General features: G+C 37.6%; 159 protein-coding genes, 15 tRNA genes, 6 rRNA genes and 1 riboswitch (1 of these 181 cut by a window edge). Of the genes, 86 read left to right on the top strand and 94 right to left on the bottom strand.

The window, feature by feature from the left end:
- Positions 1-194: 194 nt before the first annotated feature.
- From K5X82_13815 to K5X82_13765, 11 genes are all read right to left on the bottom strand, one after another.
- A complete protein-coding gene (locus K5X82_13815) occupies positions 195-1,721 on the bottom strand; it encodes a TolC family protein (protein QZT36336.1) in 1,527 nt (508 codons plus the stop codon).
- Between the two features lie 11 nt (positions 1,722-1,732).
- On the bottom strand, positions 1,733-4,771 hold the full coding sequence (locus tag K5X82_13810; protein QZT36335.1) for an efflux RND transporter permease subunit: 3,039 nt from the start codon (positions 4,769-4,771) through the stop codon (positions 1,733-1,735).
- Between the two features lie 12 nt (positions 4,772-4,783).
- Positions 4,784-7,972 carry an efflux RND transporter permease subunit gene (locus K5X82_13805; GenBank protein QZT36334.1) on the bottom strand — a complete coding sequence of 1,063 codons (3,189 nt, stop codon included), beginning with the start codon at positions 7,970-7,972 and terminating at the stop codon, positions 4,784-4,786.
- Between the two features lie 2 nt (positions 7,973-7,974).
- A complete protein-coding gene (locus tag K5X82_13800; protein QZT36333.1) occupies positions 7,975-9,060 on the bottom strand; it encodes an efflux RND transporter periplasmic adaptor subunit in 1,086 nt (361 codons plus the stop codon).
- Positions 9,061-9,203: 143 nt separating this feature from the next.
- Entirely contained in the window at positions 9,204-9,611 is a 408-nt protein-coding gene (locus K5X82_13795) for a DUF1573 domain-containing protein (GenBank protein QZT36332.1), read from the bottom strand.
- Positions 9,612-10,131: 520 nt separating this feature from the next.
- A complete protein-coding gene (locus K5X82_13790) occupies positions 10,132-11,256 on the bottom strand; it encodes a 6-bladed beta-propeller (protein QZT36331.1) in 1,125 nt (374 codons plus the stop codon).
- Positions 11,257-12,399: 1,143 nt separating this feature from the next.
- On the bottom strand, positions 12,400-13,449 hold the full coding sequence (locus K5X82_13785; protein ID QZT36330.1) for a 6-bladed beta-propeller: 1,050 nt from the start codon (positions 13,447-13,449) through the stop codon (positions 12,400-12,402).
- A 166-nt stretch (positions 13,450-13,615) separates the two neighbouring features.
- Positions 13,616-14,869 carry a 6-bladed beta-propeller gene (locus tag K5X82_13780; protein QZT36329.1) on the bottom strand — a complete coding sequence of 418 codons (1,254 nt, stop codon included), beginning with the start codon at positions 14,867-14,869 and terminating at the stop codon, positions 13,616-13,618.
- 245 nt (positions 14,870-15,114) lie between these two features.
- The gene (locus tag K5X82_13775) at positions 15,115-16,302 is read right to left on the bottom strand and encodes a 6-bladed beta-propeller (GenBank protein QZT36328.1); all 1,188 of its coding nucleotides are present in this window, start codon (positions 16,300-16,302) and stop codon (positions 15,115-15,117) included.
- Positions 16,303-16,718: 416 nt separating this feature from the next.
- Positions 16,719-17,873 (bottom strand): 6-bladed beta-propeller, encoded by a 1,155-nt coding sequence (locus K5X82_13770; GenBank protein QZT36327.1) that lies wholly within the window; start codon positions 17,871-17,873, stop codon positions 16,719-16,721.
- Between the two features lie 28 nt (positions 17,874-17,901).
- Positions 17,902-19,077: a 6-bladed beta-propeller gene (locus tag K5X82_13765; GenBank protein ID QZT36326.1), complete on the bottom strand. Its 1,176-nt coding sequence runs from the start codon at positions 19,075-19,077 to the stop codon at positions 17,902-17,904.
- 1,231 nt (positions 19,078-20,308) lie between these two features.
- Between K5X82_13765 and K5X82_13760 the strand changes: the two genes are divergently transcribed.
- Both K5X82_13760 and K5X82_13755 read left to right on the top strand, forming a co-directional pair.
- Entirely contained in the window at positions 20,309-21,502 is a 1,194-nt protein-coding gene (locus K5X82_13760; protein ID QZT36325.1) for an AhpC/TSA family protein, read from the top strand.
- 151 nt (positions 21,503-21,653) lie between these two features.
- Positions 21,654-22,412 carry a UDP-2,3-diacylglucosamine diphosphatase gene (locus K5X82_13755; GenBank protein QZT39130.1) on the top strand — a complete coding sequence of 253 codons (759 nt, stop codon included), beginning with the start codon at positions 21,654-21,656 and terminating at the stop codon, positions 22,410-22,412.
- 591 nt (positions 22,413-23,003) lie between these two features.
- On the opposite strand, the gene K5X82_13750 is transcribed toward K5X82_13755, so the two are convergent.
- The 3 genes from K5X82_13750 to dprA all read right to left on the bottom strand — a co-directional run bounded on the left by K5X82_13750 (position 23,004) and on the right by dprA (position 26,742).
- Complete coding sequence (locus tag K5X82_13750) at positions 23,004-23,888, bottom strand: cation diffusion facilitator family transporter (GenBank protein QZT36324.1); 885 nt, start codon at positions 23,886-23,888, stop codon at positions 23,004-23,006.
- A gap of 308 nt (positions 23,889-24,196) precedes the next feature.
- Positions 24,197-25,525, bottom strand: coding sequence for a DEAD/DEAH box helicase (locus K5X82_13745; protein ID QZT36323.1), 1,329 nt, complete (start codon positions 25,523-25,525; stop codon positions 24,197-24,199).
- Between the two features lie 110 nt (positions 25,526-25,635).
- A complete protein-coding gene (gene dprA, locus K5X82_13740) occupies positions 25,636-26,742 on the bottom strand; it encodes a DNA-processing protein DprA (GenBank protein QZT36322.1) in 1,107 nt (368 codons plus the stop codon).
- A 184-nt stretch (positions 26,743-26,926) separates the two neighbouring features.
- Here dprA and K5X82_13735 point away from each other — a divergent pair, with 184 nt between their 5' ends.
- Together K5X82_13735 and K5X82_13730 are read left to right on the top strand one after the other, a co-directional pair.
- Positions 26,927-27,499, top strand: a complete 573-nt coding sequence (locus K5X82_13735) for a cupin domain-containing protein (GenBank protein QZT36321.1) — start codon at positions 26,927-26,929, stop codon at positions 27,497-27,499.
- Between the two features lie 11 nt (positions 27,500-27,510).
- Entirely contained in the window at positions 27,511-29,163 is a 1,653-nt protein-coding gene (locus tag K5X82_13730; GenBank protein QZT36320.1) for an AMP-binding protein, read from the top strand.
- On the opposite strand, the gene K5X82_13725 is transcribed toward K5X82_13730, so the two are convergent.
- Complete coding sequence (locus K5X82_13725) at positions 29,160-29,585, bottom strand: Rieske 2Fe-2S domain-containing protein (protein QZT36319.1); 426 nt, start codon at positions 29,583-29,585, stop codon at positions 29,160-29,162. The two genes, K5X82_13730 and K5X82_13725, sit on opposite strands and share 4 nt — an antisense overlap.
- A gap of 40 nt (positions 29,586-29,625) precedes the next feature.
- On the opposite strand from K5X82_13725, the gene K5X82_13720 reads away from it, so the two are divergent.
- The 3 genes from K5X82_13720 to K5X82_13710 all read left to right on the top strand — a co-directional run bounded on the left by K5X82_13720 (position 29,626) and on the right by K5X82_13710 (position 31,248).
- Positions 29,626-30,153: a hypothetical protein gene (locus tag K5X82_13720; GenBank protein ID QZT36318.1), complete on the top strand. Its 528-nt coding sequence runs from the start codon at positions 29,626-29,628 to the stop codon at positions 30,151-30,153.
- Between the two features lie 210 nt (positions 30,154-30,363).
- Positions 30,364-30,837, top strand: a complete 474-nt coding sequence (gene greA, locus K5X82_13715) for a transcription elongation factor GreA (protein QZT36317.1) — start codon at positions 30,364-30,366, stop codon at positions 30,835-30,837.
- Positions 30,838-30,855: 18 nt separating this feature from the next.
- Positions 30,856-31,248 carry an HIT family protein gene (locus K5X82_13710; GenBank protein QZT36316.1) on the top strand — a complete coding sequence of 131 codons (393 nt, stop codon included), beginning with the start codon at positions 30,856-30,858 and terminating at the stop codon, positions 31,246-31,248.
- 117 nt (positions 31,249-31,365) lie between these two features.
- Here K5X82_13710 and clpX read toward each other — a convergent pair whose 3' ends face one another.
- From clpX to tatC, 6 genes are all read right to left on the bottom strand, one after another.
- A complete protein-coding gene (gene clpX / locus K5X82_13705; protein ID QZT36315.1) occupies positions 31,366-32,571 on the bottom strand; it encodes an ATP-dependent Clp protease ATP-binding subunit ClpX in 1,206 nt (401 codons plus the stop codon).
- Positions 32,572-32,658: 87 nt separating this feature from the next.
- Positions 32,659-33,330 carry an ATP-dependent Clp endopeptidase proteolytic subunit ClpP gene (gene clpP / locus K5X82_13700; protein QZT36314.1) on the bottom strand — a complete coding sequence of 224 codons (672 nt, stop codon included), beginning with the start codon at positions 33,328-33,330 and terminating at the stop codon, positions 32,659-32,661.
- A gap of 100 nt (positions 33,331-33,430) precedes the next feature.
- Positions 33,431-34,771, bottom strand: a complete 1,341-nt coding sequence (gene tig / locus K5X82_13695) for a trigger factor (protein ID QZT36313.1) — start codon at positions 34,769-34,771, stop codon at positions 33,431-33,433.
- A gap of 143 nt (positions 34,772-34,914) precedes the next feature.
- Positions 34,915-34,996 (bottom strand) — tRNA-Leu (locus K5X82_13690).
- A gap of 66 nt (positions 34,997-35,062) precedes the next feature.
- Positions 35,063-35,791, bottom strand: a complete 729-nt coding sequence (gene lptB / locus K5X82_13685; GenBank protein ID QZT36312.1) for an LPS export ABC transporter ATP-binding protein — start codon at positions 35,789-35,791, stop codon at positions 35,063-35,065.
- Positions 35,792-35,868: 77 nt separating this feature from the next.
- A complete protein-coding gene (gene tatC / locus K5X82_13680; GenBank protein QZT36311.1) occupies positions 35,869-36,747 on the bottom strand; it encodes a twin-arginine translocase subunit TatC in 879 nt (292 codons plus the stop codon).
- Positions 36,748-37,871: 1,124 nt separating this feature from the next.
- Here tatC and recQ point away from each other — a divergent pair.
- Positions 37,872-40,052 (top strand): DNA helicase RecQ, encoded by a 2,181-nt coding sequence (gene recQ / locus K5X82_13675; GenBank protein ID QZT36310.1) that lies wholly within the window; start codon positions 37,872-37,874, stop codon positions 40,050-40,052.
- A 462-nt stretch (positions 40,053-40,514) separates the two neighbouring features.
- Here recQ and miaB read toward each other — a convergent pair whose 3' ends face one another.
- Positions 40,515-41,861, bottom strand: coding sequence for a tRNA (N6-isopentenyl adenosine(37)-C2)-methylthiotransferase MiaB (miaB, locus tag K5X82_13670; GenBank protein ID QZT36309.1), 1,347 nt, complete (start codon positions 41,859-41,861; stop codon positions 40,515-40,517).
- 253 nt (positions 41,862-42,114) lie between these two features.
- Between miaB and K5X82_13665 the strand changes: the two genes are divergently transcribed.
- Both K5X82_13665 and K5X82_13660 read left to right on the top strand, forming a co-directional pair.
- Positions 42,115-42,627 carry an SPOR domain-containing protein gene (locus K5X82_13665; GenBank protein ID QZT36308.1) on the top strand — a complete coding sequence of 171 codons (513 nt, stop codon included), beginning with the start codon at positions 42,115-42,117 and terminating at the stop codon, positions 42,625-42,627.
- A 63-nt stretch (positions 42,628-42,690) separates the two neighbouring features.
- On the top strand, positions 42,691-44,592 hold the full coding sequence (locus K5X82_13660; protein ID QZT36307.1) for an amidophosphoribosyltransferase: 1,902 nt from the start codon (positions 42,691-42,693) through the stop codon (positions 44,590-44,592).
- A 110-nt stretch (positions 44,593-44,702) separates the two neighbouring features.
- Here K5X82_13660 and K5X82_13655 read toward each other — a convergent pair whose 3' ends face one another.
- The 4 genes from K5X82_13655 to K5X82_13640 all read right to left on the bottom strand — a co-directional run bounded on the left by K5X82_13655 (position 44,703) and on the right by K5X82_13640 (position 49,401).
- Positions 44,703-45,671, bottom strand: coding sequence for a GNAT family N-acetyltransferase (locus K5X82_13655; protein ID QZT36306.1), 969 nt, complete (start codon positions 45,669-45,671; stop codon positions 44,703-44,705).
- A 324-nt stretch (positions 45,672-45,995) separates the two neighbouring features.
- Positions 45,996-46,826, bottom strand: coding sequence for a 1-acyl-sn-glycerol-3-phosphate acyltransferase (locus tag K5X82_13650; protein ID QZT36305.1), 831 nt, complete (start codon positions 46,824-46,826; stop codon positions 45,996-45,998).
- Positions 46,827-47,116: 290 nt separating this feature from the next.
- A complete protein-coding gene (locus tag K5X82_13645; protein ID QZT36304.1) occupies positions 47,117-48,166 on the bottom strand; it encodes an acyltransferase family protein in 1,050 nt (349 codons plus the stop codon).
- Positions 48,167-48,369: 203 nt separating this feature from the next.
- Positions 48,370-49,401: an acyltransferase family protein gene (locus K5X82_13640; GenBank protein QZT36303.1), complete on the bottom strand. Its 1,032-nt coding sequence runs from the start codon at positions 49,399-49,401 to the stop codon at positions 48,370-48,372.
- A 302-nt stretch (positions 49,402-49,703) separates the two neighbouring features.
- Here K5X82_13640 and K5X82_13635 point away from each other — a divergent pair, with 302 nt between their 5' ends.
- Complete coding sequence (locus K5X82_13635) at positions 49,704-52,661, top strand: hypothetical protein (protein ID QZT36302.1); 2,958 nt, start codon at positions 49,704-49,706, stop codon at positions 52,659-52,661.
- 135 nt (positions 52,662-52,796) lie between these two features.
- Here K5X82_13635 and K5X82_13630 read toward each other — a convergent pair whose 3' ends face one another.
- The 3 genes from K5X82_13630 to K5X82_13620 form a co-directional block, all read right to left on the bottom strand.
- Positions 52,797-53,564, bottom strand: coding sequence for a class I SAM-dependent methyltransferase (locus K5X82_13630; GenBank protein ID QZT36301.1), 768 nt, complete (start codon positions 53,562-53,564; stop codon positions 52,797-52,799).
- A gap of 600 nt (positions 53,565-54,164) precedes the next feature.
- Positions 54,165-55,592, bottom strand: a complete 1,428-nt coding sequence (locus tag K5X82_13625) for an IS66 family transposase (protein QZT36300.1) — start codon at positions 55,590-55,592, stop codon at positions 54,165-54,167.
- Positions 55,593-55,740: 148 nt separating this feature from the next.
- Positions 55,741-56,682: a hypothetical protein gene (locus K5X82_13620; protein ID QZT36299.1), complete on the bottom strand. Its 942-nt coding sequence runs from the start codon at positions 56,680-56,682 to the stop codon at positions 55,741-55,743.
- Between the two features lie 328 nt (positions 56,683-57,010).
- On the opposite strand from K5X82_13620, the gene K5X82_13615 reads away from it, so the two are divergent.
- Positions 57,011-57,241, top strand: coding sequence for a hypothetical protein (locus K5X82_13615; GenBank protein ID QZT36298.1), 231 nt, complete (start codon positions 57,011-57,013; stop codon positions 57,239-57,241).
- Between the two features lie 56 nt (positions 57,242-57,297).
- Positions 57,298-58,125 carry an ISAs1 family transposase gene (locus tag K5X82_13610; protein ID QZT36297.1) on the top strand — a complete coding sequence of 276 codons (828 nt, stop codon included), beginning with the start codon at positions 57,298-57,300 and terminating at the stop codon, positions 58,123-58,125.
- 989 nt (positions 58,126-59,114) lie between these two features.
- On the opposite strand, the gene K5X82_13605 is transcribed toward K5X82_13610, so the two are convergent.
- Positions 59,115-59,297, bottom strand: coding sequence for a hypothetical protein (locus tag K5X82_13605; GenBank protein ID QZT36296.1), 183 nt, complete (start codon positions 59,295-59,297; stop codon positions 59,115-59,117).
- Positions 59,298-59,434: 137 nt separating this feature from the next.
- Between K5X82_13605 and K5X82_13600 the strand changes: the two genes are divergently transcribed.
- Positions 59,435-59,770, top strand: a complete 336-nt coding sequence (locus tag K5X82_13600; GenBank protein QZT36295.1) for a hypothetical protein — start codon at positions 59,435-59,437, stop codon at positions 59,768-59,770.
- 156 nt (positions 59,771-59,926) lie between these two features.
- Here K5X82_13600 and K5X82_13595 read toward each other — a convergent pair whose 3' ends face one another.
- The 4 genes from K5X82_13595 to K5X82_13580 all read right to left on the bottom strand — a co-directional run bounded on the left by K5X82_13595 (position 59,927) and on the right by K5X82_13580 (position 67,017).
- Entirely contained in the window at positions 59,927-62,047 is a 2,121-nt protein-coding gene (locus K5X82_13595) for a TonB-dependent receptor (GenBank protein ID QZT36294.1), read from the bottom strand.
- Positions 61,971-62,249, bottom strand: coding sequence for a hypothetical protein (locus tag K5X82_13590; GenBank protein ID QZT36293.1), 279 nt, complete (start codon positions 62,247-62,249; stop codon positions 61,971-61,973). Before K5X82_13590 ends, K5X82_13595 begins: the two co-directional genes overlap by 77 nt.
- A gap of 216 nt (positions 62,250-62,465) precedes the next feature.
- A complete protein-coding gene (locus K5X82_13585; GenBank protein ID QZT36292.1) occupies positions 62,466-64,814 on the bottom strand; it encodes an outer membrane beta-barrel protein in 2,349 nt (782 codons plus the stop codon).
- 355 nt (positions 64,815-65,169) lie between these two features.
- Positions 65,170-67,017: a hypothetical protein gene (locus tag K5X82_13580; GenBank protein ID QZT36291.1), complete on the bottom strand. Its 1,848-nt coding sequence runs from the start codon at positions 67,015-67,017 to the stop codon at positions 65,170-65,172.
- A gap of 213 nt (positions 67,018-67,230) precedes the next feature.
- Between K5X82_13580 and K5X82_13575 the strand changes: the two genes are divergently transcribed.
- A complete protein-coding gene (locus tag K5X82_13575; GenBank protein QZT36290.1) occupies positions 67,231-68,292 on the top strand; it encodes a histidine kinase in 1,062 nt (353 codons plus the stop codon).
- Positions 68,289-68,996: a LytTR family DNA-binding domain-containing protein gene (locus K5X82_13570; GenBank protein ID QZT36289.1), complete on the top strand. Its 708-nt coding sequence runs from the start codon at positions 68,289-68,291 to the stop codon at positions 68,994-68,996. Before K5X82_13575 ends, K5X82_13570 begins: the two co-directional genes overlap by 4 nt.
- A 1,546-nt stretch (positions 68,997-70,542) precedes the next feature.
- Here the strand turns inward: K5X82_13570 and K5X82_13565 are convergent.
- Positions 70,543-72,372, bottom strand: a complete 1,830-nt coding sequence (locus K5X82_13565; GenBank protein QZT36288.1) for a DUF3413 domain-containing protein — start codon at positions 72,370-72,372, stop codon at positions 70,543-70,545.
- Between the two features lie 377 nt (positions 72,373-72,749).
- Between K5X82_13565 and K5X82_13560 the strand changes: the two genes are divergently transcribed.
- The 17 genes from K5X82_13560 (at position 72,750) to uvrA (ending at position 95,420) form a co-directional block, all read left to right on the top strand.
- Entirely contained in the window at positions 72,750-73,904 is a 1,155-nt protein-coding gene (locus K5X82_13560) for an ISAs1 family transposase (protein QZT36287.1), read from the top strand.
- A gap of 912 nt (positions 73,905-74,816) precedes the next feature.
- Positions 74,817-75,722 carry a 16S rRNA (cytosine(1402)-N(4))-methyltransferase RsmH gene (gene rsmH / locus K5X82_13555; protein QZT36286.1) on the top strand — a complete coding sequence of 302 codons (906 nt, stop codon included), beginning with the start codon at positions 74,817-74,819 and terminating at the stop codon, positions 75,720-75,722.
- A 12-nt stretch (positions 75,723-75,734) separates the two neighbouring features.
- Positions 75,735-76,082 (top strand): hypothetical protein, encoded by a 348-nt coding sequence (locus K5X82_13550; GenBank protein QZT36285.1) that lies wholly within the window; start codon positions 75,735-75,737, stop codon positions 76,080-76,082.
- 16 nt (positions 76,083-76,098) lie between these two features.
- On the top strand, positions 76,099-78,228 hold the full coding sequence (locus tag K5X82_13545; protein QZT36284.1) for a transpeptidase family protein: 2,130 nt from the start codon (positions 76,099-76,101) through the stop codon (positions 78,226-78,228).
- A 6-nt stretch (positions 78,229-78,234) separates the two neighbouring features.
- Positions 78,235-79,695, top strand: a complete 1,461-nt coding sequence (locus K5X82_13540; protein QZT36283.1) for a UDP-N-acetylmuramoyl-L-alanyl-D-glutamate--2,6-diaminopimelate ligase — start codon at positions 78,235-78,237, stop codon at positions 79,693-79,695.
- Positions 79,696-79,710: 15 nt separating this feature from the next.
- Positions 79,711-80,961 carry a phospho-N-acetylmuramoyl-pentapeptide-transferase gene (gene mraY / locus K5X82_13535; protein ID QZT36282.1) on the top strand — a complete coding sequence of 417 codons (1,251 nt, stop codon included), beginning with the start codon at positions 79,711-79,713 and terminating at the stop codon, positions 80,959-80,961.
- 2 nt (positions 80,962-80,963) lie between these two features.
- Complete coding sequence (gene murD / locus K5X82_13530) at positions 80,964-82,301, top strand: UDP-N-acetylmuramoyl-L-alanine--D-glutamate ligase (protein QZT36281.1); 1,338 nt, start codon at positions 80,964-80,966, stop codon at positions 82,299-82,301.
- 6 nt (positions 82,302-82,307) lie between these two features.
- On the top strand, positions 82,308-83,558 hold the full coding sequence (locus tag K5X82_13525) for an FtsW/RodA/SpoVE family cell cycle protein (GenBank protein QZT36280.1): 1,251 nt from the start codon (positions 82,308-82,310) through the stop codon (positions 83,556-83,558).
- Positions 83,559-83,591: 33 nt separating this feature from the next.
- Complete coding sequence (gene murG, locus K5X82_13520) at positions 83,592-84,692, top strand: undecaprenyldiphospho-muramoylpentapeptide beta-N-acetylglucosaminyltransferase (GenBank protein QZT36279.1); 1,101 nt, start codon at positions 83,592-83,594, stop codon at positions 84,690-84,692.
- A complete protein-coding gene (murC, locus tag K5X82_13515; GenBank protein ID QZT36278.1) occupies positions 84,692-86,053 on the top strand; it encodes a UDP-N-acetylmuramate--L-alanine ligase in 1,362 nt (453 codons plus the stop codon). Before murG ends, murC begins: the two co-directional genes overlap by 1 nt.
- Positions 86,046-86,792, top strand: a complete 747-nt coding sequence (locus K5X82_13510; GenBank protein QZT36277.1) for a hypothetical protein — start codon at positions 86,046-86,048, stop codon at positions 86,790-86,792. The genes murC and K5X82_13510 overlap by 8 nt, the downstream gene beginning before the upstream one ends.
- Positions 86,793-86,806: 14 nt before the next feature.
- Positions 86,807-88,120, top strand: a complete 1,314-nt coding sequence (gene ftsA / locus K5X82_13505; protein QZT36276.1) for a cell division protein FtsA — start codon at positions 86,807-86,809, stop codon at positions 88,118-88,120.
- A 12-nt stretch (positions 88,121-88,132) separates the two neighbouring features.
- Complete coding sequence (gene ftsZ, locus K5X82_13500) at positions 88,133-89,422, top strand: cell division protein FtsZ (protein ID QZT36275.1); 1,290 nt, start codon at positions 88,133-88,135, stop codon at positions 89,420-89,422.
- 47 nt (positions 89,423-89,469) lie between these two features.
- The gene (gene ftsZ, locus K5X82_13495; protein QZT36274.1) at positions 89,470-90,999 is read left to right on the top strand and encodes a cell division protein FtsZ; all 1,530 of its coding nucleotides are present in this window, start codon (positions 89,470-89,472) and stop codon (positions 90,997-90,999) included.
- 14 nt (positions 91,000-91,013) lie between these two features.
- Complete coding sequence (locus K5X82_13490) at positions 91,014-91,466, top strand: GatB/YqeY domain-containing protein (protein QZT36273.1); 453 nt, start codon at positions 91,014-91,016, stop codon at positions 91,464-91,466.
- Between the two features lie 144 nt (positions 91,467-91,610).
- On the top strand, positions 91,611-92,570 hold the full coding sequence (locus K5X82_13485; GenBank protein QZT36272.1) for a lytic transglycosylase domain-containing protein: 960 nt from the start codon (positions 91,611-91,613) through the stop codon (positions 92,568-92,570).
- A gap of 15 nt (positions 92,571-92,585) precedes the next feature.
- Entirely contained in the window at positions 92,586-95,420 is a 2,835-nt protein-coding gene (gene uvrA, locus K5X82_13480) for an excinuclease ABC subunit UvrA (GenBank protein QZT36271.1), read from the top strand.
- Positions 95,421-95,456: 36 nt separating this feature from the next.
- Here the strand turns inward: uvrA and K5X82_13475 are convergent, their stop codons facing one another.
- The 4 genes from K5X82_13475 to K5X82_13460 all read right to left on the bottom strand — a co-directional run bounded on the left by K5X82_13475 (position 95,457) and on the right by K5X82_13460 (position 101,281).
- Complete coding sequence (locus K5X82_13475) at positions 95,457-97,685, bottom strand: PAS domain-containing protein (GenBank protein ID QZT36270.1); 2,229 nt, start codon at positions 97,683-97,685, stop codon at positions 95,457-95,459.
- 66 nt (positions 97,686-97,751) lie between these two features.
- On the bottom strand, positions 97,752-98,591 hold the full coding sequence (locus tag K5X82_13470; protein ID QZT36269.1) for an MBL fold metallo-hydrolase: 840 nt from the start codon (positions 98,589-98,591) through the stop codon (positions 97,752-97,754).
- Between the two features lie 379 nt (positions 98,592-98,970).
- On the bottom strand, positions 98,971-99,768 hold the full coding sequence (locus K5X82_13465) for a hypothetical protein (GenBank protein ID QZT36268.1): 798 nt from the start codon (positions 99,766-99,768) through the stop codon (positions 98,971-98,973).
- 229 nt (positions 99,769-99,997) lie between these two features.
- Entirely contained in the window at positions 99,998-101,281 is a 1,284-nt protein-coding gene (locus K5X82_13460; protein ID QZT36267.1) for an IS1380 family transposase, read from the bottom strand.
- Between the two features lie 125 nt (positions 101,282-101,406).
- On the opposite strand from K5X82_13460, the gene K5X82_13455 reads away from it, so the two are divergent.
- From K5X82_13455 to upp, 9 genes are all read left to right on the top strand, one after another.
- Complete coding sequence (locus K5X82_13455) at positions 101,407-102,435, top strand: LysR family transcriptional regulator (GenBank protein ID QZT36266.1); 1,029 nt, start codon at positions 101,407-101,409, stop codon at positions 102,433-102,435.
- Positions 102,436-102,624: 189 nt separating this feature from the next.
- Positions 102,625-102,696, top strand: a tRNA-Glu gene (locus tag K5X82_13450).
- Between the two features lie 47 nt (positions 102,697-102,743).
- A tRNA-Glu gene (locus K5X82_13445) sits at positions 102,744-102,815 on the top strand.
- Positions 102,816-102,847: 32 nt separating this feature from the next.
- On the top strand, positions 102,848-103,099 hold the full coding sequence (gene rpsT / locus K5X82_13440) for a 30S ribosomal protein S20 (protein ID QZT36265.1): 252 nt from the start codon (positions 102,848-102,850) through the stop codon (positions 103,097-103,099).
- A gap of 90 nt (positions 103,100-103,189) precedes the next feature.
- Positions 103,190-103,261 (top strand) — tRNA-Glu (locus tag K5X82_13435).
- Positions 103,262-103,299: 38 nt separating this feature from the next.
- Positions 103,300-103,371: transfer RNA gene (locus tag K5X82_13430), tRNA-Glu, on the top strand.
- A gap of 61 nt (positions 103,372-103,432) precedes the next feature.
- A complete protein-coding gene (gene radC / locus K5X82_13425) occupies positions 103,433-104,134 on the top strand; it encodes a DNA repair protein RadC (GenBank protein QZT36264.1) in 702 nt (233 codons plus the stop codon).
- An 86-nt stretch (positions 104,135-104,220) separates the two neighbouring features.
- Positions 104,221-105,054, top strand: coding sequence for a hypothetical protein (locus K5X82_13420; GenBank protein QZT36263.1), 834 nt, complete (start codon positions 104,221-104,223; stop codon positions 105,052-105,054).
- 65 nt (positions 105,055-105,119) lie between these two features.
- Positions 105,120-105,779 (top strand): uracil phosphoribosyltransferase, encoded by a 660-nt coding sequence (upp, locus tag K5X82_13415; GenBank protein QZT36262.1) that lies wholly within the window; start codon positions 105,120-105,122, stop codon positions 105,777-105,779.
- Positions 105,780-105,800: 21 nt separating this feature from the next.
- Here the strand turns inward: upp and folK are convergent, their stop codons facing one another.
- Complete coding sequence (gene folK, locus K5X82_13410) at positions 105,801-106,295, bottom strand: 2-amino-4-hydroxy-6-hydroxymethyldihydropteridine diphosphokinase (protein QZT36261.1); 495 nt, start codon at positions 106,293-106,295, stop codon at positions 105,801-105,803.
- A gap of 97 nt (positions 106,296-106,392) precedes the next feature.
- Between folK and sppA the strand changes: the two genes are divergently transcribed.
- The 4 genes from sppA to K5X82_13390 all read left to right on the top strand — a co-directional run bounded on the left by sppA (position 106,393) and on the right by K5X82_13390 (position 111,158).
- Positions 106,393-108,180, top strand: coding sequence for a signal peptide peptidase SppA (gene sppA, locus K5X82_13405; GenBank protein ID QZT36260.1), 1,788 nt, complete (start codon positions 106,393-106,395; stop codon positions 108,178-108,180).
- Between the two features lie 112 nt (positions 108,181-108,292).
- Positions 108,293-109,393: a tetraacyldisaccharide 4'-kinase gene (lpxK, locus tag K5X82_13400; protein QZT36259.1), complete on the top strand. Its 1,101-nt coding sequence runs from the start codon at positions 108,293-108,295 to the stop codon at positions 109,391-109,393.
- Positions 109,332-110,006 (top strand): hypothetical protein, encoded by a 675-nt coding sequence (locus K5X82_13395; GenBank protein QZT36258.1) that lies wholly within the window; start codon positions 109,332-109,334, stop codon positions 110,004-110,006. The genes lpxK and K5X82_13395 overlap by 62 nt, the downstream gene beginning before the upstream one ends.
- A gap of 144 nt (positions 110,007-110,150) precedes the next feature.
- Positions 110,151-111,158, top strand: a complete 1,008-nt coding sequence (locus tag K5X82_13390; protein ID QZT36257.1) for an aspartate-semialdehyde dehydrogenase — start codon at positions 110,151-110,153, stop codon at positions 111,156-111,158.
- A gap of 100 nt (positions 111,159-111,258) precedes the next feature.
- Here the strand turns inward: K5X82_13390 and hflX are convergent, their stop codons facing one another.
- The 3 genes from hflX to K5X82_13375 form a co-directional block, all read right to left on the bottom strand.
- The gene (hflX, locus tag K5X82_13385; protein QZT36256.1) at positions 111,259-112,485 is read right to left on the bottom strand and encodes a GTPase HflX; all 1,227 of its coding nucleotides are present in this window, start codon (positions 112,483-112,485) and stop codon (positions 111,259-111,261) included.
- 87 nt (positions 112,486-112,572) lie between these two features.
- Positions 112,573-113,259, bottom strand: coding sequence for an energy transducer TonB (locus K5X82_13380; protein QZT36255.1), 687 nt, complete (start codon positions 113,257-113,259; stop codon positions 112,573-112,575).
- Positions 113,260-113,445: 186 nt separating this feature from the next.
- On the bottom strand, positions 113,446-114,150 hold the full coding sequence (locus K5X82_13375; protein QZT36254.1) for a hypothetical protein: 705 nt from the start codon (positions 114,148-114,150) through the stop codon (positions 113,446-113,448).
- 206 nt (positions 114,151-114,356) lie between these two features.
- Here K5X82_13375 and K5X82_13370 point away from each other — a divergent pair, with 206 nt between their 5' ends.
- Genes K5X82_13370 through K5X82_13360 form a run of 3 tightly spaced genes read left to right on the top strand, consistent with a single transcriptional unit; the run spans position 114,357 to position 117,475 of the window.
- Positions 114,357-115,427: a flippase-like domain-containing protein gene (locus tag K5X82_13370; GenBank protein ID QZT36253.1), complete on the top strand. Its 1,071-nt coding sequence runs from the start codon at positions 114,357-114,359 to the stop codon at positions 115,425-115,427.
- Entirely contained in the window at positions 115,424-116,134 is a 711-nt protein-coding gene (locus K5X82_13365; protein ID QZT36252.1) for a M48 family metallopeptidase, read from the top strand. Before K5X82_13370 ends, K5X82_13365 begins: the two co-directional genes overlap by 4 nt.
- Positions 116,135-116,158: 24 nt before the next feature.
- Positions 116,159-117,475: a deoxyguanosinetriphosphate triphosphohydrolase gene (locus K5X82_13360; protein ID QZT36251.1), complete on the top strand. Its 1,317-nt coding sequence runs from the start codon at positions 116,159-116,161 to the stop codon at positions 117,473-117,475.
- A 20-nt stretch (positions 117,476-117,495) separates the two neighbouring features.
- Here the strand turns inward: K5X82_13360 and K5X82_13355 are convergent, their stop codons facing one another.
- Together K5X82_13355 and K5X82_13350 are read right to left on the bottom strand one after the other, a co-directional pair.
- A complete protein-coding gene (locus tag K5X82_13355; GenBank protein ID QZT36250.1) occupies positions 117,496-118,143 on the bottom strand; it encodes a hypothetical protein in 648 nt (215 codons plus the stop codon).
- Positions 118,144-118,395: 252 nt separating this feature from the next.
- Positions 118,396-119,700 (bottom strand): NCS2 family permease, encoded by a 1,305-nt coding sequence (locus tag K5X82_13350; protein QZT36249.1) that lies wholly within the window; start codon positions 119,698-119,700, stop codon positions 118,396-118,398.
- Positions 119,701-120,205: 505 nt separating this feature from the next.
- Between K5X82_13350 and K5X82_13345 the strand changes: the two genes are divergently transcribed.
- Positions 120,206-121,318, top strand: coding sequence for a carboxypeptidase-like regulatory domain-containing protein (locus tag K5X82_13345; GenBank protein QZT36248.1), 1,113 nt, complete (start codon positions 120,206-120,208; stop codon positions 121,316-121,318).
- 160 nt (positions 121,319-121,478) lie between these two features.
- Positions 121,479-122,240: a hypothetical protein gene (locus K5X82_13340; GenBank protein QZT36247.1), complete on the top strand. Its 762-nt coding sequence runs from the start codon at positions 121,479-121,481 to the stop codon at positions 122,238-122,240.
- Positions 122,241-122,424: 184 nt separating this feature from the next.
- On the opposite strand, the gene K5X82_13335 is transcribed toward K5X82_13340, so the two are convergent.
- Both K5X82_13335 and K5X82_13330 read right to left on the bottom strand, forming a co-directional pair.
- Positions 122,425-122,497: transfer RNA gene (locus K5X82_13335), tRNA-Gln, on the bottom strand.
- 139 nt (positions 122,498-122,636) lie between these two features.
- Positions 122,637-122,709: transfer RNA gene (locus tag K5X82_13330), tRNA-Gln, on the bottom strand.
- A 138-nt stretch (positions 122,710-122,847) separates the two neighbouring features.
- Between K5X82_13330 and K5X82_13325 the strand changes: the two genes are divergently transcribed.
- Positions 122,848-125,886: a DUF2723 domain-containing protein gene (locus K5X82_13325; GenBank protein ID QZT36246.1), complete on the top strand. Its 3,039-nt coding sequence runs from the start codon at positions 122,848-122,850 to the stop codon at positions 125,884-125,886.
- A gap of 670 nt (positions 125,887-126,556) precedes the next feature.
- Here K5X82_13325 and K5X82_13320 read toward each other — a convergent pair.
- Complete coding sequence (locus K5X82_13320; protein QZT36245.1) at positions 126,557-127,453, bottom strand: hypothetical protein; 897 nt, start codon at positions 127,451-127,453, stop codon at positions 126,557-126,559.
- Between the two features lie 238 nt (positions 127,454-127,691).
- Between K5X82_13320 and K5X82_13315 the strand changes: the two genes are divergently transcribed.
- The 11 genes from K5X82_13315 (at position 127,692) to K5X82_13265 (ending at position 144,017) form a co-directional block, all read left to right on the top strand.
- Positions 127,692-130,808, top strand: a complete 3,117-nt coding sequence (locus K5X82_13315; GenBank protein ID QZT36244.1) for a DUF2723 domain-containing protein — start codon at positions 127,692-127,694, stop codon at positions 130,806-130,808.
- A gap of 274 nt (positions 130,809-131,082) precedes the next feature.
- Complete coding sequence (locus K5X82_13310; protein QZT36243.1) at positions 131,083-131,793, top strand: polysaccharide deacetylase family protein; 711 nt, start codon at positions 131,083-131,085, stop codon at positions 131,791-131,793.
- Between the two features lie 156 nt (positions 131,794-131,949).
- On the top strand, positions 131,950-133,221 hold the full coding sequence (gene purD, locus K5X82_13305; GenBank protein QZT36242.1) for a phosphoribosylamine--glycine ligase: 1,272 nt from the start codon (positions 131,950-131,952) through the stop codon (positions 133,219-133,221).
- A gap of 97 nt (positions 133,222-133,318) precedes the next feature.
- A complete protein-coding gene (locus K5X82_13300) occupies positions 133,319-134,320 on the top strand; it encodes a DUF6427 family protein (protein ID QZT36241.1) in 1,002 nt (333 codons plus the stop codon).
- A gap of 12 nt (positions 134,321-134,332) precedes the next feature.
- Complete coding sequence (locus tag K5X82_13295; GenBank protein ID QZT36240.1) at positions 134,333-136,000, top strand: hypothetical protein; 1,668 nt, start codon at positions 134,333-134,335, stop codon at positions 135,998-136,000.
- Positions 136,001-136,309: 309 nt separating this feature from the next.
- The gene (locus K5X82_13290; protein QZT36239.1) at positions 136,310-137,011 is read left to right on the top strand and encodes an ABC transporter ATP-binding protein; all 702 of its coding nucleotides are present in this window, start codon (positions 136,310-136,312) and stop codon (positions 137,009-137,011) included.
- Positions 137,008-138,249 carry an ABC transporter permease gene (locus tag K5X82_13285; protein ID QZT36238.1) on the top strand — a complete coding sequence of 414 codons (1,242 nt, stop codon included), beginning with the start codon at positions 137,008-137,010 and terminating at the stop codon, positions 138,247-138,249. Before K5X82_13290 ends, K5X82_13285 begins: the two co-directional genes overlap by 4 nt.
- Before the next feature lie 22 nt (positions 138,250-138,271).
- Positions 138,272-139,534, top strand: a complete 1,263-nt coding sequence (locus K5X82_13280; GenBank protein ID QZT36237.1) for an ABC transporter permease — start codon at positions 138,272-138,274, stop codon at positions 139,532-139,534.
- A gap of 21 nt (positions 139,535-139,555) precedes the next feature.
- Positions 139,556-140,644 carry an efflux RND transporter periplasmic adaptor subunit gene (locus tag K5X82_13275; protein QZT36236.1) on the top strand — a complete coding sequence of 363 codons (1,089 nt, stop codon included), beginning with the start codon at positions 139,556-139,558 and terminating at the stop codon, positions 140,642-140,644.
- Between the two features lie 39 nt (positions 140,645-140,683).
- A complete protein-coding gene (locus tag K5X82_13270) occupies positions 140,684-142,033 on the top strand; it encodes a TolC family protein (protein QZT36235.1) in 1,350 nt (449 codons plus the stop codon).
- Between the two features lie 625 nt (positions 142,034-142,658).
- Positions 142,659-144,017 carry a sulfatase-like hydrolase/transferase gene (locus tag K5X82_13265; GenBank protein ID QZT36234.1) on the top strand — a complete coding sequence of 453 codons (1,359 nt, stop codon included), beginning with the start codon at positions 142,659-142,661 and terminating at the stop codon, positions 144,015-144,017.
- A gap of 80 nt (positions 144,018-144,097) precedes the next feature.
- Here the strand turns inward: K5X82_13265 and K5X82_13260 are convergent, their stop codons facing one another.
- The 8 genes from K5X82_13260 to K5X82_13225 all read right to left on the bottom strand — a co-directional run bounded on the left by K5X82_13260 (position 144,098) and on the right by K5X82_13225 (position 155,738).
- Positions 144,098-145,072, bottom strand: a complete 975-nt coding sequence (locus K5X82_13260; protein QZT36233.1) for a type IX secretion system membrane protein PorP/SprF — start codon at positions 145,070-145,072, stop codon at positions 144,098-144,100.
- Positions 145,073-145,091: 19 nt separating this feature from the next.
- Positions 145,092-146,528 carry a gliding motility-associated C-terminal domain-containing protein gene (locus K5X82_13255; protein ID QZT36232.1) on the bottom strand — a complete coding sequence of 479 codons (1,437 nt, stop codon included), beginning with the start codon at positions 146,526-146,528 and terminating at the stop codon, positions 145,092-145,094.
- Positions 146,529-146,548: 20 nt separating this feature from the next.
- The gene (locus K5X82_13250) at positions 146,549-147,280 is read right to left on the bottom strand and encodes a hypothetical protein (protein QZT36231.1); all 732 of its coding nucleotides are present in this window, start codon (positions 147,278-147,280) and stop codon (positions 146,549-146,551) included.
- A 32-nt stretch (positions 147,281-147,312) separates the two neighbouring features.
- Positions 147,313-148,140, bottom strand: a complete 828-nt coding sequence (locus K5X82_13245) for a hypothetical protein (protein ID QZT36230.1) — start codon at positions 148,138-148,140, stop codon at positions 147,313-147,315.
- 28 nt (positions 148,141-148,168) lie between these two features.
- The gene (locus K5X82_13240) at positions 148,169-148,933 is read right to left on the bottom strand and encodes a hypothetical protein (GenBank protein ID QZT36229.1); all 765 of its coding nucleotides are present in this window, start codon (positions 148,931-148,933) and stop codon (positions 148,169-148,171) included.
- Positions 148,934-148,965: 32 nt separating this feature from the next.
- Positions 148,966-149,751, bottom strand: coding sequence for a hypothetical protein (locus K5X82_13235; GenBank protein QZT36228.1), 786 nt, complete (start codon positions 149,749-149,751; stop codon positions 148,966-148,968).
- An 842-nt stretch (positions 149,752-150,593) separates the two neighbouring features.
- A complete protein-coding gene (locus K5X82_13230) occupies positions 150,594-152,138 on the bottom strand; it encodes a PglZ domain-containing protein (protein ID QZT36227.1) in 1,545 nt (514 codons plus the stop codon).
- 72 nt (positions 152,139-152,210) lie between these two features.
- A complete protein-coding gene (locus K5X82_13225; protein ID QZT36226.1) occupies positions 152,211-155,738 on the bottom strand; it encodes a tetratricopeptide repeat protein in 3,528 nt (1,175 codons plus the stop codon).
- 220 nt (positions 155,739-155,958) lie between these two features.
- On the opposite strand from K5X82_13225, the gene cysS reads away from it, so the two are divergent.
- On the top strand, positions 155,959-157,428 hold the full coding sequence (cysS, locus tag K5X82_13220; protein ID QZT36225.1) for a cysteine--tRNA ligase: 1,470 nt from the start codon (positions 155,959-155,961) through the stop codon (positions 157,426-157,428).
- An 88-nt stretch (positions 157,429-157,516) separates the two neighbouring features.
- Here cysS and ltrA read toward each other — a convergent pair whose 3' ends face one another.
- The gene (gene ltrA / locus K5X82_13215) at positions 157,517-158,899 is read right to left on the bottom strand and encodes a group II intron reverse transcriptase/maturase (protein ID QZT36224.1); all 1,383 of its coding nucleotides are present in this window, start codon (positions 158,897-158,899) and stop codon (positions 157,517-157,519) included.
- A gap of 479 nt (positions 158,900-159,378) precedes the next feature.
- On the bottom strand, positions 159,379-160,368 hold the full coding sequence (locus K5X82_13210; protein QZT36223.1) for an adenosine kinase: 990 nt from the start codon (positions 160,366-160,368) through the stop codon (positions 159,379-159,381).
- Between the two features lie 139 nt (positions 160,369-160,507).
- On the opposite strand from K5X82_13210, the gene K5X82_13205 reads away from it, so the two are divergent.
- The 10 genes from K5X82_13205 (at position 160,508) to K5X82_13160 (ending at position 171,132) form a co-directional block, all read left to right on the top strand.
- A tRNA-Asn gene (locus K5X82_13205) sits at positions 160,508-160,581 on the top strand.
- Between the two features lie 42 nt (positions 160,582-160,623).
- Positions 160,624-160,697 (top strand) — tRNA-Asn (locus tag K5X82_13200).
- 42 nt (positions 160,698-160,739) lie between these two features.
- Positions 160,740-160,813: transfer RNA gene (locus K5X82_13195), tRNA-Asn, on the top strand.
- Between the two features lie 36 nt (positions 160,814-160,849).
- Positions 160,850-160,923: transfer RNA gene (locus K5X82_13190), tRNA-Asn, on the top strand.
- A gap of 635 nt (positions 160,924-161,558) precedes the next feature.
- Positions 161,559-163,862, top strand: coding sequence for a GH92 family glycosyl hydrolase (locus K5X82_13185; GenBank protein ID QZT36222.1), 2,304 nt, complete (start codon positions 161,559-161,561; stop codon positions 163,860-163,862).
- Between the two features lie 746 nt (positions 163,863-164,608).
- Positions 164,609-165,013, top strand: a complete 405-nt coding sequence (locus K5X82_13180) for a hypothetical protein (GenBank protein QZT36221.1) — start codon at positions 164,609-164,611, stop codon at positions 165,011-165,013.
- Between the two features lie 188 nt (positions 165,014-165,201).
- On the top strand, positions 165,202-167,508 hold the full coding sequence (locus tag K5X82_13175) for a TonB-dependent receptor (GenBank protein QZT36220.1): 2,307 nt from the start codon (positions 165,202-165,204) through the stop codon (positions 167,506-167,508).
- 449 nt (positions 167,509-167,957) lie between these two features.
- Positions 167,958-168,188, top strand: a complete 231-nt coding sequence (locus K5X82_13170) for a hypothetical protein (protein ID QZT36219.1) — start codon at positions 167,958-167,960, stop codon at positions 168,186-168,188.
- Between the two features lie 405 nt (positions 168,189-168,593).
- Complete coding sequence (locus K5X82_13165) at positions 168,594-169,889, top strand: hypothetical protein (GenBank protein ID QZT36218.1); 1,296 nt, start codon at positions 168,594-168,596, stop codon at positions 169,887-169,889.
- A 4-nt stretch (positions 169,890-169,893) separates the two neighbouring features.
- Positions 169,894-171,132 (top strand): CDP-glycerol glycerophosphotransferase family protein, encoded by a 1,239-nt coding sequence (locus K5X82_13160; GenBank protein ID QZT36217.1) that lies wholly within the window; start codon positions 169,894-169,896, stop codon positions 171,130-171,132.
- Here K5X82_13160 and K5X82_13155 read toward each other — a convergent pair.
- Positions 171,114-172,580 carry an oligosaccharide flippase family protein gene (locus K5X82_13155; GenBank protein QZT36216.1) on the bottom strand — a complete coding sequence of 489 codons (1,467 nt, stop codon included), beginning with the start codon at positions 172,578-172,580 and terminating at the stop codon, positions 171,114-171,116. The two genes, K5X82_13160 and K5X82_13155, sit on opposite strands and share 19 nt — an antisense overlap.
- A 211-nt stretch (positions 172,581-172,791) precedes the next feature.
- On the opposite strand from K5X82_13155, the gene K5X82_13150 reads away from it, so the two are divergent.
- The 7 genes from K5X82_13150 to K5X82_13120 all read left to right on the top strand — a co-directional run bounded on the left by K5X82_13150 (position 172,792) and on the right by K5X82_13120 (position 179,689).
- Complete coding sequence (locus tag K5X82_13150) at positions 172,792-175,287, top strand: YfhO family protein (GenBank protein ID QZT36215.1); 2,496 nt, start codon at positions 172,792-172,794, stop codon at positions 175,285-175,287.
- Positions 175,288-176,166 (top strand): permease-like cell division protein FtsX, encoded by an 879-nt coding sequence (locus K5X82_13145; protein ID QZT36214.1) that lies wholly within the window; start codon positions 175,288-175,290, stop codon positions 176,164-176,166.
- 12 nt (positions 176,167-176,178) lie between these two features.
- Positions 176,179-176,418 carry a DUF3098 domain-containing protein gene (locus tag K5X82_13140; protein ID QZT36213.1) on the top strand — a complete coding sequence of 80 codons (240 nt, stop codon included), beginning with the start codon at positions 176,179-176,181 and terminating at the stop codon, positions 176,416-176,418.
- Between the two features lie 12 nt (positions 176,419-176,430).
- Positions 176,431-177,216 (top strand): undecaprenyl-diphosphate phosphatase, encoded by a 786-nt coding sequence (locus K5X82_13135; protein QZT36212.1) that lies wholly within the window; start codon positions 176,431-176,433, stop codon positions 177,214-177,216.
- Positions 177,217-177,279: 63 nt separating this feature from the next.
- Complete coding sequence (truB, locus tag K5X82_13130) at positions 177,280-177,996, top strand: tRNA pseudouridine(55) synthase TruB (GenBank protein QZT36211.1); 717 nt, start codon at positions 177,280-177,282, stop codon at positions 177,994-177,996.
- A 39-nt stretch (positions 177,997-178,035) separates the two neighbouring features.
- Positions 178,036-179,085, top strand: coding sequence for a tRNA preQ1(34) S-adenosylmethionine ribosyltransferase-isomerase QueA (gene queA / locus K5X82_13125; GenBank protein ID QZT36210.1), 1,050 nt, complete (start codon positions 178,036-178,038; stop codon positions 179,083-179,085).
- Positions 179,086-179,194: 109 nt separating this feature from the next.
- Positions 179,195-179,689: a hypothetical protein gene (locus tag K5X82_13120; GenBank protein ID QZT36209.1), complete on the top strand. Its 495-nt coding sequence runs from the start codon at positions 179,195-179,197 to the stop codon at positions 179,687-179,689.
- A 143-nt stretch (positions 179,690-179,832) separates the two neighbouring features.
- On the opposite strand, the gene K5X82_13115 is transcribed toward K5X82_13120, so the two are convergent.
- The 11 genes from K5X82_13115 to K5X82_13065 form a co-directional block, all read right to left on the bottom strand.
- Positions 179,833-181,386, bottom strand: a complete 1,554-nt coding sequence (locus K5X82_13115; protein ID QZT39129.1) for a glycine--tRNA ligase — start codon at positions 181,384-181,386, stop codon at positions 179,833-179,835.
- Between the two features lie 114 nt (positions 181,387-181,500).
- Positions 181,501-181,803 carry a DUF4834 family protein gene (locus K5X82_13110; protein QZT36208.1) on the bottom strand — a complete coding sequence of 101 codons (303 nt, stop codon included), beginning with the start codon at positions 181,801-181,803 and terminating at the stop codon, positions 181,501-181,503.
- Positions 181,804-181,913: 110 nt separating this feature from the next.
- Positions 181,914-183,419 carry a DUF5723 family protein gene (locus tag K5X82_13105; GenBank protein QZT36207.1) on the bottom strand — a complete coding sequence of 502 codons (1,506 nt, stop codon included), beginning with the start codon at positions 183,417-183,419 and terminating at the stop codon, positions 181,914-181,916.
- Positions 183,419-185,176: a hypothetical protein gene (locus K5X82_13100; GenBank protein QZT36206.1), complete on the bottom strand. Its 1,758-nt coding sequence runs from the start codon at positions 185,174-185,176 to the stop codon at positions 183,419-183,421. The genes K5X82_13105 and K5X82_13100 overlap by 1 nt, the downstream gene beginning before the upstream one ends.
- 40 nt (positions 185,177-185,216) lie before the next feature.
- A complete protein-coding gene (locus K5X82_13095) occupies positions 185,217-187,988 on the bottom strand; it encodes a hypothetical protein (GenBank protein ID QZT36205.1) in 2,772 nt (923 codons plus the stop codon).
- Positions 187,989-187,999: 11 nt separating this feature from the next.
- Positions 188,000-189,292, bottom strand: a complete 1,293-nt coding sequence (locus tag K5X82_13090) for a T9SS type A sorting domain-containing protein (GenBank protein QZT36204.1) — start codon at positions 189,290-189,292, stop codon at positions 188,000-188,002.
- 140 nt (positions 189,293-189,432) lie between these two features.
- Positions 189,433-190,941 (bottom strand): hypothetical protein, encoded by a 1,509-nt coding sequence (locus K5X82_13085; GenBank protein ID QZT36203.1) that lies wholly within the window; start codon positions 190,939-190,941, stop codon positions 189,433-189,435.
- Positions 190,942-191,097: 156 nt separating this feature from the next.
- A complete protein-coding gene (locus K5X82_13080; GenBank protein QZT36202.1) occupies positions 191,098-191,553 on the bottom strand; it encodes a hypothetical protein in 456 nt (151 codons plus the stop codon).
- Positions 191,554-192,012: 459 nt separating this feature from the next.
- Positions 192,013-192,657 carry a 3,4-dihydroxy-2-butanone-4-phosphate synthase gene (gene ribB / locus K5X82_13075; GenBank protein QZT36201.1) on the bottom strand — a complete coding sequence of 215 codons (645 nt, stop codon included), beginning with the start codon at positions 192,655-192,657 and terminating at the stop codon, positions 192,013-192,015.
- Between the two features lie 122 nt (positions 192,658-192,779).
- Positions 192,780-192,918: riboswitch (FMN riboswitch) on the bottom strand.
- Between the two features lie 233 nt (positions 192,919-193,151).
- On the bottom strand, positions 193,152-194,411 hold the full coding sequence (locus K5X82_13070; protein QZT36200.1) for a U32 family peptidase: 1,260 nt from the start codon (positions 194,409-194,411) through the stop codon (positions 193,152-193,154).
- Between the two features lie 174 nt (positions 194,412-194,585).
- Positions 194,586-195,248 carry a hypothetical protein gene (locus K5X82_13065; protein ID QZT36199.1) on the bottom strand — a complete coding sequence of 221 codons (663 nt, stop codon included), beginning with the start codon at positions 195,246-195,248 and terminating at the stop codon, positions 194,586-194,588.
- A 413-nt stretch (positions 195,249-195,661) separates the two neighbouring features.
- Here K5X82_13065 and K5X82_13060 point away from each other — a divergent pair, with 413 nt between their 5' ends.
- Positions 195,662-197,110 (top strand): transposase, encoded by a 1,449-nt coding sequence (locus tag K5X82_13060; protein QZT36198.1) that lies wholly within the window; start codon positions 195,662-195,664, stop codon positions 197,108-197,110.
- Positions 197,111-197,124: 14 nt separating this feature from the next.
- Here K5X82_13060 and K5X82_13055 read toward each other — a convergent pair whose 3' ends face one another.
- Positions 197,125-198,363 carry an IS1380 family transposase gene (locus K5X82_13055; GenBank protein QZT36197.1) on the bottom strand — a complete coding sequence of 413 codons (1,239 nt, stop codon included), beginning with the start codon at positions 198,361-198,363 and terminating at the stop codon, positions 197,125-197,127.
- Positions 198,364-198,578: 215 nt separating this feature from the next.
- Positions 198,579-199,238 (bottom strand): hypothetical protein, encoded by a 660-nt coding sequence (locus tag K5X82_13050; protein QZT36196.1) that lies wholly within the window; start codon positions 199,236-199,238, stop codon positions 198,579-198,581.
- Positions 199,239-200,489: 1,251 nt separating this feature from the next.
- Between K5X82_13050 and K5X82_13045 the strand changes: the two genes are divergently transcribed.
- Positions 200,490-201,179, top strand: a complete 690-nt coding sequence (locus tag K5X82_13045) for a 2-phosphosulfolactate phosphatase (GenBank protein ID QZT36195.1) — start codon at positions 200,490-200,492, stop codon at positions 201,177-201,179.
- Positions 201,180-201,211: 32 nt separating this feature from the next.
- Positions 201,212-202,387, top strand: a complete 1,176-nt coding sequence (locus K5X82_13040; protein ID QZT36194.1) for a pyridoxal phosphate-dependent aminotransferase — start codon at positions 201,212-201,214, stop codon at positions 202,385-202,387.
- 97 nt (positions 202,388-202,484) lie between these two features.
- Here the strand turns inward: K5X82_13040 and K5X82_13035 are convergent, their stop codons facing one another.
- Positions 202,485-203,468 (bottom strand): polyprenyl synthetase family protein, encoded by a 984-nt coding sequence (locus K5X82_13035; protein QZT36193.1) that lies wholly within the window; start codon positions 203,466-203,468, stop codon positions 202,485-202,487.
- A 14-nt stretch (positions 203,469-203,482) separates the two neighbouring features.
- The gene (locus tag K5X82_13030) at positions 203,483-205,894 is read right to left on the bottom strand and encodes an MMPL family transporter (GenBank protein QZT36192.1); all 2,412 of its coding nucleotides are present in this window, start codon (positions 205,892-205,894) and stop codon (positions 203,483-203,485) included.
- Positions 205,895-206,153: 259 nt separating this feature from the next.
- Here K5X82_13030 and K5X82_13025 point away from each other — a divergent pair, with 259 nt between their 5' ends.
- Positions 206,154-207,863 (top strand): Na/Pi cotransporter family protein, encoded by a 1,710-nt coding sequence (locus K5X82_13025; GenBank protein QZT36191.1) that lies wholly within the window; start codon positions 206,154-206,156, stop codon positions 207,861-207,863.
- 175 nt (positions 207,864-208,038) lie between these two features.
- Here K5X82_13025 and K5X82_13020 read toward each other — a convergent pair whose 3' ends face one another.
- From K5X82_13020 to dxs, 5 genes are all read right to left on the bottom strand, one after another.
- On the bottom strand, positions 208,039-208,422 hold the full coding sequence (locus K5X82_13020; GenBank protein QZT36190.1) for a polymer-forming cytoskeletal protein: 384 nt from the start codon (positions 208,420-208,422) through the stop codon (positions 208,039-208,041).
- A 207-nt stretch (positions 208,423-208,629) separates the two neighbouring features.
- Entirely contained in the window at positions 208,630-208,815 is a 186-nt protein-coding gene (rpmF, locus tag K5X82_13015) for a 50S ribosomal protein L32 (GenBank protein QZT36189.1), read from the bottom strand.
- A gap of 11 nt (positions 208,816-208,826) precedes the next feature.
- A complete protein-coding gene (locus K5X82_13010) occupies positions 208,827-209,399 on the bottom strand; it encodes a DUF177 domain-containing protein (GenBank protein QZT36188.1) in 573 nt (190 codons plus the stop codon).
- A gap of 170 nt (positions 209,400-209,569) precedes the next feature.
- The gene (locus tag K5X82_13005) at positions 209,570-210,718 is read right to left on the bottom strand and encodes a HAMP domain-containing histidine kinase (GenBank protein QZT36187.1); all 1,149 of its coding nucleotides are present in this window, start codon (positions 210,716-210,718) and stop codon (positions 209,570-209,572) included.
- Positions 210,719-210,727: 9 nt separating this feature from the next.
- Positions 210,728-212,629 (bottom strand): 1-deoxy-D-xylulose-5-phosphate synthase, encoded by a 1,902-nt coding sequence (gene dxs, locus K5X82_13000; protein ID QZT36186.1) that lies wholly within the window; start codon positions 212,627-212,629, stop codon positions 210,728-210,730.
- Between the two features lie 292 nt (positions 212,630-212,921).
- On the opposite strand from dxs, the gene K5X82_12995 reads away from it, so the two are divergent.
- Positions 212,922-213,893: an OmpA family protein gene (locus tag K5X82_12995; protein QZT36185.1), complete on the top strand. Its 972-nt coding sequence runs from the start codon at positions 212,922-212,924 to the stop codon at positions 213,891-213,893.
- Positions 213,894-213,936: 43 nt separating this feature from the next.
- Here the strand turns inward: K5X82_12995 and K5X82_12990 are convergent, their stop codons facing one another.
- From K5X82_12990 to K5X82_12920, 15 genes are all read right to left on the bottom strand, one after another.
- Positions 213,937-214,722 (bottom strand): histidinol-phosphatase, encoded by a 786-nt coding sequence (locus K5X82_12990; protein ID QZT36184.1) that lies wholly within the window; start codon positions 214,720-214,722, stop codon positions 213,937-213,939.
- 2 nt (positions 214,723-214,724) lie between these two features.
- Positions 214,725-216,056 carry a hypothetical protein gene (locus K5X82_12985; protein QZT36183.1) on the bottom strand — a complete coding sequence of 444 codons (1,332 nt, stop codon included), beginning with the start codon at positions 216,054-216,056 and terminating at the stop codon, positions 214,725-214,727.
- 439 nt (positions 216,057-216,495) lie between these two features.
- A 5S ribosomal RNA gene (rrf, locus tag K5X82_12980) occupies positions 216,496-216,606 on the bottom strand.
- Between the two features lie 128 nt (positions 216,607-216,734).
- Positions 216,735-219,613: ribosomal RNA gene (locus tag K5X82_12975) — 23S ribosomal RNA — on the bottom strand.
- A gap of 131 nt (positions 219,614-219,744) precedes the next feature.
- A tRNA-Ala gene (locus K5X82_12970) sits at positions 219,745-219,818 on the bottom strand.
- Between the two features lie 31 nt (positions 219,819-219,849).
- Positions 219,850-219,923: transfer RNA gene (locus tag K5X82_12965), tRNA-Ile, on the bottom strand.
- Between the two features lie 139 nt (positions 219,924-220,062).
- Positions 220,063-221,586, bottom strand: a 16S ribosomal RNA gene (locus tag K5X82_12960).
- 147 nt (positions 221,587-221,733) lie between these two features.
- Positions 221,734-221,844: ribosomal RNA gene (rrf, locus tag K5X82_12955) — 5S ribosomal RNA — on the bottom strand.
- Positions 221,845-221,972: 128 nt separating this feature from the next.
- Positions 221,973-224,851: ribosomal RNA gene (locus K5X82_12950) — 23S ribosomal RNA — on the bottom strand.
- Positions 224,852-224,982: 131 nt separating this feature from the next.
- A tRNA-Ala gene (locus tag K5X82_12945) sits at positions 224,983-225,056 on the bottom strand.
- 31 nt (positions 225,057-225,087) lie between these two features.
- Positions 225,088-225,161: transfer RNA gene (locus K5X82_12940), tRNA-Ile, on the bottom strand.
- A 139-nt stretch (positions 225,162-225,300) separates the two neighbouring features.
- Positions 225,301-226,824, bottom strand: a 16S ribosomal RNA gene (locus K5X82_12935).
- The 16S, 23S and 5S rRNA genes sit together here with 4 tRNA genes alongside, the layout of an rRNA operon.
- 1,475 nt (positions 226,825-228,299) lie before the next feature.
- Entirely contained in the window at positions 228,300-229,910 is a 1,611-nt protein-coding gene (locus K5X82_12930) for a S41 family peptidase (GenBank protein QZT36182.1), read from the bottom strand.
- A gap of 57 nt (positions 229,911-229,967) precedes the next feature.
- A complete protein-coding gene (locus K5X82_12925) occupies positions 229,968-230,405 on the bottom strand; it encodes a dCMP deaminase family protein (GenBank protein QZT36181.1) in 438 nt (145 codons plus the stop codon).
- A gap of 103 nt (positions 230,406-230,508) precedes the next feature.
- On the bottom strand, positions 230,509-230,686 hold the 3' portion of the coding sequence (locus tag K5X82_12920) for a response regulator (protein QZT36180.1). It continues 200 nt past the right edge of the window; the window shows 178 of its 378 coding nt (coding positions 201-378); its start codon lies off the right edge, out of view; the stop codon is at positions 230,509-230,511.

The raw sequence follows: 230,686 nt of genomic DNA, 5'->3' as shown, positions 1-230,686 counted from the left end.
GATGACAAGCGGCAGCTCAGCGCTCCCAGCGGCTGTCCCATACCATGCGCATCAACTAAGATCCGTGGAAATCTGTCCAATCCGTTAAATCCGTGGCTAAAACTCCTTCGTGTCTTCGTGGCTCTATAATAATCGGAATTCATCAGTATTCCATCCCTTGCCCATTAACCAAGATATATTCACAACAACCTCTCCTACAAGTTCTTCACCAACTCATCAAAGTCCTCACTTAGTTCAACATCTGATTTAAAATCATATAGCGTTAATTTTCTCACTGTAAAATAACTCTTCCAATAATTATATTTTGACTGAATCACCTTAATCATCGCACTTGAACGATCTCTTTGGGCACTATTTAGTTGTAGTACATCAATATTTCCATTTCTAAATCTCTTGGTCGTAACCTCGTAACCATCTTCAGCTAGCTCTTGAGAGCGTTGAGATGCTTTCACTTTATCGTACTGCAAATTGAACTCCATCACAGTAGTCAGCACATTTTGCTCAAAATCAATCTGTGATTGCTCCACTTTTATTCGATTCACCTCTTGTCTTGATTTGGCCATCTCTACTCGACCTCTGCGTCTCCCCCAATCTAAAAGAGGAATTTTCAAAGAGACCCCAAAATCCTGATAATCATCAAATTTCGGTTGATACACATTCGGGATGGAGCCATTTAACGGAACCTTACTCTTGTAGTCATAACTACCATCTACTTTATTTATTCCATACGATAGATTTAAATTGGCTTGAAAACGATGTTCCGACTTAACTCTAGCCACATTGGATTGGTCATTCAATAGCGTCAACTCATTTTGGATCATCAAGACATTTGATCGTCTTGCTTGTGTCAGGGCATCGCTCTCTTCAATTCTTATCGAATCAACACTTGGCAGCAAAACTTTCACCTCTGTATCTTGTGGCAATCTAAGAAAGGATAGAAACTGTACTTTACTCTTGCGCACTCTCACCTCCCACTCTTTTAATGCAATAGACTGATTATTCAGCTGTAATTCTAATTGTAGTAGTTCATCTTTCTCAATAGTTCCAATCTTAAATCGCTTATGGGCTATCTGCACCATGGTATTTGTCTGGTCATAGTTATACTTTGCATTGCCACGGTTCTTTTCAGCCAGAGCATAATTAAAAAAGTAATTACAAGTAGTGATATATACGTTCTCTAGATTAGATAGATATTCTCTTTTGGCCTTCTCATATTTTTTTGGTTCTAATAACCTACTCCATTTAAGCCTATTATAACCAAATAACTTTTGTGAATAACCAATTCGATATGGACGCGAAGCATATTGAATATACTCTTGATCTCCAAGGTTTTGATTTCGATCTAAACTGCTCTCTAGAAATATCGACCCGCCAGTAAGTCCAACATTCTGACGAATACTTAAAGAGACATCTGAGTTAAGATTTTGTGTGTGCACATAACTCTCTGATTTGGTTACCGAATTATATCGGAGGTTATTAGCATTCTTATAGGATATAAGGTTTGACTTCAATGATAATTCGGGCAAAAAGTCTGCCTTATAAGTTCGGTATTCCCAATAGCTTGACAGGAAGTTATTCTTATTGATAAAAACACTCAACGAGTTACTCTTTGCCAGCCGACAAGCTCCATCCAATGTTAAGGTAAACTCTTCTGGTTGCCCATAGCCTATCAGTGACGACAACATTGTAATTAGAATGCAAATTCCTTTTATATTTCTCATGAATTGTAGAATTAGTCGTTAGATTTACGGTTTAGGTAGTAATAACACAAAGGAACAAAATAGAGACTTACGAAGGTTCCTAATGTCATCCCTCCAATAATCACCAAGGCCAATGGACGTTGTAAGACACTACCCATATCGTCACCAATTAGAAATGGCACCAATGCTAAGATGGTAGTGATACTGGTCATTAATATTGGTTTTAACCGCCTGTGACCTCCCTCTTCGATAGCCTCTTTCAGACCTCTACCTTGTTTTCGCAATTGGTTGATGGTATCGATCTTCAATATCGAGTCATTGATGATAATACCACACATCACAATAATTCCAATCATTGCCATCAGATTTAGTGTTTCACCTCCAACCCATAGTATAAATAGAGCACCAGCAATATCCATCGGTACCTCTAAAAGTACAATAAAAGGTTGGGTTAGACTTTCAAATTGTGCCGCAAGGATAAAGTAAAGAAGGCATAAAGCGATAAGTAGTACAATGAGAAGTTCTTTAAGAACGGCTTTCGCTTTTATAATACTTCCCCCGAAAGAGCTGTTCATATCTTGCTTCTCCCGAACCTCTCTCTTCAATAGTTGCTCTAGTTCTGTTTGATCATAGCCTCCTGTTGACTCAAAATTAATAGGAAAAACCTGCCCCTTTCTATTGCCAAAATAGGTCTTAAAATTTGTCTTCTGTTTCAATGTCACCAAAGAGGAGACTGGAATATCAACATTCTTTTGGTTTCGAATCTTTAGCTCTCTAAGCACCTGTTCCATAGAGTGCATCTTTCCACTGATAACAATAGGGATATATACAGAGCTACTTCGTAGATCCTCTATCTTAAAACTCTTTAGTGCAGTCTTTAATTTATTAAATAGTGCCACCTGCCCTACTCTATATAGTGTTAGATGTTCAGGAATCACACATATCTCTACATAGGTTTCACTTGCAAAAGGGGTGATCAACCCAAAAGGATATTGATGATTAAGATATTCCACGAAGTGATTCAAACTATCAACACCGACTTGCTGTTTCTGTCTCTTCTGCTCTAAATTCAGAATAAAAGGAGCCTCTTTCCCTTCGAACATCTGTGTAAAACCAGAAGGAGGAACAGAGATATCGTAGTGAGCAATAGGATAACGAGTGGTAAAATAGTTGTGTATCTTATCTTCAAAATCACTCTTATCAATACTTTGGCGTAACTTTAAATAGATCACACTCTCATTTTCGGCTAACTCCAAGTCGTTATGATGAAGAAACTGCTGCGTTCCCACATAACTATCAGAATGTTCAATATACGGTTTGACATCATCCAGTAGATCTACGACCCGATGTCTATTCTCTCTTAGGTTAATTCGCTCATTCCAATCTAGTTTCACCAACACCTCATTTTCATCTAATACAGGGAATCGCTCTTTCGGCAAAATATAAACAAAGAGACAGGCAAAACCGATAAGCATTAAGAAGGCAGCAAACATCCCTTTTCTATGGTTAAAGACCCAATGCCACCCTTTCTCATAAGCATCTGATGAAGAGAATATCGCAAAACGATTCTTCTTCTCTTGCTGTCTCTTTCGACCTCTAATCCATATCAACCGATAGAGGGTAGGGATTAAAATAATCGATACCACTAAGGAAGAACTTAATCCTATGGTGACTGCCATCGCTTGATCGTAGAATAGCGCTCCAGATATCCCACTGAGGTAGATCAATGGTAAAAAAACAGCACAGGTCGTCAATACAGACGATATAAGAGGACGAATAACCTCATGGGTACCATTAGCACATGCCTCCATAAGATCGTCTCCCATAGAGATCCTTTGGGTGATATTATCAATCACGATAATCGAGTTATCGATCATCATCCCCACCCCTAAAATAAGACCAGACAACGATATGATATTGATAGAAATATCCAATAGATAGAATAGCAGTAGAGAGATTACCAATGAGATCGGCACACTCACCCCTATAAGCCAAGGAGAACGCCCATCTTTTAAGAATAAGAACATCACCAAGAATGCCAATAATCCTCCCCACCATAAGCTCTGAAACAGATTACTCATGGCATATTTAAGTATCCCTGTCTGGTCTCTTACTTTGGTGATCTCGATAAAAGGATAATCCTTCGTGATACGACGCAAAAGGCCATTCACCTTATTAGACATATCCTCCATACGTGCATCGGCCTGTTTTACTATCGCCATGGAGATACCTTCCTCTCCGTTGGTCATAAACAGTCCACTACGACTTTGAGCCCTCATCTCTACTGTTGCAATATCTTTTAGTTGCAATAGATGTTGATTGACGTTCAAGTAGATACTTTTCACATCCTCTAATTGATGTAAACCGTTAGATAAATGGATGTTATATTGATACTGACCATCTTTCACCTGTATAGAGCCAAAGCCTCTATTGTGTTCGTTTATCACTCTAGTTAGCTGCTCTGTTCTTAATCCCAATGATTTCATCTTTTGGGCATCTGGAGTAATAGATATCTCAGGAAACATTCTTCCTGTCATATCTACCATTGCAACTTCTGGTAGCTGTTCTATTTTCTTTCGTATCACATTGGAAACCGTCTCGCTTAAATCTAAATGATCCGTTTTACTCTCTACGTTTTTCTTCAATGAAGCATTCAAATAGAAAGCTGGAAGATCGGTAGAAGAAGCCTTCATTATAGCAGGACGTTCAAAATCCTTAGGCATATTGCGCATCACCATATCCACCTTTTCATTGACATCGATAAAGGCATAGTTAAGGTCTCTACCATATGAAAAACGCAATACTATCGAAGCGATACCATCTCTGGTTTCACTTTGCAGGCTTTCCAAATAAGGCAACTGATTGAGCCTACTTCTAAATCGACGAACCACCTCATTCTCTAGCTCTAGGGCTGTCTTATTTTTCCCATTCAACTGAATGGTAATAACAGGTATATCTACATCGGGAATCAATGAGATAGGTAGCTTCTGAGAAGTTACCAACCCCAACATCAGAATCGCAATAAACGACATAATTACTGCGATGGGTCTACGTATTAAAAAATTCACCATAATATCTCGTTTTTACGCTTTCTCTTTTTTACCTACATTCATAAATATTGGCAGGCTTACAAACACTGCAATCAAACTAAACAATAGCCCCCCCATCGCTCCTAGAGCTAATGCGAACCAAAACCCCTTATCTTGACTATCTATCAAGAATGGAACCATCCCCAAGACTGTCGATACTACGGTCAATAGGATTGGAATTACTTTCTTATGAAAAGCATGCAAATAACTATCTAGTGCATTACGGTTTGAACTATCTCGAAGATGGTTGAAGTCATACACAATGAACAGTGCAGTATTGACTGTGATTCCAGACAGAAGAATCATCGAAGCATAGCCCCCTTGATTAAAAGGATATTCCGTAATGGTAAAAATGGAGAAGATCCCAATGAAAGAGAGTGGTATCATGGTGATAATCACTAACGGTTGAATCAATGACTCCAAAAGAACCGCACATATAAAATAGATGATCACAGCCACCAAGAAAAGTAATCCATACTGCTTCTTATCTTTGGCATTCCACCTCCATCTTCTATTGGAACTCTCTTCGACTCGATAACCTGTTGGGAGCTGCTCACTAATTTCATCAACAATTTTTTCTCTGTACATCTCACTAAAACTACGATCTCCGATAAATTCGTAGTCTACACGCATCACATACTCCTGATTTCTCTTCTCTATACTTCCCGAAGTAAACTCTTTACGAACTCTAGCCACATCTTTTAAACGAACCCCTTTTTTAAAGATCCCATCTAATAGCATATTTTGGATATCCCATATGGGTACTGCTTCTACGAGTTTAGGTCTTAAAACCATCGAACGGAAGGAATCACCATTTCCTACAGGAGGTAGGTTTTGTATCGCCCAATTGTGCTGGCTTAAGAGATAGTATAACTCTCCTAAGGTCAATTGATATTTGGCCAGTTTCTTCAGATCGACATCTACCACATACTCAAATTTCTTATCCCTAATTCTCTGTTTATTCGCATGAACAACCACCTCTTTCACACGAATACTTTTTTGAAGTTCTTTTTTTATGTTGTTACCAATCTTCATCAGTACAGGATAGCTCGTTCCCACTAGGGAGATGGATTGATTTAAGTTTCGTTCCGAGATATGGTTATTAAACCCCTGAGGATCCACCCCATAGATTCGGGCATCCAAACTTCCCGTTTCTGTGGCTATTTGGATCAATTCACTCTTCAAGAACATAGGGAAAGCCCCACTCTGCTCCTCTTCTTTGAAATGTATTTCCATGAAGCCATAATTTGCGCTATAGATATGACTTACAAATCGATCAATCTCACTATATTGAGATAACCTTCTCTCGATCTTTAGAAAAGAATTATTCATCTGGTCGAGCGTAGCGCCATCAGGCATCATAGCTTGCATTCGAAGCATGACTTTTGGTTCTTGCCTTCCTGCATGGGTCTCAAAGTATTGAGAAAAGCGATATAACACCCCTCCTCCTATACGGTTGAACCACGGCAAGATATCTTGTTGAAAGAAATTACTTCCTATACTCTTATTATAACGATCTTCAAACCAAGTCCTTTCCACCTTGTCTCTCCCCCATCGACTCTCTGGTTTCCCTAAATGGGATGGAATAGAGAAAAAGGGAATACCAAAAACCAATATCGAGAGAGTAATCATACTTTTACGATAACGACAACCCCACAATATAAATCGTTCGTAAACACGTGAAACTTTAATTACACGACGTAACCCCCTCTGCGCTTTTACAGCATCTCTCTTTTTCATCGGCACCTTGTCCATCAATGCAGGGATAAAGAAGTATGCGATCAAAAGAGAGACAATAAGATTAATGATCATCACCCATGAGAAATCAACTAAGTTCATTCTCTGGTTCTCTTTCAAGAAAAAGATCACTGACAAAGAGCCTATAGTAGTTAATGTGGCTGCCAAGATAGCCCAGAAGATATTCTCATTGGACTGTCGCTTACAATAGTCCGCCATCACAATGGTATTATCAATAATAATCCCTAATGATACCGTGATCCCCGCCAATGAATACAGATGTATCTGTACATCAAAAAAGAGATAACCAATGACTGCAATGGCTAAGTTGACCAACAACGACACTGTAATCACCAATAGGTAACGCCAGTCTCTACTGATGACCCACACAAAAAGAAGGAGGATAAGTAAGGCCAAACTCGACCTAAAAAGGATCTTATCACGCTCCTCTCTTAACGATTTAGAGGCATCATAACTCAAATCTAAAGAGACACTCTTGGGGAGCGATTTCTCTATGATCTCCACCTTCTCTAGCACCTCTGCTCCTAACTCAATTTGATTGGCCCCCTCACTGCTGTAGATATTAAGATATATTGTATTGAGACCATTTAACCTGAAATAGCGTGAAGGAGGAGTGTGACGTACCTTTACTTTAGCAACCTCCCCTAATCGAACGATATGGTCCTTAACAGTTCCAATAATGATTTTATCCCATGCGATGGTATCGTCATGATGAAAAGAGCCACCGCAATAGCTAAATGCGTGCCATGACGACTCTTGTTGATCAAGCCACTTAAATAACCCTAACTCTTCTTTATTGAAATAGAGATACATCGCATTGGCGACATTCCTCGTGGTCATTCCATACTGGTGAAGTCGACCTGTATCATATTCCACACACCACTCCAATGGGGTAACCCCGTCGACCTCTACCGATTCGACTTCGTCAATCTCACCTAAGGATGACACCAAATAGTCCTCTGCATACTTTCCTAAGGCATCCTTACTTTTGGTCCCATGAACAGTAAAAGTCATCAAACGTATTCGCGTATCATTACGTTGATAACTTCCCCCAATGACAGGGCGCGTAACACCATCAGGCAATTTGGGATAAAGTGTCCGAAGTATCGATGACAATTCAAATCTGACGACATCTATATTCACCTCTTTTTTGAAAGTGAGACGAATGCGGCCCTCTCCTTTCGATGAATTGGAGCTTATATCTTTTAAGCCATCCATAGTGGACAATACTCCTTCAATGGAAGAGGTCACCTCTCTCTCTATAATCTCGGCAGATACACCTCTCCAACGGTAAGAGACAACCACTTGGTTACTTTCACGAGTAGGTTGTAGTTGAACGGTTAGCTGCGAAGCCAAGGCCATACCAACAATGGCAAGAACAATAAAGATGACATTAATTCTAAATGAATTTTTAACGCTTGCCATACTTACTGTATTACTTCGATAGGAGTATCGTGTGCTAGATCAAAATTATTAGAGACAATCACTTCGTCTCCTTCTGCTAGTTTGCCTTCTAATATCTGAACATTCAAACTATTCTCTTCTCCTGGCGTTACATAAACCCATTTGGCTTTCTTTCCATTACGAACAAAGAGTACATTCTTATTCTGACGATACAACACCGCACTCTTGGGGACCACCAGACAGCAAGCCCCTTCACTTTGGACGATCACATTGACATTCATCCCATCGATCAATTGATGTTTCGAATTATTCACTTTCGCCCTAATATGAACCATCCCAGATGCATCCACTCTTGGATCAATCGCAGCAACCGTACCTATTAGCTCTAAACGCTTATTGGCAAAAGGCACCACCTTAATCTTTTCCCCTTTGGAGATCTTATTGTATTCTCCTTCTAAGATGGAGAAGTCCACCCAAACCATATGATCATCCACCACATCACAACATTTTTTATAACTTGATGCTGGATTATATACTTCGGCTTGTAGATCCGATATAACACCATTTAAAGGAGAACGAACCTCTCTATCTCTATAATTTATCTTTGCTCGTTTTAGTGCAATAACAGCACTATTAAACCCACTTTTGATCTTAATCATTTTAAGTAGGGGAGGCTCAATGGTAGCACTATCCTTCGTTGAATAGCCATATCCTAGAAGTTTATCCTCTAAAGCAATAGTTGATTTATCATACTGTAGTTGTGCTTCATCCAAACGCATCTTCAGCTCCTCTGACGAGACCGTAGCAATCAAATCGCCTCTCTTCACCCTTGTTCCATTCACCACATGAAGTGCTACTATTTGATCTTTGGCCTTAAAGGGAACAGCAGCTTTTCCGCAAGCATGTACGATTCCATTACTTAATAGTTCATGATGAAACCTGCTCTTTACCGCCTTCTTTACCTTCACTTTCGTGACCGTATCCACAGTTAAAGCCGTTTGGCTTTTCAATTCACTATCCCCCTCTTGTTTCGTCGAACACGAAAACAAAGACATAAGAAGAAAAGAACTCAAAAGAATATGTAATGAGTTACCTAAGTTAGTTTGCATAGTTATTATCAGTTTTGATGGTCAGTTTTTACTTTTCTTTTAAATACACATTACGAGCATCTATAAATCACTAAAGATACAAAATACGACAGACAATTTATATCATATATTGACATACTTTAATATTATGCATCATATCAAAGCTATTGTTTAACAACTTTACCTTTGATACTTAACCGTACGCGACGCTTCTGAATATTACAATAGACAATAACTGTTTTATAGAAAAATCCAATCTCACGTGCATCGTATTTAACACGAATATTTGCATAATTACCAGGACCAATAGGTTCTCTTTTCCATTCAGTTTTAACACACCCACACGAAGGTTCTAAATGTTCTATCAATAGTGGATTTTCTCCGATATTATTAACTCTAAAAGTGACCAACTTAGGAATGTTATAAAAGATATCTCCTAAATCAATTTCAGAATCAACAACTTCAATTTCAGTAGTCCGATCAACTATTTCTAATAAGTCTCCATTAAAAATCGACAGCGAAACAATCAGCAATACGAATACAATCACTCCCCCAACAATATATCTATTCATGACCTTAAACATTAAACAAACTAGAACTGGTTCTCTTCGAATAAGAACTTCTTTACATTCTTACTATAAAGAGGATTTCCAATAAAAACAATTTTATTGTCCTTATCTGTTATTAACACATGTAATAATTTATTATTTACAAGATCATTTGACCTAAAAAAAGTATTTTTTAAATCATGATATATGGGTAAGTCAATCTTATAGCTTTTAATAATCTGAATAACCATATCACGATGGGGAGTTGGCACAAAAAACCTTTAGTTATATTTTGAGGGATATAAACGAAGTAACTCGTTCCATTGAATTAGATCTTTAACACAGTCTGTACAGTGAAATATTCATACTATTCTTTTTTGTATTACTGTAAGACCTTAATCCTGTGTGAATAAACAACTCAAGTTCATTGGGTATAATTAATTCTTGATTGATTTTGTTTTCCACTTCAGCCATCATTCTATTTTTATTGGTACAAGACATCTGAAAGCACATCCCTAACAACAACACATATCTCATCTTATATTTATTTTTTCAAAATGTGTTTAATAAGAATAGTTCCTCCAGATTTCAAATGTGGAACAAGACTGTCTGGAAGCAGCTCTTTATTATTGCATTTCTTAAATGTTTCATAGGAAACATTCGAAAAAAGAATACTGTCATTATATAATTGTGATGGAATAACTATCTGACGCAGATCAATTTTTCCACTATTAGAACGTAAATCTGCATACATCTTATTCTTATCTAAATCATATCTAAAAAATCTATTTTTCTTAGTTTCTGTATTATTGTAAGTTCCATAAATACAAGTTTCGCCCAATAGTATATCATATTTACAGAAATGCATTTGCGATAGTTTCTTATTACGATCCACACTAATCAATTTACCTGGATTATTTCTATACTCGTCACTTAACGTATGACATCCAAAATCAAGTTTATATAATGGGACTAAATCACCATCAGAAGTAATATTGTATATTTCTTGATTCTGGCGATGAATATAATTCACGCCATCTTTTGCATTACTGAAACGGCAGAAATCTAGATGCTTATCATTATATTCTTTAGGGTATTTAAAATATCTCTTTAAGATATTACATTGATGATCTGTAACCAAAATTTGATACTCGGACTGTCTCTTATTGGCTAAAAACACAAACTTATCATCAGATAATACCCTAAATCCTTTTCCAAAGAAATCCATCTTCGCCTCTGATATAAACTTATTTTTATGATCATACTTGACCACTTTAAATTTATATCCATCGACAATATACACATTACCTAAATCATCGACATCAAAAGCACGAGATTTAATAAATTCCCCTGGTCCTCTTCCTTTTCGTCCAATTTTACGAATAAATTTTCCTTTTGAATCGAACACAAGTACTTTTCCTGCATTTACTACATTCGCAGCATAATAAAATCCATTCTTATATTTTATAGTGGTACCAAACCCGAAAATAGATTTTTTATTTTGTTCCAACTTTACAAATTCAATATGATCAACCAAACTTGTCATATCAAACAATTCTTTCTTTTCACATTCTAATACTTTGCCTTGGAATGCATCAGGAGATGGAGCACGCTTACATCCAACAACACATAGAAATAAAACAATACTGAACAAACTTTTCTTTTTCATATTACTTAGTATTAAATGATAGATAATTATTAAATCTCAATAACCTACTGGAGACATCGGTTTCTATTTATTCATCTCTCACAATTGCCAAAAGAAATTATGGTTCTATATCACAAGAATCATAATCTTTTATAGATCCTCATAGTAAATGAATGAATGATATCTTTTTACAGATTTATTGTCACACCATACAAATTATAACTATATAAAATGTAATTAATGAACACTGTGTAGAAAGCCTGAACAAGGGATTGTCTAATTTCATATTATTATGAGAATAAAGGTTATAGAAATCTTAAATTATACATAATAGTGAATGTATGTAAATCAAGTTTTTATATATAACTCAAATCACACTAATATTAACATAGACATAACCCCACACCCCTTTCCTGTTAATTATCAACACAATACAGATCTTCACAATCTTCTTAAAGAAATACCTCAAAACCAACATAATCAGAAAACATATACAATATCAAACACTGAATATTTAATCTCGAAGTATGAATCCAATTTTGATGATGGATCTAAAGAATAAAATTAACATCATTGAGTTTTTTTGAGCAGACATACCATAATCTTTATTTGTAAAGACGAACGATCCTTAGAGATCAGTGACTTCATTTAAAACTGTTTCTATTTTGTTTCACGCCTACACTGAAAAGGATACCCTCATCATATATAAATTGTATTAGTCTCTTTTGATATAAATAATGTAAAGAAACATAACTCAAGTATAAGTATATAGTTATGACCACCATCTACTGAAGCACTCCCTTTCTTTTTGAGGATATAAGGTGAATACCCAAATGTATGAGGTACCAATCCATTATGCTTTAAAAACGACTCTTTCGTTTTACTTTTTTACTAGTAAAAGAGAGACGGGCCTTGTAATTGGTCAAAAATACAAGGCCTGTTCACAAACTTGATCTATTCTTTAGTCTTAAGCCTAGGCTAAAAAGTGATATCCCCTTCAGGGTATAGGTTGTTTCCATATCTTTAAATCAGATTAATGAAGCGATACGATGATTTTGAAAATATAACATAGTAGATTTCTCTTCTTTTTATGAACAGTTCCTGTTGTTATTTATTTTATGGCTCACCGTAAGAGGTATGTAGTTAGAGTCGGATAAAGAGGAACTAGAGTTTTAATAAAACGATACAAGCATTGTCGTCTACAGAAACAGTACTGAATTTCTTGCTCTCTTTTTCAATCGAATCTTTATATTTATGTAAATCACATGGATATATATAACTCACTATTAAATTCTTATTGATAACACACCTTGAATTATACAATAAATTACCAATTAGATTATTCCCAATTCGAACAGTCTCTGATTTTTCAGACTGTTTATCGTATATCGTAACCATCTTTTCTCCTTCCATAAGGTATTTAAGCAATAACTTATCATCCGTTTCGATAAAATCTATAACCGTCAGATACTTTTGTTTCGATATCTTTTGAAACATCTTTACAGGATGCATCCCCTGGTTCTCTTTGAAGAAGTTGATATTTGGAAACAGTTCGATGTTATTAATGGCATACTTTAATTTTACTTCTCCATCTTTCCATTGATATATGGCATTTGTGAGTGGTGGATTGTACGTAACTGAATTTGTAGAATAATCGACCTTTAATCGATCTAAAGTTCCACTGTAATATTGATAAACACATTTTGGACGATGAATAAGACCTTGTTGCTTATTAAAATTTGCATCTAATAATTCAATATAATTCTCTTGATCAGGAGTAGTTTGGATTAAAAATTGATCTCCTACACTTGCGATACTAAAGAAACGTTGATTTAAGGCACTCTCTTTAATAAAGTCAAGGTTGTTGTCAAAGAATAAAATCTTCTTTTGTCCTCTATCACAGATAGCACAACCTCTATTTTTGGACAGCTGGAAGAAACTACCTAAACTAATATATTCACCTTCTGCTTTACCTATACGCTTCATCTTTTTAATGAAGCTTCCATCCAACCCAAATTTATATACTGCATTGGCTTGAAGTTGATCTGCAATCCATATTCCAGATCTATTTATAAATAGGTTATTGATCTCTCCTACAATAGATCTATTTGTAGTCTCTAGAGGAATCACTTTTGATATGTTAACCTCCATATCACTAACATTGATAATTTTCTGAGTTAAATCGATCTTCCCATTCGTTGCGATAAAACTCATCTTTTGCTCCTTTTTATGACAGGAACAGAATAACATCACTATGATAAAACTAGATTTACATAGCAGACAAAAGTTGTTGCGTAAGTTCATATGCATATATAGATTATTAATTGATTTTAGTTAGTATTAATCAGAATCACCTCCTTTATTTTAAGAGCCCAAAGTGTCATTTATGGTTTGTATCGAAGAAATCATCTTTCAGTTTTGTAAAAACTATAATGGGATTGTTATCTGCGCTCAACTCCCTAACACCATATCTGTGAAATATCTTCATAAAACACTGAAATATAGCTTCATCAGCCTTCTTGAATTGCTGACCAATTTCCAAAATAGCTTTAGGTGATATAGCCGAAATAAATCTATCGTGAGAGTAATAATTGAATGGGAAAAAAAACATGTGTCTTTCATCGCCTTGTATACGATTACAATTAATCAATGATGCGCTTTTCTTATGATACAGCATATGAATTAACTTACCATCACTCTCACATGTAAAACATAGATAAGAATTTGTTTCTAAATGAGAGCCCAAAAAGTAAGACAAATGGTTTTTACGAACTTTTTGTCCAAATTGGTAAGTTGAACAAGAAATAGGCACTTTACCGTGAATACTATTTTTCCCAAAATCAAGAGCATACTGGGCCTTAACCGAATTTGAGCTTATACTATTAATCGTATCTGATAATATCGGACTGTATGAAACTTGATTAAGTGAAGACATACAGCCATTCTCCGTCCTCATATGAACTTTTGGATAGATAGGCTTAAACATTGGACCAGCTTTTAGAATCGCTCCTTCTCTATTGACAATATAAAACAACCGATTCTCTAACTCGCCTAGATGTTTGTTTTTTTGGTTCCATGCATACAAAACAATATTTCCATCATTTAATATACTAAATTCAAGATAGGCAACATTAATGTCGATATACCCTAGAAACTCTCCCTTAGGATTATAACGAAGGAGCTTTTGCAATGGAGGACTTGAAATCAATATCTCATTATTACATTTATCCACCTGTACTTCTGATAACTTGGTATATTCTCCTGGACCTCGGCCTTTCTTCCCAATTCGATTTAGAAACCTACCTTTCATATCAAAAACAAATATCGCATCGGACACCCTCTTGTCGATAACATAAATCAGATCATTATGTATACGAATATCGGAAACAGCTCCAATAAGACATTCTTTATTCGTTTCAAGGGGTATAGCATAAACAGAATCAACTATAGAAGAAGCATCAATAGTCTCCTCATTCGATTTTTCTGGCACATGAATGGTCACCAGACTATCTGTACTTAATTTGAGTACTTCAACGTCTGATAACTTAAGATCTTGTGGCGCAAAGCCACCAAAATTTACTTTACTACTACATCCAACAAGTAGGACACTCATTAGTAAGACAATTTTTCTCATTAGTTAGGTTTTATGGTTTGAATACAATCTTCTTCATTAAACTTCCGTAGCTTATAATTACCACAAAAGTTATTCTTAATTATCGTGATAAGTCGATTATTAACCTGACGGCAACATATCGCAATTAATTATCTTATAACAGTTTAATTTTTAGACCCTACAAGAGCAAGAATGACATTATGCTTCCGTCGGGTTATTAGTTGCCAAATGATACTCGTGAATAAACGACAAACTTATACGCTTGATTAAAACTCTTTTAGTGTATATAAGATCAAAGCTGGATTCTCCTCCATTTTCATACTCTTTGCAATGAGTTTATCTTCTTCTGAAAAGATAGTACTGTGATCAACAAAACTTTCACGAAATTTTGGATGTGGAAGAGTGTATATGGTAATGAAATAATCACCAGAAGCAAACATTGGACGATATGCAACACCTGCTCTTGGAAACAAATTATTACGCATCACTTTCGTTCCTCCAATTACTTTCTTAGTTTTCTTATCTCTGAAAAGATAGAGTTTCTTTCTATGACTTAACAAAGAAAAGAAACTATGTTTACTCGTTTCAAGAAAATCACCAAGAAAATAGTAATCATCCTGCTTCATTAAATCACGAGGGGATAGTTTAGCAAGTAAATTATCTGAAACCTTCTTCGACGAGAAGTCTAGAATATATTTACTGTATAACATGTTATCCAAATGACGGTATTGAAATATAGTATCTGAAAATCTATGGCTTAGATAACCATTTTCTTGCATATAGCTCTTTGTGTAGAACCTACATTTTTTGTAAGTTGATGGCATACCTACCTGTTTTATCTTGCATTGTTTATTAGTAATGATAATATTATAAGAATCACTTTCACCTAGTGATGGGTCACTCTGGCTATCGTGCTTATAAAAAATATAACCATCTTTTGTAATATCAAATTCAGCAAAATAAAAAGGGATCTTACTATTTCTAACAAATTTACCATTAGGACTATAATAACTCATCAAATTTCTTTGTGATACCAATAGCTCTTGATTTGAATTATCAAAAGCCATATCCGACACTCTTAAAAGTTCTCCTGGACCTTGCCCCTTTTTTATTTGAGTAATGTATTTACCCTTATTATCAAAAATAAATATTCCATGTCCTTTAGAATTATCCCTAATATATATGTGCGTACTTGTCATGATCACATCACTAATGCGACCAAGTAAACTAGCTTCTGTTGTCTCTAAAGGGATTAACTTTGCCTCTTTAATATATGAGCTTAAATCATATTCACTCTTTTTTAAGAATGGATTTAAGTCTACCTTTTCAACTTCTGCATCTACGACACCAAGAACCTCTGTTCCATCAGGTAGTCGTGTTTTTTTCTGAGGAGTACTCTTACAAGCAACAAAAAGGATTAGCAATAAATAAGTTAAAACACTCTTACTGTACATATCTATATATTTTTATTAATGATTTAAAATCACAATTATGAAATCCAAACAACGAATTCCTTATTCTACACAAGGAATTCAACAAGGTTTATGTTACGAACACACTTGTATTAATTATTGGCTCTTACCGATATTTTGTGGGTAATCAAATCAACCATAATTTAAAAATCAACCACAACACGGATGCAAGAGAACTCAGTTATTATCATGTACATAAGACTTGATTATTTAAAAGTAATATTTAAATATGCTTTCCTAGCATAAGGTTATTTTGATTCGCTATAACCAAATATATCTAGATCTATCCGTTTTAGATCCATTAGGTGTTTACTCGATGTTTTAATTTATCCTAGAGATTCTATTTTTTTTAATCATCCAAGAATAGATATACTGTAAACCAATCCAATAGTCTAGAGTTACTTTAGTTTATATCGTATGATCACGGAATTATCTGTTAATTTCATCTCCCTCAATCGTTTCCTTGATTCACTGCTTAACAAATCGTTTGTAATAAGTTGATCCACGAAATTTGGGCTACACATACTGTATATATAATCTCTATCGATATGGGATAAAAATGTTAGTACCTCTTTAGAATGCTTTGTACCATTCTCTTTAATTCGAACACGGTGGTTCTTTTTGTTAAAAAACAACACATAAAATTTATTTTTCAATGAGTACTCTATAATGATATAATCCTCGCTCTCCATTCTATCATACACAAAAGCGGTATGATCACTATTATCTCGAATAAACTTCGTATGCAACTCCTTGTCCACATTCTTTAGACTTTCTTCATTAAAGTTGTATTTACCAAAATCTAAACTGTAACTACACTCTAGGTCAAGAGACTTGGTGTTTAAATAATATATATCGTTACAAGAAGGGTAAGAATAGCTAAAGCCAATGGTATTATTAAATCGTTGAAAACAGTCGTGATTTGTTTTAACAGCTAAATAATAAGTTTGAGGAGCGCTAATTTTCTTTATTATTTTACCTTCTTTCACAGAATAAAAAATCACATATCGGTTATACTTGAAAGGCTTTTTTGATTGGAAGTAGAAAGCATATATACCATAAGAGAGGTATACAAATTCTTCTGCTGGGAGAAAAGTCTCTGGAATCTCATACTGTATAACCAAATTTCCTTGCAAATCATATTCTATGATTTTATGTCTTATTAAATCAAGAACTTGAATATTTCCATTTTGCCTATTTACAGTATACCTCTGGCAATTTAAATACTTATTAGGGCCTCGTCCCTTAAGCTCCTTTGTTGAATAAATAAATTCTCCGTCTAGACTAAACACTGCGACAATATGTTGTCGCTCATCTTGAACATAGTACTTCCCATTAATAATGGATAGATGTGTACATCTATTCAAAACACATTTCTCACTTGTCTCTAACGGAATAATTTCAATCTCTGAAAAAAAGTCTGATAGTTCCTTTGACGTTTTTCCTTCGACTTTTATCTTATACGAATTCTTATCAATACCCTCTTGATGACAAGAAAATATACAAAAAGAGATTATAGTTCCGAACAGTATTTTTTTTATCAATTTCTTCATATCGCAATTTATAAATTAGTTTTGTTGACTATTTTAGGAATGTCTTCTTAAATTTATACTTTACGACAATAGGGTTGTCCGACATCTTAATACTATCTAATACAGCTAACAACGAATCGTCCAACAAATCTGGTGATATCAGATTTCGTACACCTTTGGGAGTGCACAACCCATATATATATTCCTCGTCTATGTAATCCAATCGCAATAATAATTCTTTTGTTCTTACGGGATTCTCCTTAATTGCAATTCTCTTGCTCTTTTTGTTATAAAACAACACATTACTTTGTCCTTTAAAAGAATACATTACAATAAGATACTCACTGTTCTCTAACTTTGTACCTACCATAACCATATTTTTACAATTCTCTCGAATGTATTTAGATATAATGTTGACTCCGATCTTTTTTCCCTTATCTGAGTTCCAATTATACTCTCCAAAATCTAACCGGTATTTACATGTTACTTCTAAACTATTTGGATCGATACGATAGATCTCATTGGAAGGAAAATTATGATTAAAACTAATGCTATCATTGAATCGCTGAAAACAATTTCGATTTGTTTGAGCAGCCATTCCATCTTGATAAATACTATCTATTTTTTTTATTATTTTCTCACCTCTAAGGGAATAGAAAACGAGTGCATTTTGAACTATAGAATTGTCATTTTTTCTTGGAGTGCTACAATAAAATGCAATGGTATCTTTCGATATAGCCATCATCTTATTCGTTGTATACAACTTTGGAACATTATATTTGTCGATGAAATTTCCATCGATATCATATTCAAATAATTTAGACATAAAACCTGCATAAATAATAATATTTCCATTATCATCTCTCACTAGGTAACGATATAATTCAGGGAACTCTTCTGGGCCTCTTCCTAAACGTTGGTTAGACGAATAAAGGTGTTTTCCATTCGCTCCAAAAACAATCACATTCTTTTGTTTTCTATCTCCAATGTAATATCGATCATTCACCTTATTAAATCCAATCGTACTTCTGGATTCTTCAATTAAGGAGTTCTCAGAGGTCTCTAAAGGAATTAACTCAATTTTTGAGAAAATATCTTTCATCTTCACCCGTGATGCTTTCATCACATCAATCTCAATGATCTCAGTAGAATCAACTTGTTTTTCATGACACGAAGCAAACATTAATAAGGCTATTAATGTACATATAAGGGTTCTTTTATTCATAGGTTGTAATGGGTTAAATCGGGAACTATAAAGTAGATAATATTTATCGCAACTAGTATCTAAAAACATTCGATGGATACTAGTTAGAATTAAAATACGCCATATCGGATGGCTATTCTCTCTTCATAGAACTACTATAATTCAGTTTTTTACTAAAAATATTCATAATTATTGTAATAATCAATTTTAATCTATCCTAGTTCAACAATCACAGCAGGGACTGCATGCTTTAATTCATAGGAAATTAATAATCATCAACTTTTCATAAAAGTAAATCACCATAATCTCAACCAAGTCCCCGACAAGAGGATCGACCCTATACCAAGGCGCAAGGCCTGTCCATATCCACCGACTCACATCTAATACTGCTAAGTTTGTGCCAATGTCTCAGCACGAGTAGGAGTACCACAACCGCTGGGAACGCTGAACTCCGCTCGGCATCGTACCACAACTCCATCAAATAACTACCATCATTGCAATAACATTAATCGGGCAGGCCTTCAGCCCTTCATGTTGGGGTATTTTTATTACCCAAGGCTCCAACCTGTATAATGCGCTACAGCGCACTATATGGTTTTCACCATTGGGCTAAGTTCGGGTTCCCTTTCAGGGAAGGTTGCAGCCATAGGCATTTGAAATAGTACAAATAACAGTAGATATAGATCAGACCACCAGCCCTACTGTTATTTTTTCACCTATACCCAGCGCTTCGCATTGGGCTATTAATTGTAGCACTTTCAGTGCAAGATGTGAGCATTAGGTTAGATCCACTCGATCCCGCAGGGCACTCCAAGGCATTGGCTCAAACCTCTATATACCAATATTAATGAAAGACAATGAAATCGGACTTTCAGCGCAAATGAGAACATTACAGAAAATATAGGTTGATCCGTTGCATCGTGATTTGATAGACAGGTTGTTTGTGTATAGATTGAACTATGGAGTTTGTCCCAATGTCTTGGCACATTTTTTGATTGTTTATTTGTTTTTTGCAGTTCTTGGAGTTACTGTGATTAGAATATCGAGATACGATAGATCAAGTAGTTGTGTACACTTCATATCGTATCGCTTGTAAACGTTATAAATAAAATCCATATACTTGACACTTTGAATTCACGCTTTGTTATAAGGGATTTACCAACAATTGTTGTAAATTGTGTTCGAAAAGCAAAGCTTAATTAAAGATTTTGGATGCAAAGAGTAACCAAAGTTTTTTTAAATTTGTTTGCAAATGAAGAATACAATCAACCAATTATTAAAGCACATATTCACAATGACATTAAAGCGAATCCTATTTATCATCATGATCATAGCCACTTTCACGGCTTGTCAGAAAGAATCGAACCTTAAGATTAAGGGTACGATTACTGGCGGTAAAGGAGAGAAAGTTTATCTATACAAATTGCGAATCAATGGGCAAAAAGCAATTGATTCAACCAAAATAGGTGGAGATGGTGCTTTTGAGTTTGGATGCGATGTATCCACACCGACATTCTATCTGGTAAAAGTAACGCCATCGAACTTCATTACTCTAGTAGGAGACTCTCTTCAAACTATTGAGATTGAAGGTTCTTATAAGAACTTTTCAACAGATTACAATATCAAAGGGTCTGAGGCATCGGAAGATATCAGAACTCTTAATCTTCATTTGATGAAGACCAAACAACAGATTGCAAAACTTCAGAAGGAGTACAACAATGTGTTGAATGGTTCAAAGAATATTCAAGAGCTCAACCGTATTGAGAATGAATTTCAAGAAGTGATGAAGAAGCAGACCATGTTCTCAACCGACTTTGTCAAGGCACACCCATTCTCTATGGCATCGGTGATTGCATTATATCAAAAGTTTGACTACAACGAGTATGTGATTAAAGACTTACAGACAATGAAGACTGCTGCGTCTGCTTTGGCAGCCATCTATCCAGACTCGAAACATGTACAGGCATTACACGACAATACACTACGTTTGATCTCAAAAGAACGTAACTACAAGATGAACAACTTATTAAAACAGTATGCTGTAAATAGCCCTGACATTGAGTTACCAGACACCAAAGGGAACGTTCGTAAACTGTCATCTTTCCGTGGCAAACATGTACTTGTTCAATTCTGGGCATCCACCGACAATGGGTCAAGAATTCAGAACGCGATCTTACGTCAGAACTACCAATTGTTCCATAAAAAAGGTTTAGAGATCTACCAAGTGAGTGTGGATACCAATAAGTCATCATGGATGAATGCGATCAAAGAGGACAAGCTTAACTGGACTAATGTTGGAGATATGCAGGGAAGCAACCAAGCTGTCATCAACTACAATGTACAGATGATTCCTTACAACTACCTTCTTGATCCAGAAGGAAATATTCTTGCAAAGAACCTTATTGGTCCTGAGATGAATAAAGTACTATCTAAAGTTCTAAAATAATGTGAACCACATGGTCTCTTGATCATTTGGCAAACACTCAAAATATAACCATCCTAGCTATTATCTAGGGTGGTTTTTTATGCAAAAAACTTTATCTTGCGATAAATGTTCTATGTGTGTACATAGATTGGAAAACGAATTATTTGATTCTGTGGAGAAAAGAGATAAAATCTATTTTATATCCGATGTGCACCTTGGTGCTTCGGCTCTAAATAATAACAAAGAGAGAGAACGTCATCTAGTTAAATGGTTGAAGGAGATCGAGCCAACAGCATCCGAACTCTTCCTTGTAGGGGATATCTTCGACTTTTGGTATGAATATAGTGCTGTAGTTCCTAAAGGGTTCACTCGTTTCTTTGGGCAATTAAGTCACATGTGTGACGCTGGGATTAAAGTAAAGTTCTTTACAGGAAACCATGATGTATGGGCTTTTCACTACCTTCAAGATGAGATTGGAGTCGAAGTTTACAATACACCAAAGATATTTGAAAGGCAAGGCAAAAAACTTTTTGTAGGACATGGTGATGGACTTAATCCTAATGACAAAGGATACCTTTTGCTTAAGAAGGTATTTACCAATAAGGTGGCACAGACACTATTTTCATGGATTCATCCAGATATTGCATTCTATATTGCCAATAAATGGTCTAGACACAGCCGTCTTTCTCATCCTGATGAATCGGCCCACTTTGTTGCCAACCATGAAAAAGAAGAGCAGCTTCAATTTGCGATGCAATATCTAAAACAGGAGCCGATAGACTATTTCATCTTTGGACACCGTCATGTTTATGTGAATCATCCATTAAACGATACGTCTCGACTCATCATACTGGGAGAATGGATACAAACATTCTCTTATGCACTATTAGATAAAGGAGAGCTAACGTTGAATAAGTACCCAATGGTGTAAATATTCGATCATAGATTAACGGTATAATAAAAAATAGCCTTAAGATATTATCACCATAGAATATTCATCTATTTAACATTTTTGATGAAGCAAGTATCTTTGAAGTATCCTTGAAGTATCAACAAACTACGGAGGAAACCTATGGAAAACCTCTATCCGTTATACACATTTTTGACGGTTCGCAATAGAACGACATTCGTTTTCTAGCCTCGGCTTTGACAAGCCTAAGTGTTGATAACTCCAAAGCTTATCTCCAAATTCCACATAGTTTCCAGTGCCTTAACAGCAAACAGACTCGTACCAAAGACGGTTTAAGAACGGTATAAGTACGGTGATAGTTCATAGTTCGCTCATAGTTCATTCAAAGTTGGCTCACCTAAATCGTGTTTTCGATGAGTGAACTTCGAGTGAACGATGAGCTATATTCGAATCATCACCGTATTTATACCGATTAAAGGCCGTCTTTGGTACGTTTCAAGTCAGGGGAAAGGAGCTGTATATACAGAGTTATTCCATAGGGAGGTATAAGAAAAGTAAAAAAGAGTATTGGCAATTATTTTCAAGTGGAATGGTAAACGTTGAGTAGTAGTGTTATAACCAATCATACTCCCCCTCTTCCATGGGTTCGGGGTGGATGGTCATCTCCATGTTTAGATCTTCTAAAATACGTCGTTCAATCTTAGTACAGACCTTGTGGGTATAGAATAGACTCGAGTTGGCAGGAAGTTTAATATGGCATGTAATCTCGGTATGATCGCCATATTGGTGAATATGAAAGTGATGCATAAACACTTCTCTGCGTGTCTCTTCGGCAGCAATCACTTTGATCTTCTTGATCAACCCCTCATCGGCATCTTTTCCCAACAAAGCGTCGGTCTCTTCCTTTATGATACTATAACTGGTATAGAAGATCATGATAGCCACAAGAATACCTAGTACACCATCCATCCACCAAAAGTTTCCAGAGAAGAAGATACCTATCAAAATAATAGCTGAAGTTAAAGCATCACTTCTATGGTGCCAACCATCTGCTCTCAACATACGTGAGTCGACCTTCTTTCCTAAGTAGAAGGAGAGTTGTGCCATGAGCTCTTTTCCGACAATTGAGACCACGGTAACCACTTTTGCGACAGTACCATAATGAGTGGCTCCACCCCCATTTAATTTCTGTATTGAGGAGACAAGAAACTCGAAGCCGATGGCTGCCAACATCATTCCAATGATAATGGATGTGATATGCTCGAAACGACCATGACCAAAGGGATGCTCTTCATCCGCAGGTTTAGATGCCACTCTAGCACCAACAATCACAAAGATAGAACTAATAGAATCAGAAAGCGTATGCCACGCATCGGCAATGATAGCTATCGAACCTGAAACAATTCCAGCCCAATACTTTATCCCGAATAGCAGTATATTCCCAATGATTGAGATTACGCCAGCAAACGAAACGGTACGTTCTTTACTCCATGCCATAAGATCTATCTCCTTAACCTTTAATACCAATTAAATCATGAAATGAGTTATATTCTTCCGTTCTATTTTGCTTATACTTCGTTAAAAAATATCACCGTAGGGAAAACTATGCTTCCATTTTTATGTCTTGTATAAACAAAATATATTCACAAGCCTTAAAGCTCATTTCATAATTCATTTGGTATAATACCAATTAAATCATGAAATGAGTTATATTCTTATGCTCTATGTTGCTTAACTTCGTTAAAATATATTCACAAGCCTTATTGCTCATTTCATAATTCATTTGGTATAATTACAATGAATAACTATCGTTTTTTATTGTTTCCATCTTTACGCCCTTTACGCAATTTCATACTCTTAGGATTGAAAGAGGTAGGGTGTTTACGAGGCTCTCGTTTTTTCTTCTCATGAAATGCCCCTTTAAAGTCTGGATCATTTTCTCTCTTTTGCTTATCGATCTCTCTTAATTGTGCCAATTTCTCTTTCTTCGAGATAGGGATAATCTCCACCTCTGAAGGCATTGGCATCTCTTCAATATCAGCACGCATCAACTCCTGGATACGATCTTTATGGAACAGTTCGTCTTCAGCAATAAAACTTATCGACGTTCCCTTCTCATTGGCACGTGCAGTACGTCCAATACGGTGTACATAGTCCTCATAATCTTGAGGCATATCGAAGTTAATCACGTGTGATATTTGTGAAACATCGATACCACGAGCAGAGACATCCGTAGAGATCAAGATACGAACCTCTCCATTTTTAAAGGCATTGATCGCATTGATACGAGAAGATTGTCCTTTGTTTGAGTGAAGCACCTTCACCTCTCCCTCAGATTTACGTTTAATGACCTTAAAAACGCCCTCTGCGACCTCTTTTGTCTTACAGAACACAAGAACACGTTTGAAGGTCTCTTCGTCCTTTAGAAGGTGTGAAACAAGATTTAGCTTTGTACGATAGTTTTGTACTGCCACATAATACTGCGACACTTTCTCTGCAGGCGTAGCACTAGGAGCTACTTCGACACGAAGAGGAAAATCTAAGAATTCATGGCTCAGCTCTTCTACTTTTTCAGGGAAAGTAGCAGAAAACAGAAGGTTCTGTCTTTTTACAGGAAGCACTTCTAAGAATTTTCGTATTTGAGGCATAAACCCCATATCTAGCATTCTATCTGCCTCATCAATCACCAATGTCTTCACTTTCTTAAAAGAGACGGCACCAGCCCTATAGAGATCCCAAAGACGTCCTGGTGTCGCCACTAAGACATCAATACCTGGTTCAATCAATTCCGCATGTTTGGTCCATCCAACCCCGCCAAACACAGAGGCATAACGCAGGTTAGAGTAGGTTAATAGCTCTTCGATGTCTTCGCCCACCTGCATCGAAAGTTCACGTGTAGGAACCAAAACGATGGCACGAGGGTCAACCCCTTCAGCTTTCACCAATTTGCCAAATATAGGCATCAAATAAGCAGCAGTTTTACCTGTACCTGTTTGTGCAATTCCTAATACATCTTGTCCACTTTTCACTGCTGGAATCGCCTTCTCTTGAATAGGGGTAGGTTGTTCAAACCCTATCTCGTCTAACGCCTTTAGTATTGATTTACTGACTCCAAGTTCTTGGAATGATTTCATCTATATTGATTTTTTGTATAATTGACACTTCTATTCATTGAAACGGATTCTTACACCCATTTCATCCGACAAAAATAGTTTACTTTTCAGACATATGCGAAATATCTGCATTAAATAGAACGGTAATACTTACCAGGAAGAACTTCTATTTGTCCCATAAACTCTAATTGGGTCAATAGAGACGAGAGCTTGGCTATCTCTATACCTGTTTTCGATGCGATTTCATCAATGGATATTCGCTCGTAAGCTTTAATAAAATCGAGCAGAGACACTGCTATTTCATCAAGCTCAAGATGGAAAGTAGCAGGCGACGACCTCTCTTTACTTATTGTTGGCTCCCACTCCATCACCCGTAAAAGGTCTTCATCTGAGGCTATTAACGCAGCCACTTGTCGTTGAATCAACAGATGACAGCCAGTCGAAGTGGCTTGTTGAACGCTCCCTGGAAGAGCAAATACTTCTCTAGCATATGAGAAAGCCATATTGGCTGTATGCATAGCCCCTCCTTTGGCTTTTGACTCCACCACAATCGTTGCATCAGAGAGTGCTGCCACCACTCGATTACGTTGTAAGAAGTTCTGTGGTCGGATAGATTGGGTGGTCGTAAATTCTGTAATCAAGCCTCCTCCTGATCTCACTATCTCCTCGGCAATACGATGGTGAGCTGAAGGGTATATTGTATGCAAACCATGACCTAAAACTGCATAGGTAGGTACACCATACTCTAGTGACTTTTTATGTGCTTCATAATCGATACCATAAGCCAATCCACTTAGAATATCGAGATTATTAAACTGATCAGAGAGCGATTTAACAAACCCATCAATCCACCGTATGCCATAGTTGGAGGCTGCACGAGTACCGATTATAGAGATGGAGTGATGATCATTTTCAGGAAGTGTACCTCTGTAATATATCATCAGAGGAAAATCGGGTACCTGTAGTAGTTTGAATGGATAGTTGGCATCTTGATAAAAGACACATTGAATATCATACTTATCCATCCGCTCTAACTCTTTCTCTGCTTGGATAAGGATATCAGAAGATAGAAGTGTATCAATTATCTTCCTAGAGATCCCTGTCTCCCTCTCTAATACGGAGGCTCTTTCTAGAAAAATGGAAGACATATCCCCACAATAGGCCACCAGTCGATCGATAATCTCACGATCAATCTTCGGGACCATAGACAATGCTATTGAATAAACCCGATAATCCATATAACTCTTTTTTATATCACTCAGCAGTATAACCATATGAACAGCAAAAGGTTCTATTATTTATCCCACACCGCTCCACATTAATAATGTTACATTAAAATTATTTTTAATGTCAAAATATCACTTATTTACCACTTTTACTTATATTTTTACAATTACGATATCAAACTATAAATAATAACAGATGAATAATTCCAGCATAGGTCAACGTATCATGACATTGCGAGAGACACTTCAGATCGAAAAAGAGAATCTTTGTGAGAGAAGTCAACTAACGGTAGAGCACCTAGAAAAAATAGAAGCAGATAATCATACGCCTTCTATCTCTACATTGATTAGAATATCTAGAGCCTTAGGGGTTCGTGTTGGTACATTTCTTGATGATTCCAAGAATATCGGACCTGTGTTAAGTCGCAAAGGGGAAGAGAACAAACAAGATCATATCTCAATGCATCCTGTTTTTGACAACCACAAAGTAGATTATATGCCTATGGCGTCGAACAAAGCAGGGCGTCATATGGAGCCATTCCTTATCAATTTAGAGGAGGGACAAAATACAGGATATCAAAAATCATCCCACGAAGGAGAAGAGTTTATCTATGTTTTAGAGGGGAGTGTAAATATCGAATATGGAAAAGAGAACTACCATCTAAAACAGGGAGAGAGTATCTATTACGACTCTATCGTAGAGCATCGTATTTCGACCACCGAAGCCAATGGCGCTAAAGTGTTGGCTAATATCTACACTCCATACTAAGCACCACACCCATGCAACTATTTGAAAAAACATTAGGACAAGTTCTAGAAGAGCAAGTATCCCGATTTCCAAACAAGGAGTTTCTTGTCTATAGCGATCGTAATCTGCGATTCACCTATAAAGAGTTTGATGAACGTGTCAACCATTTGGCATTAGGCCTTATAGAGATAGGGATGAAGCCAGGAGATAAACTAGGCATTTGGGCAAACAATGTTCCAGACTGGATTACTTTTATGTTTGCTACGGCTAAGATTGGAGCCATTTTGGTCACGGTAAACACCAACTACAAGTCTCATGAGTTGGCTTACCTCGTGGAGAATTCAGACCTACATACGCTTGCCATCATCGACTCCTATCGTGATAGTGACTACATCTCAATGGCTTATGAGTTGGTACCCGAACTGAAGCAACACGAAAGAGGGCAGCTCAAGTCGAAGAAGTTCCCTAAGCTTAAGAATGTGGTTCTTATTAACCCTGAGAAATATCGTGGGATGTACTCCACTTTCGAACTGATGCTTCTAGGTAGTCAACAGCCCATTGAGCGATTGGTAGAGGTGCAAAAACAGTTTGATGCCCACGACACAGTGAATATGCAATACACTTCGGGAACGACAGGTTTTCCTAAAGGGGTGATGCTCTCCCACTACAATATCTTGAACAATGGATACACTGTGGGACAATGTATGGAGTACACTGCAGACGAAAAGTTATTAACATGTGTTCCTATGTTTCACTGCTTCGGCTGTGTTCTTGCACTATGTGCCATTATCACACACGGAGGAACTATGGTGATGACGGAGAATTTTGATCCGATCCATGTGTTAGCATCCATACAAAAAGAGAAGTGTACGGCACTGTATGGCGTTCCCACCATGTTTATCGCGGAGTTAAACCATCCGATGTTTGATCAGTTTGATGTGAGCAGTTTAAGAACGGGCATCATGGCAGGATCACTTTGTCCTATCGAGACCATGAAACAGGTGATGGACAAGATGAATATGAAGAATATTATCATCGTCTACGGATTAACCGAGAGCTCTCCTGGAATGACAGCAACAACCATTCACGATGATCCAGAAATCAGAGCAACCACTGTCGGAAAAGCACTTCCTCATGTACAAGTAAAGATTATTGACCCTGAAACAGGAGATCTTCTTGCGGCAAATTGTCAAGGAGAGGTATGTTGTAAAGGATACAATGTCATGAAGGGGTACTATAAGAACACCGAGGCGACAGAGAAAGCCATTGATAAAGAGGGGTGGTTACATTCAGGTGATCTTGGGATGATGGATGAAAATGGTTACCTAAAGATTACAGGACGAATAAAAGATATGATCATCCGAGGTGGTGAGAACGTCTATCCACGCGAGATTGAAAACTTTATTCACGAACACCCAATGGTGGAGTGTGTTGAAGTTGTAGGCATACCAAGTAAGAAGTATGGGGAATCCATCGGTGCTTTTATCAAAGTAAAAGCAGGACAAAATCTTACGGAAGCAGACGTTCACGAATATTGTCGTGGCAAGATTGCACGATTCAAGATCCCTAAATATATCTTCTTTGTTGACAGCTATCCTATGACAGCAAGTGGCAAAATACAGAAATACAAGCTGAAAGATGTTGGACTACACCTACTAGAAAAGGCAGGAGTAGAGGTGATCTAGTTGGTCACCCAAATAGAGATATTACTTCGTGTACATGAATAGCTACGAAGTGGATAGAGTGCTGGGGCTTTTATGGGAGCTCCAGCCGTTATCAGATTAAAGTGTGAACCACATGTTTCACAGATAATTGTTGGCTCTGATCCCTGTTTTTTTGAGGTGATGACATGAGCACCATTTTCATGTGTGCATGCCAAATCATAGGCATAAAAAATATTGCCATCAAGATTATATACCAACAACCCTTTGTACCCTCCGTAATCAAATACCTTATAATTTCCTGGTGCTCTCAGAAATGGATCATTCTGGAGATCAATCTTCACTCTAAATCGTACATCAGGGATATTTGATTCATAAGAGCTATCACTACAAGAAATCAGATGTAGAAGAAAGATGTGTAAAGAATATATGAATATTCGTTTCATTTTCTTATTTTTAACCATAATCTTAGCAAAGCTACTAAAAATGATAGATATAACAACACATGCCCATGAGGTCGTTAAAGCCGATATTCCATTAATCCTTAAGATTCTTATCTTCGTGGCTATCTTCGCATTCACCAAATTAGGTGGTAAGAAAACCAAGGAGACGAAGAAGACAGAACCTAGAAGAGATGAGAATGATGTGTTTGCTAAAATCAGACAAAGCGTCAATGATTCTATAGATAATGATGAGTTCAGAGACAACCAATTTGATTTCGCGGACGAACCTTTTGAGAGTTATACAGAAAAGGCTGAAAAACCTTTTAATGGAGGTAATTTCCATGAAAAATACGAGAAGAAGGAAGCAGTAAAACCTACACAAACCACCAATGACAAAAAATACAATTTTAATGAGTCTAAGTGGAACAAAGAGGCAAGCGAAACCAAGAATAAGAAAGAATCAAAGACGATGCAACTGAAGTCGAAAGTTGCTACAAATAAGAAGAAGGTACACTTCGATTTAAGACAAGGAATCATAGCAGAAGCAGTATTAAATCGTAAATATTCCTAATCAATAAAACTTCGATATTTCTTTTTTTTAAGGACTAAGCATTGGGCTGCAATAAAAAATATTGCTAAATTTGTTTTGTCTTTAAAAGAGTTTTGACCATTTATCAACGTGTCAAGATTCTTTTTCTTTTTTTATAATTTACTCAGATTAAAAACTTTAACTCTTAGATCAAACATCTGTTTGATTCAAGAACACTAAAATAGATATACTATGGCAAATATAAGCTACATGACCAAAGAGGGCCTAAAAAAGCTTAGGGAAGAACTTGACTATTTAACCACAGTTGAGCGCCCTCGTATCTCTAAAGAAATTGGCGAAGCAATCGAAAAAGGAGATATCTCGGAGAACGCAGAATATGATGCTGCAAAAGATGCACAAGGAATGCTCGAAGCAAAGATCTCTGTCGTTCAAGGGCAAATTGCAAGTGCACGTATTATTGACGAATCAAAGATTGACACTTCTACGGTACAGATCCTTAACAAAGTAAAGATCAAGAACTGCAAGAACAATTCTATCATGGAATACACCCTTGTTTCTGAAACAGAAGCGAACTTAAAAGAGGGTAAAATTGCAGTAAGCACACCTATTGCCAAAGGTCTTCTAGGAAAAAAAGTAGGAGATAAAGTGGAGATAACAGTGCCAAATGGTATCATTCCTTTTGAAGTAATTGAGATCTCTCTTTAAAATTCAATCGACCTAACCATGGCAACAATATTCACTAAAATTATTCTTGGAGAGATACCATCTTACAAGATTGCCGAAGATGAAAAGCACTATGCTTTTTTAGACATTGCGCCACTTACAAAGGGACACCTACTAGTGGTTCCTAAAAAAGAGGTAGACTACATCTTTGATATGGATACGAATGAATATGCAGATCTTCAAATGTTTGCACACAAGGTAGCCTTAGGGCTAAAAAAAGCGATGCCTTGTACGAAAGTGGCAAATATCGTTCTTGGCCTTGAAGTGCCGCACGCACATATCCACCTGATCCCGATGGATTCAGAAAAGGATGTAAACTTCTCCAATCCAAAACTTAAACTCACCACAGATGAGTTCCTAGAGATTGCAGAGAAGATCAGAAAAGAGATCTAAATTGGATTCTTGACACACAGTATAGAGATAAATATACCGTAGCGTTACGTACAAAATGGATATAAAAAAAGCAAAGTCAATAGACTTTGCTTTTTTTTATATCTTAAAATATCTGAGTTATACTCTTGTATGGAAGTTATTCAGATGTTTCTGGCAATAAGCCTTATCTATCTTCACTTTCGTGTCCTCTCCAGAAGGCATATCGAACATCACGTCTACCATGATTGTTTCACAAATACCTCGTAGTCCACGAGCACCTAACTTATATTTCAAAGCTACATCCACAATCTCATCTAATGCTCCTGCAGTGAAAGAGAGATCCATTCCGTCCATCTTGAACAGCTTTACATATTGCTTAATCAAAGCATTCTTTGGCTCTGTCAAGATGCTACGTAGTGCATCACGATCTAACGGGTTCAAGAAAGATAAAACAGGAAGACGTCCAATGATTTCAGGAATCAAACCGAACGATTTTAAATCTTGAGGTGCTACATATTGTAGCATATTTTCTCTGTCTAGTTTGTCAGTAGAACGGCTTGCATTATATCCAACAACTTGTGCATTCAAGCGCTGAGAAATCTTTCTCTCAATACCATCAAAAGCACCACCACAGATAAACAAGATATTCTTCGTGTTCACAGGGATCATCTTCTGATCAGGGTGTTTTCTACCACCCTGTGGCGGTACGTTCACAATAGATCCTTCTAATAACTTAAGAAGACCTTGCTGAACCCCTTCTCCTGAGACATCACGAGTGATCGAAGGGTTGTCCCCTTTTCTCGCAATTTTATCAATCTCATCAATAAATACAATACCACGCTCCGCAGCCTCCACATCATAATCTGCAGATTGCAATAGACGTGTTAACAAGCTCTCAATATCCTCACCAACATATCCAGCTTCAGTAAGCACAGTAGCATCCACAATAGTGAATGGCACATTTAACATGCGAGCGATGGTACGAGCAAGTAATGTTTTACCAGTACCTGTTGGCCCTACCAACATAATATTGGATTTCTCAATCTCTACCTCATCGTTATCCGTAGTAGGTTGACCAAGACGTTTATAATGGTTATAAACTGCAACAGACAATATCTTCTTTGCTTCGTCCTGTCCAATCACATACTGATCTAACTTATATTTTATCTCTTGAGGTTTTTTCAAATCAACCGTAGCTAGATCAAACTTATTTGAACCTTTATACTCCTCCGATATAATCGTATGAGCTTGTTCAATACAGCTATCGCAGATATGTCCATCCACACCAGCGATAAGTAAGTTTACCTCCTTCTTAGGGCGACCACAAAAAGAACACCTATCCATAAAGTTCTCCTATCCTTCGTATTAAAAAAAACGAGAAGAGAACATCACTAATAGTCTCTCTTCTCACTATTTGATTTGAATAATTATCTATCTCTTCAATATAGTATCAATCATACCATAATCCAATGCTTCAGTAGAAGTCATCCAATAATCTCTATCTGAATCAGCTGCCACTTTATCGAAAGTCTGCTTCGAATGGTCTGCTATAATCTGATACAACTCACTCTTTAACTTCAAGATCTCTCTAGTAGTAATCTCGATATCGGAAGCTTGTCCTTGTGCTCCTCCCAAAGGCTGGTGGATCATCACACGTGAATGAGTCAAAGCTGAACGTTTACCTTCCGCTCCTGCACACAACAACACTGCAGCCATTGATGCAGCAATCCCTGTACAGATCGTAGCTACATCACAATTGATATACTGCATCGTATCATAAATTCCTAGACCTGCATAAACAGATCCTCCTGGAGAGTTAAAATAGATTTGTATATCTTTTCCTGGATCAGCCGATTCTAAAAACAGAAGCTGTGCTTGGATAATATTTGCCACATGATCGTCGATAGGAACCCCCAAGAATATGATACGGTCCATCATCAATCGAGAAAAGACATCCATAGAAGCCACATTCATCTGTCTCTCTTCTATAATTGTTGGAGAAATATAGTTCGCATTAATCGATTCAAATCGATGGAGGTTCATACTGCTAATGCCCATATGTCCCTTCGCAAATTTGCGGAATTCATCGTTGTTGTAACCCATACCTATATGTTTAAAACAAAAAAAACTTTGTAGAGACCGCTAAAACGGTCTACTACAAAGTTAATAATCTTATAGAATGTTTCCTATTTTCAGATTAAGATTAGTCTTCGAATAATGCATCAAACTCTTTTTGATCCACTTCTTTCTCCTCAGCATTTACCTTATCTAAAATTAGGTCATAAACCTTTTCTTCTAGTTTACGCTCAGCAAAACGTGTGCGTTCTTGCTCGTTTTCAAGAATTGAAGCAGCATATTGATCAAGATACTCATCCTTAACATCGAACATACCGTACTGACGGAATTGCATCAAAGCAGCTTCTTTTGCAAGCTCAAGAACCTCTTGGTTCTCTACTTGAATTTCGTTCTCTTTAACAATCTTGTTCTTAATAAGCTCCCACTTGAATCCCTCTTCGTAGTTGCTCCACTCTTCTTCTACTTTTTCAGTAGTAAGCTCTTTGTTTGTCAACACGATCCAACGCTTCAAGAATGCTGCAGGAAGATCAAATTTCGCTTTCTTAATCAAAGATTCACGAGCATCAACTCCGAAACGGTACTTGCTTGAATAGACAAAGCTAGCTTCGATCTCTTCTTTCACTTTCGCACGGAATGCTTCTACTGTATTGATCTCAGTATCTTCACCGTAAATCTTCTTGAACAACTCCTCGTTAACTTCGTGAGCAACGAAAGTCAATACCTCTTCAGCAACAAATTTGAACGTAGTATCCAATGCTTCTGCATCTTCTACTTTGAACATTTGAGCTGCATTTGCGAAACAAGCCTTAGGATTAAGAACTATTTCAAAATCTTTAGTAGCGCCAATGAAAGAGTTTTTCACCTCTTCATCCTGAATCATATCAACAGCAAGAGTTACATCCTCTACTTTGATACCATCAGCTACTTCATTTCCTTCTGCATCCACCTGAACGAAAGAACCTTTGATAGTCTCTTTCTCTTCTACTTTTTCTGCAGGTTGATTCTCACCAAAACGGTTAGCGAAAGCTTCAACTTGGTTGTCAATAGCTTGCTCATCCACTTTGATTGTATAGTAAGGAAGCTTACTTCTCTTATCTAAAGTAATATTGATCTCAGGAGTAAGAGCGATATCAAATACAAATTCGAAATCAGTATCTTTTGCCCAATCAATACTCTTTGTTTCTTCATCATTAGGAAGAGGCTCACCAAGAATATCAAGATCTTCACTCTTGATAAAATCAGTTAGAGATTTAGAGATAACTTTGTTTACCTCTTCTGCAAGAAGAGATTGACCGTACATCTTCTTCACCATACCTGCAGGAACTTTTCCTTGACGGAAACCAGGCATTTGAGCCTTTTTACGGTATTCTTTTAGAGTCTCGTTTACCGTTGCCTCGTAATCGTTTTTTTCAACTGTCAGCCTGACAACAGCATTCAAATCATCAATGTTTTCTCTGGTAATTTTCATAATTTCCTACACTTAATGAAAGATTCAAAATGCCAAAAGGCAGGTATGCCTCCTTCTTTATTCTAATTTTTGATTTTTTATATAATAAGAAACCGCCTACGATCCTTTATCAGGATAACGAAAGCGGTTCTATGCTATCAACGTGCGGATGAAGGGACTCGAACCCCCACGCCTCTCGGCACTAGATCCTAAGTCTAGCGCGGCTACCAATTACGCCACATCCGCGTTCCCACAAAAGCGATGCAAATATGGAATATTTTTTACGAACCTCCAAAAATATTCCATACTTTTTTACTTCTTACGCAATTCGAAGTTTTGTCCTAAGTATAGACGACGAACTTCCTCGTCGGCAGCAAGCTCTTCCGCCGTACCTGATTGAAGAATACGTCCATCATATAATAGATACGATCGATCGGTAATAGACAATGTCTCATGCACATTGTGGTCGGTAATCAAAATACCAATATTTTTATCTCTCAATTTAAATACAATCTTCTGTATATCCTCTACTGCAATAGGGTCAACACCAGCAAATGGCTCATCCAAAAGAATAAACTTAGGGTTAATGGCCAAACAACGTGCAATCTCACAACGACGTCGCTCTCCTCCAGATAACTGTATACCCTTACTTTTGCGAATATGCTGCAGACCAAACTCGTCCAATAGAGACTCCAATTTATCTTTCTGATACTCTTTCGAGGTGTCGGTCATCTCTAATATTGACATGATGTTATCCTCAATACTTAATTGACGAAAAACAGATGCCTCCTGTGCCAAATACCCGACCCCTAACTGGGCTCTTTTATATACTGGAAGTTTAGTAATATCTTCATCATCAAGAAAGATTCGTCCTCCCGAAGGTTGGATCAAACCCACTGTCATATAAAATGAGGTGGTCTTTCCTGCACCATTAGGTCCTAACAAACCAACGATCTCTCCTTGTTCTACATCAAGTGAAACCCCCTTTACTACCAATCTTTTTCCGTATTGTTTCTTTATCCCTTCGGCTCTTAATCTCATATCCTTTGAATAATTAATATACGATATACGTGCAAATATAACGAAATATGATGAGGTGATGTGATCCCCCATCAATTTTAATCGAGATCCTCTAAATCATCATCAAAGTCATATTTCTGCTTTTTATTTACAGCCCTAGAGATATAAATACTCACTTCATATAGGAATACCAAAGGAATACAAACCAACACCTGACTAAACACATCCGGTGGTGTGATAATTGCAGATAATAGAAGTAATGCCACATAAGAGTGCTTTCGATAAGTACGCATAAACTCAGGTGTGAGTAGACCTATCTTACTAAAGAAAAATGCAATCACGGGCAACTCGAAGACAACCCCTCCAGAGAATACGATACTGGTCACCGTCCCGATATACGAAGAGAGTTGAATCTGATTAGACACTTGGCTACTTACTTCATATCCAGCCAGAAACTGTAGAGATAAAGGTAAAATAATGAAATATCCGAACAGCACCCCTACAATAAAGAGTAACGAACTTACAAAAACAGCCCCTGAAGCGACTCTTTTTTCTGTATTATATAGTGCAGGTCTTACAAAACCCCATACTTGATAAAAAACATATGGGAAAGCCAATATAAACCCCATCACAATAGAAACCTTAATGTGGGTAGAGAACTGACCTGACATCATAATATTCTGAATTTCAATCGGCCGAATATTAAAAGAAGAGGACTCAATAAAAGGCAATTGTTCATGGATCCATGCCATCATCTGATTCAACTTCTCATAGGTCCAAAAGTTTGGGTCTTTAGGCCATAGGATAATCTCGTCAAAAATTACACTCCTATTCATAAAGGCCACGACACTACAGATAAGTACCGAGAGGCATGCTCTTACCAAATGCCATCTCAACTCCTCTAGATGCTCGATAAAAGACATCTCCTTCACCTGCTTTCCTCCTGATAACTTCTTCTGTGCAACCATATTTTTCATCGTCCAGTTATACCTATACTACAATTAAATGAGGAATACATTTCCGCTCTATCTTGTTTATTCTTCGTTTTAAAACACGAACGAAAAAGAGGCTACACTCTCGTTCTTAAGCCTTCTCTAAACAAAAGATATTCGAAATCATTTATCCCTCATTCAAAATAGAATCGGTATTATTTTTATTCTATCATCACAAATATATTAAATCTATGTCGATTTGCATCAAAATTCAAAAATAGCAACTCCACCACGTTCAAAAATCTATAGATCCACCTCTCCAAGAGAACACAACATTTCATCTCTCAAAACCATATTTAGCAACCGACACAACCTCACCATGCCACATTTATCCTACTCTTTTTATACATTAATTTGCACAAACAACATGACTATCTCGATGTAGTAATAACCCTTTAAATTGAGGAAAAGACGTGGAGCTATAATGGAAAAAAACATGAGAACTATTGTGCCAATAAATTAAAATTGATGCGACATCTATTCTTGACACACATTTTGGAACTGATTTCATGAAAAAATTGTTTTTCAACATCGATTCCATAAAATAGGGAATTTTCACAGTAAAACGGGGTAAAAGCATACAAAACCTTAAGAATAACTCTTTCTAGATTAAGTCATAAAGACAAATTATCCAACATACCACGATCGTTCAACTAACACGAAATCCGATCAAACATGTCCCATAACATCTATCTCTATAGAAAGAGTAATTCGTTAATAAAAAAGATTAATTTGATATCATTAATTCTACAAATATGCCCCCATTCAATTATCACAAAAGAGTCACAACCCTTATAATTTAATAGCAACAATAGAACAAAACTACCTGATATCGACACAAAACCCCTCGAATAATGACACCAACACATCACTAATAGTACAAAAATTAGACCAACGCCTCATTGCAATACCTCTCCCATCCTGTAAGTAATTCATTCAGTTTTACCCTATAAAATAGGGTATCGAACCATCAGCCCATTAAAGATTATTTAAAAAAAAGCGAAAAACGAAGCTTGAATACATCTAATAATTTATATATCTTAGCTCATGATCATTATAGAATGATTTATGAGTGAATTCGCTTTTAGGAGTAATTTAAGGGAAACAAGATGGACAGAAGCATTTCATTAACGGACGAATTAAAAAAATACTTTGGCTTCGATAGATTCAAAGGAAGTCAAGAAGAGGTCATCCACAGTATCCTCGATCAGAACGATACTTTTGTGTTGATGCCTACGGGAGGGGGAAAATCTCTTTGCTACCAGTTACCTGCTCTGATATCAGAGGGTACTGCTATTGTTATATCGCCGCTTATCGCTTTGATGAAAAATCAAGTGGATGCTATTAGGTCGATAAGTACCAATAACGGCATTGCCCATTTTCTGAACTCCTCTCTTTCAAAATCGGCCACCAATCAAGTAAAAGAAGACGTACGCAATGGTATTACGAAGTTACTATATGTAGCTCCTGAGTCTTTGACCAAACAAGAGAATATCGATTTTTTGAACGAAATTACGATCTCGTTCTATGCAATCGATGAAGCCCACTGTATTTCAGAGTGGGGTCATGATTTCAGACCCGAATATCGTCGTATACGTCCTATTGTCCACGAGATTGGTTCAGCACCGATCATTGCCCTAACAGCTACGGCGACTCCAAAAGTTCAACATGACATACAAAAGAACTTAGGCATGAGCAATGCTAGAGTTTTTAAGTCCTCTTTTAATCGTGAAAATCTATTCTATGAGATTCGTTCTAAGAACAAAGCACCGGAACAGATCATCAAGTTTATTAAACAGCGAGAAGGCAAGTCTGGTATTATTTACTGCTTAAGTCGCAAGAAGGTAGAGGAGCTTGCAGCAACCTTACAAGTTAACGGTATACGTGCATTGGCCTACCATGCAGGTATGGATTCGACCACGCGTTCAGGAAACCAGGATAAGTTTCTAATGGAAGAGGTCGATGTGATTGTTGCAACCATTGCTTTTGGAATGGGCATCGATAAACCAGATGTAAGGTTTGTGATACACTATGATGTACCTAAATCTTTAGAAGGCTACTATCAGGAGACAGGTAGAGCTGGTCGAGATGGCGGTGAAGGTCATTGTTTGACATTCTATAGCTACAAAGATATTCAGAAGCTTGAAAAGTTTATGCAAGGAAAGCCAGTTGCAGAACAAGAGATTGGACAACAATTGCTTTTGGATACCGTGGCTTTTGCTGAATCTGCAATATGTAGACGCAAGGTGCTGTTGCACTATTTCGGTGAATCCTATACCGTAAATAACTGTGGCAACTGTGACAACTGTAAGATGCCTAAAGAGCAGATAGAGGGTCGTGAGATGATCTTGATGGCTTTAAATGCTGTAAAAGAGGTAAAGCAACAGTATAAGTCAGAGCATATGGTAGATATTCTTACAGGAGTAAAAAATGCTGCTGTTAAATCCTTTAAACACGAAAGTCTTGATCATTATGGCAAGGGGGAAGATCAAGACCCTAGACTGTGGAAGGCTGTCTATCGTCAATGTATTATTGCAGGATATCTACATAAAGATATCGAAAACTACGGAGTATTAAAGATGACTCCAGAAGGAGAAGGCTATATAGAAAATCCACACTCTTTTATGGTGGTAAAAAACCACGATTATGAAGCTGTAGTTGAAGAGGGACTGTCTTCACCAGGAGGCAACTCAACGGGTGATCCTGAGCTCTTCAATATGTTGAAAGATCTTCGTAAAAAAGAGGCTAAGAAGAGGGATCTTCCACCATATATTCTTTTCCAAGAGTCATCATTATCGGATATGTCGATTCAATATCCAACCAAGATAGATGAACTTCAGCATATTGTAGGTGTAGGACAAGGAAAGGCTAAAAAATATGGAAAGCCATTCATCGAACTGATCCAGAAATATGTTACGGAGAACGGTATTATCCGTGCACAAGACATGGTTGTAAAGAGCGTGGCCAACAAGTCAAAGAATAAAGTATTTATCATTCAAGCGATCGATCGTAAGATGCCACTTGATGATATTGCAAATTCAAAAGGGTTAGAGTTAAATGACTTGATATCTGAGTTGGAGGCAATTGTCAATTCAGGAACTAAAATCAATATCGACTATTATTTAGAGCAAGAGATTGATGAGGATGCGATTGACGACATCTTTGATTTCTTCCATGATGATTCAGAAACTGGAGAGCTCTCCGAAGCTTATGAAGAGTTAGGTGATGACTATGCAGAAGAAGACATTCGATTGGTTCGTTTGAAGTTCCTTTCTGAAGTTGGAAACTAAGAAGAGAGGCTCATATCCTACATCTTAAACCAATTATATATCTAGAGGCACAACATTGATATGTTCTATCAGACCTCTCCTTCGTTTTAAAGTATCACTGTAGGAGAAGACAACATAACCATTTATTGGTTTATATAAGTAATTTACAGACAGAACATTTCAGTCGATGATCTCAAAATATCGTTGGTCATACTAAAACTACTCTATCAAAAAAATAATAGCAAGGGCTAAAGTATTAAAGATACTTTAGCCCTTGTTTGGTATATATCCTAAGAGATAAAACAAGAAGCGCCGCAAGGAGGAGTAATCCACCTTTCACGACGCTTCTACGTTGGTATGTTCTGAATTTGTTTTGTTCAGCAAAAAGCACATATCGAAGAGAAGTCATATCTCCTCTTCTCTACAAGTATCCTAGGACACTTATACTCCTTTTTGTTGACTATTGAATATTGACACTACAACTTAGAAAGAAGGAGCATCAATTTTTTCAATCATTTCACCGATTAGCGTTGTTTGTGTACATCTTTCGATCTTCACTCTAACGTAATCACCTATTTGGGCATCTTTTTTAGGGAATACCACCAATTTATTTTGAGAACTACGTCCACACAATTCATCCGAAGATTTTTTTGATAACTTCTCGACCAATACCTCAACGACTTTTCCAATATCACTTTGATTGCTCTCTATCGAAAGGCTACTTTGAAGTTGAATCATACGTGTTAAACGCTCTCCTTTTACCTCTTCTGAGATATCATCCTCTAGTTTCTTTGCAGCATATGTACCAGGACGCTCTGAATATTTAAACATAAATGCAGTGTCATAATGCACCCATTTCATCATGTCTAATGTCCCTTGGAATTGCTCCTCTGTCTCGCCACAAAATCCACAGAAAACATCCGTTGTGATCGAACATTCAGGGATGTGTTTACGGATCATCTCCACACGATTCTGATACCACTCTACAGTATATCTACGATTCATTCGTTTCAACACCTCATCATTACCCGCTTGGATTGGAAGATGAATATGCTTACAAATATTTGGATACTTTGCAATCATTTTCACTACACTCTCTTTAATATCTTTAGGGTGAGGAGTACTAAAACGAACACGAAGAGTTGGTGACTCTTGTGCGACCAATTCTAATAGATGGTGGAAACGAACTGGCTTAGTTGTTCCTTCGGGCATCCACTTGTACGAATCTACATTCTGCCCAAGAAGAGTTACTTCTTTGTAGCCGTTCTTAACCATATCTCTTACCTCAGCAAGAATATCTTTAGGATCACGACTACGCTCACGACCACGTGTATAAGGTACGATACAGTATGTACAGAAGTTATTACACCCGCGAGTTATGGAGACAAAACCAGAGATCCCTTCATTCATTCGCTTAGGAATGATACTATCGTATGTTTCATCAATAGTTAACTCCACATTGATCGCATCTTCTCCCTCAATCGACTTGTCATAAAGGTATGGAAGATTACGATAAGCATCAGGGCCTGCCACGATATCAACGACTTTGTCTTCTAACATCTCGTCACCAATACGCTCAGCCATACATCCGATAAGACCTAGTTTAAGCTCTTTATTACTTTTCTTTAAAGCATTAAGTTCACGCAGACGTCCCCAGACACGCTTCTCTGCATTATCTCTTACAGAGCATGTGTTCACCAAAACAACATCTGCCTCCTCTTGATTGTCAGAGATCTCAAAATTCCTCTCTGCCATCACGGATGCCACTACCTCACTATCAGCAACGTTCATCTGACACCCGTAGGTTTCGATATATAGTTTCTTTTTCATTTCAAGAAATTCAAAAATCCAGTAAAAATAAATGGGTTACAAAGTTAATTTGATTTTTCACAATCCCATGAAACTTAGGGCTAAAAAAGATTTAAAGCTCTTAATTCACCCCGTTTCATATTTAAATAACATACGAAAGAATCTTGCGTATATTCCCTATTATTACATTTTGCTTATACAAAAAAACCTATCTTTGTAGTACGCAGAAGTAGATGAACGATAAGGTCCATCACCTGCGAACAGATGGACCTATATGGATAGGTTCATTACAGATAATAAGAAGTTGAATTTAATTATAATAGTACAAATCGATATGAGATCGCTATTCTGTTTATTTTTACTGCTTACTGTTGGTAGCATTGTCGCAATGGCTCAAGACCCATACCCAGAAAAACCCGTAGCGCCAGCACCAACCAGTTTAGAGGCACTAATAAAGAAGCCCATTTTTAACCACTCCAACCTAGTGGATTCATTAATTGTATGGCATGCTCAAGAGAATAGTTTACAGAAAGGAGTTCGTGGATATCGTCTTCAGATTTATTTCTCCTCAGGAACAGATGCTCGTTCGGAGATTCAAAAGATTAAGACTCGCTTCTTAAGAGTCAAACCCGATGTCAATACGTATACGACCTACAGTGCACCTGACTTTAAATTGCGTGTGGGAGACTTCCGCTCCAAATCGGAGGCGTTAAAGTTAAAGAAGTCACTATCTTCCATGTTTCCTGACTCATTCATTGTACCTGAAATAATAGACCCAAATTATTAATAATCCAATGGAGACAATAGTGTGCTATTGTCTCTTTTTTTTACCATTTACCCAAAATTTACCATGAGTGATCCAATAAAACATGAGTGTGGCATCGCACTGATTCGTTTAAAAAAGCCTCTTAGCTATTACGAGAAGAAGTATGGCACGTGGATGTATGGCCTCAACAAGCTTTATTTGTTGATGGAGAAGCAACACAACCGCGGACAAGACGGGGCTGGAGTCGTTGGAGTAAAACTATCTGTTGACCCAGGATGTGAATATTTCGATCGTTATAGATCTGTGGAAACCAACCCAATAAAAGACCTTTTCCACCATATCTTTTCGACCATTGACAAGCACAGCAAAGAACATCCTGAAGCAGTATTAGATGCGACATGGGCTTCAAAGAACATTCCATTTATTTCAGAGCTTTATATGGGACACCTCCGCTATGGGACATTTGGTCGTAATAGTGTTGAGTATGCCCATCCAGTGATGCGTCAGAACAATTGGAAATCGCGCAACCTTGCACTGGCAGGTAACTTCAACTTAACAAATGTAGATGAACTCTTCGAGAAACTCGTACAGCTAGGACAACACCCAAAGGCCTATACCGACACGGTGACTGTATTGGAGAAGGTAGGTCATTTTTTAGATGAAGAGAACGAACGTCTTTTTCGTATTTTCAAAAACGAAAGATATAACAATCAAGAGATCTCTGCAAAGATCAAAGAGCAGCTAGATATACAATCTATTCTTGAACAAGCAAGTAGAGATTGGGATGGTGGTTATGCAATGGCAGGAGTGATTGGACATGGTGATATGTTTGTCACAAGAGATCCTTGGGGGATTCGCCCAGCACACTTCTATGAGGACGATGAGATTGTAGTGGTCGCTAGTGAACGTGCGGTAATACAGACTGTGATGGACGTAAAGTATGAGGAGGTCAATGAGATTTCTCCTGGTCATGCACTTATCGTAAAACATGACGGTACAGTATCACAAGAGTTGGTACGTGTACCTCAAAAGCGTCGCTCTTGTTCCTTCGAACGTATCTACTTTTCAAGAGGATCGGATGCAGATATTTATAAAGAGCGTAAAGAGTTAGGACGATTGTTGTCGCCTAAAATTATGCAGGTGATTAACAACAACATGGAGGACACGGTCTTCTCATATATTCCGAACACTTCAGAGACTGCTTTTTATGGCATGGTAGAAGGAATTAGAGAGCAACTTCTTATATGGAAGAAGGAGAAGATCCATGCGTTGTCTAATGAGCTTACAGAAGAGTGTATAGCTGATATCATCAAGGTAGAACCTCGTATCGAAAAGATCGCTATTAAGGATGTGAAACTACGTACCTTCATTGCGGATGATGCCAGCAGAGACGATATGGTAGGACATGTCTACGATGTGACTTATGGTCAAGTAAGAGATCAAAAAGACACATTGGTGGTGATCGACGACTCTATTGTAAGAGGAACAACACTAAAGAAGAGTATTCTTAAGATTCTTGATCGACTTAATCCGAAAAAAATAGTCGTCATCTCATCTGCACCACAAATTCGCTACCCAGATTGTTACGGTATTGATATGGCAGTTATGGGGGATTTCATTGCATTTGAAGCGACCATAGCTCTTCTTAGAGATCGTGGAATGGAAGATCTGATCCAAGAGGTCTACCAAAAGTGTAAAGCACAACAGAACCTTCCCAAAGAGGAGATCACCAACTATGTAAAAGATATCTATCGTCCTTTTAATGATGAAGAGATCTCTGCGAAGATTGCAGAATTGCTCACACCTGAGGATTGTAGTGCAGATATTGAGATTGTATATCAATCCGTAGACAATCTTCATAAGGCTTGCCCTAACGATCTTGGAGACTGGTACTTTACTGGTGATTATCCAACACCAGGTGGTCGTAAAGTGGTGAATAACTCATTTATAAACTATATCGAAGGGGTTAAAAAAAGAGCGTATTAGTTATCAACATGATATGGATCTGTTTTTTTAATTATCACCACCTATCGGTATCACAGAAAAGGGCTTTATTGTAATCAATAAAGCCCTTTTTTATCTTGTTTTAGAATGATCTATTGGAAACGAATGATTGGAACTTCATCATTCTCCGCAATATCATCAAGGTAAGATGACACATGGCGATTAACCTTTCCATCATACATCTCATCAATATCGATCATGATACCTGTCTCTTCAACTTCACCAAAGTGGTCATTTATCACTGTACCGAAAGTACGCATCGTAGGAGATAATCCCATATATGCATTAATCAAAGGAGGAATATTCTCTCCTAGTTTTCTCACCTCAACAGATAATACCTTATACCCCTCTTCATATGTAAGCCCTTCGAACATCGCCTTCATCTTTGGCAGGTCGATATTAACAGGCATTGGATTATAAGGATATACTAACCTCTCTTCATCACCGAAATACTTATCAAAGAAGTACAGAATCAGGTTTCTCGCCTCTTCATTATAGCTTTGATACATCGTTACTTTTCCGAAGAAGTACTTTATCTCTGGATGATCAATCATTAGCGCACCCAAACCATCCCACAAATTATCCAAAGCAAACAGACCTTTTGCACCAGCTTTACTTGACTGATACTCTGGCTGAACGAATGAACGTCCTAGTTCGATAACATTGGGTAGATACTCTTCGATGAAATCCTCCGAGAAGTGAAAAAGACGAGAGGTGGCAAGATGAACCTGTCCATTCTCATCTTTAGGTAGATCTCGACATAGAATAAAGCGATAGCCACCTAATATCTCTTGTTGGTCTGGATCCCAAACAATCAGTTGTTCATAAGGGATATCGTCCGTATCATATGAATCAATATCCACCTCTTTTCCAGTACCCCCACCAGCAGCTCTAAAGGTCAATTCTCTAAGACGCCCAATCTCTATCATAGTGTTTGGGGCGTTGTGATAATTCAGTAGATAAATTTCATTACCTGCCTTGTTGGTTTTTCTCATGAACCTCTCTGGAGTTAGTTCGGCAAGCAAAAGCTCACGACTAACTGGGGCTATAATCTGTTTCATAAAAGCATCTTTTTTTAAAAGACAAATCCAGTATACGGTAGTTTTACCAACTAAAATATGGAAGAGCGATATTCTTGCGTTCTATATTGTTTATACTTCATTATCAACATTCATATAGGGGGAAGGCTATGTCTCCTTCTTAAGTGTCTTATATAAACAAAGTATAGTCGCCATATTCTACCACTCACCTCCTTATTCCATTGGTATTATCTCCATTATGTCTCCATACCGTTCAATGATATAGACAATATAGATACGATATAATGGTAAATTTATATAGATAGTACGTAACAACTATCTATACAGTATGTTGGTTCGTTGATGTTATTTCTGTTCTCCAATCTGATAGACTTTCTCTCTCAACCAAGCAGCCCACTTCATTGGACTCTTGGATTTATCAAAGGTAGTGTAAGGGATAGGTTTTCCAAAAGTGATAACAAACTTTTTGTTTTTGTGACGCACCATCTCATCAGCAAGAAGGAACATCTCGATATTCCATTTAACACCTAAAAACTTACGGATCTTAGCAATCCAATAGAAGTGTTTACTATTACGACCACTCACATGCACAGGAACAATATCACGATGTGTTTCTATCGATTTCTGAATACAATGTTTGTTCCATGAAAGGTCTTGTATCTTACCATCTATCAACCTCGAAGCAAGACCTGAAGGGAATATCAATATCTGTGAATCGGAAGCATAAGCTTCATTAATCATACTGATTGATTTTCGCTGATTCCCATGTTTATTAATCGGAATAAATAGATTCTTAACAGGAGTGATATTCATTAAGATATCATTCACTAAGAACAGAGAATGACCTTTCTGTCTTGTTACAATATTTAACAATAGTAATCCATCAAATCCTCCTAATGGATGGTTGGCAGTAAAGATAAATTTACCCTCTTGTGGAATATTGTCTAAACCTCTATAATCAAATGAGATATGAAACTCATCAATCATCGCTTGAATGAAATCCACTCCTTCAAGGTGTCCGTAATTGTCGATGATATAATTCAAATATCTGACATGCAACACTTTGGAAACCAAACGGTATATAAAATTTGGTATCCTACGTGCCATCTTTGGATCTTTCTCTTCAAAGACCGTCTTGATATCGAATTTCTTTAGTTTATTTTGATTCTCTGTCAAAAGATTTCCTCCTACATTCTATGATTTAGGCAAAGTCAATAGACACGATATTGTGTTCTATTAACCTCATATTTTGCACTGCTATTCTGCTATTACTCATGCAAATTAACAAAATTATAGGTAGAACAGATTGTATTATAACGTTTTTTTAGATCAGAATCTCATTCTTGTATTCACAGTTGTAATAGTTGTGACATATGAACCTTTCACTCTAACTAACATCGAAGAGAGATATTCCAAATAACGATATATCTTTTTCTACCCCTAAGACATTCATCTCATCAATGCCATCAACTATAAAGAAGTGGTCTATACCTATCTTTCAACTCCATCCAAATATACGCTGTAGATAAGGAAAGCATATAAACGATAACAGTCACTAACGGAATAAAAAATAATGGATCGTATGAACATTTCATCAACTTAAAAGAGAGGGCTCTTATTATAGAGACATAAATTGCATGAAAGATATACACGTAAAATCCATAACGGGATAACTTACGAATATACTTAGAACCTCTTTTAATGGTGATATTTAAGAAAAATAGATAAAATAAAATCGCTTGTAAGATATTAAAAGGACTCAGCGGGTTAAGTAAATATAGAGGATCTAAGAAGTTGTAATGAACCATCATTATCACCGAAATATATTTAATAATCCAAATCGAGATCCCTAGCAGAAGAAACGTTTTAGCATTAGATTTTGACCTCTTTTGATAATATCTCTTTAGCGAATAACCTAAGATAAAATAACCCAAATATTTAACAAAATAGAGCATCCAAACTAGCTCACCCCAAAGACTTAATGGAACAGCAAACATCGTTAACAAGACACCTAATGTCATAAAATTAGACTCTCCAAGATGACACTTTATTCGCATTAAGATAGGCACCATCAAGTATAGCCCTATTAGCATAAACATATACCATAAGTGATAGCATGGCTGTCCCTTTAATAACATTACCAACGGAGCAAATGGTTCAAACGGACTGATATTGGCATAATCTTCAACGATCTCCTCCATATATGCCAACAATACATAGACAAGGCTCCAGAATAATGTTGGAAAAAGAATCCTTCTCTTTAATATGCTCGGATAAAAATAGGAAGGTTTGCTATTCTCTTTCTTTGCTAATAAAAATCCGCCACTAAGAAATGTAAAAAGTGCTACAGAAACAGAGATAGAGCAATAAAACAAACCCACAATAAAGTTGTAGTCTACCCTATCTCGCTCTCCAGTTACATACACATTACCTACATGTACCGTAATAACCATTAATGAAGCTACCACTCTTAACAGATCTAAATTGGTCTCTCTCCCCTTCGTTCCCTTTGTCATTAATCTTTCTATAATTGTATTATGCCTATCTCTTTTTTAAAATGATCAATATTCTTCCATTCAAAGTTGTTTATCCTACTTTCTACCATGGTCACTACAGGAAAAACAAAGTCCGATTTTTACCATATACAAACAAGACACATTTTTAAGCCCCTACTATTTCAACACCATCAACGATTATTCTAAAATTAGATAATCACAATTCAAAAATATTTAAATACAGTATATCTCCTTTTCAACAACTCCACTCCGTATGAGATAGTATAACTGAACAGAGTGACAACAATTATAGTCACAGGGATGTAGATCAATGGATTCACATTCCATTGAAGAAATCGAAAAATGACATTCTCCACAACAGATAATAGACCAGCATGGATAAGGTATATTCTAAAGCTATGTAGAGATAAACGACTAAGTAAAGACGTATGTTTTTTCAATTGCAATTGATCAAAACAGTTGTATAGAGCCAATGAACCAACCATCGCAAAAGGAGTAAAAAAACCATAGAAGTAGAATGGGGCACTCACATTTTGCAATAAAAGCCATCTAGTTGCAGAGGCAATCATCAAAGAGCAAACAAACCATATCGCAATTAAATATCTCTTAGAAAGTCCATCAAATCGTACTCCTCGTAAAGAGTAACCAAGAATAAAGTATCCTAAAAACTCAATAAATCGAATCATCCAAAAGAGTTCGCTGAAATAGTCAACAATTGGACTTAACAAGAGCAGGAGTATCCCCAATCGCAAGAATACCTTCTCCCCTATATATGCTTTAATCATCATTAGAGCAGGAACAGAGGCATAAAGACCAATCAACATATACATATACCAAAGATGGTTATAAGGACGCCCCATAAACCAATTTTTCAATGGTAGGGTATAATCAAACGGACGTATCTTCATGTAATCAATAACAGCCCCTTGTACATAGCAATAAATCACATAGATAACACTCCATATTAGGGTTGGATAAATAATACGTTTTAATAGCGTATTCGAATAGAAGGTTTGGTAATCTATATTACCTTTTTTTGCTAAAATATAGCGACCACCAATCATTACAAAAATCGCAATACAGACCCGACAAAATGATTGAATCGAATTACTCACAATAAAATTCAGCTCTCCCGGAACGCTATCAACCATATATGGTGATGTGGTATGAGAAGACACAACCATCATACATGCAATAATACGCAAAAGGTCGAAACTTGACTCTCGACTGTTCATCTTCATATTAATTCAAAAATAAATACTCTCCTCTTAGTTAATAATAACGAAAGGTCATATCGTTAATTATATATGAGAATCACTTTCCTGATTAATTTAATGTGGTTGTCCCACTCTAAGCTCTTATCATCTCCATTCAACTTGCACACTACTTCACTGATAAACAAACCCATAACAGACATCAATAACGCATGAGAGTTATTCGCAATTTCTTTTTATTTTATTAGCTTTATCACTTCTAAATACCAATTAAAATATGGTAACCAGAATATAATACCATAGAACCTATAAAACAACAATCAATGAAATTCATTTACAAATTCACTGTCCTTCAGTTTATCCTTCTATGTCATATAGGAGCGATAGCCCAAGTCAAAGGGGATATTAGTAGCAACTACTGGGACTTTGATCATGGAGTACCCTCCAATTGGCAAGGTAGCGGCCTAAGCACCTCTTCAAGACATTATAAAGTCGGTCAACAGTCCATACAGTGGAACTGGGAAAAGGGTGATAAAGTCGTGGTCAACAAGCCACTGAATATCAATATTGCCTACGCTCTTGAGAAAAAAGGTGGCAGTAAACTCTACTCAGAACACACCTCCTCTTCTCATGCTGACATTCAAAAAATAGGGGGACTGATGTGTTGGATATACAATGAAAATGCAATAGATGACGAGCTTTACATCTCTGTTGGGTTGGATGATAAAGAGGCCTATCGATTTCCATATCACCTCAACTTCACAGGGTGGAGAGCTTGTTGGATACGCTTCTCAGAGATGACCACTATTCAACAGGTAGATCAATTAAATAGACTGACATTCACTGCACCCAATAAGAGTTCTAAAGGGAAATTATTTATCGATCGTATCATGTTTAGTGAGCACCCGATCCATGGTCGTAATACTCCTGATCAACAACTTCCATTTATTAACCCAAGGGTTAATCATAACCACTGGGGAGGTCAATGGTATTGGGAAACCACCTATAAGCACGACATTCCTCTAACCAAAGAGGTAACCAAAGCACAGAAAGAAGCATTTCATAAGATCGAGAACCGTATTCTAGATATTGTACGTGGAGATGTACCTCATCAAGATGAAAACTGGTATTATAAAGATAACTTTGCAGACCTTGGAATACACCGAGCTGAAGATGGACACATAACAGGTCGACAGATAGTCTCTTCGGATGAATACAATGCCAACCTCAATGATGTGAAGCCGCTTCATCTCTCTCGTATATTTTATGGACTTGCACGAGGTTATGCCTTAACCAATGACGACTACTGTAAAGAGATGTTCTTTGATCTATTCGATCACTTTATCGATCAAGGGTATGATTATGGTAGTGCCACTGGAACACAACATCACGTTGGATATCAGCTAGAGGGACTTCCTGAGTCATTCCTACTGATGAAGGATGCTTTAGAGGCATCAGGGCGACTAGAAAAAGCAGCACAAATCATCTCCTACTGGTATGGCAATGCAGAGTGTCGCAAAGATGTTCATGTAAACGAGTTACAAGGAGTATCTGACTTCTGGAACACCAAAGCTAGAGGTCGACTTATAGCAGTCCTTTTAATGGATGATAGTCCAGAAAAAGTAAGAGCGATGAAAGAGTTCTCTCGTTTTGTTGATAACTCACTACAATACTCGGCTGGAACTGTCGGTGGGCTTACACCTGATGGATCACTATTTCATCATGCAGGACTCTACCCTGCTTATATGACAGGTTCTTTTATGGGTATTGCACCAGTAATATATGCCCTTTCACACACCACCTTTGAGATTGGAGACCAGGCTCGTTCTAACTTATCCCAATCGATGTTATTGATGCGCAATTTCTCGAACAAATATGAGTGGCCCATCGCCTTATCAGGACGTCAAGTATTTGCAGGGATGATCAGCCAACGTACTATTGATGGCATGGGATATCTTGCCAAATCAGGAATTGGAACAAACAAGATAAACAAAAATCTTGCTGCGGCTTATATGCGATTGGCTAAACCTTGGGAAAGAATGTACCGAGAGTTCGCTGACGATGGCATAAAGCAAGAAAGCAACATGGATGGTTTCCAAGTAGTGAACTATGCCTGTCTAGGACTCCATCGACGTGATGATTGGTTGGTGAGCATAAGAGGTTACAACCAATATGTGTGGTCAGGAGAAATATATGAACATGACAACCGATGGGGAAGATATATGAGCTATGGCTCTATTCAAATCAACAATCAAGGGAGTCCTATTAGCAACATAGAGAGTGGATACGATCAGAATGGATGGGACTGGAATAGATTCCCTGGCACCACCACGATACACCTACCTCTTGATAAGTTATATTGTCCTGTAAGAGTTTTGATGTCGCGTTCGGATGAGACATTCTGTGGAAGTTCATCACTAGGAAAGAATGGTATCTTTGGTATGAAACTACACGAAACGGAGACACTGAAGAACTTCACACCGGATCATCGTGCCAGAAAATCGGTATTCTGTTTCGACAATACCATCATCTCTCTAGGTAGCGACATCGAGAATAGCAATAAGGATTTCCCTACGGAGACTACATTATTTCAACTAGAGGCTGGCAAAGATTCAATTATTTCCATCGATGGTGTTAAAAAAGAGGGACTATTTATTCAAAAACCATCTAAAAAATCGGCACACATTATTGGAGATAATAAGGGGAATATGTACTACCTGCCTAAAGGACAAAATTTAGTGGTACAAAGACAAGAGCAAGTGTCAAAGCATAATAAATCAGAACAAAACACCTATGGGACTTTCGGTGTAGCCTACATCGATCATGGTAAGGCACCACGTCATGGATCTTATGAATACGCCACGGTAGTCAATGGAGCAAATAGTAAAATTACGCCCAACTACACTGTGCTACAAAAAGATCACCGTGCACATATCGTCAAAGATAAAGCAACAGGTATCACTGGCTTTGTGCTTTTTGAGTCAGGGAAAATAAAACACGACTTACTGAAGCGTGTAGACCACGAATCCTTAGTTATGATTGAAGCACAGGATAGAGAGCTTAACTTGTCTGTATGCTCCCCTAGTATCAATCTTAACAGTAAAAAGATGTATGATGATAAAGGGAGTCTTCCTGTAGATATAACCATAGAATTAAAAGGACATTGGAACTTAACGACAGCAAGAAAAAATGTAATAGTAGATCATCCCAGTGCCAATAAAACCACACTTCGATTTACATGTATAGATGGTAAAACGACAGAAGTGAATCTTATAAAATAGATTCAAAATAACAATGCCCTTAAGCTACACATTAGAACCTTTGGGCATTGTTATTAACATGGTGAATAACGACATTCAAAAAGTCGCTTATTCCCTATAAATCAAACAACTAAAGACAAACCAATTCGTTAATAACTACATCTTTTTCCCTATATAAAAAACATAGCCATAAAAATCACGATACTTATTATATAGCATCTCTTCTTCACGTTGACTCTGAATAAACTCCTTTGCCCATTCATTATCATGATATCTTTCAAGAAAAACCTCTTGTACCTCATGTTGTGGATAGTAGAAATTCTCTGTCCAACAATCCACTGGAATAATAAAAGTCGCGACAGGAACATACCCAGCCTGTTGCATTTGTGCAATTTTATTAGGGATGGTATCAATCTCTGGATATGCACTATTCCAAAATTCTTGAATCTCCTTAGGGCGTTCCTCTGTAAACCAAGAAATCTCAGATGCAACAACATACCCCCCCTTTTTTAGAAATGACCTCCAATAGGTTAGACCATTTTTAAAGCCAATATTATATATGGCACCTTCCGACCATATAAGATCTAATGAACTTTTCGCAAATGGCAATTGGTCCATCGAACCAACTTCTCCTTTGACACGAGAAGATAATCCATACCTATGGGCATTATCATTAAAAAGAGTGATAAACTTAGGGAACATATCCACCCCAATAACCTCCCCTTGAAGATGCTTCGCTAAAACCATGGTCTGCCCCCCAGTACCACAACCAAGATCGACCACTTTCGATTCATGATTTAAGCCTTCTATAAAGCTCAAAGCTTTTAATGTCGTCTCAACACTTCCGGGACCTTGACGTTCTAAACTACCATAATATTCACATATTAAGTCTAATTCTTGAATTGATTTATTATCGTCACTCATAGTCTCTTTTTATTACAATACATCAAAACTAAATATTATTCCTATCAATAATAAACCCCAAGTGAGTGAAAAATGTTCCAACTAAAGATACTCGATAAGTATTGCAAAATTTCAATAAACATATAAACTTAAAGTTGATAAAATTAAATCATGATCATGTACTGAGTTCTGTATTTGTTAACAATTAATATTCTAATAAATTGTCTCTCTAAAAGAAACCCACATTGGATAAAGAGACGATAAACTCTAAGCCTTTACACCTGATAATACAATGTTGACTTTGTGCAGAATCTAAATCTATTAATAGAAAAAAGAAGGAACAGAAAAACCTTTTTTTAGTAGCATCTTACAGACTTAATTAATGTGTATATTTTACATCATCATTAAACAATATCGTTAGAAAAAAAACGTCTTTTCCTTTTGAGTCTTATTACTAATGGATTTAACGTCAAACTACAATCTTGGAGTTTCATCCAACAGTTTATATATATATTTTTTGCATGAAGTGAATTAAGTCTAGTGTAACTACTCAGGTAGTATTATAGTTTAGCCTCTATTAGATTTTAAATAGAGCTTCAAGAAGATAACTTTCAAAATTATCTATTCCCAGCTTAAGTTAACATTATTGCATGATAGCCAATATGCGATCATGTTCAGAACACTCTTTCCTTGTTTCTTTAATGTGTCGGTTATAGATCGCAACATGGCATACCTCTGCGCCCCTTCTTCTGTGCGATATCCCTTAGACACATTCTGTTTTACCTTGATGTTACGCATTGCTCTTTCCGAAGCATTATTATCAAACGGTACTTCATAATGATTTAAGAAAGTAAACACACTATCGATTTTCTTTATTAATCGTTGTCGTAATGTTCTGATTTCATCGAGCTGATCGTCATTTATGTCGATATTCAGAAGTTCTAATAATTTGGTCTTAAATGATGCTTCCTTATCTAGTGGGAAATCTTTTTCTTCAGCTTCCCGTTTTAATTTCATGGCTTCTGAAAAGAGATCTAATATATCTTGTGCCCATCTATTATTGGTCTGTTGCTTTATGTAGATTAATTCGCGTTGTAAATGAGCTAGACATAGTTGATAATGTTTGGCAGGGGTCTTTAGTTGAGAAGCATAGCAGTCACTTACTAAAGTAGCATTAGTAAATCCATCTTTGAAATTTTCTTCCACAACTTTATACCCTCTAGATCTATGTGCTGTGATAAAAGTTAGTTCATAATTTTGCCAAACCCACATCCATCCTTTACTGCCATCTATTTTACAACCTGTTTCATCAGATCCAACTATATTGGCATCTTCAATAGATTGACGTAGAGATTCATATAGGGGAGTGAATACCTTTTCTGCATGTTTTAAAATATTGTCAATAGTTCCATCTCCTATTTTATAGGAAGTCAGCTCTTCTACTAGCGAACTAATCCGATTTAAAGGGATATAGTGCTCTATATGCAGACTAAGAATTAGCGAACGTATGTTGGGACCATATTGAACTGGTGCATTAACATTGGATGGCATAGCTCCTTTATGGATTTGTCCACAACTGCATCTATTCTCATAAAGACGATGCTCAATACATATAGGTTCAATAACAGGGGGGATATCAAAAACTTGACGCTTGCATAGCAACCTAGCATCCTCAGGATTCAGTCTATTTCCACAACTACACTTAGCTAAAGGATGATGAGATTCGATATCGGTCGGTGTGGCATCTTGAAATAAAGTCATGCCTTTATGACCAAGTTGACCTCCTGATTTTTTATTAGATTTCTTGCGAAGAGATTGGTTCTTCTTTACTGTTGATAAATCTCTAGATGGAGGAAAACTGCTATTACCACTATTTTTCTTGCTACGTGATAGTTGATCTTCAAGAGTCTTAATCTTAGCATGAAGCATCGCATTTTCTTCTGACAAAGCTCTTACCTCCGACATAACAATGTCTAATTTTGCCAGTAAAGATTGTACTTGCTCTTTTAATGCCTTGTTTTCTTTTTCTAAACGATCAACTTTATTCATGCCTGCAAAGATCTATTCTTATGGTCAAAATAGAAAAGATAACAACTAAAAGTAATCAACAAATACATTGTTATTTATCAACATTGTACACCAAATCAACGTGTTTGAAGTTTTTGTCGGTTAAAACCTATCTGAAGAACCTGAGTAGTTACAGTCTAGTTTGCTTTACGGTAAGTTTATACTTACTTATTAGGTCTATTAGATCTTTGATTTCTTCAACATTACTAAGGTTAGAATTGGCAAGTGTTTTTTGACATCGACTAAAGATATCTAAATTATCTTCTTCATAAGCGTCTATTAGATTATTAACAATAGGATCTAATAGATTTTTCTCACTTCCATCCCAGTGTTTTCCCGCAATAACTAAAAGTTTACTATACAACTTGACACCACTAGATTTCATTTTTTGATAACTATCAAAATAACTATCAAACAATATCTTATGGTTTGATGTAACAGTTTCTATTAATACTTTAGAAAGATTGATTTTATCCATTATTTCTGTCAGAATCAATTCATTGTGATTAAATACCAAAACGCTTTCAAATTCATCTTTTGAGATTTTGATACTTTTCAACTTACTTGATATTGGTGAAAGCATTTCAACTCTATTGGTCGACTCAATCTCAGTATAATAACTTTTAACAAGTTCTAGATATTTCACTAAGGCATCTTCATACTCTCGAACTTTATCTATAAACCTTTGGGTTTTAGTAATGTTATATCTTCTGCGACTAATCCACGATATAAAACACTTAAGCATCTCTATTAAGAAGTAGACAACAAATGGATAACAAATTAGCACAATAATATCATGATTCTTGATAACAGATATTTTAGAAGGAGCATGAGGTTCTTTAGCTTCACTAATACATTTTGTTACAACCTCTCTAATATCTTTAATATTTCTATTTGTTGAATCTAATTTAGCTGAGATCCTTTTGATCTCATTAGATGTTTTTTTTTCCAATGAATACGACCAATATATATAATTTTTATCCGCTTTGCTAAAATCACAACGGTGATCTGAAGGGTATATTAAATTGATATTTGAATTCACCATTTTTACAGAATCTATCCCTTTTTTCATTCCTAAATCACATAAAAAATTGTTACTAGCTTGTTTAATAATCGATAAGCAGAAATAATGCAAAGAAGATCAAAAATGCCCCTCTTCGTCATAAATCATAACATTAAATATACCATTAATTAATATCGAAGAGTTTTATCTTGTTAGTAATCTATTAACTTAGAATGAATCTTTGACCTAATTATATGAACAAAGGTCCCATCATACATCTTAATCTTATCTTTCAATAACTTTAGATTATCGAGACAGGGCTTGTTCATAAAATTCAGACATAATAAAAGGTCCCTAATTCATATTATATTTGGATTGCGAAAAACAGATATAAATTATGAACAACGACCTTTCGAACAGCAAAATTAGACTATTTTACAACGACCTACAAATAAATCTTAATGATACAAGAAGTAACTCTGGCCGTAAGCATGAGTTACTTCTTGTAATAACGCTTCTAGTGATCTCTATTTTGAGAAGCTATGGTCATCTCAACATGAGTAAGATTCATCGTAATATGGTACGTAATTACGATGAATCTATGTGTGTGTTTGCAGAAGGATATTGATCGTTGTATTAGCCGAGTTCAACTATCTAGAATCTTGTCTTCGTTAGAGTTCCTTCTTGTCAATCCACACAAATAAACAGGATTCGTCTGAATGGTATGCCATAGATGGGAAAGAACTAAGAGGGAGTATTAATTTAAATTCTAAGGATACTAGAGGTTTAAGTATTGTCTACGCTTTGTCTCACTTATCAAACCAACAACAACTTTTGGGTTACTATGATGGAACAAAAGAGAGTGAAAAGGAGGTTGTCAAAGAATCCATAACAAAGATGCTAAATGCTGCCAAAATAAGCCTAGATGCAATGCATAATTCAGCTGGATTACTATCAGATATTGAACAAAGCGATCGTTTTTATTTGACACAAATAAAAGGAAATCAGAAACACTTAAAGGAAGATTTGATCCATACATCAGAACATCTTGTGGCAGATAATATGTTGTCAGAAATCGATAAATCACATGGTAGAATAGACCAACGAGATTATGAAATATATGCAATAAATACGGAGATGCTACAGCCTCGATGGTCGGAAAGTGGCATCTGTAATATGGTTAAGGTAACAAGGTCAAGTTGTACGCTAAAAACAGACAAAAATCGTAAAGAAATACGATATTATATCACGAATTATAATGGGGATATCGCTGAAATTGCAGGTGCGATAAGGAATCATTGGAAAATAGAAGTGATGAATCGAATAAGAGATGTCAATTTTGGGGAAGACAATTTCAAGTCTCTAAATCATGGAATACAGAAATCCATGGCTGCTATTATGCTATTCATATGCAGTGGCTTAATGAAAATAAATGAAGACGATAACTTAAATAAATTAAGAGACGAACTTGTCTATAGTCCATACAAAATAAACAAGTTTTTTGCCGCATAAATTTTATGAACAGGCCCTGTACACCTTTATAAGTTTCAACCTGTTTATTCCACCATATTCTCACTTGGTAACAATACCTATCGATAAAAACACAAACTATCGATAAAACAAAAGCAACCAATAGACTACGGTCAAATCCCCAGAGCAGTAGACTTAGCCCATATACAATGACAATACTTACATATACTTTCCCACTCTCCCTCCTACCAATCTGTTCATTTTCAGAACTACAGGTTTTAAACCGAATTACCTTACAAAGAGTAGATTCCTTCAAATTGACAAACAGAAAAGGGATAGCAAAAATCCCCACTAAATCAAAATAACATACCTTGCCGTGATCAGTGATCGTTATATAATTCCAAGGTAAATCCTTAATTCCATAACGAAAAACCAAATACCATAAAAAGATAAATAACCCCCAAAAGAAATCCCTACTTGAATATCTATAATGCTTCTTTTCATTATTGCGGAGATATACACTCCATCCAATAATCCCCACGACCACCACTATCATCAGAGGCACACTTCCCGATGGGATATGGGTAGTTATCTTTTTTACGACATGATCTAATACAAAATTGGTAAAAGGCTTATAAAACCCAAAAATGAGGACCACAGACAATAGAGAGAAGAATATCTCTTTCTTCCATTTCTTAAACCATGGTTCTATAATATCACTTGTAAAACTCTTCATATGGGATGGATGCGTATGACTCATTGTATTCTAAATGGAATATTCTAATCTAAAAATACAAAATAATCACACGCCTACCATTCATAGAATCTAAAATGTATACTATGACAACATACTCTACTAGTCCTAAATCTTATAGTCAAGCACTAGGTGCAGATAAATACATGGACTGTTCAAAAAGAGGAAAAACCTTTGCCTATCTCATTATCAAAATATTAGTATCACTTTAAGTGCATGGTTGAAACAAAAGAATAGAAACAGTTTTGTGAATATCCCCGCAGGTCAACAAGAACCTCTATATTCTTCGAAGACTTTTTTCATTCGAAGACTTTAATCTTCGTTTCTTGTTAACCCCTAGACGATAGCGTAATGAAAAACGATACAGTTGACTATCCGCATCAGAATCCATTGTAGATTGTATATTGGCATAAGCACTACTCCAAGTGTTTGGTTGATACTGTCCCAATACATCTGTCATACTTAAGGATAAATTTAATTTCTTAATAATATGAACATTGAATATATCTCGACTATAATGTAATATACACCTCTTGCACACTTGTTAATTTATGTCTTTACTCATAAGACCTATCAAATTATGAAAAAGAAAATTATTTGCACCGCTCTATTTATCTCATTTATGGCCATCTTTGGTTATGCTGCTATGAAAAGCGTTATTACCGAATAGCAGAACATGGATTAGACAAAGAGCTTGTCAAGAAAACCAGATACAAATATTGGCTATATAAGCAGATCACGATCTTAGTGCTCAATGACAAATTTGAAGTGATTGCAGAGAAAAAGCGAGAGCCAGGAAAATATAAGTGTAGGTCTTTCTATGTTGGCAAAGATGGTTTTTATGTCCAACGTTATCACCCAGACGATCCTAATATTTCAGAAGACCAATTCACTATCGATCGATTCCAATTAGTAAAAAGAGATCACATATAAATATGTAGATGACAAGTATAATCGACACGCATTCATCTATCATTTCAAACTGTGTATAAGTCCCGTCTTAAATCGATTATGACATCTATATGGTGCTGTAATCATTAGATATACAGCACCAAAACACACTTGTCAACACTTATCCACAACTGTTGATTACAGTCGATCTAAATCTTCTGTATTGTTCGACTCCGTACCGAATAGCTCCTTAAAATCTTTAAAATTATACTGCAAGGAAACCCTCAACATTCGATTATCAAAGTCATTTACACCACCAGACTGTATATAGCCATATTGACTATCCCAACTGTTGTCATTCGTATCTAAGATATCACTAAAGTCGACGGTTAGATAGAGATTATTATGAAACATTTTAACCGTAGATCCTGCCCTTAAGTTCAACTGATCACTATAGGTAGTAATCGATCTGAAGCGTTCACTTCGATAGTTGACGGATGCAAAAAGAACCCAATGTTTCGTCACATTAAGGTCATTACTAAAAGAGGCAAACCAATTGGCATCTCGCATCTTCATCACCTCTCCTCTATAGGGTATATCGATCTTTGGAAACACGACTCCTCCACCTATATTATAGCTATACACTTTTCCAGAATAGCTCTTGTTCATCCCCAACAGCCAACGTTCGGAATGGTCAATATTAATCGGCATATACTTAATAATATCTGGATTATTCGGATCACTCATCGAGGCATCTGTCACCAAATCATCATATCGAGTATACTCCGCCGAGAAAGACCACCCATGAGGCAACGAGACATCAAACACCAAGTTCTTTTTAATGGTAGGTCGCAAATATGGATTACCCTCACTATAGGATAGCGAATCAAAATAGACCTTCGTCGGATTCAAATCGGAGAAGTAAGGACGTTCAATCTTATGGTTATAATCGATAGAGAGCGACACAGATGACGACGCTTCATAAGTCAAACTTAGCGATGGAAACCAATTGAGGTAAGTACTATCTATAATATCCACCCCATTAAGAGAAGTATTAGTTATCGTCTGTTCTGCTCTTATCCCCAATTGATATTGCCACTTGCCAGCTTGATTGCTTAAAGAGAGATAACCTGCATTAATCTGGTCAACCATCTTCTGGTCATTACGATAGTTCTCTTTCCCACTCTCTACATGTACCGAAGAGGAAGCACCGATATTCTTCACCTTACCCACCTTAAATCCCATATCAAGATCTGTATTTGACCACAATACCGTCTCTAAATTACCCTTTAGGGTCAACACATTAAACTCATCCCTATTATCATTATGAGTATGAAATTGCCCCCCTTCCGACTGTTCCACGATAGCTGTAGCATAACGATTCTCATTGAAGGCATAATCAGCAGATAAATTAATCTTAGCATGTCCACGAAAACGTTTCACATGAGATAGACTCACCACATGTTGAGATACCTTATCATCGGTCTGCACATCAATATCACGATCCACAAAGCTAGAGCCCTTCTTATCGATCGTCTGATCCGTATGTTTAACAAAGTCATCCTCCGACTTACGGAATTGATACAACAACTTGGTCGTATTACGTTTATTCTCATCAATCTCCAATCCTCCCGTCACATGATGCTTTCCCATCTCCGAAGTATTCGAACTATTCGTCTTATTATAGATTGTATAATCCGACTGATAATTATTCGTATAGTCATCATTATAGTAGGTCTCTTTATTCTTAAAGTAGTAGTATCCAAAGTAAGTACGAACATGCTTAAAAGGCTTCGTGAGATACAATCCACTCACATTACTCCAGTGTCTTCCCCAATAAGAGGTGTTAGACAACTTTGCACTAAACTGATCCTTTCTCTTTGTCGTAATACGCACGATGGATGATGCACTTGCGTCGGTGGTCGCAGAGGGGTTCTTATCAATCTCGATATCCTGAATATTAGATGATTCCAATACCTGTAACTCCTCTTTAGAAGTGACCTCTCTTCCATCAATAATAATCAAAGGAGTCCCCTTACCAAAAATCGTGATATTATTTTTATTATCCACCAACACCCCAGGAGTACGTTTCAAAACATCCATTGAATTTCCTAGATCACTCAAAGAGGTATTAGCAACCGAAATCACACTCTTTCCTGCTTGTTGCTTCACCTTAGGTCTCCTTACCGAAACCACCACCTCCTGCAACTCTAACCCCTTCAAGATTATTGTTCCCACATCTCTACGCTCCCCTGGGTTGACCTCCAACACCTGACGGCGAAAACCAACACAAGAGACCTGAATCAAACAAGGTGTCATATTGGGGGTATTCGATCTCAAACTGACCATCAAGAAACGCCCCTCCCTTAATAATCGAAGAATCCCCCTTCTCCAGCAGTGCAACTGTAAAATACTCAATAGGGTGGTTACTCTTATCCACCACCCTTCCTTCAATACTTTGCGACTGGGCATAACCCACCCCCACCGTAAGAAGTAAAAACAAACTCAATAGGTTTTTCATTATAGGTCTATTATAATATTCTATCCGAAAGATAGTAATTATCAACCTTATAACGAACACCATTACAGTCACCCCAAAAGACATATAACCATAAATTAATATCCAAACCATTATAGAGACTTCGTTTGCCAAACACGAAAACCAAACACGTCATGCTCGCGTCTAAATATTTGCCACACCGTAGGCAAGTCACAAATACACATCAACGAGAGAATATTATAATCTATTGATATCCGAAGGAGAAACATTACGTCCTCTATATTTCTTTTGGTAGTTATTAAACCTAAGTTTAGCAGTAAACAATAAATAACTTGTCTCTCTCTCGTTATTGATTTGCATATAGTAGTTATCCACTTCAGTAATAGAACTGTTTTCATACATATCGAATATATCACGATATTGCAACTTTAGATATAGACGATCCTTAAAGAATGATCTTCTAAGCCCTACATTTATTCGATACGATTCCGCAGATCTTGTAACATAGTAATCCTGTTCATTACTATAATCAAAATCCAATGTCAACAGATAATCTAAAGGCAACTTAAACTCATTATATAATTCCATCAAGACATTTGTTTTGTTATAACTATTGTCTCTATGTTGTCCTTTGATAGAGAAGAAAGGCTGTAATACTTGAATAGATAACTGAGGCTTCCACCAACCAATCTTATGCATAATAGAAAAGGCGCAATTGATATTCTCATACTTATCGTAATTCTTGTAGGTAAGTGTAGAGTAGTTTCCTTCATTATTATAGTCAAAACCAATATTAATTGGGTTATCAACCAGAGTATAACCAACACTCACATTAAAGTATTTAAACATTGCTTGATAGTTAAAATCATATATCTTCTCATCTAATAGAAATGGGTTACCCTTTTGAACAAGAAATCTATTCACATAGAGATCACCACTATTCAATTGTGAAAACGAAGGCCTACGTATGCGTTTATTGACATGAAAACTAAAACTCTTCTCATCAATTTTCTTAGATATCGAAAATGATGGAAAGAGATCTGAATAGGTTCTATCCAATAACAGTTCCGAATCAACTCCCTCTTTCATCTTCTCCATAGACTTCTCATATCGAACCCCTGCGCTTAAACTCCAATTACCCGGTAAATCTGCTTTTATACTGGTAAAACCAGCATACTTCTCTTCATTATTCGTATATATACTACTTTGTATAAGTGCATCCGAATTCTTCACATAACCATCTCCTTCGATCATATTATATTCGCCGCCAAAATCCACATCAATATGACTCATCAAAGACCAACTAGCAGTCAATTTCGCTGCATAGAGATCAAAATCTGAAACCCCAACATTACGCACTATTCGAGTCGACTCTCTCTCAGAATCTTCCTTTGCCACTTGTGAGAATTCATTATGATTATTTGATAAATCGAAGTCTACCTGTACCTCAAAACGCTTTGTCAGTTTTGCATTATAGAAAGCATTCATAACCTGCTTATAGGGCTGCTCATCCTTTCTTGAATCCATATTGATATTATCATAATCCTTACCATCTGCATCCACATGAATTTCACCCAATGTATGAGAATCAGAACTATTCTTATAAGCCTTATACTGAGCGCCAATACTATGATTTGGCAGAAACTCCCAATCAAAACCACCCATTAATTTATATATCTTAAAATCAAACGAATAAGGCATTCTGAACTCTTGATTCCATTGTATATCCCTATCCAATCGATAGACCCCCACATCTTCACTTTTCGTCTTTTTATCTGTCTGATAATAACTACCAAACAAATTTAGCTTATTGTAGGTAAATGAGATATCTGCACTCTCTGTATGACTAAAATATAAACCTGCCTTGACCTGCTCTTGCAACGTAACAGCCAACCCGTTCAATGCACTCTTTTGCATCTTAATAATCAATACCGAACGACCTTCAGCATCATACTTAGCACCAGGGTTCTTTAATAGCTCAATAGAAGAGATCTCACTCGATTTTAGCTGTTCTAACTCATTGTCATCGAGTACACGTCTATTGTTGATATAGATGATAGGCTTACCCCGAGCAAAAACCGTTATCTTATCTTCATCTATATTAATCCCAGGGATCTTCTCTATCACATCAAAGGCATTACCTAAAGAGCTGAGTGTTGAATTCTTCACATTAGTTACCAGTGCACCGCCTTGCATAGAAAACACAGGGCGCTTGCCAGACACAACGACTTCCTCTAAACCATTATGCTTTGGCTCTAAGCTTATCGGAGCAACGGTAGTGACAACCTCATTTAATACAACATCAATATAACGAGTATCCATTCCAATATAAGAACACTTCATGATAAGCCTATGAGGAAACTCCCCCTTCAGTTCAAAATCTCCCGACATAGAGGTCACAGCACCTGTGATCAACGTAGTATCACTATCAAAAAGTACAACATTACCATATCCAATACCCGACGTTCCATCGGTTAGCTTGCCTTTTATGGATACCGCCGTTTGTCCCCAACAAGACATACTCAAAAAGACACAGAAAATCATTAATAAGGAGGTTCGTCTACAACGAGAGTTACTATTTTTCATTTTAAAGGAATTCTAAGTTTATAATCTAAAAAGATATCCAGATACTATAAATCCATATCCAGTATAGTAACTATATGACGAAGAAAAATGAGTTAGGTTCCATTTAATAATTACAAATAACATATCTATCAAAACACTATCCTAGTGTAGAAAGATAAACGACTCGAATTATTATCAAAATATAACTTTAAATAGGCACTAACTCTAGATCACATTGCCATTATTTAACTAGTTTATAACTAAGACACTTAAACTAGAGAACAAGACCAAAGGAGAAATAATATATTCCACAAGAGGGAAACTTTAAATATAAAAGATCATCATACATTTCCCTCTTGGTGACTGGTATTACATACTATCGTAGTTGCTGCAATGCCTTCTCAAGTTGACTATCTGTAATCCCAAGACGATCTTTAAGGGTATAATCATTTTTAATATCTGGAACAACTCCATGTCCGTCATACAGCTGACCATTAGGCTGATAAGAGTACATCGTAGACATTTTTACCTTAATACCTGAATTGGACAAAGGTCGACTCATAGAGAAACCACTTCCTCCACCAGTTGTATTACCTAAAAGAGAGACGTTATCCCCCTGCTTAATCCCTGCTGCAAAAATATCTGAGGCGCTAAAACACGCTTCATCAATCAACACAATCACTTTATTCTTATAATAAAATGCATTATCCTGTTTAGCTGCTGGACTTATCACCATATAATGATAGTCCGTAAATTTCTTATTACTCACGACCGAAGAGGGTTTAAACGTTCTATTAAACCTTTTAATTGCTCTCTTTTCATCAGAACTCAATTTATCTGAATCGATAGGATAGGCATATCGAGCATCAAAATATCCATTTTTAGGGTGAATATCTTCCTCTTCATTAATACGATATCTTGCAACATTTGTCACAGTAGGTTCTTGTATAAGATAAGGTAATAATGCCAATAATGGTGCTCTACTACCACCTCCATTTCCTCTAATGTCAATAATCAAACCATCTGTATCTTTAAGTCTCTGCATTGACACATGTAGAGAGTCGATAAATCTATCTTTGCGATCCATATATATATTCATTGCCAAGTATCCTATATTTCCTTCTAGCCTCTTCTCCTTAAAATAGAAACGATGACGACTTATTGTACCTTTATAATCTGATAGCTTAACCTTTTTTATAACTCTTTCGTGACCATTGCCCAAAGTCACATCCACTGACTGTGCAACATCCGCGCCAGCCAGTTGAAGCATAAACTTCGTATATGACAAATACTGCTCTGCCCCTCTATCTACAAACTTAGATGTTGTCTTGGGCACCATCTGCTTTGCCAACAAAAACAGCTCCGAAACAGGAATATTATTTAGTGCAATAATCTGAGGATATGATTCATTATAGAAATTATCACTCTTCAGATCTTTACCATAAAACACCCCATCATGTTGAATTATTTGAAGAGGCAACCTCATCTTACGGTCCTCTCGTGTCAACACATATCTTCCCATACTAACCCTACTATGACCATCACCAAAATTAGCCATCAGTATCTTCAGTTGAAGTGCAAAGTCTCGTTTAGTAATACCTTTTCTTAGATCTTGAATTATAACATCAATTCCCGACTTATAATCAAACCCAACCCTATCTGCATATGAGTAATGATTCACAATCTCCCACTCTAAATGCTCTAAATCTTCTATCACCTCTTGCTTAGTCAGCCAATCACTCTTCACTGGTTCATAACCATCTATTCGTTTCACAATATATTTCAACTCATCAGGAATAGCATGTGTATGATTGCGTTCTATCCTACTCTTCGAAAGTTCTTCCTCTAGATATAAGGAGGCTAAGTCTCTATTCTCTTTTTTCAACTCAAAGTCCTTTGTCACAACTTTATCGTTTAAATAAAACTCAACAGATACTGTTTTACCTCGTTTCATATTCATATCATCCATCAAATAATGTAGATAACGAGTAAAAACATATTTCCAGATCCTCGGTTCTTTCTCTTTTGCTCGATCCAAATATACATCGATAGATACTCCTTCAATTGAAACCAACTTCACCCACTCTTTGTTATACATCGTATATGGAAGACCTTCACGAAATTCGATCTTTGAGAATGGTGTACGTTTATCTTTTTCCTGACCAGAGGCAAAAGCCTGTACTCCTGTCAGTAGTACAATAAAAGCAATAATAAATTTTCTCATATTTTCATATCATTAGCTATAATGACCTAGTATAATCTAGAATCATATGCAGTTAAAAATTCCTATTTTCGAAACGAATATATTGGGGAATGAGATCTTAAAAAAAGAAAATAGACAAGAGGGAGTATTTGACCGATAACCACATCATGTCGGTCGACTTGAAATGAATCGGTTTAATTAATTTTACCTCAATAAACTCAAAAACATAATAACATGAATTCTCAAAAACTGATTACCTCATTTAAAGATGGTCAATACAATAAACCTATTCGTTATATTTTTCACACCCTATACATCCTAGGCTTTTTATTCATTTTTATACCATCATATGGCTCACCATGGCCTATCGAATTACCGAGATTCTTCTTCCGAGATGTATTTGAATATAGTCTAATCAGTTGCTTTGTATATATACTCTATATCATTAAAAATAGCGTAACACAGCAAAAAAGGAATACCTCTCTTTCCATATCCATAATTACGATGGTCGGAGTACTTATAACCCTAGCATATTTTAAGAACCATCATCATTATTATAATACTACTAGTTATTACAATCCAAGTTATTCAGATATAATTGAAGACTTCATGCAATATATAGGCTTTGGGACCCTTCTCTTCTCGTCTTTTATCTTAATTGACAACATCAACATACTATTCAAAGGTCGATACTATAAGATGAAAGAGGCTCTAGAAGAAGCAACAAATCAGCTCTTACGTCAACAGTTTCACCCTCATTTCATGTTCAATGCTCTCAATTCGATATACAGTATGGCGTTAAATTCACACACTGAAACACCTGAAGCCATACTCAAGCTATCAGCAATGATGAGATATCTTACCGATGAGATAACTGTCCGAAGAATACCTATCAGTAGGGAGGTCAAGTTCCTTAAAGACTACATCTCCATTGAGAAGATACGTTTTGGAGAAGAAGCCAACATAAAGATAACTGAAGAAGGAGATTTAAATAATAAATTTATCGAACCATTACTTCTAATCCCACTAGTAGAGAACGCATTCAAACATGGTTTCTATAATAACAATATGGATTCATACGTTCATATGTCTATTTCAATAAAAGGTGATATCTTCACCTTCACAATAGAGAATAGTATTATAAGAAACAGAAATAAAATAGAGGAACGAGAAGGCAAAGGAATAAAAAATTTGAATGAAAGATTAGACCTAAGCTACCCAAACAAATACGACCTCACGCTTCTTAATAAAGAAACCTCGTACCTTGCGACACTTCAAATAACAATCACGACATGAAAAAATATACCGCTATAATTGTAGACGATGAACAGTTGGCTATTGATGTCATTAAAAACTATATCGATCGTCATCCACAAATAGAACTACTACAAAGCTTCAAAAATCCTGTAGAAGCATTTTCCTACTTAAACACACAACATGTAGACTTAGCCTTTGTTGATATCGAAATGCCACACCTTCTTGGCACCGAACTAATAAGTAGCTTAAACACCCATACCCAATTCGTGATGGTCACCTCCTATTCGAACTATGCGATAGAAAGTTTTGACTTAGAAGTCCTAGACTACCTGCTTAAACCTGTTCCATTTAACCGATTTAGTAAAACGATCGATCGCTTTACTAAACGAATGCAATCTAACGAAGAAGAGAATCAATATACTGTACCACCATCATTTTTCATCAAAGAAGGAGATGAATATATCAAAGTTGAAGTGCCAGATATAGACTATGTCGAAGGGATGAAAGATTACGCTAAAATCCAATGTGGCAACAACTTTTACCTTGCTCTAAAAACGCTAAAAGCACTAGAAGAGATATTAGCTCCCTACAACTTTATTAGAATTCACAAATCCTATATAGTCTCTATTGACAGAATAACACAATATAATGGAAGGGCTGTTATCATTGATAATCACGCAATACCTGTGGGTTCAAGTTACAGAAAAACACTTAAGACCATACTCGAAAACAGACAACTATAGAATACCTATTAAAGCCATTATAGAGACTTCGTTTGCCAAACCCGAAAACCAAACATTTCTAGAATTGCCATATGTGGGATCACGATAATTACAACCACTGGGAACGCTGAGCTCCAGCTCGGCATCATGAAGCCGAATGTAGTGTCAGCATACATAGAACAACATCTATCGCCTGATATTCACCTCTAGTAAACTCCAACATAGCCGAGCTGAAGCTCAGCGTTCCCAGCAGTTGATGCGCAAGACGTGCCAATAAATTGGCACAAACTTCCCAAAACCAACGTCAACCACCCCACATCCAATAAGACCTAGTTTGTGGCAATTCATTGGCACGTGAGGGAAACCCCAACCAGCCATTGAATTTACAACAACCATGCACCGAAGGCCCTACATCTCATAGCACTAGGAGTAGATATCCCCAACATGGAAAGGTTGTAAGTCCACTCCTTGGGAATTCCATATGTGGAATCACGATAATTACAACCACTGGGAACGCAAGGCGCGCCAATAAATTGGCAAAAACTTCCCAAAACCAACATCAAAAGAGTGAGATATAATGATGTCCGACTTACAGCCTTACTGTATTTTTTCATCTATTAACCAGCCCTTCTTAGTGAGCAAGAAAATATAGCACTTTGAGTGCATGTGACAATAATGGGGTACGATGACAAGGTTTTCGTTCAAACGAATCACTCTATCGAAGTATAGTGATAGACGTACGATAATTTAATCCAGGTTAGAGCTTTGTTATAGGTCGTGTTAGAATACGATTGACTCTCTCTTTCATCCTCTTTTAGGTTCTAATATCTGCATAAACGGTATACTTATGGGATAGAAGTGGATTCCTAGGTACCAAACCCTGACCTAATCCGTCCCTAATCCGTCGTTAATATATCCTTAATCCGTCCTTTGTCCATGGTTTGTCCATCATTGATCCATGGTTCAGCCATCGAAAACCCCGAAATCGATGGACAAACCATGGACGAACCATGGCTGAACCATGGACAAAGGACGGATTAAGGACGGACTAGAGACGGATTAGGGACGGATTAAGTCAGGGAGATGTGCGAGGTTCGTGCGAGGTTGGTTAGGAGGAAGAGGGTTGAAGGGGTATATGGGAATCATTTTAGAATCTAGAGAATGAGACAGTTTATAAAAACGAGACATCTAGTATAATTTGTATTTTATAATAATATTTTCGAAATAATCATGAGAGCAGCTATACTAAATTTAGAAATACATATTCTATTATATATACGTGATCTCAAAATGAACCTTGGGCTATGTGTACGGAATGTAGAGGGGAATATTGGACTATATATAGGAAATTTAGAGGTGAACAGCAGGTCACAGATACGGGATATAAAGGTAAACCTTGGGCTATGTATAGGAAATTTAGAGGTATCTATTAGACATCGTGTGGAGGGGGGAATGAGATATGGTGGTTTAGAGTGGAGGTGGTATTGGCTACAAGAATTAAAAAAGGGATGGTGATGCCGAAAGTGGCATGACCATCCCATATTGGAATTATAAAAAAACGAATCTTCTACTGTTGATAGTAGCGATTGATGGTCGTCATGGTTTCGTTCAGCAGTTTGGCATCGATAGAAACAGTGTCCATTGGATTTAGATTTAAATCGGTAATGTCGTAAGTTCCATCGTAGTCGATACAGGTAATACGATCGGTATCAACGAATGCAAAATTAAGTTTTGTTCCCATTACAATAGGCTCTCTTTTTTGGGTGGAGAACATATTGGCACCTACAGAGTAGGCTTTGATATCGGTAGTACAGTTGAATTCATTTTGCAATAGGGTAGGTACGATATCATAGTGGGTGGTAAGGTGGTTGTAAACCTTAGCAGTGTCCCCTGGGTTATGTACGATCATCGGAATTTGGGTTTGATATTTGGTAAAGTTACCACCGTGTCCCCAATAGTTCTTATGGTTATCGTTAAACTCTTGTCCATGGTCACCTGTTACAATCACAATAGTGTTCTTCAGTAGGTCTTTCTCCTTCAATGTTTGGAATATGTCCTTTGTTAGGTGATCGATATAGTGTACACTATTTTTGTACAAGTTGTAATACTCCTCTTTCACCGATGGGTCTGAAAGTTTCTCATATTTTGGATAGTCCCATTCAGGTTGGAAAGGGCCTTTATAATCTTTTGGGTGTGCAATCGCGTGAGCTGAATCGTAGAAGATAAAGCTAAAGAACGGTCTTGCGGTATCTCTCTCTGTTTTAAGAAAGCGTGTAAAGTTTTTCGTAATATTTTCGTCTCTGATATTTGAGTTCTTCCCTTCGGTTTCCAAGTTAAGCCCATCGATAGATTGAAAAACAGTACGATAGAAAGCTGGATTTCTTAAGGTTGCACTCGGAAATGTTTGAATTTGGTAGTTATACTCTTTCAAGACATCAAAGAATACAGGAGATGTTCTACTCGACTTCATATCATCCCAATAGAATGGAGGGATACTATAGAATAAACTAAAGACACTACCACGAGTAGCATTACTACCACTGTTGTGTCGGGTGAAGACCATGTTCTCTTTCGAGAAGTTGTATATGTTTGGAGTGATCTCCTTTGTCATACACTCAAAGTGCCATGAGTCGATCATCAACACCACGATATTTTTCTTACATGCTGAAGTTTTAATTGGCGCTTTAGGGTAGTCGAGACTCTTGTTACTAGACAGGCGGATCTCAGGTTCATCTGCCACTTTCGACTCGTCGATAAAGTGTGAATAGAGAAAGGACTTGGCCGTCAATGGGTAGAAAAGAGGGAAGACACGCTTCGCCTTCATTATGGGTCTATAGAGCATTGCATCCGCATATGCATACATTATATTTACCCCCAGAAGGAGAACGATCCCTGTACATGTGATACGTCTCACTGTCCTTCTAGTAAACAATTTCGTTAGTTTATTTGCTAGCAATAGTGCGCCCACTTCCAGCAGTATAATTCCACCAATAGAGCATATACCTGTGATGTATGTCCCTAATCCGATATGAAATATCTCTCCTGCCCCTTCACCGAAAAGCAATCCCAATACGAAACCATTAATATGAAAACGATATAACTGAAAGACAAAAGTGTCGATCGTTAGAATAGTAATCATTGTGGCTCCAATCATCACCGTCAAGGTGTTCAGTATTTTCGGGAATCTATAGAGCAAACTTAACGGCAGGAACAGTCCAATAAATAGTAACAGGACCATGCTAAAGTAGTGTCCAATGGATGCGAATCCAATAAACGTTCCCGACATTGCGGTGATATAGTCTATATGCGTTAAATATCTCATTGAGATAAACGCACAAATGATTATGTTTATAATCAGAAATAGGTACGATTTCTTAATACTCTCTCGCCAATACATTGTAAGTGTGAATTTGTTTTTAAACTATATCATTATATGTCTGCAAATGTAATTTATTATTAAAAGATACTTAAAAAAAGTATTCTGTTATAAATAACATAAGATATACACAACCGTTCTACACAACAACATAACACACTACACATAAGATAATTACATAACGAAACACGCTTAAAAACAGCTACAAGACAACTTAACTATTTAGAATACAAAAGTTTCAGATGTAATTACTCTTTCACATTTACACAAACCCCTACACCAGGGAAAACGCTTTTAAGATTTACATAAAAAATACGTATATTTAGGACGTTATGCTTTTGTTGTTTATCGACTCAGGTAATTCATGACAAAAGGGAGGTTTCCCTTTCAAAAAAACCATGTATACAGATTCTTCATATCATTATGATAAACACTTTGTTTCATCCTTTTCTTCATTAATTGATCCCCGCAGAACAACTAATGGCAATTATACTTACCCAATGCTGGAGATTTTATTTCTCACCATTTCGGCAATACTATCTGGGCGTGACACTTATAATGACATTGTAATATTCGGGGAAATTAAAATTGATTGGTTAAGGAAATACTTTCCTTATGAAAAAGGAATAAGCTCCCATGACACGATCTCAAAGTTATTTCAAAAGATAGATAATGAGGCCTTTAATGACTGCTTTACTGAATGGATATCTAAGTATTCTTTTACCAATAAGGAGAGTGTTATAAGCATCGATGGCAAATGTATCAAAGGTTCGGCTAAACGTAAAAAAGGTGGAGTACACATCGTGTCAGCATTCGCTTCGGAACAGGGTCTTTCTCTTAGTCAGCTTGTCACAGATAAAAAGAGTAATGAAATTACTGCCATTCCTGATTTAATAGATCTTATTTCGATAAAAGACAAGGTTATTACAATAGATGCTATGGGATGTCAAACAAAAATAGCAAAAAAGATTATCCATAAAGAAGGAGATTATGTTCTACAGGTAAAAGGGAATCAAGAAAAGACAGAAGAGGAGTTAAAGATACAATTCAATCCAGATCTAGTTGATGATTCGAATATTACAGAGGATGTTGGTCATGGTCGGATTGAGACTCGTATATGTGAGATAATAACAAACTTTGAGAAGAATTCTACGCTAGAAAAATGGAAAGGTATACAAAGTCTCATTCGTGTTACTTCTTGTGTAATACATCAGGATAGCGACAAAGAAACAGTTCAGACACGATATTATATTTCATCACTAAATACTAGTGCTAAGGAATTTAATCGTATTATTAGATTGCATTGGGCCATCGAGAACAATCTTCATTGGTGCTTAGATGTAATCTTTAGGGAAGACAATAAACAGCGTAAGAAAGAGAATTCAGCTGCCAACTTTAGTATAATCTATAAAATAGCACTCAACCTAATGCAAATGACTGATGATAGGAAAAGTAAAGAAAAAAAAGGTTCATTTAAAGAGAAAATTACAAGGTCGACATTAGATGACAACTACCGTGAGAAATTATTGAATGCATTCCTCTGTAATAATTAATGCCTGATAATCAAATAGTTTTAAAAGCGTTTTCCCTGACCCCTACACCTGTCAATATTTTATCATATTCAACACTTTAAAAGGCAATAATACTCCTTAACATTATATTTACAATTGTCCTTTAAGTTGTAAGATAGAGATACAGATTCGGCTTTACTGGGCAGAAGGTTTGTAGGAAATATGTCATCTAAGAATTGCTATATTTAAACAGGGATAAGACTAGTCATTAATAAAAAAATCTATGTCCTGCGGGTTTGTATTCCTCCTCTGTTTTTTCACCTACACCTAGCGTTTCTTACTAGGCTAGAAAGTTTAGTACTTACAGTACATGTTGCCATAACAATGGATTTGGAACAAAGAAGCACCCTCTTCAGACCAACAAACTGGTGGTCTAATAGTAATGAATAGTTACATAAAATAGAAGGTTATTGCTCTAGTATAAGGCCTAAATTTAACAACAAACATTGTTGTAATCATTTTGGGTCTACGGAGGTTTAATAGGATATCCATTTACGAAGTGTTCTCTTTCATTACAAACCATTTACCTCTATTTCAACAGAGACTCTCTCACCGAATGATTCCGTTATGTTATGTCAAATTAAAAGTTAGTTCTGATCACACAGGAGTATTTTTTTGCTTTTTTTGAAAAAGGGACAAAGCAAAGCTGCTCAATGTTTCACTCATCCCAAGTTATTTTCGTACTTTTGTGCTAATACCAATACGATATTGAACTGGTGGCTATTCTTCCGTTCTATTTTGTTTATATTTCGTTAAAAAATATCTCCAAGGATAAGGCTATGCCTCCATTTTTTATCATGTCTAGACAAAATTATATTTGAGAAAATATCCCCATCATTAAAAGATAGCGTTGGTATCATAGTTGATTGTGTATTTTTAATAAGATAATATAAGATGAGCGAATATCATGTTCCTGTGTTGTTAGATGAATGTATCGAAGGATTGGATCTGAAAGAAGGTGGAATTTATGTAGATGTGACTTTCGGAGGAGGAGGCCACTCTAGAGAGATTCTTAAGAAGCTCGTTGGAGGCAAGCTGGTAGGTTTTGATCAAGACATTGATGCAAAAGCCAATGTACCAGATGACGATCGTTTTATCTTTGTTAATCACAACTTCAAATATATCCAGAACTTCTTGGCCTACTACGGTATTGATAAGGTGGATGGCATTTTGGCTGATTTAGGTGTTTCGTCACACGAATTTGATGTGGCAGAACGTGGATTTTCATTCCGTTTTGATGGCAATTTGGACATGAGAATGAACCAAAGTGGACAGACATCGGCTGCAGAGATTGTAAATAGCTATAGTGAGCAGGAGCTTTCTCGTCTCTTCTGGAGATATGGAGAGGTAAAGAACTCACGTAAATTGGCACGCATTATCGTTGAAGAGAGAGAGAATAATCCGATTGAAACGATTCAACAGTTCAAGGAGATGATTGCGTCATGTACTCCCAAACATATCGAGCATAAGTATCTTGCAAAGGTTTTCCAAGCATTACGTATCGAAGTAAATCAAGAGATGGAAGTTTTGGAAGCACTAATGAATGCGAGTCAGAATGTATTAAAGCCAGGAGGTCGTTTGGTTGTAATTACATACCACTCTTTGGAAGATCGTATTGTGAAGAATATGATCAAAGAGGGAAAGACAGAGGGGAAAGCAGAGAAAGATTTCTTTGGTAAGACCTTCAATCCTTTTAAGGCCATAAATCGTAAAGTGATCCTTCCGACAGAAGAAGAACAGAAGATAAATCCTAGATCGCGAAGTGCTAAGTTACGTATTGCGGAGCGTGTAGAATTATAAAATAGTCGCAGGATGAATCAAAAGAAAGCCACCAAGAGAGGTTCCCTACTGGCAAAGATTCTAGGGGGAGATCTCTTTTTACAACTTATAAGAAAGAAATTCATCTATATCCTTCTCGGGTTGGGCTTGCTGTTGATGCGCATTATTTTTAGCTATCGGGATGAACGGGTACTGATTCAGATTGACCATATCCGAGATTCAATAGCAATCAAGAGTATGATTTCACAAGAGCTGGAGACAGAGCTACAACAGTTAGGTCGGCCAAGTGAACTGTATGATAAGATAAAACAACAAGGGTTGGATCTAGAGCAATCTAGAGAAGTTCCTGGAGTTATATATGTAGATAAAGAAGAGGATTAAAAGATTTTAAAGTCACATGGGAAAAGGTAGTTTCAAACAACGATTCCGAATATTGGTACTTGCAATGATTTTCATTGCACTTTGCATCTTTGTTGGTGGTTTCTGGAATATCTTTTCTCAAATGTCTGAAATACGACAACTAGAGAGTCGCATCGACTCAAAAGAGCATGTGGTGTATGGTCGTAGAGGGAATATTCGAGCTTCGGATGGTAGTCCTTTGGCTGTCTCTATCAACCTTTATGAACTTCATATTGATTTTGCCACCGAAGGTTTTGACCGTGTAGGGTTTAAGAAAGAGTTCTCAAAAACAGTATCTCAACTAAGTAAGATCTTAAAAGATCGCTCTTCATATCAGTATAAGCTATGGCTTCAGAAAGGTTTTAAGAAGCGTAGCCGTTACTATCCTTTAACCAAACAGAAGGTGAACTACTCCACATTGGAGAAGATTCGTGCCATCCCTTTCTTTTCGCAGAGTAAGTATAAGAGTGGTTTGATCGTAAGCAAGAAGGCATTGCGTAGCTACCCCCTAAACTTTAAGTTGGGTCGTACGATAGGTCGTCTGAATAGAGAGAACCTTGATGGAGAGATTCAAGCCAGTGGTAAATATGGATTGGAAGAGGGTTTTCAAGATATCTTGAAAGGAGGAAAGGGCATCTACCGTAAAGAGCGTGCTTCGAGTGGTTGGATTCGTAATCTGGTTGAAAAGCCAGAGGTGGGAAGTGATGTGGTTACCACCATTGATATTCAGATTCAGGATGCTGTAGAGAATGCCCTTGGCACCAAAGTGATGCAGACCAAAGCGGATTGGGGATCGGCCATTGTCATGGATGTACATACAGGAGATATTGTTGCACTCTCAAATTTGGAGTTAAACAAGAGTGATCGATTAATTGAGGGGAGACAAAATTATGCCATTGGAAATGCAGGTAATATAGAGCCTGGATCGACATTTAAGTTGGCCTCACTCCTCACCTGTTTAGAGACAGGAAAGATCGACACGTCAAAAGTGTATGATACAGAGAAGGGAATATGGCAAGTTGCGGATCAGAAAGTAAGAGACAGTGACTGGAAAGAAGGAGGTCATGGTAAGTTGAATGTTTCGGAGATCATACAGAAGTCATCCAATGTGGGTACTGCCAAGATGGTTACCGATGTGTTTGGAGATCATCCTGATCAATTCATTAATAGGCTCTACTACTTAAAGCTTAACGAACCTTTTCATATTAACATTAAAGGGTTGGGTAAGCCAGAGATACGCCATCCTTCACAAGAAAACTGGTGGGGAACGACTTTGGCATGGATGTCTTTTGGTTACGGTCTAAAGATGACGCCTCTTCATACCCTAACACTATATAATGCGATTGCAAACGACGGAGTGATGATGGAGCCTCGCTTGGTTCAGTGTATACAAAATCAGAAAGATGGAGTGACCGAACGCTTTCCTACAACGGTAAGGGTTAACTCTATCGGAAGCCAAAAGACCATCACGGAGATTCAAAAAATATTAGAAGAGGTGGTAGAGCATGGAACAGCCCGTAGGTTGAAGACATCTAAATATCACTTCTCAGGGAAGACAGGAACGGCACAGATTGCGGTCAAAGATAAGGGGTATGTTTCGAGTGCATATTATGCCTCTTTTGTAGGTTATTTTCCTTCAGACCACCCTCGATACTCCTGTATCGTTGTGATTGCGAACCCTAAGTTTCATGGTTATTATGGAGGGCAGATTGCAGGTCCTGTTTTCAGAGAGATTGCAGATATGCTCTATTCATATGATGTGAATATACATCAGAAAGATGAAGTGGTTACGGCACCACTGCGTAAAGTCGGTGCACCCAAATATCATGGATTCTTAGATGATATAAAGAGTGTTTATGGTTTCCTTGAGGTAGACACCTTACTGAAAGCCACCACCTCTTTGGTTAGGGTGGAGAACAAAGATGGCAAGACGCGTTCATATAATGAGCGTATCAAAAAACATATTGTTCCTGATGTCAAAGGGATGAGTGCATCGGATGCCATGTTCTTGCTTGAGAATCGTGGATATCATGTTCACCTTTCGGGTAAAGGACATGTTATCAAGCAGTCTGTGAAAGCTGGAACTAAACTAAAGGATGGAGGGCATGTATACCTCCAATTATATTAAATTGCTATGACGAAGAAATTAAGTACACTCATTGATAGTATCGCTGTTCAAGAGGTTATCGGAGATCCTTCGGTTATTCATATTGAGCAGTTGACACAAGATTCAAGAGCCGTAGCTCAAGGATCGATGTTTATCGCAGTCAAAGGAACCGTAGTGGACGGTCATCAATATATTGCTACCGCTATTGAGAGCGGAGCTACCGCTATCGTATGTGAAGTGATACCAGAAGAGGTTGATCCTCGTGTGGTTTGGATAAGAGTATCCCATAGTATGGCAGCAGTTGGGTTGTTGGCATCCTGTTTTTATGGAGCACCATCGCAACAGTTGAAGATGATTGGTGTTACGGGTACCAATGGAAAAACGACCATTGCAACGCTTTTACATGATCTATTCAGTAAGATGGGGTATTATGTAGGGCTTCTATCGACCATTGAGAATCGCATAGGGAGTCACCACTACCCTTCGACCCACACTACACCAGATCCAATCAGCCTACAAGGATGGCTAGCTAAAATGGTAGAAGATGGTTGTAGCCACTGTTTTATGGAGGTCAGCTCCCATGCTATCGATCAACATCGTATTGCAGGTATCGATTTTGATGGTGCTATTTTCACTAATATCACCCATGATCACTTGGACTACCACAAGACATTTAAGAATTATATCGCCGTAAAGAAGAAGTTTTTCGATGATTTGAAACCTCAGGCATTTGCCCTGACCAATAGGGATGACAAGAATGGAGAGGTGATGCTTCAGAATTGCGATGCCAAAGCCTATAGCTATAGTGTACGTGCACAGGCGACCTATAAGGCCAGTGTCATTGAACAGGACCTTACGGGTATGCAGTTGTTGCTAGACCGCAATGAGATATGGACCCCTTTTGTTGGGAAATTCAATGTCAGTAATCTACTGGCTGTTTATGGTGCGGCAGTACTATCGGGCGAATCGTCGACGGAGGTTATTGCAGCCATTTCACAATTACAACCAATCAATGGACGTTTGGAGACACTCCACTCGAAAGATGGGAAGGTAGCTATTATTGATTATGCCCATACGCCTGATGCCTTAGAGAATGTGTTGAAGACTATCGATGAGATTCGCACACGTAATGAACAGGTGATCACCGTGGTTGGTTGTGGTGGTAATAGAGATACCACCAAACGTCCATTGATGGCAAAGATAGCAACGCAGTATAGCGACAGGGTTATTCTTACGTCGGACAATCCACGTTTTGAAGATCCTGAGATGATCATTAAGGATATGAAGGAGGGTGTTTCTGCGGCATATACTTCCAGAGTGCTCTCTATTACCAATAGAGCTGAAGCCATCCGAACTGCGATTGCCTTGTCATCGCCTCAGGATATTGTTTTGGTTGCAGGCAAGGGGCATGAGGATTATCAAGAGATAGAGGGCAAGAAGTACCCTTTTGACGATCATCAAATTGTAGAAAATGAATTAAACGCTTAAAATTACTGATCTAATATGTTTTACCACTTATTTGAATTCTTAAACCAATACGACTTTCCAGGGGCAGGAATGTTTCAATACATTTCTTTCCGTTCTTCGTTGGCTGTAATCACCGCACTACTTATCTCATTGATCTTTGGAAAGAAGATCATAGGACTTCTTCAACGACAGCAGATTGGAGAAGAGATCCGTGATCTTGGGCTCCAAGGACAGATGGAGAAAAAAGGAACGCCTACCATGGGAGGAGTAATTATCCTTCTATCTATTGTTGTTCCGACGCTACTTTTTGCAGACTTAACCAACACTTATATCCTGTTGATGTTGATCACTACGGTTTGGTTAGGTGCTATCGGTTTTGTGGACGACTATATCAAAGTGTTCCGTAAGAACAAAGATGGATTGGCAGGTAAATTTAAGATTGTAGGTCAGGTCTCTTTGGGTTTGATTGTAGCCGCCACCCTTTACATCTCTAAAGATGTAGTGGTTAGAGAGAAGGTTTTAGATTCAGATGGTCAAGTAAAAAAAGAGATCGTTATTGATCAACATACAGGTTTACAAAAGGTGGTAAACAAGACGGTAGATGTAAAGTCGACTAAGACAACGATTCCATTTATTAAGAACCATGTGTTGGACTATAGCTCATTCTTCTCATTTATGGGAAAATACAAACAGTTGGCAGGATGGGCCTTATACTTTTTGGTGATTATATTTATTATCACGGGGGTATCCAATGGGGCCAACTTAACGGATGGACTAGATGGATTGGCCACGGGAACTTCCGCCATCAGTGGTGTGACGTTTGCTGTATTAGCTTATGTGAGTGGTAACCTTATCTTTTCGGATTACCTCAACATCATGTATATTCCCAATATCGGTGAGTTAACCATTTTCATCTCAGCATTTATTGGAGCCACTATCGGGTTCTTATGGTTTAACTCCTATCCAGCACAAGTGTTTATGGGAGATACAGGTAGTTTAAGCTTGGGTGGTATTATTGCCGTTTTTGCTATTATTATTCGCAAAGAGCTACTGTTACCATTTGCATGTGGTATCTTTATGATCGAGAGTCTGTCTGTGATGATTCAAGTGTATTATTTCAAGAGAACCAAGAAGAAATATGGAGAAGGGCGACGCATCTTCTTGATGTCGCCACTACACCATCACTACCAGAAGAAAGAGATGCCTGAATCGAAGATTGTGACTCGTTTTTGGATTGTAGCAATCATCTTGGCTATCTCTACTATTGTTACGCTTAAAGTTCGATAGACATGGAACGAATTGTTATTTTAGGAGCAGGAGAGAGTGGTGTAGGTAGTGCCATTCTTGCACATAAAAGAGGATATAATGTGATGGTTTCGGACTTCGGAACCATGGCACCAAAATATAGAGAAGAGCTGGATTCACATGGTATTGCATGGGAAGAGGGAGGACACTCGGACGATCTTCTAAATGGGGCTAGCCTTGTTGTGAAGAGTCCAGGTATTCCACGTACGGCTCCTATCGTAAAAAAGATTGACGTTGCTGGCATTCCAATCGCTTCAGAGATTGAGTTTGCTGGACAGTTCTATTCAGGAAAGTCGATCTGTATTACAGGTAGTAACGGTAAGACCACGACGACTTCATTGTTATACCATATGCTGAAAGAGGCGGGGTATACTGTTGGTGTCGGTGGAAATATTGGAACGAGTTTTGCACGACAGATAGCGGATCAGGAGTTCGATTGGTTCGTATTGGAACTGAGTAGTTTTCAATTAGAGGATATGCACCAATTTAAGGCGGACATATCGATATTACTGAACATTACTCCCGACCACCTTGATCGTTACGACTATCAGTTGTCAAAGTACGCAGATGCAAAATTACGCATTATACAGAACCAAAAAGAGGAGGATCTGTTTATATTCTTCGAGGATGATGAGACCATCGCTCAGAAGCTGACAGAGATGAGACTCCCAATGGCATCTGCTTCCTTCTCATTAAATAGTCATAGTCCATCGGCATTGGCTAAAGTTAATGAGGGGCATTTGGATGTGTCGTTAGCTGGTCGTCATTTTGTAGCACCTCTAGCATCGCTTCCTTTAAAAGGGAGACACAACTGGTGTAATATGATGGCAGCAGTATTGACTACCCTTCGTGTTGGGATGAGTCATCGTGATATTCTGAAGGGATTAGAGACATTTGAAGCGGTAGCTCATCGTTTAGAGCTAAGCCGTATATTGGATGGTGTAAGCTACATTAACGACTCAAAGGCAACAAACATTGATGCGACACGTTTTGCATTGGATGCTTATGAACAAGATATAGTTTGGATTGTTGGAGGAACGGATAAAGGAAATGACTATTCAATCATTGAGTCATTGGTCAAGGAGAAGGTAAAAGCCATTATCTGTTTGGGGATGGACAACAGTAAGATTGTTGCTGCTTTCCAACAAAGTGGTATACCTATCGTTGAGACAGACGCGATGGAAAAAGCAGTAGCAGCTGCCCATGGTTATGCAAAGGAGAATGACATTGTACTGTTATCCCCATGTTGTGCAAGCTTTGATCTGTTTCAAAGTTATATTGATCGTGGGAATCAATTTAAAGAGTATGTAAACGCATTATAGAGTGTGATGAAAAAATTCTTATCTCAAATAACTCAACTGTTCCAAGGAGACAAAGGAATTTGGAGTATCGTAATCTTTTTGAGTATTCTATCGATACCTATACTTCTCTCTTCTGGAGGTCGATTGGCCTACAATATTTATCAAGGGGCATATCTGCAACCTGGAATAAAGCATGGGGTCTATATCCTTCTTGGACTAGCGATCATGGTAGGTACCATCTATCTTCCCATCACCATCTTTGGGAAGCTCTCGATTGCGATCAATATATTCGTATGCTCTATTCTTATGCTTGGGCTGTTTTTATCTTCGGGTAGCGAACAGACAGGACGTAGTTTGGATTTGGGAGGGATAAGTTTTCAGGTCACCGAGTTTGCAAAGCTGGCGCTCATCTACACCACCGCCTACTTTATTGGCACGGGACAGAAGGATGAATCATCACGCAATGGTGCTTTTTATAAGATCATATTATCGACAGCAGGGATTGCAGGAGTAATCTTTTTAGCCGATTTCTCCACCTCGTTTATTCTTGGTACGACAGTATTTATCATGATGCTGGTCGGTCGAATGCCTTTAAAGAAGATTGGGTTATTGATTCTATTCGGGGTGATGTCGTTTACAATTCTGATATTAATATCGGATCATCTGCCTGTGAAGATTGGACGTATCTCGACGGTTAAGTCGAGGGTTATGAGCTATGTAAACGGAACAGAAATCACCAAAGATCACCGTATGCGACAGGTGGATTATGCAAAAGTAGCCATTGTTCGTGGAGGAGTGAAAGGAACAGTAGATAAGAGTTTGGTCTCCAATTTCCTTAGTGCATCGCATAATGATTTTGTTTATGCCATGTCGATTGAGTTTGGAGGAATCGCGTTAGGATTCTTCATATGGTTCTCATATGTCGTGTTCTTTATTCGATCCTTTAAGATCATGATCCGGTGTGAAAAGGTCTTTCCGGCGATGTTGGTTTGCGGAATTGCCACACTATATGTGCTGCAAGCCTTTACAAATATGGCAGTATCGTTAAATATCATTCCTGTTACGGGACAGCCTCTGCCTTTTATATCGTTAGGAGGCTCTTCGGTTATAGCAACATCACTAGGTGTAGGTATTATCCAGAATATAGCATATCGATCGAAGATGGCCACCAACAAGGTGGAGGTTTCAGATAAAGATAACTCTATTATCAACGAAGTAAGACGTATTGAGAATAAGTATGCCTATCTGAATGAGGATGACGACATCGATTTTGATTAAAAGGTGGTTATAGATTAAAGATTTGATTTGAAGATGAAACAAGATATAAAAGTACTTATTAGCGGAGGAGGCACAGGAGGACATATTTTTCCTGCGGTCTCTATTGCCAATGAGATTAAGACGACTTATCCACAAGCTGATATTCTTTTTGTTGGAGCTTTAGGGAAGATGGAGATGGAGAAGGTGCCACAGGCTGGCTATCCCATCAAAGGTATCCCTGTTGTAGGTTTCCATCGAAAGCAGTTGTGGCGTAATGTGATGTTCTTACCGAAGCTTATCATCTCACTGATGAAAGCTTGGCGTATTATCAAAGAGCACCAACCTGATTTGGTGGTGGGAACAGGAGGATTTGCTAGTGGCCCCATTCTCTATTTGGCCTCTTTGATGGGGAAAAAGAGTATCATTCAGGAGCAGAACTCTTACGCTGGAGTTACCAATAAGATTTTAGGTAAGAGAGCTGATGCGATATGTGTGGCCTACCCCAATATGGATCGTTTTTTCCCTAAGGAGAAGATTCATTTTACGGGAAACCCTATTCGTCAAGTCCTTCTAGAGAAGTCAGAGGATGTTGATATTCCTTGGGAGCTGGATGCCAATAAACCCACCTTGTTGATTATTGGAGGTAGTTTGGGTGCGAGACAGATAAACCTAGCCGTAGATAAGTATGCCGAACAATTGATGGCTAAGGGGGTTAATGTGTTGTGGCAGTGTGGTAAGTTTTACTACGATGCACTGATAGAAAAATATGAAGGTAAGATGGCCTCTAACTTTCATATCCTTCCATTTATTGCAGATATGAAGACGGCTTATGATGTTAGTGATTTGTTGATCTCTAGAGCAGGTGCAGGTACTATTTCGGAGTTATGTGTTATGGGAAAAGCGACTATATTGGTGCCATCACCTAATGTAGCAGAGGATCATCAGACACATAATGCGAGAGCACTGACCGATCATGGCGCTGCTGTATTAGTAGAAGATAAAGAAGCGATAGAGGTTTTGGTTCCTAAAGCTATAGCGTTGTTGGAGGACCACCAAACCATAGAGATTTTAGAGAAGAAGATTAAAGATTTTGCAAAACCCAATGCTGTAGCTGATATTGTGGCTGTAGCATCAGATATATTGAAAGAGAAATAATGGAAAATTATCGTCATATATACTTTATTGGTGCCGGAGGTATTGGGATGAGTGCTTTGGCTCGCTACTTTAACCATAGTGGGTTCAAAGTGTCTGGATATGACCGTACGGAGACGGAGTTAACAAAGACTTTGGTTTCAGAAGGAATTGATATTCACTATCATGATGCACCGGAACTTATTCCGACAGATATAGACCGTACCTTAGTGGTTCTAACTCCTGCCATTCCTCAAGATTTTGGTGAGTTGGTTGCCGTTAGAGAGAAGGGCTACAAGGTGATGAAGCGTGCTGAAGTGTTGGGTTTGATCTCAAGAACAAAGAACTGTATTGGTATTGCAGGAACGCATGGTAAGACTTCGATCACCACACTGACCTCATTTATCATGCACCAGAGTGCTGTTGGATGTACTGCCTTTTTAGGAGGTATCTCTAAAGACTATGGGACAAACTATCTACTACCGAATGAAGGTAGTGATGTGATGGTGGTAGAGGCAGATGAGTTTGATCGCTCGTTCATGCAACTCTCTCCAGATACTGCGTTATTAACCTCAACGGATGCTGACCATCTAGATATTTACGGGGATGATGCCTCTATTAAAGAGACCTTCGATGCGTACCTTTCGATGGTTCCTAATGATGGTTATGTGGTATACAAGAAGGATATCGATCTGAAGAAGAAAGATGCCACTTGTTATAGCTATGCACTGGAAGATAATGATGCTGATTTTTATGCGAGTAATATTCGGGTAGAAGATGGTGGATATACGTTCGATATTCATACTCCTATGGGAGTGATTGCATCGTGTCGATTCACCTATCCAGGACAGGTCAATTTGGAGAACTGTATTGGAGCAGTAGCTGTATCTCTATTGAATGGGGTGACCACAGAAGAGATTCGAAAGATTATTCCATCGTATCAAGGAGTTAAGCGTCGTTTTGATGTTCAATTTGATAATGGTTTAGTGAAATATATTGATGATTATGCTCATCATCCAACGGAGATTAACGCGACTTTAGATAGTATTAAAGCACTGTATCCAGGGAAGCGTGTGACTGGAATTTTCCAACCACACCTATTCTCACGAACTAACGATTTTTATAAAGGTTTCGGTGAAAGTCTTTCACAGCTGGACTCATTATTGCTATTGGATATCTATCCAGCAAGGGAAAAGCCGATGGAGGGAGTCACCTCAGATTTGATTTATCAGCACTGTCATGCAGCAAAAAAGAGGATAATATCAAAAAATGAGGTTATTTCTGTTTTAGATTATGAACAATTTGATATCTTAGTAACTCTCGGTGCGGGCGATATAGATACGCTCGTGGGTCCGATAAGAGAATATTTGACAAAAAATGCATAAAAAGGTCAAGACGCTCATCTTTATTCTGGTTGCTGTCCCTCTTTTCATCCTCTCCCTTCTGCATATCAGATCATGGGTGATGTCGGGAAGGGTGGATAACTATCGTATTGTCGTACTCGACGCTGCAGAACATCGTTTTGTGGATAAAAGCTCGGTGATAAAGTTTGTCGAGAAGACCAATGGTGAGGTATTAGGTCGAAATAGAGATAGCATTAGTCTACATAAAATCGAAAAAAAGCTTAAAAACAGTAATTATATAGAGGATTGTGAAGTCTATTATAGTATGGCATACAACAAATTGTATGCGAGCGCTGTTTTAAATATAATTGTAGATCAAAAAGACCCAATCCTAAGGGTAGTATCAAAAAAACGAGATTTCTATTTGGATGCACATAAAAGTGTAATCCCTTGGTCTCCAAAGTATACGGAGAAGACGCCCATTATCACAGGGAATACCGATCTCGATTTTATAAAAAATGAGCTATTCGATCTTTGTCTATTTATCCAAAATGACCGATTTTTACGGTCTCTTATCGATCAAATAGACATAGATAAGAACGGGGAGCTCGTTATGATACCCAAAGTTGGGGATTTTAGAGTTATTTTTGGCACCCCTGAAAAATATAAACGCAAGTTTAAGTATTTAAAAGCGTTTTACAGACAAGTATTGGCCAACGAAGGTTGGGGGAAGTACAGACGTATTAATTTGAAGTATGAAGGACAGGTTGTCTGTTCTTAAAAATATAAATCGCTATGAACACATATCGACAACTCGAAACAATTGTAGATATAGGAACATCAAAAATTGTTGTTCTTATAGGTTGTTTTGCGCCTAACCGTCAAGTTGAAATTGTGGGTTATGGCGAAAGCGAAGCACAAGGAGTACATCGTGGAGTGATCATGAACAGTAAGGAGACTGCTGACTCGATCAAGATGGCTCTATCCATGGCAAAGAAGGGAATTGAAGAACCTATAAAGAATGTTACGGTTGGTTTTAATGGTCATAAGTTAAAGAATGCCATTGTTCAGGTGGATAAGACTTTAGATCCAGATAAGGAGATCAACAAGGAGAGCATTCAATCGATTATAAAAGAGGCAAAGATAAAGGCTTGTGAAGGAGGTAACATTAGTTATCATGTAACGCCAATAAGCTTTATACTGAACTCCGAAACAATTATCACCAATCCTCTTGGTTATTCAGGAAAGGAGCTGAGTGCAAAGTATCATGTGATCACAGGACCTATGGAGTATCAGACCATGCTTATGAAGTGTTTTGAACACTTACATCTGCATGTGGATAAGATCATGATCCATCCAGCCCTGTTAGGAAAGTACTGTCTATCGAAGCATGAAAAAGAGATTGGAAGTGCTGTGGTAGATCTTGGTTGCGGTTTAACGACTGTGGCAATATACTATAAGAATCGTCTATATCATACCTCTTCTATTCCTTTTGGAGGAGAGGTGATCACTGGTGATATTATGGAGGCTTTCCAAACCATCAATGAGTTTGCAGAGAAGTTAAAGAAATCACATGGAACCATCACAAGTTTGGTCCCTAGTAATGATATACAAATCACCCTTCCTAAAAGTGGTGATATAAAAGAGAAAGATATTTCTCTCTTGGCTCTGTCGGAGGTAATTGAAGCGAGATTGGAAGAGATTAACGAAGCGATCGTCTATCAGATGCAACGTTATGACTTAATGGAGAAGATCGGTTCTAATGTGGTGATGTCTGGAGGTGGAGCAAGCTTCAAAGGCATGAAGAATATACTTTCGTTTGATACGGGTAAAGATATCCGTGTGAATGAATCACAGAATATTGCAGGTCCTTATGTGGAGAAGCTAAAACAGCCAGCTTATGCATCTGCACTGAACTTGTTGCAATACACCTTGGAGAAGTCTGAGAAGATTCAACGCCCTAAGGTGAACTTTTCAGAACGAACTAAGCCGAAAGTTGAGAAAGAGAGTAGATCCCCTAAGAAGACTAATAAGCAACACTCCTTTTTAAAGAAATTAGGGAATTTTGCATTTCAATTTTTAGAAGATGATAGTGACGAACTAAACTAGAATAATTAGCTTATGCAGGAGCGTTTGATGAACTTTGGTTTTAAAGAAAATGAAGATTCCATCATTAAGGTCGTAGGTGTCGGTGGAGCAGGATGCAATGCTGTAGACCATATGTATCAAGAGGGAGTTACCGGTGTAAACTTTATTGTTTGTAACACGGATATTCAAGCGCTTCAGAATAGTCCTATTAACCTAAAGATTCCATTAGGGATTACGCTTACTGAAGGTCGTGGTGCGGGAAATAATCCCTCTCAAGGGAAACAGGCTGCCATTGAGAATATCGAAGATATAAGGTTGGTCTTTGAGAACTCGACCAAGATGATATTTCTTGCAGCAGGTATGGGAGGAGGAACAGGAACAGGTGCCACCCCCGTTATTGCTCAACTTGCACAAGAGATGGGAATACTTACAGTAGCTGTAGTGACTATTCCTTCGCCCCAAGAGGGACAAAAGCGATATGAACAAGCCCTCAGAGGAGTGGAAGAGTTACGTCCATTTGTTGATAGCCTTTTGGTGGTTAGTAATGCGAAGTTACTTCGATTGTATGGAAACCTACCTGCAAGTAGAGCCTTTCATAAAGCGGATGAGATTATTGGTAATGCGGTCAAAGGGTGTGCTGAGATTATCACACTTCCAGGCACGGTAAATATTGACTTTGCGGATGTGGAGTCGACCATGCAGAACTCAGGTGTTTTCTTGATGGGTAGTGGTACAGGAGATGGGGAAGATCGAGCAAATATGGCAGTCTATAATGCTTTAAAATCTCCCTTGCTTGACAGTAATGATATTGATGGAGCCAAGAGTATTTTGCTAAATATTATCAGTAGCAAACATCATGAAGCTCGTCTTAATGAGATAGGACAGATTCTTGACACGGTACAAGACGAAGCGGGTGATTCAGCCGAGATTATTTGGGGTACGGGAGTGGATGATAGCCTTGGTGATCGTCTATTTGTCACCGTATTAGCCACCGGTTTCCACAAAGATCCCAATCAAACAGTCCACAATAGGCATGATATGCCTCCTACATATAATTACGTAGAGAGTTCTGAAAAAGAGGAAAATCAAGTACCTTTGTTTGAAAGTCCTTTTGAGGAAAAAGAGTTTGTTTCTAAGATGGAAGAGGAACAGGACGTCATGACTCATCAAGGAGATGAAGTTGAAACCGAAAAGATACAAGAGGAGTTTGTGTCGAAAGAGAATATAGAGGAGGAGACTCCTGATCAAAAGAGAAAAGAGAACAGTGTCTCTAAATGGTTCAAACGTAAGTTTGGGATTAGTAACTTTTTTGAAGAAGAATAAATAACTTAAGAACCCAAAAGGATTTATATCCTTCAATAATATATCACATGGAGTTTGACTATCAAGAACAGAAAAAAGAGGCGATAATAAAAGTGATTGGTGTTGGTGGCGGAGGTAGTAACGCTGTTAAACACATGTACAGTGAAGGTATCAAAGATGTGGAGTTCGTAATATGTAATACGGACCAGCAAGCCCTTGACGACAGTAATATTCCTCGCAAGATACATTTGGGGCAATCTCTGACAGAAGGTAGAGGAGCAGGAAACAAGCCTGATGTTGGAGAAGAAGCTGCAAGAGAAAGTATCGAAGAGATCCAAAAAATATTGGGAGATAATACCAATATGATTTTTATTACAGCAGGAATGGGTGGTGGTACAGGAACAGGTGCAGCACCTGTGATTGCAGAAATCGCAAAAGATCTTGGTATTCTTACGGTTGGTATTGTGACTATTCCATTTAGAAATGAAGGGAAACGTCGTATCAATCAGGCAGTCGATGGTATTCGTAAGTTAGAAGGTAAGGTTGATTCCCTATTGGTTATCAATAATGAACGTATTATTGATCTTTATGGAGATTTCCCTTTGTCGGAGGCCTTTGCTAAGGCTGATGGTGTCCTTGCCACAGCAGCCAAGGGAATTGCAGAGATCATCACTTTCCATGGTTATATCAATGTGGATTTCGCGGATGTGGATACGGTGATGCGTAATTCTGGTGTCTCTATTATGGGGTCCGGAACATCTGAAGGAGAGAATCGTGCCATCCATGCAATTGAAATGGCCCTGAATTCACCACTATTGAATAACAACAATATCAATGGAGCACAAAATATTCTTCTGAATATCACATCAAGTAGTGATAATGAGGCATTGATGAGTGAGATTGATGATATTACGAACTATGTACAGCAGATGGCTGGAAATAATGCTGATTTGATTTGGGGTAATGGTAATGACGATAGTTTGGGAGAGAAACTTTCGGTTACAGTTATTGCCACTGGATTTGGTCAAGCCTCTATTCCGGAGCTGCGAGAGAAAAAACCTGCTCCACAGTCGGTGAAGGTTTCATTGAATCAACAGCAACCTCAGTACAAGGAGCCTAATATCTTTAACCAACCACCTCCTCAACAGCAGATGCCATCAAATGTACCTGATCAGGCTCCTGTTAGAGAGAGTTATCAACGTCCAATGGACCAAGGTTATGATTTAAATAATTCGATCTATCAGAAAGAGCGTAATGAGGATGCAATCAATCAATTGTATAGCAACGATGCTCCTGCTCAACCTTCTAATTATCAAAATTACACCCAGCACAACAATCCACCATATGGACAACCAAATGTGCAAGAGCCAGATAATGGTATGCGTCGTAATTTCGATCAAGCGAACGATGAAGAGGTAGATCAGATGACTCGTGTTCCAGCATACAAGAGAAAAGAGATGCTGAAGCAACAACAGAACAATCAAGCATTCTATAATCAAAGGCCAACACAAGAGTATTCACAGTATCATGTGGATCCCAATAGTAATGAACCAAAGATTAATAACAATAACTCATTTCTACATGACAATGTAGATTAATATATTATCATACTATGACTACAATTTCGGATGCGATAACAGTACAGATGAAAGAGGCGATGAAATCGAAAGATAAAGTTCGTTTAGAAGCCTTAAGAGGAATTAAAAAAGTTATTATCGAAGCGAAGACTGCTAAAGCTGCCAATGATGAGCTTAGCGATGCTGACATCCAAAAGATTATTGCGAAGCTTGCAAAACAGAATAGAGATTCAGCTAAAATCTTCAGAGAGCAAAATCGTGCAGATCTTGCTGAAGTTGAAGAGGCGCAAGCTGAAGTGATGGAGACATTCCTTCCAGAACCTCTAACGGAAGAGAAGATTGAAGAGAATGTAAAAGCAATTATCGAAAAAGTTGGTGCTTCTTCGATGGCTGACATGGGTAAAGTGATGGGAATGGCAAGCAAAGAGATGGCTGGTCAAGCAGATGGAAAAGTGATTTCAGGCTTTGTTAAGAAACTATTATCTTAAAAAGTATTTCCTCATTTTACTATTTCTGAGATAGTTAAAAAGTGATTCTTCTTTTTAACCTTTTTCAAGGGAAAAATAGAAACTTTTTCTCATCTACAAAGGTTACCTTTGTAGATGAGGAACTGAAAATATACCCCTTGGATCATGAGCGCAAAACAGATAACCAAGGTAGTGTTATTAACTATAATCACTACTTTACTTACTACATTTATACTTCTAACTGCTTTTATAAAAAGACCACAAGCAGATAATTATACCATAACTCCAACAGAGCAAACGGTGCATGCCATACCATCAGTTAAAGCGGTGCCTATACCTGAAATCGTGACTTTTGCGAACGACACCCTACCAATGGATCGTGACTATGTTAAGGAAAGTATGGATAGAGAACTTCTTGTGAATAGCTATTGGCAATCACAGACATTGATCCTCATCAAGAAGTCGAAACGCTATTTCTCTATTATCGAACCCATATTAGAAAAGTATGAGATTCCGAATGACTTTAAGTATCTGGCTGTAGCCGAGAGTAGCTTAAGCGAAGTTGCGGTGTCTCCTTCAGGAGCAAAAGGGTTGTGGCAGATGATGGGTAGTGCAGCCAAAGATTACGGACTCACGGTCAATAGTTATGTGGATGAGAGATATCACATAGAGAAGTCGACCATCGCAGCATGTAAATATTTGAAGCATGCACATGAAAAGTTTAAAGATTGGGCATTGGTAGCAGCAAGTTATAATGCAGGAAGGCGAGGCGTACTTAAACAGATGGAGATACAAGGAGCGACAACATATTTTGATATGCTGTTAAATCCTGAAACGGCAAGATACCTGTATCGTATTGTGGCATTTAAGATTATATTTGAGAACCCAGAGCAGTATAATTTCATATTACAAGAATCGGACTATTATCCTCTTTATGACACTTATGCCATAACGGTAAAGCATAGCATAAAGAATTTTAGTACCTTTGCGAAAGATCATGGCATTAGTTATAAGGAACTTAAATACTATAACCCTTGGTTAAGGAAGCCATATCTTAAGAACTCGAGGCAGAAGTCTTATCAGATTCTTCTACCTAACAAAGCAGAGGATGCTGTAAACCATTAATCATAATCATTTGTAATGAATAGATCAACCCACTCAGAAGAGGAAGGTTTTATCACCGTGACTGGGGCCAGAGAACATAACCTAAAGAATATTGACGTTAAGATTCCTAGGAATCAGTTGACTGTCATAACTGGGCTTAGTGGTAGCGGGAAATCTTCTTTAGCTTTTGACACTATATATGCGGAAGGACAGCGTAGGTATATTGAAACCTTTTCATCCTATGCACGCTCTTTTTTGGGCAACCTAGAGCGACCTGATGTGGATGAAATATCGGGTCTTTCACCGGTTATCTCTATTGAACAAAAAACGACAAATAAGAATCCGAGATCCACTGTTGGTACAGTAACCGAGATTTATGACTTCTTGCGCCTTCTTTTTGCAAGGGCGTCTACCGCTTATTCATATAATACTGATGAGGAGATGATTAAGTTCACTCCACAACAGATCTTAGATTTGGTGATTGAATCTTATGATGGACAACCATGTTTGATACTATCTCCTATTGTAAAAAACAGAAAAGGGCATTATCGCGAGCTCTTTGAACAGATCTTAAGAAAAGGATTTCTTCATGCAAGAGTCGATGGAGAGGTTATCTCTATTGAGCATGGGATGAGGCTAGATCGATATAAGAATCATACGATTGAAATTGTTATTGATCGACTCGTGGTAAGCGAGAAAGATGTGGATCGTCTTAAAGCTTCTATCACGACAGCAATGAAGCATGGAGAGGGAATTATGATGATATCTAATCGAGATGGTTCGGAGTATCGTTATTTTTCGCGCAACTTGATGTGCCCTACTACTGGAATCGCTTATGCGGAGCCAGCACCCCATAATTTCTCATTCAATTCACCACAAGGAGCCTGTTCTCATTGTAATGGGATGGGTGAGGTGACTAAGATTGATATTGATCTTATTATTCCTGACAAGGAGCTCAGTATTCAAAAAGGGGGCATTCTCCCTCTAGGTGTTCCAACAAAGAGCATCATGTTTAGACAGATTGAGGGGCTATTAGCCAAGTATCAATGTGATCTTAGGACGCCACTGAAGGATGTTCCTGAAGAGTGTATTCATAAGGTCCTCAATGGTACGAGTGAAAAGATCCCGATGAGTCAAGATGGAGAATCTAGCTTCTATAATCTAGGTAGCTTTGATGGTATTGTCAAATATATCACGATGCAGAGCGATGATAGTAAATCGAAGAAGGCACAAAAGTGGGCCAATCAGTTTCAACGTCGTATTACTTGTCCTGTTTGTAACGGTCAGAGACTTAAAAAGGAGTCGTTGCACTTTAAGTTTGGAGGAAAGAATATCGCGGAGTTATCTCAAATGAATATCTCCACTTTATATACTTTTCTTAGTGAAGTCGATGATAAGTTGAGTAAGAATCAACAGACTATCGCCAAAGAGATTCTAAAAGAGCTTTTAACGCGTATTCATTTCTTACTTGATGTGGGGCTAGATTATTTATCTCTTAATAGATCCTCTAGAACGCTTTCAGGTGGAGAGTCTCAACGAATACGTTTGGCAACACAGATAGGTTCACAATTGGTCAATGTGTTATATATTCTTGATGAGCCAAGTATTGGCCTTCATCAACGAGATAACCAGAAGCTGATACAATCTCTAAATCATCTTCGTGATATTGGGAATACAATTATCGTTGTAGAGCATGACAAAGACATGATGTTGGATGCCGACTACGTTATTGACATGGGTCCTAAGGCAGGTCGACATGGTGGTGAGATTATTGCTTCAGGTACTCCTGCTCAGCTTATGGAGTCCTCTAGTATGACAGCACAATACTTAACAGGAGAGATTAATATAGAGGTTCCTGCAACACGCCGTCCTGGAAATGGTGATGAGTTAATATTAAAAGGAGCTACTGGTAACAACCTTAAGAATGTAACCGCGTCATTTCCTTTGGGAAAACTAATATGTGTTACAGGTGTCTCTGGAAGTGGAAAGTCCTCTTTGATTAATGGAACACTACAGCCTATACTGAGTCAATATTTCTACAAGTCAGTTAAAGATCCTCTACCATACGAGTCTATTGAAGGCTTGGAGCATATCGATAAAGTTGTTCAAATTGATCAATCTCCACTTGGAAGAACACCAAGGTCTAATCCTGCAACCTATACAGGGTTATTCTCTGATATTAGATCTTTATTTTCACAACTTCCAGAATCGAAGGTACGAGGATATAAGCCTGGTAGGTTCTCTTTTAACGTTAAAGGCGGAAGATGCGAGAAATGTAAAGGTGCTGGAATGCGTGTTATAGAGATGAATTTTCTTCCTGATGTTCTCGTGCATTGTGATGAGTGTAATGGTCAAAGATATAATAGGGAAACAAGAGAAATACGTTATAAAGGCAAATCTATTTCGGATGTGCTAAATATGACTATCAATCAAGCTATTCCTTATTTTGAGGCGGTGCCTCCTATGAAAAAGAAGTTACAAACATTGCAAGATGTTGGTTTGGGTTACATCACTCTAGGGCAATCGTCTACGACACTCTCAGGAGGTGAATCCCAACGAGTGAAGCTTGCTTCGGAATTAAGTAAAAAAGATACAGGAAAGACATTATATATCCTTGATGAGCCAACAACAGGGCTTCATTTTGAAGATATTCGGATTTTGTTACAAGTTATCGATAGACTTGTAGACAAAGGTAATACGGTAATTATTATTGAACACAATCTAGATGTGATCAAGATGGCAGACCATATTATAGATATTGGAAAAGAAGGAGGAGTTGGTGGTGGTGAAATTCTATGTGAAGGGACTCCTGAGGAGATCTGTTCAAATGAAGTATCTTATACAGCCAAATTTCTTAAAGAGGAGTTATAACAAAAAGTGCGATGTTTATGAAACATCGCACTTTTACTATCCCTTTCCAACAATCGTATTGGGAATGAATATCTTAAAACAAGATCCCTTGCCTACTTCTGTTGTAACATTAATATCTCCACGAATTAAATGCATAAAATGTTGAGATATCGACAGACCTAGTCCACTCCCTCCGAATGACTTACAATAGTTATTGCTAAATTTTCGAAACCGATCAAAGATAAAAGGTAACTCATCTTCAGGAATACCACATCCCGTATCACAAACGGAAACAGACACTCCTTTCAAATTGGTTGTCATGGATACTTTTATCGTTCCCTCTTTGGTGAATTTCCAAGCATTATTCAGTATGTTGGTTAGAACACGTCTCAATATACGGTCATCTGAATATACTTTAATAAACTCATCCTCGACATCGAGTACAAAGTCAATGTCCATATTTATCAACCCTCTATATTCGAATGATTTAAATACAGTTCGAAGTAAGGAAGATAGATTAACGACACCATAATTAGGATTAATGGCATTGACTTCAATTGCAGATATATCTAGAATATCATCGATGATATTTAGCAGGTAGTCACCATTTTCTTTCATTCTCTGTTGAAAACTATGCCGCTGTTCTAAACTATAAAATTCATCATCAATAAGCTCCATAAAACCCAATACACTATTAAGTGGTGTACGTACTTCATGATTCATATTAGCGAAGAATTGACTTTTAAGTTGTCCAACCTCCTTCAAATGCTTATTCTCTGCCTGAAGCATTCGAATATTGTTCATAAGGTGCGATATATTACGACCAATTAGAAGTGCAGAGTCGACCTCGCCATTATTTAAGATATTAGGAATCGCAAAGAAGTCAATATCATATTTTACACCTAAATGAGTCAATGCAAGCTCTTTGCGCCTAATCGCCTTCGAACCAACAGCTTCTGTAAGGATTGAATTCTTTAGACCTAGTGGCTCTAAAATTGCTTCCTGATAGGACTGTCCTATTAATTCTCCTTTTGTTGCACCTAATGCTTTTACCATAGAATCATTAATAAATTCAATGGTATAATCATTCGATATCTTTACAACAAAATCAGGGATATCATCTGATATGTTAAGGTCTACGGTCGTTGTAGATGGCATTTCCATTTCATCAACTTCACACACCTCATAAAATGATATTCCCCACATAGAGAATTCCGAAAACGGATATATATATACATTGTATAGTTTTTTACTTTGATCATTATCATAAACGTGTGTAATCAAAGAACTAACAGTATTGCTATCTAGACAAAAATGAGAGATATGATCGACCTGTGGGAATATACTACTTAAAGGCATTCCTATTATATCTTTCTTATCAACATTAAGCAGTGACAAGGCTCTATTATTCGCACTAGACACCCTTACTTCACCAACCAACTCTCCACTAACATCACTATTCGCGACCCAAAGTAGACCACTATTGTAATGTTCCATAAAATCAAATAGTTTCCCTTCAAGTATTCTAAAAGAGGATCTCTCTTTAATTTTAGATGTAACATCATAGACTCTTCCTTCAAGGATATAGCAACCACTTTTATCCATGGTATATGATGTTATCTCTTGACGAGTATAGAAGGTCATATTATCATCTAAACTCCATTTCAACAACACAGGCAATAACTCCACCAATGGATTGGACATAAAAGAGTTATACAATCGATGGAAAGCTTTATCCAAATATGACATGAGAAGGGAAGCTTGAAAAGAGCAGTTAAGAACATCTTCCAAAATACTTTCAGTCTCCTTATAATCAAGTTCAATTCGCTGTCCTACACAATAGAACTTAAATTTAACTCCATTTATCTCTTCTGAAATCTTCTTTTCAAGTTCTGTTGGGATATGATTTTGAACTTTATTTTTTAACGGTAGGTATGTGATAAAATAGTATACATCTGAATCATTTTTCAAGGCTTTGACACCGATCCGAAAAAACAGACCTTCGACACATAGATATTCATAATATGTTTCTGGCTCACACAGGGCTTTTGGTAACACATCATAAATAATATGAAAAGGTTCTTGTAAAATCTCTCCAATATTAATGTCTAAGTTAAACATCTCTTTTGCAAGAGGATTTATCTTTAGAAGGCGTAACTCATCGTCAAGAATCATTGCAGGCAATTCGTAAGAATCAAATAGGATCTCTAATATTCCTGTTTGATTCTTAGATTTACCATCTTCATGGAAATGATCCTTAACTATATTATTTGCGATTTCTGTCATTTAATTCTGATAACAAGATAGCTCCTGGGGGAGATCACTATCTATTAGATGTTCAAAATCTAGTTCTTATGATAATGTAAAGGTATCTACAGGACTTCCTTTAAAGGTACTATTGTTCAATATAACATTTGCTGTTTCGCAATATGCATCATGCTGAAAAAATAAGACCCATTTGTTATCAACAACTTTTCGCAGAAAAGATTCTTTCTCCTTCATTGCGATCAAAGGGAATAAGTCATAAGCAGCAACCCATACATTAGAAACATGAGCTAATGTCGGAATAAAATCGGCTGTGAAAACAATCGATTCACCGTTTGAATGGTGGAGTACAGGGATTATTTGTCCTAAAGTATGACCATCCATATAAAATAGTGTAATATAATCTTGAAAAGGTTGGTCATCCTTGTCTAACAGAAACAGACGACCAGACTTCTCCATCAAATCTAAATCTTTGATATGATATGCTGCATTTTCTCTAGGATTATCGGCATGTGCATTATCCCACTGGGCTCTAGAAACAAAGTAATTTGCATTAGGAAATAGCTCTCCAAATTCACCATTACCTACATCAAAAGCACCACATGAGTGGTCCCAATGTAAATGAGTAAAAATAATATCTGTAATATCAGAAGGATCGACCCCCACTTGATTTAATGATTCATAAAGCTTTGATCCAGCATCGAGAGAATTATTTCGAATATATTTCTCAGAGTAATTCATACCACTCCCAACATCAATCAATATCTTACGATTGCCTTCCTCGATTAGTAAGTTGCGCATATTCAATTGACACCGATTATACTCGTCGGAAGAATATACTCTACTCCACAAAGGTTTTGGAATCACACCAAACAGAGCTCCGGCATCACACTTAAAAGTCCCGCAATCGATTTTATGAATCTTCATCTTTACCTAGTATTTAAAACATTTATCGTCTCTTGATTACACAAATTTAAACAACGATTAATTCAAAACACTATCATTGTTTAATTATATCGTTTTTTTGTAAAATATTGTTCCTAGCATCTCCATTTTAATGAAGAGTTATTTCCAAGTATGGTATAATTAACCCGCAAACAGTCCCCTCAAGCAGTACACCCTTTCCATTCAATAAGGATTTGATCTATCATTAAGGCTCTAAAACAATTACCGTTTAACTATTGCATTCCCCTAATTAACTTTTTTATTTATTTTACAGAAGAGTTATTGAGAAAGAGGATATCATTATCGATAATGATCCCAAAAGATCATAATCGATAATGAATCATTGTAGAAATTTGTAACATTAGCAATTCTTACAGATCTGTTTATCGACAGAGTGTAATTTAAGCTTTAAGGCTTGCCTTTGTTTTAGTAACTGAGACAACTCATACGATTTTACAACGGCTTCGATATCGTACTTCTCTAATAGTATGTAATAATACTTTTTTCCAAGGAAAACAGCTTTAAAATGTCTACCTGGATGAGATACAATAAATGATATTAGGTCATCTGAAGCACCTTCTTTATAAGATACTTTTTCCCACTTACTCTCCAAGAAATCACTATGATGATTATCAATAGTATTAAGCGCCACCATAGAAGTCTTACATGATAAATCTTTATCATAAACACGAATACCAGTATGATCTAATGATTTTTCTCCAATATAATTACTGGTTAAATACATGAGCCCTTTATCATTAAGGTTTACCTCGATAAAAGACCTGTCCCAGCTTCGTTTGAATGTTTGTCGCTTATATACATACCATTTGTTTTTATCATAAGGCCTATCTTGAACAACAAAATCCTTCAGCTTTTGCCTAATGATAATGTCACAACTATCCACCCCTCTTTTCAATTGATTACAAAGGTCCGTATAGATATCGCCTTTCATCATCTCTAATTTAGCACGCATCTCTTTCGCATTCGTGTAATTCACCAAGGCGGAATCAATCACCGATAGTGCCATTGTTGTATCATTTTTAACCAAATATGAGTTAGCACGTGATAAAGCAAGTGCCGCTTGTTTATCCTGATTCGGTCCACATGATGTTAAAAACAATAGTACCAATAGTAATGGAATGAATAATATATTTTTCATAGCGATAAATTTTCTACCTAACAAAGCTATACTAATACCTAAAATACGCAGATGTTTTTCTTGCATACCTCAAATCTTTATTATGGGGTAATATCCTGATTTTAAGCCTGCATTTGGAGATACTACGTGCTACATCTATGAATTTAGACCTTTGATAGACACAACTTCCCTTACCCACTTATGTCTTAAGGCTAATGAGGGAGAGCCAATACCAGTTCCGTTTATCATTCTATCCAGTCTTTGTAGATTTAATTAGTTTCTTATTGTTTGTTGCTAAATGAACAATCACTCTTCGCCCACTTTTGGTAATCTTAGCTGCCACCGTAACAAAGCGAAATATAAATGCTTTGAGTCTACTTGTTGTCTTTAACCCGTCGACTAAATCAGCAAACTTTGATATTATGTATCGATATAGAATGTGTGCTACAGCCATTATTATCAAGTAAACAGTGTTCTCTTCTAAGTTGCTGTGAGGCATTGATTTCCAATTAAAATCATTGTTCTGAATATCAAAAACCTTCTCGCTAGCTCCACGTTGATTGTAGAATATAATAGCTTGTTCTTCTGTAATATCCCAATCATTGGTTACTATAAACTGATAACTCTTCGCATCATTGGTTATCAATGACATTTGATTGGACTTATTGGGTTTTCGGTATGCGATGATTCTATGTGTATATTGACCAAATTCATATTTGAAGCTATTGACTTCATATGCTTGATTATTTATCTCACAACAAGACCAATTATCTGTTTTTGATGCTTTTGATAGTAATACGTTAGAGTGAGAGGCTCTAATCGAAAATAGAATACCCTCTTGATGAAAGTAGTCTGTAACCTCTTTGATATATGAACCACAGTCCATTCTTGCATATCGTAATTTTACACCTTTGGATGCCAACAACTCTAATGCTCGTTTATGGGTCTCTAATTGAGCCGTTTTAACATGACAATTTCCATTTCGTCCTTCAATATATACAGGAATGTTACCTATGGTTGCGACTCCTGGGAAGTATCCTTCTGTCTTCTTATAGCTATATTCTGCATCACTCTTTTGAGTGGGAATAAACTGGTGATCAAAATCATAGATAAGATCAGAAGCATTAGGATCTAACTGTTTAAACTTAATAGCACTAGCCAACAAGAATTTATTCATTAGTGTGTTAACATTTATCTTTTGGCCTTTAATTGTAGTCTTTCCTTCGATAATCTCACATGGAGTAGAAAGCTCCACATCTCCTCTTAGAATGGTATCAGCAGAAGGGATAGAAATTGATCTCAAGTTATTCAATGTATTATCCCGAAGATAGTTAATATCTTCCGTCGCACTACCTCCACAAAAAGTAGTGTATACGCGTGGTAATAACAAATCAGAGAACTTATAGATACACTTTGGGTCTCGGTCTACTAATTGCTCATTAATAAATTGAATAATGCCGTTTGAAATTAGCAAATCATGAATTAAATATATCCCACCAAATGGTGTCACCTTTGAATTAAAATCTTTGATCATTCACCTAAATAGGTGATTTTTCTGAATATATAAAAGCCTTACTATGCATTGTCTTACTGATGTTTACTTAAAATTAATACAATACACGTGCGGATTCAAGGTAATACTAAAAAACTTCACAGAAAATGATGTTAATTGAATACAAAATAAATAAAAAGAAAGGGGAATCAAATTATAATGAAATAACTTATATTTACCAGACAAAAAAAGGTGGAATGATTACTCTAACTCAATTAGAATACATAATAGCTGTTGATAACTATAGACATTTTGCAACTGCAGCAGAGAAGTGCTTTGTTACTCAACCAACTTTAAGTATGCAAATCAAGAAATTAGAAGAATTTCTTGGTGTTACGATTTTTGATCGTTCTAAGCAACCAATTATCCCAACAGACCTAGGAACAAAAATTATTGCACAAGCAAGGAACGTTCTAAAAGAGTCACAAGAAATTGATGAAATAATTAAATCAGACAAAAATGATTTATCTGGTTCTTTGAGAATTGGTATCATTCCAACACTATCACCATACTTACTTCCTCTGTTTATTGGTAAATTTACCAAAGAGTATCCTGAAATTGATATTACAATAGAAGAGCTATTCACCTACGAAATTGAAAGTAAACTCAAAAAAGATGAATTAGACATTGGAATACTTGTCACACCATTAAAAGATAAAGAGATCGAAGAGACTCCTCTATTTTATGAAGAGATGATGATCTATTGTGGCGAAAAAAGCAATTTCTTTGCAAATGGAGAGGTACTTTTAAATGATATCAACACACCTGATTTATGGCTGTTGAATGATGGACACTGTTTCCGCAATCAGGTTGTAAACCTTTGCAAAATGAAGCAAGGGACAAACAATCATCCCTTTAAGTTTGACGGTGGCTCTCTTGAAACAATCATTAAAATTATAGATCGAGAAGGTGGCTTTACGTTGATCCCAGAACTAGCCGGATTAGATCTTATCAAGAAAAAATCAGACCAGGTACTATGCTTTTCAGACTACACTCCATTGCGTGAAGTGGCAATTGTATATACCCGCCACTACACAAAAAGAAAAATAATTGATTTAATTGCAAAAAAAATAATTGAGGCTATACCAAAGAGAATGAGAGAAAAAGCAAGAGGCACAATAGTTGAGTGGAGATAATTTCTTATTTTTGTTTTGTAGAATTCAAAATTTGTATTTCCTTTGCACCGCATTCAACAAAAAACGTTGACTGCACAGTCGCAGAGAGATTTGAAAAAAATATTTTTTTTCTTGCAGTTTTAAAAAAACAACATATCTTTGCACCGCTCTTAAAAATAAAGAAAACACCATTTCTTTGATACGAAGAATGGCCCGTTCGTCTAGGGGTTAGGACGCCAGGTTTTCATCCTGGTAACAGGGGTTCGAATCCCCTACGGGCTACTATCACTAAATATACTATTAGTGACGTATTATATAGAATAAGAGATGGCCCGTTCGTCTAGGGGTTAGGACGCCAGGTTTTCATCCTGGTAACAGGGGTTCGAATCCCCTACGGGCTACATAAATATTGAAGAAGAAAATAAAAAGAAAAATGGCAAATCATAAATCAGCTTTAAAGAGAGTACGTCAGTCTGAGAAAAAAAGACTACATAACAAGTACTACGCAAAGACAATGCGTAACGCTGTAAAGGCACTACGTAACACTACAGACAAGAAAGAAGCAACGGATAGCCTTCCTAAGGTTGTTGCACTTATTGACAAGCTTGCAAAGATCAATGTTATTCATAATAACAAAGCAGCAAACTTAAAGTCAAAGTTATCTTTGCACGTAAATAAGCTTTAATTAAAGCCAATTAATTTGGAGCTTATTTAATTGATTTAATTTTTCTTACTCTATTTAAGTAGGATAGAGTCCTCTAAAATATAAATAGGAGGCCCGTTCGTCTAGGGGTTAGGACGCCAGGTTTTCATCCTGGTAACAGGGGTTCGAATCCCCTACGGGCTACTCTATTATTTTGTTGTGTCTTATCGGAAGACCGTTAAGGCCCGTTCGTCTAGGGGTTAGGACGCCAGGTTTTCATCCTGGTAACAGGGGTTCGAATCCCCTACGGGCTACGATCAAACATATTTGTGTTTGAGATGTTAAAGGTGTAATATTAATATTACACCTTTTTTTATGTCTAATCAGTACTCTTACTCCATTAAAGATCTTGCATTACAAGATCGACCAAGAGAGAAATATATTCTTAAAGGATCCCACGCTCTTACTGATGCAGAACTCATCGCAATACTTCTCAGATCGGGGTCACGAAATGAAACGGCTATAGAACTAGCACAACACATCCTCAAACACTTTAATAACGATCTGTCGAAGCTCAGCTTGTGTAATTACAAACAACTAAAGCAGTTTAGAGGGATTGGAGACACTAAAGCGATTACACTACTGGCGGCCTTTGAAATTGGAAAACGAAGACAACACATCAATAATAATTTAACTAAAATCCACAATAGTAGCGATGTTGACAGTGCAATGCGAATAGAGCTTGAAGGCTTAAAACATGAAGAGTTTTGGATTCTTCTTTTAGACCATCAAAATCATATTATAGAGAAACACAGATCAAGCAAAGGAGGACTCACATCAACAACTGTAGACCTTCGACTAATCATAAGAGAGGCAATGATTCACTCAGCAACACAGATTATTCTTGTACATAATCATCCATCTGGATCACTCACTCCTTCCAAACAAGACCTAGATATTACATTAAAGATAAACAATGGGCTAAAGATTGTTGACATAAAGCTATTGGATCACTTGATTATAACCAATGATAATTATTTCAGTATGGCAGACCATGGAATACTATCAACCATCTAAAAGTATTTTCATTACTTTAAGTTTTTAGAGTCAATTTATATTAACTATATTAAACACACTAAATATTTTAATCGTAAGGTATATATATGCAGATCCGCCTAATAAACAATAACAATATTAATCGAGATAGCTGGGATAATACAATCGACAACTCAAATATTTCAAGTCCTTGCCTGAAGAGTTGGTATCTAGATAAAATGTTTCCTGACTGGGAAGCAATAGTAGATGAAAACTACACTATGATTATGCCTATCCTTCATCCTATGTCAATAGATCACTTCTATCCTTATGGAGGCATTATCTCAACAAATCCGGTCTATTCTGAACACCTAGATCAATTCACAGAGAAAATCCCTAAAAGGATTAGTTCTATTAAGTTGAATCCAACAAATTGGTGGTTAAAAAAGGGGGATATATACAATGTTAATACCAAACAAATATCTCTTGAGTATGCACAAGAAGAGATATTGAGTAGATTTAAAGATGATGTTATTATCGACAGAGATCATCTTAATGGACAAATTCTGGAGATAAAGAATATCAAGACTATTATCACCTATTTAAGAAAATCTATTAAGACCGAATATAACGAAGAAGAGTTATTTACTAGAATCGAGAATATTATAAAGTTTGCCATATCTAACAACGAAGGTATTGCTATCGGATATATCAATTCGAACAATGAACTAAGCTCGCTTGTCATTCTCTTGTTTAATCAAAACTTCATTCATCTTTTCCTTGCAATATCATACTCAGATATTGATAAACATCAATTATACCAAATCGTAGCTGAATTTATTAAAGAAAACGATATGTCGAATACAATAATAGACATCCCTTCAAGCATGAATCGTTTTGTTCAATTATCGCCAGAACTAATAGGTGCTTTTAATATCAGATATCAAAAGTTGGTAGAATAAAAATAAATTACCGATTCTCTTGACAACATGATTAATTATTTATTAATTTTGTCGGAAAATTACGTATGGTCCACATTATAGGTGAAAATAATTCCCTTTTTAATAACTACATCGCGGAGATCCGTGACGTTGAAATTCAGAAAGATCCACTAAGATTCCGTAGAAATCTTGAACGTGTAGGAGAAATCATGGCTTATGAGATTAGTAAGCACCTTGATTATTCTGAGGTTGATGTACAAACACCTCTAGGAAACACTCCTGTATCTATTATAGATAAAAACGTAGTTCTTGCAACAATTTTAAGAGCTGGTCTTCCATTACATCAAGGGCTTTTAAATGCATTTGATAGAGCTGAGAACTGTTTTATCTCAGCTTACCGAAAGCATAACGAGGGTGAAGATATCTGTATTGAATTTGAATATATTGCATCTCCATCTCTTGATGATAAAATCGTTATTCTTTCAGACCCGATTCTTGCAACAGGTTCATCTATGGAAGTGGGCTACAAAGCCCTACTTGAAAAAGGAACTCCAAAACATGTTCATATCGTTTCAGTAGTTGGTAGTAAAGAAGGTGTTGAATATATAAAGAAACACCTAGGAGAAGAAAATGTAACATTATGGGTAGGTGCTGTTGACCCAGAACTTAATTCACAATCATACATTGTTCCAGGTTTAGGCGATGCAGGTGATCTTGCTTTTGGACCTAAAATTGACTCAAAATAGAAGATTAAATATAAGGTGAGATTAATTTCTCACCTTTTTTATTCTCGAATTATCCTCACAAACATCAATTAATTTCTCGACATCCATGTCAAGAACTGGATGAACCCAACTAGGACAAATATCTTTCAAAGGCAATAAAACAAATTTACGTAACTGCATTCTAGGATGAGGAAGAACCAAGCTTGGGGAACATACCTCTTCCCCTCCATAATCAATGATATCTAAATCCATTGGTCTAGAGCTGTACCCCTTGCCTATTCCTGTTCTCATACGCCCCAGTTCCGATTCAATTTCTAATGCGATACACAATACCTCATTTGCCGGTATATTAGTCTCAACTTCAACTACCCCATTAATAAAGTTTGTTTCTGCCTCGAACCCCCATGGTTCACTCTCATATAAAGGAGAAACAGAAACAATAGTTCCAACTCTTTTGTTTATCTCTACAAGAGCTCTATCTATAAGACCAAAAATATCACCTTGATTACCTCCAAAACTAATAATAACGTTTGTCATACATTTTTTATTTTTACATTTTGTAATTTTAAGGATAAATTTATTACCAATAGAATATATAGCACTTAATATACGATAAAAACTAAACAACGGAAAAATGAAATTTTTAAGAAATCTACTAGCCTCGATTCTTGGATCCATCATTGGGATAACCGTGATGATCACATTTGGAATACTGATCATTGCTATGATAGGTGTTGGAATGTCCTCTGAGGGGGAAGTAAAAGTAAAAGACAACTCAATACTTGTTTTGAAACTTGACAAACCTTTTGTTGACAATGCAGCAGACAATCCCTTAAGCTCATATGACATTCCTCTTTTTGATAATTACAATTCATATGGGCTTTTCAACCTTACAAAACAGTTGAAAGATGCAGCTAAAGACCCTAAGATTAAAGGTCTTTATATTGACACATCTTTTGGTTTAATGGCACCTTATGCCACAGCTACTGAACTTCGCAAATCCCTTCAAGAGTTCAAAAAAAGCGGCAAGTTTATATATACTTACATGGAATTTGGAGAACAAAAGGCATACTATTTGACCTCTATCTCTGACAGTATTATACTAAACCCACAAGGACAACTATTCTTAAGTGGACTCACATCACAAAGAACATACTACAAAAGAGTACTTGATAAAGTGGGTGTGGATATCCAGATCATGAAAGGGCGAGACAACATATATAAATCTGCTGTCGAACAATACTACAGGGACCATCAAAGCAAATCAGACAAAGAGCAGACAACGAAATATCTAAACGATATATGGTCTGTGATAACGAAAGACATTGCTGAATCAAGGAATATCACCATCCCTGAAATTAATAAATGTGCTGACAATATATCAACATACCTATCTCCACTGAATGCCATTAAATACAACCTTGTTGATAACTTAAAATACAAAGATCAAGTACTTTCGGATCTTAAAGATCTATCAGGAGTTGAAGAGGGCAAGAAGCTTAATACAATTAGTATATTAGACTACCAGTCAACCTCCGATGACAAAGAACTTAAGGAGTATCATAAAGAAAAGATTGCGGTGATCTTTGCTCAAGGAGCTATTGTTGATAAAACAGATGAAAGAGAAGAGATTAATCCAGATAAAATAACTAGAGTACTTCGAAAGGCGAGGGAAAATGATAACGTTAAAGCAATTGTATTCCGTGTAAACTCTCCTGGTGGAAGTGCATATGGTTCTGAGCAAATGTGGAGAGAAGTTGAGCTCACAAGACAGGTTAAACCTATCATTATATCTATGGGAGACTATGCAGCATCAGGAGGTTACTACATCTCTTGTGCGGGATCTAAGATTGTAGCAGATAACAATACAATTACAGGGTCCATTGGAATATACTCTTTCATCCCTAACGCAAAGAAATTGGTGCAAGATAAAATTGGTGTCACATTCGATTATGTGAGCACAAATAAAAATGGAGCTCCGCTTAGCGTAGTTGATCCACTAACTCCATTTCAGAAGAACATGCTCCAAACTAAAATTGATCAAGGATATGAACTATTCATTACCCGTGTTGCAGAAGGACGTAACATGACAAAAGAAGAAGTTCATAAAATTGCAAGAGGAAGAGTATGGAGTGGTAAAGAAGCTGTAAAGATTGGATTAGTAGACAAAATTGGAACACTTCAAGATGCCATCAAGTTAGCAAAAGAAGAAGCTGGAGTTGAGCAAATCAAACTACAAGTTCTACCTAAAGTCAAGGATCCAATTACGGAGCTATTTGAAACGACTAGCAAAGAAATTCAAATTCGCTTTATGAAGACCATTCTTGGAGAAGAGACATTCGAAATATGGAATAATGTCAACAACATCAAGAAACTAAATGGTACATATATGATGCTACCATACCACGAAACAATTTATTAATAAAACATAACATTCAAATAAAGTTCATTTGGTTCATATCAAATGAACTTTTTTTTGAATTATCTTTTATACTTTTGATAGCATTATTAAACAAGCATAAAAACAAAACATTTTGGGAAATATATTCTTAAAGCCACTATCATGGATTTACGGTTTCATAACCTACATAAGAAACTTAATGTATGATTATAAAATATTTTCTTCAAAAGAATATGCACAACCTATAATTTCAATTGGGAATATTACGGTTGGTGGAACAGGAAAAACTCCACACACCGAGTATCTTATTGAATTGCTTAAAAGTAAATTTAAGATCGCTACCCTATCTCGAGGATACAAAAGAAAGACTACAGGTTTCCTAGAAGTAAAAGAGAGCTCAACTGCTCAAGAAGTTGGTGACGAACCACTTCAAATGAAGATGAAAAATAATGATATTGTAGTTGCAGTTGATGAGAAGAGGGTACGTGGTATCGATAACTTATTAGCATACGAAACTTCAACAAGACCAGAAGTAATACTTCTAGACGATGCTTTTCAACATCGAAAAGTAAATCCAGGATTACATATATTACTAACAGACTTTAACAGGTTAATAACTCAAGACCACATTCTACCTTACGGTCGTTTAAGGGAATCCGCAGAAGAGAGATACAGAGCCCAAATTATCATTGTAACCAAATGCCCCGAAATACTTAAACCGATCGAAGAGAGGCTTATCATTAAAGAACTAGACATTAAACCATTTCAAGATCTTTTCTTTACCACTCTAAGCTATGGTGAACTTGAGCCACAACTAAATAATAGTTCACCAAAGATAACGGACTTTAGTGGTAAAAACATTGTTCTTTTTACAGGCATCGCAAATCCAGAATCTCTTGAATCCTATCTCACTAAAAATGGCGCAAATTTAAAAACTATTATCTACTCAGATCATTATCAATTTAAGAAAAATGACTTAGTCAAGGTTTCAGATGAATGGGAATCATTTCATGATGAAGAAGCTATTTTGCTAACAACTGAGAAAGATATGATGCGTATCAAAGACATGACAGAGGTACCAGATATTATAGACAACAAACTCTTTACCATCCCATTAAAAGTTAAGTTCATTGGGGAAAACAAGAATTATTTTGACAAAAAGATCGTAAAATATGTTAGCGAGAACGCGAGCAATTTCAACATTTCTACAAAACAATATAGAGCGTTGCATTGATCTTGTAGTTATAACGACAGAGCTATTTCAGCCCCTATACGAGATAACAGAGCATCCCCAACGTATTGAAACAAGGTTAATACCTTCAATAAAGAGTTCAGATGAGCAATTGTCTATTATGTTCGGTAATATATCTGGAGTAAACACACTATTGCTCCAATTCAATGCAATCTCACATGACGATGCTATTGAGATTGTAAAAGCCATAAATACATTCTACAAACAAAACATATTATTCTTAGACATACAGATATTAAGCGAAGCAAAGTCAACTTATGTCACTTGTATTAACGAGATATCACACCCCAGCCCTTTCCCATTTCGTGGTTTGAAGAATCAAAGTATTTTAGATGCATTCAAGAGTGGAAATATTCCAATAAAAGAAGCAATACTCACAAGTAACAAAGAACTCACATCAAACAATCGTTCAGTAATAAGCCACACTACGACATTTATTAACCTCATCACAGCATCATTATGGACACATGAACATTGTGCTTGTTTTTTATTAACCATTCCATGTGATAGAAAGAGACAAGTTGCAGATCTCTGTAAATATATGTTTTATTGTTACAATCAATTTAAAGACAATAATTCCATAATCTACAATTAAACTTTTTATTTGTTACCATAACGGGATAATTACCTACATATATCTACGATTTTTAAATTAATCCACTATTTTTGTATCAAATAATAAATTAGACACCTACTGTTTGATAAATAGGAATAAATTAATGATATAACTTACTGTCATATGAAAGTTGCAATTGTTGGAGCTAGTGGAGCCGTTGGCCAAGAGTTCCTTAAAGTACTAGAAGAGAGAAATTTTCCACTTGATGAACTTGTCTTATTTGGATCAACAAGATCTGCGGGCAATACCTATTCATTTAAAGGGAAAACACTTACCGTTAAAGAACTTAGTCATAATGATGATTTCAAAGATATTGACATTGCATTAACTTCTGCGGGGGCATCTATTAGCAAAGAATATGCGAATACGATAACCAAATTTGGTACGACAATGATAGACAACTCTAGTGCATTTAGAATGGATGATACAATACCTTTGGTTGTTCCTGAAGTGAATGCTAAAGATGCCATCACATACCAAAGTAAGATCATCGCAAATCCAAATTGCACTACAATCCAAATGGTGGTAGCACTTAAACCTATACATGACCTCTCTCCTATTAAAAATGTCCACATTTCAACATACCAATCAGCAAGTGGTGCAGGAGCATCTGGTATGGAAGAACTTGAACTCCAGACAACTCAAATAGCAAATGGAGAGGCACCTCAAGTAAATGCATTTGCTCATCAATTGGCAATGAATGTAATCCCTCATATCGATATCTTCATGGAAAATGATTATACCAAGGAAGAGATGAAGATGTACCACGAGACCAGGAAAATCATGAATTGTGATATTAAAGTGAGTGCAACTGCAGTAAGAGTACCTGTACTAAGAGCACACTCTGAAGCAATATGGCTTGAAACAGAAGCTCCATTAACGATTCAAGAAATCAATGATGCTTTTGACAATACAAAAGGGATAACTCGCATAGATGACCCATCTAATAAATCTTATCCAATGCCATTAGATCTTGCTGGAACAGATGATGTTTATGTTGGAAGAGTCCGCAAAGACATCTCTAAAGAGAATGGAATTGCACTATGGACCGTTGCAGACCAGATAAAGAAAGGTGCAGCATTAAATGCAGTTCAAATTGCAGAATATCTTGTAGAAGAGGGGCAATTCTAAAAAAATAAACCCCAAAATATCTATCAGATACTTTGGGGTTATTTAATATTTTCATCGATTAACTTCATGAAGAGCAATAGATGAGATCGACTATTCTATTTTATATCTGATCTCCAGACTCATCATCATAATAATTAAACAAGAAGTCATTATAAGGAAAGCGCTGTACGTGGATCTTCTTCACCTCATTATATAAAAGTGTCTTAAATGACTCCATATTATCTCTTTCTTTTGCAGAGATAAATATCGCTTGATCATTAGACTTAGCCATCCATGTTCTCTTCCACTCTTCTAAACTAATATTCTCTTTTGTAGAAGGTGTTAAATCATCCTCTTCCTTTGGAGTATATTGGAAGGCATCAATCTTATTAAACACATAGATCATCTTCTTGTCCGAAGCTCCGATCTCTTTCAGTGTCTGATCTACCACCTCAATCTGTTCTTCAAAAGCTTCATGTGATATATCAATTACATGAAGAAGAATATCAGCTTCTCTTGTTTCATCTAATGTTGATTTAAAAGAATTAACCAAACCATGTGGTAATTTTCGTATAAATCCAACAGTATCTGCTAAAAGAAATGGTAAGTTCTGAACAACCACTTTTCGAACTGTGGTATCCAGTGTAGCAAACAGTTTATTCTCCGCTAGCACTTCCGACTTACTCAAGACATTCATGATCGTTGATTTCCCTACATTGGTATATCCAACCAGTGCCACACGAACAGACTTACCTCTATTTTTTCTTTGTGTAGCCTTCTGCTTGTCAATCTTTACCAGATCATTCTTCAAACGAGATATCTTATCTAGGATAATACGTCTATCTGTCTCAATCTGAGTCTCTCCTGGTCCTCTCATTCCAATACCACCACGTTGACGCTCCAAGTGAGTCCACATACGTGTCAATCTAGGAAGCATATATTGATATTGTGCCAGTTCTACTTGTGTTCTCGCACTTGCGGTTTGTGCATGATTCGCAAAAATATCAAGAATAAGATTTGTACGATCCAATACTTTGATCTCCAACACCTTCTCAATATTCCTTAATTGTGTAGGTGAAAGTTCATCATCAAAGATTATAGAATCTAAATCATGTATCTTAACAAAATCATGTATCTCCTCCAATTTACCTGATCCGACAAATGTCGCACGATTAGGTAACTCCATCCGCTGCACAAATCGTCCTAGAACATGTGCACCTGCAGTTTCGGCAAGAAAAGTCAACTCATCAAGATACTCTTCCACTTTTGCCTCGCCTTGACTACTATTAATCAGACCTACTACTGCGGATCTCTCTCTATCTTCTATGTTTATCTCTTTTGATCCCATCTATTATTCCTACAAATGTAAAAAACCCGACCTCGTCAATATAGACAAGATCGGGATTCGTTTTATATAATATCTTGTTCTGATCTACTAATTCAACACGAAGTTAATAGGCACAGAGTATGATACACGTACTGCTTTACCACGTTGCATACCTGGCTTCCATCTTGGAAGTGTCTTCACAACACGAACAGCTTCTCTATCTAGAGCTTTATCAACTCCACGAGCAATACGTACGTCTGTAACACTACCATCCTTTTCCACTACAAAAGTAACGAAAACTCTTCCTTGGATACCATTCTCTTGCGCAATAACTGGATACTTAACGGTCTTACCAATATACTTCAAAAGTGCGGCATTTCCTCCAGGAAACATAGGCATATCCTCAACAAAGTTAAAGATCTCTTCCTCTTCGGCCTCTTTTTCATCTTCAACGACTGTCTCAACCTTCACTGGTCCATCCACGTCATCAGATTCTTCGATTTCCATTTCATCTTCAATCACTTCCTCATCATCCACAATAGTGATCACATCACTAATCTCTGCAGGTGGTGGTGGTGGTGGTGGTGGTGGTGGAGTCTCTGGTTTTGTCGTAATCGGAATTTCATCCTCTATCAAATCATCTTGCTGCATAGCACCAAAACTATCAGTTTTCTTAGGCTCTGTTGTCCACGCAAAAGCCAACCAAACTGCAAGCAATGAGACAGCAAGACCTAACCAGACAAAGGTAGACCTTTTGCTTTCCAAATCAGCTTTGGGAGTTTTTTTTGGTTCCATAATCCTACTTTAAATTATTCTGAAACTTTTTGTATTCTTTCTTTTCGAGGGTTTAAAGATAAAAAATAAAATTCTAAATTGATAGGATTCACCACTTTTTATCACCCCAAAAATGTCTTCTTCAGCTCAAAACCATTACTCTTATCAGTAAAAATTAATAACCCAAATTCATTTTATGCAATAAATCTATTGCATAAACATTAACTTCCTCTCATAACTTCGTTTTATTTCATCTACAAATTCGGGGGTTAATGACTTTCGATAGATTCTTATTGCTGATCTATACACACCATTAAATCTCAATGCACACAAAGCCGAATCAAAATTTAACCCTTCCCAGTTCAAATGTGCCTGTCTATCTAGTCGTTCAAACTCTTTCCACTTCAAAAAAGAAGGCAAAATAAAATATGCATGATTATTTTCGGTATTATCAAAAAACATATTATCCGACACTTCGCTTAGTTCAAAGAATTTATCGATTTCGACATTCGCCTCAAAGGTCACATCACGATATTCGTTACGACTTAACTCATAGCCATACCTCACAAAACACTCCTGTAACTCCAATATCTTACCATGCCCTTCTACACCACGTAAACGTATACCATAGTGCTCTTTCCCTGAAATATTAAGGACCACCTTTACCGCATCTAAGTTTATCAACTGAGCCACCTTCATCATCTCTATAGTATGTTCAACACACGACAATGGGTAGTTCTTAGTAAACATGATATAAAAATACAGTGGAGTATTTGCTTTTGATTTATCTCCATAATAACCATAGAATGGATTTATCACCTCAAAGACCAAGGTGTCTGGCACGATATCCTCCACGACACGATTCAGACTTTCTCTTTTGAATAGATTACCATGCAATTCCAAATTATCCATAAGTGCTTCGGTTAAAAGTTCGAACTCTTCATCAACTGTTTGTATTAAAGTAACCTCTTAAACCCTAAAATGTTCGTATTAAATTAACTACAAGCGACAGAATTGATGATAAATACCGATTGTTTTCATATTTTTATAAAACATATCAAAACAACAAAGTGTTTAAACCACCTTACCACAAATTGAATCCATTCAAAGAAACAGGTATGAATACATCAACACAGAAGCATCTAAATCAGTTTAAACTCTCTCGAATACTACTCCCTATTATTATCGGATTAGTAGTTGCTGTATATCTTATCTACAAAGAGAAAGATCAAATAGCCACCTTCAGTTTTACAACACAAGGGCTATTTTTTCTGCTAGGAGCAGTGGGGCTTATGTTATTCAGAGATTTTGGATATATTCTTCGACTTCGCACGCTATCCGGAAAATCACTTACCTGGATTCAATGTATTAAAGTTGTGTTCTTATGGGAATTTGCATCAGCCATCACCCCTACGGCCATTGGTGGAACAGGGGTAGCCGTTTTTTTCCTTCATCAAGAAAAACTCTCTTGGGCTGAAAGCACCACAATTGTGATGGCCACCAGCTTTCTAGATGAACTCTTCTTTGCAATCAGCTTTCCAATACTACTCCTAAGTATCGGTTGGCAAAACTTATTTATACAGTATAATGCAAACAGTTTCGTCAACAACCTTATATGGTTTGCCATTGCTGGATATGCCATCAAACTATGCTATATAATATTTGTCTCCTATGCTCTCTTTTTTCGTCCGCTACTTTTTAAGAAAATAATTGTTGCTATAGCTTCTCTTCCATTCTTACGTCGTTGGAAAGAAGATGCTGCCCAATATGGGGATGAGTTTGTCGTTGCATCAGAAACGTTACAACACAAACCTATCTTCTTCTGGATAAAATCATTCTTTGCAACGACCACATCATGGATATCCAGATATTGGACTGCCAACTTAATTATTCTAGGAGTCGCAGTATCTACGGTCAACCCAAACCCTCAACTCTTCGAAATCTCAAATCAAATGATCATCTTTGCTCGACAACTTATTATGTGGATCATGATGATGGTGATGCCAAGTCCAGGTGGGGCAGGATTCTCGGAATTCCTATTTTCACAATACATGACCGATTTTATCCCACATGGATACGGAAATATGGTCTCATTAATATGGAGAGCCATAAGTTACTACCCGTATCTTCTTATAGGTGCCATCATCTTTCCTATATGGGTTAGAAACAACTTCACAAGAAAAAAATGATAGAAACAAAGACAATAGAGGTGAAAGACCTTGGACTAATTAAGATACGACGAGGTAGCACCAAGAGCACCATCCGCTGCTCTTTCAAACAGGATGGCAGCATACTTATGGGAACACCACCATACATAAGCTGGGGAGAGATAAATGATTGGATCGAAAGCAATAGATCTAAACTAAAAGCAAAGCTACAACAGCCACGTCCAAAGACAGATGCACCTCTTCCTGACTTATGGACATGTCAAGGGCATACATATAAAATCGAATATAGAGAGGTTACAACCCCTAAAATAGAGAACAGTAAAGATTACGACAATACCACATTACTAGTTCCAAAGAATCTACCTCAAGAAAAGATTGACGTCATAAAAAAACAGTTCCTAAATTCAGCAGTAAAGATAGAGGCATGGAAATACCTCCCAATCAGGTTAGATCATTGGAGTGAAACACTTAAACTAACCTACCATAAATGCTTCATTAAAAACAATAAGACCAATTGGGGCAGTTGTTCATCCCTTGGAAACATCAATTTAAACCAACATCTCATGAGGCTTCCAAGTCACCTAATCGACATGGTAATAATACATGAATTGACACACACCATTATCCCGAACCACGGAAAAGATTTTAAAGCTGCAATGCAAAAAATGATTCCTAATATCAAACAGTTAGACCAGGAGATAAAACAGTATCACCCACACAGATGGTAACCGCTAATATTTAAATCGAGAATTATGAAATGGAATCAACTTATATGCCCCACAAGACTAGGTCAAGAGAATCGTAGCACCCAGAATTTTGATCATCGGTCACAATTCCAGAGAGACTATGATCGTATTATCTTCTCTGCTACATTTCGCCGACTACAGAATAAAACACAAGTATTTCCATTACCAGGCTCCATCTTTGTACACAACCGTTTAACCCACAGTCTTGAAGTTGCTAGTGTTGGAAGATCTTTAGGTGCCATGCTATCTGCCGAACTCATAAAACGAAATGAGCTTGACTGGGAACTAGCAAGTGAGATTGGTGCAATCATCGCATCAGCATGTTTGGCACACGATCTCGGAAATCCACCTTTTGGTCACTCTGGAGAATATGCCATATCCGACTTTTTCCAGAACCATTATGGTAAGAAATATCAATCCCAATTCACCAACGAGCAGTGGAATGACTTCGTTCAGTTTGACGGAAATGCAAATGCCTTTAGATTATTATCACACCAATTCATAGGCAGACGTCCTGGTGGCTTCTCCCTAACCTACTCCACACTGGCATCTATTGTTAAATATCCATATGATTCCACAAAGACCACAAGACAGAAATTTGGATTCTTCCAAGACCAAAAACAGACCTATATTAAAATCGCAGATACATTAGGAATAACAAAAACAGAAGGACAGTATGCCCGTCACCCTCTAGTCTACCTCGTGGAAGCTGCCGATGACATATGCTACCAAGTCATGGACATTGAGGATGCATATAAAATGAAAATTCTTACTTACGATCGTGTCGAAGAGTTCTTACTGCCATTCCATAAGGAAGAAGACAGCACCTCTAAAACATTGAAGACATTGAATACCATAGAGGACAAAAACGAAAAAGTATCCTACCTTAGATCGATTACGATAGGCAAGCTTACAAATGAGTGTTTTGAGCAATTCATGCTTCACTATAAGGAGATAATGGATGGAGAGAAAGTTACACCTCTAATTCAATCTATCTCTTCCAAATCTTTAGATGCATTAGATCGCATCCACAAAATATCCAAAGAAGAGATCTATATGCAACGTGATGTAGTCGAGATTCAAATTGCAGGACATAAGATCATCACCACACTGTTGGACAGATTTATTCATGCACTTGAAAAACCAAATACACCACACGCTAAAAACATGCGATCACTTATTCCTAAACAATATGACATAAACAACCCCGACACATACAAACGGACTTTAGCCATTGTTGATTATGTATCGGGGATGACAGATGTATATGCCTTAGAATTATACCGTAGAATGGAAGGAATATCTGTTCCAGCCTTCTATTAAACAAGACACCCAAGTGGGGGTTAGATCTGTTTCTTCAACAACTTTACATTGTTCTTTAAACGCTCTATCTCCTCATTTTGGCTCTTAATCTGACTCTTTAATGACGAGATACTCTTTGTCAAAGCCGCTCTTTTTTGTTCTAGAGCCATCATCTTATCATCATTTGATGATATCTTATTATTTAAAACAACCGCTTTATCTTTCTCATTATTCAAAGCATACTTCACCTCAATAAGTTCGCTATTTTTTGCCTCTAAACTCTTCTTAAATATCTTGATATCACTCTTATATTTTGCGATATCTTCATTCATCTGGCTTATTGTTGAACTCAACTGTCTGTTCTCATTCTTGTACGAGAACAACTGATCTTCTAACTCACCACTTATCTCTTGATTCTTTTGCGACTCCATAGCCATCTTATCTGCTACTTCATCCACTTTACTCAACATCTTTGTATTGCTATACTCTAGATCCTCACGAATCTGATCAAAAGCAACATTTCTATCTTTTAACTCTTTTTGGGTCGAAGACAACTCTTTCTTTAGCGTCACCACTCGCTGATCACTCTTCTTTTTACGAGTCTCCAGCTCTACATATTTCTTCTTCGAAACACACGAGGCCAATCCTATTGCTAATATTCCACAATAAATAATTAATCTTTGATACATAATCTATGTTTCCTTATTTGTGTTTGTATTTACATCGATAAGAACAACTTACGATATCCTTTCTAACAAAGATAACAATTCTAACGACGTTTTAATGTTCTATTAATTTTAAACAGCAAGGCGATACTCTTGTTCATTCAGCCCATACTTATATAACATAAAATCATCATAATTGGTATACGTACCCCATAAAAAAGGTGCAACTGTAATAAAACAGCTGCACCTTTCTTCATTCGATTTCGTGGCAAAGTACTACGACACAAAAATCTTTATCATAAATACAATAGCTAAAATCCACATAGATATAGTCACCTCTTTTCTTCTACCCGTCAAGAGTTTGATAAAAACATAAGAGATAACCCCCATCATGATTCCATTGACTATAGAGTAGGTCAAAGGCATCAACATGAAAGTAAAATATGCAGGAACTGCTTCTGTAAAATCTTTAAAGTTAATTTTACTGGTCTCACTCATCATCATTACCCCCACAATAAATAGAGCAGGAGTCGTTGCTGCTGCAGGAACCATTAAGAAAAGAGGAGATAGAAGTAATGCGATCAACAAGAAACTAGCCGTAACCATAGACGTTAAACCTGTTCGGCCACCCTCTGCAATACCAGCAGCACTTTCCGATACCGTAGTCACAGTAGACACCCCTAATAGTGCACCACAAACTGTTGCAATAGAATCGGCTGTCAATCCTTGCTTAAGATTCTTAATTTCTCCATTTTCATCCACCATATTTGCACTATTAGATACACCTACAAGTGTCCCAATAGTATCAAACATATCGATAAAAAGAAATGCAAACAAAACCACTACAATGTTTATCGTCTCATCAAAGCTGCCAATCCAACTGAAATCAAGATGAAAAGCAATCGGAGAGATCGAAGGTATCGCAAAATCCCAGCTCTCTGGCAACTGCGTCACCCCCATAGGTAAACCAATCAATGTACAGAAAATCATCCCGATAAGGATCGATCCCGGCACCTTCTTATAATATAAAGCTCCAGTCAATATAATTCCTAAAATAGCTATCACAGCAGAAGGCGATGTCAAATCCCCCATAGTAACCAACGTCGCACCATTATCTACGACAATTCCAGCTCCCTTAAGACCTATCATAGTAATAAACATCCCAACACCAACGGTAATACCCTGACGTACAGACAGTGGAATAGCTCCAATTATCTTCTCTCTCACATTAATCAAGGTCAAAAAGATAAAAAACAACCCCTCTAAGAAGATCGCAGTCAACGCAACTTCCCAGCTATATCCCATTCCAATACATACGGTAAAAGCAAAGAAGGCTGTCGTTCCCATTCCAGGTGCCAGCGCATATGGAAGGTTGGCTATCAATGCCATCAAAAGTGTCCCGATAACGGACGTCAAAACTGTAGCAGTAAATAATGCCCCCTTATCCATTCCGGTTGCAGACAACATATTTGGCGCAACAGACAAAATATACGCCATGGTCATGAAAGTTGTTATCCCTGCAAGAATCTCGTTTCTTACACTTGTCCCGTTTTCTTTAAGCTTAAAGAGTGTCTCAAGCATTTTCTGTTAGATTTTAAAGTGTCAGTCTAAACTTTCCCCTTGTTGATAATAAAAAAATTGGGGCAAAAATAATACAATTATCAATAAATAAAACAGTGGAATCACCTTTACCAATGAATATGGAGTGATTTTAAATATTTTCAACATGAAGACGATATATATGACATATTCTCAACAACATACAAAACCATACCTTTCACTTTATTTTATTAAGTTTCAGACCTCCCTCCACTTTGCATACAATAATCAGGAGACCTCTTAATCATATCAAAATATATCGGGGTGATACTCTTTTGTACCTTGAAATGAAAATATTAACATAAAGTACAGCTCTATTAAAACAAACAGACACAACATTCCGTTACTATAATACCAATTGAATTATGAAATGTCGTGTCAAATAAAATAACTAGAGCTCAGTGGGTTTTACTTTTTACTTTCAATGACTCTTTGTAAATTTATCAAAAATATAATATCGTAAGTTCCATCTAAACACATAAATAAGATGCAAAAAATAGTTTCTCTTTTCACAATAATGGTTCTATCCTTTTCGCTATATGCACAGAAATCGGTCATTCTAAATGGAGTTATACTTAACGCTCAAACCAAAGAGTCTATTCCATATGCTAACATAGGCATCGACGGAACCATGACTGGAACTGCAAGTAATTTTGATGGAGAATTTCAATTAAAAGTTCCAGAAAAATCTATCGGAAATGATATTATTGTTTCGGCAGTAGGATTCCACAACATACAGATACCTTGGAAGAACGTTAAAACAGGTATCATTCTACAGATTGAACTAAAAAAACAGACATTCTCTATCCAAGAAGTTGATATACAAGCGCAATCATTGGTACTAGTTCGTATCCTACGTACAGCTGCACTTAACACCCAAAAACATTTTATTCAAACACCATACAGCTTGGATGCACACTACGAATATGCTTTTGCTTCTAAGGGACAAAACCACAACCATCAAGCCAACATTCTCTATACAGATCAAAAGGGATACCAGCTTCTTAACGACTCAGTTCTGTTCAAAAACTATGGATATAACCTTAAAAATGTCACACTAGATAACCCTAAGAATAGAGACCTTGACCATAGAGCACTATATATTAATGATCTTCTTCAATTTGATTTAGCGAAGTGGAAACGTGGTATTTTCAATCCATATACTATCAAAAAATTCAAACTAAGTAAGAACAACGAATCTAAAATCAATGGAGATATAGTATGGGTTGTCGACTATGAGCTACTAAAGCCCTCTTTTGATATTACCTTCGATCCATACGCAACTGAGTATAAAGGTAAGGCATACATTAATATGAGTGACACGACCATCATTAAAAACGAAGTGTGGGTGAATGCTTCAAACTTCTCCCCGATCTCAGCAAACCACTATACAAAAAAGACAGAAACAGCCACAAACCGCTACTACTTTGCCACTCAATATCAAAAAGACGGAAACAAATATCTTCTTGAGTCGGTCCAATTTACAAGACAAACAGAGGGGGATAAAGCCATAAACACCCATGCAAATGTTTATGTAACCAAAACTTACAAAGAGGCACAAAGTAAGAGTCTAAAAAAATATTTCTACTATTGGAAATAACTCTAACACAGTAAAATATTGCAGGTGACAATAAAAACAGAACGCATTGTTAATATAACATAATACAAACTTAAAAAATGTTTCACTATATTTGTATTGTATAACACCAAGACATTGCCTGTTCATGAGTAAGAAAGTTGCAACACGATACACATGTATTATGATGCTCATATCACTGATATTGGCATCATGCAAGCCAAACTATGATTCACATATAGATAAAACCCCTCAGTTCTCAAGGGTCAAAACTGTATATGAATCATACGTTAACTTTAGAGGAGAGAAAAATATCCGCACAGAAAACATCTATAATAAAGATGGTAAATTGACACGTTCCAACACTTATGAGAACGACTCTCTTAGATACTATAAACTATACTATTACAATTCAGAGAAGCAGATTCAGGATGTCGTAACCTATTCAAAAAATGCATCCAATCAAAAGCTTTATGTTGTCGAAGAGATGATATTGTACGAGTATAGCAAAAGCAAATATTTAACGGAGAAGATTGTAAGTAGCATTGATAAGAACCAAAGTAGAACGGTACTATTTTTCTACAATGAAACCCATAAACTTGTCAAACAACAAGTACTAAAGAAAAATATCATCACTAGAGAGTCGACCTATGAATACAACGAACTTGGTAAACTAAAGACCAAGCATATCCATTATATGTCACCCAAACACACTTCAAGAATGGAATATGACTACTCTTCAAATATCTTAACCAGTATAACCACTTATGACGAGAAGGGAAAGGTGATCTCATGCCGTAACTTCTACTACAATACAATCAATGAAAAAGTATTAGAAGAGAAGTACATCTATCCTCCCAAACACGAAGCTATCGTAAAAAAACATTATAATTATGAGGTGACAAATAATCGCATCACCGACAGTCTAACCCAAAGAGACATTTAATCCGTTGCTTTCCAAACAACAGGTTTTTATTGAAAGGTTCAATTAACATCACAAGCCTCACAGTAGTTAAGACCTGCACTAGCGCAAATTACGGATGACCTCATACAGTAAGTCATATACACTTTCTAGTGTGTCGAAAAAAAACATAAAAAAAAAGCTATCCAAATTGGATAGCTTTTTTTCGTTGACCCACCAGGGCTCGAACCTGGACTCTTCTGAACCAAAATCAGATGTGTTGCCAATTACACCATGGGTCAATCTTTAACTATGAACGTCTCTTGTTTTAAGACGTTGCAAATATAAAATCCTTTTTATTATTTACAAAATTTTTTATTAAAAATACCCCCATTTAACGGGAGGCTACTAAAAAAAATCAACAATAAAAGAACTTTATTGTTGACCCACCAGGGCTCGAACCTGGACTCTTCTGAACCAAAATCAGATGTGTTGCCAATTACACCATGGGTCAATCTTTAATGTGTCTCTTTGTTTAAGACGGGTGCAAATGTACGCTCTTTTTTTTATTATGCAAACAATCGGATAAAAAAGTAGTAAAAAAAAATCATAAAATTATCTTTGTATTGGGATCACAAAAGCATAAAATCCAATGATGAATAAAAGGACCAATACCCTAATAGGCTGGGGGCTATTTAGTTTCAGTCTTATCATATACCTATTCACACTTTCAAAGAGCGTCAGTTTCTGGGATTGTGGTGAATTCCTTGCAACGGCCTACAAACTACAAATTGGACATCCACCTGGTGCCCCTTTTTACCTCATTGTAGCTAGAGCTATTTCGTCCATCTCTTCGACACCACAAGTGTCAACACTACTTATCAACAGTGTCTCAGCATTAGCAAGTGCAGCAACGGTTATGTTCCTATATTGGACCATCGTAAGAGTTATTAGCCACAAGAAAGCCTTACAATCTAAGATTATTCCTATTGGAGCTGCAATAGGAGCATTAACTTTTGCTTTTACCGACACCTTCTGGTTTTCGGCAGTAGAAGCCGAGGTATATGCACTATCTAGCTTCTTTACCGCAGTCGTTTTTTGGTCCATCCTTAGATGGCGAGATGAAACCGACACTCTTTTCTCCCGTTGGATACTCATGATATTCTATTTTATTGGACTATCTATTGGTGTGCACCTACTGAACCTACTCGCCATCCCTGCGATCATTTTTATTATCTATCACCACAAATGGGAGATTAATACCAAAAACTCATTGATTGCACTTGCCTTATCTGGACTATTGATCCTGGCCATAAACTACGGGATCATACCTGGTATACCATGGCTCATATCAAAACTTGAACTCCTTTCAGTAAACCAACTTAATCTACCCAAACATACGGGTATCATATCTTTTGTCATTCTCTTCTTCCTCACATTTGTATTTCTAAACAGATACAGTATTTCGAGAGGTAAAGCAACGTTAAACCTTATCACCAATGCAACTGCTCTTGTCATTATTGGCTATAGCTGTTATGCTACGATTGTCATTCGAACCAATGCCAATCCGCCAATCAATGAGAATGCACCAACGGATATGTTTCGTCTACAAGAGTACCTCAATAGAGAGCAGTATGGCGACCGTCCTCTTCTCTATGGTAACTACTATACTGCTCCCGTAGTAGGGCAGAAAAAAGGGAGTACTAAATATCGATATGAAAAAGGGAAATATATTGATCAAAACGGCACACTTTCCCCAAAATATGACGATCGATTTAACACCTACTTCCCAAGAATGTATAGTGCACGAGGGCAACACCCTCAAATATATCAATCATGGACGGGAGAGAGTGGCAAGTGGATTAACGTCAAACAATCTGGCATAAATCAGAAAATCTATCGCCCTAGTGCCATCGACAACTTCACCTTCTTCACTACATATCAATTAGGCCACATGTACTTTCGCTACTTTATGTGGAACTTTGTAGGTCGACAGAACGAAATGCAGGGCTACGGCGATATACTTTATGGCAATTGGATCAGTGGCATACCCGTCTTGGACTACTGGATGGTCGGTGATACCAACAAACGACCTGATGCCACCAACAGCAAAAAAGGACAGAGCACCTACCTCTTCTTGCCCCTACTATTAGGACTTATTGGACTATACCTACAAATGACTTCAAGTAGATCAGAAGGCAAAGACTTTACGCCTATTGTGTTGCTCTTTATCACTACTGGAATTGCCATTGTCATCTACCTAAATCAAACACCGATACAGGCAAGAGAACGCGACTACGCATATGTCGGATCATTCTATGCATTTGCCATATGGATAGGAATGGGTGCCTACTATATACTTAAAAAGATCACATCAAAAAACCCCAATAAGAGTGTAACGATCATCGTTTCAGGGCTCTTACTTCTGGTTCCTCTACGTCTATTACAACAAAATTGGAAAAACCATGACAGAAGTGATAGAAGCTTAGCCCACCAATTGGCACAAAACACCTTAAACCCTTTAGAAAAACAGGCGATACTATTCACTTATGGAGACAACGACACCTTCCCATTATGGTATCTTCAAGAGGTTGAAGGGCAACGAACTGATATTCGAGTTTGTAATACCAGCCTTCTATCTGCCAACTGGTACATACGTCAAATGCAACGAAAAGTGTATACCTCAACACCACTACCTATCCAACTAAAGAGAGGGCAAGTCGCGGAAGATATAAGAGAGTATATCCCAATCATAAATCGAATCAAATCTCCATTCCCAATTCAACAACTGATCCATCAATGGATTGGATCTAAAGATATTAGAACCAAAGTAAAGACGACTAGTGGAAATAAGATTGACTATATCCCATCCAAAACCATTGCAATTCCTATCAATAAAGCAGAGGTTAATAGTGGCTTTCTTCATGAAACCATCCAAAACAGAGATATCAAAGACACCCTATTTGTCAAACTTAAGGGGAAAGGTATATTTAAGAGTGACTTGATGATTCTGAATATGCTTTGCCACTATAAATGGGATCGACCAATATCTTTTGACCCTAGCGCCTTAGATGGAATCAACCTAGATCTAAAACCTTATGTTCGATTTGATGGTCTAACTTACACCCTGATACCGTATGAATTCACCCCTACAGAAAAATGTATTGGTGAGATCTCTTCAGACCGTATGGGTAAGATCATCAATAACTATCAGTGGAAACAACTTGGTAAGAGCGACACTTTTTGGGACGACACCTCCATCAAAACACTACACTCAGCAAAAGTGAAACAAGCATACGAGAACCTTATCATCCAGCAGCTGCAAGATGGCAACAAGTCAAAAGCAAAAGAGGCTTTCAAGCAATTTGAGAAGTACACCATGCATTCTCCTAAGTTAATCACAAAAGAAGACCTCGCTTTAGTAACGATACTTCTAAAGCACCAACTGAAAACGGAGGGACAGACCCTTTTGTTTGAGATTTTCGACGAAGCCTATCAATGGATAGAGTATTACACCTCTCTCCCACCATATTTGGCAGCAAGTTACGACAACCGTATCCCGAAAAGGATCAATATCCTTACAGCTTGCACACAGATCGCGAAAGAAGGTCAATGTGAAGATGCATTCCAAAAACGTATCGACCAGAAATTGGAGCAGTTAATCCTCCAACTAGAGAACCCACAAGAGTAGATATCTCAATCTAGAGCAAACAGATTATCCGCTCAAAACAACAGCGATTCTATGGCTTTTCACTATCCAAGCCTAGAATCGCTATTTTTTTCTACCTCTTACACCGTCCTTTTACGGTCTTTTTTACTCTCTTTTTGCCTATCTCGACAACGCACTTCCTAGGTACCTCCTCCGAACCTCAATCGTACCATCTCCGACCTTTGTCCATGGTTCAGCCATGGTTCGTCCATGGTTTGTCCATCGATTTCGGGGGTTTTGGTGGCTGAAACATGGCTGAACCATGGACGAATCTTGGACAAAGGTCGAAGGAGGTACCTATGAGGGGCGGAGGAGGTACTTAGGAAGTATTTAGGAGGCCATAAAGAGATAACGATTAAGCCACAACCAAGTGATGACTAGTTTGTAGTGGTGTGGAATGAGGACTATCGTTAAGTAGTAGTTGAGATGGAACGAATGAAATAAATTTCTTTAGTTCGGGGTACAGTTGGGGGTGATAAAATATCCACACGACTATAACCAAGAGATGACTAGGTTGTAGTGGTGTGGATAAAGAGCTACAGTTCAGCAACTATTCAGTCACAAGAAGATAGTTTAAAAGCTATATTTCAGTAATTATTGGGTGACAGCAAGGTAGCTATGAAGGTATTACTGAAAGGTGGATTGGCCTTTTCTATTTTGATAATCGCTTATAGTAGGCCATCATCTTTTTGTCATTTAGACGTGCGTATACATTTGAGATATAAAGAGCGAGATGCTTCTCTTTCTGAATTTTGTAGACAGCTTTCAATTTAGATAGCGCATATCGGTAGTTTTTACCACTCTTTATCAGCTCTTTCAAAAGGATAGCGTAGTTACGACGTGTTTTATTCTTGTTGTATGTTGCCATTGCCTTTTTATAATGGTCATCGGCTATATAGTAGACATCGATAGCAAGAGTACGTCTGGCCAAGTAGTTTGTAGGATCAAGCTTCACCAGCTTTTTGGCAGTAGCGGATACCTCATTCGATTTTCTCAGTTTATAACATATCATCAGGTAGGCAGTTAATCCCTCTTTAGACTCTTTGAATGCTGGTGTTTGTGTTTGCCATAATGTATCAGCCTTATCATATAGTTCGGCCTCCACATTAATCATAAAATATCTCTCGTTTAGGGCTTTTGCATATTCCGAATCGGTCTGTTTCATTAGATCGTTAAGAACACGCATCTCTTTCGACATCTCCCCTTTTTGCTTGTATATTAGGGCTAGATCGCTAAGCATCTCTGCATCGCTAGAACCTAGGGAGTAGGCCAATGCAAGATTTTTTAATGCCTTGTCGGTTTGTTTGAGTTTTAGAGCAGACTTTCCTGCCATTAAGTATGTTTCTGCAGGAACATCTTTATTGTCTTTTCCTTGTTCTGCCATAAGAGCTTCAGCATAGTCCAAAGCTGCCTGGTAATCACCTTGTTCTAATGAAGAAGTGTATTTCTTTTGTAGTCCAGCAATAGGAGAACACTGCGTTAGAGACAGCATCATTGCTGTTACGATAAGGAAAAAGGCAAAGCCTTTGAATTTACTTAAGTTTCTCATTCATTTGATTTTTACTTCGATATTCTACAAATCAAATCAGAAAATTGAGATATACAAAGTATTCAAAGTATATAATGTTTAAAATAACTCTTTTTCTAGGGTTTAGGGTTATAAGTCGAATTAAAGACTCATATACATCAATAAATTTTTTTATTTTCGTGGTGGCGAACTCTCTTTGATTGATTTGCACCAAAAAGACAGATAAAAATTAATCCATTATACTTTTAGACAAAAGAAAATGAAGCAATACAAATTTTACAATAAGATCATTGGATGGATCGTTTTTGCTATTGCAGCAACGGTTTATTTGATGACCATTGAACCGACAGCCAGTTTTTGGGACTGTGGAGAATTTATCACCACTTCCTATAGATTAGAAGTAGGACACCCACCGGGGGCACCATTCTTCCTTTTGTTAGGACGTTTCTTCTCTATTTTTGCTTCAGATCCGTCGAAAGTAGCGATGATGATCAATGGTTTATCGGCCTTGGCTAGTGCCTTTACTATTCTTTTTCTTTTTTGGAGTATTACCCACTTGGCAAAGAATATTGTATCAGGCAAAGAGAATCCTTCCCTAGGAGATATGATCTCTATTTTTGGTGCGGGTGCTGTTGGTGCTTTGGCATATACATTCTCCGACACTTTTTGGTTTTCGGCAGTAGAGGGTGAAGTTTATGCCACATCATCTCTGTTTACAGCCATTGTATTTTGGGCTATACTGAAATGGGAAAATGAAGCTGATCAACCACACGCAAACCGTTGGTTGGTGTTTATAGCCTATATGATCGGACTTTCTATAGGGGTTCACCTTTTGAATCTATTAGCAATACCAGCCATTGGATTGGTTTACTACTTTAAGAAATATAAGCCTAGTTGGAAAGGTGCTGCTATAGCACTAGGAGTTTCAGTTGTAATTCTTGGAACTATTATGTGGGGAATTATTCCTGGGGTCATAAAGTTTGCTAGTTGGGTTGAACTATTCACAGTCAATTCATTGGGAATGCCTTATAACACAGGGGTTATCTTATACTCTATATTGCTTATTTCTGGTTTGGTTTATGGAATATACTATACAACCAAAAAAGATATGCCATGGAGAAACCTTGTGGTAGTATCTACTACGGTAATTATTATTGGGTACTTCTCTTATGCCACTATTGTAATTCGTTCTTCGGCTAATCCTCCAATGGATCAGAACAATCCGAATAATGTATTCTCGCTGTTGGACTATCTGAACCGTGAGCAGTATGGAGATCGTCCTTTGTTCTATGGTGCTTACTATAATACTCCTTTAGATGAGAACAAACCTTATGATGAGGCAAAGCCAAGTTATGTTCAAGAAGGGGGCAAATATAAAAAAGTTAAAGTTCGTCAGTCGCCAAACTATCAGAGTATTGCTAGCACTTTCTTTCCTAGAATGTACAGCAGCCAACCTACACATGTTAAAGAGTACAAGAAGTGGGCTAATATTAAGGGCCATGCCGTAACAGTGGATGGAGATAGAGGACAGAAAAAACGTATCATGAAACCTACTTTTGGAGAGAATCTGACCTTCTTCTTCAAGTATCAGGTAAACTATATGTATTTGCGTTATTTCATGTGGAACTTCAGTGGTAGACAGAATGATATTCAAGGACATGGGGATGTGGTTCGTGGTAACTGGATCTCGGGTATTCCTTTTATCGACAATGTACGATTGGGAGACCAATCTGAGTTACCATCCATTTGGAAAGAGAATAGAGGACACAATACATATTACATGCTTCCTTTGATTTTAGGTCTTTTGGGGATGTTCTTTCAATATCACCGAAGCGAGAAAGGGAAATATGATTTTGCCATCGTGATGATGTTATTCATTATGACAGGATTGGCTATTGTGGTTTATCTAAACCAGACACCACTCCAACCAAGAGAGCGTGACTATGCTTATGCTGGGTCGTTTTATGCTTTTACTATTTGGATCGGATTGGGTGTACTTGGATTGATAGATCTATTAAAAAGAGTGGCTCCATATACTACAAGTAGTATCATTGCTACCCTAGCATCTTTGGTATTGGTTCCGGGTATTATGGCATCAGAGAATTGGGATGATCACGATCGCTCAAATCGATATACATGTCGTAGCACAGGATACAACTACCTGAATACATGTGCAGAGAATGGAATTATCTTCACCAATGGAGATAATGACACCTTCCCTCTTTGGTATTCACAAGATGTGGAAGGAATCAGAACAGACATGAGGGTTTGTAACCTAAGCTACCTTCAGACAGATTGGTATATTGATCAGATGAAGCGTAAAGCTTGGAATTCGGCACCTCTACCTATCACTTTTGAGAAGGATCAATATGTTCTTGGGACAAACGACTATTGCTATGTTTACGAACACCCTTCGTTTAAAGATAAAAGACTTGAACTTCGCGATGTGATTGATGGTTTTATCAAATCGGATAATAAAGCAACGAAGTTGCAAGATAATATATCATTCTTCCCTACAAGGATGTTGAAGGTAACCATCGATAAGGAGCAAGTGATTAAGAGTGGTTTGGTGGCAAGAAAAGATTCGGATCAGATTGTATCTCAAATCGATATCAACCTAAAAGGAAACATTATCACAAAAGATCAGTTGATGTTGTTAGATATGATTGCCCATACCGACTGGACTCGTCCATTCTATTTTGCGATTACAGTGGGTAGTGATAAGTATCTAGGACTACAACCATATTTCCGTACAGAAGGTTTTGCCTATCGTTTGGTACCATTAAAGAATAGCAACCTTACGGATGATGCCGAAGAGGTGACGATGGTAGATACAGATAAGATGTATTATAACATGATGGAGAAATTCACATGGGGTAATATGAATGATCCAAAGGTCTACTTAGATGAAAACAATGCACGTATGGCAATGAATATCCGTAATAGCTTTGTTCGATTGGCGGAAGCCCTTCTACAGGATAGTACGAAGTTTGATTCTCAATTAAATATTGGAAAAGAACATACAGTGTTGGATCATCGTTTGAAAGCCATTAAAGTGCTGAATCGATGTGAAGAGGTCATTCCGTCGGATAAAGTTGCTTATGACTATTTCGGATTGTTAATAGCTCAAACCTATTTTAAAGCAGATGACAAAGAGGCTGGTGTGAAGATCTTCAAAGAGATGTTGAACAACTATACGGAACAATTGAACTACTACACTCAGCTTCCTCAAGCGGAGAGCATGGTACTTCAGAATGATATTCGTAGAGCACTTTATATATTAAAAGAGATGAGTGACACTTGTAAGAAATATGACCTTGCACAGTTGCAGAAGTCTATTGATACTGTTTTTGAAGGAACCATTCAGAAATTATAAATTAGTGTCGTAAAAGATATTGGTTCAGACTCCCATCCTACTTATAGGGTGGGAGTTTTTTTGTTTTTACCCCTGGGGGTAATAGAGTTCATCCACTACAGATAGGAGCCTGATTTTTGTTATACTCTATTATTTATTTAACTTTGACGCCGATATTTCTGGATATCAAGTCAGTCTATTAACATAAAAAGAAAAAGTTGGTATTATTTTTGTGGTATTCATTTACCATGATAACCAATACTGTTGGGCTCAGTTTATGAGTCATATATTGTGTATGAAGCTAAAGTTACAAGTACATTTACCTGAAACATTGACCAAATGGTTTCCTGAAGCGATTTGGAAGATGGACGATACGGAGAAGAAGTGCTACCTAACCTTTGATGATGGTCCTATTCCTGAGATCACACCATGGGTTCTAGACCTCTTGGCTCAGTACAATATCAAAGCAACGTTCTTTGTGGTTGGAGAAAATGTCTACAAATATCCCGAGATCTATCAACGAATCCTTGATGAAGGCCATGCTGTAGGTAATCATACCTATAACCACTTGCAAGGCCTAAAGACTCCAAATAAAGAGTTCTTCGAAAATATAGAGCAGACGGACCGCTTAATTGGCTCTAATCTGTTCCGTCCACCCCACGGTTTAGTGAAACGTAGCCAATATAGATATCTTAAGCAGCGATATAAATTGATCATGTGGGATGTGATTAGTTGCGACTATAACCGTAACATCTCTAAGATAGAAGTACTACGTAATGTGTTGGACTTTGTTCGTCCGGGTAGTATTATCACTTTCCATGACTCCGTTAAGTCAGAAGAGAATCTAAAATATGCACTACCACTAGCAATTCAGGCTCTACAAGGGGAAGGCTATGAATTTAAGAAGATAGAATTTCCAAAGATTCGTCCACTATATATCAAACCCAACAAAGAGCTACTCGAAAGACTTCGCAAGCGAATACTACGAATTGCCAAAGGGGCATAATGGTATCTTGATCAAAAGGATTGTGAATTGTTTGTAAACAATTTGCAAAGCATCCTCATTTATATATCTGAACCAACGAAATTAGTTAATTTTGCTGTAGACATCGATCCCAAAACCTCGTTGTCGTATTACACATATCCTAATTTCATCGTCATCATGAGAATACTTATCATTGGCTCAGGAGGTAGAGAGCATGCCATTGGCTGGAAAATAGCCCAAGATATTCAGAGAGATAACTTATTCTTTCTACCAGGTAACGCAGGTACCGCAAACCTAGGACATAATATTGCAGGAGATGTCATGGACTTTGAGCATATCAAAGAGGTCTGTTTGGCAAACCAAGTCGACACCCTGTTTGTAGGCCCAGAGAATCCACTATGTGATGGAATCTATGATAGTTTTAAAGCAGATGCCGATCTTGGTCATATTGCAGTTATAGGTCCTTCAAAGAGAGGAGCCCAATTGGAAGGAAGTAAGGATTTTGCAAAAGAGTTTATGCAGAAGTATAACATTCCAACGGCACGATATCAAACTTTTACACTAGAGACATTAGAGAGAGGCAAAGCATTTTTAAAAGAGCTTTCGGCACCTTATGTACTAAAGGCAGATGGACCTGCTGCAGGAAAAGGGGTGGTCATTTTAGACAGCTATGATGAAGCGGCAGCGGAACTCGAGGATATGCTAAAAGGGAAGTTTGGAGCCTCTTCTTCTAAGGTGGTTATTGAAGAGTTTCTCTCGGGCATTGAATGTTCTGTTTTTGTATTGACTGATGGAAAGAGTTACAAGATTCTTCCGGTTGCAAAAGATTACAAACGTATTGGAGAAGGAGACACCGGCCTCAACACAGGAGGTATGGGGGCAATCTCACCTGTACCATTTGCTGATGATGTATTCATGAAGAAGGTGAAAGAGCAAATCGTGCTACCTACACTTGATGGTATCCAGAAAGAGGAGATTGAGTACAAAGGCTTTATCTTTTTGGGGCTTATCAAAGTTAATGACGACCCTTATGTCATTGAGTACAATGTTCGATTGGGAGACCCAGAAACAGAAGCGATCATGCTACGTATTAAGAGTAGTTTAGTCGCGCTTCTACAAGGAGTTGCTAATCAAACATTAGATCAAGTAACGTATGAGGAAGAGGATTACGCAGCAGCCACAGTGATGTTGGTTTCGGGAGGCTATCCAGAAGCATACGAAAAGGGAAAGGTTATTACAGAAGAGCTCATTGATTCGGATGATGTCGTTGTTTTTCATGCAGGAACTGCAGTTCGAGATAGCGAGATCGTAACCAATGGAGGACGAGTTATTTCGGTGAGTGCAAAAGGGAAAAGCCTAGAAGAAGTGTTAAGCAATGCTTATGAGGCTACAGATAAAATAACATTTGAAGGTAAATTCTATCGTAAAGATCTTGGATTCGATCTTTAGTTTTTTAATCTTCGTAAAACACTCTGTTTTTTCTTAATACACATAGAAAGAACAGAGTTGTTTTTGACGTTTAAAATTAAAATCCACTATCTAAGTTATGTTGCTACAAGTTCTTAAGTCAGACCGTCACACCAATTTAATTTTACTACTTATAGCAACTATATTTTTATGGGGTCCTACATGGTTTGATCCTGTGGCTTTCTACTTCTATCCAGGAGAGTCATCGATGCCACTATTTCACTATATAGACAATCTATTTCCAAATAAAGCGACACTTACTGTTGCCATACTAGGGACATTATTGACATTCATTAATGCGCTATTGGTCTATGTACTGAATTCTGAGTTCTTATTCATGAAAACAAGAACCTATCTGCCGAGTTTTTTATATATTATTTTCACTAGCTCTGTCAGAGAGTATGATACACTTCTCCCTTCGCAGTTTGCGGCGACTCTGTTTATTTTAGGCATGTATTATATCTTTAAAACATATCAATCGAGCAGAGCCATTGGAGATATTCTTATTGCGTCAATAATCCTATCCTTGGCCTCCCTATTCTATCTCCCTTCGATACTATTTCTTCCTATCATATGGATCTCCGTCTTGATTCTTAGACAGAAGTTTAATTGGCGACATTTGGTTATCCCAATTATTGGGGTGATAATACCATGGTATATCTGTGGCTCCATATATTATTTGAATGATCATTTCTACTCTCTCATTAATATACTACAACTTAATACATTTAGTAAAAACCTGTTTTTATCTCACGATGCGGTTATTTACCAACAGGGTATTGTTGTGGCATTTTTTGTTGTATGGGGTATTTTGAGTGTGGTTAAGAGGTATGGTCTAAAGAAAGAGGCATCACGAAAGTATCTGAATATCATGATTTGGACAGTTCTTTGTTCGATAGCGATATACTTCCTTTTTGCGACTTGTTCCTATGAACTTATCACTATTACTGGAATACCTCTAGCCTATCTAACGGCCCATATATTTCAATTTTCAAAATCTAATTTGTGGTTTAATCTACTGTTTGTTTTATTTCTCTTGACGATCATTGGTTCACCATATCTCCATATAATCACATTTTAAAAATTTGTTTGGATGACTCATCATCAATGGAATCCTGAACGTCCAACGCTTGCTATCTACGGTATTCAAGACTGTGTAAAAAGCGACTATCCTGGATTTATTCATGACCATAACATGGTTTTATTTCACAACGGTGAAGTGAAAAAACTGGTACAATTAGAGCGTATTACAAGGAATAAACGTGATAATAAGATGCACCAGCATTTGGTTTCTCTTTTAAGAGAAGAGAAACTGATTGGGATGGAGTTAGATGTGGTATTTGTCGATCATGAGATAGGACGTGCATTTATAAGTGAAGATGGTCAAATTCGATTTGAAGCACCATTAAAAGGGGAACTATCCAGTCAACCGGAGTCAGGATACCTGAAGTGGTTTGACACCAAGAACAGAGGGTGGGCTTTGAGCCATGAGATGGCTCATATTGCCACGATACTACCTTTCTGTGGTATATGGAAAGAGAACAGTCTACATGTCCATTATGATGGAGGGGCAAGTTGCTCAAACTTCAGTGTATGGCACTATAAGCATGGCGAAATAAATTTGGTAGATGCCCATTGGAAGAATAAAGAGATCACCTCCCTGCATAATGCCAATGCACTCACGTTTGCAATTGTGGGTGCCAAACGATTTGATCAGAACTCTGTCCCAGGAAAGATCATGGGATTTGGCTCTTTTGGGAAAGATCTTCCTGAAGTTAGAGCTTGGCTAAGAAAACATGATTACTTCAAAGATATATGGAGAAGTAAGCAACTATTTTTTAATAAGGCAGAAGAGGAGATGGGGGTTAAATTAAATCATTTTGATCTTCACCATCCCTTGATACAAAATATTGCCGCTTCGATACAAGCCGAATTTGAGGAGAGGTTATTGAACGACTTAAAACACTATAAAGAGATCACATCTGCCACAACCTTATACTATTCAGGAGGATGTGCATTGAACATCAAAGCCAACTCAAGAATCATCGAAGAGAATCTTTTTGAAGAGGTTGTTATACCTCCATGTTGCGAAGATTCGGGACTTGCATTGGGTGCAGGGGCATGGATAGAGTTCTTAAAACATGGCACACTAAAAAAACACACTGCCTATCTCAACAATTGGGGCCTCCCAGAGAAGTCTTATGCTTATGATGCCAGTGTTATTCAAAGGGTGGCAGAGGGGATAATGAATGGATACGTATTTGCAACATGCATTGGGGCTGGAGAGTGTGGACCTAGGGCACTTGGAAATCGAAGTATTATAGCCAAAGCAAGCTCTGTAGAGATTGCTGAGAAAGTAAGTCAGTATCATAAGCGCAGAGAGTGGTATAGACCTATTGCCCCTATCATGTTAAGAAGCAATGCAGAAAAAGTGATCGATGGGAAAATAGATGATTTATCTAAATACATGCTTTTAGATTACGTCATAAAACCTGAATATAGAAAATCATTAGAGGGGGTAACCCATGTGGATAATACCTCTCGAATACAGTATATAGATCAAAGAGAAGAGAATCCATTTCTTTATGACCTATTAACCTGTTTGTATCAGATGTATGGAGAGTTGGCGTTGATCAACACTTCGTTTAATCAACAAGGGGAGCCTATTGTTCATTGCTATGATCAAGCAATTACTTCAGCAAAGAACCTCAAAATTGATGGAGTAATAGGCAAAGGAACTCTAACGTTAATTGATCTTTAAGAAAGTGGTTATTTTATCGCGCCCCCCTTTCTTCCATATATATTTTACTAATTTTATAGAGCCTTTTAACCAAGACACCTTGTTTTTTCAACTCTAAGTTTGAAAAACAACTACAAAGTTAAATGACCACAGCGCCCAAAACCTTGCTGTGGTCATTTCTGTTTCTACTCCTCGTATCTCATTTCAAAATCTACTTTTAAAGTCATATTTTGTATTAAAATATAAAAAAGATCACTTTTTCTGTAACTATTATTACTCCAACACCGTCTAACTTAATAGAAAGACCATTTAAATAATAGATCAAGAGAAATGCTGAGACTAAAAAATATTCATAAATCATACCCCACGGGGGATACCAAGCTTCATGTACTGAAAGGTATCGATCTTCATATCAAAGAAGGGGAGTTTGTATCTATCATGGGGTCTTCAGGTTCAGGTAAATCAACACTACTTAATGTACTAGGCATACTAGATAATTATGATGAGGGAACTTACCACCTAAATAATACGCTGGTCAAAGACATGAGTGAGAACGAAGCTGCAGATTTTCGTAATCATACTATTGGTTTCGTTTTTCAATCCTTCAATCTTATCACTTTTAAGACGGCATTAGAGAATGTGGCGTTACCCCTATATTATCAGGGAGTAAATAGGAAAAAGCGTAACGAGATTGCGTTAGAATATTTGGAGAAGGTTGGTCTAGGGCCATGGGCTGACCATCTACCTAATCAACTCTCTGGAGGACAGAAACAGCGTGTCGCCATTGCTAGAGCATTAATTACGAAACCTAAGGTTATCCTTGCTGATGAGCCTACAGGAGCTTTGGATACCACAACATCTTATGAAGTGATGGAGATGCTGAAAGATATTAATGATCAAGGTATCACCGTGATTATCGTTACCCATGAGCAAGATATTGCAGATAAAACCAACAAAGTCATTCACCTAAAAGATGGTCTGATTGAAAGAATACATGAGAATATCGTTGAACTTCAAACTGCTGAATCATGAAGTCACTTTTTGATGTAGATGCATGGCATGAGATATTCATCACTATTCGTAAAAATAAACTTCGGTCTTTTCTTACAAGCTTCTCTATTGCTTGGGGTATTTTCATGTTAATGATTCTACTAGGTTCAGGTAATGGTCTAAAGAATGGTTCAAAGTCGATGTTCGAAGAGAGTGCATTAAACACTATTTGGGTTTGGACCAATATCACCAGTAAGGCTTATGATGGCTATCCAAAAGGACGAAGAGTAAAGCTACAAAATGATGATGTCAAGATTATCAAAAGTGAGGTTGCCAATATCGATAAGTTATCGGCAAACTTCTATATGGGATCTACCCCATTTGCCTATAAGACTGAATCTAGTAGTTTTTCCATCAAGTGTTGTTACCCTGCAGTAAAAGAGATCGACAAACTAGAGGTAGAGAAAGGAAGATTTCTTAACCATTTAGATATAATCCAAAAACGTAAAGTGATTGTTATCTCTAAACAAGTAGTGGATGCTCTTTTCAAACGAGAGGATCCATTAAATAAGATGATTATTGTCAACAGTATTCCTTTTCGTGTCATAGGAGTGGTAAAAGCCAAGGATGATGATCTGAATCCACTAATCCCTTTTACAACTTATCAAGTAGTATTTCAAAAGACTAATCGAGTTCATAATATCGCGCTAACAACCAAACAGATCTCTTTAGCTGAGTCAGAAAAGTTAGAGCAGGATATTAGAACAAGAATGGCTCATAAACATCATTTCGATCCAACAGATAATCGTGCACTAGGAACCTATAATAACTTTGCCGATTATAAACGAACCATGAATATCTTCTCAGCTATTCAGATGTTTATATGGATTATTGGATGCGGAACATTGATGGCAGGGATTGTAGGAGTAAGTAATATCATGTTGATCATTGTGAAGGAGCGAACCAAAGAAATTGGGATACGTAAAGCATTAGGTGCTAAACCCAACAGTATTATCTCATTGATACTACAGGAGTCTATATTCCTTACGACCCTTGCAGGGTTTATTGGAATGGTCGCGGGAGCTGGTGTTATGAAGCTAGTTGTACTTATCATGAAATGGAATAACATCGAGAGTGATACGTTTGTTAATCCATCGGTGGATATTGGTATAGCCATTACGGCCACTATCGTGTTGATTATTTCAGGTGTCGTTGCAGGATATATTCCAGCAAAGAAAGCGGCTAAGATTAGTCCTATAGAAGCACTTAGATACGAATAAACTAATCCTTTAAAGAAATAACATGTTCGATTTAGATAAATGGAAAGAGATCTGGGCAGTACTTTCTCGCAATAAGCTAAGAACGTTCTTAACAGCACTTGGTGTTTTTTGGGGAGTCTTTATGCTTGTCGTCATGATTGGTGCAGGCTATGGTTTTGAAAAAGGAATATTTGGACAGATAGATGGTGTTGCAACCAATACGGCTTTTATGTGGAGTCAAAATACCACCAAAGCTTATAGTGGATTCAAGAAAGGACGTAGCTGGAATATTGAACGTGGAGATATTGATATCATCTCTGAGAAGATTGATGGAATCAAATATATCACGCCTCGCATTGGACTATATAAGAAGTTCAGTGACGGTATGAACGTTTACTATAAAGACAAAAAAGGAAACTTTAGAATTAATGGAGACTTTCCTGTTTATAGTAAGATGGATGCATTTAAGATTCTAGAGGGACGTTTTCTTAACGATTTTGATATCAGTAAAGATCGTAAGGTCTGCGTGATAGGAAAAACTGTTGCCAAAGATCTTTTTGGAAAGAAGGAGTCACCTATTGGTAAATATATCAATATTGTAGGAGTCTACTTTAAAGTGATAGGGATTGTAGATGCTGTCTCACAAATAAATATTGGAGGACGAAAAGATAAGTCTGTTTACGTGCCTTTCACGACACTGCAGTTGGCATATAACATGGGAGTAGATGTGCACTTCTTTCTTGTTACAGGAAAAGAGGGTGTCGATATTGCAAAGCTGAGTAAGAACGTTTCTGCTATCCTTAAGAAAAGGCATAAGATTGACCCAACAGATGAATCAGCCGTAGGGTCTTTCAACTTACAAAAAGAGATAAAGAAGTTCTCAAACCTGATGAATGGTGTAAAGTTCTTAATCTGGATTGTTGGTATTGGAACCTTATTGGCAGGAGCGATTGGCATTAGTAATATCATGCTAGTTGTAGTGAAAGAGAGAACACAGGAGATTGGAATACGCAGGGCATTAGGTGCTCGTACTCATCAAATATCATCTCAATTAATATTGGAGAGTGCCACCATTACCGCCATCGCAGGGATCGCAGGTATCGTTTTTGGAACACTTGTATTGGCAGGAGCAAGTATGGTTCTGGCACAAAATCCAGATTCGGCATTTATATCCAATATGGTTATTCAATTTGACCTAGCCATCTATTCTCTATTGATCATTGTCATCATTGGCGTATTGGCTGGAATTATTCCTGCACAGAAAGCACTTTCAATAAAACCCATAGAAGCATTAAGAACAGAGTAAAACGTATATTATATCATAGTTATGAAAAAGGTATTTAAAATAGTCATCATTCTACTTGTAGTTGCAGGTGTAATTGGCACATTCACATTCATCTACAAAAAATCACAACCGAAAGAGGTTAGTTACGAAATGATAGATGTTAAACGCGACACTATCATTATTAAAACAATAGCCACAGGAGCTGTTGTGCCAAAGAAAGAGATTGCTATCAAGCCACAGATTGCTGGTATTATTAGTAAAATATACGTTGAAGCTGGGGATACTGTAAAGCAAGGAGATATCATTGCTAAGGTTAAAATTATTCCTGATATGGTAAACCTTAACAATGCAAAGAACCGAATAAAAAGAGCTGAGATTGATCTTGAACTTAGTAAGAACAATCATGAGAGAAATGATAAATTGTATAAGAAAGGAGTCATATCTGAATCTACTTATGTACAAACAGAGAGAAGTTTTAAAGCAGCAAAAGAGGAGCTAAAAGCATCAAAAGATAACTTAGACCTTATTCGTGAAGGGGTAACAAAATCAAGTGCTTCGCAAACCAATACATTGATACGTTCAACGATTACGGGTATGGTTTTAGATGTTCCTGTTAAAGAAGGTAACTCGGTGATCCAAAGTAACTCATTTAATGATGGTACTACTATCGCTTTGGTTGCAGATATGAAGGATATGATCTTTGAAGGTAACATTGATGAGACAGAGGTGGGTCGCGTTAAGATTGGTATGCCTATGGAGCTAACAATTGGTGCGATGAGTAAAGAAAAATACCATGCTATCATCACAAATATTGCCCCTAAAGGTACCAATAATGGTGGTGCTGTTCAATTCAAGATTAAAGGAGCAGTATCTCTAAAAGAGAACCAATTTATTAGAGCAGGATATAGTGCCAATGCCTCTATCGAAGTACAAAGAAAAGAGAATATTTTATCGATTCCTGAATCGACGATCTTCTTTGAAAGTGACACAAGCTACGTATGGACTCCTCAAGAAGATAATAAGTTTGAATACGATAAAAAGAGTGTAGAGTTAGGGTTGTCTGATGGTATCAATGTGGAAGTAACAGAAGGATTGGAAGAAGGACAACAAGTAAGAGGAAATAAAAAATAGACAACTTTCAGTAGTTGGAAATCATTAAAGACAGAGACAATGAAAAATAGTTGTATCAAAATAGTGCTTTGTTTTCTTTCCATGCATGTGGGGGTTGTATCAATGGCTCAAGATAATACATCGAGTCAAGATCCATGGAATCTTGACAAGTGTATTCAACATGCAATACAAAATAATAGCGCTATTCAAAGACAGAAGTTAAATAGCGATATCGCCTCCAATAATCTAAAGACAAATAAGTTATCACAACTCCCATCATTATCTGGAGGATTGGGGAATACAACCTCATGGGGTAGATCTTCAACAAACTCGGGACTTATTGTAAGCAATAACTCGAATCGAACGGACTTTAATATTAGTGCGAATGTTAATATATTTCAAGGCTTTGCATTAAAAAATCAGATTGAAGCGAGTAAACACGAGCTTGAGTACAATAATAGCTTAACTGAGGTTAATGTGGCTAATCTAGAAATACAAGTAGCACAAGCATACCTGAATATCTTAGTAGCAAAAGAGTTATTTGAGCTATCTAAAGAACAAACAGAGATCACGAATAAACAAATTCAGGTTACTAGAGAGAAGGTTAATGGTGGACTTTTAGATAAAGGCCCATTACTTGAGTTGAATGCTCAGTTGGCGAATAATAAGGCGGAAGAGGTTAATAATCAAAATAATTTAACTCTCCGTAAATTGGAGTTGGCACAACTTCTTGAACTGGAGAATCCAGAAACTTTGGATATAGTTACTCCTCCAATGGCTTTAATTCATTCGGAGAATAAGCTAAATAATATTGATAACTATTACCAAACAGCTTTAAATCTTCGTCCTGAGATCAATGCAGCCAATGCACGTATTAGACAAAGTAGCTCGAATGTTAAAGCAGCAAAAGGTAGACTATACCCAAAATTGAGTGCTAGTGCAGGCTATTCGAATGGTTATTATTATTTCAAGAATGAAGAGAATAAAAGTTTCAGTGATCAAATGAATATGAATGGACAGGAGAATGTTCGTTTAAACCTATCTATTCCTATTTTTAATGGGTCATCTGCACGTAATAGTTATAAGAATGCCAAGTTACAGGCACAACAATCTAAGTTGGACCTTGTACAGGCAGAAAAGGATCTTCGAAAGACTGTTACCAATGCACTAACACAAGCACGTGGTGCACATCAGAAGTTTAATGCCTCTTCGATACAAGTGAGCTCGAGCAAAGAGTCATTCGATTTTGCTAACGAGAAGTTTAATGCAGGTGCAATTGATATCTATGATTACAACCAGGCAAAGAACTCTTATATCAGAGCTAAATCACAAAAGATACAGGCGAAATATGAGTTTATCTTTAAATCAAAGATGCTTGATTTCTATACCGGCACAGAGATAAGTCTATAATCCTATATCATTGAAACACTTAGGTAGACAACGTGACTAGAAGTATCTTATTCTTCTAGTCACTTTTTTTTGCATGAATATCAATAAAGTAATACCTCTTTATTGATATTCATGGTTATGGTTAGACTATGGCTTTATTGAAAAGCACCTAACAAATACATTTATACTTCATTCTCTATCCGTAAAAAAACAATTATACTTCAATAACATCAGATATCGATACTTCTCTCTATCCTCACTCTATGTTCTTAATTTATTTACCTTATCTTTAACACAATAGACATCTTTATTGCGTTAATTCTTAGTCGAGCAAATGATTATATCTACGCTATATTCGTTTAATGATGATAGTAAACTATTTTTTAAGTAATTTCTACTGCTCACTATTGTTTTACGATATCATAGTTTTAAGCCCAAGCCCCCCTTTTAAATGTATAATTTCATGATTATACAATTTATCAATTTCGAAGACATAAAATCTTACTACTAAGACAGTATTCTTGCTAATCGGATGCTTTTATTAAATGTAGTATAGTCATCAAGTGGGATTAACGTATTCTTTACATTCGGATTTCTATTGTAGAAGACATTTTTTTAATAACCTAGAATAAAAACAAAGTTTGTTATGAAGCGATTATTAATGATTTTCCCATTATTAATTTCTTGTGTTATTGGTCTTTCACAAGAACAAAAACCCAATATCATTTTTATTTTTGCAGATGATTGGGGATATGGAGATTTAGGGTGTCATGGCTCCACATTCTGTAAAACACCAGTATTAGATAAAATGGTTGATGAAGGAATCGACTTCCAGAATTTCTCTGTTGCAAACCCAGTTTGTTCGCCCAGTCGTACAGCCGTCATGACTGGACAATTCCCTTCAAAATATAATATTCATGGACACTTCTCTTCCATTAAGACCAATAAAAAAAGAGAAATGCCTGATTGGCTTAACCCCAAAGCTCCAATGCTTACAAGGATGATGAAAAAAGCTGGGTACGTAACAGGACACTTTGGAAAATGGCATTTAACAAATTCTGCAATAAGTGATGCTCCCCTTCCCTACCAATATGGCATTGATGAATATGGTGCGTTTAATATTTCTGGAAAACAGATGGATGTAGAACAGACCATTCCAATGACTTTAGATTTTATTAAACAACATCAAAGTCACCCTTTTTACATTAATGTTTGGATTCATGCAGCCCACACTCCACATTACCCTAAAAACAAGTACCTTGATGAGTTCAGTTATTTAGATGAACAAAAAAAGGTATACGCTTCTGTAATAACAGATGCTGATAAACAAATAGGGAATATATTCTCTCTTTTGAAAGAGTTAGGCATTGATAAAAATACACTCGTTGTATTCTCTTCAGACAACGGTCCAGAAAAGACAACTAAAAGACGTAAAATTAATGATGCATCAACAGGACCAGGGCTCGGGTCATTTTATTCCGTTGGAGAAACAGGAGGGCTTAAAGGGAGAAAAAGATCTTTGTATGCTGGGGGTGTTCGTGTTCCTTTTATTGTTCGTTGGCCAGGGAAAGTTCCTGCTGGAATTAGAAATAATACAACATCTATTACAGCTGTTGATCTCCTGCCAACATTTATCGAATTAGCTGGTGCTACCCCTCCGAAAAACTACCATGGCGATGGACAAAGTATTGTAACAGCCTTAAAAGGGAATCCATTTGAAAGAACTAAAACAATTTACTGGGAATGGCGACTATGGAAAGATAATTCCCCCAATTGGCCCAACCTAGGTATTCAAGAAGGGAAATGGAAACTACTTATTAACACGGATCTAAAGAGATCTGAATTATATTGTATTCAAGATGATTGGGCCGAACAAAAAGAGATGTCTAAAGAATATCCTAAAGTTGTGCAAACACTCTTAAATAAAGCATTAGTATGGAAAATGAAACTACCAAAGAAGAGTGAAATTCCACAGAGTTGCATTTCGACAGAACGAATGAAGTAGATATTAATTTCTTTTTCACCATCTACATATTACCTTGCTATACAAATCTGAAAGAAGAAAGAATTTGGAGATATCAACGACTAAAAGAAGTAATCTGACTTTCGACGATATCTCCTTCTTTTATTTGAAGGTATATCATAGCTAAGCATTAACTCATGGGTACTTGGAAAGCTATAAGTATCTTCTAATGAAGTCATATCATAGGCATAACCTAGGCGTATTCCTTCTCTTATATCATATTGCATACTCATACCAAATGAGTTTCCTGTTCGATACATTATCCCTCCAGTGAAGTTGTTATAGAAAGTAACAAAAGCATGAAGATCTGCTGCAATATTCGTACTACGTATATATCGAACCGTTGTAGCCAATTTCATCACAATATCTCTATCTAGCTTAAACTTGTAAGCACCTAGAAGATAGATGTGTAACATATCTTTATTAATTGAAGTTCTTGAAATATCTTTAACCGATACCTGATTCTCAATTAACTTAGGTACAGATACTCCAATTAGATAGTCTCGATCTCGATACATAATTCCAATTCCTACATTTGGAAGAAACTTATTACTCATGTCAGCAATAAATGCAGGATCATCTTGGTTCTCTCCTATTCCTAGAATATCTGCATAAAACAGATTAAAACCAGCAGAGATACCAAAGCTTAGGTAACGTCCTCTTCGAGGATTGATATCTAAGTGATAAGCATAATCACCATAAACACCAAGCTGTGTCACAGGACCATAACCATCATATACAATCCGCCCTCCGAATCCCATCTGATTGTCTTGGTAAGGCATAGTAAAAGCCAGTGTACTTGTCGTTGGTGCCCCTTCAAAGCCAGTCCATTGATGTCTTGTCAATAATTTGATATTCATTGACTCTTGCACTCCTACATATGCAGGGTTAATCGTGGCTAGATTATTTAAATATTGGCTATAAAGGGGATCCTGCTGACCTCTTACTGTAAGAGAGAACAATATACCGCATACAAGCATTAGAAGCGTTCTAAGCGTCTTTCTAAATGAATATGATATGTTAGTATGGAATCTCATATTAAACCTCTATTCTCCACTATTTACTTAAATAAATGTAACCTTTCTTCGTTGGATAACTGTCTGTCTTCAAGATATAATAATAGGTTCCTGAAGTTACCGCATTTCCATTATTCATTCCTTCTGTGGCAATACCATCCCACCATGAAGTTTCTCCATCTAATCCATATCGGATATTCTTATATACAAGATCACCCCAACGGTTATAAATATGAATTTCAGACTCTTTACACATCTTAATGGCTTTGATCTCAAATCTATCATTAATACCATCGCCATTAGGAGAGAATCCTCTTATTACTTTCAACACTCCTGCTCTAACAAGGATCTTAACAAACTCAGTTGAACAGTGACCTTGACTATCACATATCTCATACTCAAACTGATCTTCTCCAAGATAAGTCTCATCAGGAGTATATTTGATCAGCCCTTTAGATACTAATTCAGCCGTTCCATGCAATGGGTTGGTAAAGACCTTTAAAGACAAGGTGTCCATATCGTTTTCTAAGTCATAATCATTACGAAGAACTCTAATGTCCACATGCACACGCTCTTTTGTAATCCCTACATCTTCTTGTGTAATAGGAGCTGTTCCATTATAGTTTACTGCAAACTCTGTACTGTTAGTACATCCATTACGATCCATCACTTTTAAGATATACGTTCCTGCTTTACGAACAATCATCTTCGAAGGATCTGTGTTATCCACATGTCCATAATCTTGGGCATCTGGGTCTTTATTAGACCAATAGTAAACATTACTCTTTCCGATACTATTACTTCCATCAAGAGTAACCCATGAGTCGAATGATATTTCAGATACACCCTGTACAATGGCTCTAGGAGTTGGATCAAAAATGATCTCCTTCTCTGTGCGATGTGTAGATCCAAATTTATCCGTCACTTCTAACCAAACCGTAGTATTAGACGTTACTCCATTCTTATTGAAGGTAGCAGAAGCAATATATGGGTTGTCAAAATGATCTTTAGGCCCCCATTCATAAGTTAGTCGTTCTCCTGTTGATTTGGTTCCATCTAAGCTTATGGTTTCATCACAAGATCCAAGAAAACCATTTCCATGACGATCTTGATGTGCTGCAATAAATCTAGACTCTAGTACGATACCTACTTTGATAACCATTATGGTAGGCTCTCCTGGACATCCATTCCCTTTTTGTGTTGGCGTAACACTCAATTCATAGGTTCCCTCTTTATCAAAATAGATTAATTCTGATTGTACTGCTGTTGATTTAAACGTGTAATTCATCTTCTGCCCTTCAAGTGTCTTTAACTTCCACTCGTAAGTAAACATAGGATCGTTGATCGTAGCTTTAAAACGATGCACAGCACCTCTAGAGATAGTTACATCTGGATCGATCGTTTGAGCACAAACGAATCCAGCTGTAGCTACCCAAAGGCAACATAAGGTCCATATTTTAAAGTATATTGATCTCAAAATAGTTAATCATTAAGCAATTATTCTACAATCAAGATTTTTCCTGCTCGAGGTCGTTTCTTTAAAAGAAATTCTACCTTCCGCTTTGTATCTACAATACCAATAGGCAAACCATTATTGGTTTGCGCCTTAAGTAGACGTATAGAGTAGCGATGGTCTTCATCTAAATCATCGATCTTTAGGTTAAGCGCCATCGCATCATCTTCTCTGTCTATTATAATATCTTGTGTGCCTTTATCTTTACTATCCTCGTATACTCGGATCGAAACCCTCAGAGGAAAGTATTTTTCATATGTAGTCGATCGCGTTTCAAGATCCTTCTCAATAGTTAAATCAAGGGGTAGGAGATCTCCTATTGATGTTGCGCAAGCTTCTTGATCTGTATTAATAAATCCCAAAGTCATATGATTTGGTAGAATATTTAAAATTAGTACACGACTATTTAAACACCCTGCCTGCTCTGTGTTAGAGCGCAATACATAATCACCTGGTTTCTTAAACACACAAGACACTACAGAAAGTTTGGGTGATCCCAAAAATCCTGCTTCTAAATCAGAAGAAGCATGGGTCATCATACTGAAACCTGAATACAATATCCAGTTGTATTTCCTACCCATTACTTCCTCTACGCTAAAACTATGAATCTCTCCTTCGACAAGACGCACCCTCTCCTGTCCCATTGCTTCCAATGAGACAGAACAACAACACCACATCAAACAGAGGAGGCTTATATGTCGAAGAGTTTGAGTCATATTATAGCTTAATATCTATGAATTTAACTAAATTAATCAAAAGTAATATTGCTGTTTGAATAACGCTTAACAGTTCCCGTTGCATTATCATTAGCAGCATCTTTATCAGCAACTTTCTGATTCAATATTGTTTGAGCAGTAAGTGATAACAAAGGACTAATCTCAGCCTCACCATTATATCCAGCTGCTTCTAAATATTTCTTAACATTATTCACTGTAAGATTTAGAGTAATATCAGCAACAACTCCTGTACCCGTTAAAGTAAATACACCAGCTCCATTATCCGTAACAGTAACAGTCCCATCTGTTGACACTAGATCATCAATTGTTACATCAGTAATATCTCCCATTGTAACCGTTGTTGACCAATTGTCTCCAGCATTTACACCTTCTACACTGAATACATAAGGAACTACAGCTTGACCATGCGTATAAGCAATTTTACCTCCTTCGATAGATGGATCAACTTGGTTTGTATAACAAACTTCACCACCTCCAAAAGTTAACAACATATCAAATGTACTTGCTGCGATAGTAATAGGTAGCAAACGCAGGTTTTTACAACCAGCTTTCGAATCTTCTACTTGCACATAGTATGTAGTACCTGCAGCAACTCCAACTCCCCAGTCAATAGTTACCTCTTTTGTATTTGCATTTGTCAAAGTTGCAGTAGCAAGATCTGCATCAGCGAAACCAGCTACAGCATCATATGTTCTAATTTTCCAAACTTGGTTTTCTCCATCAGATGCTACACGATATACATGCTTTGATCCAGGATATGGAGCATCTCCTGTAGACTGTGCAAATGCTGCTGCACTTGCTACCGCTAGTACAACAAAGCTTAATAAAATTCTTTTCATTATATGATAGTATTATTTTGGTTCTTAATTATTTGAATGAAATATTTCCTGTGTTAGGAAGACCTTTAACAGTACCACCTTTATTAGGATCGATAGTTCCAGCAACAAGATTCGTTGTTCCAGAAGTAATGGTTGAAGCTGTAACACCAAATGTATTTGTAAGATCTAAATCAATAGGAAATCCTGTATAAGTTACAGTAATTACTACAGAAGCTACACCATCACCTGCAGTAATAGTCTTTGCGCCTGTATCAATTTTTCCATCTACAGCAGTAATTGTTGGTATATTACCTGTTCCTCCCTCTATCACAGCAGCATTACTATAGTTAAATGCCCAATCTCCTGTAGCCATAGTTCTTGTAACAGTATATTCAAATGTTACTGTTCCCTGATCACCTTGAACATGTACATTTCCGCTCTCTGGATTACAGTTATATGCATTATTGTCAACGATATTAATATTAAATCCATTGGCATAAACTCTAATTGGCAACTCTCTAACAGCAATACACCCTTCTTTAGTTTCTGTAAATCGCAAAGTATAATCTCCTGCGACTAAAGATGTATAGTCAATAATTATATTTTCATTATCCGTTTTCGTAATTGCTGCAGATTTATCTTCTTTTGCAGCATTTACTAAAGTCCAAGATGCGGTGTTAGTATTATCTTCCATACCGATAGAGTAAAGGTATTTTCCACCAACAAATGGTTGGCTACCATCTGTTAGACTTTGTGCTTGTGCACTGATAGATAAAGTAAAAAGGAATAAAATAAATGTCAGCTTTCTCATCATAATTGTTTGTATTTATGGTCGTCACTATAATTTTAATATCTTATTTCACTCGGAGATGGTGTTTTGTTCACAATTAAGTTATAGACAGGTTTACCACTCTCCACACTGCAATAACCATCGCTTACAATTAAAATAACACGATACGTTCCAACACTTAAAGTCGGTGGGACTACTCTAATATCATCCTCAAACACCTCTACATTAGTTTCGTTATTAATAATCTTATATCTTTTGGTAATTCTATCTTTATTCACATCAGACACCGTTACTCCACTGAAATCCAATGCCGATATAGAACTCCATTTACCATCATTTTCAGCTGCACATTTATTAAGATCCACAGGCGTAAAGTCATTAACTACAGGCTTTGTATTCAACCGAATATATAATCTCGATGTTACAGCACTACAATGTTCATTTCCACTTAGGTCTCGACTTGTCTGTTGCACATCAACATAACCATTGTTTAAGGTTGCAATCTCGTTCCATTTGACAGTGATCGTAGATCGACTTGTAGAGCTAAGAACCTCTTCTTTAGTGCTTATCGTACTTGGAGATATCACCCCACCTACAACCGTCCATTTAATCATATCATTTTTATAATCATCTGCACCTAAATCGTATCCGGAAGAAGCATCTACTGAGAAAGTATTCTCCATCCCTTTAGTACATACCAATGGAGTATCTTTTGCTCCTGTTGTACCAGATGGCAATTCATTTAGTGATGAGGAAGGATCTTGCCCCAATACACTCATGGAGCTACACAAAGCAACTCCAAGAAGCAAAAGCCCTATATTTTTTAATAATCCATCTCTCATAACTAAATACAAGTAATAACTGACTCTTTAAATGATACTGTAATAAGCTATTAATACTACTCTTTGATCTTATTCTTACAACACAAACATATAGTTTCACATTATACTAAACAAGTATAAAAAGATGTTATAGTCTCAATTTTCAATTATGCTTTTTTGATAGGCACAAACAAGTTTAATGTACTACATTACGGTTATAGTAGGACAATGCATAAAAAAGAGTGTCATAAGTGCACATTTGAACGTTTTATGTATTGTCACCATTTTTAAAAGCAATGTCATAGTTAAATAATAAGCAAACAGACACTGTATAGTACCGTTCCACTTATAAAAATTCATATATTTCCCACAAAAATACAATACATAACAAACTATATATCAACACATAAAATACCTCAACTCAAACCAACCTGAGGATAACGAACAAAATATTCATTTTAGTATATCAAGTATGAATTTTTATCATGTCATACTTTTTTTACATTAAAATGAAAGATATTTTATCCATGACTAGATATGACAGAATGGTCAAATGACACAAATTTTATTAAAAAAATTTACCCTAATCCATATATGTTAATTTTACGTTAATTTAAGTTAACCCAGACAACTAATATCATTACACAACTAAATAATGATAATAATACACTCATATCACAGTGCAGAATAAACCAAATTACTTCAAATAAAGCTCCGATAATTGTACGGGTAATTTTATGCGAATTTTAGAACCTGATCTTTATATAAAAGTTCACATCTAAAAACAGTCATAATTATATACGACAAAAAGAAGGGGTATTCCCTCAAAGAGAATACCCCTATAGTACTATATGTATATTTTATTATTTCGGAGAAAGCACAACAAATGGAATCAGCATCTCTTCCAAAGAGATCCCTCCATGTTGGAATGTATCATGATAAGTAGCAGAAAACTGACTAAAATTATTCTTATACACAAAATAGTCATATGGTCTTCCGAATATATATTTCGTTGACACCTGTGGATGAGGTAACCCAATATCATTTGGTCTATTTACCTCATAGACATTCTTTGAAGGATATTTTAAATTCCGACCTAATTTATATCTAAGATTCGTATTGGTATTCTTCTCTCCTTGAATCTTAACAGGGTTTTTCACCCTTGAAGTACCATGATCCGAAGTTAAAACAACATGAATATCATCTTCAGATAATTTCTCCAAAAGCTCTCGAAGCTGTGAATGTTCAAACCAGCTCTTTGCCAAAGATCTAAAAGCGGCTTCATCACTTGCAAGCTCTTTAATCATCTCCATATCGGTCCTTGCATGAGAGATCATATCAATAAAATTGATAACTAAAACGGAGAAATCGGCTTGTTTAATCTTAGAATAGTGTTCCATCACCTTCCCTCCTGTTAAAGCATTAGAGGCTTTAACAAACTGAACACCTTCTGTTCGTTTATAACGTTCAAATTGACGAAGAAGCAATGTCTCTTCATGGAGGTTTTTAAACCCCTCTTCATCCTCTCCCACCCAACAATCAGGATGCATTGTAGCAATCTGATTAGGTGTCAATCCCGCGAACAAACTATTACGTGCATACATGGTTGCAGTAGGAAGAATACTACAGCAAACATCTTCTCGAACCACTGAGTAGTACATCTGAATCAAATCTTTTAATGCCAACCAGTGATCAAACCTTAAGTTATCAATCACTAACATAAACACTTTCTTAGATTGATCTAGAAGAGGAAACACACCTTTTGATATCGCATTGACAGAGTTTAACGAGAAATTATGGATTCCTCCATTATGCCAATCCTGGTAGTTATTTTGGACAAACTTAAAGAAGGCCTGGTTGGCATCTTTCTTCTGCATCGCAAGCACTTCATCCATCGTACTATCTCCACCATCAGCAAGCTCTACTTCCCACTTTTCAAGTTTTACAAACAAACGTTTCCAATCCTCAATATCGACACATGCATTAATCTGATCAGACAAACCCATAAAAGATTGTCGATAGTCTGTTGTCACCTTCTCTGAAACTAAACGTTGGTTCTCTAAGACTTTCTTCAAACAGAGTAGCATTTGAGATGGACGAACAGGCTTTATTAGATAGTCTGCGATCTTCGAGCCCAAAGCCTCTTCCATCACATTCTCCTCTTCACTTTTTGTAACCATAACCACAGGAATTGAAGCATCTTGCTCTTTGATTAAAGGAAGTGTTTGCAAACCTGTTATTCCTGGCATATGTTCATCTAAAAAGACAATATCGAAACGTTGCTCTTTGATCATATCAATTGCATCATAACCATTGGTTGCAACCTCTACCTCATATCCTTTTGTCGTCAAAAAGATGATGTGAGGCTTCAACATCTCGATCTCATCATCCACCCATAATATCTTCATAATATCAACTCTTTTATGATTCAAATAACAATATAGAAAGAGTGAAGTTCATAAACTATAGAGAAACGCCCTTTATTTTAGCATCGGCATCTTTTCATTACGATAAAAAGTTCGATACAGATCCATCTCTTTATTTTTATTCAACCTTCTGAGATTCTCCTCAGAGATTACCATAGCCTCATTCACCAATCCTACTACCGCTTCTTTATAGCGTTTTGTTGCGACTAAAGCCTTCACATAGGCAAGCGCCTTATTATAATCGGACAATCCTCTTACAACCACAAAGCTAGTCGAAGCATCATAATTTTCAGCCGACACCTTGTAGTTGCGTTTATTAAGATCCTTAATATTTACCAACATGAGTTGTTGTCTTACCTTGTTCATTGTACGTACATCCTTTTTAACAATAAAGATAACTGCAAATCGAATATCCTCCCTGCCTGTAAACACATCCTCGGGCTTTCGTACATCAAGAACCTCTTGTTCGACCTCTTCACTTGTACTTTCTACTGTAGACGCAACCACAGCAGTGGTTGTAACTGCAGCTGCAGCTTTAGCTGGTTCATTCGTAACAACAGGTGCAGGTTTCTCAGCAAGTTTATTCTCTAACAGTTCTGAAACGGAAGTTTCTTCATTGACCTGCTCCGTAGACACACTCTTTGTCTGTTCAACTGCTGATTCGACTTCTCTCTCTTCAGATTTAACCACCTCTTCTGATCCTACTGTTTCAACAGCTACTTCTGCTGTATTCACCGCAACAAACTGACCTTGTGGCTCTGGATTCTGCTTTTGGGATTCAAGCTCTTTCAACAAGACCATCGGATCAATATTACTTTTCTGATCTAAAGCCAATCCGTTCACACTCTGTGAGAAATTTCGAATAAAGAACTTCTGATAATCCATCGACACCTTATCCTCTTTAATCGTTCTAAAGTTCTTAGAAGAGATCACATAATTCTTAAACTTCGTGCCATTCAAACTACTGAAAGCTCTTTTCTGATGCGTAATCGCATTAAAATATATCTTAGCAAAATCCTTATTAGGCAGCGTACGCACCACAATCAAAGATGTTGCCTCATTTAATTTTTCAATATCCACATCGAAATCATCTTCTGGAAAGAAATCAATATTAAAGTGAGCTACATCAAAACGCAATCTATTTAGGTCAGCAGTCAAAGAAGCACCCACTTCAATCACATAATAGAAGAATGTTTCATCGATATTCTCAAACTTCTGATCCACAAACTCTCCTCCATTTGAACCAAACGCCTCCTGATTTTGTATCTCTGAATGGATATAGCCATTCTGTACCATCGTTGCATAATCTTTCAATGACTGTTCTGCCACTAATTTCTCTAAACGAAGCACCCTTGGCATCAGCTCTGATTTTGGATATTTAAGCTTATACTCTTTTATCATGCCCTCCAAATAAATACTTCCCTTTTGAGCTCCGACAGACACCATTTGAATATAAGCTGCCTTAGGCAACAAAGTAGAGTCTTGAGGATTGGTAACGATCTCACTACTAAAAGATGTGGCCTTATCATATTGACCCAACCTCAATGCAACAACAGATTTCGCATATAGGTCATCCTGCTCCCTTCGTGCTTTCAATATCGACTCAAATGACTCTGGATTACGCAAATACATTGCAATTCTTGTATGACCAAAACCATTTAATATTCGAGCCTTATACATCTCTGCTTCACTCTTACGACCAGCCCTATTCGACAGATCATATGCATAATACAGGGCAGTCAATTTCATTTGAGGGTCAGAGACCTTTCTAAGATATAGATCAAACATTTCCAACGAAGCCGACACATCATCAAGATCTTCACCATAGATACGTGCAGCATTATAAGCGGCAAGGCATATTTTCTTATCCGAGGCAACAAACATTGAATCATTTCTCGGAATATCTTTAACGTAATACCCCTTATCTAAAGGAGACAACTTTTTCTGCTTCTGCTCTTCTTCTCCCTCTAATGCACCATCTTGTGAAGTATCCACTTCATCACCGAAACCTTCTTCCATTTTAGACTTATCTGCCCTTCTCCAATTATCAGACAGTGCACGCTTACCCCATATTTGCCTAAAACTTGCTTTTCCAGAAGCGACCGTTGATGGGTTATAAAAATACCAACTACTACCACTACTTCCAGATCTTTGAGGGTTTTGTTGCGACAAATTCATCTGAGCATTGCTACGGAAGAAATTATCATCTAAGTCATTTTGTTGTTGACTTTGTTTGCGAAGCATCTCTTCTCGCTGACGTTTTCTCTCATCCTTTATCCAACCCACGATCTTTTTATCCAAAACATCCTTTGGTAACCCAGCCAAGTTCTGCAAACTATCCTGAGTTTCGATCACCTGAAGGTTCTCCGTCAAAGCAGTTAAGAACTTTGCTCTTCGACGAATTTCATTCGCTTTCGGGTAACTAGATGGAATAACTGAAACAGCTGTATCGTAGTAAGCCTGACTATTTCGATATTTTTTTCTATCAAAGAATATATCTGCTAATCTTAATGATGATTCAACTCTTTGGGTTGGATTTGCTTCGGAAAGAGTCACCGACTGCTTATAATAATCAATAGCAACATCTTGTTCACTCTGTTCCCAATAGATATTACCTAAAGCATAGTATATACGATCTTGAAAGTCCTCATTCTTCTCGTCTCTTAGTAGACGACCAAGAAAACGTTTGGACTTCTTCAACTCTCTTTTGCTATTATCCAATTCATAGATCCCAATCTTAGCATAAAAAGACATACGGTAAGGTGTATTCATTCCCAACACCTTTTGATAACATTTCACCGCTTCTCCTTTTTTATCCATAGAGGCATAAAGTTGCCCCAATAAAAAGTTATATCGTCTCTTATCGGCTCCTGACATCGGAAACTTAAGTGCATTCTCCAATCGAGTAATAGCTGCACCATAATTTTCACTCTTTATCTGATAGTCAGCCCATACCAATGATATATCTCTACGAACAGATTTTGATAGTCCCTTAGTGGCCTCTAATTTCTGAAGATAAACAATGGCTTCTTCATCTTCACCTTGCGTAAAAAATGATCTCGAAATCCACAATTTAGCTTCGTTCAAAGACTCGCTATAAGGATATTTTTGAATTATCATTTGAAAGACAAATTGAGCATCCTCCACTTTGCCACTACAATAAAGTGCTTTCCCTTTCAAAACATAAGCATTGTCCACCCAATCATTCCACTCACCTCTTTTCATAAAAGCAGCATCGCCACTTCCCTTCTTTGGCTTCACCTTGATTGAATGCTTCTTTACCAGCTTATCCGATTTCGTAATTGCTTTCTTAAAGTAGCTTGACCCAACGCCTCTTGCTTCAGGGATATCTTCAATGAAAACAGGCAAAGGGATACTATAATCAAGGACAAAATCGTGTTTTACTTTATCTAAACCCGTGTCATAGGCAGTTTTACCATTATAGTAGACATTATAATGGGATGTCATATTCTGAAATCTTCTTGACAATCCTGTGTTACGAGTTGTACCACAGCTATAAAAAAGAAAAAATGTGCCAACGAAAATTAAGACGAATATATATTGAACTCTATTTTTAGACATATATGTTTTGCGTTACCTCCACAAGTTAATCATGATACTCATAAAATAAACTACTAAAACAATACTTTATTGTTTTTGGCGCATGAAAGAATCACATCAATGTGATGAAACTCATTTTCTATCGAAATACATCACATTATACAATTGGAAAAAAACACTTTTTGACTTCTATTTCCCTAATATTTATAATTTTGTAGTTCTAAAAGTAATTGTCAACGATATGGACAGCAAATTTGTCATTTATAATACGCACTCTCGTAAGAAAGAAACATTTCAACCTATCCACCCGGATAAAGTCGGAATGTACGTGTGTGGACCTACAGTTTATGGCGATGCACATTTAGGTCATGCTCGACCTGCCATCACCTTCGATATCCTTTTCAGATATCTACAACACCTTGGTTTTAAGGTTCGTTACGTAAGAAACATCACAGATGTAGGACACCTTGTTAACGATGGGGATGAAGGAGAAGATAAAATTGCAAAGAAAGCAAAGCTAGATGCTCTTGAACCGATGGAAGTGGTACAACAGTACACAAATAGCTATCACAAGAACATGAATGATTTGAATATTCTTCCTCCTAGCATTGAGCCTACTGCTACAGGACACATCATCGAACAGATAGAAGTAATCGAAGAGCTTATCAACAAAGGATACGCTTATGTAAGCAATGGTTCCGTCTATTTTGATGTTCGTAAATATGCCAACGACCATACCTACGGTGAACTTTCTGGAAGAAAGATCGAAGACATGCTTGTCAACACAAGAGAACTAGATGGGCAGTGTGAAAAACACTTTGGACTAGACTTTGCTCTCTGGAAGAATGCTCAACCCGAACATATTATGAGATGGCCATCTCCTTGGGGAGAGGGTTTCCCTGGTTGGCATACCGAATGTACGGCAATGAGTTCTAAATACCTAGGAGATCGATTTGATATCCACGGTGGTGGTATGGACCTCATGTTTCCTCACCACGAAGCAGAGTTGGCACAAGCCAAAGCTTGTCATGGACATGACCATGTCAACTACTGGATGCATAACAACATGATCACCATCAACGGTCAGAAGATGGGGAAATCTTTAGGCAATTTCATTACCCTAGACCAACTATTCGAAGGTAAACATGAACTATTGGAGCAGTCATACGATCCAATGACCATACGTTTCTTTATTCTTCAAGCACACTACAGAAGTCCTCTCGATTTTTCGAACACGGCACTTCAAGCTGCAGAGAAAGGATATCAGAGATTAATGCAAGCCATTCAAAACATCGAACTACTTACTCCTAGTAAGAGTTCTACCATCGATACTGATGGTTTAATGAATAGATGTTATGAGGCGATAAATGATGATATGAACACTCCTATTTTAATCGCGCACCTTTTTGATGGAGTAAAAACCATTAACCTGATTAAAGAGGGATCTCAAAAGGCTACACAAGAAGATATAGATGCCCTTAGAGAGCTGTTCCACACATTAGCCATTAACGTATTAGGTCTAAAAGCAAGTACCGAAGGAGATCAACAAGCGGATGTTCTTTCCAATGTAATGGATCTTCTACTAGATATTCGTTCTGAAGCAAAAGCCAATAAAGATTGGGCTACATCTGATAAGATTCGTAACCAACTTAAAGAGGCAGGGCTGGTAATCAAAGATACAAAAGACGGTGCCGAATGGCATATACAATAATCGGGTAGATGGCTGGAAGATATTTTATCTTCCAGTACACCTCCCACACCACCGTACGTACGGGTCTCGTATACGGCGACTCCCTAAATCACGACTTTACTTTCTGATAATAATCACTTAGCGTAATATAGCCTGCCTTCTCCAAATTCTTATTCGTTATAGTCGTTTGTAGAATTGGACTCTTTGAAATGCGCCAATACTTTTTCCTCGTATTAGCATATTCATACGCTTTGTTCTTCGAAACTCCGAGTTTCATTAAATTCTTCATCTTCGTTCTTACTCTTTTCCAACATTTCCATATTACCATACGGATACGTCGTCTTAGCCATTCATCTACTTGTTTCAGAAATGATTTCATATCTGCCAATCGATAATAGGTTACCCATCCTTGAATATAGCTTTTAAGCTTGGATTTGATTTCATCGTAACCAATACTATTATTCCGTGCTACAATTCCTTCCAAAGAGCGCTTCACTTTCCGTTGTGTCTTTTTCGACAATCGAAAACGAACGACACCTTTTGTTTTGTAAAAACTGTAGCCAAGAAACTTAATCTGATTGTAGCGCACCACTTCTGTTTTATCTCGATTCACTTTTAAGAATAGAGTATCTTCTATAAAACGAATTGTAGAATTCATCGTGCGTGTAGCTCCTCGCTTGCTTTTACATAAGATGACAATATCATCTGCATAACGAACAAACTCATGACCTCGTCTTGTGAGTTCATGGTCTAATTCATTCAGCATAATGTTGCTTAGCAATGGACTTAATGGTCCTCCTTGAGGAACTCCTGTTTCTGTTTCTTGAAACTGCTCTTCAACAACAACTCCGGCTCTTAGATATTTATGGATTAAGGAAACTAATCGACCATCTTTTATCGTTCGTGATAAGATCTCTATCAACTTGCTATGATTTACGGTATCGAAAAATCTTTCCATATCCATATCGATAGCATAATGATAACCTGATGTGATCGTTTGGCTACAGGCTATAATAGCTGTATGTGCTCCTTTATTCGGACGGAATCCAAAGCTATAATTGGAAAACTGTTCCTCATAAATAGGACTAAGAACTTGTGAAATGGCTTGTTGAATAACTCGATCCACGACAGTAGGAATACCTAGAGGGCGTGTTTTACCTGGTTCTTTGGGTATTTCGACTCGTCGTACAGGATTGGGAAGGTACTTCCCTTCTCGTAGTTCTGCTATTAAAACTTCTCGATGAAGTCTGAGATAATCTTTTAAGGATTCCACTTGCATCTCATCAACTCCATGACTCCCTTTATTACGATAAACCTGTAAATAAGCCTTATTTAGGTTACCTGATTCTAGGACACGTTCTAATAAATTATCTGTTGTAATGTTCGTTTCCATAATGCCTTCAGTTATCCCTTTGAAAGTGTGCGCTCTTGAGTTATTCTCGAGTTCTGCTCTACCTTCACTTAAGTAGCTATCTTCCGATATTTTCTGCATTGATCCCTTCATTAGGTAACAGTCTGTATTATGAACAATTTAAGATTCAGTCCTTCCTGTAAAGTGGGTACAGTACTATGACCTCGGCTGACTTCTCACAGTTAACTTTTTTTGAATGGACAGGGAAAATACATTGTATCCATCTGTGAGATCTCCCATGGTAAGGAAATTAACTTTCACTCCATCTATCCGCCACATCTACGGTATAAACTCCGTGTAGAATTCGGACTTTACTTTGTCGTGCAAGCTTATCCAGTTATATACCGCCTAATGCGATTCGTATACCTCGGATCAGAGTTTTGCATACGGCTTCCTTCAGGTTATACCTCACGATAAGCACCCTTGCCTTCTGCTAGGTGGTTGGCTCTACAAACCTCCACTACGGACTTACACCGATTAGTTAATTTCCATGCATGGCACACACACAAAAAAAGCGGTTGATCTCAACCGCTTTTTTTATCTCTTAGTCTGGTGTAATCCTATAAAGCTGATAACTCCTCCTTTAATTGACCCCACATATTATCTTCTAAATGAGCTCCTGTAACTGCAATCACTTTTGAGGCCAATAGAGAGCCAATATAACCACATCTCTCTAATTCGTAGCCTTGTGATAGTCCATACAGAAAACCTGCAGCAAAGAAGTCTCCAGCCCCAGTAGTATCAACAACATGATTCGATAAAGTTGGCACATGGTAACATTGCCCCTCTTGGCTCACATAAGCGCCCTCAGCGCCGATCTTCACCACAGCCATATCAACCATCGAAGCGATACAATCAAGCGCCTCACGAGGCTCTTTTCCCACAAAAGCGCGTGCTTCCTCTTCGTTGGCAAAAACAATATCCACATAATCACAAACCAACGAGGTCAAAAGCTCTAAATTCTCAGTTACCACATTAAAACTAGCCAAATCAATAGCCACTTTCAATCCAAGATCATGAGCCATTCTTGCTGCTTCAATAATCAAAGAGTGATTTTGAACCAAATAGCCTTCGATCATAAAAATATCAAACCCATCAAAAAAGTCCTTCTTAAGATCCTCTGCCTCTAAAAGAGCTGCAGCTCCAAGATGTGTTGCAAAGGTTCTTTCTCCATCTGGTGTAACCAAAGAGATAGCAACCCCAGTCATAGCAGCACTCTCCTTCAAGAATAGGGAGACATCAATCGAAGACAATGAATCAATAAAAAAGGACCCTAATTCATCTTCGCCTATCGATCCAATAAAACCAGTTTCTATCCCTAAAGATGCCAATGCACCTACCACGTTAGAAACAGATCCTCCTGAAGTAATTTTTTTTGAATTATTTTTTGTCTCCTGATGAATTACCTCAGATTCCACCCGATCCACCAAGGTCATACTCCCCTTAGCCAAATTAAATTTCTGTAACACAGAAGGATCCATCAACAAAGTAATCTCATCTACTAAAGCATTACCTATTCCGATCACCTTGCTTTGCTTCTTTTGATTCATCACACTCAAATATTTTTATCCATTTTTTTTACAAATATATTTTAGATTTCGGAAAAAGCTATTACATTTGCCACGCAATTAGAGAAAAACATAGCCCATCAACGGAGGGTAAAGACACTTCTCTTTCGCACTGTAAAATTCCCTAGTAGCTCAGTTGGTTAGAGCGGCGGACTGTTAATCCGTAGGTCGTAGGTTCAAGTCCTACCTGGGGAGCTTAGAGTAAAGCTCGTTCTTTATTGTATCTTAATTTTAAATTCCCTAGTAGCTCAGTTGGTTAGAGCGGCGGACTGTTAATCCGTAGGTCGTAGGTTCAAGTCCTACCTGGGGAGCTTAGAGTAAAGCTCGTTCTTTATTGTATATCTTATTTAAATTCCCTAGTAGCTCAGTTGGTTAGAGCGGCGGACTGTTAATCCGTAGGTCGTAGGTTCAAGTCCTACCTGGGGAGCTTTTTAAATAAGAACCTCTTTTTTTATATTTATATTCCCTAGTAGCTCAGTTGGTTAGAGCGGCGGACTGTTAATCCGTAGGTCGTAGGTTCAAGTCCTACCTGGGGAGCTCTTAAAAGCCGAAGTTTATCACTTCGGCTTTTTTTGTCTCCATACCTCAACAAACATCTCCACGATTGAACTTTACCACTCCTACATCAACCGACATATCCATATCACTTCAATCATTTTTTATGGGCTTAATACACACAAATAAATCATCCTTAGACAAAACCCAAAATAGAAGTACAGCCTTAATTTAATCTGCTATTTTTAAACAGGGCAGAAACAGAATAGTAACCCAATATACCCCTAAACAAGTTGTAATACGAGTATCGTAATAGTCAATGATAACCGTAATACCTCTTACATTTTATCTACATTTCTTATTTACACGCCACTCTCCACCTTTCTACCAAACACACTAAACCCTAATAAACAAGTACTTAAGCAAAAGATGTCATATAAAACAGGAAACATATTCTTAACAGAGATAGAATATGCTCTACAACATGTTTAATGCTCCTGCGGATTATATATCTTTGTTTTGAAAGATAATACTAAAGATTATCCACAGATGCAGCGTAAACACTTGCGCTGTATCGATTATTCCGCATACTTCAGAAAGCAAAAGACACCATTCATAGGATTGATGTGTCTACCTATCATATACACTGTATATTAATTACATTATATCATATATTCATGAAGAACAGGATATTTACCCTACTTGTTCTTTTATGCACTACGTTTACCACGTTTGCTGAAAAGAACAATGCCATTGTTGATTACGTAAACCCATTAGTAGGAAGCGATTCAGACTTCTCTCTATCTAATGGTAATACATATCCCGCTATCGCTTTGCCATGGGGGATGAATTTTTGGACTCCCCAAACAGGGCCTATGGGTGATGGATGGACCTATGCTTATCACACAAAAAAGATACGAGGTTTTAAACAAACCCACCAACCGAGTCCGTGGATTAATGATTATGCTGCCTTCTCTATTTTCCCAGAGACAGGAGACCTTAAAATACTAGGTAAAGACCGTGCAGCATGGTTCTCTCACAAAGCAGAGGTTGCAAAACCAAACTACTATCGTGTCTACCTTGCTGACTACGATGTAACCACCGAAATCACTCCTACAGAGAGAGCGGCACATTTCCGTTTTACCTTTCCAAAAACCGATCAAGCCCATATCCTTGTAGATGGATTCTATAAGGGCTCTCAAGTAAAAATATATCCTAAAGAGAGAAAGATCGTAGGATACTGTAGAAACAATAGTGGTGGTGTACCTGAGAATTTCCATAACTACTTTGTTATCTACTTTGATAAAGATTTCAAGAGTGTTGGAACATGGGAATCTAAAAAATCAAAGAACCCTACTGCCAACTATGCTCCAAATAGCAAAGAAGCAGAAGGATACCATGTTGGTGCAGTGCTAACTTTCGAAACAGAAGCTGGTGAGCAGATACATGCACGTGTTGCCTCTTCGTTTATCAGTCCTGAGCAAGCAGAATTAAATCTTAAAAGAGAGATTGGTAACGATAGTTTTAAGACAACCAAAGAGAAAGCAACTCTAGCATGGAATAAGGAGCTATCTAAAATAAAAGTAGAAGGTGGTACCACCGACCAGTATCGCACATTCTATACGGCTCTATATAGAACCATGCTATTCCCTCGTAAATTCTACGAATACAACAGTAAAAATGAGATTGTACACTACAGTCCTTATAACGGGAAAGTAGAAAAAGGATATATGTTTACCGACAATGGCTTCTGGGATACCTTTAGAGCTGTATTTCCATTCTTTACATTGATGTATCCAGAGTTGGACAGCCATATCATGCAAGGACTTGCAAACACCTACAAAGAGAGCGGATGGCTACCTGAATGGGCAAGTCCAGGCCATAGAGATTGTATGATTGGATCAAACTCTGCATCACTAATTACGGATGCTTACCTAAAAGGGATTAGAGGTTTTGATATCGAAACACTATACCAAGCGATCATTAAAAACACCAAAAGCAAAGGACCACTAAACTCTGTGGGTAGATATGGTGCGGAAGAGTACAACAAGTACGGATATGTTCCTTACGATAGTGGCGTGAATGAAAATGCTGCTCGTACCCTAGAGTATGCATATGCCGACTGGTGTATATACGAGCTTAGCAAAGCACTGGACAAGCCGAAAGATCAAATCGACCTTTTTGCCAAAAGAGCCAACAACTATAAAAACCTTTTCGATAGCCGTACTGGATTTATGTCTGGAAAAAACATGGATGGATCATGGTCCAATGCACGCCCTGACAAATGGGGAGATGCTTTCACAGAAGGGTCTGCATGGCACTATACATGGTCAGTATTCCACGATCCAAAGGGCTTAGCTACCTTATATGGCAGCAACGAAAAGATGGCAGCCCAACTCGATAGAGTATTTACATCGGCTCCAACTTTCGATGACTCTTACTATGGCTTCCAGATTCATGAGATCACGGAGATGTTGATTGCTGATATGGGACAGTATGCTCATGGAAATCAACCAGTGCAACATGCGATATATCTTTACAACTGGCTAGGTCAGCCTTGGAAAGCCCAGTATTGGACACGAAATGTCATGGACAAACTATACACTCCAAACGCTGATGGTCTTTGTGGGGATGAAGATAATGGACAGACTTCTGCATGGTATGTCTTTTCGGCAATGGGATTCTACCCTGTTGCACCTGGAACAGGCGAATATGCCATAGGGTCACCTCTGTTCAAAAAGATTACACTTACACTAGAGAACGGAAAGAAATTTGTTATTCAAGCCAACAATAACAACCACAGCAATGTATACATTAAAGATGCAACATTGAATGGAAATACATTCTCTAAAAACTATATCACTCATAAACAGTTAACCAATGGTGGTACTCTAAAGCTGAATATGAGCAGTAAGCCAAATAAAAAACGCGGAACTAAAGCATCCTCTTTTCCTTACTCTTTCTCTAACGAGAAGAGATAAGATAGAGATATCAAATAGAACACATACACAATTTACATAGATGATAAAGAGAGGTCCAATTGAGCAATCATAACGGGCTTCTCTTTTTTTGAACGACACTCAGCGACATCATCTGTCCTACACTCAATTACCCCGAATATCCAACCCTCTTTTGACATCACCCAGATACTTCTAGTTTATAAAATATATTCTATAACAATCAACATCTACCCTTAGCTTCACAAGCTAACAAATGACAAGAACATTTAAAGAATCCCCAAAATGCACTATACAAAAGAATTACCAATCCTCCAACACCATTCACAAAGAGAGGTAGAGAGCCATACCCACCCAATCATGGCACTTCATAATTTTGTCTAAATCAACCTATCAAATATCAATTTACTATTGTATTTTATAACATAATCATATTTCTTTGATGTACACTTATAAACACGAAGTGTACATCTACCAAATTGCCATCCAAACAGCAAACCAGTGCTACAGCTTATTGATAATAATCACATCAATAAGGAATCTGTGATCATCATACTTTATTAAGTACACCCACTTATATTCAAAAGAAATAAGTATCACTTCTGTGGTGCTATGGAGAAAAATCGCTCGTACTTGAGACAGACTGCGAGCGATTTCTCCAGTTTCTTTTATCCTAATACTCTTTATGTCATATCCCCCACTTTATAAATAAGGAATAATTAATCTGAAATAAGACTACCCTATCCTTTTTTACTTAAATTTGTGTCCATATGAATAAACAAGGTATGAAACAAGCAAATTTAATAACACGAAAGATCGTTGCTGGGGCTATTATGCTTCTGTACTTTCTCTCTGTGGGCTTAGCATACCTGTCACATGAGAATTTCCATGCACACAGTAAAAGCTGTGGACAAGCATATCATCATGACCATTCCAATCATGATAACTCATCATGTTTGTCAAAACAAGGAAATAACCCATATCAGTGGCAAGCAAACTCGCACTTATGTGAGTGGTTTAAATATACGCCACCACAGATCACAACACAAGAAACCACACTTGTGAATATAAGCGAGGTATGCTGGACAGTTCAAGCTGCCCCCATGATTCTTCCTCCGTCGAAGAAAATTATACACTCCTGTCAACATCGTGGTCCTCCTACTTATTACATTTAATCGTAGATCAAAGTAAAAAACATCACTTTCATTGTTTATGTCGATTCATTTCACAAAACATTGAGAGGGGCTTTTGTTGTGTCAAAAAATAATATACCTGTATTGCCAATCAATGCGAAATACAGTACTATTTTTCTAATTACACAACAAGATGACGACACTATTTGTAACAACATAAAAAACTAATAATGAGTAAATTATTATATATCATCGCAATCATACTATTTATGATTGAGGGAGCTTACGCACAAAAAAAAATAACTATTGTTGATCAAGAAAGCAAGTCTGCAATTCCTTTTACTACCCTTTATAATACGGATAATCGACAAGGGTTTGTAACAGATGTTTATGGTAACGTGACCCTTCCTGAAAACGCCGAAAACAGTAAATTACAGATCTCCTCTATGGGGTATGAATCTAAAATTATTGTGGTAAAACAGATTGAAGATGGCGAAACCATATCTCTTGTACCTTCCCATCTAAAAATAGATGAGGTCGTTGTTTCTGGTACCACACCAAGCCTTCAAAAACAGGAAGTCATGAATGTTGCCTACCTGAAGATGAAAGATGCCACTGTGCAGAACTCTCTCTCCGAAACCATATCTAACATACCAGGAGTACAGCAAGTCACAACTGGAGCTGCTATCGGAAAACCAACCATTAGAGGACTTTCAGGATCGCGTATTGCTACATTTACCCATGGTATTCGATTAGAGAACCAACAATGGGGTGCCGAGCATGGACTAGGTGTAGATGCAACAGGTATCGAAGGTATTGAAGTGATTAAAGGACCTGCAAGCTTACTATACGGTAGTGATGCACTTGGTGGAGTTCTATACCTAGTAGACGATCGTTTTGCGCCCAACCACACCACTCAAGTAGAAGTGGGAAGTGATTACAACGCCAATACCAAAGGGATCGATGCTTATGGAAAAGTATACTGGAGTGGTGAAAAATGGAGCGTTAACCTTAGTGGAAGCCAAAGAAACCATATGGACTATATCGATGGGGATGGCAACGTAGTCAATAACACCCGATTTCAAACATACGATTTCAAAGGAAAAGTGGGATACCGAAGTAAAAAATGGTCTTCCACATTAAGCTACAACCATCTTGATGAAAAATATGGAATCAACGAAGATGGCGACACAGGAGGACATAGAGATCGTGATTTGGTGGCACCATACCAACCGATTATTACAGATATCGTAAGTAGTGAAAACATATTCCACCTCGAAAATTCAAAGATCAAACTTAACTTAGGTTTTGTACGAAACCATAGAAAAGAGATTGAAGGAGAAGAGCACGACCATGGAGATGAACACGGAGACGAACACGAGGATGAACATGATCATGACCACGGAGCTGTTGCAGCTGATGACGATCATGATCACGACCATGAAGATGAGCATGAACACGAAGGGGAAGAGCATGTCGGTCTAGAGATGCTTCTTCAAAGCTACACCTACAACCTACAATGGATCAAAGACTTTGACAACAGCCAAGACCAGTGGATCGTAGGCTCACAAGGAATGTATCGTAAGAATGAGAATCTTTCTGAAGAGACACTTATTCCCAATACCACGACACAAAACATCGGACTCTTCTCCACTTATAAATGGGGTATTGCAGATCGTTTCAACATGCTATTTGGTGCAAGATATGATCTACAAAAGATGGATAGTCCGGATGCACAATCGGAGATTCAAAATAGAACAGATAATGCATTTTCACTCTCTGCAGGATTCAATTGGTCTATCGGAGAACGCATGTTTATCAAAACCAACATCTCCACAGGATTTAGAGCACCCAACATCTATGAGTTGGCTAGTAATGGTTCTCACCCATCTGCCAACCGATATGAAATTGGAAATCCAAATCTAAAGAAAGAGCAAGCAGTACAACTTGATCTCTCCATCGCAAGCAAAGGGGAACATTTGGGATGGTACATCAATCCTTTTGTAAACCGTATTCAAGACTATATATTCTTAACACCTAACGGAGAGACAAAAGAGAACTTGAAAGTATACCAGTACCAACAGAGCAATGCCACACTTTATGGAGGTGAAGTGGGAATCCACTACCACCCTCACCAAATCCACTGGCTACACTTCAACTCTGACCTAAGCATGGTATATAGTCAAGACGATGATGGAAATGCCATCGCATTAACCCCAGCAACACATATCAACAATAAGCTCGCTTTCGATATCCCAACAGGTGAAAAATGGAGCCTCAACGTATATGGAGCATACAACTACACATTCAAACAAGATCGTGTAGCAGCTTATGAAACACCAACAGATGCATATGGCTTAGTAAACCTTGGAGCAACAGGACGCATCCAATGGCTAGATCGCACTTTCGTACTAGATCTTTCAGTAAACAATCTATTCGACAAAGCTTATACGAGCCACCTATCACGCTATAAAGATGTTGGATTACTAAACATGGGACGCGCCGTTCAGTTCGGAGTAAAAATCCCAATCCTATAACACCCAATAACTATTTTAAAGCAAGAAGGTCTTAATGTAAAATTATAATTTATTTAAGGTCATATTGACATAAATCTCTTTTCAGAATAAGGCCCCTTCTTTCCAGAAGTGGGCCTTTTCTCTTGTATATATCTCTTCAATAAACAATACTTCCCTTCGGGCTTCAAGCTACCTTCTCCCTACTTAACTCGGACCTAATACGTCTCTAATCCGTCCTTAATCCGTCCTTTGTCCATGATTCGTCCATCATTGATCCATGGTTCAGCCATCAAAAACCCCGAAATCGATGGACAAACCATGGACGAAGCATGGCTAAACCATGGACAAAGGACGGATTAGAGACGTATTAGGGGCGGATTAAGTTGGGAGGAAGTCAGGGGAAAGTAGTACGATGGTATTAAGATGGGGTAATAAAGAGAAAAATGAGATCGCTTTAGAGTGATGAACAAATGAATGGTATAGTGGGGCTATGGGATCTATTAATTAATAAAGGGGTGGAGTTGGATTATGCGAAAATTGAGGGTGGGGGATTTTTGACGGTGAGATCGGTAGATGATGACGTGGGAATGAATGATTGGCAAAACCAGGTGTGTGTAGCTAGGAAAGTGAGATCGGTAGATGATGACGTGGGAATGAATGATTGGCAAAACCAGGTGTGTGTGGTTAGGAAAGTGAGATAGGTTGATGGTGAAGTGAGAATGGACAAGAGGCCAAATGCGGGGAAAGCAGGAGTGGCGAGAGGTTTTTCAACAATGTTTACAACTATATAGACTGGTGGTTTTCAATAATATATTCATGCTATAGATGGAAATCACAGAAGATATTCACATGTAGAGTTGGGGCTAGCGATAACTTTATTTAAATTTGTTAGAAGAAGGAGTATTATACGAATTACATATATAAATGGGCTATATCCTCACGTTCAACATTGCTTATATTTGGTTAAGAGATATCACTGTTGATAAAAGGTTATGCTTCGATGAAAAGCTGCTTTGAAGGAGCTCTTTTAAGGTTGGCTCATTTGGTTTGAAAGAGGAGGTACTTCTTTGTTGAAGAGTGTATTTGCAACATATTGATAGATCATCATGACAAAAAATAGACGCGTATTACTGATCACATACTATTGGCCTCCCTGTGGTGGAGTAGCTATTTTTAGGCCATTGATGATGGCCAAACATCTCCAAAAGATGGGATGGGATGTGGTGGTATATACGGCAGAGGAGGCTTTTTATCCTAGCTATGATTATAGTACGGAAATCCCCTCAGACATTGAGGTGATCTATGGAAAGATATGGGAGCCTTATAAGCTTTTTAAGAAGTTTGCTGGACGTAAGAAAGAAGATAGCTCGAATCCTGTTTATGTCAGAGATAAAAAGTTCTCATGGAAAGACCAACTCTCGATATGGGTTCGAGGCAATTTGTTTATTCCTGATGCTCGTAAATATTGGATTAAGCCTTCGGTAGATCGTTTGACACAATATCTAGAGAACCATCCTGTGGATGTGGTTATCTCCACAGGGCCTCCACATTCGTCAAATATGATTGGTCTTGGTGTCAGTCAACAATGCAACCTTCCTCTCTTGGTCGATTTTCAAGATCCATGGACCCAAGTGGATTATTATAAGATGTTGAAGATTTCGGGATGGGCTGATAAGCAACATCGCAAGATGGAACAGCAGTTGTTTGAAAGTGCCAATGCGATAACCATTGCGAGTCCAAGCTGGGCAAAAGATTTAGAGACGATTGGTGCCAAGGATGTCACCCCGCTCCTTTTGGGTTATGAAGAGAGTGAGCTGGCTGACTTAAAGCATGAAGAGAGCCGATTTCAACTGGTACATGCTGGTATTTTAGGTTATGATCGTGCTCCCATTACTCTGGTGGATGTCTTAGCAGACCTTTGTAGAGAGGACCACGATTTTGCATCCAACTTATCGATTCTTTTTGCAGGCATCGTAGACATTGGTTTGAAAGAGTATATTACCCAAAAAGGTCTCGATAGATATACCGAATATACGGGAAATGTGGATAAGAAGGTGGCACTTCAATATAATAAGAATGCCTCTATCCTACTGCTTCCGCTCAATCAAGCTGAGAATGTCAAGGGGCGTATTCCTGGTAAACTATACGAGAATTTACGCACAGGCAATCCGATATTGTGTTTGGGGCCTCAGGATAGCGATGTGGCAAGTATCATCTCTTCGTGTGATGCAGGTGTGACACTTCCTTACGATGCTTATGATCAGATAAAGGAGTTTGTTTTATCGTGTTATAAGAGATGGAGAGGTGGCGAGGTTCAAGAGATCTCTCCAAAGGTTAGTGATTACGATGTAGCCAACCAGATGGCACAACTTTCGGAATTGTTGAATAATATTAGTCGATAGAGATATGGAACTAAAAGCAGGTATTTCGTTGTGGAAACAGATAAAAAACTGGATACAGATCCTAGTCGTGCGTCCCATCATGTGGATTGCGTATATGAAGCTTCATATATTTTCTATAAAGAAGAAGAATCGTGTTTCGATCTTTGTTATCGAGGGACATTTCTTTGACAATACCAAGTCATTGGCTCCTGTGATCACTACGGATAGAGATTTAGAGGTCGCTTTTATTGTGAAACACGATAGGGTGCGAGAAGTGATGCAGAAAGAGGGGTATCGCGTCATGAAGATGAAGTCGTTTGCAGCTTTGCGCTTCTTTCTACGCTCTTCATATGTTGCGTTCTCTTATGGCAGCAGCTTCATGGAGTTCTTTCCCTATTTTATCTCTCCACGTTGGCAAGAGGTATTGTTTATCGACCATGGAATACCAGTGAAGGCGACGGCTCGAAAAGTCCCCAAATATCAGCACTATGGAAATCACCTGCTGCTACAACAATATACCTACTGCATCTGTAGTGGAGCACAAGAGGCCGAGTTATTGGCTGAGGCTTATGCTATTCCTTTGCAAAATGCATTGGTTACTGGAATGCCTCGCAACGATCGTTTGATCACCTTAATGGAACATCCTGAACTGATCACCAAAGATATCAAGAAAGGGAGCAAGCGTGCTATTTTATATGCTCCCACGTGGCGACCTTACGGGAGAACACACTTCTTTCCATTTGCAGATCATGACTTGGAGAGGGTCAAAAAGTGGTTGGAAGATCATGATGCTATTCTCTATTTTAGAGTACATAAAGAGGACCTAAGACGTAACGAAGCCTTCTTTTCGCAGCTGGATATGGATGGACCATTTCGCTTGGTAAACCAAGATTTTGAGCCAGATGTGGTAGAGATCTTATCTCAGTTCGACCTTCTAATATCAGATTTTTCGGCCATGATTGCCGACTTTTTACCCCTGGATCGTGCCATGGTATTTCTACCTTATGACTACGATATTTATGCCGCACAAGTGGGTGTCATCATGGACTACGACCTGTTGACACCTGGAGCTGTAGTGTATGATGAAGTGTCATTCTTAGATGCACTTGCAGAAGGATTAGATCATCCAACTAAATATGCAGAAGAGAGACATAAACTGATGGATGTATTCTACCAATTTGAAGATAACAAGTCTTCTTTGAGGGTAGTTGCAGAGATAAAGAGATCGTTATTCCGTCACCATTATCAAGCTTTGGAGAAGTAGTTGTCGACCCACTCTTTCAACAATTTGAAGTTTCCTAAGCCCATCAGAACAAGGAAAAACAGAGAACGAATGACCATATCAACAAACCAGAAACCTCCTATGTTCTCAGGAAGAAGATAGGCCAATATCGTTGCGACAGTGGATACGATAGCTAGACGTGTAATCTGTATTCCAAATGGATGGATATGCCAGCGATGGTAGATATAGACTCCTCGAGCTAACAAGATAGTGAAACTTGATAGTAGAGTTGCAATGGCGGCACCTACCGTACCCCATATAGGAATAAGAAGCATATTGGAGACCACTACCAAGAGCATCAATAGAAACTGAAAGAGTGCTTGGGTACGATATTTTGGTGAGGTGGCAAGAAGTGTCGCTCCTTGACCCGAAACCATCTCTAAAACATTTGAGAAACCAATGATGGCGATGATGATCATTCCCGATGCATAACTTTCGGTCAATATGTTTGGAATGTTGTCTAGGTTGATCACAATACCACCATACAGCACCGCCCCCATGAGAAGTTGATACAGTGCACTCTTCTTGTAAGTATCCTCGATGAGCTTAATATTGTCGTGGCGCCAAGCATCCGAGATGACTGAAGCTCCAATTTTTTTAAGTGCGCGTGCAGGTAGAAGCACCATGGTGCCAAAGTAGAATGCAATCGAGTAGATTCCAGTCTGCTCTAGACCTAGATAGGAAGAGACCATATATTTATCGATGTTGACAATCGCAATACCACTAAAACCAGATACGATACCAAAGAAGGCCACATAGCCAATCTCTTTACGCAGACGAGGAGTGATAAAGTGGAAGTTGGGGCGAAAAGAGATCTTCTCTTTGGTGACCAGCAGATATAGAAGAGCCAACAGAGGCACTCCCAATATCGCAACATACGCTGTCAAGAATGTATCGAATGGAATGGCTCCAGTGAAATAGACTCCAAGGAGTAGTAGGTTTAATATTCGCACCACCACCTCTTTCATAAAAGTTCCGATCACGGCATTGTAGAGTAGACGATATAGAACATCTAATGCATTGAAGAACAGCAGGAAGAAAACCAGAGGAATGATATACCCCATATGATCAATTAGCATGGGGGATTTATCTGCATTTTGTGCGATGACCAACGCCTTACCTCCTGCAAACATTAGGGAAAACCAAAGCAAAAAGCCGATGATAGAGACCATCAAGAGAAGAAAAGGATAGCCATGGTGTCTCTCTTTTTCGGACCGAAAGTATGGGAACATTCGTGTGGTGACCGCATCGAACCCTAAAGAGGAGAATTGGGCACAGATGGTGGCAATAGCAACCAATACGTTGACCAATCCTACCTGCTCGGTAGAGAGCAGTCGTGGCATTAAAATAGTAACATTCAAGAAGGCGATAAAGGCGCCTACAAAGGACCAAAAGGAGCCCTTAATGGTCTGTTTTTCTAGTATTCCCATAATTATACACTTGGTCGGAGGGTGTTATGATTTTAAACAAGCCCACCGATTTTTATGCTCACATCTAACTCTCTTTTGAATATGAATCATAAGTTTGATTCGCAAAAGTAGAACGCTTTTCATAAAAATACGAAACAATGACCTATGAAACACGGTGATCCATAATAAAAAGATTATTTTTGTTGGTAAGACTATTATTGAATCAAACAATATGAAAGATATCCAATGGAAAAAAGTGGGAACCATCGTAGGTATCCTTGCTATATTTCTAGTTGTAACCTACACTTACTTCTCTCCGTTAATCGCAGGGAAAGCGTTACAGCAGCATGATCATGACACCTATATGGGAATGTCTTCCGAAATTCGATCTTATCGTGTGACACATGACCAAGAGGCACTTTGGACGAACCGAATGTTTGGAGGGATGCCCTCTTACTTGAGTGGCGCAAGATATTACGGAAATAAGCTTTCTGTCATTGACGATGTGCTTCGTGTAGGCCCCGTTCCAGGAAGTAGTGTGTTCTTGACTTTTGTTGGGTTTTTCTTTTTGATGATGGTCTGTGGTCTCTCTCCATGGGTGAGCTTGGTGGCCAGTTTGGCCTTTGGTTTCTCCTCCTTCTATTTCATTATTTTAGGAGCAGGTCACAACACCAAAGCTTTGGCTATCTCCTATATGGCACCTGTTCTTGCGGGTATACTACTCACCTTTAAGGGCAAACGATGGTTGGGCGCTGCAATTCTTGGCGTCGCATTAGGTCTAGAGCTAAGAGCAGGACATCCACAAATGACCTACTATCTTTTCTTGATGGTGGTGGTTTATGGATTGGTTGAGTTATACTACCATTTTAAAGATCATAAACTGGTCGATTATTTTAAAAATATTGGGGCATTGACTGTTTTCGCGGTATTGGCTGTATTGGCCAACAGTTCAAATCTTGCATCCACATATGAATATAGTCCTTTCTCTATACGTGGAAAATCGACGTTACAGACAGAGGATAAAACGAGAAAAGAGGGACTCGACAAGAGTTACATTTTTGATTACAGCTATGATGTAGGAGAATCTTTTACGGCATTTATTCCTAGGCTTAAGGGAGGTGGAATGAGCGAACCGTTGGATAAAGATAGCCATTTGTATCAAGCCATTGCCAAACAACATGGAGCTGGTCAAGCAAAGCAGATTTGTCGTAACATTCCTCTGTATTGGGGTAGTCAACCTATTGTTAGTGGACCATTTTATTTTGGGGCCGTACTTTGCTTCTTGGCATTTTTCGGGATGTTCTTTGTGAAAGGACGTATCAAGTGGTGGTTAACGATCACTATCTTTATTGCATTTCTTCTTTCGCTAGGAAAGAATTTCTCACTTCTGAGTGATTTCATGGTCAATTATTTCCCTATGTATAATAAGTTTAGGGATGTGAAGAACATTGTTATTATTCAAAATCTAGCGATGGCCATGTTGGGTACCTTTGCGATTTGGAAGGTGACAAAAAGAGATTATAAAGATGGAGAGATAGAGAAAGCATTAAAATATAGCGTCGGTATTCTAGGCGGCTTATGTCTTCTTTTGGTGGTGATTCCAAGTATCTCTGGAAACTTCGTAGGGAGTGTGGATGGACAATTGAGACAGGCAGGATGGCCAGCAAACTGGATTCAAGCCCTTCAAGATGATCGAAGGAGTATCGTAAGAATGGATGCCCTCCGTAGTCTGTTCTTTGTGTTGGTTTCGGCGGCAGGAATATGGGCTGTATGGAAACAGAAGATTAAAGGGCAATGGGCAGTAGTTCTTTGGGCTGCACTAGTCTTGATCGATATGTGGCCACAAGACAAGAAATATCTAAATGACAGTAATTTTGTAAGCAAAAAAAGGGTTGAAAATCCATATACTCCATCTAAGGCAGATAAGATTATTCTTCAAGATAAATCATTAGATTATCGTGTATTAAACTTATCAGTAAGCACCTTTAACGATGCTAGCACCTCTTTCTTCCACAACTCTATTGGGGGTTATCATGGTGCCAAGATGAGAAGATATCAAGATCTTATTGAACATCAGCTTTCAAAAGAGATTCAAGCACTACAGGCAGGATTTGGTAAGATAAAATCAGAGGCCGATGTTTCAAAGCTCTTCGATCAAACTCCTGTGTTGAATATGTTGAATGCAAAATATCTTATCTATAACCCTAAGGCTGCACCATTAACAAATGGCTCGGCGTATGGTAATGGATGGGTTGTAGACCAAGTTAAAGGGGTTAAAGATGACAATATGGAGATGGCTGCTTTAGGGCAAAGCAAACTGTCTCATGTCGCCGTAATGAATGAGGCTACAAAGAAAACATTAGGTAAACTATCCAACCTTCCTCTTTCGGAGAAAGAGAAGGTGACCATGACTAAATATGATCCGAATGAGCTCACCTATGAAGTACATTGTGATGCGGATCGTTTGGTGGTATTCTCTGAGATATATTATCCTAAAGGGTGGAGAGCCTATGTGGACAATAAAGAGGTAGATATCTATCGTGTGGATTACCTATTGAGAGCATTGAAGATTGGAAAAGGAACACGTTCAGTTCAATTTAAGTTTGTTCCTTCGACCTATGAAAAGGGAGAAGTAATCTCTTTGATTAGCTCCATCTTACTTTTACTGTCGTTGGCAGGAATGATTGTGTATGGTTGTAAAGAGAATAAAAAGAAGACGGAAGCGTAGATGGGAAGAGGTCGTTGCAAAAGCGGAATACGAAAGAACTACAGAGACTATTTGTCTGTAATTAGTAGTCATAGTTTGATACTTTTTCTTTTGGGGTTAATTGCTGTAATCTATTTTAATGCAGTACAGGCTTCAAAAGATGTGTATGAGAGTATTGGTATGACTTTACTTATTTCTGATGATATCCCAGACGATCAGCTAGAGGAGACGGTCGCGGATTGGCAAAATATGGAGACGATCAACTCTGCCGAGATTATCTCAAGAGAGAGAGCTGCCGAGAGTATTAAGAGTACTTTTGGAAATGATGCGTTTGATGTGATTGGCTACAATCCCATGAAAAGGATGGTGGATGTTTCACTGACGGCTAAATTTGCACGAAAAGGAGATATTGAGTCACTGAAGGAGCAGCTGGAAGGCTACTCTTTTGTGCAGAAGATTCATTATAAAGAAGATATGCTCGACTCGATAAGGAGCAATCTAAAGAATCTATATTTTCTCTCTTTGGTGGTCATGGCCATATTTGTCATTGTGTTTATCTCTCTAATGAGAAGCACCATACAAAACTCATTGGATAGCAAAAAGGCCTTGATAAAAAACATGAGGTTAGTTGGAGCTTCTAGTTCTTTTATACGAAAACCATTTATGTCAGAGGCTTTCTGGATTGGGTTTATTGGCTCGACGATCTCACTTATTCTGTTATCTATTTTTATAGGGGGGGTGCATAAATACCTTTATACCTCTTTGGATTTAGGTACAGTGATAGAGAAAGTTATACTGCTTATGGGAATATATACTGTGGGTATTGGTTTATCACTGATTACGACCAGAGCAAAGCTTTACGCTTTTATGAGAGTGAATGAGAATGAAGTTTATTTTTAAATAACATAAAGAATGAAAGATCAGAACAGTAACAAGTTTGCTTTAGAACCAGCAAATTATAAACTATTAATTATTGGCATTGGTATTATTGTACTAGGCTTTATTTTAATGAGTGGTGGCGGTTCAGAAGATCCGAATGTGTTTGATGAATCGATCTTTAGTTTCCGTAGAATCACATTGGCTCCAGTGGTGGTTTTGTTTGGGTTTCTTTTTGAAATCTTTGCCATCATGTATAAACCGAAGAACAAATAATAACAATATAGAATGGATCATTTACAAGCATTTCTGTTAGGACTACTTCAAGGCTTAACAGAATTTCTACCTGTAAGCTCAAGTGGACACCTTGCATTAGGTAGCCACTTTTTAGGTATTGAAGAGGAGAACAATCTACTCTTTACTATTGTGGTGCATGGCGCAACCGTGTTGAGTACTATCGTTGTATTCCGTAAAGACATTTGGAGTCTTATTAAGGCAATCTTTTCATTTCAGTGGAATGAAGAGACCCAATATATTGCAAAGCTGATTGTGTCTATGATCCCAATCGGTGTAGCAGGAGTGCTTTTTAAAGATCAAATTGAGGCACTATTTGATGGCAATATTGTGTTTGTTGGATGTATGTTACTACTCACCGCATGTTTGCTGTCGTTTACCTATTTCTTTAAAAGGAAGAACGATAGAGAAGTGGGTTTTAAAGATGCAATCATTATTGGTATTGCACAAGCCATGGCTGTTGTACCAGGGATTTCACGTTCTGGATCGACCATTGCTACAGGACTACTTCTGGGAGATAAAAAAGATTCGGTAGCAAAATTTTCATTCTTAATGGTACTGGCACCAATTATTGGCGCAAACCTATTAGAAGTAGTAGGTGGAGACCTTACATCAGCACCCTCGGTGTCTGTAACTGTTTTGATGACAGGGTTTGTAACGGCCTTCTTATCTGGGCTTCTAGCATGTAAATGGATGATCAATATAGTCAAAAGAGGGAAGCTGATATATTTCGCAATTTATTGTGCAGTTGTCGGATTAATTTCTATCTTTGTAGGCTGATTTTCAAACGTTTATTTTTGATAAAATTCATTTAAAGATAGGATAAAAAGACGAGTGAGAGAGTTGGATTCATTTGATTTTAAAGATGGTGAAGTGTTGGCTTTTGATAAGCCACTAGAGTGGACATCATTTAATGTGGTAGGGAAAGTCAGACATAAGATTTGTCGCTACTTAGGTGTGAAGAAGTTGAAAGTGGGGCATGCAGGAACGTTAGATCCTATGGCAACAGGATTAATGGTTCTTTGCACAGGTAAAGCCACTAAGAAGATAGAGCAGATTCAAGGTACAGAGAAAGAGTATATTGCAGAGCTAAAGCTAGGAGCAACTACGCCATCTTTCGATGTGGAGTCCGAAGAAGATGCAGAATATCCTTATCAACATATCAATAGAGAAATTATTGACAAGGTGTTACCACAATTTATCGGAGAGATAGATCAGGTTCCACCCATCTTTTCTGCTGTAAAAGTTAATGGTCGTCGTGCTTATGACTTGGCCCGAAAAGGAGAAGAGATCGAGTTGAGATCGAAAAAAATAACGATTAAAGAGATCGAAGTCCTAGAGTTTAAAGAACAACATCTCTCTTTGCGTGTTGTTTGTGGTAAAGGAACATATATTCGTTCTCTTGCAAGAGATTTCGGAGAAGCCCTTGAAAGTGGCGCCTACCTCACAGGATTACGTAGAACACGTGTTGGGGATTTTAAGGTAGACCAAGCTTATACTATCGAGGATTTCTGTAGTTTCTTAGACGAAGCAATACAAGCAAAGAAAGAAGAGAAATAAGTTAGGAATTCGTTACGCATAATAAAAATAGAGTCTTCTATGAAGCTGTCAAAATTTAAATACAATTTACCTCCAGAATTAGTTGCAACTCATCCTTCTTATAACAGAGACGAATCACGTCTTCTTGTTTTGGATAGAGAAAGTGGTAAAATTGAGCATAAAGTATTCAAGGATGTACTTGATTACTTTGACAACAAAGATGTGATGGTTTTTAATAACACGAAAGTGTTTCCAGCACGCCTTTATGGTAATAAAGAAAAAACAGGAGCACAAATTGAGGTTTTCCTATTGAGAGAACTGAATAGGGAGCAAAGACTTTGGGATGTACTTGTGGATCCTGCTAGAAAGATTCGTATCGGAAATAAACTGTATTTCGGTGATGATGATGCGATGGTGGCGGAAGTAATCGACAATACAACATCTCGCGGTAGAACACTTCGCTTTCTTTATGATGGTCCTTATGACGAGTTTAAAGAGGCACTTTATAACTTGGGAGAGACACCTCTACCTAAGATTATCGGGCGCCCAGTAGAAGACGATGATGCCGAGAGATATCAAACTATTTATGCTAAGAATGAAGGTGCCGTTGCTGCTCCAACAGCAGGTCTACACTTTAGTAGAGAGCTAATGAAGCGCCTTGAGATTAAAGGTATTGATTTTGCTGAGGTGACATTACATGTAGGTTTAGGAAACTTCCGTACTGTGGATGTAGAGGACCTTACAAAACATAAGATGGATTCGGAACAGATATGGATCGAAGACAAAGCTGTGGATGTCGTAAACAATGCAAAGAAGAATAAGCAGAGGATATGTGCTGTAGGAACCACTGTCATGAGAACACTGGAGTCTTCCGTGTCGACAACAGGGCACCTAAAGCCATATGAAGGATGGACAAATAAATTCATCTTCCCTCCATATGAGTTCCAAGTGGCAAATAGCATGATCTCCAATCTACATACACCTCTAAGTACACTACTTATGATGGTAAGTGCATTTGGTGGTTACGATGCCGTGATGGAAGCATATAATGTTGCAATTAAAGAAGAGTATCGTTTTGGTACATATGGAGATGCAATGTTAATTATATAACATTCATCTTTTTATTTAATATCATCAAAAGAGGTACTTCTTGCTTATATATTAAGTTTGAAGTACCTCTTTTATTTTATAGATAAATACATTAAGATTCCAATTTAAGATGAAAACTTACAGACATATTCCACTCATAGCATTAGCATGTTTAACTCTGTTAATCTGTAGCTGTGAATCACAATATTTCCATGACTATAACGTCAAAAATGAGACATCTTTAAGTATCAAACTAAGGATGTTTATTGGTAAAGATAGTACGGATGTTAGCATGACTGCTGGACAAGAGCAGAAGCTAAAAGAGTATACAGATCAGACCAATGATATCGACACAGAGAGAATCGTTACACTGTACGACTCTATCTATGTGTATAATGATGCAGGTACAATCTTTATTATGAAATGGAATAAAGAGGCAGATCTATATAAAGATCTTAATTATGCCAACTTCTTCTATCAGGGGGATTGGCAGTATGAACTTAATAATACCTCTACAGTATTCTCTTTGAAAGATGAGGATATTAATATCTATCGAACGGAGAATGGTCTTCCGACGATTCAAGATGTTATAAACAAAGTAAATGAGGGGGATGGAACAAAGTAGTGATAACTACACGATGTTGAAATAATATTGTAATCGTTTCAAAATGGTATTGCTCATATCATCTACTTCCATTTACAAAAGAAGCGGGATGTCTTACAGTTAGAAGTCATCCCGCTTTTATTTTCTATTCTCTAAAGAGAAGCTTACTTAAGCATTGAGTAGAGAGAAGTGAAATTGATGTTGTCAGCAATCATATGCTTCAACTTACTAATTTCAATACGCTCTTGCTCCATTGTATCTCTATAACGTATGGTTACGGTATTGTCTTCTAATGATTGGTGATCTACTGTCACACAGAAAGGTGTTCCGATAGCATCTTGACGACGGTAACGTTTTCCGATAGAATCTTTCTCATCATACTGACAGTTGAAGTCGAATTTCATACTATCAATAATCTCACGAGCTTTCTCTGGAAGACCATCTTTCTTAACCAATGGCATTACGGCCAATTTGATTGGTGCAAGTGGTGCAGGAAGACGAAGAACAACACGTGTGTCTTTCTTTCCGTTTGCCCCTTCTAACTCCTCTTCACAATATGATGCAGCCATCACTTGTAAGAACATACGATCGACTCCAATCGATGTTTCTACAACATAAGGTACGTATGATTCACCTAGCTCAGGATCGAAATACTGAATCTTTTTCCCTGAATACTCTTGGTGTTGCTTTAAGTCAAAGTCTGTTCTAGAGTGGATTCCTTCTACCTCTTTGAATCCAAATGGGAAACGATACTCCACATCTACAGCAGCATTTGCATAGTGTGCAAGTTTCTCATGTTCGTGAAAACGGTAGTTGTCATCTCCAAATCCAAGTGCTTTGTGCCAACTCATACGAGTCTCTTTCCATTTACCAAACCAATCTAATTCAGTTCCTGGCTTCACAAAGAATTGCATCTCCATCTGTTCAAACTCACGCATACGGAAGACAAACTGACGTGCAACGATCTCGTTACGGAATGCTTTACCAATTTGAGCAATACCAAATGGCAATTTCATACGACCCGTTTTCTGAACATTAAGGTAGTTTACAAAAATACCTTGAGCCGTTTCAGGACGTAGATAAATCGTATTTGCACCTTCCGCTGTAGATCCCATCTCTGTTGAGAACATCAAGTTGAATTGACGTACATCTGTCCAATTACAAGTTCCTGAGATAGGACATACAATCTTATAATCGATGATGATCTCACGAATTTCCTCTAGGTCGTTCGCATTTAATGCATCGGCGAAACGTGTATGAAGAACATTAATCTTCTCTTGATTCGCTAATACTCTTGGGTTGGTTTGAACAAATTGATCTTTATCGAAAGTTTCACCAAAACGTTTTGCCGCTTTAGCTACCTCTTTTTCAATCTTTACTTCAAACTTAGCAATTTGATCCTCAATTAAAACATCAGCACGATATCTCTTCTTTGAATCCTTGTTGTCAACCAATGGATCATTGAATGCATCGACATGGCCTGATGCTTTCCAAATAGTTGGGTGCATAAAAATTGCAGAGTCAATACCTACAACATTTTCGTGTAGTTTGACCATTGAATCCCACCAATATTTCTTGATGTTATTTTTCAACTCTACACCATTTTGACCATAGTCATAAACAGCTCCCAATCCGTCATAGATTTCACTAGATTGGAATACATATCCATACTCTTTACAATGAGCAACAAGCTTTTTGAAAATATCTTCTTGAGCCATAAGATGTTCTATATTTATATTTTGGACAAAAGTAATGATTTTATTCATTACTTTTATTTGAATGAACACTATTATATTTATACTCTTTGAGAGTAAATTGGATGAAAAATATGATTAATCAACTTCCTCGAAATCGACATATTCTCCCTGATCCTTTATTGTAGTCTTAGAAGGCTTATCCGTACTGGTTTTATTCTTATCGATGGTTACCTCACCTTCCTCTTTTGTTGTCTCTTGTTGGTTAAAACCTCCGTTGGAAAAACCGCCCATTTTTTCCATTGCTTTCTTCTGAATCCATTTCTTTAAATATGGAGAGACTACCTGCAACAATAATCTCACCCCATAATACACTAGAAGAATGACCAGTACCGTTCTAAGAAAACTTACAATTCCTAAAATTACCAATGGTTTAATCATAATCTATACCTGAATAAGTTTCAACTTGCGCTTCATAAATACACAATGAAAATTGTGAAATCGCAAGATACAAATAATTTAATAGACTCCTTGTTAATCAGTTCTTAATGCTATAAGTCATAATCGATAAAGTTATCACTACCATACTTATTCATTCCTAGTATGATATTTATACCAAAGCGACATGAAACACCATGCATTGATGTGGGGTTAAATATAGGAAGAATGTTGTCCGTCGCAATATAAAATTGGACAGGACCACCTCTTGTAGCTAAGCCAAAGCCGATATTGTCAAATGAACCTTCGATATAAGAATAACTTGTAGATAAATTCAACCACTCCGAAATAAGGACCCCTGCAGATAGTGTTGTAGAAAAACATGGTTTCCACTCTTGAAATCGCAAACGAGATATCGAACCTAGAGTCAACCACCAGTTAGGACGGTAACCTACAGAGAAATATGTCTTCATAGGTAGTACCGACTTAAAGCTTCCTGATCCAGGGTAGAAATAGAACGAATTTGTAATAGAGTCTGTCAATGAAGAGAAAGCATTAGATGGATTCTCATAATTAGGAGCATTTTCATTAAATCCATTCGAGATATCTACTCCTGTGTATTTAAAAGAACCATTTTGTTCAAATGTCTTCACCTGGTCATTCCACTGTATAAAACCTAGGTCGACAATACTAAATCCGAAGATTAATTCACTACTATACTTATACTCAACCCCTAAATCAAGCGCTCCTCCAATATTACTAAAGTTTGTAAAATATGAAGTATTAAAGGTCGGTAAACCAACATGACTTAGGTGTGGTTGATGTGTATACGGATAATCAGGCTTCTTTTGTTTCTCAACCATCGTATAATCAAGAGGACCCGCACCATAAAGTTTCCCCTCGGGAGTAACTTCTAATAGCGTTCCGTCCATTTTTGTTTTAACATCGAAATTTAAGTCTTCCGTCTTTAGTGCAGCAAGTCCAAAGAGAAGTTTTGCCCTAAAACCAATGACAATCTTATCATTATACCCCCTAGAGAAACCTAAGGCTATTTGATTAAATTGATATGCTTCAAGTCCTATATTCTTTGAATTCATCACTTGAGTATCCCCTGTCACAGGAGCATCAAAAGCACTATTCCCTTTATAAAGAATATCTATTAAACTCTTATTGAATGAACCATAGGCAATATTACGTGTGGAGTAGTCAAACATAAATACATTCTCACCCATACGAAAACCAAAGCCTAATAAACTAAGTGAGCTTTCTTGATAAATATAGTTATAATCACTGGTAGCATCATAAAGAGTAGACATATCCAAAACCAATGAGTCTTTTCTGTTGCCCGTCCCCTTACGAAACATATCCGAATATCTGATCCCATTAGTTCTAGCACCAGCATCTACTCGTCCAAAACCAGGAACACCTATATATCCAACACCAGTGTAAGGATAATGGGCTGGATTAAAATCTCCTGCCTGAGGAACTCCATCCATAAAGTATAGCGTTAATTCCTGGGAATGGACATTTCCAAGACTAAAGCATAAGAAAAGAAACGTTAGAACACTTACTCTAGCTCCTTTTCGTCGAAATATCTTAGGGTTAATTAGTTTTAACATTATAAATCTCCATCATTTATGTTTACCACAGAACGAATTCCTAAATTGAGTTGAATGAAATCCTCACTATGTACTATCACATTGAGTAACTTCGATCCATCAGCCTTTTGCGTATTGAATACTGTTCTTAAAATAAAGGCGTCCGACTTCTTAAGGGCATCTAGTTGATCTTGTGAAAGTTCAGAGTCAAGCACTCCTTCTGAAACTGTTTGTGGTCGATGAGTTGGTCGTAAAGCTTCATCATCAATATCGGGGATAGTTAATTTTCCCAGAATAATCTTAATTGGTTCATCCACTTCTTTTCCTTTATCATCAATGATCTGGTGTGTGAACGTAAGATCGTTCTTCTTATCATAAGGAACTAATTCTAACCTAATCCCCATAGGAATACTATTTTTATAATTCCCGATCAACTTGACTCTTTGGATGTCGTCAAAGTTATAATCACTACTAAAGTCAATAGTATCTATTATAGCAGTTTCTGTAGCTCTAAAATAGAATGGTAACTTTATCTCTAAATCGCCCTTTAGCTTACTATTGGGGATAATAAAGTTTGGATTCTTTGGTGAGATATTCTCTTTACGTGGATTAAAATTATGTCGATATGTACCTGCAAATCCAATGGCTTCGAACGGTTGGGATATAAAGATCGATCGGATTAAATTAGAACCAAGATTTGCTCCCGATTCAGATATATAATCATATGAGTCCTTTAAAACACCATCCTCAACATGCTCTGGTCTTTTTATATAAGAGTTAATATCATCAGACTCCATTGGGGATTTATCCTTAAAAGATACAGATAAAACCGAGTTGACAAGAAAGGTAGAACCAACACTATTTTGATAATATAGTTTCATAAAAGCAGGAACTTTATCATCAATAATAAATGCCATCGCATCTCCTTCGACACGATTCCAAAAACTTGACACAATATTCACCTTACTCTTAGGCAAACTTCTTTTGTTATATCCTAAATTTACCTCTACTTTTTCATGGACCATCTTCTCAAAGTTGACCACAAAAGTAAAGTCAATTCCTTTAAGATTAGTTGATTTTGTCTCAATGTGATCCAACTCCAACTTACCATCAACAGTCATGACATTTCCTTTATTTGCAGAGATAAAGTCTAAAATAACATTTTTATATGTTCGATTGATCTTCCCCATTCCTCCTTTGATATTCATATCAAAAGTCAAAGGATCACTCCCAACTTTAGAACTTCCCAGTGTTACTTGCATCCAGCCATCAAAGGACTCACCATTGGATGCGACCTGAACATTTAATCCCAATTGATTTAAAAAAGAACGATATACCTCCACATCATCAAGGTCGTTCATATTAAAATCAACAGGTATGGTTTGATGAAAACGAAGCGCTCCCATTGCGACCAATTGTGCATCCGATGGGGATGTTATACCTGCAGGAAAATGGACCTCTATTTTGCGTGACCGAACCTCTAACTCAGTGGGGAATTCATATACCTCACTCATATGGAAGTTTATAATATTTTTCTGTAGGTATTTAAAATATAGTGTACCATCCTCTTCTGGAGCAAAAGAAAAACTCTCATCAATAGGAGCTTCTATTAAACTCGAGACCGTAACTTTTGCATGGACAAGTGGAGAAGTTATCGTTGGTGATAGATTCTCAATTCCCGCAAAAGAATCAAAATTGAACATGGAGGTATCACACGAAACTAAACTTATGCAAACTAATATTGTTGCAATAAGAGTACCTCCTCTGTATTTCTTCATATTATTATTTAATCAAATATTAAAAAGAGCTAATATACTATTAGTTCACTTCGTATTTAAAAATGTTACAGTTCTCATCCCCTGAAATCAAATCAAGTTTATTATAATCCGTCCCACATCTACCTGTAACAAAATTGTATCTCCCATATAGGGGGAATCCTGACATCTCAGAACCATCTTCATCGAGCCAGTGGATCTCTCTATTTTCGTCGCCTAATATACCTAATTTTAGGTTATTAGGCGAAACATGAACCACCTTTACCACATTTAATTTAGAAAGAGTTAATCTCTTTTGGTGCTCTAATGATCCATTTTTATCGTAAATGGACATCTTATTATGATCAACATAAATATATTCACTTTTTCCATCTAAATCGATATCTTCAGGAATAAATTTATGTAAATTCGACATATGGACCATTTCTACATGACGAAGACTGCCATCAAAAAACAGACGATAAACCATCCCATCACTAGAAGACGTAACAATATGTGAACTTAAATTAGGGAGATCTTCTTCTAAAAAGAAAGGATTCTGTTGAGATCTTTTAAAATAGAAAATCGCATCATTTCGGACACGCCCTCTTCTATCCACCATATAGGTTTTCTCATTATCTGAATAAACAATATAATCTTTTTTACCAACTTCAAAATGTTGTATTGGGCCAACAATATTTGATATTAATGGTTGTGTTGACCATCCTTGTATCCTATCCCCTGTAAGGCTATACACTTCAATCTCTTTATTTTGCACAGGAACAAACACTCGTTTCTGGAGTCCATTATCATACGAGAATAAAGACAAACCTGTCACTGCCTCATTTGTTAATTTCACAGGATAATGATCCACATTATTCCCATTTTTATCCAACAGATAGATAGAGCGACTAGTATTAAACAGATACTGGACCTTCTTATTTCGATAATAATCGACCATCTTAACCTTCCCAAGTATAGGTCCATCTAATGGTATTTTCCACAATAACACTCCATCTTTAGAGAACATATAAAACCCATTATCTTCATCCTGTACCAAAATACGATATTCACTATCTATCGAGTGATCTTCCACAGTAAATATCTTACCATTATACGGAGCATCAAGCTTAACGGTCCACACTTTAGATGGCTCATCACAAAACTCAGGGTCAAATGTTAATCTTCCTTCATGATGCAATGTTCCCTCATCATAATACATTGACCAACCCATTGCTGTGAACTTCATCAAGGTTTTATCCTCAACTTCTAACCATTTATAAGTATCACGATGAATGTTATCTTTCCAAAAAGGAATAAACTTCCTCGGACGCATAAACATACTGAAACTCGTATAGTGATTTACTGTCGCACCATAATGTTGATACAAATCAGTATCTACCAATTTTTTTGAATTATTAAATTGATTTACTAGGTTCACTAGAGCTTGAGGAGAGGATGCAAAAAGCATAAAACTTTTGTAGAAACAGTAGTATTTCGTTTCGACCGAACCGAATAGATGACCTAATACATGACCACAAAACTGACGATCTGGCGAGCGATATACCTTCAGCCTTTTACCATTGACCAAAGAATAATTTAAAGGATCAGCATTGAAGCGATCTTTTCCAACAATCTGCTCTACCTTCTTTGCCACACCTAACATATACTTTCTAGAGTCAGACACATTATTTATATCTAACCAAAAGAATCTATTCTGTTGCTCATCCAATCTATTGGATTGTGTGTATATGATACCTAATTCACGCCCTAATACATGGTAGAAAATTTCAAAAGGCTCAAAACCGTACTTCTTCTTCACAGACATCTGTCTCATATGAAGTTTATCGTACTGATGGTTCTTAATCAAAAACCTTTTGTAGTTCGACTGAAAAACATCTTTACTTGAAAGCCTTACGGTAGAGGCATATGAAACCGAACTTGGAAGTTCACGAATCATCAATGATCGCATTGGTTTTTGGCCTTCCAACACAGACATCAAGTCTCTCTTTGTTGCTTCTTCCATAGAGATTCCATCAAGAATAATCGCATGATTCTCTATTCGCACCCCTAATTCAGATACCTTTGCAAAATGTTTGGTCTTACTAATTCCTTTCTTAAAACGCCCACAAAAAGCCATCAATATTAAATCATTGGTCTTTTTATGATTCAGAAATATCTTTACATCCCTAGGTTGCTTTGACTTTAGCGTTAATGTCTTAAATATATTCTCATTTGATAGATCCTTTTGAATCAGTTGACGAATCATCTGCTCTATAAAAATATCATGATCCGAGAAAATAAACACTCCATGATTAAATGACAAATAGACTATAGGCTTTTTATCAGGCGATAATATCGTCCAAACAGGATAGCCATCATATCGTTTTTTCTCTAGTGACAGATGGGAATGTTTGATTGCTGTCCGGAGAATATCCTTAACCATTTTAAGTTCAGTAATAGATTCAAAGCCAAAAGTTCCTTGAATCGACATTTCATCTTTTCCAACTTTATTCAAAGATAGAAAGAGTGGTCTCCCTTTAAACAGACTTCGTGCAGTTTGATTATTTACCAGTAACGAATCAACAATCTTCACCTTACTGTCAATCTGCTTTCCAACAGGCAGCTTAACAAATGATTTCCATAATTCACTGTCATTAAGCTTACCAGAGAACCCTAGAGTATTTCCAATACGAAGAATTACAGGAGAAGCATTAGGAAGTGCATTGAAGGCATTTGTTCCTATAAACTGATTTGCTTGTCTAAAAACAAACCAACTCACAATCAAACATGCAATCATCAAAACACCCACTAACCCTAAGCTTCTCTTATTCATTATTTTTGAATCTACTTTTTAACAACCTTCAAACGATGCATATCACCGTTCGCATCTATAATTTTAACAACATAAATACCAGAAGGTTGTGTCAATCTTAACGTTAATTGACCTTCTTGATTATTTAATGTTCCAGTATCCACTTTTACACCTAACGATGAATACACCTCAAATATAACTTTTCCATGTGGAAGTCCTTCGATTCTCACCTCTTCTTCTACTGGATTTTCTATGATCTTAGCATTGTCTTTATAAACATCATTCACTGGAGTTGATGATTTACTTATCGAAATCGTTACTGGGTAGTGATCTGAGATATTATAAATCGCATTAATTATCGCAGAGGGATACATATCATTTATTCCATCGGTAATATCCATATTGAAATGCTTTCCATCTTGGCCTACCACATCATAAGAACCCTTAACATATTTCCAATATCCTTCTCCCTCCTTTGTTTTTGAATCGGTCAAAATAAAATCAAAACGATCATCTGAACCTCCTCCTACGGAACAACCACCAATCATGTGAGTGGATTGGGTATGGTATAAACTATACACCTCTTCATTATGCCAAGCTCCCTCTTGACTTATAGGATCTGAAAAGTGGATTCCTGCACGCGTTGCATCCACCATCTGCTGATAGGCAGATTCATTCGAGTTATACAAGTTCAAGTCTCCAATAATAAATACGTTGTCTGTCCAACCAAGTTCATCAAGCTTAACCATCACTTTACGTATCTGTTCTGCTCTTCGACTCTCATTCTGACTTCCTGCGCTTGATTTTAGATGTAACAATACAATATGAATGAATTCTGTTGCAACACCATTCACTTTGGGTGTATCTTTTGTATTTAAAGAGTAGAAATCAGCACTTCGTTCATAACCCCCAAGATGTAATGATTCAGAGGAAGCCAACTCTAGCTTATTGCTATCATAATATAGTTGATTTAATAAATACGATCCGTATTTTGGCGCAGCAACGAATGAAGTACGACCATCTTGATTCAATGCATTATCTAACAGATAGTCGATATCAGCCTGATCATCATCCATCTCATTACATGTAAATATATCTGGTTGCACATATTTGAATAGATCTTTCAATCCATCTGTCTTGACATCTCTATCATTATTATTTTGGTCACAATCATATACATCCTTTCCATAATAGAGAATATTTTGATGAAGGATCTTAATCTTATCCTGTGCATAGGTAAAAGTAGTAGCAAGTAGTAAGACTAGAAGGCAACTCAGACGACGCTTCCATGCTTTCAGTGCGTAAGTATGGTATAAATTATTCATGTACTATTGGGTTTAAGTTATAACGAACCACAAAAATACATAATACATGTAAGAGTTAAACTTTCATTCCTCGGAAAAACATCCCCATTTTTATACTTTTCAACATATGTTGAAAACGTGTGATGACACCAGCAGTACAACTATCTAGGTCGTTCTATCTTCTCTACCGTCACCACTTTCCATACCATTTTATCTAGTCGTTTGTCTATATCATAGACCAACGAAAGCTCGACCCATTCCCCCTGCTCTAAACTGTTTTTTGTCATCATAAAAGGAGGAATAAAACAGTCGGACACAAAGCCAAATGGCTCTCCTACCTTTTGCTGTACACGTCCTGATATGGTCTTAAATATAGATCCTGATGGGAGCGTCTTCGAAAGTTCAACATATAAGAGATCTGGATTCATATCTTCCTTCTCTTTTAATATGACACGTAACCATGTTCCAACTTCAACCTCAAATTCAATACGACTGAATGGGATAACTACTTTTTGCGAAACACCATAAACAACCCCAACCACTTTAGCTTTATGATCAATCCAAGAAACGACTCCAACAAACGAAGGAAAATCAGACCACAACCAACGTTCCGCCACATGTGCCCATTGATTTATTACCTCATTTGCTACTTTTGAAGAACAAGGAAGTGCCTTATGCATTAGATTTGAAAGCATAATGCCCTGGTCACACTTAACTTCTCTTGATTTATTTTGAATCAAGAGGTGTGCCATCCAAGAAGCCACATTGTCGCCTGAATGTTCCGCAATACGATATGCAATTTGCAATCCAATATCATACTTTGTTATAGGAGACATATTACATTGGTATGCACGACACAAACAAGCCAAGACTGTTTCAGAGTGATCTAACTGCTGATGGTATTTTGCCATGAGTTCCCACCCCCAATACAGACCGATATTCTTGTGTACAAACTCTTTCATTAATGAAATACCGTACTCCAATTCATCTCTCTTTTCATTCAAGAGGAATAGAGATAAACCAATCTCTTTAAACTGAGGGAAAGAGAGTAATAGTTGATATATTCTATCTTGCCACTGTTCTCCCTTTGGTCCATTAAATTGTCCAGACTGAAGAAAAGCACAACTACACAAAACATAAAAACGTTCATAGAGAGCTCGAATATAAAACCCTTTCATCAAAGAGACTTCTTGTGAAGTTTTCGAAACTCCTTGCTGCTCCCACCAATCAAGAACATCAATAAAAAACACTGCAGGGTTTCTTTTTCCAATGAGATAAAACTCTTGAATCAATCGTTCTACCTCACCTTCATCCCAAACATAATCCCATTGTGATAACTCTCTAAAGATCTGCTTCAATACACTTAAAATAGGATTCTGAAGCTTCAACGACGATAGTGTAGACACATAGTCAACTAAAGCCGTGACTGTCTCAGAAGAGGTAGGTAAATGCGCTGAGACCAATTGCCATGATGACACTCTCTGTAAAATCGAAATAAAAGATGGAACATCAATATGCGACTCTTTCATCTGATCTAAACAGGCCATGGCAACACTGTTCTTCACGTGATCATCTCTCTTCTCTTCTTTTGTCAAATTCGAAATGATCTCTGCTACCCTCTTCCAATCTTTAGCCTCTCTGGCTTTGTCTATATCTAACGATCGACTCATGTTCACCTTCTTAACTTAGTAAAAACGACACGTAGCGTATTACTAAAAATAAAATTCAATTTAAGAATACAAAATTAAGCAATCTTTTGGAACGCAAAAGACATGTCTCCCTATTATTTCATATACAACGAAAGATAAAAGGCATATCCGGGTACTCTATTTAAGGTAAATACCAAAACCAAAGCCCCAATTACTCGTGGTGTTATATGTAATAGACAGATTTACAAACTTAATATGCAACGAACACATCGCACCATATTGAAGTTTATCTTCATTATGATAGCTATCTCCATATCCTGCCATTCCAGCAAAAGTTAAAGCTTCCAAGAACTGATAACCGAACAATCCATAGAACGACCCTTTCGATAGAGATGATACATCTCCTTCTGAAGGAGAACAGTTCTCTCCCTGTATACCATATACCAACTGGTTCACATCATAACCCAAGGCCCGCATAGAGCGATTAAAAGTATCAAACGAGTTGACATACTCTAATGAATAGTGATAAGTCGATCTTTTATCTTTTACAGGAACCTTTTTAGCACATACATTTAGATGCATTAACACCATCAAACTTATTAGACTTAACGAGAAGATCTTTATTTTGATCATTGCATTTCATATTTAGGGGGATAATAATCAAACTTTAAACGCCTCTTGCCTTCTCATTAAAAACCACAGCTGACAGTAATTCACAATCAACAATAAAGAATTAGACTGTCAAACTATGGCTTTTGAGCATACACATACAACACTATTTGAGTCAAAGATATGTCATAAGCATGCACTCTACTTGCATTACAAACAAACCTTATCTAGCTAAAAATGAAGTGATATCATCATATCACATGAACTAGACCAACAAACTATCATTACTTTATACTACGAATAACCAAACTAAAAGTTCACTTCCAACCCTCTTTTTTCTACATTATTTCTGATATAACGAACAATATTACATGCCATGAATCCATTAGAAATGGAGTTATATAACAAAAATGGCATGTAATAAGCCTCCACTTACTACATGCCATTTAACACTAAACAGAATATTATTTCTTATACGAAATATTACTGCTCACTTTTTCTATATTGATAAATATCCTCAATGGTCAACACACACATGTCATGTTCTAATCCCAATTGGATAATCTCTGGCAAACGAGCCATCGTACCATCTTCGTTAGTTACTTCACACAACACAGCACTATCTCCCAATCCAGCCAATCGAACAATGTCGATACTTCCTTCAGTATGACCTCTTCGATCAAAAACGCCACCGCTCTTTGCTCTCAAAGGAAACACATGACCAGGTCTTGCCAAATCTTCAGGTTTAGCCCCCTCTTTAATCGCAGTACGTATCGTCGTAATTCGATCCGCAGCAGAAACACCTGTAGTCACCCCCTCTTTGGCTTCAATAGTCACCGTAAAAGCAGTTTGGTTCTGGCTATTATTTTTCTCAACCATAGGAGGAAGATCTAACGACTGACACTTCTCGTCGGTCATACACAAACAGACGATCCCACTACACGTACGAATCATCAAGGCCATATCTGCGACGCTCATTTGATTCGCAGCATAGATAATATCGCCCTCATTTTCACGATCTTCATCATCCACAAGCAAAACCCCTTTACCTGCTTGTAAATCCGTTACTGCTCTTTCAATACGCTCCTTATAGGTCGCACCAAACCACGTGATATCTTTTTCTGACATAACTTAGGATATAAAATAAACCAATGATTAAATACTACGAGGCAGGATAAAACACCAAACAGAAATGTTTGATTTACCATAAACGAACAGCTAATCTATTAGCTTCGTTTATGTGAATACGATCTTTTCTTCTCTCATCCAGACTATCACTGTCGGTATTGGAATTTCACCAATTCAATCCCTTACATATAAAGCTCATATACAAAGGAGTCGTGGACTATGACCACCGGTAAGGAGTTACACCTTGCCCCGAAGAATTTCTATATTTACACCCTCAAAGGTACAAATTAAAACACAAACACAAATGACATCTACGTTAGTTTACATACCGTCTAAATTTCAATAGGTCTCAACCCATAACACTTAAATCAAATGAATTATGGAATGAGCTATAACAGCTTACGAATATATATCGTGAAAACAAAGCACAAAAAAGCCTCAGGATATTATCTTCCCAAGGCTCTTTTATATCAATCCTACTGTTCTAATACCTCTTACTGTCCATCATTGACCTCAGAAGCATCCACAATTTTATATAGCTTATCGGCTCTTCTTACCTTCGTTTCGATAGGCATAGAGAAAAGTTGTCCTTTCTCTACTTTCTGAACCGATTCTAACTCATATCTAAGTTCACTTACTTTTGTCTTCACCACCCCTGTAGTTGGACCCGTAATCAGAATCTCATCACCAACCTCAAGCGTTCCAGACTGAAGAAGGAATTCCCCTACCTGTAACTTACCAAAATAGTTCGTTGTCTTTCCTGCAATCGCCTTCTTCTTTGTCGCTTTAGACCCATATTTATGACTCCACTCACCTAGACGTTGACCTAAGTAATATCCATCCCAGAATCCACGGTTAAACACTTCAGACAAACGTGCATCCCAAGATGCAATCTTCTCTTCGGTGAACTCATCATTAAAATAAGCATCGATCGCTTCGCGGTAACAAGTCACTGCCGTATCCACATATTCCGCAGAACGTGCGCGCCCCTCAACCTTCAATACTGTAACACCAGCATCTAACACTTTATTCAGAAAATGAATCGTCTTCAAATCCTTTGGAGACATAATATACTCATTATCCACTTCCAACTCTTCACCAGTCTGCTTGTCTGTTACAATATAAGCACGGCGACAAACCTGACTACAAGCACCACGGTTCGCAGAAGACTGACGCTCATGAAGACTTAAATAACATTTACCTGAAACTGCCATACATAAAGCCCCATGGACAAACATCTCAATACGGATCAACTCTCCATTCGGTCCTCGTAAATCCTCTTCAATAATACGATCATGGATATATTTCACACGATCCATTGAAACCTCACGTGCAAGTACTACAACATCTGCAAAGTTAGCATAAAACTTCACCGCCTCGTAGTTTGTTATATTTACCTGAGTTGAGATATGCACCTCCATATCAAGGTCTCTACATAACTGTATCACCCCCATATCAGCAGCAATAATAGCAGACACCCCCGCCTCTTTTGCAGTCACGATAATCTCCTTTATTTTCGTAAACTCCTCATCAAAGATCACCGTGTTTACCGTCAAGTAACTTTTTACACTAGCCTCTTCACAACGACGAACAATCTCTTTTAGATCTTCTAATGTGAAGTTAAACGATGAGCGAGAACGCATATTCAGCTTCTCTACTCCAAAATAAACCGACCCTGCTCCTGCTTGAATTGCAGCCATTAAAGACTCATAAGAGCCAACGGGCGCCATTATCTCTATATCTCTCTTTCTCATTTCAAATACATAACTATTTCGGACACAAAGCTACATCTTTTCATCCAAACAAACACGTAATTTAAAACCTAAGACTCTTTTTTTAAATAAGATCATCGATTACTAGCAAAACAGCCTCAAACAGTAAGCGATAATAAAGACAAATGGCTAACATACCTTCAGGATGTAATCTGTTTATTTCAATTCGAAATTAACCCCAATTTTATATGCCGAATCATATGATTGTACCACATGATACGATATGGGTTTCCCAAATGGAGTTCCGATTACAGTACTATAGCCCAATGTCAAATAAACACGATCACGGACTCTTATATTTCCACCAATATCAAAAGAGAGGTTATAAAATTTCATATCATCAATATAGGAAGCATCATAGTATTCCGAATCATTATATCCATGTTCATAATCTGGAGAATAGAAATTAATCGAATAAGCTAGTCCACTATATAGTGTGATGAGTTTTGAAGACCACATAAGATGAACAGGGAAATTAATAACACCGAAATTAACAGTTCCCAAATTATATCTCTCCTTACCTTTATCCCCATCAAATACCCGACTCTCATATAGTCCTCTACTCCACGAAAGTCCAATGCCCTCCCTTAACGTAAACCGTTGAGACAACTCTTGATTAAAAAATACATTCCCATAAAAACCAGGCAAAGATCTAGTCTTAAATTCTGACCTCTCCCAATGTAATTTACTTGTCACGGGTAGATCATTCGGTGAGATCAAAGTTCCAACCTCTACAGATAAAAAATGTTTCTTCTCTTGTGCCCCCAAAAAGTTAAATTGCATAAATAATAACATCATGCCGATTACTTTCACTTTCATATAATTTACATATTAGATTTGAAATGTGTTAAACTAACTTATAATTATACCCTAAAATACGCAGATGTTTTTCTTGCATACCTTAAATCTTTATTATTGGGTAATATTCTGATTTTAAGTCTAAATTTATAGATACTACGTGCTATATCTATGAATTTAGACCTTTGATAGACACAACTTCCCTTACCCACTTATGTCTTAAGGCTAATGTGGGAGAGCCGATACCAGTTCCGTTTATCATTCTATCCAGCCTTTGTAGATTCGATTAGTTTTTTATTGTTTGTTGCTAAATGAATAACTGATGTTTCCCATGTAGGCTAACATCTTGATTTACAGCATAAAAAGAAGCATGTTTATTTTGATAATTCATTAATTATCAGTAAATTAATGTTGTTCCAATAACCAAATAAATCATGCTTCAGAATAAAAGTACAAAAGTTTTTTCAGAGACACAGAGTTTTTTCAGTTCAAGTGAAAAAGGAATTAATCGAATTATTAGCCTTTACAAGTTACTCAACTTAAGACAACTGAAATTAGGAAATAAAGAGTTGCCTCAGTCTACTTACTTCAAAGGTGACATACTATTAGGCTTACTACTTTTCCCAATTTTCTCTATCCCTAATATTTATAGCTACAGTAAGCATTATCTATCAGAGATGTTAGAAGCACAAAAGAATACATTCTATCGATTTAAAAATAACAGCCAGATAGATTGGCGTACTATAGTTTCATCATGTAATAATAAACTCTTTGGTCAAATAGCCAAAAACTCTCACTCTGATGACTGTAATCAAGCAGAAAGATGCTTAATTATTGACGATACTGATTTTGAGAAGTCTACCTACAAAACTGAACATGTTAGTAAAATATGGTCGCATGTAACCCATCGTTATATATTTGGTTTTAAAGGATTATTTCTAGGTTTATGGGATGGCAAAAGCTATTTTACATTGGACTTCTCTCTACATAAAGAAAGAGGGAAGAATAAAAAGACTCCATTTGGACTCACTGCCAAACAACGTAAAAAACAGTTCTCAAAGAAACGATCAACAAAGAGTAATGGGTTTAACCGAGAGAAAGAACTCGTTATTGATAAAATAACGATGGCAAAAGAGATGATGGTAAATGCTATTAAACAAGGAATTACAGTAGACTACATACTTATGGACAGTTGGTTCTTCTGTGATTCAATATTAAAAACTGTGATCTCTAATGGTATGCATCTTGTTGCAATGGCTAAGATGTCTAGTGCTAAATATTCTTTCAAAGACAAAGAATATAGCACCAAAGAACTTGCTCTCTTACTTAAACAGCGAAAGAGAGTAAAATGGGTAAAGTCACTTAGTCTATATTGTGCAGAAGTCACAGTGAAATATAAAGGTACAGATGTAAAACTATTCTTTTGCAAGAACAGTAAGCGAGGGAAATGGCATTTATTGGTATCTTCAAATACAAAGCTGAGCATAGAGAAAGCTTATCAGATATATAGTATTAGATGGAGTATTGAGGTCTTTTTTAAGGAATCAAAGAACTATTTTGGTTTAGGAAAATCTCAATCGAGTGATTTTGATGCTCAAATAGCAGATCTATCTGTAGCTATTATTGAGTTTAACGTTTTTAGTTTAGCAAAAAGGTTCGAGGCATATGAGACGCTAGGTGGAATCTTTGCTCATGTAAAAGATCAAGGAATGGAACTTGTAATAGTACAACGAATTTGGGGTTTTATCCTCGAATTGATGAGAACTCTCGCAGAAATCATCGATAGTGATTTTAATGAATTGATAATCAGTGTACTTAAAAATAAACCCGAAAATAATAAATTCTTTAGGCTCATTGAATCAATGGTTTATGAACCTGAATAAAGACATGGGAAACATCAGTGAATAATCACCCTTCGTCCACTTTTAGTAACCTTAGCCACCACCGTGACAAAACGAAATATAAATGCTTTGAGTCTACTTGTTGTCTTTAATCCCTCGACTAAACCAGCAAACCTGGATATAATGTATCGATAAAGAATGTGTGCTACAGCCATTATTATCAAGTAGACTGTATTCTCTTCTAAGTTACTGTGAGGCATTGACTTCCAATTAAAATCATTGTTCTGAATGTCAAAAACCTTCTCGCTAGCTCCACGTTGATTATAGAATATAATAGCTTGCTCTTCTGTAATGTCCCAATCATTGGTTATAATAAACTGATAATTCTTCGCATCATTGGTTATCAATGACATTTGATTAGACTTATTGGGTCTTCGGTATGCAATGATTCTATGTCTATATTGACCAAATTCATATTTAAAGCTATTGACTTCATAGGCTTGATTATTTATCTCACAACAGGACCAATTATCTGTTTGTGATGCTTTTGATAGTAATACGTTAGAGTGAGACGCTCTAATCGAAAATAGAATTTCCTCTTGATGAAAGTAGTCTGTAACCTCTTTGATATATGAACCACAGTCCATTCTTGCATATTGTAGTTTTACACCTTTTGATGCCAACAACTCTAATGCTCGTTTATGGGTTTCTAATTGAGCTGTTTTAACATGACAATTCCCATTTCGTCCTTCAATATATACAGGGATGTTACCTATGGTTGCGACTCCTGGAAAGTATCCTTCTGTCTTCTTATAGCTATATTCTGCATCACTCTTTTTAGTGGGAATGAACTGGTGATCAAAATCATAGATAAGATCAGAAGCTTTAGGATCTAACTGTTTAAACTTAATAGCACTAGCCAACAAGAATTTATTCATTGGTGTGTTAATATTTATCTTTTGGCCTTTAATTGTAGTCTTTCCATCGATAATCTCACATGGAGTAGAAAGCTCCACATCTCCTCTTAGAATGGTATCAGGAGAGGGGATAGAAATTGATCTCAAGTTATTCAATGTATTATCCCGGAGATAGTTAATATCTTCCGTAGCACTACCTCCACAAAAAGTAGTGTATATGCGTGGTAATAACAAATCTGAGAAATTATAGATACACTTTGGGTCTCTGTCTACTAATTGCTCATTAATAAATTGAATAATGCCGTTTGAAATTAGCAAATCATGAATTAAATATATCCCACCAAATGGTGTCACCTTTGAATTAAAATCTTTGATCATTCACCTAAATAGGTGATTTTTCTGAATATATAAAAGCCTTACTATGTATTGTCTTACTGATGTTTACTTAAAATTAATACAATACACGTGCGGATTCAAGGTTATACAATAAAACTAATTAATCAACAAAATTAGACACGACTGTGTCTAATTTACAAATGCTACTAATATTGATAGGTCTTCATGTTCATAACACTCTTTTTTACACAACTCAATTATAGTTTATATGACAGTCCAATATTAAATTGATGGTGACTATTGCCTTCATTTACCCCCGAAATTGTTGGAATTTCCAAAGGACGTGGTGTATATCTATAGCCTAAATTGATATAAGTTCTACTTATCAACTTTATATTAGTCCCAGCTTCTAATGTAAAAGTAGCTTTTCTGTAATTCGATGCTTTCTTATAGTCTTCAAGCCTTTGTTTAGTAGTGGTAGACGGAAAAGAATAAGATGTCAAGTTTAAATCTAAAGCAACTCCAGTATATAAATTTACTCTTGAACACGGTTCCCAAATCAAATGAATAGGAATATTAAAAGACCACCTTGCATCATCTGACATATAAAAATACACACCCTCCTCTACTCTCGGCAGATAATCCATTATTTCACTATGTTGTCGTGCATAATTGACACCAATACCCTCCCTAAGGATAAGGTGCTTTGATAGTTTTTGATTTAAATAGGTTCGAAAATAAAATCCTGGAAGCATGGAACCTTTCCAATTAAACATCGATACATTATCTTTATCTATAATTTCATCTGCACTCAATGTCACTCCTGTTTCAAAAGTCACATAACTCTTTTTATCCTCTTGTGCTTTTAAGGAAAAAAACATAGTACCCAACATAATAAATAGTAAAACTCTTCTCATACAATAATTTTTTTATCTCATCACGAGACATTGTTAAACAATAAGGCGTTGCATTCACGTAAAAAGAGAATACGGTACCTTGAAATTCACTCATTATTTATAGATAGAGTTGGTATGAATTAGTTTCATCGAATCAACGAATAATATATCGCTTTAACCAAGCAATACAATATTACATTCAAATACATTAATTCACAAATATTGACATGCGGTAATACGCACATTTAACGAGATGAAAATATTTTATATCGCAAATATTAACAATCCAGACCTCCTCTCATCACCGATATTCCAACAGTAAACTAAAGTCACTTCACCACAAAGAAATCTTAATGAACCATATTATTAACATGGTTCATTAGGAGGTAATAGTTGAATGATATCTAAATACGATCATATTACATCAACACTGCCCATATACTTATAATCAGATGAAACTATCATAACTTATGAAAGAAATTGTTTCTATGGCTGTATCATGAAAGCGAATAGAAGAGTTTGAAAATTATAAAAAAAGAACAAAGGGAATCTAATTTACACTACCCTGTTAGATTACCTCCATTACGAATCTGATCTAATGCTTTAATTCTTACCTCCTCTAAATCTACTCTTTCCACATCTATTAATTTAAGTACATTTAGACAGAGTTAATTTTTCACCGTCTTTACACCGTCCCCCTTATACTACCTACACTTCATTAACACCCAAATTTACGGGAATTTCCAAAGGACGTGGTGTATATCCATAAATTACACTCTCTTACACACATTTTAGAAAACCACTCTTTTGCAAATACCTTCAAAGAACTTCCTCCCACCCTCCTTCGTACCTTCTCCGACCTTTGTCCATGGTTCGTCCATGGTTCGTCCATGGTTCGTCCATGGTTCGTCCATGGTTTGTCCATCGATTTTGGGGGTATTGGTGGCTGAACCATGGACGAAACATGGCTAAACCATGGACAGAGGTCGGAGGAGGTACCTATCTGGTACCTATCTGGTATCTATCTGGCACCTAGCAAGGTCGGAGAAGGTACAAAGGAAAGGGTAATAAATCCCCTATAGTATTTCATTTACACCGTCTTAAGTGAGGCAGGCTAATAGACAAACTATATTCACAAAATTACACTGCTCATTCGAAGGTTTAAATAGTATTAAACTTCAAATTGGATGACCTACATCTCTTCACAGATAGTAAGAAATCACTATATTGTAAAATAGTCGATGGTTTAATCATACAGATATTGATATACAAATGAATATAAAGATTCTTCAGGGCTTTGATGGTGCAGTACAGGCAGAAGGGCTAGCTGTTATTATTGATGTTTTTCGTGCATTTTCTTTTGCATGTTATGCAGCGAATAATGGTGCAGAAAAAATTTATCCAATAGACAAAATCTCACTGGTGGATGAGCTTTATGAAAAATTGCCCAATTCTATTCGTTGCGGAGAACGTCATGAACGTAAAGTAGAACACTTTGATTTTGGTAATTCGCCAACCCATATTGAGCATGAAAATTTCAAAGGGAAGACGATTCTTCATAGCACGAGCTCTGGGACTCAAGGAGTTTATTTAAGCCGTAATGCGACAGAAAAGATTACGGGGTCGTTTGTCAATGCTCAAGCTGTTGTAGAGTATATAAAACAAAAACAACCCGAAACTGTTTCTCTTTGTTGTATGGGATATGAAGGTACTGCAGAAGCAGATGAAGATACTCTCTTTGCTATATATATTAAAAACGAGTTAGAGGGGAGAGAGAATCATTTTGATAAGATGGTAGAGAAGTTGAGACTAGGGTCTGGCAAACGACTTTTCGATCCATTAAAGCAGTCTTTTTCTCCGAAGAGAGATTTTGAACTATGCTTAAGCCTTAATCGTTTCTCTTTTGTTCTTAAAGCCCAAGAAGATGAGTTTGGGTATTATTTAGAGAGGATCGATATTTAAATTCACCACTATTTACAAAAAACCTATTCACCATGGATAAAAGATTATATGACTTTGACAAAATGATCGATCGCAAAGGAACGGACTGTTTAAAATATGATGCTTTGTCGATGTTTTTTGGTCAAGAAGATCTACAACCATTTTGGGTTGCGGATACAGATTTCGAGACACCAGATTTTATTTTACACCCCATAAAAGAGAGGCTTAATCATCCCGCATTAGGTTATACGTATCGATCGGAGGAATTTTTTCAGTCCATTATTGATTGGCAAAAGAAGAGGCATAACTGGAATATCAATAAGCAGTGGATCAGTGGAACTCCTGGCGTAGTTTCGGCCATTAGTAGTGCGATATTGGCTTTTACGGAGAAGACAGACAAGGTGATTGTTCAATCTCCTGTTTACTTCCCATTTTTCCAAACGATTACTGGACTAGATCGAGTGGTTGCAAATAACCCTCTTCGAAGAGATGGGGATCGTTATGAAATGGATGTGGACCATTTTGAACAGCTTGCCAAAGAGGGGGCAAAGATGTTTTTACTTTGTAATCCACACAATCCAGGAGGGATGGTTTGGGATAAAAAGACATTACGTCGAATAGGCGAGATTTGTGTTCAATACAATATTATTATCGTCTCCGACGAGATACATTCAGATCTAATATTGGGGGATCAACCCCATCTACCCATTGCGAACATCTCTAAAGAGATATCGGATATCACGATTACTCTGATGGCTCCGAGTAAGACTTTCAATATTGCTGGTTTAGCAACATCATTTGTGATTTGCTCGAATGCCAAAGTAAGAACCTCATTTAATAAGATGGTGAATGCACTACATATTCATGGAGGTAATCTTCTAGGGAATATTGCATGTGAAGCGGCATATAAAGATGGAGAAGAGTGGTTGGAGCAACTACTTGATTACCTCAAAGAGAATAGAGATACTGCGATAAGTTATTTAAATAAAGAGTTGCCAAAACTATCGGTGTTCAAGCCTGATGCAACCTATCTTCTTTGGTTAGATTTTAGTGCTTATGGCACAGAGAAGGAGATAGAACGTCGTTTGAAGACAGATGCTAAGGTAGCGCTTAATTTAGGTAGTACTTTTGGCGAAGGAGGGAAAGGGTTCTTTAGATTTAACTACGGTTGTCCAAAGTCAACAATGATGGAAGGGTTGAAAAAGATGGTTGCAGCCTTTAAGGATTAAGAGTTGACATCTCATTGTCAATAGAAAAGCGTAAGACCACTGATTCGGTCTTACGCTTTTTTATGGTTTGTTGAGAGGTTAACACCTCTTGCTATAACTAAACGTCTCTTCTTAACAGAGATATTGCAACGGTTCTTAATGGTTGTTTTCTTTCAACAGATACTGATATTTGATCGAGACTTTCAAGTGCTTGATCAAAATAGCTTTGCTGGATGGCCTCAGCCTTTTGTCTTACATTGAGTTTATCATAGATAGAAGTAATCGCTGCAATTTTCTCTTCACGATCAAACACTTCTTTTGATAACCATTCATTTAATTTATCCAATTCATCGCCCTTTGCATCTCTCATCGCCTGGAGCATTAGAATCGTCTTTTTGTTTGACACGATATCTCCACCAACCTCTTTACCGAAAGTCTCAGGATTACCATATACATCAAGAATGTCATCTTGAATTTGAAAGCTAATGCCTACTTTGATACCAAAATCATATACCAAGTTTGCATTCACCTCATTTGCTCCTCCTATGATGGCACCGATTTTCATAGATGCAGCCAAAAGAACAGCCGTCTTAAGACGAATCATTTCGATGTATGCCCCCACTTCTACATCACTTTGGTTTTCAAAGTCCATATCATATTGCTGGCCTTCGCAAACTTCAAGCGCAGTTTGAGTGAATATGTCAAGCACTTTTGCTCGTAGGTCAGGAGCTAATCCTTTGAAGTAATTATAAGATGATATCATCATGGCATCACCTGATAATATGGCCGTGTTTGGATTGAATTTCTTATGAACAGTGTCTTTTCCACGACGTAGATCAGCATCATCCATAATATCATCGTGCAAAAGAGTGAAGTTATGGAAGACCTCTACAGCCAAAGCAGCATCAAGACCTTGCGGTGTCAATTGAGAGAACATCTCCATGGCCATCAACAATAGTCTTGGACGAAAACGTTTACCTCCATTACCTAATGCATAAGCAATAGGTGCATAAAGATGTTTTGGTTCACGAATGTTTAATGCCTCAATTTCAGCCTCTATATGTGTCTCAACAATACGTTGAATCTCTTCTAATCTTTTCATAATAGGTTCTTTTTCTATTGGTTCTCTTTTTTGTCTAAAGGTTCCTCTATTTTCTTAATTTCCAATAGGTCAAACTCGATATCCATCTCCTCATCAAAGATGTCCAATAAAGGCTCATCGAAGTACTTGGTCGTTGCAAACGACTGTAGTCCCATTAGTAGAGAAGGTAGAAGAATCAAGTTTGAGAAAAGAGCCACCATTAACGTTAATGACACTAGAATACCCAAAGCTACGGTTCCTCCAAAGCTAGAGAAGCTGAATATGCCAAACCCAAAGAATAGAACGAGGGAGGTATATATCATACTCACTCCTGTTTCTCTTAATGCTAAAATTACTGATTGCCCAATATTCCAGTTAGTATATTTTAATTCTTGTCGATATTTCGCGAGAAAGTGAATCGTGTCGTCGACTGATATACCAAAAGCAATACTAAATACCAATATTGTAGATGCTTTGATCGGTATATTGAAATAGCCCATGATTGCAGCGGTAACCACCAGAGGAATCATGTTCGGTATTAGAGACAGGATGACCATTCGTCGACTGTTAAACATTAATGCCATAAAGATGGATATCAACAATATAGCAAGACCCAACGATTGAAAAAGACTTCGAACGAGATATTGTGTTCCTTTGGTGAAGACCACACTTGATCCAGTAACGGTGACATTGAATTTATCTTTTGGAAAGTATTTTAATGCCGTTGAATCGACTTTCTGTTCTAACTCTAACATTCTATCGGTACCGATATCCTTTACTCTAAAACTGATGCGAGCCTTGCTTCGACTCTCATCCATGAAAGCGTGTATTCTGGACTCATCACCTCCGCCTCCTTGTGCATAACTCAATATAAAAGACCGTTCATAGTTACTCGGCAATTTGTAGAATTTCTCACTTCCATTATAGTATGCCTGTTTCGCAAATTTGAACAACGGAACGATAGATACAGGCTTAGAAAGCTCAGGCATCTTCTGTAATGTACGTTCAAATTTATCGATCTTTGCTAAAGTAGAACCACTAATGATATTCCCTTTTTTCTTTGTCTCTACGGCAATCTCTAAAGGCATTAGTCCTTTAAAATTTGACTCGAAGAACTTTAGATCGACATATATTGGATTGTCTGTTTGAATATCATCCACCATATATCCAGTGCTCTTTATCTTTGAGATTCCAAATATCCCAATACAAAGTATTACAGCAGATGCGATATATACCTGTTTTCGATAGTTAAGGGTGATAATAACCAAACGATCAATCACTCCATTCATCGCTTTACGATTAAGGTGACGAGTGTCTTTAGGACGTGGTGGTCCCATGAAACTAAATCCAACAGGTATGATGATCAATGAAATCATAAAGATTGAAATGATGTTGAGCGATGCAACTAATCCAAACTCCTTTAAGATATCTGATGAGGTCACTAGGAAGGTTGCAAAACCTGATGCAGTAGTGATATTGGTTAAGAGTGTAGCATTACCGATCTTAATGATCGTACGTTGTAGTGCTTTCATCTTATTACCATGACTGATATATTCGTTATGGTATTTATTGATTAAGAAGATACAGTTCGGGACTCCAATCACAATTAATAAGGGCGGAATCATCCCTGTCAATAAAGTGATCTTATATCCTAAAAGAGACATCGTTCCTACCGTCCATATTACTCCTGTCGTTACAACCAATAGAGGAAAAATAACTTGCCTCACTGTTTTAAAGAATATGAATAGTATCAATACCACTACGGCTAGAGCAAAAAGAATAAATAAGAAGAACTCTTTTTTAATCTGCTGAGAGGTCATGACTCGTATATATGGCATGCCTGAATAGTGAAGTTTCTTTCCAGTCTTCGCTTCATATTGATGACAGACCTTCACGATGTCGGTTACCATTACTTCTCTCTCAGGAGAGGCCATCACTGCTTTATCCACCGTGATCGCTAACATGTAAACATGTGTCGTGTCGTTATATAACTGACCTTTAAAGAAAGGTAATGAGTTGGCAATATTAGATAACGAATCCACCTCCTCTTGTGAGGTTAGATCCTTTGGGAATATTTTGTGTATTTCAAACGACTTTTTCTCTTTGTTTTTATCCAAAGTGTAGACATCTCCCATGGAAAGTGTCCCAAGAACACCAGGAACTTTTTCAAGTTCACTACACATGTTGCGCCAGTAGCTTAAATGCTCTATGTCATAAAACATGGAATCTTTAACCCCAACGACAATAACATCTGAGCCTGCGCCAAAAGTCTCAATAAACCTCTGATTCTCCTGATATACAGAATCTTTCTCTGGCAAAAGGGCAGCATACTCATATGATAACTGTATGTTTCGTCCCTGATAGCCCATGAAGGCAGTCATTAATAGTAACAACACCGATAGAAGTACTCGGTTCTTCAAAATAAAACGGGCAATTCTTTTCCACATAATTGTTTAATAAATATAGGAGAGCAAAATTACGTTTTTTTTAATGAGAATAAAACTTATTCAACAAAGGAACCTTTCTGAAGCCCTAATGTCATAATATTTTTAAAGATCGGTATGTTAACATTATGAGAAATAAACATTACTATAAGTTGAAATTTTATGATATTACTCCGATAAAAATGATTTTTTTTCTATTGTATTGTATATAATAAAATTACATTTGCGATCGAGAAATAATATAGTAGAAAACATTATCACAATGAATTACGGACTATTAGAAGTATTGACACTTGTTGGGTCTCTAGGACTATTCCTTTATGGAATGAAACTGATGAGTGAATCTCTACAGAAGGTCGCAGGAAACAAGATGCGTGACATCTTAGCCTCTATGACATCTAACCGCGTAAAAGGAGTTCTTACTGGAGTTCTTATTACCTCTTTAGTACAATCGTCATCAGCAACAACAGTGATGGTTGTAAGTTTTGTGAATGCAGGACTTTTAACGTTAAAGCAATCCATTGGGGTAATCATGGGTGCCAATGTGGGTACGACCGTCACGGCATGGATTATCACCTATTTTGGGTTCAAAATGAGCATGAGTACCATTTCTCTACCGTTAATTGGACTTGCTCTTCCATTACTCTTCTCATCCAAGAGGTCACGAAAATCTTGGGGCGAGCTGATTATTGGATTCTCATTACTGTTTATTGGATTGGATTTCCTTAAACACTCTGTTCCAGACATTAATTCGAATCCTCAGATGTTAGAGTTCTTGAAAGACTTTAACAACCCGACGATGTCAGCCATTTTCATGTTCATGTTCATCGGAACAGTTCTGACTATTTTAATACAATCATCAAGTGCTGCAATGGCACTAACATTGGTGATGTGTAATGAGGGATGGATCTCTTTTGAACTTGCTGCAGCAATGGTTTTAGGTCAGAATATTGGTACCACCATAACAGCAAATCTTGCTGCAATGGTAGCCAATACATCTGCCAAAAGGGCCGCAAGAGCACATCTAGTATTTAATGTTCTAGGAGTCCTATTAGCACTTGTCTTTTTTAATCCATCGATGCATGTATTAGACGGACTTGTTCGATTCCTAGGAGTCACGTCTCCATTCCCACGTGCAGGTGAAGCAATTGAGGCTACGCAACATGCGATGCCTATTGCACTTTCGATCTATCACACGATGTTTAATATACTTAATACGCTGGTATTAATATGGTTTACAAAACCTATCGCTGATTTTGTTACGAAAATAACACCAATCAAAGATCAGGAGGACGAAGAATTTCACCTTAAGCATATTAAAACAGGTCTTCTTTCCACTCCAGAGGCCTCTCTTTACGTTGCAAAACAAGAGATGGTACATTATGCTGAAATCACTCAGAAGATGTTTAAACACCTTGAAAAGCTATATAAAGAGGAAAAGGATAAAGGGTACTCTAAACGACTATCAAAAATAGAGAAGTACGAAGATTCTTGTGATAACATGGAGCTTGAAATTGCAACATTCCTTACTAAAGTTAGTGAAACAAAACTATCTGAAAGAAGTAGTGAGGTAATTAGTGCTTATTACAAAGCAATTGACAACATTGAGAGTATTGCAGACTCATGTAATAATATTGCACGTCATATCGATCGTAAGCGTGGCCTTAAACTTGATTTTCCAGAGATGATTGAGAAGAAGATCTCTATCATGTCAGGGTATATCAATGATGCCATTGCTGTTATGATAAAGAATATCTCTTCAGACGATACTGTCAATATGGAAGAAGCTCTTTCTATTGAACGTGAAATCGACAATTATAGAAACATACTTAAGTCAGATCACTTGATTAACCTTGAGAATAAGGTATACGACTATCAAGTGGGAATTATCTATAACGATATCTTCTCCGAATATGAGAAAATGGGAGACTATATTATCAATGTTACACAGTCTCTAAAGACAGTGAAATAGAGAATATATTGTTACAAGACGAAAGAGATCTTAAAGTTTATTCTTTAAGATCTCTTTTTTTTTGGACATGAAAAAGGGGAAGCATAATACCAGCTACCCCCCCTGTGTCGATCGAAAAGTGTTCTACTTAAAAGTAGAATATATCCACCTCTTTATTCTTATTAAAGAGGTTTTCTTACTTTGCATTGGTATTCTTATCCGTCACAGGAGTTTTGCTATCCGAAGACATCTTACAGCTACCTGTGAATATTGCTCCTGGTTCAACAGAAAGCTTTGACATATGGATCTCTCCATATACTTTTGCACTTTTTTGTAGGCTTACTAACTCCGTAGCAACAACAGTACCTTCAATAAGACCTGATATATCAGCAACCTTACATTCAATACGTCCTTTAACTTTCGCGTTACCTCCAAGAACCACTTTGCCTTTTGAGACTAAGTTTCCCTCTAGAGTTCCATCAAATCGTATATCACCAATTGACTCAATATCACCAACGATTTTGGTGTCAGGTGTTAACGTATTTAGAGCAGCACTATCGAATTGATTATTCTTTGCCATTGTACTCGTATTTTTTGATTTTGAAAATATTGCCATAGTGGGGTTCAATTTACAAAAAGTGAAACGACTAAAAAAACATTATAGTTATATAATGACATGGAAAATAGTCAATTCCATAAAATATCAAAGATACCCTACATAAAAAGACAAAAAAAAATCCCAAAGAGGGATTTTTTCTTTCAACCTAAGAAAGAAAATTCTCTTTCATTAGATAGCCATATCTTTCTCAATTGCTAACTGTCCGCGATAGTGACCACACTCTCCACATACAGTGTGATATTTCACAGCAGCGCCACAATTTGAACAAGATGCGATTGTCGCAGGAGTCGCTTTATAATGCGTTCTACGCTTATCTCTCCTCGATTTTGATGTTCTGTGCTTTGGATGTGCCATTTTTCTTAACTTTAATCTTTATTATCAAATATCTTTTTTAATTCATTCCAACGTGGATCAATTTCCTCTTCCAACTCTTCTTCGACCTCTTGGTCTTCAAAGTCGTCATCGTCATAATCTCCCGTAAAACTATCTAAACGGTCTAACATATCTGGATTACACTTCGACTCCCCATCCTCACTCTCAGGATGAACATGTCTAAATGGTAAGGCCAAAGCTGCAAACTCATATAGTAACTGTGAAAGCTCTAACTCGTATTCTTCTGGGTCAACATAGATAATGTCATCATCTATATTGCTTTTCGGGTCTCCAAATTTAACAAAGAGAGAGGATCCATTCTCAATATACTGATCATATTCATCTAAACACCTATCACAAACAACTCTTACATTCCCACGAAGATCGAAATTTAGCGTCATAAGGTTTGTTCTTTTCTCAAAAACAATCTTAGCCACTACACTTCCACCTAAAATTTCTCCCTCTTTAAAAAAAGAGAAAAACTTGTCATCTAGAAGAAATTCATATTCGTGAATCCCTTCTTTCAATCCTGAAAAAACAATCTTATATGTAGATAAATGTCTCAAACCAAAATATTAAAAGCAGGGCAAAAGTATAAAAATTTGGAGAACTCAAGAAAAATAATCGATACTTTTCGTCTCTTTTTTAGCTTTTTGAGGAATTATTCCAATAATCGCCCATGGATACGACCTTATTTTAATTACAAAATTACGACATCAACTGTTTTTTAACATTCTTAGTTCCCTGTAGTTGACTTAGCCCTCAAAGTAACACGAAACACAGATCCTTGACTTTCAACACTTTTGATTAGTCTTATTCGCCCACCATGATATTCTTCCACAATTCGACGAGCTAAAGATAAACCTAAACCCCAACCTCTAGGTTTAGTGGAGAAGCCAGTGTTAAAAATCTTCTTCTGCATTGTTAATGGAATACCTTTTCCACTATCTTTTATCTCAATATACACCTGATCCTTTTCTTTACCGTAGCTAAAAACAATCTCACCTGAACCTTCAATGGAGTCTAATGCATTTTTAATTAAATTCTCAAACACCCATCCTAACAATATTTTATTCATTGGAAATACCAACTCTTCATCGTTAGAGTGAATAAAGCGAACTTTCTTGGGAGCTCTTGGTTTGAAGTATGCAATACGGTCTTCCACGAGCTTTACCAACGAATAATCCTCCATAGATGGTACAGACCCAATCATGGAGAAACGTTCTGCGATAGCAGATAAATGCATCACATCTCTTCTCATCTCTTTTGAGATAGACTCAGCTCCATCCTCCAACTCTAAAAGGTCTAACCAAGCTTGTAATGCACTAATTGGAGTTCCTAGTTGGTGAGCTGTCTCTTTTGCCAACCCAACCCATAAAAGATGTTTGTCCATTGCATTTTGCCTTCGGTAAAACCACCAAAATGCGATAAAAAGAAGTCCCACCAATAAGATCTGCACATACGGAAAAAAACGTAATCGTTTCAACCATATAGAATCATCATAATAGATGATATTCTTCTTATTTCCCACCAATTGAATCTCAATAGGAGGATAATGCTGTTTCATCTCTTCTAAAGCAACCTCTAGTATCTTGGGTGACTTATCATCGATATTACGAGAGTTAATAATATTGTCATTTTCATCTAAAACAATGAGTGGTATAGACTCATTGTTTTGAATAATATCAATAATAAACGAGTAGTTATTGTCAAATGAGACGGTCGTATTAGACAACAAACGTGTTGCACCTGCAATATTAAGTACCTTTTGATGTTCTTCTGTTTTCAGTCTCTCAACTAGAACCTGCGTGAACCATAAAGTTCCAAAACCAGTAATGATAGATAAGAATAATATCAACAGATTGTACAACCGTCTATTTCTCATAGTGATTACCTAAATTATTTCTTCAATAGTACGAACAATTCCATCACGATCAAAACCACTCAAGCGATATAAGTCATCTTGGGTTCCATGCTCAATAAATTTATCTGGCACACCTAATCGAATAATACGGCCTTTAAATGAGGTGAGCGAAAGCTCCTCCCAAACAGCTGTTCCAAAACCACCTTGTATCACACCATCTTCAACCGTAATCACATAATCATAATTCGAAGTTGCAATGTCATTTAAAATATCCTTGTCTAATGGCTTGACATACCTCATATCATAATGTGTAAGCTTTATGCCATGACGTGACTCGATAATGTCAAGAGCATCAATAACAAAATTACCTGGGTGTCCTATAGAAAGGACCGCTATCTTTTCACCTTTTCTTAAAAGTCTCCCTTTACCAGGAATAACTTTCTCCATTTTGTTCTGCCAATCGATCTTAACACCTTTTCCTCTTGGATAACGAATACTCACAGGGCCATAACCCTTGTTCTGGTATGTATACATCATATTTCGCAACTCCCACTCATCCATCGGAGCAGCAACAGTCATATTGGGTATTATTCTAAAGTATGCAAGATCAAACACACCATGGTGTGTTGCTCCATCAGCACCAACGAATCCGCCTCTATCAAGAAAGAAAGTAACATCTAGATTCTGTAACGCAACATCATGTATCACCTGATCATATGCCCTTTGCATAAATGAAGAGTAGATATTACAGAAGGGCATCTTTCCCTCACATGCAAGTCCAGCAGAGAAAGTAACGGCATGTTGTTCTGCAATTCCGACATCAAAACTTCGCTCAGGAAACTCCTTCATCATCTTGTTTAAAGAACAACCCGTAGGCATTGCAGGTGTAATACCTACGATATCTTCATTCTCTTTGGCCAGCTCTACAATTGTCTCACCAAAGACATCTTGATACTTTATTGGGCTCTTTACCTCTTCGTTTGTAGGGCTCTTAAATACAGCTCCAGTCTCTGTATCAAACTTACCTGGGGCTGCATGCCATTTTGTTTGATCCTCTTCTGCAGGCTTAAATCCTTTACCTTTCTTGGTAATTACATGTAGAAGTTTCGGCCCTTTGATTTTCTTTAAATCATTCATGATACGAACCATATTTTCAGTATCATGTCCATCGATAGGACCAAAATATCTAAAGTTTAATCCCTCAAAAAGATTGCTACTTCTAAGAATCATTGATTTCAATCCCGATTGCGTTTGATGAACAATTTTTCTTGCTTTGGGACCAAAGCTATTCATCGAACCAAGAAGATTCCAAACGTCATTACGCAACTTGTTATAAGCAGAAGAAGTGCTCATATTAACGAGATATTGACTTACGCCACCGACATTAGGGTCTATTGCCATTTGGTTATCGTTCAATACAACTAATATATCGGACTTCGTGATGGCAGCATTATTTAATCCCTCAAAAGCCATACCTCCTGTCATAGATCCATCTCCAATGACAGCGACCACCTTTCGATCTTCTTTCGAAAGTGCAGTTCCAACAGACATACCTAAACCGGCAGATATAGATGTGGAAGAGTGACCTACTCCAAAAGCATCATATATACTCTCTTCACGATTTGGGAAACCGCTTAGACCTTGATACTTTCTATTTGTGTGAAAAGTCTCTCTTCTTCCTGTTAATATCTTATGCCCATATGCTTGATGACCGACATCCCATATAAGCTTATCCTCTGGGGTATTATAAACATAGTGTAATGCGACTGTTAATTCAACAACCCCTAAATTAGCTCCTAAATGACCAGGATTCTCGGCATTTGACTTTAGTATGAACTCTCTCAATTCTTTACATACCTCATCTAACTCTTTAATGCTCAATCTCCTTAAATCTTCAGGGCTATTGATTGTATATAGTATATTTTTCTCCAATTTCTTATCTAATTAATCAGAAAACAGTTGATTTGAAAACTGATAGTTATCCGCAGTATCGCAGAGTAACATATACAGTGAATATTTACAAAACTAATCTATTTTAATAAAATCTCTCAATTAAGACCATGATTCTAATCAGTTGTAAATCAATTTAAGCATCTGATGCACAAAAATAAATACCAATATTCTTCTTCAATATATACATTATGATAGTATTTATACATATTATACGCAAAATTGTTTTTACATTAGATTAAATTTGCAGAACACATAATTTAAAGGGGTACAAATGATGAATTCAAAAGTCAACAAGTTATTCTACACTCTCAGTTTTCTCCTAATCTTCTCTTCGTGTTATACAAAGAAAGTTTATAATGAACTACAAGGAAAATATGATCAAGAAGTAAAGGATAATAAACAAAAAACTACAGAACTCCATAAAAAGGATGTAGCTATTGCAGAACTGAGTTTTACAAGTGATGAAGATAAAAAGAAGTTAACTCAGCTTGCCAAGGATACAACAAGACTATACTGGAAAAACCGAAATCTTAGTCTCGAGAATGAGTCTTCTAAAAAAAGAATAGCTCAATATAGAGCACAAATTAAAGAGATTCAAACAGGTACTAATTCTCAAATTGATCAATACCTTAATCAGTTTGAAAGACTTAATAAGACACTTGAAAAAAGAGAACGAGATATACGACTTGAAAAGCTTAAGGTGGAACAGAAAGACGGCGAGGTCGTTCAAATGCAACAGTTAATTGAACAACAAAAGAATATTCAAAGCAATATTAAAATTCAATTAGCAGATGCTCTTTTAGGCTATATTGACAATGGTATCACCATTATGAACAGAGAAGGACGAGTATATGTTTCATTTGAAGAACAACTCCTTTTCAATGTCGGAGAGTATGATATTGACACCAAAGGAAGCGATGCAATTAAGAAACTTGCAAAAGTTTTAGCTCAAAATAAGAATGTCCAAGTTATCGTTGAAGGTCATACCGATGACTTAACAATGAAGAAGGATAGTCAGTTTAAGGATAACTGGGATCTAAGTGTTCTAAGAGCAACATCTGTGGCAAGGGAAATCCTTAAAGACAAAGACATCGATCCCAAAAGGATTACTGCAGCGGGTCGAAGTAAATACTACCCAATCGACCATTCTCAAACACCTGAAGCGAGGCAAAAGAATAGACGTACAGAGATAATTCTTGCTCCAAACATGCAGAAATTATTCGAAATCATCGAAGGAAGATAGATTTAAAAGCTGTCTTATTTTCAATTAAGACAGCTTTTATCTTTTAAACGATAAAGTTTTTCAACAAGATAGGGGAAGAATTATAACGGTGTAATTCCGTTAATCCTAACCCCATTAAACGCTCTTTGGCTAAATCGTAGTTTCTAAGAAGATGATCTAACTTGTGACTATCTGAGCCAATCGTAAACTGAACACCCTCTTCTAGAAATATAGAAGTAACTTCATCACTAGGGAAAAAATCATTACAAGGGCGACTATATCCACTCGTATTATATTCTACCATCACACCCTCTTCAACCAATACCTTAGCAACTTCACGATATAGTGTCGAAAAGTCCTTTGTAGGATAATAGTTATATTTCTTAATTAAATCAGGGTGTGACATGGTATCAAACATTCCAGATCTTACTGCGGCAACAAAATTCTCATAATACAACTCATATAAATGGTTAATATCATATTTAGAATAAATCGGATGATGAGGATCAGAATCAAAATTATCTCCATTAATAAAATGGACTGAACCCATAATATAATCGAATGGATACATTGAAAGAACTTCTTTAGTCTCTTCAATACGATCAGGATAGAAATCTACCTCTAGACCTAATAAAACCTTAATTTTATCTTGTTTTGATTTCTGAAGTAATACCTCCTCCACCATTTTAGATAGTAATTCACGACTCGTAGTCCAATTGTTGGGATAATATCCATAATGATCAGAAAAACCTATTTCATCGACTCCCAATGCTACAGCCTTATCAATAATTTCTTGATGAGTGGCCACCCCATCTGAATATTTTGTATGAATATGATAATCAAAAATCATCCTTATTTCTTTTTAAATGACAATGGGTTTACTTTAATATTTTTCACATAAAGCTCACCTCCCTGATGGAAAAGAATAATCTTAGATGCTTTATGAGTATAGTCAACAGATATACTCATCACTTTAGAACCATCACCATAATAGAAATCAATAAAACCATTATCAACAACAACAAGTACTTTAGCATAATCTACAACTGGTTTAACAGCCATTTCACCACCCGTACATTGATATATATTTTGTTTCTTATAATATCTTAACTCATAACCAGAACTTTTTGACCCCACTTTGAATAGGAATCCATAAGAAGACACTTCATCATATTTGATATTCCCTTCTAAAACATAGGCATCACCGAATTTGCCACTAAGTATATTCTTGCCAAGCCCTGGAATTAGTTTCTTATCATCACGTGATACACCTTTCTCTTTTGATAAACCTTGTAAGTATGGAGCATAAAAGAATTTACCCTCTCTATAGTTCATCCTTCTTGGAGAAGAAAGCTTCAATGAACTGCCATCTTGATTGTAATTATCGACAGAAATCCCTCCCATCAATACCGTCTCATCATTAATATTAGTAACTAATGTCTGATTATATCCTCCTCCATAGTCTAAATGTCTTCTAGCAATAATACAATCTTGACCTCTCTTCGTGAGATCTACTTCATAGATATTATTCGATAACATGAAGAATGTTTTTCCATCTTTCTCAAACATTTCAGATCTTGAACAATCCTCCTTAATTACACAAGTATTATCCCACTGCTCTAAATCTTGCGACGTATATATTTTAACATCATTACTCTTTAAATCAGTTAGAGTCAAAACCCATTTTTTTATTATCATACTCCATTTTAAAACGGGTAATGAAACTGTCGTAAGGTCAACAGACGATATAGAAAAGGTTTTATCAACACGCTCCCATTTATCTTCATCAAGAACTTTTAATTGAAAAAAATCATCTTTTATCTCTAGTAAATAGACTTCTGGAGAAGCACCTAACATCTTTGCATCATCTGTAAATATCCCCCACTTTATAGTATCATGAACTGAGAATGGAGAATTGTTTAACTCCTCTTCATTCCAATGGTATAGATCCTCAGAAACAGCTTGTTTTAATACAATTGTTTTTTTCTCACCATCTAACATTCTCTCTGTATAAAATAGATGATATTGACCAGCTTTTTTGATTATACCGGTGTAATCTAATACCTCATTAGAGTTATAGTAATGGAATAAACTTTCACTATCATTTGTAGTCGGTCTAGCATATACACCAACTGCGTTTATGAATAGCACTATAATTAAAAGTATACGTAGTATAGAGTTCATGGTTGTTGTTATTTCAAATATGACAATTTCTACAATAAAGTAACAAAGAATATATCATATAACAATAAAAGCACAGTATAGAACTATAGGCAATGGACTCCTAAAAAAACAAAAAAATATTATACTATAGAATAAAAGTATAACAACCCATATCACAACAACATATTACACTAAAATATCAGATATAGATATCTACATAATGATATTATCACCAATAAAAATCTAATCTTTTAACAAGAATCGGTTCTCTGTAAAATGGCGGCGACCTACTCTCGTCCATCTCTGCAATACCATCGGTACGGTAGGGCTTAACTTCTCTGTTCCCAAAGGGCAATGATGTCGGGAAGAGGTTCCTCTTCCCATAATGGAGACACTGCATATTACCTAAAAAGTATAGACGCAAAAAAACCGACTCTTTAATAAGAATCGGTTCTCTGTAAAACGGCGGCGACCTACTCTCCCACATCTCTGCAGTACCATCGGCGCGGTAGGGCTTAACTTCTCTGTTCGGAATGGGAAGAGGTGGAACCCCTATGCAATAACCACCTTAAATTCTAAATACGGTTATTTATATCTGACTTAAATGTTATAATATAACATATATCAGCATACATAGTTCAATATATCTTTTGACATGCTCCTGGAAAAAGTAATCTAAATACAACTAATCTTTTATTCTAATGAAAGTTTCGGGTAATTAGTACTGCTCGGCTTTGGTCTCACAACCTTTACACCTGCAGCCTATCAACGTCGTAGTCTCCAACGACCCTCTAAGGAAACCTCATCTTGAGTGGAGCTTCGTGCTTAGATGCTTTCAGCACTTATCTCTTCCAAACGTAGCTACTCAGCAATGCACCTGGCGGCACAACTGATACACCAGAGGTTTGTCCACCGCGGTCCTCTCGTACTAGCAGCAGCTTCTCTCAAGTTTCCTGCGCCCACAACAGATAGGGACCGAACTGTCTCACGACGTTCTGAACCCAGCTCGCGTGCCACTTTAATGGGCGAACAGCCCAACCCTTGGGACCTTCTCCAGCCCCAGGATGTGACGAGCCGACATCGAGGTGCCAAACCGCTCCGTCGATATGAGCTCTTGGGAGCGATCAGCCTGTTATCCCCGGAGTACCTTTTATCCTTTGAGCGATGGCCCTTCCATACGGAACCACCGGATCACTATGCTCTACTTTCGTACCTGATCGACGTGTTGGTCTCACAGTCAAGCACCCTTGTGCCATTACACTCTACAGACGGTTACCAATCGTCTTGAGGGTACCTTTAGAAGCCTCCGTTACTCTTTTGGAGGCGACCACCCCAGTCAAACTACCCACCACACAATGTCCTCATTGCTGAGTTAGGTTTCAAACAAGCAAAGGGTCGTATTTCAAGGACGACTCCACAACGCCTAGCGACGCCATTTCATTGTCTCCGACCTATCCTACACATTACTTGCCCAAAATCAATGTGAAGTTGCAGTAAAGGTTCACGGGGTCTTTCCGTCCCGTTGCGGGTAATCGGCATCTTCACCGATACTTCAATTTCACCGAGCTCATGGCTGAGACAGTGCCCAGATCGTTGCACCATTCGTGCAGGTCGGAACTTACCCGACAAGGAATTTCGCTACCTTAGGACCGTTATAGTTACGGCCGCCGTTTACCGGGGCTTCATTTCAGCGCTTCTCCGAAGATAACGCCCCCACTTAACCTTCCGGCACCGGGCAGGTGTCAGGCCTTATACATCATCTTTCGATTTAGCAAAGCCCTGTGTTTTTGATAAACAGTCGCCTGGGCCTTTTCACTGCGGCTCCCCTTGCGAGGAGCGATCCTTCTCCCGAAGTTACGGATCGATTTTGCCTAGTTCCTTAGCCATGAATCACTCGAGCACCTCAGGATTCTCTCCTTGACTACCTGTGTCGGTTTGCGGTACGGGTTTATATAATCTACGTTTAGAGGTTTTTCTTGGAAGCCCTTAGGCACACTATCCAATCGTCCGAAGACTCTCGGTACTATCAGGTTTCAGCTCAACGTGCGGATTTGCCTACACATCTCATAACCTACGCCCTTCAACGTACTATTCCGTCAGTACGCGGTGCTTTCATCACTCCGTCGCCCCATCACAACTATATAAAGTACGGGAATATTAACCCGTTGTCCATCGAGTTCGCCGTTCGGCTACCCCTTAGGTCCCGACTAACCCTGATCCGATTAGCGTTGATCAGGAAACCTTAGTCTATCGGTGGGAGGGTTTCTCGCCCTCCTTATCGTTACTTATGCCTACATTTGCTTTTCTAACCGCTCCAGCGCACCTCACAGTGCACATTCAACGCAGTCAGAATGCTCCCCTACCACTTAATGGTAGTCCATTAAATCCATAGCTTCGGTGATATGTTTAATGCCCGATTATTATCCATGCCCGATCGCTCGACTAGTGAGCTGTTACGCACTCTTTAAATGAATGGCTGCTTCCAAGCCAACATACTAGCTGTCTATGCAATCAGACCTCGTTTGTTCAACTTAACATATACTTGGGGACCTTAGCTGATGGTCCGGGTTCTTTCCCTTTCGGACATGGACCTTAGCACCCATGCCCTCACTCCTGGTAATCATATTACAGCATTCGGAGTTTGTCTGGAGTTGATAGGCGGTGAAGCCCTCGCATCCAATCAGTAGCTCTACCTCTGCAATACTATATCCAAGGCTGCACCTAAATGCATTTCGGGGAGTACGAGCTATTTCCGAGTTTGATTGGCCTTTCACCCCTACCCACAGGTCATCCAAGAGCTTTTCAACGCTCCCTGGTTCGGTCCTCCATCTTGTGTTACCAAGACTTCAACCTGCCCATGGGTAGATCACACGGTTTCGCGTCTACCCCCACTAACTTCGACGCCCTATTCAGACTTGCTTTCGCTTCGGCTCCGAGCCTTAAGCTCTTAACCTTGCTAGTGAGGAGTAACTCGTAGGCTCATTATGCAAAAGGCACGCCGTCACATCTAATGATGCTCCGACCGCTTGTAAGTGTATGGTTTCAGGTACTATTTCACTCCCCTGTTCGGGGTACTTTTCACCTTTCCCTCACGGTACTGGTTCTCTATCGGTCTCTTAGGAGTATTTAGCCTTACCAGATGGTCCTGGCAGATTCAGACAGGGTTTCACGTGCCCCGCCCTACTCAGGATACTGCTAGATCATATTTGCTTACGTGTACAGGACTATCACCCTCTCTGGTGTAACTTTCCAGTTACTTCTACTTCACGCATAATCTCATATCGCAGTCCTACAACCCCAACAACGCCGAAACGTCATTGGTTTGGGCTAATCCGCGTTCGATCGCCACTACTAACGGAATCACTTTTGTTTTCTCTTCCTCCGGGTACTTAGATGTTTCAGTTCTCCGGGTTTGCCTCTGACATAGTCAGATAACCAATAAATTGGCTGGGTTGCCCCATTCAGAAATCTTCGGATCAAAGGTTGTTTGCACCTCCCCGAAGCTTATCGCAGCTTATCACGTCTTTCATCGCCTCTAAGAGCCTAGGCATCCACCATACACCCTTACTTACTTTCTATTATAATTAACCTTTAATGTTAATCTCGATATCTGTTGTATTCTTTTACAGATTACTTTTTTCCAGAATGTCAAAGAACTTATATACACCGATCTAATCAAATTAAATCTAACTAAATCAATATAAATGTGTGGAGAATATCGGAGTCGAACCGATGACCTCCTGCGTGCAAGGCAGGCGCTCTAGCCAGCTGAGCTAATCCCCCAAATAACCTCGTATAAATAATATTACGATTGTAGTCCCGCCCAGACTTGAACTGGGGACCTCTACATTATCAGTGTAGCGCTCTAACCAGCTGAGCTACGGGACTATGTTTAAAACATAACCACCTTAGTTTTTCAGCCTAACGCTATCCACTTTGGTTATGTGGGTATATAAGGTTTTTTGATATGACAAGAAAAAACAACCTAATCTCGTCGATTTTCTTTAACCGTTCTTGTCGGCTCCAGAAAGGAGGTGTTCCAGCCACACCTTCCGGTACGGCTACCTTGTTACGACTTAACCCCAGTCACTAGTTTTACCCTAGGCCGCTCCTTTCGGTAACAGACTTCAGGCACCCCCAGCTTCCATGGTTTGACGGGCGGTGTGTACAAGGCCCGGGAACGTATTCACCGCGCCATGGCTGATGCGCGATTACTAGCGAATCCAGCTTCACGGAGTCGAGTTGCAGACTCCGATCCGAACTGAGACCAGTTTTAGAGATTAGCATCCTGTCGCCAGGTAGCTGCCCTTTGTACTGACCATTGTAACACGTGTGTAGCCCTGGACATAAGGGCCGTGCTGATTTGACGTCATCCCCACCTTCCTCTCACCTTACGGTGGCAGTCTCTCTAGAGTCCTCAGCTTAACCTGTTAGCAACTAAAGATAGGGGTTGCGCTCGTTATGGGACTTAACCCGACACCTCACGGCACGAGCTGACGACAACCATGCAGCACCTTGTACGTCGTCCGAAGAAAAGTCTATCTCTAGACCGATCGCCGTACATTTAAGCCCAGGTAAGGTTCCTCGCGTATCATCGAATTAAACCACATGTTCCTCCGCTTGTGCGGGCCCCCGTCAATTCCTTTGAGTTTCAATCTTGCGATCGTACTCCCCAGGTGGATTACTTAAAACTTTCGCTTAGCCACTGACTGTGTATCGCCAACAGCGAGTAATCATCGTTTACGGCGTGGACTACCAGGGTATCTAATCCTGTTCGCTCCCCACGCTTTCGTACATCAGCGTCAGTTATACCTTAGTAAGCTGCCTTCGCAATCGGTGTTCTGAGTAATATCTAAGCATTTCACCGCTACACTACTCATTCCGCCTACCTCAAGTATACTCAAGTAATACAGTTTCAATGGCAGTTCTACAGTTGAGCTGCAGGATTTCACCACTGACTTATATTACCGCCTACGTACCCTTTAAACCCAATAAATCCGGATAACGCTTACACCCTCCGTATTACCGCGGCTGCTGGCACGGAGTTAGCCGGTGTTTATTCATATGCTACCTTCAGCTACTTTCACGAAAGTAGGTTTATTTGCATATAAAAGAAGTTTACAACCCATAGGGCAGTCATCCTTCACGCGGGATGGCTGGTTCAGACTTGCGTCCATTGACCAATATTCCTCACTGCTGCCTCCCGTAGGAGTCTGGTCCGTGTCTCAGTACCAGTGTGGGGGATCATCCTCTCAGAACCCCTAGACATCGTAGCCTTGGTAAGCCGTTACCTTACCAACTAGCTAATGTCACGCATGTTCATCTTGTACCGCCGGAGCTTTAATCACCAAGTCATGCGACTCAATAATACTATGGGGCATTAATCCAAATTTCTCTGGGCTATTCCCCTGTACAAGGCAGATTACATACGCGTTACTCACCCGTGCGCCGGTCGTCGTCTGGTAGCAAGCTACCTCCGTTACCCCTCGACTTGCATGTGTTAGGCCTCCCGCTAGCGTTCATCCTGAGCCAGGATCAAACTCTTCGTTGTATAAAAAGTTAATTAATTTAGCTCAACAAAAACTCAAAAATCTATTAGATTGACGGTTGCTTTTTTGTACTTGTCATTATCAAAAAAAATCTTCAAAGAACGTTTAGTTCATAAAAAAATCAACTCTAGTGAATTGATCTTTTACTAAAACGGCGGCGACCTACTCTCCCACATCTCTGCAGTACCATCGGCGCGGTAGGGCTTAACTTCTCTGTTCGGAATGGGAAGAGGTGGAACCCCTATGCAATAACCACCTTAAATTCTAAATACGGTTATTTATATCTGACTTAAATGTTATAATCTAACATTATCAGCATACATAGTTCAATATATCTTTTTGACATGCTCCTGGAAAAAGTAATCTAAATACAACTAATCTTTTGTTCTAATGAAAGTTTCGGGTAATTAGTACTGCTCGGCTTTGGTCTCACAACCTTTACACCTGCAGCCTATCAACGTCGTAGTCTCCAACGACCCTCTAAGGAAACCTCATCTTGAGTGGAGCTTCGTGCTTAGATGCTTTCAGCACTTATCTCTTCCAAACGTAGCTACTCAGCAATGCACCTGGCGGCACAACTGATACACCAGAGGTTTGTCCACCGCGGTCCTCTCGTACTAGCAGCAGCTTCTCTCAAGTTTCCTGCGCCCACAACAGATAGGGACCGAACTGTCTCACGACGTTCTGAACCCAGCTCGCGTGCCACTTTAATGGGCGAACAGCCCAACCCTTGGGACCTTCTCCAGCCCCAGGATGTGACGAGCCGACATCGAGGTGCCAAACCGCTCCGTCGATATGAGCTCTTGGGAGCGATCAGCCTGTTATCCCCGGAGTACCTTTTATCCTTTGAGCGATGGCCCTTCCATACGGAACCACCGGATCACTATGCTCTACTTTCGTACCTGATCGACGTGTTGGTCTCACAGTCAAGCACCCTTGTGCCATTACACTCTACAGACGGTTACCAATCGTCTTGAGGGTACCTTTAGAAGCCTCCGTTACTCTTTTGGAGGCGACCACCCCAGTCAAACTACCCACCACACAATGTCCTCATTGCTGAGTTAGGTTTCAAACAAGCAAAGGGTCGTATTTCAAGGACGACTCCACAACGCCTAGCGACGCCATTTCATTGTCTCCGACCTATCCTACACATTACTTGCCCAAAATCAATGTGAAGTTGCAGTAAAGGTTCACGGGGTCTTTCCGTCCCGTTGCGGGTAATCGGCATCTTCACCGATACTTCAATTTCACCGAGCTCATGGCTGAGACAGTGCCCAGATCGTTGCACCATTCGTGCAGGTCGGAACTTACCCGACAAGGAATTTCGCTACCTTAGGACCGTTATAGTTACGGCCGCCGTTTACCGGGGCTTCATTTCAGCGCTTCTCCGAAGATAACGCCCCCACTTAACCTTCCGGCACCGGGCAGGTGTCAGGCCTTATACATCATCTTTCGATTTAGCAAAGCCCTGTGTTTTTGATAAACAGTCGCCTGGGCCTTTTCACTGCGGCTCCCCTTGCGAGGAGCGATCCTTCTCCCGAAGTTACGGATCGATTTTGCCTAGTTCCTTAGCCATGAATCACTCGAGCACCTCAGGATTCTCTCCTTGACTACCTGTGTCGGTTTGCGGTACGGGTTTATATAATCTACGTTTAGAGGTTTTTCTTGGAAGCCCTTAGGCACACTATCCAATCGTCCGAAGACTCTCGGTACTATCGGGTTTCAGCTCAACGTGCGGATTTGCCTACACATCTCATAACCTACGCCCTTCAACGTACTATTCCGTCAGTACGCGGTGCTTTCATCACTCCGTCGCCCCATCACAACTATATAAAGTACGGGAATATTAACCCGTTGTCCATCGAGTTCGCCGTTCGGCTACCCCTTAGGTCCCGACTAACCCTGATCCGATTAGCGTTGATCAGGAAACCTTAGTCTATCGGTGGGAGGGTTTCTCGCCCTCCTTATCGTTACTTATGCCTACATTTGCTTTTCTAACCGCTCCAGCGCGCCTCACAGCACACATTCAACGCAGTCAGAATGCTCCCCTACCACTTAATGGTAGTCCATTAAATCCATAGCTTCGGTGATATGTTTGATGCCCGATTATTATCCATGCCCGATCGCTCGACTAGTGAGCTGTTACGCACTCTTTAAATGAATGGCTGCTTCCAAGCCAACATACTAGCTGTCTATGCAATCAGACCTCGTTTGTTCAACTTAACATATACTTGGGGACCTTAGCTGATGGTCCGGGTTCTTTCCCTTTCGGACATGGACCTTAGCACCCATGCCCTCACTCCTGGTAATCATATTACAGCATTCGGAGTTTGTCTGGAGTTGATAGGCGGTGAAGCCCTCGCATCCAATCAGTAGCTCTACCTCTGCAATACTATATCCAAGGCTGCACCTAAATGCATTTCGGGGAGTACGAGCTATTTCCGAGTTTGATTGGCCTTTCACCCCTACCCACAGGTCATCCAAGAGCTTTTCAACGCTCCCTGGTTCGGTCCTCCATCTTGTGTTACCAAGACTTCAACCTGCCCATGGGTAGATCACACGGTTTCGCGTCTACCCCCACTAACTTCGACGCCCTATTCAGACTTGCTTTCGCTTCGGCTCCGAGCCTTAAGCTCTTAACCTTGCTAGTGAGGAGTAACTCGTAGGCTCATTATGCAAAAGGCACGCCGTCACATCTAATGATGCTCCGACCGCTTGTAAGTGTATGGTTTCAGGTACTATTTCACTCCCCTGTTCGGGGTACTTTTCACCTTTCCCTCACGGTACTGGTTCTCTATCGGTCTCTTAGGAGTATTTAGCCTTACCAGATGGTCCTGGCAGATTCAGACAGGGTTTCACGTGCCCCGCCCTACTCAGGATACTGCTAGATCATATTTGCTTACGTGTACAGGACTATCACCCTCTCTGGTGTAACTTTCCAGTTACTTCTACTTCACGCATAATCTCATATCGCAGTCCTACAACCCCAACCACGCCGAAACGTAATTGGTTTGGGCTAATCCGCGTTCGATCGCCACTACTAACGGAATCACTTTTGTTTTCTCTTCCTCCGGGTACTTAGATGTTTCAGTTCTCCGGGTTTGCCTCTGACATAGTCAGATAACCAATAAATTGGCTGGGTTGCCCCATTCAGAAATCTTCGGATCAAAGGTTGTTTGCACCTCCCCGAAGCTTATCGCAGCTTATCACGTCTTTCATCGCCTCTAAGAGCCTAGGCATCCACCATACACCCTTACTTACTTTCTATTATAATTAACCTTTAATGTTAATCTCGATATCTGTTGTATTCTTTTACAGATTACTTTTTTCCAGAATGTCAAAGAACTTATATACACCGATCTAATCAAATTAAATCTAACTAAATCAATATAAATGTGTGGAGAATATCGGAGTCGAACCGATGACCTCCTGCGTGCAAGGCAGGCGCTCTAGCCAGCTGAGCTAATCCCCCAAATAACCTCGTATAAATAATATTACGATTGTAGTCCCGCCCAGACTTGAACTGGGGACCTCTACATTATCAGTGTAGCGCTCTAACCAGCTGAGCTACGGGACTATGTCTAAAACATAACCACCTTAGTTTTTCAGCCTAACGCTATCCACTTTGGTTATGTGGGTATATAAGGTTTTTTGATATGACAAGAAAAAACAACCTAATCTCGTCGATTTTCTTTAACCGTTCTTGTCGGCTCCAGAAAGGAGGTGTTCCAGCCACACCTTCCGGTACGGCTACCTTGTTACGACTTAACCCCAGTCACTAGTTTTACCCTAGGCCGCTCCTTTCGGTAACAGACTTCAGGCACCCCCAGCTTCCATGGTTTGACGGGCGGTGTGTACAAGGCCCGGGAACGTATTCACCGCGCCATGGCTGATGCGCGATTACTAGCGAATCCAGCTTCACGGAGTCGAGTTGCAGACTCCGATCCGAACTGAGACCAGTTTTAGAGATTAGCATCCTGTCGCCAGGTAGCTGCCCTTTGTACTGACCATTGTAACACGTGTGTAGCCCTGGACATAAGGGCCGTGCTGATTTGACGTCATCCCCACCTTCCTCTCACCTTACGGTGGCAGTCTCTCTAGAGTCCTCAGCTTAACCTGTTAGCAACTAAAGATAGGGGTTGCGCTCGTTATGGGACTTAACCCGACACCTCACGGCACGAGCTGACGACAACCATGCAGCACCTTGTACGTCGTCCGAAGAAAAGTCTATCTCTAGACCGATCGCCGTACATTTAAGCCCAGGTAAGGTTCCTCGCGTATCATCGAATTAAACCACATGTTCCTCCGCTTGTGCGGGCCCCCGTCAATTCCTTTGAGTTTCAATCTTGCGATCGTACTCCCCAGGTGGATTACTTAAAACTTTCGCTTAGCCACTGACTGTGTATCGCCAACAGCGAGTAATCATCGTTTACGGCGTGGACTACCAGGGTATCTAATCCTGTTCGCTCCCCACGCTTTCGTACATCAGCGTCAGTTATACCTTAGTAAGCTGCCTTCGCAATCGGTGTTCTGAGTAATATCTAAGCATTTCACCGCTACACTACTCATTCCGCCTACCTCAAGTATACTCAAGTAATACAGTTTCAATGGCAGTTCTACAGTTGAGCTGCAGGATTTCACCACTGACTTATATTACCGCCTACGTACCCTTTAAACCCAATAAATCCGGATAACGCTTACACCCTCCGTATTACCGCGGCTGCTGGCACGGAGTTAGCCGGTGTTTATTCATATGCTACCTTCAGCTACTTTCACGAAAGTAGGTTTATTTGCATATAAAAGAAGTTTACAACCCATAGGGCAGTCATCCTTCACGCGGGATGGCTGGTTCAGACTTGCGTCCATTGACCAATATTCCTCACTGCTGCCTCCCGTAGGAGTCTGGTCCGTGTCTCAGTACCAGTGTGGGGGATCATCCTCTCAGAACCCCTAGACATCGTAGCCTTGGTAAGCCGTTACCTTACCAACTAGCTAATGTCACGCATGTTCATCTTGTACCGCCGGAGCTTTAATCACCAAATCATGCGACTCGGTAATACTATGGGGCATTAATCCAAATTTCTCTGGGCTATTCCCCTGTACAAGGCAGATTACATACGCGTTACTCACCCGTGCGCCGGTCGTCGTCTAGTAGCAAGCTACTTCCGTTACCCCTCGACTTGCATGTGTTAGGCCTCCCGCTAGCGTTCATCCTGAGCCAGGATCAAACTCTTCGTTGTATAAAAAGTTAATTAATTTAGCTCAACAAAAACTCAAAAATCTATTAGATTGACGGTTGCTTTTTTGTACTTGTCATTATCAAAAAATATCTTCAAAGAACTTTGTATCTTATTCATCCATCGTCGCCGTTGCGCCGATGTTTTTGCGGTTGCAAAGATAAACGATTTTATCTTTAAACTCCAAATGTTTTCTTAAATAATTTCTCAACTTAATTGAGACTTAAAAAACACTCTCCGCTTTTTTCTAGAACGTGGCTGCAAAGATAACTCATTTCATTTGAAAGATCCAAATGAAAAGTGAAATATTTTTTCACCTTATATTCTAGTCAAAATTTCAATGTCCTACCTACCTCTAATCATGCCCTGTTTTTCTATCAGCTTCTTATGTCCTCTCTTTCTCATCTCGCTAGAATCAATGGAGCCACACAGCGGAAGGGATAATATTCAGTTCACTGTAAATATGTCGGTAGAACGTGTGCATTTGTTCTCAAATGCGATGCAAAGAAACATCATTTTCACCCACTATTCCAAATAAAATAACATGTTTTTTCTTAGAAAAAAACAGACCTCCACCCCCAGCCCCTTACGACCAACCTGTTACGCCCAAAACTTTTTTCAAACAAAACACACAACACCCCATATCCTATCCACACCACACTCCTCTCCCATCTCAAAAAATGCATCCGTTATATATATAGCCCCATTCAAAGAGAAAAAACACCAGAATCAAATTTCAAACACACCACATCAACCACGCCCTAAAATCAGCACGACAAAAACACCAACCCGAGATAAACAGCCACCAAAACCACACCTCTCCCTGACCAACCTCGCACCTAATCCGTCGTTAATACGTCCTTAATATATACTTAATCCGTCCTTTGTCCATGGTTTAGCCATGATTCGTCCATGGTTTGTCCATCGATTTCGGGGGTTTGGATGGCTGAACCATGGACGAATCATGGCTAAACCATGGACAAAGGACGTACTAGGGACGGGTTAAAGACGGATTAGGGATGGATTAAGTCTGAGGTTGGTAGCTTTTAAGGCATAGTTAAGTATGGAATCGATGGAGAGAAGGTGGAAAATAACGTTTTTATGTTGTCAGGAGAGATAAGTTACATCCCTCAACAAAGTAAAGAAGAGGTCGTGTAAATTAAACTCTGCCTGGGTTATTTTTAGTGGTAATTTTTAGGTGTACCTCTTTTGAGTCGGGTTGGATATATGGTCTCATTGGGGGATAAAAAGAAAGAGAGACGACACTTTTTTCAAGGGTTGTCTCTCTTTGTGCAAGCGATGAATCGCTAATAATTACGCCAATATGGATTTAGAATGAGGGATATAGTTCAGGTATGTTTTTCACATACTCTTTTTAAAGTATATCACCGCAAGGGAGGGTAAGCCTCCTTTTTGTACTTTATAATCAATAAATTACATCAAGCACAATTACGGCTCATCTATTAATCCTATTGGTTCTATTTTTCGGATATCACCTCCATGGCTTTATCGAGTGTAACGTCTAGCTCTTTGATTATAGGATAGAATCCTTTTTCACCTAAGATGTTTCTAGCGGTATATGCCCAGAGTTGCACTTTCAGTATACGACCAGACTCTTTCATGTCTTTAGAGGATATCTTGACTTTATTCTTTTTGCAATAAGCGATAAAATCACTAAACTCTTTATGGTCGATAAAGTATTGTCTCATCTCCATGGCTGTTTTCACACTCTTTAGTTGTGCACGATGTTCATCTGCATAATCGAAAGCAAATTTGAATAGCAATCCTTTAGAGATCACATCGGCATATAGATTAGAGAAGCCAGTTGTGTCGGCAGGGACAAAGATGTCTGGCATAATTCCTCCACCACCATGAACGATACGACCACTCTTCGTGAAGTAGTTTATAGTATCAGCCACAGCAATACTATCTTTCACCTCTAGCTCACCATGTTTAATTCTGTTATATATATCCTTATTGTACTCATCGACCCCTTTGTCATAAGGTTTTTGGATACAACGACCAGAAGGAGTATAGTATCTTGCGACAGTTAATCGAAGTGCAGAACCGTCATTGAATGGGATTTGTTCTTGAACAAGACCTTTACCAAATGATCTACGACCAATGATAGTACCTCTATCATTATCTTGCATTGCCCCAGCAAATATTTCACTTGCAGAAGCAGAGTATTCGTCGATAAGAACCACCAGTTTTTCATCGGTAAATTTACCATTCCTTTGTGCTACAAACTCTTGGCTTGGCTGAGTACGACCTTTGGTGTAGACGATCATATCATCTTTTTTAAGGAATTCGTTCGCCATCTCTGCCACAATACCAAGTATTCCACCAGGATTACCACGAAGATCGACAACATATTGTTTGGCACCATCTTCGCGTAGTTCATTTAATCCTTTCATGAACTCCTTATAGGTAGTCACTGCAAAACGTCCCACTTTGATGTACCCAGTAGTATCGTTCAACATATATGAGACATCCACGCTATAGAGAGGTATCTCACCACGAGTAACATCGAATTGAATTAGCTTAGGGAGTCCTTTACGTTTGATTCCCACCTTTACATTGGTCCCTATTTCACCTTTTAGGAGCTTCATGACGGCTTCGTTATTGACGCCATTTCCAGCAATCGTAGAGTCGTTGACAGTAACGATTCGATCGCCACCAAGAATTCCTAGTTTTTGAGAAGGGCCACCAGAGACGACATCAACGATCATTACTGTATCGTTTTCGATTCGGAATTGAACTCCGACGCCACCGAAATTACCTTTCATCTCTTCGTTAACATTCTTAAAGTCCTCTTTCGCAAAATAGGCACTATGTGGATCTAACTCTTCGAGTATATGTGGGATCACTTCGTTCTCCAACGTCTTATTGTCAACGGTATCCACATACCTAAGCTGAATCATATTCATGATCAAGCCCACCTTATTCGGTTGGAGCAGTGGGGATTTTGCTGAAGTTGTAGGTATTGCTAATTGCGTATTACTATATTTAGTTTTGTAATAGAAATTAAAAATTTCAGCAATAACAAATACCCCAAGAAAAATAAGAAACAGATGTATTTTTTTCATATGGTTATTTTGTATAAAGTACGGATCAATGAGTTATAGCGCGCGATATCTAGAGTACTAAGCCTCTTTGGTCACATCGAATTGCTCTACAATAATACCAGCTTTTTCGAGTAGCTCTACCCCATCATTCACTCGGTAAGATTCGGAGAAAACGACACGAACAATGCCAGCTTGGATAATCAATTTTGCACATTCAATACATGGAGAGGAGGTAACATACATGGTTGCACCTTCACTACTATTACTTGTACGTGCGATTTTTGTAATTGCATTGGCTTCGGCATGGAGAACATATGGTTTAGACTTATTAAACTCATCTTCACAATTGTTTTCGAAACCAGAAGGTGTTCCATTATATCCATCAGAAATAATCATCTTATTCTTGATTAATAGGGCACCGACCTGCCTACGCTTACAATAAGAATTCTCAGCCCAGATGTGCGCCATTCGTAAATATCTACGATCTAACAGTTGTTGCTTCTTTACATTATCCATACTCTGGTATTTTGATAATAAATGCCCAAGGGGCTGAATTAAAATTGTTTCTATACAAGGATACTATATTTTCCTGAAAGGAGAATATCAATTAAACGTCAATTTAAATCGGCGTAATGTTAATATAACGCGAGATGACCTTATAGAAATGAGCAGGTCTGATAGGCTTTATAAATACCTCACTCACACCAGAATCAATAAAATTATGAATCTCGTTCTCTTGAGAGAATGCCGTTTGTATTATGATAGGAGTTTGGATCCCTAGGTCACGTATCTCTTTG

This window comes from Prolixibacteraceae bacterium, from assembly GCA_019856515.1.
Taxonomy (GTDB): Bacteria; Bacteroidota; Bacteroidia; order Bacteroidales; family Prolixibacteraceae; genus Halosquirtibacter; species Halosquirtibacter xylanolyticus.
Note: the sequence above shows the minus strand (reverse complement) of the source record. Positions and strands in the feature narration are given on the sequence as shown.

What these genes read in the sequence shown, in the direction of transcription:
- K5X82_13815 (QZT36336.1), bottom strand. Translation starts at nt 1,721, where the DNA reads ATGAGAAATATAAAAGGAATTTGCATTCTAATTACAATGTTGTCGTCA.
- K5X82_13810 (QZT36335.1), bottom strand. Translation starts at nt 4,771, where the DNA reads ATGGTGAATTTTTTAATACGTAGACCCATCGCAGTAATTATGTCGTTT.
- K5X82_13805 (QZT36334.1), bottom strand. Translation starts at nt 7,972, where the DNA reads ATGGCAAGCGTTAAAAATTCATTTAGAATTAATGTCATCTTTATTGTT.
- K5X82_13800 (QZT36333.1), bottom strand. Translation starts at nt 9,060, where the DNA reads ATGCAAACTAACTTAGGTAACTCATTACATATTCTTTTGAGTTCTTTT.
- K5X82_13795 (QZT36332.1), bottom strand. Translation starts at nt 9,611, where the DNA reads ATGAATAGATATATTGTTGGGGGAGTGATTGTATTCGTATTGCTGATT.
- K5X82_13790 (QZT36331.1), bottom strand. Translation starts at nt 11,256, where the DNA reads ATGAAAAAGAAAAGTTTGTTCAGTATTGTTTTATTTCTATGTGTTGTT.
- K5X82_13785 (QZT36330.1), bottom strand. Translation starts at nt 13,449, where the DNA reads ATGAGTTTTATCGCAACGAATGGGAAGATCGATTTAACTCAGAAAATT.
- K5X82_13780 (QZT36329.1), bottom strand. Translation starts at nt 14,869, where the DNA reads ATGAGAAAAATTGTCTTACTAATGAGTGTCCTACTTGTTGGATGTAGT.
- K5X82_13775 (QZT36328.1), bottom strand. Translation starts at nt 16,302, where the DNA reads ATGTACAGTAAGAGTGTTTTAACTTATTTATTGCTAATCCTTTTTGTT.
- K5X82_13770 (QZT36327.1), bottom strand. Translation starts at nt 17,873, where the DNA reads ATGAAGAAATTGATAAAAAAAATACTGTTCGGAACTATAATCTCTTTT.
- K5X82_13765 (QZT36326.1), bottom strand. Translation starts at nt 19,077, where the DNA reads ATGAATAAAAGAACCCTTATATGTACATTAATAGCCTTATTAATGTTT.
- K5X82_13760 (QZT36325.1), top strand. Translation starts at nt 20,309, where the DNA reads ATGAAGAATACAATCAACCAATTATTAAAGCACATATTCACAATGACA.
- K5X82_13750 (QZT36324.1), bottom strand. Translation starts at nt 23,888, where the DNA reads ATGGCATGGAGTAAAGAACGTACCGTTTCGTTTGCTGGCGTAATCTCA.
- K5X82_13745 (QZT36323.1), bottom strand. Translation starts at nt 25,525, where the DNA reads ATGAAATCATTCCAAGAACTTGGAGTCAGTAAATCAATACTAAAGGCG.
- dprA (QZT36322.1), bottom strand. Translation starts at nt 26,742, where the DNA reads ATGGATTATCGGGTTTATTCAATAGCATTGTCTATGGTCCCGAAGATT.
- K5X82_13735 (QZT36321.1), top strand. Translation starts at nt 26,927, where the DNA reads ATGAATAATTCCAGCATAGGTCAACGTATCATGACATTGCGAGAGACA.
- K5X82_13730 (QZT36320.1), top strand. Translation starts at nt 27,511, where the DNA reads ATGCAACTATTTGAAAAAACATTAGGACAAGTTCTAGAAGAGCAAGTA.
- K5X82_13725 (QZT36319.1), bottom strand. Translation starts at nt 29,585, where the DNA reads ATGAAACGAATATTCATATATTCTTTACACATCTTTCTTCTACATCTG.
- K5X82_13720 (QZT36318.1), top strand. Translation starts at nt 29,626, where the DNA reads ATGATAGATATAACAACACATGCCCATGAGGTCGTTAAAGCCGATATT.
- greA (QZT36317.1), top strand. Translation starts at nt 30,364, where the DNA reads ATGGCAAATATAAGCTACATGACCAAAGAGGGCCTAAAAAAGCTTAGG.
- K5X82_13710 (QZT36316.1), top strand. Translation starts at nt 30,856, where the DNA reads ATGGCAACAATATTCACTAAAATTATTCTTGGAGAGATACCATCTTAC.
- clpX (QZT36315.1), bottom strand. Translation starts at nt 32,571, where the DNA reads ATGGATAGGTGTTCTTTTTGTGGTCGCCCTAAGAAGGAGGTAAACTTA.
- clpP (QZT36314.1), bottom strand. Translation starts at nt 33,330, where the DNA reads ATGGGTTACAACAACGATGAATTCCGCAAATTTGCGAAGGGACATATG.
- tig (QZT36313.1), bottom strand. Translation starts at nt 34,771, where the DNA reads ATGAAAATTACCAGAGAAAACATTGATGATTTGAATGCTGTTGTCAGG.
- lptB (QZT36312.1), bottom strand. Translation starts at nt 35,791, where the DNA reads ATGAGATTAAGAGCCGAAGGGATAAAGAAACAATACGGAAAAAGATTG.
- tatC (QZT36311.1), bottom strand. Translation starts at nt 36,747, where the DNA reads ATGAAAAATATGGTTGCACAGAAGAAGTTATCAGGAGGAAAGCAGGTG.
- recQ (QZT36310.1), top strand. Translation starts at nt 37,872, where the DNA reads ATGGACAGAAGCATTTCATTAACGGACGAATTAAAAAAATACTTTGGC.
- miaB (QZT36309.1), bottom strand. Translation starts at nt 41,861, where the DNA reads ATGAAAAAGAAACTATATATCGAAACCTACGGGTGTCAGATGAACGTT.
- K5X82_13665 (QZT36308.1), top strand. Translation starts at nt 42,115, where the DNA reads ATGGATAGGTTCATTACAGATAATAAGAAGTTGAATTTAATTATAATA.
- K5X82_13660 (QZT36307.1), top strand. Translation starts at nt 42,691, where the DNA reads ATGAGTGATCCAATAAAACATGAGTGTGGCATCGCACTGATTCGTTTA.
- K5X82_13655 (QZT36306.1), bottom strand. Translation starts at nt 45,671, where the DNA reads ATGAAACAGATTATAGCCCCAGTTAGTCGTGAGCTTTTGCTTGCCGAA.
- K5X82_13645 (QZT36304.1), bottom strand. Translation starts at nt 48,166, where the DNA reads ATGACAAAGGGAACGAAGGGGAGAGAGACCAATTTAGATCTGTTAAGA.
- K5X82_13640 (QZT36303.1), bottom strand. Translation starts at nt 49,401, where the DNA reads ATGAACAGTCGAGAGTCAAGTTTCGACCTTTTGCGTATTATTGCATGT.
- K5X82_13635 (QZT36302.1), top strand. Translation starts at nt 49,704, where the DNA reads ATGAAATTCATTTACAAATTCACTGTCCTTCAGTTTATCCTTCTATGT.
- K5X82_13630 (QZT36301.1), bottom strand. Translation starts at nt 53,564, where the DNA reads ATGAGTGACGATAATAAATCAATTCAAGAATTAGACTTAATATGTGAA.
- K5X82_13625 (QZT36300.1), bottom strand. Translation starts at nt 55,592, where the DNA reads ATGAATAAAGTTGATCGTTTAGAAAAAGAAAACAAGGCATTAAAAGAG.
- K5X82_13620 (QZT36299.1), bottom strand. Translation starts at nt 56,682, where the DNA reads ATGAAAAAAGGGATAGATTCTGTAAAAATGGTGAATTCAAATATCAAT.
- K5X82_13615 (QZT36298.1), top strand. Translation starts at nt 57,011, where the DNA reads ATGAACAACGACCTTTCGAACAGCAAAATTAGACTATTTTACAACGAC.
- K5X82_13605 (QZT36296.1), bottom strand. Translation starts at nt 59,297, where the DNA reads ATGACAGATGTATTGGGACAGTATCAACCAAACACTTGGAGTAGTGCT.
- K5X82_13595 (QZT36294.1), bottom strand. Translation starts at nt 62,047, where the DNA reads ATGACACCTTGTTTGATTCAGGTCTCTTGTGTTGGTTTTCGCCGTCAG.
- K5X82_13590 (QZT36293.1), bottom strand. Translation starts at nt 62,249, where the DNA reads ATGAAAAACCTATTGAGTTTGTTTTTACTTCTTACGGTGGGGGTGGGT.
- K5X82_13585 (QZT36292.1), bottom strand. Translation starts at nt 64,814, where the DNA reads ATGAAAAATAGTAACTCTCGTTGTAGACGAACCTCCTTATTAATGATT.
- K5X82_13580 (QZT36291.1), bottom strand. Translation starts at nt 67,017, where the DNA reads ATGAGAAAATTTATTATTGCTTTTATTGTACTACTGACAGGAGTACAG.
- K5X82_13575 (QZT36290.1), top strand. Translation starts at nt 67,231, where the DNA reads ATGAATTCTCAAAAACTGATTACCTCATTTAAAGATGGTCAATACAAT.
- K5X82_13570 (QZT36289.1), top strand. Translation starts at nt 68,289, where the DNA reads ATGAAAAAATATACCGCTATAATTGTAGACGATGAACAGTTGGCTATT.
- K5X82_13565 (QZT36288.1), bottom strand. Translation starts at nt 72,372, where the DNA reads ATGTATTGGCGAGAGAGTATTAAGAAATCGTACCTATTTCTGATTATA.
- K5X82_13560 (QZT36287.1), top strand. Translation starts at nt 72,750, where the DNA reads ATGTATACAGATTCTTCATATCATTATGATAAACACTTTGTTTCATCC.
- rsmH (QZT36286.1), top strand. Translation starts at nt 74,817, where the DNA reads ATGAGCGAATATCATGTTCCTGTGTTGTTAGATGAATGTATCGAAGGA.
- K5X82_13550 (QZT36285.1), top strand. Translation starts at nt 75,735, where the DNA reads ATGAATCAAAAGAAAGCCACCAAGAGAGGTTCCCTACTGGCAAAGATT.
- K5X82_13545 (QZT36284.1), top strand. Translation starts at nt 76,099, where the DNA reads ATGGGAAAAGGTAGTTTCAAACAACGATTCCGAATATTGGTACTTGCA.
- K5X82_13540 (QZT36283.1), top strand. Translation starts at nt 78,235, where the DNA reads ATGACGAAGAAATTAAGTACACTCATTGATAGTATCGCTGTTCAAGAG.
- mraY (QZT36282.1), top strand. Translation starts at nt 79,711, where the DNA reads ATGTTTTACCACTTATTTGAATTCTTAAACCAATACGACTTTCCAGGG.
- murD (QZT36281.1), top strand. Translation starts at nt 80,964, where the DNA reads ATGGAACGAATTGTTATTTTAGGAGCAGGAGAGAGTGGTGTAGGTAGT.
- K5X82_13525 (QZT36280.1), top strand. Translation starts at nt 82,308, where the DNA reads ATGAAAAAATTCTTATCTCAAATAACTCAACTGTTCCAAGGAGACAAA.
- murG (QZT36279.1), top strand. Translation starts at nt 83,592, where the DNA reads ATGAAACAAGATATAAAAGTACTTATTAGCGGAGGAGGCACAGGAGGA.
- murC (QZT36278.1), top strand. Translation starts at nt 84,692, where the DNA reads ATGGAAAATTATCGTCATATATACTTTATTGGTGCCGGAGGTATTGGG.
- K5X82_13510 (QZT36277.1), top strand. Translation starts at nt 86,046, where the DNA reads ATGCATAAAAAGGTCAAGACGCTCATCTTTATTCTGGTTGCTGTCCCT.
- ftsA (QZT36276.1), top strand. Translation starts at nt 86,807, where the DNA reads ATGAACACATATCGACAACTCGAAACAATTGTAGATATAGGAACATCA.
- ftsZ (QZT36275.1), top strand. Translation starts at nt 88,133, where the DNA reads ATGCAGGAGCGTTTGATGAACTTTGGTTTTAAAGAAAATGAAGATTCC.
- ftsZ (QZT36274.1), top strand. Translation starts at nt 89,470, where the DNA reads ATGGAGTTTGACTATCAAGAACAGAAAAAAGAGGCGATAATAAAAGTG.
- K5X82_13490 (QZT36273.1), top strand. Translation starts at nt 91,014, where the DNA reads ATGACTACAATTTCGGATGCGATAACAGTACAGATGAAAGAGGCGATG.
- K5X82_13485 (QZT36272.1), top strand. Translation starts at nt 91,611, where the DNA reads ATGAGCGCAAAACAGATAACCAAGGTAGTGTTATTAACTATAATCACT.
- uvrA (QZT36271.1), top strand. Translation starts at nt 92,586, where the DNA reads ATGAATAGATCAACCCACTCAGAAGAGGAAGGTTTTATCACCGTGACT.
- K5X82_13475 (QZT36270.1), bottom strand. Translation starts at nt 97,685, where the DNA reads ATGACAGAAATCGCAAATAATATAGTTAAGGATCATTTCCATGAAGAT.
- K5X82_13470 (QZT36269.1), bottom strand. Translation starts at nt 98,591, where the DNA reads ATGAAGATTCATAAAATCGATTGCGGGACTTTTAAGTGTGATGCCGGA.
- K5X82_13465 (QZT36268.1), bottom strand. Translation starts at nt 99,768, where the DNA reads ATGAAAAATATATTATTCATTCCATTACTATTGGTACTATTGTTTTTA.
- K5X82_13460 (QZT36267.1), bottom strand. Translation starts at nt 101,281, where the DNA reads ATGATCAAAGATTTTAATTCAAAGGTGACACCATTTGGTGGGATATAT.
- K5X82_13455 (QZT36266.1), top strand. Translation starts at nt 101,407, where the DNA reads ATGATGTTAATTGAATACAAAATAAATAAAAAGAAAGGGGAATCAAAT.
- rpsT (QZT36265.1), top strand. Translation starts at nt 102,848, where the DNA reads ATGGCAAATCATAAATCAGCTTTAAAGAGAGTACGTCAGTCTGAGAAA.
- radC (QZT36264.1), top strand. Translation starts at nt 103,433, where the DNA reads ATGTCTAATCAGTACTCTTACTCCATTAAAGATCTTGCATTACAAGAT.
- K5X82_13420 (QZT36263.1), top strand. Translation starts at nt 104,221, where the DNA reads ATGCAGATCCGCCTAATAAACAATAACAATATTAATCGAGATAGCTGG.
- upp (QZT36262.1), top strand. Translation starts at nt 105,120, where the DNA reads ATGGTCCACATTATAGGTGAAAATAATTCCCTTTTTAATAACTACATC.
- folK (QZT36261.1), bottom strand. Translation starts at nt 106,295, where the DNA reads ATGACAAACGTTATTATTAGTTTTGGAGGTAATCAAGGTGATATTTTT.
- sppA (QZT36260.1), top strand. Translation starts at nt 106,393, where the DNA reads ATGAAATTTTTAAGAAATCTACTAGCCTCGATTCTTGGATCCATCATT.
- K5X82_13395 (QZT36258.1), top strand. Translation starts at nt 109,332, where the DNA reads ATGTTAGCGAGAACGCGAGCAATTTCAACATTTCTACAAAACAATATA.
- K5X82_13390 (QZT36257.1), top strand. Translation starts at nt 110,151, where the DNA reads ATGAAAGTTGCAATTGTTGGAGCTAGTGGAGCCGTTGGCCAAGAGTTC.
- hflX (QZT36256.1), bottom strand. Translation starts at nt 112,485, where the DNA reads ATGGGATCAAAAGAGATAAACATAGAAGATAGAGAGAGATCCGCAGTA.
- K5X82_13380 (QZT36255.1), bottom strand. Translation starts at nt 113,259, where the DNA reads ATGGAACCAAAAAAAACTCCCAAAGCTGATTTGGAAAGCAAAAGGTCT.
- K5X82_13375 (QZT36254.1), bottom strand. Translation starts at nt 114,150, where the DNA reads ATGGATAATTTGGAATTGCATGGTAATCTATTCAAAAGAGAAAGTCTG.
- K5X82_13370 (QZT36253.1), top strand. Translation starts at nt 114,357, where the DNA reads ATGAATACATCAACACAGAAGCATCTAAATCAGTTTAAACTCTCTCGA.
- K5X82_13365 (QZT36252.1), top strand. Translation starts at nt 115,424, where the DNA reads ATGATAGAAACAAAGACAATAGAGGTGAAAGACCTTGGACTAATTAAG.
- K5X82_13360 (QZT36251.1), top strand. Translation starts at nt 116,159, where the DNA reads ATGAAATGGAATCAACTTATATGCCCCACAAGACTAGGTCAAGAGAAT.
- K5X82_13355 (QZT36250.1), bottom strand. Translation starts at nt 118,143, where the DNA reads ATGTATCAAAGATTAATTATTTATTGTGGAATATTAGCAATAGGATTG.
- K5X82_13350 (QZT36249.1), bottom strand. Translation starts at nt 119,700, where the DNA reads ATGCTTGAGACACTCTTTAAGCTTAAAGAAAACGGGACAAGTGTAAGA.
- K5X82_13345 (QZT36248.1), top strand. Translation starts at nt 120,206, where the DNA reads ATGCAAAAAATAGTTTCTCTTTTCACAATAATGGTTCTATCCTTTTCG.
- K5X82_13340 (QZT36247.1), top strand. Translation starts at nt 121,479, where the DNA reads ATGATGCTCATATCACTGATATTGGCATCATGCAAGCCAAACTATGAT.
- K5X82_13325 (QZT36246.1), top strand. Translation starts at nt 122,848, where the DNA reads ATGATGAATAAAAGGACCAATACCCTAATAGGCTGGGGGCTATTTAGT.
- K5X82_13320 (QZT36245.1), bottom strand. Translation starts at nt 127,453, where the DNA reads ATGAGAAACTTAAGTAAATTCAAAGGCTTTGCCTTTTTCCTTATCGTA.
- K5X82_13315 (QZT36244.1), top strand. Translation starts at nt 127,692, where the DNA reads ATGAAGCAATACAAATTTTACAATAAGATCATTGGATGGATCGTTTTT.
- K5X82_13310 (QZT36243.1), top strand. Translation starts at nt 131,083, where the DNA reads ATGAAGCTAAAGTTACAAGTACATTTACCTGAAACATTGACCAAATGG.
- purD (QZT36242.1), top strand. Translation starts at nt 131,950, where the DNA reads ATGAGAATACTTATCATTGGCTCAGGAGGTAGAGAGCATGCCATTGGC.
- K5X82_13300 (QZT36241.1), top strand. Translation starts at nt 133,319, where the DNA reads ATGTTGCTACAAGTTCTTAAGTCAGACCGTCACACCAATTTAATTTTA.
- K5X82_13295 (QZT36240.1), top strand. Translation starts at nt 134,333, where the DNA reads ATGACTCATCATCAATGGAATCCTGAACGTCCAACGCTTGCTATCTAC.
- K5X82_13290 (QZT36239.1), top strand. Translation starts at nt 136,310, where the DNA reads ATGCTGAGACTAAAAAATATTCATAAATCATACCCCACGGGGGATACC.
- K5X82_13285 (QZT36238.1), top strand. Translation starts at nt 137,008, where the DNA reads ATGAAGTCACTTTTTGATGTAGATGCATGGCATGAGATATTCATCACT.
- K5X82_13280 (QZT36237.1), top strand. Translation starts at nt 138,272, where the DNA reads ATGTTCGATTTAGATAAATGGAAAGAGATCTGGGCAGTACTTTCTCGC.
- K5X82_13275 (QZT36236.1), top strand. Translation starts at nt 139,556, where the DNA reads ATGAAAAAGGTATTTAAAATAGTCATCATTCTACTTGTAGTTGCAGGT.
- K5X82_13270 (QZT36235.1), top strand. Translation starts at nt 140,684, where the DNA reads ATGAAAAATAGTTGTATCAAAATAGTGCTTTGTTTTCTTTCCATGCAT.
- K5X82_13265 (QZT36234.1), top strand. Translation starts at nt 142,659, where the DNA reads ATGAAGCGATTATTAATGATTTTCCCATTATTAATTTCTTGTGTTATT.
- K5X82_13260 (QZT36233.1), bottom strand. Translation starts at nt 145,072, where the DNA reads ATGAGATTCCATACTAACATATCATATTCATTTAGAAAGACGCTTAGA.
- K5X82_13250 (QZT36231.1), bottom strand. Translation starts at nt 147,280, where the DNA reads ATGACTCAAACTCTTCGACATATAAGCCTCCTCTGTTTGATGTGGTGT.
- K5X82_13245 (QZT36230.1), bottom strand. Translation starts at nt 148,140, where the DNA reads ATGAAAAGAATTTTATTAAGCTTTGTTGTACTAGCGGTAGCAAGTGCA.
- K5X82_13240 (QZT36229.1), bottom strand. Translation starts at nt 148,933, where the DNA reads ATGATGAGAAAGCTGACATTTATTTTATTCCTTTTTACTTTATCTATC.
- K5X82_13235 (QZT36228.1), bottom strand. Translation starts at nt 149,751, where the DNA reads ATGAGAGATGGATTATTAAAAAATATAGGGCTTTTGCTTCTTGGAGTT.
- K5X82_13230 (QZT36227.1), bottom strand. Translation starts at nt 152,138, where the DNA reads ATGAAGATATTATGGGTGGATGATGAGATCGAGATGTTGAAGCCTCAC.
- K5X82_13225 (QZT36226.1), bottom strand. Translation starts at nt 155,738, where the DNA reads ATGTCTAAAAATAGAGTTCAATATATATTCGTCTTAATTTTCGTTGGC.
- cysS (QZT36225.1), top strand. Translation starts at nt 155,959, where the DNA reads ATGGACAGCAAATTTGTCATTTATAATACGCACTCTCGTAAGAAAGAA.
- ltrA (QZT36224.1), bottom strand. Translation starts at nt 158,899, where the DNA reads ATGCAGAAAATATCGGAAGATAGCTACTTAAGTGAAGGTAGAGCAGAA.
- K5X82_13210 (QZT36223.1), bottom strand. Translation starts at nt 160,368, where the DNA reads ATGAATCAAAAGAAGCAAAGCAAGGTGATCGGAATAGGTAATGCTTTA.
- K5X82_13185 (QZT36222.1), top strand. Translation starts at nt 161,559, where the DNA reads ATGAAGAACAGGATATTTACCCTACTTGTTCTTTTATGCACTACGTTT.
- K5X82_13180 (QZT36221.1), top strand. Translation starts at nt 164,609, where the DNA reads ATGAATAAACAAGGTATGAAACAAGCAAATTTAATAACACGAAAGATC.
- K5X82_13175 (QZT36220.1), top strand. Translation starts at nt 165,202, where the DNA reads ATGAGTAAATTATTATATATCATCGCAATCATACTATTTATGATTGAG.
- K5X82_13170 (QZT36219.1), top strand. Translation starts at nt 167,958, where the DNA reads ATGAATGGTATAGTGGGGCTATGGGATCTATTAATTAATAAAGGGGTG.
- K5X82_13165 (QZT36218.1), top strand. Translation starts at nt 168,594, where the DNA reads ATGACAAAAAATAGACGCGTATTACTGATCACATACTATTGGCCTCCC.
- K5X82_13160 (QZT36217.1), top strand. Translation starts at nt 169,894, where the DNA reads ATGGAACTAAAAGCAGGTATTTCGTTGTGGAAACAGATAAAAAACTGG.
- K5X82_13155 (QZT36216.1), bottom strand. Translation starts at nt 172,580, where the DNA reads ATGGGAATACTAGAAAAACAGACCATTAAGGGCTCCTTTTGGTCCTTT.
- K5X82_13150 (QZT36215.1), top strand. Translation starts at nt 172,792, where the DNA reads ATGAAAGATATCCAATGGAAAAAAGTGGGAACCATCGTAGGTATCCTT.
- K5X82_13145 (QZT36214.1), top strand. Translation starts at nt 175,288, where the DNA reads ATGGGAAGAGGTCGTTGCAAAAGCGGAATACGAAAGAACTACAGAGAC.
- K5X82_13140 (QZT36213.1), top strand. Translation starts at nt 176,179, where the DNA reads ATGAAAGATCAGAACAGTAACAAGTTTGCTTTAGAACCAGCAAATTAT.
- K5X82_13135 (QZT36212.1), top strand. Translation starts at nt 176,431, where the DNA reads ATGGATCATTTACAAGCATTTCTGTTAGGACTACTTCAAGGCTTAACA.
- queA (QZT36210.1), top strand. Translation starts at nt 178,036, where the DNA reads ATGAAGCTGTCAAAATTTAAATACAATTTACCTCCAGAATTAGTTGCA.
- K5X82_13120 (QZT36209.1), top strand. Translation starts at nt 179,195, where the DNA reads ATGAAAACTTACAGACATATTCCACTCATAGCATTAGCATGTTTAACT.
- K5X82_13115 (QZT39129.1), bottom strand. Translation starts at nt 181,386, where the DNA reads ATGGCTCAAGAAGATATTTTCAAAAAGCTTGTTGCTCATTGTAAAGAG.
- K5X82_13110 (QZT36208.1), bottom strand. Translation starts at nt 181,803, where the DNA reads ATGATTAAACCATTGGTAATTTTAGGAATTGTAAGTTTTCTTAGAACG.
- K5X82_13105 (QZT36207.1), bottom strand. Translation starts at nt 183,419, where the DNA reads ATGTTAAAACTAATTAACCCTAAGATATTTCGACGAAAAGGAGCTAGA.
- K5X82_13100 (QZT36206.1), bottom strand. Translation starts at nt 185,176, where the DNA reads ATGAAGAAATACAGAGGAGGTACTCTTATTGCAACAATATTAGTTTGC.
- K5X82_13095 (QZT36205.1), bottom strand. Translation starts at nt 187,988, where the DNA reads ATGAATAAGAGAAGCTTAGGGTTAGTGGGTGTTTTGATGATTGCATGT.
- K5X82_13090 (QZT36204.1), bottom strand. Translation starts at nt 189,292, where the DNA reads ATGAATAATTTATACCATACTTACGCACTGAAAGCATGGAAGCGTCGT.
- K5X82_13085 (QZT36203.1), bottom strand. Translation starts at nt 190,941, where the DNA reads ATGAGTCGATCGTTAGATATAGACAAAGCCAGAGAGGCTAAAGATTGG.
- K5X82_13080 (QZT36202.1), bottom strand. Translation starts at nt 191,553, where the DNA reads ATGATCAAAATAAAGATCTTCTCGTTAAGTCTAATAAGTTTGATGGTG.
- ribB (QZT36201.1), bottom strand. Translation starts at nt 192,657, where the DNA reads ATGTCAGAAAAAGATATCACGTGGTTTGGTGCGACCTATAAGGAGCGT.
- K5X82_13070 (QZT36200.1), bottom strand. Translation starts at nt 194,411, where the DNA reads ATGAGAAAGAGAGATATAGAGATAATGGCGCCCGTTGGCTCTTATGAG.
- K5X82_13065 (QZT36199.1), bottom strand. Translation starts at nt 195,248, where the DNA reads ATGAAAGTGAAAGTAATCGGCATGATGTTATTATTTATGCAATTTAAC.
- K5X82_13060 (QZT36198.1), top strand. Translation starts at nt 195,662, where the DNA reads ATGCTTCAGAATAAAAGTACAAAAGTTTTTTCAGAGACACAGAGTTTT.
- K5X82_13055 (QZT36197.1), bottom strand. Translation starts at nt 198,363, where the DNA reads ATGATCAAAGATTTTAATTCAAAGGTGACACCATTTGGTGGGATATAT.
- K5X82_13050 (QZT36196.1), bottom strand. Translation starts at nt 199,238, where the DNA reads ATGAGAAGAGTTTTACTATTTATTATGTTGGGTACTATGTTTTTTTCC.
- K5X82_13045 (QZT36195.1), top strand. Translation starts at nt 200,490, where the DNA reads ATGAATATAAAGATTCTTCAGGGCTTTGATGGTGCAGTACAGGCAGAA.
- K5X82_13040 (QZT36194.1), top strand. Translation starts at nt 201,212, where the DNA reads ATGGATAAAAGATTATATGACTTTGACAAAATGATCGATCGCAAAGGA.
- K5X82_13035 (QZT36193.1), bottom strand. Translation starts at nt 203,468, where the DNA reads ATGAAAAGATTAGAAGAGATTCAACGTATTGTTGAGACACATATAGAG.
- K5X82_13030 (QZT36192.1), bottom strand. Translation starts at nt 205,894, where the DNA reads ATGTGGAAAAGAATTGCCCGTTTTATTTTGAAGAACCGAGTACTTCTA.
- K5X82_13025 (QZT36191.1), top strand. Translation starts at nt 206,154, where the DNA reads ATGAATTACGGACTATTAGAAGTATTGACACTTGTTGGGTCTCTAGGA.
- K5X82_13020 (QZT36190.1), bottom strand. Translation starts at nt 208,422, where the DNA reads ATGGCAAAGAATAATCAATTCGATAGTGCTGCTCTAAATACGTTAACA.
- rpmF (QZT36189.1), bottom strand. Translation starts at nt 208,815, where the DNA reads ATGGCACATCCAAAGCACAGAACATCAAAATCGAGGAGAGATAAGCGT.
- K5X82_13005 (QZT36187.1), bottom strand. Translation starts at nt 210,718, where the DNA reads ATGAGAAATAGACGGTTGTACAATCTGTTGATATTATTCTTATCTATC.
- K5X82_12995 (QZT36185.1), top strand. Translation starts at nt 212,922, where the DNA reads ATGATGAATTCAAAAGTCAACAAGTTATTCTACACTCTCAGTTTTCTC.
- K5X82_12990 (QZT36184.1), bottom strand. Translation starts at nt 214,722, where the DNA reads ATGATTTTTGATTATCATATTCATACAAAATATTCAGATGGGGTGGCC.
- K5X82_12985 (QZT36183.1), bottom strand. Translation starts at nt 216,056, where the DNA reads ATGAACTCTATACTACGTATACTTTTAATTATAGTGCTATTCATAAAC.
- K5X82_12930 (QZT36182.1), bottom strand. Translation starts at nt 229,910, where the DNA reads ATGAAAAAAATACATCTGTTTCTTATTTTTCTTGGGGTATTTGTTATT.
- K5X82_12925 (QZT36181.1), bottom strand. Translation starts at nt 230,405, where the DNA reads ATGGATAATGTAAAGAAGCAACAACTGTTAGATCGTAGATATTTACGA.